This window comes from Nonomuraea africana (assembly GCF_014873535.1).
Classification (GTDB): domain Bacteria; phylum Actinomycetota; class Actinomycetes; order Streptosporangiales; family Streptosporangiaceae; genus Nonomuraea; species Nonomuraea africana.
On sequence record NZ_JADBEF010000001.1, the window covers coordinates 6,038,397 to 6,265,706 of the forward strand.

Annotated in this window: 210 protein-coding genes, 1 tRNA gene, 3 rRNA genes and 4 pseudogenes (1 of these 218 cut by a window edge); 103 read left to right on the top strand and 115 right to left on the bottom strand. The window is 69.6% G+C overall.

Going from position 1 to position 227,310, the window contains the following annotated elements; all coding sequences use genetic code 11:
- The 4 genes from H4W81_RS49505 to H4W81_RS28655 form a co-directional block, all read right to left on the bottom strand.
- Positions 1-1,068, bottom strand: the start of a protein-coding gene (locus H4W81_RS49505) for a caspase, EACC1-associated type (protein WP_192777661.1). The gene continues 2,970 nt to the left of window position 1, outside the view; 1,068 of the gene's 4,038 nt are visible here — the first part of the coding sequence; its start codon is at positions 1,066-1,068; the stop codon falls past the left edge of the window.
- 49 nt (positions 1,069-1,117) lie between these two features.
- Positions 1,118-2,083, bottom strand: a complete 966-nt coding sequence (locus H4W81_RS28645; protein WP_192777662.1) for a methionine synthase — start codon at positions 2,081-2,083, stop codon at positions 1,118-1,120.
- 99 nt (positions 2,084-2,182) lie between these two features.
- A complete protein-coding gene (locus tag H4W81_RS28650; RefSeq protein WP_192777663.1) occupies positions 2,183-4,105 on the bottom strand; it encodes a sensor histidine kinase in 1,923 nt (640 codons plus the stop codon).
- Positions 4,105-5,889, bottom strand: coding sequence for a sensor histidine kinase (locus H4W81_RS28655; protein ID WP_225958832.1), 1,785 nt, complete (start codon positions 5,887-5,889; stop codon positions 4,105-4,107). Before H4W81_RS28655 ends, H4W81_RS28650 begins: the two co-directional genes overlap by 1 nt.
- 69 nt (positions 5,890-5,958) lie before the next feature.
- Between H4W81_RS28655 and H4W81_RS28660 the strand changes: the two genes are divergently transcribed.
- Entirely contained in the window at positions 5,959-6,594 is a 636-nt protein-coding gene (locus H4W81_RS28660; RefSeq protein WP_192777664.1) for an MBL fold metallo-hydrolase, read from the top strand.
- Between the two features lie 78 nt (positions 6,595-6,672).
- Here H4W81_RS28660 and mnmA read toward each other — a convergent pair whose 3' ends face one another.
- A complete protein-coding gene (gene mnmA, locus H4W81_RS28665; RefSeq protein ID WP_192777665.1) occupies positions 6,673-7,734 on the bottom strand; it encodes a tRNA 2-thiouridine(34) synthase MnmA in 1,062 nt (353 codons plus the stop codon).
- 244 nt (positions 7,735-7,978) lie between these two features.
- Here mnmA and H4W81_RS28670 point away from each other — a divergent pair, with 244 nt between their 5' ends.
- Positions 7,979-9,034 (top strand): DUF695 domain-containing protein, encoded by a 1,056-nt coding sequence (locus H4W81_RS28670; RefSeq protein ID WP_192777666.1) that lies wholly within the window; start codon positions 7,979-7,981, stop codon positions 9,032-9,034.
- 136 nt (positions 9,035-9,170) lie between these two features.
- On the top strand, positions 9,171-9,593 hold the full coding sequence (locus tag H4W81_RS28675; protein WP_192777667.1) for a DoxX family protein: 423 nt from the start codon (positions 9,171-9,173) through the stop codon (positions 9,591-9,593).
- Between the two features lie 43 nt (positions 9,594-9,636).
- Here H4W81_RS28675 and H4W81_RS28680 read toward each other — a convergent pair whose 3' ends face one another.
- Complete coding sequence (locus tag H4W81_RS28680; protein WP_192777668.1) at positions 9,637-10,407, bottom strand: arylamine N-acetyltransferase family protein; 771 nt, start codon at positions 10,405-10,407, stop codon at positions 9,637-9,639.
- A 119-nt stretch (positions 10,408-10,526) separates the two neighbouring features.
- Positions 10,527-11,684, bottom strand: coding sequence for a cysteine desulfurase family protein (locus H4W81_RS28685; RefSeq protein WP_192777669.1), 1,158 nt, complete (start codon positions 11,682-11,684; stop codon positions 10,527-10,529).
- A gap of 53 nt (positions 11,685-11,737) precedes the next feature.
- Between H4W81_RS28685 and H4W81_RS28690 the strand changes: the two genes are divergently transcribed.
- From H4W81_RS28690 to H4W81_RS28700, 3 genes are all read left to right on the top strand, one after another.
- Positions 11,738-12,238: a TetR/AcrR family transcriptional regulator gene (locus H4W81_RS28690; RefSeq protein ID WP_192777670.1), complete on the top strand. Its 501-nt coding sequence runs from the start codon at positions 11,738-11,740 to the stop codon at positions 12,236-12,238.
- Positions 12,239-12,588: 350 nt separating this feature from the next.
- Positions 12,589-13,707 (top strand): MFS transporter, encoded by a 1,119-nt coding sequence (locus tag H4W81_RS28695; protein ID WP_225958833.1) that lies wholly within the window; start codon positions 12,589-12,591, stop codon positions 13,705-13,707.
- 163 nt (positions 13,708-13,870) lie between these two features.
- Entirely contained in the window at positions 13,871-14,368 is a 498-nt protein-coding gene (locus tag H4W81_RS28700) for an HIT family protein (RefSeq protein ID WP_318782011.1), read from the top strand.
- A 104-nt stretch (positions 14,369-14,472) separates the two neighbouring features.
- On the opposite strand, the gene H4W81_RS28705 is transcribed toward H4W81_RS28700, so the two are convergent.
- The 10 genes from H4W81_RS28705 to H4W81_RS28750 all read right to left on the bottom strand — a co-directional run bounded on the left by H4W81_RS28705 (position 14,473) and on the right by H4W81_RS28750 (position 26,770).
- Complete coding sequence (locus H4W81_RS28705; RefSeq protein ID WP_192777672.1) at positions 14,473-15,426, bottom strand: electron transfer flavoprotein subunit alpha/FixB family protein; 954 nt, start codon at positions 15,424-15,426, stop codon at positions 14,473-14,475.
- 21 nt (positions 15,427-15,447) lie between these two features.
- A complete protein-coding gene (locus tag H4W81_RS28710) occupies positions 15,448-16,227 on the bottom strand; it encodes an electron transfer flavoprotein subunit beta/FixA family protein (protein ID WP_192777673.1) in 780 nt (259 codons plus the stop codon).
- A 194-nt stretch (positions 16,228-16,421) separates the two neighbouring features.
- The gene (locus H4W81_RS28715) at positions 16,422-17,804 is read right to left on the bottom strand and encodes a serine/threonine-protein kinase (RefSeq protein ID WP_192777674.1); all 1,383 of its coding nucleotides are present in this window, start codon (positions 17,802-17,804) and stop codon (positions 16,422-16,424) included.
- Between the two features lie 37 nt (positions 17,805-17,841).
- Positions 17,842-19,668, bottom strand: coding sequence for a serine/threonine-protein kinase (locus H4W81_RS28720; RefSeq protein WP_192777675.1), 1,827 nt, complete (start codon positions 19,666-19,668; stop codon positions 17,842-17,844).
- Positions 19,669-19,672: 4 nt separating this feature from the next.
- Positions 19,673-22,105, bottom strand: coding sequence for a serine/threonine-protein kinase (locus H4W81_RS28725; protein WP_318782012.1), 2,433 nt, complete (start codon positions 22,103-22,105; stop codon positions 19,673-19,675).
- Positions 22,106-22,210: 105 nt separating this feature from the next.
- Positions 22,211-22,726, bottom strand: a complete 516-nt coding sequence (locus H4W81_RS28730; RefSeq protein WP_192777677.1) for a YbaK/EbsC family protein — start codon at positions 22,724-22,726, stop codon at positions 22,211-22,213.
- 10 nt (positions 22,727-22,736) lie between these two features.
- Positions 22,737-24,290 (bottom strand): flavin monoamine oxidase family protein, encoded by a 1,554-nt coding sequence (locus H4W81_RS28735; RefSeq protein ID WP_192777678.1) that lies wholly within the window; start codon positions 24,288-24,290, stop codon positions 22,737-22,739.
- Entirely contained in the window at positions 24,283-25,125 is an 843-nt protein-coding gene (locus H4W81_RS28740; RefSeq protein WP_192777679.1) for a M55 family metallopeptidase, read from the bottom strand. The genes H4W81_RS28735 and H4W81_RS28740 overlap by 8 nt, the downstream gene beginning before the upstream one ends.
- On the bottom strand, positions 25,122-26,333 hold the full coding sequence (locus H4W81_RS49510; RefSeq protein ID WP_192777680.1) for a DUF6395 domain-containing protein: 1,212 nt from the start codon (positions 26,331-26,333) through the stop codon (positions 25,122-25,124). Before H4W81_RS49510 ends, H4W81_RS28740 begins: the two co-directional genes overlap by 4 nt.
- On the bottom strand, positions 26,324-26,770 hold the full coding sequence (locus tag H4W81_RS28750; RefSeq protein ID WP_192777681.1) for a hypothetical protein: 447 nt from the start codon (positions 26,768-26,770) through the stop codon (positions 26,324-26,326). The genes H4W81_RS49510 and H4W81_RS28750 overlap by 10 nt, the downstream gene beginning before the upstream one ends.
- A gap of 178 nt (positions 26,771-26,948) precedes the next feature.
- Here H4W81_RS28750 and H4W81_RS28755 point away from each other — a divergent pair, with 178 nt between their 5' ends.
- The 4 genes from H4W81_RS28755 to H4W81_RS50145 all read left to right on the top strand — a co-directional run bounded on the left by H4W81_RS28755 (position 26,949) and on the right by H4W81_RS50145 (position 30,026).
- Entirely contained in the window at positions 26,949-27,491 is a 543-nt protein-coding gene (locus H4W81_RS28755; RefSeq protein WP_192777682.1) for an RNA polymerase sigma factor, read from the top strand.
- A gap of 179 nt (positions 27,492-27,670) precedes the next feature.
- Positions 27,671-28,396: a hypothetical protein gene (locus H4W81_RS28760; RefSeq protein WP_192777683.1), complete on the top strand. Its 726-nt coding sequence runs from the start codon at positions 27,671-27,673 to the stop codon at positions 28,394-28,396.
- 340 nt (positions 28,397-28,736) lie between these two features.
- Positions 28,737-29,267, top strand: a complete 531-nt coding sequence (locus H4W81_RS28770; RefSeq protein ID WP_192777684.1) for a GNAT family N-acetyltransferase — start codon at positions 28,737-28,739, stop codon at positions 29,265-29,267.
- Positions 29,268-29,741: 474 nt separating this feature from the next.
- On the top strand, positions 29,742-30,026 hold the full coding sequence (locus H4W81_RS50145; protein WP_358519306.1) for a DUF3800 domain-containing protein: 285 nt from the start codon (positions 29,742-29,744) through the stop codon (positions 30,024-30,026).
- 45 nt (positions 30,027-30,071) lie between these two features.
- Here H4W81_RS50145 and H4W81_RS28775 read toward each other — a convergent pair whose 3' ends face one another.
- Complete coding sequence (locus H4W81_RS28775; protein WP_192777685.1) at positions 30,072-30,845, bottom strand: enoyl-CoA hydratase/isomerase family protein; 774 nt, start codon at positions 30,843-30,845, stop codon at positions 30,072-30,074.
- 82 nt (positions 30,846-30,927) lie between these two features.
- On the opposite strand from H4W81_RS28775, the gene H4W81_RS47685 reads away from it, so the two are divergent.
- Positions 30,928-32,811 (top strand): sensor histidine kinase, encoded by a 1,884-nt coding sequence (locus tag H4W81_RS47685; RefSeq protein WP_225958835.1) that lies wholly within the window; start codon positions 30,928-30,930, stop codon positions 32,809-32,811.
- On the opposite strand, the gene H4W81_RS28785 is transcribed toward H4W81_RS47685, so the two are convergent.
- Positions 32,737-33,342, bottom strand: a complete 606-nt coding sequence (locus tag H4W81_RS28785; RefSeq protein WP_192777686.1) for a response regulator transcription factor — start codon at positions 33,340-33,342, stop codon at positions 32,737-32,739. The genes H4W81_RS47685 and H4W81_RS28785 overlap by 75 nt on opposite strands.
- A gap of 89 nt (positions 33,343-33,431) precedes the next feature.
- Here H4W81_RS28785 and H4W81_RS28790 point away from each other — a divergent pair, with 89 nt between their 5' ends.
- Complete coding sequence (locus H4W81_RS28790) at positions 33,432-33,866, top strand: VOC family protein (RefSeq protein ID WP_192777687.1); 435 nt, start codon at positions 33,432-33,434, stop codon at positions 33,864-33,866.
- A gap of 126 nt (positions 33,867-33,992) precedes the next feature.
- On the top strand, positions 33,993-35,906 hold the full coding sequence (locus tag H4W81_RS28795) for an N-acetylmuramoyl-L-alanine amidase (protein WP_192777688.1): 1,914 nt from the start codon (positions 33,993-33,995) through the stop codon (positions 35,904-35,906).
- Positions 35,907-35,949: 43 nt separating this feature from the next.
- Here the strand turns inward: H4W81_RS28795 and H4W81_RS28800 are convergent, their stop codons facing one another.
- Both H4W81_RS28800 and glgP read right to left on the bottom strand, forming a co-directional pair.
- Positions 35,950-36,825 carry a MurR/RpiR family transcriptional regulator gene (locus H4W81_RS28800; RefSeq protein WP_192777689.1) on the bottom strand — a complete coding sequence of 292 codons (876 nt, stop codon included), beginning with the start codon at positions 36,823-36,825 and terminating at the stop codon, positions 35,950-35,952.
- Between the two features lie 190 nt (positions 36,826-37,015).
- Entirely contained in the window at positions 37,016-39,598 is a 2,583-nt protein-coding gene (gene glgP, locus H4W81_RS28805; protein ID WP_192777690.1) for an alpha-glucan family phosphorylase, read from the bottom strand.
- Between the two features lie 218 nt (positions 39,599-39,816).
- Between glgP and H4W81_RS28810 the strand changes: the two genes are divergently transcribed.
- The 9 genes from H4W81_RS28810 to sppA all read left to right on the top strand — a co-directional run bounded on the left by H4W81_RS28810 (position 39,817) and on the right by sppA (position 55,132).
- Positions 39,817-41,973, top strand: coding sequence for an alpha-1,4-glucan--maltose-1-phosphate maltosyltransferase (locus H4W81_RS28810; RefSeq protein WP_192777691.1), 2,157 nt, complete (start codon positions 39,817-39,819; stop codon positions 41,971-41,973).
- Between the two features lie 21 nt (positions 41,974-41,994).
- The gene (treS, locus tag H4W81_RS28815; RefSeq protein ID WP_225958836.1) at positions 41,995-43,707 is read left to right on the top strand and encodes a maltose alpha-D-glucosyltransferase; all 1,713 of its coding nucleotides are present in this window, start codon (positions 41,995-41,997) and stop codon (positions 43,705-43,707) included.
- Between the two features lie 3 nt (positions 43,708-43,710).
- Complete coding sequence (locus H4W81_RS28820; protein WP_192777692.1) at positions 43,711-45,018, top strand: maltokinase N-terminal cap-like domain-containing protein; 1,308 nt, start codon at positions 43,711-43,713, stop codon at positions 45,016-45,018.
- A 142-nt stretch (positions 45,019-45,160) separates the two neighbouring features.
- Entirely contained in the window at positions 45,161-45,811 is a 651-nt protein-coding gene (locus tag H4W81_RS28825; protein ID WP_192777693.1) for a hypothetical protein, read from the top strand.
- Between the two features lies 1 nt (position 45,812).
- Entirely contained in the window at positions 45,813-46,955 is a 1,143-nt protein-coding gene (locus tag H4W81_RS28830) for a copper amine oxidase (RefSeq protein ID WP_225958837.1), read from the top strand.
- A gap of 183 nt (positions 46,956-47,138) precedes the next feature.
- Entirely contained in the window at positions 47,139-49,295 is a 2,157-nt protein-coding gene (gene glgB, locus H4W81_RS28835; protein ID WP_192777694.1) for a 1,4-alpha-glucan branching protein GlgB, read from the top strand.
- An 84-nt stretch (positions 49,296-49,379) separates the two neighbouring features.
- A complete protein-coding gene (locus tag H4W81_RS28840) occupies positions 49,380-51,362 on the top strand; it encodes a S8 family peptidase (protein WP_192777695.1) in 1,983 nt (660 codons plus the stop codon).
- Between the two features lie 146 nt (positions 51,363-51,508).
- Positions 51,509-53,215: a S8 family peptidase gene (locus H4W81_RS28845; RefSeq protein ID WP_192777696.1), complete on the top strand. Its 1,707-nt coding sequence runs from the start codon at positions 51,509-51,511 to the stop codon at positions 53,213-53,215.
- A 219-nt stretch (positions 53,216-53,434) separates the two neighbouring features.
- A complete protein-coding gene (gene sppA, locus H4W81_RS28850; RefSeq protein WP_192777697.1) occupies positions 53,435-55,132 on the top strand; it encodes a signal peptide peptidase SppA in 1,698 nt (565 codons plus the stop codon).
- Positions 55,133-55,134: 2 nt separating this feature from the next.
- Here the strand turns inward: sppA and H4W81_RS28855 are convergent, their stop codons facing one another.
- The 6 genes from H4W81_RS28855 to H4W81_RS28875 all read right to left on the bottom strand — a co-directional run bounded on the left by H4W81_RS28855 (position 55,135) and on the right by H4W81_RS28875 (position 59,948).
- Positions 55,135-55,635: a DinB family protein gene (locus tag H4W81_RS28855; protein WP_192777698.1), complete on the bottom strand. Its 501-nt coding sequence runs from the start codon at positions 55,633-55,635 to the stop codon at positions 55,135-55,137.
- Between the two features lie 175 nt (positions 55,636-55,810).
- Positions 55,811-56,287, bottom strand: a complete 477-nt coding sequence (locus H4W81_RS28860; RefSeq protein WP_318782013.1) for a flavin reductase family protein — start codon at positions 56,285-56,287, stop codon at positions 55,811-55,813.
- A 307-nt stretch (positions 56,288-56,594) separates the two neighbouring features.
- Positions 56,595-57,527: an ABC transporter substrate-binding protein gene (locus tag H4W81_RS28865; RefSeq protein WP_192777700.1), complete on the bottom strand. Its 933-nt coding sequence runs from the start codon at positions 57,525-57,527 to the stop codon at positions 56,595-56,597.
- Positions 57,528-57,563: 36 nt separating this feature from the next.
- A complete protein-coding gene (locus H4W81_RS47690; protein WP_318782014.1) occupies positions 57,564-58,235 on the bottom strand; it encodes an ABC transporter permease in 672 nt (223 codons plus the stop codon).
- A complete protein-coding gene (locus H4W81_RS47695) occupies positions 58,232-58,912 on the bottom strand; it encodes an ABC transporter permease (protein WP_225958838.1) in 681 nt (226 codons plus the stop codon). The genes H4W81_RS47690 and H4W81_RS47695 overlap by 4 nt, the downstream gene beginning before the upstream one ends.
- The gene (locus tag H4W81_RS28875) at positions 58,905-59,948 is read right to left on the bottom strand and encodes an ABC transporter ATP-binding protein (protein WP_192777701.1); all 1,044 of its coding nucleotides are present in this window, start codon (positions 59,946-59,948) and stop codon (positions 58,905-58,907) included. The genes H4W81_RS47695 and H4W81_RS28875 overlap by 8 nt, the downstream gene beginning before the upstream one ends.
- Before the next feature lie 237 nt (positions 59,949-60,185).
- Between H4W81_RS28875 and H4W81_RS28880 the strand changes: the two genes are divergently transcribed.
- A complete protein-coding gene (locus tag H4W81_RS28880; protein ID WP_192777702.1) occupies positions 60,186-61,793 on the top strand; it encodes an RNA polymerase sigma factor in 1,608 nt (535 codons plus the stop codon).
- 43 nt (positions 61,794-61,836) lie between these two features.
- Here H4W81_RS28880 and H4W81_RS28885 read toward each other — a convergent pair whose 3' ends face one another.
- From H4W81_RS28885 to H4W81_RS28910, 6 genes are read right to left on the bottom strand one after another with little or no spacing between them, the layout of a single operon-like run.
- Positions 61,837-63,000 carry a lipid-transfer protein gene (locus tag H4W81_RS28885; protein ID WP_192777703.1) on the bottom strand — a complete coding sequence of 388 codons (1,164 nt, stop codon included), beginning with the start codon at positions 62,998-63,000 and terminating at the stop codon, positions 61,837-61,839.
- Positions 62,997-63,428 (bottom strand): MaoC family dehydratase, encoded by a 432-nt coding sequence (locus H4W81_RS28890; protein WP_192777704.1) that lies wholly within the window; start codon positions 63,426-63,428, stop codon positions 62,997-62,999. The genes H4W81_RS28885 and H4W81_RS28890 overlap by 4 nt, the downstream gene beginning before the upstream one ends.
- Positions 63,428-64,327 (bottom strand): bifunctional MaoC family dehydratase N-terminal/OB-fold nucleic acid binding domain-containing protein, encoded by a 900-nt coding sequence (locus tag H4W81_RS28895; protein WP_192777705.1) that lies wholly within the window; start codon positions 64,325-64,327, stop codon positions 63,428-63,430. The genes H4W81_RS28890 and H4W81_RS28895 overlap by 1 nt, the downstream gene beginning before the upstream one ends.
- Positions 64,324-65,478 carry an acyl-CoA dehydrogenase family protein gene (locus H4W81_RS28900; RefSeq protein WP_192777706.1) on the bottom strand — a complete coding sequence of 385 codons (1,155 nt, stop codon included), beginning with the start codon at positions 65,476-65,478 and terminating at the stop codon, positions 64,324-64,326. Before H4W81_RS28900 ends, H4W81_RS28895 begins: the two co-directional genes overlap by 4 nt.
- On the bottom strand, positions 65,478-66,326 hold the full coding sequence (locus tag H4W81_RS28905; RefSeq protein WP_192777707.1) for an acyl-CoA dehydrogenase family protein: 849 nt from the start codon (positions 66,324-66,326) through the stop codon (positions 65,478-65,480). Before H4W81_RS28905 ends, H4W81_RS28900 begins: the two co-directional genes overlap by 1 nt.
- Positions 66,327-67,901: an AMP-binding protein gene (locus tag H4W81_RS28910; RefSeq protein WP_192777708.1), complete on the bottom strand. Its 1,575-nt coding sequence runs from the start codon at positions 67,899-67,901 to the stop codon at positions 66,327-66,329. It abuts the gene before it with no gap.
- 158 nt (positions 67,902-68,059) lie between these two features.
- Here H4W81_RS28910 and H4W81_RS28915 point away from each other — a divergent pair, with 158 nt between their 5' ends.
- Entirely contained in the window at positions 68,060-68,665 is a 606-nt protein-coding gene (locus H4W81_RS28915; protein ID WP_192777709.1) for a TetR family transcriptional regulator, read from the top strand.
- Positions 68,666-68,696: 31 nt separating this feature from the next.
- Here the strand turns inward: H4W81_RS28915 and H4W81_RS28920 are convergent, their stop codons facing one another.
- Positions 68,697-69,692: a GlxA family transcriptional regulator gene (locus tag H4W81_RS28920; protein ID WP_192777710.1), complete on the bottom strand. Its 996-nt coding sequence runs from the start codon at positions 69,690-69,692 to the stop codon at positions 68,697-68,699.
- Positions 69,693-69,763: 71 nt separating this feature from the next.
- Between H4W81_RS28920 and H4W81_RS28925 the strand changes: the two genes are divergently transcribed.
- Genes H4W81_RS28925 through H4W81_RS28945 form a run of 5 tightly spaced genes read left to right on the top strand, consistent with a single transcriptional unit; the run spans position 69,764 to position 74,043 of the window.
- Positions 69,764-70,711: an NADP-dependent oxidoreductase gene (locus tag H4W81_RS28925; RefSeq protein ID WP_192777711.1), complete on the top strand. Its 948-nt coding sequence runs from the start codon at positions 69,764-69,766 to the stop codon at positions 70,709-70,711.
- Between the two features lie 44 nt (positions 70,712-70,755).
- Positions 70,756-71,874 carry a steroid 3-ketoacyl-CoA thiolase gene (locus H4W81_RS28930; RefSeq protein ID WP_192777712.1) on the top strand — a complete coding sequence of 373 codons (1,119 nt, stop codon included), beginning with the start codon at positions 70,756-70,758 and terminating at the stop codon, positions 71,872-71,874.
- Entirely contained in the window at positions 71,871-72,875 is a 1,005-nt protein-coding gene (locus tag H4W81_RS28935; protein ID WP_192777713.1) for an MBL fold metallo-hydrolase, read from the top strand. Before H4W81_RS28930 ends, H4W81_RS28935 begins: the two co-directional genes overlap by 4 nt.
- A 25-nt stretch (positions 72,876-72,900) precedes the next feature.
- Positions 72,901-73,572: a FadR/GntR family transcriptional regulator gene (locus tag H4W81_RS28940; protein ID WP_192777714.1), complete on the top strand. Its 672-nt coding sequence runs from the start codon at positions 72,901-72,903 to the stop codon at positions 73,570-73,572.
- Positions 73,573-73,593: 21 nt separating this feature from the next.
- Positions 73,594-74,043: a GNAT family N-acetyltransferase gene (locus H4W81_RS28945; RefSeq protein WP_192777715.1), complete on the top strand. Its 450-nt coding sequence runs from the start codon at positions 73,594-73,596 to the stop codon at positions 74,041-74,043.
- Positions 74,044-74,089: 46 nt separating this feature from the next.
- Here H4W81_RS28945 and H4W81_RS28950 read toward each other — a convergent pair whose 3' ends face one another.
- Both H4W81_RS28950 and H4W81_RS50150 read right to left on the bottom strand, forming a co-directional pair.
- Complete coding sequence (locus tag H4W81_RS28950) at positions 74,090-75,175, bottom strand: RNA-guided endonuclease InsQ/TnpB family protein (RefSeq protein WP_318782015.1); 1,086 nt, start codon at positions 75,173-75,175, stop codon at positions 74,090-74,092.
- Positions 75,100-75,282 (bottom strand): annotated as a pseudogene (locus tag H4W81_RS50150) (helix-turn-helix domain-containing protein); the annotation flags it as partial. The pseudogene H4W81_RS50150 and the gene H4W81_RS28950, both read right to left, overlap by 76 nt.
- On the opposite strand from H4W81_RS50150, the pseudogene tnpA reads away from it, so the two are divergent.
- Together tnpA and H4W81_RS28965 are read left to right on the top strand one after the other, a co-directional pair.
- Positions 75,277-75,644, top strand: a pseudogene (tnpA, locus tag H4W81_RS28960) (IS200/IS605 family transposase). The pseudogenes H4W81_RS50150 and tnpA overlap by 6 nt on opposite strands.
- A 68-nt stretch (positions 75,645-75,712) precedes the next feature.
- Positions 75,713-76,654 carry a DNA polymerase ligase N-terminal domain-containing protein gene (locus H4W81_RS28965; protein ID WP_192777718.1) on the top strand — a complete coding sequence of 314 codons (942 nt, stop codon included), beginning with the start codon at positions 75,713-75,715 and terminating at the stop codon, positions 76,652-76,654.
- Here H4W81_RS28965 and H4W81_RS28970 read toward each other — a convergent pair.
- The 8 genes from H4W81_RS28970 to H4W81_RS29005 are packed head-to-tail and all read right to left on the bottom strand — an operon-like array spanning position 76,635 to position 84,271.
- Positions 76,635-77,567: an aldo/keto reductase gene (locus H4W81_RS28970; RefSeq protein WP_192777719.1), complete on the bottom strand. Its 933-nt coding sequence runs from the start codon at positions 77,565-77,567 to the stop codon at positions 76,635-76,637. The genes H4W81_RS28965 and H4W81_RS28970 overlap by 20 nt on opposite strands.
- On the bottom strand, positions 77,564-77,869 hold the full coding sequence (locus tag H4W81_RS28975; RefSeq protein WP_192777720.1) for an L-rhamnose mutarotase: 306 nt from the start codon (positions 77,867-77,869) through the stop codon (positions 77,564-77,566). Before H4W81_RS28975 ends, H4W81_RS28970 begins: the two co-directional genes overlap by 4 nt.
- Positions 77,869-78,867, bottom strand: coding sequence for an ABC transporter permease (locus H4W81_RS28980; protein WP_318782016.1), 999 nt, complete (start codon positions 78,865-78,867; stop codon positions 77,869-77,871). The genes H4W81_RS28975 and H4W81_RS28980 overlap by 1 nt, the downstream gene beginning before the upstream one ends.
- Positions 78,864-80,306 (bottom strand): sugar ABC transporter ATP-binding protein, encoded by a 1,443-nt coding sequence (locus tag H4W81_RS28985; protein WP_318782017.1) that lies wholly within the window; start codon positions 80,304-80,306, stop codon positions 78,864-78,866. Before H4W81_RS28985 ends, H4W81_RS28980 begins: the two co-directional genes overlap by 4 nt.
- A 29-nt stretch (positions 80,307-80,335) precedes the next feature.
- A complete protein-coding gene (locus H4W81_RS28990; RefSeq protein ID WP_192777722.1) occupies positions 80,336-81,376 on the bottom strand; it encodes a sugar ABC transporter substrate-binding protein in 1,041 nt (346 codons plus the stop codon).
- A gap of 29 nt (positions 81,377-81,405) precedes the next feature.
- Positions 81,406-82,143: an SDR family NAD(P)-dependent oxidoreductase gene (locus H4W81_RS28995; RefSeq protein WP_192777723.1), complete on the bottom strand. Its 738-nt coding sequence runs from the start codon at positions 82,141-82,143 to the stop codon at positions 81,406-81,408.
- The gene (locus H4W81_RS29000) at positions 82,140-83,429 is read right to left on the bottom strand and encodes an L-fuconate dehydratase (protein ID WP_192777724.1); all 1,290 of its coding nucleotides are present in this window, start codon (positions 83,427-83,429) and stop codon (positions 82,140-82,142) included. The genes H4W81_RS28995 and H4W81_RS29000 overlap by 4 nt, the downstream gene beginning before the upstream one ends.
- On the bottom strand, positions 83,426-84,271 hold the full coding sequence (locus H4W81_RS29005; protein ID WP_192777725.1) for a fumarylacetoacetate hydrolase family protein: 846 nt from the start codon (positions 84,269-84,271) through the stop codon (positions 83,426-83,428). The genes H4W81_RS29000 and H4W81_RS29005 overlap by 4 nt, the downstream gene beginning before the upstream one ends.
- Before the next feature lie 289 nt (positions 84,272-84,560).
- Between H4W81_RS29005 and H4W81_RS29010 the strand changes: the two genes are divergently transcribed.
- Positions 84,561-87,785 carry a glycosyl hydrolase family 95 catalytic domain-containing protein gene (locus H4W81_RS29010; RefSeq protein ID WP_318782018.1) on the top strand — a complete coding sequence of 1,075 codons (3,225 nt, stop codon included), beginning with the start codon at positions 84,561-84,563 and terminating at the stop codon, positions 87,783-87,785.
- Positions 87,786-87,795: 10 nt separating this feature from the next.
- Positions 87,796-90,612, top strand: coding sequence for a glycosyl hydrolase family 95 catalytic domain-containing protein (locus tag H4W81_RS29015; protein ID WP_225958839.1), 2,817 nt, complete (start codon positions 87,796-87,798; stop codon positions 90,610-90,612).
- Positions 90,613-90,618: 6 nt separating this feature from the next.
- Here H4W81_RS29015 and H4W81_RS29020 read toward each other — a convergent pair whose 3' ends face one another.
- Genes H4W81_RS29020 through H4W81_RS29030 form a run of 3 tightly spaced genes read right to left on the bottom strand, consistent with a single transcriptional unit; the run spans position 90,619 to position 92,392 of the window.
- Positions 90,619-91,338, bottom strand: a complete 720-nt coding sequence (locus H4W81_RS29020; protein ID WP_192777726.1) for a DUF2812 domain-containing protein — start codon at positions 91,336-91,338, stop codon at positions 90,619-90,621.
- Positions 91,335-91,673, bottom strand: a complete 339-nt coding sequence (locus H4W81_RS29025) for a PadR family transcriptional regulator (RefSeq protein WP_192777727.1) — start codon at positions 91,671-91,673, stop codon at positions 91,335-91,337. Before H4W81_RS29025 ends, H4W81_RS29020 begins: the two co-directional genes overlap by 4 nt.
- A gap of 14 nt (positions 91,674-91,687) precedes the next feature.
- Positions 91,688-92,392: a CPBP family intramembrane glutamic endopeptidase gene (locus tag H4W81_RS29030; protein WP_192777728.1), complete on the bottom strand. Its 705-nt coding sequence runs from the start codon at positions 92,390-92,392 to the stop codon at positions 91,688-91,690.
- 155 nt (positions 92,393-92,547) lie between these two features.
- Between H4W81_RS29030 and H4W81_RS29035 the strand changes: the two genes are divergently transcribed.
- The 3 genes from H4W81_RS29035 to H4W81_RS29045 all read left to right on the top strand — a co-directional run bounded on the left by H4W81_RS29035 (position 92,548) and on the right by H4W81_RS29045 (position 97,547).
- Positions 92,548-93,744, top strand: a complete 1,197-nt coding sequence (locus H4W81_RS29035; RefSeq protein ID WP_192777729.1) for a cytochrome P450 — start codon at positions 92,548-92,550, stop codon at positions 93,742-93,744.
- Between the two features lie 354 nt (positions 93,745-94,098).
- Complete coding sequence (locus H4W81_RS29040; RefSeq protein WP_318782019.1) at positions 94,099-95,283, top strand: cytochrome P450; 1,185 nt, start codon at positions 94,099-94,101, stop codon at positions 95,281-95,283.
- 911 nt (positions 95,284-96,194) lie between these two features.
- Positions 96,195-97,547: an erythromycin esterase family protein gene (locus tag H4W81_RS29045; protein WP_192777730.1), complete on the top strand. Its 1,353-nt coding sequence runs from the start codon at positions 96,195-96,197 to the stop codon at positions 97,545-97,547.
- A gap of 125 nt (positions 97,548-97,672) precedes the next feature.
- On the opposite strand, the gene H4W81_RS29050 is transcribed toward H4W81_RS29045, so the two are convergent.
- Positions 97,673-98,536 (bottom strand): helix-turn-helix transcriptional regulator, encoded by an 864-nt coding sequence (locus H4W81_RS29050; RefSeq protein WP_318782020.1) that lies wholly within the window; start codon positions 98,534-98,536, stop codon positions 97,673-97,675.
- A 410-nt stretch (positions 98,537-98,946) separates the two neighbouring features.
- A complete protein-coding gene (locus H4W81_RS29055; RefSeq protein WP_192777731.1) occupies positions 98,947-99,522 on the bottom strand; it encodes a TetR/AcrR family transcriptional regulator in 576 nt (191 codons plus the stop codon).
- 85 nt (positions 99,523-99,607) lie between these two features.
- Between H4W81_RS29055 and H4W81_RS29060 the strand changes: the two genes are divergently transcribed.
- Genes H4W81_RS29060 through H4W81_RS29070 form a run of 3 tightly spaced genes read left to right on the top strand, consistent with a single transcriptional unit; the run spans position 99,608 to position 101,125 of the window.
- Entirely contained in the window at positions 99,608-100,339 is a 732-nt protein-coding gene (locus tag H4W81_RS29060; RefSeq protein ID WP_192777732.1) for an SDR family NAD(P)-dependent oxidoreductase, read from the top strand.
- 4 nt (positions 100,340-100,343) lie between these two features.
- Positions 100,344-100,661 (top strand): DMT family transporter, encoded by a 318-nt coding sequence (locus H4W81_RS29065; RefSeq protein WP_192777733.1) that lies wholly within the window; start codon positions 100,344-100,346, stop codon positions 100,659-100,661.
- Positions 100,658-101,125: a DUF2000 domain-containing protein gene (locus H4W81_RS29070; RefSeq protein WP_344820587.1), complete on the top strand. Its 468-nt coding sequence runs from the start codon at positions 100,658-100,660 to the stop codon at positions 101,123-101,125. Before H4W81_RS29065 ends, H4W81_RS29070 begins: the two co-directional genes overlap by 4 nt.
- On the opposite strand, the gene H4W81_RS29075 is transcribed toward H4W81_RS29070, so the two are convergent.
- The gene (locus H4W81_RS29075; RefSeq protein ID WP_192777734.1) at positions 101,126-101,914 is read right to left on the bottom strand and encodes a type IV toxin-antitoxin system AbiEi family antitoxin; all 789 of its coding nucleotides are present in this window, start codon (positions 101,912-101,914) and stop codon (positions 101,126-101,128) included.
- Between the two features lie 88 nt (positions 101,915-102,002).
- Positions 102,003-103,007, bottom strand: coding sequence for a GDP-mannose 4,6-dehydratase (locus tag H4W81_RS29080; protein ID WP_192777735.1), 1,005 nt, complete (start codon positions 103,005-103,007; stop codon positions 102,003-102,005).
- 232 nt (positions 103,008-103,239) lie between these two features.
- On the opposite strand from H4W81_RS29080, the gene H4W81_RS29085 reads away from it, so the two are divergent.
- From H4W81_RS29085 to H4W81_RS29100, 4 genes are all read left to right on the top strand, one after another.
- Positions 103,240-104,484, top strand: a complete 1,245-nt coding sequence (locus H4W81_RS29085) for a glycosyltransferase family 4 protein (RefSeq protein ID WP_192777736.1) — start codon at positions 103,240-103,242, stop codon at positions 104,482-104,484.
- Positions 104,478-105,185, top strand: coding sequence for a class I SAM-dependent methyltransferase (locus H4W81_RS29090; protein WP_192777737.1), 708 nt, complete (start codon positions 104,478-104,480; stop codon positions 105,183-105,185). Before H4W81_RS29085 ends, H4W81_RS29090 begins: the two co-directional genes overlap by 7 nt.
- Positions 105,182-106,249, top strand: coding sequence for a prenyltransferase/squalene oxidase repeat-containing protein (locus H4W81_RS29095; RefSeq protein WP_318782021.1), 1,068 nt, complete (start codon positions 105,182-105,184; stop codon positions 106,247-106,249). The genes H4W81_RS29090 and H4W81_RS29095 overlap by 4 nt, the downstream gene beginning before the upstream one ends.
- Before the next feature lie 159 nt (positions 106,250-106,408).
- Entirely contained in the window at positions 106,409-107,374 is a 966-nt protein-coding gene (locus tag H4W81_RS29100) for a DUF1702 family protein (protein WP_192777738.1), read from the top strand.
- Here H4W81_RS29100 and H4W81_RS29105 read toward each other — a convergent pair.
- Positions 107,371-107,994, bottom strand: a complete 624-nt coding sequence (locus H4W81_RS29105) for a class I SAM-dependent methyltransferase (protein ID WP_420538727.1) — start codon at positions 107,992-107,994, stop codon at positions 107,371-107,373. The genes H4W81_RS29100 and H4W81_RS29105 overlap by 4 nt on opposite strands.
- 78 nt (positions 107,995-108,072) lie before the next feature.
- On the opposite strand from H4W81_RS29105, the gene H4W81_RS29110 reads away from it, so the two are divergent.
- From H4W81_RS29110 to H4W81_RS29120, 3 genes are read left to right on the top strand one after another with little or no spacing between them, the layout of a single operon-like run.
- Positions 108,073-108,519: a pyridoxamine 5'-phosphate oxidase family protein gene (locus H4W81_RS29110; protein ID WP_192777739.1), complete on the top strand. Its 447-nt coding sequence runs from the start codon at positions 108,073-108,075 to the stop codon at positions 108,517-108,519.
- A complete protein-coding gene (locus H4W81_RS29115) occupies positions 108,516-108,707 on the top strand; it encodes a ferredoxin (protein WP_192777740.1) in 192 nt (63 codons plus the stop codon). Before H4W81_RS29110 ends, H4W81_RS29115 begins: the two co-directional genes overlap by 4 nt.
- A gap of 7 nt (positions 108,708-108,714) precedes the next feature.
- Positions 108,715-109,800: a Zn-dependent alcohol dehydrogenase gene (locus H4W81_RS29120; protein ID WP_192777741.1), complete on the top strand. Its 1,086-nt coding sequence runs from the start codon at positions 108,715-108,717 to the stop codon at positions 109,798-109,800.
- A gap of 146 nt (positions 109,801-109,946) precedes the next feature.
- Here the strand turns inward: H4W81_RS29120 and H4W81_RS29125 are convergent, their stop codons facing one another.
- Entirely contained in the window at positions 109,947-110,975 is a 1,029-nt protein-coding gene (locus H4W81_RS29125; protein WP_225958840.1) for an RNA polymerase subunit sigma-70, read from the bottom strand.
- Between H4W81_RS29125 and H4W81_RS29130 the strand changes: the two genes are divergently transcribed.
- Positions 110,974-111,351, top strand: coding sequence for a nuclear transport factor 2 family protein (locus H4W81_RS29130; RefSeq protein WP_192777742.1), 378 nt, complete (start codon positions 110,974-110,976; stop codon positions 111,349-111,351). The two genes, H4W81_RS29125 and H4W81_RS29130, sit on opposite strands and share 2 nt — an antisense overlap.
- 22 nt (positions 111,352-111,373) lie before the next feature.
- Complete coding sequence (locus H4W81_RS29135) at positions 111,374-111,706, top strand: TfoX/Sxy family protein (protein ID WP_192777743.1); 333 nt, start codon at positions 111,374-111,376, stop codon at positions 111,704-111,706.
- 106 nt (positions 111,707-111,812) lie between these two features.
- Here H4W81_RS29135 and H4W81_RS29140 read toward each other — a convergent pair whose 3' ends face one another.
- Entirely contained in the window at positions 111,813-112,664 is an 852-nt protein-coding gene (locus H4W81_RS29140; protein WP_192777744.1) for a hypothetical protein, read from the bottom strand.
- Positions 112,661-113,212 (bottom strand): RNA polymerase sigma factor, encoded by a 552-nt coding sequence (locus tag H4W81_RS29145; protein ID WP_192777745.1) that lies wholly within the window; start codon positions 113,210-113,212, stop codon positions 112,661-112,663. The genes H4W81_RS29140 and H4W81_RS29145 overlap by 4 nt, the downstream gene beginning before the upstream one ends.
- A 336-nt stretch (positions 113,213-113,548) precedes the next feature.
- On the opposite strand from H4W81_RS29145, the gene H4W81_RS29150 reads away from it, so the two are divergent.
- Positions 113,549-116,536: a S8 family serine peptidase gene (locus tag H4W81_RS29150; protein WP_192777746.1), complete on the top strand. Its 2,988-nt coding sequence runs from the start codon at positions 113,549-113,551 to the stop codon at positions 116,534-116,536.
- Positions 116,537-116,606: 70 nt separating this feature from the next.
- Here H4W81_RS29150 and H4W81_RS29155 read toward each other — a convergent pair whose 3' ends face one another.
- Positions 116,607-117,536 (bottom strand): helix-turn-helix domain-containing protein, encoded by a 930-nt coding sequence (locus H4W81_RS29155; RefSeq protein WP_192777747.1) that lies wholly within the window; start codon positions 117,534-117,536, stop codon positions 116,607-116,609.
- Positions 117,537-117,656: 120 nt separating this feature from the next.
- On the opposite strand from H4W81_RS29155, the gene H4W81_RS29160 reads away from it, so the two are divergent.
- Genes H4W81_RS29160 through H4W81_RS29170 form a run of 3 tightly spaced genes read left to right on the top strand, consistent with a single transcriptional unit; the run spans position 117,657 to position 119,511 of the window.
- Positions 117,657-118,109: a nuclear transport factor 2 family protein gene (locus tag H4W81_RS29160; protein WP_192777748.1), complete on the top strand. Its 453-nt coding sequence runs from the start codon at positions 117,657-117,659 to the stop codon at positions 118,107-118,109.
- Complete coding sequence (locus H4W81_RS29165) at positions 118,106-118,600, top strand: nuclear transport factor 2 family protein (protein WP_192777749.1); 495 nt, start codon at positions 118,106-118,108, stop codon at positions 118,598-118,600. The genes H4W81_RS29160 and H4W81_RS29165 overlap by 4 nt, the downstream gene beginning before the upstream one ends.
- Positions 118,601-118,623: 23 nt before the next feature.
- Positions 118,624-119,511, top strand: coding sequence for an alpha/beta hydrolase (locus H4W81_RS29170; RefSeq protein WP_192777750.1), 888 nt, complete (start codon positions 118,624-118,626; stop codon positions 119,509-119,511).
- A 217-nt stretch (positions 119,512-119,728) separates the two neighbouring features.
- Here the strand turns inward: H4W81_RS29170 and H4W81_RS29175 are convergent, their stop codons facing one another.
- The 6 genes from H4W81_RS29175 to H4W81_RS29200 are packed head-to-tail and all read right to left on the bottom strand — an operon-like array spanning position 119,729 to position 126,539.
- Positions 119,729-120,733, bottom strand: a complete 1,005-nt coding sequence (locus tag H4W81_RS29175; RefSeq protein ID WP_192777751.1) for a sugar phosphate isomerase/epimerase family protein — start codon at positions 120,731-120,733, stop codon at positions 119,729-119,731.
- A complete protein-coding gene (locus H4W81_RS29180; protein WP_192777752.1) occupies positions 120,730-121,872 on the bottom strand; it encodes a Gfo/Idh/MocA family protein in 1,143 nt (380 codons plus the stop codon). Before H4W81_RS29180 ends, H4W81_RS29175 begins: the two co-directional genes overlap by 4 nt.
- The gene (locus tag H4W81_RS29185; protein ID WP_192777753.1) at positions 121,872-122,936 is read right to left on the bottom strand and encodes a substrate-binding domain-containing protein; all 1,065 of its coding nucleotides are present in this window, start codon (positions 122,934-122,936) and stop codon (positions 121,872-121,874) included. Before H4W81_RS29185 ends, H4W81_RS29180 begins: the two co-directional genes overlap by 1 nt.
- Positions 122,933-123,904, bottom strand: a complete 972-nt coding sequence (locus H4W81_RS29190; RefSeq protein WP_192777754.1) for an ABC transporter permease — start codon at positions 123,902-123,904, stop codon at positions 122,933-122,935. Before H4W81_RS29190 ends, H4W81_RS29185 begins: the two co-directional genes overlap by 4 nt.
- On the bottom strand, positions 123,904-125,388 hold the full coding sequence (locus H4W81_RS29195) for a sugar ABC transporter ATP-binding protein (protein WP_192777755.1): 1,485 nt from the start codon (positions 125,386-125,388) through the stop codon (positions 123,904-123,906). The genes H4W81_RS29190 and H4W81_RS29195 overlap by 1 nt, the downstream gene beginning before the upstream one ends.
- A complete protein-coding gene (locus H4W81_RS29200; protein ID WP_192777756.1) occupies positions 125,382-126,539 on the bottom strand; it encodes an ROK family transcriptional regulator in 1,158 nt (385 codons plus the stop codon). Before H4W81_RS29200 ends, H4W81_RS29195 begins: the two co-directional genes overlap by 7 nt.
- A 141-nt stretch (positions 126,540-126,680) precedes the next feature.
- Here H4W81_RS29200 and H4W81_RS29205 point away from each other — a divergent pair, with 141 nt between their 5' ends.
- A complete protein-coding gene (locus tag H4W81_RS29205) occupies positions 126,681-127,754 on the top strand; it encodes a sugar phosphate isomerase/epimerase family protein (protein ID WP_192777757.1) in 1,074 nt (357 codons plus the stop codon).
- A 48-nt stretch (positions 127,755-127,802) separates the two neighbouring features.
- On the opposite strand, the gene H4W81_RS29210 is transcribed toward H4W81_RS29205, so the two are convergent.
- Positions 127,803-128,675, bottom strand: a complete 873-nt coding sequence (locus H4W81_RS29210; RefSeq protein ID WP_192777758.1) for an SDR family oxidoreductase — start codon at positions 128,673-128,675, stop codon at positions 127,803-127,805.
- A 180-nt stretch (positions 128,676-128,855) separates the two neighbouring features.
- On the opposite strand from H4W81_RS29210, the gene H4W81_RS29215 reads away from it, so the two are divergent.
- The gene (locus H4W81_RS29215; protein ID WP_192777759.1) at positions 128,856-129,914 is read left to right on the top strand and encodes an NAD(P)H-dependent amine dehydrogenase family protein; all 1,059 of its coding nucleotides are present in this window, start codon (positions 128,856-128,858) and stop codon (positions 129,912-129,914) included.
- 17 nt (positions 129,915-129,931) lie between these two features.
- On the opposite strand, the gene H4W81_RS29220 is transcribed toward H4W81_RS29215, so the two are convergent.
- Complete coding sequence (locus tag H4W81_RS29220) at positions 129,932-130,990, bottom strand: MBL fold metallo-hydrolase (RefSeq protein WP_192777760.1); 1,059 nt, start codon at positions 130,988-130,990, stop codon at positions 129,932-129,934.
- 358 nt (positions 130,991-131,348) lie between these two features.
- On the opposite strand from H4W81_RS29220, the pseudogene H4W81_RS48835 reads away from it, so the two are divergent.
- From H4W81_RS48835 to H4W81_RS29235, 4 genes and pseudogenes are all read left to right on the top strand, one after another.
- Positions 131,349-131,555 (top strand): annotated as a pseudogene (locus H4W81_RS48835) (response regulator); the annotation flags it as partial.
- Between the two features lie 6 nt (positions 131,556-131,561).
- Positions 131,562-131,828: a response regulator transcription factor gene (locus H4W81_RS48840; RefSeq protein ID WP_318782517.1), complete on the top strand. Its 267-nt coding sequence runs from the start codon at positions 131,562-131,564 to the stop codon at positions 131,826-131,828.
- A 65-nt stretch (positions 131,829-131,893) separates the two neighbouring features.
- Positions 131,894-132,538 (top strand): B3/B4 domain-containing protein, encoded by a 645-nt coding sequence (locus H4W81_RS29230; RefSeq protein WP_192777761.1) that lies wholly within the window; start codon positions 131,894-131,896, stop codon positions 132,536-132,538.
- Between the two features lie 204 nt (positions 132,539-132,742).
- Positions 132,743-136,384 (top strand): multifunctional oxoglutarate decarboxylase/oxoglutarate dehydrogenase thiamine pyrophosphate-binding subunit/dihydrolipoyllysine-residue succinyltransferase subunit, encoded by a 3,642-nt coding sequence (locus H4W81_RS29235; RefSeq protein ID WP_192777762.1) that lies wholly within the window; start codon positions 132,743-132,745, stop codon positions 136,382-136,384.
- Between the two features lie 58 nt (positions 136,385-136,442).
- Here the strand turns inward: H4W81_RS29235 and H4W81_RS29240 are convergent, their stop codons facing one another.
- From H4W81_RS29240 to H4W81_RS29250, 3 genes are read right to left on the bottom strand one after another with little or no spacing between them, the layout of a single operon-like run.
- Positions 136,443-137,243 (bottom strand): hypothetical protein, encoded by an 801-nt coding sequence (locus tag H4W81_RS29240; RefSeq protein WP_192777763.1) that lies wholly within the window; start codon positions 137,241-137,243, stop codon positions 136,443-136,445.
- 17 nt (positions 137,244-137,260) lie between these two features.
- Positions 137,261-138,322, bottom strand: coding sequence for a CU044_5270 family protein (locus tag H4W81_RS29245; RefSeq protein ID WP_192777764.1), 1,062 nt, complete (start codon positions 138,320-138,322; stop codon positions 137,261-137,263).
- Entirely contained in the window at positions 138,315-138,896 is a 582-nt protein-coding gene (locus H4W81_RS29250; protein WP_192777765.1) for an RNA polymerase sigma factor, read from the bottom strand. The genes H4W81_RS29245 and H4W81_RS29250 overlap by 8 nt, the downstream gene beginning before the upstream one ends.
- Positions 138,897-139,017: 121 nt before the next feature.
- Here H4W81_RS29250 and H4W81_RS29255 point away from each other — a divergent pair, with 121 nt between their 5' ends.
- The 3 genes from H4W81_RS29255 to H4W81_RS29265 all read left to right on the top strand — a co-directional run bounded on the left by H4W81_RS29255 (position 139,018) and on the right by H4W81_RS29265 (position 140,808).
- Positions 139,018-139,200, top strand: coding sequence for a DUF6104 family protein (locus H4W81_RS29255; protein WP_192777766.1), 183 nt, complete (start codon positions 139,018-139,020; stop codon positions 139,198-139,200).
- A gap of 91 nt (positions 139,201-139,291) precedes the next feature.
- On the top strand, positions 139,292-140,092 hold the full coding sequence (locus tag H4W81_RS29260; protein WP_192777767.1) for a DUF4097 family beta strand repeat-containing protein: 801 nt from the start codon (positions 139,292-139,294) through the stop codon (positions 140,090-140,092).
- The gene (locus H4W81_RS29265) at positions 140,089-140,808 is read left to right on the top strand and encodes a PadR family transcriptional regulator (protein WP_192777768.1); all 720 of its coding nucleotides are present in this window, start codon (positions 140,089-140,091) and stop codon (positions 140,806-140,808) included. The genes H4W81_RS29260 and H4W81_RS29265 overlap by 4 nt, the downstream gene beginning before the upstream one ends.
- Here H4W81_RS29265 and H4W81_RS29270 read toward each other — a convergent pair.
- The 4 genes from H4W81_RS29270 to H4W81_RS29285 form a co-directional block, all read right to left on the bottom strand.
- Positions 140,794-141,636 carry an oxygenase MpaB family protein gene (locus tag H4W81_RS29270; protein ID WP_192777769.1) on the bottom strand — a complete coding sequence of 281 codons (843 nt, stop codon included), beginning with the start codon at positions 141,634-141,636 and terminating at the stop codon, positions 140,794-140,796. The genes H4W81_RS29265 and H4W81_RS29270 overlap by 15 nt on opposite strands.
- A gap of 76 nt (positions 141,637-141,712) precedes the next feature.
- Positions 141,713-142,669: a zinc-binding dehydrogenase gene (locus tag H4W81_RS29275; protein WP_192777770.1), complete on the bottom strand. Its 957-nt coding sequence runs from the start codon at positions 142,667-142,669 to the stop codon at positions 141,713-141,715.
- 9 nt (positions 142,670-142,678) lie between these two features.
- A complete protein-coding gene (locus H4W81_RS29280) occupies positions 142,679-143,545 on the bottom strand; it encodes a hypothetical protein (protein ID WP_192777771.1) in 867 nt (288 codons plus the stop codon).
- A 77-nt stretch (positions 143,546-143,622) separates the two neighbouring features.
- Positions 143,623-145,056: an acetyl-CoA synthetase gene (locus H4W81_RS29285; RefSeq protein WP_192777772.1), complete on the bottom strand. Its 1,434-nt coding sequence runs from the start codon at positions 145,054-145,056 to the stop codon at positions 143,623-143,625.
- A gap of 276 nt (positions 145,057-145,332) precedes the next feature.
- Between H4W81_RS29285 and H4W81_RS29290 the strand changes: the two genes are divergently transcribed.
- The gene (locus H4W81_RS29290) at positions 145,333-146,451 is read left to right on the top strand and encodes a trypsin-like serine peptidase (protein ID WP_192777773.1); all 1,119 of its coding nucleotides are present in this window, start codon (positions 145,333-145,335) and stop codon (positions 146,449-146,451) included.
- A gap of 31 nt (positions 146,452-146,482) precedes the next feature.
- Here H4W81_RS29290 and H4W81_RS29295 read toward each other — a convergent pair whose 3' ends face one another.
- Together H4W81_RS29295 and H4W81_RS29300 are read right to left on the bottom strand one after the other, a co-directional pair.
- Positions 146,483-147,646, bottom strand: coding sequence for an RNA polymerase sigma factor (locus H4W81_RS29295; protein WP_192777774.1), 1,164 nt, complete (start codon positions 147,644-147,646; stop codon positions 146,483-146,485).
- Positions 147,643-147,990 (bottom strand): YciI family protein, encoded by a 348-nt coding sequence (locus H4W81_RS29300; RefSeq protein ID WP_192777775.1) that lies wholly within the window; start codon positions 147,988-147,990, stop codon positions 147,643-147,645. The genes H4W81_RS29295 and H4W81_RS29300 overlap by 4 nt, the downstream gene beginning before the upstream one ends.
- A 50-nt stretch (positions 147,991-148,040) precedes the next feature.
- Here H4W81_RS29300 and H4W81_RS29305 point away from each other — a divergent pair, with 50 nt between their 5' ends.
- Positions 148,041-149,507 carry an MFS transporter gene (locus H4W81_RS29305; protein ID WP_318782022.1) on the top strand — a complete coding sequence of 489 codons (1,467 nt, stop codon included), beginning with the start codon at positions 148,041-148,043 and terminating at the stop codon, positions 149,505-149,507.
- A 17-nt stretch (positions 149,508-149,524) separates the two neighbouring features.
- Here H4W81_RS29305 and H4W81_RS29310 read toward each other — a convergent pair whose 3' ends face one another.
- Complete coding sequence (locus H4W81_RS29310) at positions 149,525-149,866, bottom strand: SSI family serine proteinase inhibitor (RefSeq protein WP_192777777.1); 342 nt, start codon at positions 149,864-149,866, stop codon at positions 149,525-149,527.
- Between the two features lie 250 nt (positions 149,867-150,116).
- On the opposite strand from H4W81_RS29310, the gene H4W81_RS29315 reads away from it, so the two are divergent.
- Both H4W81_RS29315 and H4W81_RS29320 read left to right on the top strand, forming a co-directional pair.
- The gene (locus H4W81_RS29315) at positions 150,117-151,184 is read left to right on the top strand and encodes a trypsin-like serine peptidase (RefSeq protein WP_192777778.1); all 1,068 of its coding nucleotides are present in this window, start codon (positions 150,117-150,119) and stop codon (positions 151,182-151,184) included.
- Positions 151,185-151,489: 305 nt separating this feature from the next.
- Positions 151,490-152,647, top strand: a complete 1,158-nt coding sequence (locus H4W81_RS29320; protein ID WP_192777779.1) for a trypsin-like serine peptidase — start codon at positions 151,490-151,492, stop codon at positions 152,645-152,647.
- A gap of 407 nt (positions 152,648-153,054) precedes the next feature.
- Here H4W81_RS29320 and H4W81_RS29325 read toward each other — a convergent pair whose 3' ends face one another.
- Entirely contained in the window at positions 153,055-153,492 is a 438-nt protein-coding gene (locus H4W81_RS29325; RefSeq protein WP_192777780.1) for a PaaI family thioesterase, read from the bottom strand.
- A gap of 153 nt (positions 153,493-153,645) precedes the next feature.
- On the opposite strand from H4W81_RS29325, the gene H4W81_RS29330 reads away from it, so the two are divergent.
- The 3 genes from H4W81_RS29330 (at position 153,646) to H4W81_RS29340 (ending at position 155,149) form a co-directional block, all read left to right on the top strand.
- Entirely contained in the window at positions 153,646-154,170 is a 525-nt protein-coding gene (locus tag H4W81_RS29330; protein ID WP_192777781.1) for a hemerythrin domain-containing protein, read from the top strand.
- A gap of 74 nt (positions 154,171-154,244) precedes the next feature.
- Positions 154,245-154,781: a hypothetical protein gene (locus tag H4W81_RS29335; protein ID WP_192777782.1), complete on the top strand. Its 537-nt coding sequence runs from the start codon at positions 154,245-154,247 to the stop codon at positions 154,779-154,781.
- Positions 154,782-154,822: 41 nt separating this feature from the next.
- The gene (locus H4W81_RS29340) at positions 154,823-155,149 is read left to right on the top strand and encodes a hypothetical protein (RefSeq protein ID WP_192777783.1); all 327 of its coding nucleotides are present in this window, start codon (positions 154,823-154,825) and stop codon (positions 155,147-155,149) included.
- Positions 155,150-155,544: 395 nt separating this feature from the next.
- On the opposite strand, the gene H4W81_RS29345 is transcribed toward H4W81_RS29340, so the two are convergent.
- The 3 genes from H4W81_RS29345 to H4W81_RS49515 all read right to left on the bottom strand — a co-directional run bounded on the left by H4W81_RS29345 (position 155,545) and on the right by H4W81_RS49515 (position 156,125).
- Positions 155,545-155,724, bottom strand: a complete 180-nt coding sequence (locus H4W81_RS29345) for a hypothetical protein (protein WP_192777784.1) — start codon at positions 155,722-155,724, stop codon at positions 155,545-155,547.
- Complete coding sequence (locus H4W81_RS47705; protein ID WP_225958842.1) at positions 155,721-155,891, bottom strand: carboxymuconolactone decarboxylase family protein; 171 nt, start codon at positions 155,889-155,891, stop codon at positions 155,721-155,723. Before H4W81_RS47705 ends, H4W81_RS29345 begins: the two co-directional genes overlap by 4 nt.
- An 84-nt stretch (positions 155,892-155,975) precedes the next feature.
- Positions 155,976-156,125, bottom strand: a complete 150-nt coding sequence (locus tag H4W81_RS49515) for a carboxymuconolactone decarboxylase family protein (RefSeq protein WP_318782518.1) — start codon at positions 156,123-156,125, stop codon at positions 155,976-155,978.
- On the opposite strand from H4W81_RS49515, the pseudogene H4W81_RS49520 reads away from it, so the two are divergent.
- The 5 genes and pseudogenes from H4W81_RS49520 to H4W81_RS29370 all read left to right on the top strand — a co-directional run.
- Positions 156,080-156,199, top strand: a pseudogene (locus tag H4W81_RS49520) (hypothetical protein); the annotation flags it as partial. The gene H4W81_RS49515 and the pseudogene H4W81_RS49520 sit on opposite strands and share 46 nt — an antisense overlap.
- Before the next feature lie 27 nt (positions 156,200-156,226).
- Complete coding sequence (locus tag H4W81_RS29355; RefSeq protein ID WP_318782537.1) at positions 156,227-156,628, top strand: hypothetical protein; 402 nt, start codon at positions 156,227-156,229, stop codon at positions 156,626-156,628.
- 350 nt (positions 156,629-156,978) lie between these two features.
- Positions 156,979-158,577, top strand: coding sequence for a trypsin-like serine peptidase (locus H4W81_RS29360; protein WP_192777786.1), 1,599 nt, complete (start codon positions 156,979-156,981; stop codon positions 158,575-158,577).
- A 452-nt stretch (positions 158,578-159,029) separates the two neighbouring features.
- Entirely contained in the window at positions 159,030-160,640 is a 1,611-nt protein-coding gene (locus H4W81_RS29365; protein WP_192777787.1) for a trypsin-like serine peptidase, read from the top strand.
- Positions 160,641-160,839: 199 nt separating this feature from the next.
- Complete coding sequence (locus H4W81_RS29370; RefSeq protein WP_192777788.1) at positions 160,840-162,381, top strand: trypsin-like serine peptidase; 1,542 nt, start codon at positions 160,840-160,842, stop codon at positions 162,379-162,381.
- Between the two features lie 243 nt (positions 162,382-162,624).
- On the opposite strand, the gene H4W81_RS29375 is transcribed toward H4W81_RS29370, so the two are convergent.
- The 3 genes from H4W81_RS29375 to H4W81_RS29385 all read right to left on the bottom strand — a co-directional run bounded on the left by H4W81_RS29375 (position 162,625) and on the right by H4W81_RS29385 (position 166,589).
- Positions 162,625-163,698 carry an ATP-binding protein gene (locus H4W81_RS29375; protein WP_192777789.1) on the bottom strand — a complete coding sequence of 358 codons (1,074 nt, stop codon included), beginning with the start codon at positions 163,696-163,698 and terminating at the stop codon, positions 162,625-162,627.
- 203 nt (positions 163,699-163,901) lie between these two features.
- Positions 163,902-165,260, bottom strand: coding sequence for an NsdA family TPR-like regulatory protein (locus tag H4W81_RS29380; protein ID WP_192777790.1), 1,359 nt, complete (start codon positions 165,258-165,260; stop codon positions 163,902-163,904).
- A 120-nt stretch (positions 165,261-165,380) separates the two neighbouring features.
- Positions 165,381-166,589 (bottom strand): NAD(P)-dependent malic enzyme, encoded by a 1,209-nt coding sequence (locus tag H4W81_RS29385; protein ID WP_192777791.1) that lies wholly within the window; start codon positions 166,587-166,589, stop codon positions 165,381-165,383.
- A gap of 135 nt (positions 166,590-166,724) precedes the next feature.
- Here H4W81_RS29385 and H4W81_RS29390 point away from each other — a divergent pair, with 135 nt between their 5' ends.
- Complete coding sequence (locus H4W81_RS29390; protein ID WP_192777792.1) at positions 166,725-167,141, top strand: CGNR zinc finger domain-containing protein; 417 nt, start codon at positions 166,725-166,727, stop codon at positions 167,139-167,141.
- Here H4W81_RS29390 and H4W81_RS29395 read toward each other — a convergent pair.
- The 3 genes from H4W81_RS29395 to H4W81_RS29400 form a co-directional block, all read right to left on the bottom strand.
- The gene (locus H4W81_RS29395) at positions 167,111-167,407 is read right to left on the bottom strand and encodes a S24 family peptidase (protein ID WP_192777793.1); all 297 of its coding nucleotides are present in this window, start codon (positions 167,405-167,407) and stop codon (positions 167,111-167,113) included. The two genes, H4W81_RS29390 and H4W81_RS29395, sit on opposite strands and share 31 nt — an antisense overlap.
- A gap of 84 nt (positions 167,408-167,491) precedes the next feature.
- On the bottom strand, positions 167,492-167,707 hold the full coding sequence (locus tag H4W81_RS48845) for a zinc ribbon domain-containing protein (protein ID WP_318782024.1): 216 nt from the start codon (positions 167,705-167,707) through the stop codon (positions 167,492-167,494).
- Positions 167,667-168,683, bottom strand: coding sequence for an RNA-guided endonuclease InsQ/TnpB family protein (locus tag H4W81_RS29400; RefSeq protein ID WP_264083194.1), 1,017 nt, complete (start codon positions 168,681-168,683; stop codon positions 167,667-167,669). The genes H4W81_RS48845 and H4W81_RS29400 overlap by 41 nt, the downstream gene beginning before the upstream one ends.
- A gap of 234 nt (positions 168,684-168,917) precedes the next feature.
- On the opposite strand from H4W81_RS29400, the gene sodN reads away from it, so the two are divergent.
- The 3 genes from sodN (at position 168,918) to H4W81_RS29415 (ending at position 170,646) form a co-directional block, all read left to right on the top strand.
- Positions 168,918-169,319: a superoxide dismutase, Ni gene (gene sodN, locus H4W81_RS29405; RefSeq protein ID WP_225958843.1), complete on the top strand. Its 402-nt coding sequence runs from the start codon at positions 168,918-168,920 to the stop codon at positions 169,317-169,319.
- Positions 169,320-169,438: 119 nt separating this feature from the next.
- Complete coding sequence (locus tag H4W81_RS29410) at positions 169,439-169,849, top strand: ATP-binding protein (RefSeq protein WP_192777794.1); 411 nt, start codon at positions 169,439-169,441, stop codon at positions 169,847-169,849.
- Between the two features lie 17 nt (positions 169,850-169,866).
- Positions 169,867-170,646: an RNA polymerase sigma factor SigF gene (locus H4W81_RS29415; RefSeq protein ID WP_192777795.1), complete on the top strand. Its 780-nt coding sequence runs from the start codon at positions 169,867-169,869 to the stop codon at positions 170,644-170,646.
- Here H4W81_RS29415 and H4W81_RS29420 read toward each other — a convergent pair.
- Positions 170,643-171,017 (bottom strand): hypothetical protein, encoded by a 375-nt coding sequence (locus H4W81_RS29420; RefSeq protein WP_225958844.1) that lies wholly within the window; start codon positions 171,015-171,017, stop codon positions 170,643-170,645. The genes H4W81_RS29415 and H4W81_RS29420 overlap by 4 nt on opposite strands.
- Before the next feature lie 348 nt (positions 171,018-171,365).
- Between H4W81_RS29420 and H4W81_RS29425 the strand changes: the two genes are divergently transcribed.
- Both H4W81_RS29425 and H4W81_RS29430 read left to right on the top strand, forming a co-directional pair.
- Positions 171,366-172,301, top strand: coding sequence for a diacylglycerol/lipid kinase family protein (locus H4W81_RS29425; protein ID WP_192777797.1), 936 nt, complete (start codon positions 171,366-171,368; stop codon positions 172,299-172,301).
- 278 nt (positions 172,302-172,579) lie between these two features.
- Positions 172,580-172,834 carry a WhiB family transcriptional regulator gene (locus H4W81_RS29430; protein WP_183655868.1) on the top strand — a complete coding sequence of 85 codons (255 nt, stop codon included), beginning with the start codon at positions 172,580-172,582 and terminating at the stop codon, positions 172,832-172,834.
- Positions 172,835-172,967: 133 nt separating this feature from the next.
- On the opposite strand, the gene H4W81_RS29435 is transcribed toward H4W81_RS29430, so the two are convergent.
- On the bottom strand, positions 172,968-174,479 hold the full coding sequence (locus H4W81_RS29435; protein ID WP_192777798.1) for a sensor histidine kinase: 1,512 nt from the start codon (positions 174,477-174,479) through the stop codon (positions 172,968-172,970).
- 380 nt (positions 174,480-174,859) lie between these two features.
- On the opposite strand from H4W81_RS29435, the gene H4W81_RS29440 reads away from it, so the two are divergent.
- The gene (locus H4W81_RS29440; RefSeq protein WP_192777799.1) at positions 174,860-175,579 is read left to right on the top strand and encodes a GntR family transcriptional regulator; all 720 of its coding nucleotides are present in this window, start codon (positions 174,860-174,862) and stop codon (positions 175,577-175,579) included.
- A 4-nt stretch (positions 175,580-175,583) separates the two neighbouring features.
- Here H4W81_RS29440 and H4W81_RS29445 read toward each other — a convergent pair whose 3' ends face one another.
- On the bottom strand, positions 175,584-176,195 hold the full coding sequence (locus tag H4W81_RS29445; RefSeq protein ID WP_192777800.1) for a hypothetical protein: 612 nt from the start codon (positions 176,193-176,195) through the stop codon (positions 175,584-175,586).
- A 68-nt stretch (positions 176,196-176,263) separates the two neighbouring features.
- Between H4W81_RS29445 and H4W81_RS29450 the strand changes: the two genes are divergently transcribed.
- From H4W81_RS29450 to H4W81_RS29460, 3 genes are read left to right on the top strand one after another with little or no spacing between them, the layout of a single operon-like run.
- Positions 176,264-177,232, top strand: coding sequence for a thermonuclease family protein (locus H4W81_RS29450; protein ID WP_192777801.1), 969 nt, complete (start codon positions 176,264-176,266; stop codon positions 177,230-177,232).
- A gap of 21 nt (positions 177,233-177,253) precedes the next feature.
- The gene (locus H4W81_RS29455) at positions 177,254-178,027 is read left to right on the top strand and encodes an SAM-dependent methyltransferase (protein WP_192777802.1); all 774 of its coding nucleotides are present in this window, start codon (positions 177,254-177,256) and stop codon (positions 178,025-178,027) included.
- A gap of 45 nt (positions 178,028-178,072) precedes the next feature.
- On the top strand, positions 178,073-179,719 hold the full coding sequence (locus H4W81_RS29460; protein ID WP_192777803.1) for an acetolactate synthase: 1,647 nt from the start codon (positions 178,073-178,075) through the stop codon (positions 179,717-179,719).
- Positions 179,720-179,744: 25 nt separating this feature from the next.
- Here the strand turns inward: H4W81_RS29460 and H4W81_RS29465 are convergent, their stop codons facing one another.
- Complete coding sequence (locus H4W81_RS29465) at positions 179,745-181,340, bottom strand: serine/threonine-protein kinase (protein ID WP_192777804.1); 1,596 nt, start codon at positions 181,338-181,340, stop codon at positions 179,745-179,747.
- A gap of 230 nt (positions 181,341-181,570) precedes the next feature.
- Between H4W81_RS29465 and H4W81_RS29470 the strand changes: the two genes are divergently transcribed.
- Complete coding sequence (locus H4W81_RS29470; protein ID WP_192777805.1) at positions 181,571-181,948, top strand: thioesterase family protein; 378 nt, start codon at positions 181,571-181,573, stop codon at positions 181,946-181,948.
- Positions 181,949-181,957: 9 nt separating this feature from the next.
- Here the strand turns inward: H4W81_RS29470 and H4W81_RS49525 are convergent, their stop codons facing one another.
- From H4W81_RS49525 to H4W81_RS29495, 6 genes are all read right to left on the bottom strand, one after another.
- Positions 181,958-182,170: a biotin/lipoyl-binding carrier protein gene (locus tag H4W81_RS49525; protein ID WP_318782025.1), complete on the bottom strand. Its 213-nt coding sequence runs from the start codon at positions 182,168-182,170 to the stop codon at positions 181,958-181,960.
- Between the two features lie 39 nt (positions 182,171-182,209).
- The gene (locus H4W81_RS29475; protein WP_318782026.1) at positions 182,210-183,571 is read right to left on the bottom strand and encodes an acetyl-CoA carboxylase biotin carboxylase subunit; all 1,362 of its coding nucleotides are present in this window, start codon (positions 183,569-183,571) and stop codon (positions 182,210-182,212) included.
- Positions 183,572-183,695: 124 nt separating this feature from the next.
- Entirely contained in the window at positions 183,696-184,961 is a 1,266-nt protein-coding gene (locus H4W81_RS29480) for an HD-GYP domain-containing protein (RefSeq protein WP_192777806.1), read from the bottom strand.
- Between the two features lie 193 nt (positions 184,962-185,154).
- Positions 185,155-186,510, bottom strand: coding sequence for an HD-GYP domain-containing protein (locus H4W81_RS29485; protein ID WP_192777807.1), 1,356 nt, complete (start codon positions 186,508-186,510; stop codon positions 185,155-185,157).
- A gap of 452 nt (positions 186,511-186,962) precedes the next feature.
- Positions 186,963-187,229, bottom strand: a complete 267-nt coding sequence (rsrA, locus tag H4W81_RS29490) for a mycothiol system anti-sigma-R factor (protein ID WP_192777808.1) — start codon at positions 187,227-187,229, stop codon at positions 186,963-186,965.
- Complete coding sequence (locus tag H4W81_RS29495) at positions 187,226-187,831, bottom strand: sigma-70 family RNA polymerase sigma factor (RefSeq protein WP_192777809.1); 606 nt, start codon at positions 187,829-187,831, stop codon at positions 187,226-187,228. Before H4W81_RS29495 ends, rsrA begins: the two co-directional genes overlap by 4 nt.
- A 263-nt stretch (positions 187,832-188,094) precedes the next feature.
- Between H4W81_RS29495 and H4W81_RS29500 the strand changes: the two genes are divergently transcribed.
- A complete protein-coding gene (locus tag H4W81_RS29500) occupies positions 188,095-188,835 on the top strand; it encodes a class I SAM-dependent methyltransferase (protein ID WP_192777810.1) in 741 nt (246 codons plus the stop codon).
- Positions 188,836-188,839: 4 nt separating this feature from the next.
- Here the strand turns inward: H4W81_RS29500 and H4W81_RS29505 are convergent, their stop codons facing one another.
- Positions 188,840-189,172, bottom strand: coding sequence for a TraR/DksA family transcriptional regulator (locus H4W81_RS29505; protein ID WP_192777811.1), 333 nt, complete (start codon positions 189,170-189,172; stop codon positions 188,840-188,842).
- Between the two features lie 153 nt (positions 189,173-189,325).
- On the bottom strand, positions 189,326-190,144 hold the full coding sequence (locus tag H4W81_RS29510) for an SOS response-associated peptidase (RefSeq protein WP_192777812.1): 819 nt from the start codon (positions 190,142-190,144) through the stop codon (positions 189,326-189,328).
- Positions 190,145-190,195: 51 nt separating this feature from the next.
- On the opposite strand from H4W81_RS29510, the gene H4W81_RS29515 reads away from it, so the two are divergent.
- The 3 genes from H4W81_RS29515 to rsgA all read left to right on the top strand — a co-directional run bounded on the left by H4W81_RS29515 (position 190,196) and on the right by rsgA (position 193,659).
- Positions 190,196-191,224, top strand: coding sequence for an NAD(P)-dependent alcohol dehydrogenase (locus tag H4W81_RS29515; RefSeq protein WP_192777813.1), 1,029 nt, complete (start codon positions 190,196-190,198; stop codon positions 191,222-191,224).
- An 88-nt stretch (positions 191,225-191,312) separates the two neighbouring features.
- Positions 191,313-192,587, top strand: coding sequence for a 3-phosphoshikimate 1-carboxyvinyltransferase (gene aroA, locus H4W81_RS29520; protein ID WP_192777814.1), 1,275 nt, complete (start codon positions 191,313-191,315; stop codon positions 192,585-192,587).
- A 52-nt stretch (positions 192,588-192,639) separates the two neighbouring features.
- Complete coding sequence (rsgA, locus tag H4W81_RS29525) at positions 192,640-193,659, top strand: ribosome small subunit-dependent GTPase A (RefSeq protein WP_192781110.1); 1,020 nt, start codon at positions 192,640-192,642, stop codon at positions 193,657-193,659.
- Between the two features lie 22 nt (positions 193,660-193,681).
- On the opposite strand, the gene H4W81_RS29530 is transcribed toward rsgA, so the two are convergent.
- Positions 193,682-194,125, bottom strand: coding sequence for a DUF4442 domain-containing protein (locus H4W81_RS29530; protein ID WP_192777815.1), 444 nt, complete (start codon positions 194,123-194,125; stop codon positions 193,682-193,684).
- A gap of 85 nt (positions 194,126-194,210) precedes the next feature.
- Here H4W81_RS29530 and hisN point away from each other — a divergent pair, with 85 nt between their 5' ends.
- Entirely contained in the window at positions 194,211-194,993 is a 783-nt protein-coding gene (gene hisN / locus H4W81_RS29535; protein WP_192777816.1) for a histidinol-phosphatase, read from the top strand.
- Between the two features lie 10 nt (positions 194,994-195,003).
- Here the strand turns inward: hisN and H4W81_RS29540 are convergent, their stop codons facing one another.
- Entirely contained in the window at positions 195,004-195,786 is a 783-nt protein-coding gene (locus tag H4W81_RS29540) for a fructosamine kinase family protein (protein WP_225958845.1), read from the bottom strand.
- Positions 195,767-196,231: a low molecular weight protein-tyrosine-phosphatase gene (locus tag H4W81_RS29545; protein WP_192777817.1), complete on the bottom strand. Its 465-nt coding sequence runs from the start codon at positions 196,229-196,231 to the stop codon at positions 195,767-195,769. The genes H4W81_RS29540 and H4W81_RS29545 overlap by 20 nt, the downstream gene beginning before the upstream one ends.
- Before the next feature lie 121 nt (positions 196,232-196,352).
- Between H4W81_RS29545 and pstS the strand changes: the two genes are divergently transcribed.
- The 5 genes from pstS to H4W81_RS29570 all read left to right on the top strand — a co-directional run bounded on the left by pstS (position 196,353) and on the right by H4W81_RS29570 (position 200,882).
- The gene (gene pstS / locus H4W81_RS29550; RefSeq protein ID WP_192777818.1) at positions 196,353-197,468 is read left to right on the top strand and encodes a phosphate ABC transporter substrate-binding protein PstS; all 1,116 of its coding nucleotides are present in this window, start codon (positions 196,353-196,355) and stop codon (positions 197,466-197,468) included.
- 3 nt (positions 197,469-197,471) lie between these two features.
- On the top strand, positions 197,472-198,452 hold the full coding sequence (pstC, locus tag H4W81_RS29555; RefSeq protein ID WP_192777819.1) for a phosphate ABC transporter permease subunit PstC: 981 nt from the start codon (positions 197,472-197,474) through the stop codon (positions 198,450-198,452).
- 67 nt (positions 198,453-198,519) lie between these two features.
- Positions 198,520-199,395 (top strand): phosphate ABC transporter permease PstA, encoded by an 876-nt coding sequence (gene pstA / locus H4W81_RS29560; protein ID WP_192777820.1) that lies wholly within the window; start codon positions 198,520-198,522, stop codon positions 199,393-199,395.
- Between the two features lie 15 nt (positions 199,396-199,410).
- Entirely contained in the window at positions 199,411-200,187 is a 777-nt protein-coding gene (gene pstB, locus H4W81_RS29565; protein ID WP_192777821.1) for a phosphate ABC transporter ATP-binding protein PstB, read from the top strand.
- Complete coding sequence (locus H4W81_RS29570; RefSeq protein ID WP_192777822.1) at positions 200,187-200,882, top strand: response regulator transcription factor; 696 nt, start codon at positions 200,187-200,189, stop codon at positions 200,880-200,882. Before pstB ends, H4W81_RS29570 begins: the two co-directional genes overlap by 1 nt.
- Here the strand turns inward: H4W81_RS29570 and H4W81_RS29575 are convergent.
- Positions 200,858-201,751: a phenylalanine 4-monooxygenase gene (locus tag H4W81_RS29575; protein WP_192777823.1), complete on the bottom strand. Its 894-nt coding sequence runs from the start codon at positions 201,749-201,751 to the stop codon at positions 200,858-200,860. The two genes, H4W81_RS29570 and H4W81_RS29575, sit on opposite strands and share 25 nt — an antisense overlap.
- A 127-nt stretch (positions 201,752-201,878) precedes the next feature.
- On the opposite strand from H4W81_RS29575, the gene H4W81_RS29580 reads away from it, so the two are divergent.
- The gene (locus H4W81_RS29580; RefSeq protein ID WP_192777824.1) at positions 201,879-202,343 is read left to right on the top strand and encodes an Lrp/AsnC family transcriptional regulator; all 465 of its coding nucleotides are present in this window, start codon (positions 201,879-201,881) and stop codon (positions 202,341-202,343) included.
- Positions 202,344-202,639: 296 nt separating this feature from the next.
- On the opposite strand, the gene rrf is transcribed toward H4W81_RS29580, so the two are convergent.
- The 3 genes from rrf to H4W81_RS29595 all read right to left on the bottom strand — a co-directional run bounded on the left by rrf (position 202,640) and on the right by H4W81_RS29595 (position 207,765).
- A 5S ribosomal RNA gene (rrf, locus tag H4W81_RS29585) occupies positions 202,640-202,756 on the bottom strand.
- Between the two features lie 60 nt (positions 202,757-202,816).
- Positions 202,817-205,922 (bottom strand): 23S ribosomal RNA (locus H4W81_RS29590).
- A 321-nt stretch (positions 205,923-206,243) separates the two neighbouring features.
- A 16S ribosomal RNA gene (locus tag H4W81_RS29595) occupies positions 206,244-207,765 on the bottom strand.
- The 16S, 23S and 5S rRNA genes sit together here, the layout of an rRNA operon.
- Before the next feature lie 526 nt (positions 207,766-208,291).
- Here H4W81_RS29595 and H4W81_RS29600 point away from each other — a divergent pair.
- Together H4W81_RS29600 and H4W81_RS29610 are read left to right on the top strand one after the other, a co-directional pair.
- Positions 208,292-208,690: a hypothetical protein gene (locus H4W81_RS29600; RefSeq protein ID WP_192777825.1), complete on the top strand. Its 399-nt coding sequence runs from the start codon at positions 208,292-208,294 to the stop codon at positions 208,688-208,690.
- Between the two features lie 340 nt (positions 208,691-209,030).
- Positions 209,031-209,258, top strand: coding sequence for a hypothetical protein (locus H4W81_RS29610; protein ID WP_192777827.1), 228 nt, complete (start codon positions 209,031-209,033; stop codon positions 209,256-209,258).
- Here H4W81_RS29610 and H4W81_RS29615 read toward each other — a convergent pair.
- The 3 genes from H4W81_RS29615 to H4W81_RS29625 are packed head-to-tail and all read right to left on the bottom strand — an operon-like array spanning position 209,255 to position 213,138.
- Positions 209,255-209,923, bottom strand: a complete 669-nt coding sequence (locus H4W81_RS29615) for a response regulator (RefSeq protein ID WP_192777828.1) — start codon at positions 209,921-209,923, stop codon at positions 209,255-209,257. The two genes, H4W81_RS29610 and H4W81_RS29615, sit on opposite strands and share 4 nt — an antisense overlap.
- Positions 209,920-212,385, bottom strand: a complete 2,466-nt coding sequence (locus tag H4W81_RS29620; protein WP_192777829.1) for a DUF4118 domain-containing protein — start codon at positions 212,383-212,385, stop codon at positions 209,920-209,922. The genes H4W81_RS29615 and H4W81_RS29620 overlap by 4 nt, the downstream gene beginning before the upstream one ends.
- Positions 212,386-212,394: 9 nt before the next feature.
- On the bottom strand, positions 212,395-213,138 hold the full coding sequence (locus tag H4W81_RS29625; RefSeq protein ID WP_192777830.1) for a group II truncated hemoglobin: 744 nt from the start codon (positions 213,136-213,138) through the stop codon (positions 212,395-212,397).
- A gap of 181 nt (positions 213,139-213,319) precedes the next feature.
- On the opposite strand from H4W81_RS29625, the gene H4W81_RS29630 reads away from it, so the two are divergent.
- Entirely contained in the window at positions 213,320-213,889 is a 570-nt protein-coding gene (locus H4W81_RS29630) for a class I SAM-dependent methyltransferase (protein WP_192777831.1), read from the top strand.
- Positions 213,890-214,000: 111 nt separating this feature from the next.
- Positions 214,001-214,270, top strand: coding sequence for a GNAT family N-acetyltransferase (locus H4W81_RS47720; protein WP_192777832.1), 270 nt, complete (start codon positions 214,001-214,003; stop codon positions 214,268-214,270).
- Here H4W81_RS47720 and H4W81_RS29640 read toward each other — a convergent pair.
- Entirely contained in the window at positions 214,228-214,812 is a 585-nt protein-coding gene (locus tag H4W81_RS29640; RefSeq protein WP_192777833.1) for a DUF1707 SHOCT-like domain-containing protein, read from the bottom strand. The two genes, H4W81_RS47720 and H4W81_RS29640, sit on opposite strands and share 43 nt — an antisense overlap.
- A gap of 167 nt (positions 214,813-214,979) precedes the next feature.
- Here H4W81_RS29640 and H4W81_RS29645 point away from each other — a divergent pair, with 167 nt between their 5' ends.
- A complete protein-coding gene (locus tag H4W81_RS29645) occupies positions 214,980-215,618 on the top strand; it encodes a class I SAM-dependent methyltransferase (RefSeq protein WP_192777834.1) in 639 nt (212 codons plus the stop codon).
- Positions 215,619-216,569: 951 nt separating this feature from the next.
- On the opposite strand, the gene H4W81_RS29650 is transcribed toward H4W81_RS29645, so the two are convergent.
- From H4W81_RS29650 to H4W81_RS29670, 5 genes are all read right to left on the bottom strand, one after another.
- Positions 216,570-216,646: transfer RNA gene (locus tag H4W81_RS29650), tRNA-Met, on the bottom strand.
- A 45-nt stretch (positions 216,647-216,691) separates the two neighbouring features.
- Positions 216,692-219,616 carry a UPF0182 family membrane protein gene (locus H4W81_RS29655; RefSeq protein ID WP_192777835.1) on the bottom strand — a complete coding sequence of 975 codons (2,925 nt, stop codon included), beginning with the start codon at positions 219,614-219,616 and terminating at the stop codon, positions 216,692-216,694.
- Positions 219,617-219,760: 144 nt separating this feature from the next.
- Positions 219,761-220,807, bottom strand: a complete 1,047-nt coding sequence (locus H4W81_RS29660; RefSeq protein WP_192777836.1) for a YlbL family protein — start codon at positions 220,805-220,807, stop codon at positions 219,761-219,763.
- A 9-nt stretch (positions 220,808-220,816) separates the two neighbouring features.
- Positions 220,817-221,242 carry a molybdenum cofactor biosynthesis protein MoaE gene (locus H4W81_RS29665; RefSeq protein WP_192777837.1) on the bottom strand — a complete coding sequence of 142 codons (426 nt, stop codon included), beginning with the start codon at positions 221,240-221,242 and terminating at the stop codon, positions 220,817-220,819.
- Positions 221,239-222,312, bottom strand: a complete 1,074-nt coding sequence (locus H4W81_RS29670) for an NAD-dependent epimerase/dehydratase family protein (protein ID WP_192781112.1) — start codon at positions 222,310-222,312, stop codon at positions 221,239-221,241. The genes H4W81_RS29665 and H4W81_RS29670 overlap by 4 nt, the downstream gene beginning before the upstream one ends.
- Positions 222,313-222,391: 79 nt before the next feature.
- On the opposite strand from H4W81_RS29670, the gene H4W81_RS29675 reads away from it, so the two are divergent.
- The 3 genes from H4W81_RS29675 to H4W81_RS29685 are packed head-to-tail and all read left to right on the top strand — an operon-like array spanning position 222,392 to position 225,199.
- Positions 222,392-223,639, top strand: a complete 1,248-nt coding sequence (locus tag H4W81_RS29675) for a zinc-dependent metalloprotease (protein ID WP_318782027.1) — start codon at positions 222,392-222,394, stop codon at positions 223,637-223,639.
- A complete protein-coding gene (locus H4W81_RS29680; protein WP_192777838.1) occupies positions 223,636-224,196 on the top strand; it encodes an NUDIX hydrolase in 561 nt (186 codons plus the stop codon). Before H4W81_RS29675 ends, H4W81_RS29680 begins: the two co-directional genes overlap by 4 nt.
- Before the next feature lie 22 nt (positions 224,197-224,218).
- Positions 224,219-225,199, top strand: a complete 981-nt coding sequence (locus tag H4W81_RS29685) for an endonuclease/exonuclease/phosphatase family protein (RefSeq protein ID WP_318782028.1) — start codon at positions 224,219-224,221, stop codon at positions 225,197-225,199.
- Here H4W81_RS29685 and H4W81_RS47725 read toward each other — a convergent pair.
- From H4W81_RS47725 to H4W81_RS29700, 3 genes are all read right to left on the bottom strand, one after another.
- A complete protein-coding gene (locus tag H4W81_RS47725; protein ID WP_225958846.1) occupies positions 225,186-225,557 on the bottom strand; it encodes a DUF2064 domain-containing protein in 372 nt (123 codons plus the stop codon). The two genes, H4W81_RS29685 and H4W81_RS47725, sit on opposite strands and share 14 nt — an antisense overlap.
- Positions 225,558-225,766: 209 nt before the next feature.
- Positions 225,767-226,282, bottom strand: coding sequence for a M48 metallopeptidase family protein (locus H4W81_RS29695; protein ID WP_192777840.1), 516 nt, complete (start codon positions 226,280-226,282; stop codon positions 225,767-225,769).
- Between the two features lie 69 nt (positions 226,283-226,351).
- Positions 226,352-227,134, bottom strand: coding sequence for an enoyl-CoA hydratase/isomerase family protein (locus H4W81_RS29700; RefSeq protein ID WP_192777841.1), 783 nt, complete (start codon positions 227,132-227,134; stop codon positions 226,352-226,354).
- Positions 227,135-227,310: the final 176 nt, after the last annotated feature.

Consider the following 227,310-nt stretch of genomic DNA (forward strand, 5'->3'; position numbering starts at 1 on the left):
CACGACCTGCCCGGCGAAGGCCGGAAGGACACCTTCGGTGAACGCCTCCTCGAACTGGTCGATCACCAGCACGTCCACGTCCTGGAGGATCGGCTCCCCCGGCGTGACCACCGCGACCGAGGCCCCCGCCGCGCGCTGGCGCAGGGCGGGCACGAGCCCCGCGCGTAACAGCGAGGACTTCCCCGAGCCCGAGGCTCCGGTGACGATCAGCGGCGCCGGGTCGTCGAGCCGCCGCACCAGGGTCTCCACCAGGCGCTCCCTGCCGAAGAACAGCGCCGCGTCGGCGGTGCCGAACGCCTCGAGCCCCTTGTACGGCGGGCCGTCGAGGGCGAGCGCGGGGGCCGGCCGTACCTCGGCGCGGGCGGCGGAGGGGGTGCGGAGCAGCACCAGCTCGCCCACCCTGCCGGTCGTGCGGACGCGCGGCCGGGGAAAGCCGGCGGCCGGCAGCGTCCTGCTCAGGTGGCGGTGCACGTCGGACAGCGTCAGCTCGGGCGGCCCCTCGGTCAGCAGCCGCAGCAGCGCGCCGCTGAAGGCGGTGTGCGCCAAGCCGCCGGGCGCGAAGGACGGCTCGCTGCGCCCCGCGGAGGTCAGCACGTAGGCGCCGGAGATCTCCGTCACGTCCCACGGATCCGACATGCCCTCGATCGCCCTGCCGGAGAAGCAGCAGTCGAGGACGACGACGAGCGGCCCCTCCGCGTTGTCGAGCAGGTAGCGGCGCATCAGGTCGTACGGCAGCGCCGTGTGCTCCAGCCCCAGCGGCCCCGAGACCGTCCCCGCCGCCGCGAGATGGAGCGCTCCACGCCTGCTGACCAGCCCGTGCCCGACGTAGTAGACGATCAGCGGCCCCTCGGTGGACGCCGCGGCGGCGATCGCGTCACCCAGCTCGCGCGGCGAGGCGGGATCGAGGACGGTGCGCACCCACGCGAGCCCGCACCGGTCGAGCAGCACCGTCCGCAGGTCGTCGAGCGTGCGCGCGACGGACGGCAGGTCGGGCAGGTCGGAGCCGGGCGCGTGCGAGCCGGTGCCCAGCAGCAGCGCGCCGGCCCCCGCGAAGTCGCCCGCCGTCACGCGTCGAGTCCATCACTCCTGGTGCTGCCGTCAAGACCCACGCGCGCATTCAGTCTCCGCGCAGCGCTTTCGCCGTCTCCCTGAGCGTGCCGAGCGCCGCCTTGGCGTAGGCGGGAGAGGCGCCGGCCAGCCCGCACGCCGGCGTGAGGACCACCCGGTTCGGCAGGTCCTCCACGGCGAACCCGAGCCGCTGCCACAGCTCCGTCGCGGTCTTGGCGACCACCTTCACGTCGGGCAGCCTGGCGTCGAGGCCCGGCAGGACACCGAGGAAGAAGTCGACGCCGGCCTCGACCGCCTCGCCGATCGGCTCCTCGTCGCGCCTCGACAGCAGCGCGGCGTCGAGCGAGATGGCCCGCGCCCCGGCCCTGCGCAGCAGGGAGATCGGCACTCTGGGCGCGCAGCAGTGCACGACCGGGTCGGGGAAGCGCCTCAGCGCCTCCTCCACCCGCCACTCCTCCACGGCGGAGAGCCTGCCGAATCCCGAGGCCGTCGGGACGCTGCCCGCCAGCACCCCGGGCAACCCCGGCTCGTCGAGCTGCAGCACGATCTCGGTCACGCCGGGGACCCGCCTGCGCACCGACTCGACGTGGTCGGCGACCCCCTGCGCGAGCGAGGCGGTCAGATCGCGCACGGCGCCCTGGTCGGAGAGCATCTTGTCGCCGTGGCGCAGCTCGATCGCCCCCGCCAGCGTCCACGGCCCGCACACCTGCAGCTTCAGCGGCCCCTCGTAGCCGTCGGCGACCTCCTCGAGCCCGTCGAGGTCGCGGGCGAGGTGGTCGACGGCCCTGCGGTGGTCGCGCCCCGGGCGTGAGGCCAGCCGCCAGCCCGAAGGCTGCACCTCGACCGGCAGCTCGACCAGCAGCGCCGCCGTCCTGCCGACCAGGTCGGCCCCGACGCCTCTCGCGGGCAGCTCCGGCAGGTACGGCAGGCCGGGCAACTCCCCGAACACCACCCGAAGCGCCTCGAAGTGATCCTCACCTGGATGTGATCCGACACCGCTCGCGCCAAAGGACATGGGACCCAGCTTACTGATGAGAAACCTGCGCAAAGGATCGCATCCATATGTCTGACCTGGTCCAACAGCGTTTCGGCGATCTCCCTCGCACGTTTCTCATCAGTAGAGAGGCAATCGGGCCGCTATCTCCGTGCCGCCGCCCTCGCGCCGTCCCGCCGTACAGGTGCCGCCGGTCTCGGCCGCGCGCTCCCGCATGGAGGTCAGTCCCACCCCGGCGGGCGGCGACGGCGGCAGGCCCACCCCGTCATCGGAGACCACCACGCGCAGCTCCCCGTCCGCGCGGGCCAGCCGCACCAGGCAGGCAGTGGCCTCCGCGTGCCTGCGGACGTTCGTCAGCGCCTCCTGGACGATCCGGTAGACCGCCACCTCGACCGCCGCGGGCAGCCCGTCGAGCGAGCCCTCCACGACCACGTCCACGCGCGGCCCGGGGGCCTGGCCGAAGAAGCGCAACGCCCCCTCCAGGCCTAGATCGTCGAGGGCCGGCGGGCGCAGGCCGTAGACCAGCTCCCGCACCGACACGATCGTCGAGGTCATCTCCTCGCGCACCCGCATCAGCAGCGGCGCCACCGACTCGGGGTCGCGCGCGAGCCGCCGCCGCGCCTCGTCGATCGTCATCGTGACGCTGGTCAGCGCGGGACCGAGCCCGTCGTGCAGCTCCCTGCCGAGCCGCCGCCGCTCCTCGTCGCGGGTGGCCCTGATGCGCTCGCGCGAGCGCATCAGATCGGTGGTCAGGCGTACGGCGTGCGCCAGCTCGGCCAGGTGCCTGGCCAGCACGGACAGCGGCTCCCTGCCCTGCCTCGCGCCGTTGAGCAGCAGCCGGCCGACGGGCTCGCCGTGCCAGTCGAGCGGCACCGCCTTCGGCTCCTCGCCCAGCTCGCCGTCCACGATCGTGACCGCGCCCTCGATCTCGACGGCCGCCCCTCGCGCGCCGAGCGCCCATCTGACCACCGAGGTCGCGGTGGCCAGCGCCTCGGCGGGGTCGCCTGCCTCCTGCACGGTACGGCTGAGCCGGTCGGCCGCCCGGTAGGGGTTGCGCTCGACGTCGAACAGGCGGTCCACGGCCTGCTGGAGGCGCTGCCGTACGGGGTGGAAGAGCGCGCCCACCAGCATCGCCGCCACCAGTCCCGCGACCGGGCCGTAGGAGCCCACCAGGTGGTCGCCGAGCCAGATCAGCGCGGCGTAGACGACGCCCACGACGACCGCGAGCGCGCCGTACACCAGGGTCCTGTTGAGGATGATCTGGATGCCGTACAGCTGGTGACGCAGCACGGCCGCGACGACAGAGATCGGGATGCCGCCGGCCAGCAGCAGGTGCAGGGCGACCAGGACGGGGTCGTCGCCGCGCACCAGCCAGAAGCCGACGAACGCCCCCATCGTGACCGCGTACCAGGCGATCTGCCTGCGCAGCTCGGGGCCCGCCGCCCGGTAGCGGAAGCCGAGCGAGGCCAGGCCCAGCACCGACAGAGCCATCATCGGCGGGGTGATCCACGACTCGACGGTCTCGGGGATCGAGCCGAGCGCCTCGACGCCGAACGGGTTGACGAAGCCCTCGATCTCGATCTCGAAGCCAGCGTCGGGGCTCAGGCCGAGCATGAGCGAATGGCCGACCATCAGGAACAGGTTGCCGTAGAGCACCCACCGCCACCCCCTGGACGGCAGCCGCCCGTCGGGGAAGAGCAGCGGCATGATCCCGATGAACGTCGGCACCGTCCACAACCACAGCCACAGCGCCAGCCAGCCGAGGTAGGGCACGTACGGCCCAGGGGCGAACGCGGTCAGCCAGTGGGTGCCGGCGAAGGCGAGGCTGTAGACCGCCCACACCACGCCGGTGCCCCACATGATCCACAGGAACGGCAGCCGCGGCCTGCGCGCGATCAGGAACGCCGCGGCGACGGGGAAGAGCAGCGCGATGGGGTCGACGCCCTCCATCGACAGGGCCCACGGCACCTGCTCGGCCAGCCACCACGACGTCAACGCCGCCGCGGGCGAGAACACCGCGCCCGCCCAGGCGATCCAGCGCATCACTCCGCACCCTCCTCGGCCTTGAGCGGCAGCCGCGCGACCACCTCGGTGCCGCCGCCCGGCCGGCCCGTGACCGCGCAGTCGCCGCCCACCTCGGCCGCGCGCTCGCGCATCGAGGCCAGCCCCACCCCGCTGCGCCGCTGCTCGGGCAGCCCGATCCCGTCGTCCGACACGGTCAGCCACAGCTCCTCCTGGCGCTCCAGCCGGATCAGGGCCGTGGTGGCGTGGGCGTGCCTGCGCACGTTCGTCACCGCCTCCTGCGCGATCCGGTAGGCGGCCACGCTCGTCGCGGAGGGCAGCCCGTTCACGGCGCCCGCCACGACCACGTCCACCCTCGGTCCAGGCCCGTCCGCCAGCGACCGCAGCGCGCCCTCCAGGCCCAGCTCCTCCAGCGCGGGCGGGCGCAGCCCGTAGACCAGGTCGCGCACGTCCCCGATCGCCTCGGTCATCTGGCTGCGCACCCTGTGGAGCAGCGGATCGACCGCCGCCGGGTCCCTGGTCAGGCGCAACCGCGCCTCGTCGACGGTCATCGCCAGGCTGGCCAGCGTGGGCCCGAGCCCGTCGTGCAGGTCCCTGCGCAGCCTGCGGCGCTCCTCCTCCCTGGTGGCCAGGATGCGCTCCCTTGAGCGCTGCAGATCGGCGGTCAGCCGTACGGCGTGGGCCACCTCGGCCAGATGCCTGACCAGCATGTCGAGCAGGCCGGGATCGGGCGGATCGCCCTTGAGCAGCAGGCGGCCCACCGGACGGCCGTGCCAGATCAGCGGCGTGGCCCGCTCCCCCGGCTCGCCGTCGCACACCCTGCGGACCGTGCCCTGGGACAGCAGCACCTCGACGGCCACGCCGTCGGCCTGGAGCGCCTGCCTGATCGCGGTCGCCGCGGACTCCAGCGCCTCGATCGGGCCGCTGGCCTGCTGGATGCTCTGGTTGAGGCGGTGGGCCACCCGGTACGGGTCGCGCTCGACCTTGAACAGCCGATCCGCGGCCTCCTGCAGGCGTTGCCGTACGGGGTGGAACAGCGCGCCCGCCGCCAGCGCGGCGACCAGGCCCGACCACGAGCCGAGGCCCGCCGCCACGGCGGTGATCCCGAAGTAGACGGCGCCGATCACCGCGGTGAGCACGGTGTAGACGAGTGTGCGGTTGACGATCAGGTCGATATCGTGGAGGCGGTGGCGCAGGACGGCGACCGCGACGGCGACCGGCATCGCGGCGATCGCGGCCGACTGGACGGCCGTCGCGAGCGGCGCGTCATCGAAGAAGGCGCAGCTCGCCACGATGACCAGCGGGTAGCCGAACCAGGCGACCTGCCTCCTGGTGTCCGCGTCGCCCCTGCGGTAGCGGTGCACGAGCGCCCCCACGCCCAGGAACGGGACCACCCCGACCACGGTCGGCAGCGCCGCAGCCGCTCCGGGGTCGGTCATCGCCACGGCGGCGAGCGCCAGGGGCCCGACAACCATGACGGCCGGCAGCGGGCCCCACGGCCGCGAAGGCGGCTTCCCGTCGGGGAAGGTCACCGCGAGCGGTCCCAACAGCAGCAGACCCACCTGCGGGCTCCACGCGTGCGGGCCGTGCGCGAATGTGTACACCGCCGACACCAGGCCCACGGCCAGCAGCAGCCGCGCGGTGAGTAGCCCGGGCCGCCGCCCGAGCAGGAACGCTCCAACGGGAGGGAACACCGCCCCCACGACCGCCTCCGCCGGCCGGAAGCCGGGGACGGCGAAGACGCCCAGCCAGCCCGCCGCGACGACCAGCAGCGGACCTAATGCCCCGAGCAGTTTTCTCCCCATATGTCGCGGATCCTAGGGCCGGGATGTCCCGTCGTCACGGGACAGGAGCCCTGTCCTATCGTGGGACAGGTGAAGCTCACGAAATTCGGCCATGCCTGCGTCCGCCTCGAGAAGGACGGCAAGGTCCTGGTCATCGACCCCGGTACGTTCACCGACGCCGCCGCCCTCGACGGCGCCGACGCCGTACTGATCACGCACAACCACTTCGACCACGCCGACCGCGACAAGCTGCTCACGCTGTCGCCCGAGGTCGAGGTGTGGACCTGCGAGGGAGTCGCCTCGGGCGCCGCCGAGGCGCTGCCCGCGAAGGTCCAGACGGTACGCCACGGCGACACCTTCGACACGGCCGGATTCGGCGTGAAGGTGTTCGGCGAGTGGCACGCCGCCAACCACCCCGACATGCCGGTCGTCGACAACGTCGGGTTCCTGCTGGACGAGGAGGTGTTCTACCCGGGGGACGCCTTCACGGTGCCGGACGCCTCCGTCGGGACGCTCCTGGTGCCCACGGGCGCGCCGTGGCTGAAGCTGGCAGAGGTCGTCGAGTACCTGCGCACGGTGAAGGCGGCACGCGCCTACTCCACGCACGACGCGCTCTACAGCGACCTGGGTCTCGGCCTGGTCGACAACTGGCTGAAGATGGAGGCGGACAAGCAGGGCGCCGACATCCGTCGCATCGCGGTGGGCGACTCCGTCACCCTGTCCTGACCTGTGCTGACCCGGCCCGCGCTGTCCTGACCCGCGCTGTCCTGACCTGCGCTGTCCTGACCTGCGTTCGCGGCGGGGTCAGGCGGCGGTGGCGATGGTGGCGGAGCCGATCACGGTGTCGCCCGAGTAGAGCACCGCAGCCTGGCCCGCCGCCACGCCCGTGGCCGGCTGGTCGAGCGTGATGACGACCGTGTTGTCGTCGCGGACCTCGAAGCGGCAGCCGTAGACCTCGCCGTGCGCACGCAACTGCACCGACAGCTCCCCGGTGGCCACGGGCCCGTTCCACACCGGACGGGTGCAGGTGATCTCGGAGACCCGCAGCGCCTCGCGAGGACCCACGGTCACGGTGTTCGACACCGGCTCGATCGACAGCACGTAGCGCGGCCTGCCGTCGGCGGTCGGGCGATCGATGTGCAGGCCCTTGCGCTGGCCGACCGTGAAGGCGTAGGCGCCCTCGTGCGCGCCGACGACCTCGCCCTCCTGGTCGACGATGCTGCCGGGCTCCTGGCCCAGGCGCTTGGCGAGGAAGCCCCTGGTGTCGCCGTCGGCGATGAAGCAGATGTCGTGGCTGTCGGGCTTGTCGGCGACGGTCAGGCCGCGCCTGGCGGCCTCCTCGCGCACCTCGGCCTTGGTGGAGTCGCCGAGCGGGAAGATCGCGTGGCTGAGCTGCTCCCTGGTGAGCACCCCCAGCACGTACGACTGGTCCTTGCCCTGGTCGACGCTCCTGGACAGCACGCCGTCGGTGAGCCTGGCGTGGTGGCCCGTGGCCACGGCGTCGAACCCGAGCGCCAGCGCCCGGTCGAGCACCGCCTCGAACTTGATCTTCTCGTTGCAGCGGAGGCAGGGGTTGGGCGTGCGGCCGGCGGCGTACTCGGCGACGAAGTCCTCGATCACGTCGCGCTGGAAGCGCTCGGCCATGTCCCAGATGTAGAACGGGATGCCGATGACGTCGGCGGCGCGGCGGGCGTCGCGGGAGTCCTCGATCGTGCAGCAACCCCTGGCCCCCGTGCGGTGGGATTGCGGATTGGCCGAGAGCGCCAGATGCACACCGGTGACATCGTGGCCCGCCTCGGCGATCCGAGCAGCGGCCACGGCGGAATCGACGCCGCCCGACATGGCGGCAAGCACACGCAGTCCCATGACGATTCGAGACTACCGTCTCGCCGACGCCCACTCGGCCCCCGTGTGCCCGGCACCCGCTCGACCGCCGAGCACACGGGCCCCCAGGGCCATCGCCGTCACCTCGCCCGTCGAACGCGGCTCGCCGTACCAGGCGCGAACAGCGAAGCCGCTTCGCCGTACAGGGCGGGAACGTCGCGCCCGGCTCGCCGTACCGGGCGGGAACGGAGAGTCGCGGGCCTTCGTGGTGCGAGAATGCTGGGCTATGCGACTGTTCGGGCGCAAGGACGAAGAAGAAGAGAGCGCCGAGGAGCCCGGCGACGGGCTGGCGGAGTTCTGGGACTGGTGGCGGGAGTCCAGGCCCAGGGTCGACGCGCTGGTCGAGGCGGGTGCGGCCGAGAGCCTGTCGGAGCTGATCGCCCCGGCCGTCACGGCGGTCCATCCCGGCCTGGTCTGGGAGGTCGCGCCCGGCAGGAAGGCGCAGCAGGCGCTGGTCGTGACCGCGGCGGGCGATCCCGAGCTGCGGTCGCTGGCGCACCGGTGGGCCAAGGCGGCGCCCGAGAGCGACGCGCTGTGGGAGTACCACCCCTCTCGCCAGGCCAACCCCGAGGCGATGGAGCTCACGCTCGACGTGGGCGGGTACGAGTTCGCCCTCGACAAGCTGCTGCTCGGCCTGCGGGTGCCGAGGGGCACCCCGCGCATGGACATCGCCGCCTTCCATCCCGTCTTCGTCATGCTCGACGAGGAGACGAGGATGGAGACGACGCTGCTCTCCCTCGACTGGCTGCTCGGCGAGGACGACGTGGCCAGGTGGGTCGGCGAGATCACACCCGCCACGTTCCAGCCGATCGACGCCGTCGAGGCCGTGCACCTGCCCTCGGTGATCGCCGACCTCGCCTCCGAGTACGCCGAGGAGCAGTGGGCGCTGCTGGAGGGCCAGACCGCGGGCGGCGCGCCGCTCATCGCGACGGCACGCTACCCGCTGAGGCCCGTCGACTACCCGCTCTACGACCAGCACATCCAGATCACGCTGCCCTACGCGAACGCCGACGAGAACGGCCTGCCCGTGGGCGAGTCGCTGGCGTCGCTGAGGGAGTTCGAGGAGCGGCTCGCCGCCCGCCTCGACCGGCTGCACGCCGACGGGGTGCTGGCCGCCCACCTCAGCGCCGAGAGCACGCGGGTCATCCACGTCTACGCCGACCCGACGGGCGAGGCGGCCATCCACGCCAAGGAGCTGATCGTGAGCTGGGAGGAGGGCCAGCCGCTGGTCGACGTCGTCACCGACCCGGGCTGGACCTCTGTCGCCCCGTTCCTCTCCTAGCGCGGCATGGCTGCCCTGGCACCGCCACGGCGGGCCGCACCGGTGCCGGTCAGTCAAAACCCCATCAAAAGTCCTTTGGACTGCCAGACGACTCCTCACCAGGTGGGCAGGGCTCACCAGAAGAGGAGATCCCACCATGAACTTCGTGGAGACGGCCAGACCGTACGTCCTGTCCCTGTTCCGTATCGTCGTCGCGCTGCTCTTCGCCTGCCACGGCGCGGCGAAGATCTTCGGCGTCCTCGGAGGCGAGAAGGTCCCTGCCGGTGTCTGGCCGCTGTGGTACGCGGGCATCATCGAGCTCGTGGGGGGCGGCCTGATCCTCCTCGGCCTCGCCACCCGGATCGTCGCGCTGATCTGCTCGGGCGAGATGGCCTTCGCGTACTTCACCGTCCATCAGCCGAGAGCCCTGTGGCCGCTGCAGAACGAGGGCGAGCTGGCGGCCGTCTTCTCCTGGTCGTTCCTGCTGATCGCGGTCCTGGGTCCAGGAGCGTGGGCTCTCGACACGTGGCTGGGCCGTCTCCGCAAACGAGCGCCCACCACACCCACCAGGACGGCCTGACCCGGCCCCACGCCGCGCTCCTTCGCCCGGGCGACCTGGAGGGTCACGCTCCGCTGGACGGGAGGCGGTCGAGCGCGATCCCGAAGTGGTCGAGGTAGGCGGGCAGCAGTTCGGCTTCCCGCAGGACGCGTTCCGTGCGCTCGCCGTACACGGTGTGGATCAGCTTGCGGCCGCTGATCGTGGTCCGCCCCTCGGCTGTGCGCATCGAGCAGACCGGCGACCTGGTGAAGTGCGACTCCGGCGAGGTCGTCTGCCACCAGCACGTCGGGACGAAGTCCGCCAGCTCATACGGCCGAGCGGTCAGCCGGTAGCCCTGGTCGCCCTTGTGCACGATGTCGAGGTCGCCGTCGCCGCTGGGAGCGGGCACGACCCGGAACACGCCCCCGTCGTCCTTCTGCTCCGAGCGTTCGTCGAGCCGCAACGGCTCGTCGGCGAAGTCACCGAAGCCGACGTCGACCAGCCACGGCTCGTCCAGATCCACGCGGAGCGCCAGGTGGTCGAAGAGCGGCCCCGGCCTGGCGCCGTGGAGGACCCGTGCGGCCAGCAGCGTCACCCGGTAGCCGAGCGCGGTCAGCAGCTCGGCGAACAGCCCGTTCAGCTCGTAACAGAAGCCACCGCGGCGGCGGTTGACGATCTTGTCGAACAGCGCCTCGGATTCGAGCGAGATCGGCTCGCCGAGATGGATGCTCAGATTCTCGAACGGCACCGCCCTCAGGTGAGCGAGCTGCAGGGCTCGCAGGCTCTGCGCGTCCGGCTCGGCCGGCCGGGTCGCGCCGAATCTGTCGAGGTAACGGGCGACGTGCGACTCCTTCATGGGGCAAGCAAACCATGCGCCGCGCGTGCCGCCGCTCACGAAGCAGAGCCGGCCGTCCTCCGTGCCGGGCACCGCTGGGCATCACCCATCGGGACGTCCCCCGCGAAAGGCTGGTGCGGTCAGCTGAGACCGGCCCGGCGAGCCCGTTCCACCGCCGCGGGAAGTACCTCGATCAGCCGGTCGACGTCCTCCTGGGTCGACGTGTGCCCGAGGGTGAAACGGAGCGATCCCCGGGCGGCCGCGGCGGGCGCGCCCATCGCCAGCAGCACGTGGGACGGCTGAGCCACCCCCGCCGAGCAGGCCGAGCCGGTCGAGCACTCCACGCCCTTGGCGTCGAGGAGCATCAGCAGCGCGTCGCCCTCGCAGCCGGGGAAGGAGAAGTGCGCGTTGCCCGGCAGCCGGTCGACGGGGTCGCCGTTGAGTATCACGTCGGGGACGGCCTGCCGTACGCGGTGAATGAGGTCGTGGCGCAGCGCGGTGAGGCGGGCGGCCTGCTCCCGCTGCCCCTTCACCGCGGTCTCCACGGCGGCGGCCAGCCCCGCGATCGCGGGGGCGTCGAGCGTGCCGGAGCGGACGTCGCGCTCCTGGCCCCCGCCGTGCAGGACGGAGACCGGCGTGACGCCGCGGGCCAGCAGCAGCGCGCCGATGCCCATGGGCCCGCCGACCTTGTGGCCGCTCAGGGTGAGCGCCTCGGCGCCCGAGTCGGCGAAGGAGACCGGCAGCATGCCGATGGCCTGGACGGCGTCGGTGTGGAAGGGGATGCCGTGGTCGCGCGCGATCGCCGAGAGCACGCGGATCGGCTGGACGGTGCCGACCTCGTTGTTCGCCCACATGACGCTGACCAGGGCGACGCTCTCGGGGTCGCGCTCGATGGCGGCGCGCAGCGTGTCAGGGTGGACCCTGCCCTCGGAGTCGACCTCGAGCAGCTCGACCTCGGCGCCCTGGCGGTCGGCCAGCCACCTGGCGGGGTCGAGCGCGGCGTGGTGCTCAACCGAGCTGATCAGGATACGCGCGCGGGGCGCGCGCGCCCAGTAGAGGCCCTTGACGGCGAGGTTGTCGGCCTCGGTGCCGCCCGCGGTGAAGACGACCTCGCTGGGCCGCGCCCCCAGGGCGTCGGCGATCGCCTCGCGGGACTCCTCGACCACCCGGCGAGCCTGTCGGCCGGCGGCGTGCAGCGACGATGCGTTACCCACGCGGCCGAGCTGTTGGGTCATCGCCTCGATGGCCTGGAGAAGCATCGGAGTGGTCGCCGCGTGATCGAGATAGGCCGGGCTCACCCGCTCAGAGTATCTCGTTTGCGACTGTACCGTCCAGACGGTACAGTAGAGGCATGAGGCGAGACGAGTTGCTTGACGCCGCGGAGGAGCTCCTCTGCGACCAGGGCTCGGCCGCGCTCACCCTCGCCGCCGTCGCCGACCGGGCCGGCGTGAGCAAGGGCGGGCTCCTCTACCACTTCAGCAGCAAGGAAGCCCTGATCAAGGGCATGGTCGAGCGGCTCATCGGAGAGTTCGACGACCTGCTGGCGGCCCAGCCGCACGACACGTACACCAAACGCTATCTGGGCGCCACGCTCGCGGCCGTCCGCTCGGGCCGGCTGCGACGCTGGGCCGTCGTGACGGGCGCCTCGGGCAACCTGTTCCTCCTCGCGCCGCTGCGCGACGCGATGGCCAGGTGGCACTGTGAGGGCCTGTCGGACGAGCCCGACCCGGTGGCCTCCCAGATCGTCCGGCTGGCATGCGAGGGGCTGTGGGACGTGGCCAGCCACGACCCCGGCCTCCACACCGAGAGCGAGCTCGTCGCCCTCGAGGCCCGCCTCCTCGCCCTGCTCTAGCACCCGGCGCCCAGAGAGCCGCAGGCCGCGCGCCTGACCGCGGCGCGCCCGCCTTCTCCCTTCCCCTGTATTCCCTGGTCCCCGGTGTTCCCCCGTTCCCTTCTTCTCCTGTTCCCTCGTTCCGCTGTCCCCCCGTTTCCGGACGGACGGCGCCCGGCCCGGCGTCGCTGCTCCGGCTGCCTTTTCCCTGAAAGCGGCGCCCTTCCCGGGGCGCCGTTCATGAACTGAACGGCGCCCCGATGGGCGCCCATCTGACGATCCGAGAGGTGTTGACGATGACCCGCGACCTGAGGACTGCCCGTTATGGGTCGATCCTCACTTTCGTCCTGGCTGGCTTGATGGTGGGCACGATGACCGTGCGCATCCCCGCGCTGACCGACAAACTCGGCCTGTCCGAGGCGACGGTCGGCGTGATCCTGCTCGTGTGGGGTCTGGGCGCGCTCGTGACCATGCAGTCGATGCGCGGGATCATGAGCCGCGCGGGCAGCCGGACGGTCCTGCGGGTCGGTGGCCCCGCCACCGCGCTCTCGCTGCTCGGCATGGCCTGCGCGCCGAACCTGCCGTCGCTCCTGGTGGCGGTCGCGGTCTTCGGCATGGCCTTCGGCACCGTCGACATCGCGATGAACGCCCAGGGCTCCACTGTCGAACAGGCCTACGGCAGGCCGCTGATGAACGGCATGCACGCGGGCTGGTGCGTCGGCGCGATCGCGGCGGGCGGCATCGGCAGCCTGTCGATCGCCCTCGGCCTGTCCTACACCGCGAACCTGTCGATCGTCGCGCTGCTCTCGCTCCCCCTTGCCGTGCTCATCGGCCGCACCTACCTGCCCGAGCCGCCCGTCGTGCGGACCACCGCCAAGGCGCGCAGGCGGCTGCCCGCCGTCGTCTACCTGCTGGGCGCGATCATGTTCTTCGCGTTCATGGTGGAGGGCACCGTCGCCGACTGGAACGGACTGTTCATGCGCGACGAGCTCGGCGCGCCCGAGGCCATCGCCGCGCTCGGCTACCCGATCTTCGAGGCCGGCATGCTCCTGGCCAGGCTCGGCGGTGACCGGCTGCGCTCGCGGTTCGGTGTGCGCGGCATGATGACCGTCTCGGGCGTGGCCACGGCCGTGACCTTCGCGATCGTGCTGACCGCCGCCACTCCGCTGATCGCCGTCGTCGCGATGTTCTTCGTCGGCCTCGGGGTCGCGACCATCTCGCCGATGACGCTGTCGCTGGCGGGCACCGCCACCGACAACCCCGGCCCCGCGATCGCCCAGGCGGGCGCGATGGGCTACGCGGGTCTGCTGCTCGGACCCGTGGCGATCGGCCTGATCAGCGACTTCACCTCGCTGCGGGTGGCGCTCGGCATCGCGGTCGTGCTCGGCGTGCTCATCGCGATCGCGGCCCGCTTCCTGCCCCGCCAGGAGACGACCACGATCACACCGGTCCACGTGGAGGAGCGCACCCCCGCGGGACTGGCCGCCTGACCCCAGGCGCCGCCTCCCAAAGCCGCGGCCCCGCATTAGCGCGGGGCCGCGCCTCCAGCGGTTCCGTCTCGGGGCCGGGCCGCGCCTCGAGCCGTTCCGTCTCGGGCGCGGGGCCGTGCTTCTGGCGGTTCCGTCTCGGGCGCGTGCGTGAGAGGCTCGGACGGTGACCGCCCGCTCCGAGCGCATGGACCTGGACGCCTACGTCGAACGCGTCAGGAACGGCCCCTGCTTCGTCTGCGCCATCGTCTCCGGCGACCCCGCCCACGACCTAGAGGAGATCCTCTACGAGGACGAGCGGCACCTGGCCTTCCTCGCCCGCTATCCCACGGTTCCCGGCTACACGCTCGTCTGCCCCAAGGCGCACGTCGAGCACGCCGTCAGGGACCTGGACGAGGACGCCTACCTCGCGCTGATGGCCGTGGTGCGCAGGGTCGCGCTGGCCGTGGAGGCGGTCGTCCCCTCGGAGCGGACCTACCTCCTCACGCTGGGCAGCCAGCAGGGCAACTCCCACCTGCACTGGCACATAGCCCCGCTGCCGCCCGGCACGCCGTACCACGAGCAGCAGTTCCACGCGCTGATGAGCGAGAACGGCCTGATCCCGTGGGACACCGAGCAGGCGGCCGCGCTGGGCGCCCGCATCCGGGCCGCCCTCGCAAGGTGAGCGACACGAAAGCCGCCTTCGCGAAGTGAGCGACGCGAAAGCCGCAAGTGACCGACACGAAAAGCGGCGGCCCCCCTGAGACAGGGGACCGCCGCTCCACGCGCCTACTTGCGCTTGCTGATCTCGTCCGCGAGCTGCGGGACGACCTGGTGCAGGTCGCCCACGACACCGAAGTCGGCGAGCTCGAAGATCGGCGCCTCCGGGTCCTTGTTGATCGCGACGATGGTCTTGGCCGTCTGCATGCCCGCCCGGTGCTGGATCGCACCCGAGATGCCGGCGGCGATGTAGAGCTGCGGCGAGACCGTCTTGCCCGTCTGGCCGACCTGGAACTGGTGCGGGTACCAGCCCGCGTCCGTGGCCGCGCGGGAGGCGCCCACAGCGGCGCCCAGGACGTCGGCGAGCCCCTCGATGATCGAGAAGTTCTCCGCCGATCCCACGCCACGGCCACCGGAGACGACGATGGCCGCCTCGGTGAGCTCGGGACGGGCGCCCTTCTCCTGCTTGACCCGCTCGACGATCTTCGAGGCCTTGGCGGCGTCCGACAGCGCGACCGAGACCTCCTCCTCGGTCCCCGCGGCCGGCGAAGGAGCGGGAGCGGTGGAGTTGGGGCGGACCGCGATGATCGGGGTGCCCTTGGTCACGCGCGAGTGGACGTTGACGCCGCCACCGAAGATGGACTGGTCGGCGACGAAGCCCTCGCTCAGGCCGACCGCGTCGGTGATGACACCGGAGTCGGTCTTGACGGCCAGGCGACCGGCGATCTCCTTGCCCTCCGCCGTGGCGGCGACGAGGACGGCCGCGGGCGCGGCCGAGCCGACCAGCTGCGCCAGCAGTTCGGCCTTGGGGGCGACGACGTGGTCGACGACGTCGGCGGAGCCCGCGACGTAGACCTTCTCCGCGCCGTACTCGGCCAGCCTGGCCTTGGCGTCGGCGGTGAAGCCGGGGCCTGCCCACACGGCCGAGGGGGTGCCGAGCGAGCGGGCCAGGGTCAGCAGCTCGAGCGTGACCTTCTTGACCTCGCCGTCGACCTGCTCAACGAGAACGAGAATCTCCGACATATCAGCTGTTCTCTCCCGTACTCAGATGAACTTCTTGGACGCGAGGAAGTCGGCGGCCTTGACGCCGCCATCGCCCTCGTCCTTGACGATCGTGCCCGCCGCGCGCGGAGGGGCCGCGGCGAAGTCGACGACCTCGGACCAGGCCGCACCGAGGCCGACCTGCGACGCGTCGATCTCGGCGTCCGCCACGCCCATCGTCGCGACCGGCTTCTTCTTGGCCGCCATGATGCCCTTGAAGGAGGGGTAACGCGGCTCGTTGATCTTCTCGACCACGGAGACGACGGCGGGCAGCGTGGCCTCGACCTTGTCGTAGCCGTAGTCGGTCAGGCGCTGGATGGAGATCGAGGAACCGTCGATGTCCACCTTGTTGGCCAGCGTGAGCTGCGCGGCGCCCAGGCGCTCGGCCAGCATCGCGGCCAGCACGCCGGTCCGCGCGTCGGTCGACTCCGAACCGAGGATGACCAGGTCGAAACCGATCTTCTTCAGCGTCTGGGCCATCGCGTAGGAGGTCGAGAGCGCGTCCGAGCCGTGCAGGGCGTCGTCGGTCAGGTGGACCGCCTTGTCCGCGCCCATGGCCAGGGCCTTGCGGATGGTCTCGGTGGCCTTGCCGGGGCCCATGGTGAGGACGGTCACTTCACCGCCGTGGGCCTCCTTGAGCTTCAGGGCCTCCTCGACCGCGTACTCGTCAAGCTCGTTGACGACGCCGTCGGCGGCGTCGCGGTCGAGCGTCTTGTCATCGGACCGGAGCTTGCGCTCGGTCGCCGTGTCGGGGACCTGCTTCACGCAGACGACGATGTTCATGGCCGGTGGCCGACCTCCCGTAATCGCATGCTCGGATGAGTGCTGTCCAGACTGCCAGACTGCCCAGGGCCCCACTCCACGGCCCCTTGGGTCGCCATGTTACCCATGGGTAGCTTTGACGCAAACCCGCAGGTGGCCCCACCATACCGAACTTTGTTCCGGAATCCCGCTATGGCCCCCATCGCATATCGCGATCAGGCGTTGAGCAGGAAGACCACTCCCACGACCAGCGCAGTGCCGGCGAAGAGCGCCAGCGTGAACGGGCTGAAGAGGGTGCTGAGCACCAGCCACAGCGCCACCACCCCGGCCACCGACGACAGGTCGGTCACCATGCGGCGGATCCTGAACAGGCCGCGCGAGAGCAGCGCGACCGCCGCGTCGCCGACCACGATCAGAGAGTAGGACGCGAGCAGCAGCAGCGACGCCTCGGGCAGCGGTGTCCTGGCCGCCGCCGCCAGCAGGGCGACGAAGATGCCCGAGCCGATCACCCACCGCCTGCGGATCTTCTCCCTGTGGCGGGCGCGCGCCTCGTCCGTCGTGGGCCGCCCGGGCCGCCACTCCCTCGTGGACAGGTCGTGCAGGTCGGCATGGCCCTGAGTGGGCTCCACCCGCCGGCCCCCGGCGAAGACGCCGCCCAGCCCACCGGAAGGGCCGCCCGCCTCGAGGAACGCCCCCGGCTCGGGCCCCAGGGCGCCGGGGAAGGGCTCCGGTCCCGCCGGGCCCGCCGCTCCCATGGCGCTCGGCGTGGGGCGCCGGGCCGTACCGCTCAGGCCTCTGACGCCGTGGCGCCCGCGGGAAGGCGTGTCGACGCCGAGCCTGGCGCAGATCTGCGCGGCCGTCGGCCGCGCGGCGGGGTCACGCAGCAGGCATTCGCGCAGCAGCGGCTCCAGCCAGGCGGGCACCCCCTCGAGATCGGGCTCGTGATGGACGACCCGGTAGGCGATGGCCGACAGCGGGCCCGTGCCGTACGGCTGGCGCCCCGTGGCCGCGTAGGCCAGCGTGGCGGCGAAGGAGAACACGTCGGCCGGAGCGCCGGTCTCCTGCCCTTCGAGCACCTCGGGCGCCAGGTAACCGGGCGTGCCGACCACCGCGCCCGAGGCGGTGACAGACAGCGAGTCGAGCGCCGAGGCGATGCCGAAGTCGATCACCACGGGCTCGCCCTCGGCCATCATGACGTTGGCGGGCTTGAGGTCCCTGTGCACCACGCCCGCGTCGTGGATGGCCGTCAGCGCCTGCGCCAGCCCCTTGGCCAGGCGGCGCAGATCCGTCACGGGCACCGGCACGACGCTGAGCGGCCGCCCCTGGACGTAGCGGGTCACGAGGTAGGGCCGCTCGCCCGACATCGAGGCGTCGAGCACCTCGGCCACGTACGGCCCCTCCACCAGGCGCATCGTCTCGACCTCGCGCTCGAGCCTGGTCAGGGCGGAGGCGTCGGCGGCGACGTGCGGGTGCAGGACCTTGACCGCGACGGTGCGGCCCTCGGGGTCGAGCGCGAGGTGGACCTCGCCGAACCCGCCCGAACCGAGCGGGGAGAGAAGGCGGTAGGGGCCGAGATGCTCACCGTCAGGCTCGCTCATGTCTCCATAGTGCCCCGCGGAGGGGCCGGAGACCACGTCATGACCAGGGTGAGAGGAAGCCGAGTCCGAGGCTCGTCATGAGGGAGTCGATGAGCCCCGTGATGAGTCCGGTCACGCTGTCCTTCGCGGTGCGGGTCAGCTCCCTCACCACGTCGGAGGGCTGCTCCCACGGATGCCAGGTAGGCGCCTGCCCCATCGCGAACAGCACAGCGAGCAGCGCGGCGGTGCCGACGACCAGCGCGACCACGAGCCCTGCCCCTGGACTGCGGATGACGCCGGTCAGCGTGCGGGTGACGGCCTTGCGCGGCGCTCCCCCTCCGGGCAGCACGAACAGCCCCGCCGCGAAGGCACCGGCCGCGTAGGCCACCGCCTGGTCGCTGTGGATCTGCAGGGCGTAGTGCAGCACGCCCCACACGCACACGCCCCACAGGATCGACAGCGGGACCTGCACCAGCGACACCAGAGTCGCCTTGATCAGCGCCCATGGCGTGCCGAGCAGGATCAGCGCGGGATCGGCCGCGCTGCTGCCCCGCAACTGGCGGCGCGAGACGAGGTCACCGAAGAGGTACTCGCCCACGCGCAGCACCAGCGCGATCACCACGGCCGCGGCGCCGGCCATGACCGGCATCATGACCGCGAGCGCGACCAGCAACGTCAGCAGCAGCGCCGCGATGAGCGGATGCCCCACGCGGTACCTCGGCCGATCGGCCTGCGGCGGCGTGTAAGGCCGCGGCTGGACGGCGGGCTGGGGCGGCCTGACCGCCGCCCGCTGCTGCTGCGGCGAAGGCGCGGGGTAGCCCGCGACCCGCTGGTCGGGGTACGGCGGTGGCGGCTGGTACGGCGGCACGTTCGCCGGCACGTACGGCGGCGGCTTCGGCTCCTTGCGCTGCCTGTGCTCCTTGCGGGGCTGCGGCTCGGGGCGCGGCGGCTTGGCGTACTCGACCGGCGGCAGCAGGTCGGAGAAGCTGTCGTCGGAGACGAGCGTCCTGGTCCTGCCGACCGGCGGCGACTCCAGGACCCGCGTGCCGTTCGGCGGCGTCTCGTTGAAGGCCGTCACCGAGGGGTCGAGCGCGCGCGCCATGCGCAGCAGTTCCTGCGCGGTGGGCCTGGCCTTGGGGTCGACCGCCAGCGCCCTGCTCAGCCAGCCGCGCAGCCACGCGGGCGCCTTGTCGAGCTGCGCCCGCCCCTCCATGATGTTGAAGCAGATGACCTCGAACGTGCCCGTGCCGAACGGCGGCGCGCCCACCGCGGCGAAGAAGACCGTGGAGGCCAGCGCGTGCACGTCGGCCGCCTGGGTGATCTCCGTGTCGCGGATGATCTCAGGCGCGAGGTAGCCGGGCGTGCCGACGAACATGCCCGTCTGGGTCAGCCTGGTGGCGTTGACCAGGTGCGCGATGCCGAAGTCGATGACCAGGGGCTCGCCGTCGACCAGCATGACGTTGGACGGCTTGAAGTCGCGGTGGATGACGTCGGCGGCGTGGATGGAGACGAGCGCGGCGCACAGTCCCTGTGCCAGCCTGATCAGCTGCGCCGCGGGCAGCGGCCCCTCGGCGAGCACCGTCTCCTCGAGCGTGCGCCCGGGGGCGAATCTCGTCACCACGTACGGCTGCCCGCCGACCAGCTCGGCGTCGAGCACCTCGGCGACGTGCCGGCTGCGCACCCTGCGCATGGTCTCGACCTCGCGGGTCAGCCGGTCGCGCGCCTTCAGGTCCGCCGCGACGTGGGGGTGCAGCACCTTGATGGCGACCTCGCGCCCCTCCTCGTCGAGCCCGAGGTGGACAACCCCCATGCCACCCTCGCCGATCTTCCTGACGAGCCTGTAGGGACCGAGACGCTCGGGCGCCTGGGTGTTGCCAGTGCTCATCTACTCATCCCCCTCCTTGGCCCGCCTTCCCCCGCAGCTCCATCAGCTGGTCCGTGAGCCAACTCACCTCGACGGGCGCCCATACCGACTTCCTACCCAATTCGGGCACCGTGCCGAACGCCAGGACCAGCGAGAGCGCGGCGCCGACGGCGAGCACGCCGGCGGTCACCATGGCCACCGTACGCGACGGAACCAGTGAGGCGAGCGTCCTGCGCATCTGCCGCCCGGGGGCCTCGACCCCGGGACCGGCGCAGACCGTCCACAGCGCGACCGCTCCACCCCAGGCCAGCGCGTTGGCCAGCGGCATCGAATGGACCAGCACGGTGAGCAGCAGGGTGACGGGCAGACCGAGGATCAGCGCGTACGGCACCAGCGCGGCCGTGATGCCGATCGACTTCAGCAGCGCGGCGGGCTGGGCGAACACGCGGACCACGTCCGCCGCCGCCGAACCCGTCGAGCGCCTGGCGTTGAGCTGCGGCTGGGCCAGGTCGGCGGCGCGCAGCAGCACGGCGAACGGGATCGCCACCGCGCTCACCACCAGCGGGGCGAGCACGGCCAGCACGATCATGATGACGAGCAGCATGGCGCCCGCCACGCCGTACGCCTTGGAGCGCTGCAACGCGAGGCCGGGCGGCGCGCCGGGAATGCGCGGCTCGCGCCAGGTCTCGGGGTCGTGCCCCGAGACGTTCGCCTGCGGGTACTGCTGGCCGTAGGGCGGCTGGGCGCCACGAGGGTAGTCGGGCGCTTCGGGGCGCACCCTGCGGGTCGGGATGTCACCGTCACGCTGGTACGGCCGCGCCTGCGGCGGCACGCCCTGGTAACCGCCGGCCGGCCCGCCCTGAGCGGGGAAGCCCTGCGAAGGGCCGCCCTGGGCCGGGAATCCACCCGAGGGGCCGCCTTGGCCAGGGTGGCCACCCGAAGGGCCTTGGGCCGGGCGGCTACCGGAAGGCCCGCTCTGAGCAGGAGGGCCACTCTGCGGGCCGCCCTGCGCGGGGAAACCACCCGCCGAGGGGAAGCCGCCGGACGGACTCGGCGCACCCGGAGGGGCGTGCGGCGCGCTGTGGTTGCCCTGGTTACCCGGCCACGGGCGGCTCGAGGGTGGTTCGGGAGCGGCCTTGGTCGGCGCGTCCCACGGGTGCGCGGGCACGCCGCCCTCCTCGCGCATCTGCCGCAGCTCCTCGGGCGTCACACGCCTGGTCGGCCACGGGTCGCCCCCGGTCGTCGAGTGCTCGCCCGCCTGCCCCTGACCCGCGGGAGCGGGACCGCCCGAAGCGGGACCGGCCGCGCCATGGCCGCCCGTGGCGGGACCTCCAGGACCCTGACCACCGGTGCCGGGACCCGCCGTGCCCTGACCACCGGTGCCCTGCCCCCCTGTGGCGGGGCCTGCCTGGCCGTGGCCGCCGGTCGCTGGGGGCTGGTTGCCGAGCAGGGAGACGAACTCCTGGCTGCCGGGGGCGGCGGCGCCCGGCACGGGTGCGGCGCCGCCGTACGGCCCAGGGGCGGCCGGCTGCCCGAGCGGCGGGCGAGCGGGCGGGATCGCGGGCGTGGGGACGTCGGCGGGGTCGATGACGGGACGCGACCCAGGACGGTCCGGCCTGGGCACCGTGGAGATCTCGTCGGCCACCTTGGCGGGCCCCGGCAGCAGCCTCGCGGTCTGCTCGGCCAGGTCGGCCGCCTTGGGCCGCTTGGCGGGATTGCGCTGGAAGGCCGCCTTGAGCAGCGGCTGCAGCTCGCGCGGCGCCGCCGACACCTCGGCCTTGCCCGCGGTGATGTTATAGAAGATCATCTCCAGCGTGCCCTTGCCGAAGGGCGGCTGGCCGGTCGCGGCGTACAGCAGCGTGCCCGCCCACGCGTGGACGTCGACCTCGGGACCCGCCTCGTGCCCCTCGATGATCTCGGGGGCGAGGTAGCCGGGCGTGCCGATGAACATGCCGGTCTGGGTCAGCCTGGTCGCGTCGACCGCCTGCGCGATGCCGAAGTCGATCAGGACGGGGTCGCCGTCGAGGATCAGCACGTTGCCGGGCTTGAGGTCGCGGTGGATCACGCCGACGGAGTGGACGGCGGCCAGCGCCGAGGCCACCCCGTGTGCCACGCGGACCAGCGCGGGCAGCTCCAAGGGACCGTCCTGCTTGACGACCTCGTCGAGGGGACGGCCCGGCACGTAACGGGTGACGATGTAGGGACGGTGTCCCGTGACGTCGGCGTCCAGCACCTCGGCGATGTACTTGCTGCGCACTCGCCGCATCGTGTCGACCTCGCGCGAGAGCCGCCGCCTGGCGACGTCGTCGCCGGCGACCTCTGCTCGCAGGACCTTGACCGCCACCTGCCGCCCCTGCGGGTCGACAGCGAGGTGGACAACGCCCATGCCACCTTCACCGAGCCGCCTGAGCAGTCGGTAGGGGCCTAGTCGGTCATCGTTCATGGCATGCAGCACCATACTGGCTCAAACCCCGCCCACGAGATGAACCACGAGGTCACATTCCCACTGGTGTAACGTCCGAAGTGGCCCCATAGGTTTCCAATCAACAGTCTCGCATTGGTCTCAGTTCGCCAGATCGAGGACCTCCGCGGCCTTCAGTCCGGCCAGAGCGGCCCCCCGCAGGGCGAGCTTCGAGCGCCGCACGCCGCTGCCGATGACCACCTCGGGATGCGCCGCCACCCTGCTGTCGACGAGGATCGGCCAGTCGTCGGGCAGGCCGAGCGGAGTGATGCCGCCGTACTCCATGCCCGTGAGCGAGACCGCGTCGTCCATGGGGGCGAAGCTGATCTTGCGCGCGTCGAGCCGTCTCCTGATCACACCGTTGACGTCGGCCTTCGTCGTGGCGAGCACCATGCAGGCGGCATAGCGCACCTCGCCGCCGCGCCTGCCCGCCACCACCACGCAGTTGGCCGAGGCGTCGAGCGCCACGCCGTACCGCTCGCAGAAGGCGGCGGTGTCGGCCAGCTCGGGATCGATCTCGGCCACCCGCACCTCCTCCTCCATCTCACGTACGGCCCGCGCCACCGGTTCGGCGAGCAGGTCGATCCGGTCGAGAGCCGGAACCCATTGCACGTCCATGGGCAGGACCTTACGCCGAGGCTGTGACACGTCGATGCAGCTGGGTGACCGCGCTCCTGGCGGACTCCATGGCGCCCGCCTGCCAGGCGACCAGATGGGTGAGCCAGTCGCCCGCGAAGTACACCCTCCCTGACGGACGTTGCAGGAGAGTGAAGGACGAATCAAAGGCCGGCCAGCGCGCCCAGCCGCCCTGGAGATGGGGCTGGCGCTCCCAGGCGATCGAGACGCTCGACAGCAGCTCCGCGCGGTACTTCTCGCCGTGGATCTTCTTGCCCTGGGTGAGCGCGCGGCGCCTGCGGTCCTCGGGGGTGAGCGCGCCGTACAGCTCGGCGGACTCGCCCGAGTTGTAGTAGCCGACGAGCAGGCCGCGCTCGGAGTGGTAGCCGTAGGAGGGGTACCAGATGTGCGTGATGTCGAGGTCGGTCTCGGTGACGCCGCCGTAGATGCGGTCCTCCAGCTCCCACCAGCGCCTGCCGTACTCCAGGCCGATCTTGCCGGCGGCGACCGGGACCGGGGTGCGGAGCGCGGCGGTGACGGGGGCGCCCAGGTTGTGCGGGATCCTCGCCAGGACGTGCGGGGGCAGCGTGGCGACGCAGTAGTCGGCGGTGAGCTCGCCACCCTCCCAGGTGACGGTGACGCCCTGGTCCTGGTCGGTGATCCTGGTGACCTTCGCGCCGGTCCTGACGCGGTCGCGGCCGACGGCCTCGACCAGCCTCGTGACGATCGCGTCCATGCCGCCGACCGGCTGGAACATCGGGGTGGCCTGGTCGTAGCCGAAGTCGTTGATGATCGCGCGGCCGACTCCCGCGACGAGCACGTCGTGCAGGCTCGTGGGGCCGGTCAGCGCCGTCCCACCGTCCAGGCCCGGGTACTTCGTGAAACCGCGGCGCTCCGACCCCTCGTAGGTGAGCTTGGGCCCCAGGTCTCCGAACCTGCGCAGGAACTCCAGGAGGCGCTCCTGGTCGTCGCCCGTGAGCCTGCGGTCGAGCGCGCGGTGGTTGGTGGCCTTGGCCAGCAGCTCCGCGACGTAGCCGTACATGTCGGCGCGGGCGGTCTTGTTCCGGACCGTCCGGCCCTCGGTGTGCACGTAGGCGGAGGCGTTGGAGTTGACGAACGTCTCGATGGGGACACCGAGTTCGCGGCAGTAGTCCATCGTCACCATCCACGGCGCGATCCGGCCGGGACCCGCGTTGAAGTAGACGCCCTCGCCGAAGCGCACGTCCTGGGCGGCCCCGTTGAGCTCGGTGAGCCGGTCGCCGCCGCGCAGGGTGAGATTGCGCCCGCCGATTCTGTCGCTCGCCTCGAGGAGCGTGCAGTCGTAGCCCGCTTTGCCCAGCTCGTATGCGACGGTCAGGCCCGCGACGCCCGCGCCGAGGATGACGACCTTCGCGGCGCCCTTCCCCGTCAGCGTGAAATCGCCCGTCCGCGGTGGGGTGAACGCCTTGTCCTGCTCCGCGGGAGCCAGCCCCAGCGCGCCCATCGCCGCGTACATCGCGCCCGCGCCGCCCGCCGCGCCGATGCCGACCAGCAGTCCCCGCCTGGTCAGCGTGCCTCTGTCAGCCATAGGGCCCGCTGCCGCAGGCCACCTGCCCACCAATGGTCGCGAACAGGCCCATCAGCGCCATGATCTCGGTGAAGTCGTCCGTGGCGAACTCGATCTCCCGAGACCCCGTCTGCTTCACGCCCGGCACGAGCGCGCAGGCCGCCGCGATCGCCGTGGAGTTCCACTCCACACCCAGCGTGTACGGCCGGCTCGTCTCGTAGGGCGTGAACTCGCTCAACCTGCCGAGCGCCCGAGCCGCCGCCTCACGAATCGTCGCCTGCGCCACGGACGGCGGCAGCAACTCGGCGGAGAACTTGTCGATGCCCTTCTTGACCGCGACCGTCTCCACCTCGCCGAGCAGCTCGGCGGCCTCCTCGCCGACCGCCGCGTCCCCCGTGACGAGCGCGACCGGCACGCCGTGGAAGCCCGCGCAGGCCGCGACCAGCCGCGTCTCCCCGCAGGGCGCCCCGTTCAGGAAGACGTTCTGGATCTCCTTGCCCATCCACGTGTGGTTGAGCACGCCGTGCTGCACGCCCGCCCTCGCGTGGTAGCCGACGAACATCGCGGCGTCGAACGAGGCGTCGAGCCCCTGCGCCATGCGCTGCGACTTGCCGGGACCGCGGATCAGCGTGGCACGGGGGTCGAGCAGGTCGATCCTGAGGTTCTTGGTCGACCCGTGCGCGTCGTTGACCAGCACGCTGGTCGCCCCCGCGGCGAAGGCGCCCTCGATGGCCGCGTTGGCGTCGGCGGTCATGAGCTCGCAGCCGCGCTCGTAGCCCCGTTTGCCCGCGTGCATCTCCTCCGGGTCGGTCAACCCGGTCACGCCCTCCATGTCAACGGACAGGTAGACCTTCACCCCACGCCACCCCACGTCTCGACTCGCGTTGCCTGTGCCTCGTCCATGAACCCGACGTTCTCCGCCATGAACCGCTCCGCCCGCTCCCGCCATGGCTCGGGGATCTCCTCGATCGCCGGCCGGTAGCAGCGGTCGAGCCAGCTGGTGGACTCCTCGGTCGCCTTGAGGTACCCGGCCGCCCTGGCGAACGGCGTGCGCTCGATGCCGGGGACCCTCGCGCAGCCGTACTCGATCATCTCCTGCCCGCCGTACGGCGGAGGCTCCTGCCACTTGCGCGCCACGGGACGGTCCGCGGTGATCGGCGTGTCCATCGGACGCCGCTCGACCGCGGCCTGGATGAGCTCCTTGTACAGGCACTTCCCGCACGTGCGGCAGGGTCCCGAGGTGCCGCGCAGGCACCAGCGCACCTGGGCCTTCAGCGGAGAGTTCAGCGCGATCTTCATGGTCATCGCCTCGCTCACGCCGCCCACGGGCAGCACGATCCGCAGACCCGCCGCCGCGAACAGCCGCCCCCACATCCCGTGCGGCGCCCACATCGGGTTGTCGGGGGTGAAGCGGTGCAAATAACGGCCGCCGCCCAGCCAGCGCGAGCCGATCTCGTACCCGAGACCCACCCCGCCGAGACCCAGCCGGTCGGCGTGCAGCAGCGCCCCGACCATGACCGCGTGGTGCTCGGGATAGCCGGGACGCGGCTCGGCCAGCGTGAACTCCAGGTCGGACTCGACCGTGGTCACGTCGCGGCCGGTCCGCGCGGCCAGCTTGGCCAGGACGTCGGAGCGGTAGTGCGGCCAGCGGTTCGGCACCCTGCTGTGCGGGACCCGCCTGAAGTGCACGAACGGCGCCTCTGGGAAGACCGCCGCGGCGGCCACCGAGTCGGCGCCGCCGCTGTAGGAGATCGCCAGCGTGGGGCCCGGGGTGCGCGGCGGACCGCCCACGGGACCCGCCTCGACCCCCCAGCCGTCGTGCAGCGCGGCGGCGAGCTCGTGCGACACGGGACGGTCGAAGGTGATCCTTCTCCTGGTCCAGGGGGCGACGACCGTCCAGGCGGCGACGGCCCAGAGGTCGTTGTGCGCGTCGGAGGGGATGCCCCGGATCTCGCACGAGTTGACGGCCAGTTTGACGGGGTAGCCGTCGGACACGGTGCCGGTGATCTCGTCCTCGGGGTCGAGCCTGAAGGAGAGCTCGCCGCCCTTCCACGTCACGCGCACGACTGCTCCTCGGCGACCGTGGACCCGCTGGGCCGAGATCGGTTCGCGGCTCCGATCCCGCCGTCCCGCGGCTCGTCCGCGCCCCTGTGTCCGCCCGCCGGCGGTTCCTTCGCGGTTCTGAGTTCGTCGACGGCCTGCCAGAGCAGGACCTCGTTCTGCAGGATCCTGTCGAGCGCCTGGGCCGTCTCGAACGCCAGCCGGTGCGCCTCGGCGGCCTTCTCCTCCGCCGCCTTGGCCCCGGTCTGCGGAGCCTGCTGCTTGACCGCCCTGAGCCGCCTGACCTCCTCCTGCAGAGTGGTCACCTCACGGCGCAGCGTCTGGACCTCCCACAGCGCGTCCTTGATGTCCTGCCGGTGGTCGGCGACCGAGATGTAACGGGAGTCGAACCACGAACGGACGGCTTTCTTCAGCCGCGCCGGGACCAGGACGCGCATCATGAAACGCCACGATAGCGGCAAACCACCTCCCTCTAGAGCCGCTCTCCGAAGGCCATCTAGCTCTCCCCAGACCAGCTGACCTCGGCGACGACGAGTCGACCGCCCTGGCCCCGCTGGTGGCACGCAAACCGGTCGGAGCGATCTGCAACACATCGAAGGGCACCGGACACTAACCAAGGTGTCCGGCACCTTTCGGCAAGGAGACTCTGTGACACAGCGAGATCGCTTCGAGGCGGTCTATGACGCGTACTATCCGGCGATACATCAGTACGCCGCACGCCGTACCGACTCCCCCGAGGACACCGCCGACGTCATCTCCGAGACGTTCCTCACCGCCTGGCGGCGTATCGACCAGGTGCCCGCGGGCGAGCGGGCGCTGCTGTGGCTGTACGGCGTGGCCCGCCGCGTGCTGGCCAACCAGAAACGCGGTGCCTCACGCAGGGCCGTGCTCGCCGACCGGCTCCGCGACGAGCTGGCCGCCGACCGGCCGGGCACACCGGCCGACCTGGAGTATGTCCGCACGGCCTTCGACGAGCTACCCGAGAGAGACCGGGAGATCTTGGCACTGGCCTGCTGGGAGAGGCTGACCAGCGAGCAGATCGCCAAGGTTGTGGGATGTACGGCGATCGCCGCCCGAACCCGCCTGCACCGGGCACGCAAACGGCTGGCGGCAACGCTGGAGCGGCAGCCGTCCTCGACGATCGCGATGGGGGAAGCATGAATGACATCGACCACCTGGTAATGGCCATCGACCCCACGCCACACGCGCCGGATCAGGGCCCTGGCGCGCGTGAACTACGCGCGGCGATCATGGCGACCCCGCCTCCGCGCCGCCGGTTCTCCTGGCTCCCCAGAGGGGGAACCCGTGTACGAGGGCGTGCCCGCTGGCCCATATCGGCCTTGGCGGTCACCGCCCTGGCTGTGGCCGTCGCGATCGGCGTCGGCCTGGCGCCCGTCGGTCCGGCCACCCAGTACGCCAATGCGGCCGTCTCCATAAAGAAGGCCGACGACCATTTCAGCGTCACCATCACCGACCCCACCGCCGACCATCGGCGCTTCGAGGAGGCGTTTCGCGCGGTAGGGCTGAATGTCAGGGTCAAGGTCGTCCCAGTGGCGCCGAACGCAGTGGGCACGCTGCTCGGCCCGATCGTCCCTGAGGGCTTCACCCGGCACGGAAGCATAGGAGTGAAGGCCGTGACCCCGTGCGCTTCGGCCTTCTGCGGCAAGGTCTGGATGCCCGCGGACTTCCCCGGCCGGGTCGTCTTCGGGGTGGGCCGCCCCGCCGGACCGGGTGAACCCTACGTCGATGACCGTCCCTACGATCCCTCGGGGGAGGAGGCGCTGGACGGGTACACGGTCCACGGTAAGACGGTCTCGGCTGTGCGCGCCGAACTGCACCGGCGCGGATTGAAGGTCGGCCATCGCCTGCTGTGGAGCCGGCCTGACGGCGGTTCCTTCGACCAACCCGTTCCCGCGGACCGGATCAAGAACGACTGGATCGTCAACGGCTCCCGCGACCACAGCTCGGACACCGTAGACCTCTACGTCGTTCCCGGACCTGGGGCCGGCCCCATGCCCGATCCGCTGAAGGTCGCCACTCCCCAGTGGTACGACCTCACCGGCTGAGAACGGACCGGTAGACGGCAACTGGATCATCAACCTGACGCCGCCGTGAGCAGGTACGCCGTCCGCATCAGCGACTGCTGAGGGACGGCCACGAACTCGCGGAAGCTCTCATTGCGGTCCAAGGTGACTCCTCTCACCCATTACCGACGCCGACGAGCGGGTGAAAGGTTGGGTCGGGGCCGGCCAGCCCGCTGCGACGCGCTCCAGGGCGCCCCGACCCCTACGAATCTGGTACCTCACAGCGCCTCCCGATGCGGTGGCCCCGCCAGAAGGCCCCGCCTCCGCAGCTCAGGCAGGTCTCGAGAGAGCATGCGGCGGCCGCCCGGATAAGGTCGTGGTCATGGTCGATTGGGTGCGCCTCGAGCTCCATGTGGACACGTTCGACGAGGCGACCTTCGAGCCCTACCTCCACCGAGCGCAGGAATCAGGGATCACGTTCACGACCATGGCCGAGCTCGGCGACACACCCGCCCATCGGCGCGCCCTCTACGACCTCAACAGAACCTGCTCGGCCGACATCCCCGACAGGGGCGAGTTCTACACCTATGAGGAATACGTCGCCCAACGCATCGACGTGCCCGCCTTCACTCCCGAGGGCGTCGCGCTGGCACTCCTCGACGGAACGTGGATCGGCATGTCCGCGACCTCCCTCCACCCGGGCAAGGGCCACGCGTTCAGCGAGATGACCGGCGTACTCGCACCGCACCGCGGCCTGGGCCTGTCACTGGCGCTGAAACTGCTGGCGATCCGCTTCGTCAGGTCATCCGGTTACGAACGCCTCACCACCGTCCACCACCCCCGCAACGCCTCCGCGATCGCGATGAACCATCGCCTCGGCTTCGTCCCCCCACCCAACGACGCAGCCGACTAGGGCCCGGGTCTCCCATCATGACAACCAGAGGCGGCCGTGCTCAGGCCAAGATCTGTGGTGAATTAACCCGGTTACATACCGTTGATTGTCCAGGCAGACCGAGAGCCGTTTGTTGTCGGGCACGCAGATGTGCTTACCTGGAATAAGAAATCTTCTACTGGTGCCTAGGGGTGACCCGAACACCACATCCTAAGGCCGCCCCTGTGGGCGGCCTTAGCGCTATCGTGACCTCCGTGCAGCTCTGTTACCTCGACGAGTCCGGCGGCTGCGAATCCCCCGACATGAACATGACAGCCACACCAGCCATGGTGCTGTTGGGCCTGATCATCAACGGCGCGTCCGTTCCAGCGCTCACGAGAGATTTTCTGGCCCTGAAACGAAGACACTTTCCTGGCCGCTTCGCGAACGGCCACCCCGGGACTCCTGATCGCCGACGGCAGGGACCATCACACCAACCTTGGCGTCGCACATTCTATCTTTACTCAAAAGTGGAGGACTGGGGGCGATCCCTTCGCCCCTCTTAGCGAGGTGCCCCTGTTCGCAGCCAGCGACAATCACGCTGGCCTCCAAATCGCCGACCTTCTCGCCTCCACCCTGGTGTTTCCCATGGCAGCCTCTGCCTACTGTCCGCCCGCGACCGGGGGTCCGGGGGCCGGCAGGCCCCCGTCAAGGGGGTGTGGGGGAGCTGGGCTCCCCCACACAGGGGAGCCTGAGCCCCGAACGCGCGAAGCGCGCCACGGGCGAAGCCCATGCCGTTGAGGGGGCGAAGGCGAGACCCCATGCCGTTGAAGGGTGCTGTTGGGCCTAGCGGCCGGTGAACTTGGGTTTGGCCTTCTCCGTGAAGGCGTGCATGCCGATCTTGGCGTCGTCCGTGGCGAACAGGCCGGAGAACTGCAGGCGCTCGACCTCCAGCCCCGTGTCCAGGTCCACCTCGAGCCCCTGGTCGATCGCCTGCTTGGCGGCGCGCAGCGCGACCGTGGGGCCGCCGACGAAGGTGGCGGCCCAGGCCAGGGCTTCGGTGTAGACGTCGGTGTCGGGCACGACCCGATCGACCAGGCCGAGGCGAAGGGCCTCCTCGGCGGTGACGTGACGGCCGCTGAAGATGAGGTCCTTGGCACGGGCGGGGCCGATCAGGCGGGGCAGCCGCTGGGTGCCGCCCGCTCCGGGGATGATGCCGAGCTGGATCTCCGGCTGCCCGAGCTTGGCGCTCTCGCCCGCCACCCTGAAGTCCGCGCAGAGGGCCAGCTCGCAGCCGCCGCCCAGCGCGTAGCCGGTGATCGCGGCGATGACCGGCTTGCCGACGCGGGCCAGCGCGGTGAAGCAGTCCTGAAGGGTTCGGGAGTGGGCGGCCATGTCCGCGTAGGACATGTCGGCCATTTCCTTGATGTCGGCGCCCGCGGCGAAGACCCGCTCCCCGCCGTACACGACGACCGCGTGAACGCCCTGGTCGGCGTCCACGGCCCGCGCGCACTCGGCGATCTCGCGCTGGACCTGCCCGTTGAGGGCGTTCATCTTCGGACGATCGAGCCTGATCGTGGCGATCTGGTCGGACACCTCGACGCGTGCAAACTCACCCATGAGGTGACCTTATCCGGCCAAGAGGGCGAGAACCGAGGTCCGAAACGGCGAGAATGTGGGGCCACACGGGAAGGCGGACGCGATGGACGCTCAGGCGTTGAAGCTGGCGCAGCTGGTCGCGGTGGTGGCCAGCGCGGGGTTCTCCTTCGGCGGCTTCATCGGCATCGTCTACTCCGACGACCCCCCGGCCGTGAAGGCGCTGGCGTTCACGATGCTGGCCGTCCTGCTCGGGCTGCACCTGCGCAACTGCGTACGGCGGGCCGACGGGCACCGGCCGCGCGGATGGCAGTGGACGCTGGCCGTACAGGCCGTCCTGACCGGGGCTGGCCTGGCGTGGTTCCCGAACACCTGGTACGGCAACACCGGCTTCCTGGCCGCGGCCGTCCTGCTGCTGATCAGGAGCCCGGCGCCGCGGTGGGCGGCGTTCGCGCTGGTGCTGGCCGCCCAGCTCTGGTCCGGGCTCACCGTACGGCCGGTGAGCGAGGCGCTCTACTTCGTGGTGGGGCAGGCCGCCTTCGTCGGGGTCGCGCTGTACGGCGTGGTGCGTCTGACCGACCTGATCATCGACCTGCGCGGCACCCAGGCGAGTCTGGCGGCCGCCGCGGTGGCCCGCGAGCGGCTGACCTTCGCCGAGCAGCTCAACGAGCGGGTGGGGTCGAGCCTGCGGCAGGTGATCCTGGCGCTCCAGCGGCCCGACCTGTCACGGGATGAGCTGGAGTCGAGCCTCGCGACGGCGCGCGCGGCGCTCTCCGACGTGCGGTCCGTCTCGCACGCCCACCGTGACGGGTCCGGGGCCAGGCCGGTGGTGGCGGGCGACCTGACCACGAGGGTCGTGAACGTCCTGGTGGTCACGACGCTGCTGCTGATGATCGTGCCGCACGAGGTTCGCCACGCCTTCCAGGTCGGCCTGTCGGGCCCGCCGCTGGTGGTCTTCGTCGTGGCGCTGCTCGCCTTCCTGGCGCTGTACCTGCGCGCGTGCCTGCCCGGCGGGCGGCACGAGGGCAAGACGCTGGCCGGGCTCGTGCTGCTCACCTACGCGCCGACGGCGGTGCTCGGCGCGGAGCTCTGGTACGTCGCCACACTGCTGCCCGGCGCCGTCGTCGTGCTGCTGCGCGGGCCGATCCGGTGGATCGCCGCGGGCGCGGTGCTGGCGGGCGACACGGTCTTCCACCTGACCCAGACCGGCCTGGCGGGCAACGTCCTGGACGTGCTCTACGGGTTGGTGTACGTGACCGAGCGGGCGATCATCGTCTACGCGCTGTGGTGGATGGCCAGACTGACGGTCGAACTGCGCGAGGCGCGGGCGGAGCTGGCCAGGGTCCAGGTGGCGCGCGAGCGGCTGCGCTTCGCCCGCGACCTGCACGACCTGCTCGGTTACGGCCTGTCGGTGGTGGTGCTGAAGGCCGAGCTGGCCTTCCGCCTGCTCGAACGCGACGAGGCGGCGGCCGCGCGGCAGCTCGGCGACGGCCTGGAGGCGGCCCGCCAGGTGCTGGCCGACCTCGACTCGGTGGCCTCGGGCCGCACCGAGATCTCGCTTTCGGCCGAGGCCGAGTCGGCCCGCGCGGTGCTGGAGGCGACGGGGGCCGAGGTGAGCTGGTCCTTCACGGCGGAGCGGCTGCCCGCCGAGGTGGACGAGGCGCTGGCCGCGGTGCTGCGCGAGGGCGTGACCAACGTGCTCAGGCACAGCTCGGCCCGCCACTGCGCGCTGGAGGTCGTGGCCGACGACAGGCAGGTACGGCTCAGCCTGACGAATGACGGCGTGGCGGCCGCCGTACCCGAGCACGAGCCGGGGTCGGGCATCGGCAACCTCACCCACCGCCTGAACACGCTGGGCGGGCGGCTGAGCGTGGGACGCGCGGACGGCACCCACACGCTCACCGCGACGGCGCCGCTAGAGCCAGCCCTCGTCGGCGGCGATGCGTATCGCGTCGACCCGGTTCCTGGCGTTGAGCTTCATGACCGCTGACGACAGGTAGTTGCGGACGGTGCCCCTGCTGAGCGAGAGCCGTACCGCGATCTCGTCGGCCTCCGCCCCCGTGGCGGCCAGCCTGAGCACGTCGACCTCGCGGGCGGCCAGTGGGTTGTCGGCCTTGCGGAGTGCGGCCATGGCCAGCTGTGGGTCGACGACCTGCTCCCCCGCGATCACCTTCCTGATCGCCTGGATGAGATCGCCCGGCGGGGAGTGCTTGAGCAGGAAGCCGCTCACCCCCGAGGCCATCGCGCGCCGCAGGTAGCCCGGCCTGGCGAAGCCGGTGAGCACGACGACCCGGCACTCCGGCAGGCGCTCGGTCAGCTGCGCGGCGGCGCTCAGGCCGTCCAGCTCGGGCAGTTCGATGTCGAGGACGGCCACGTCAGGACGGCACTCCAGCGCGGCGGGCACGATCTGGTCGCCCCGTTCCACGGCGGCCACCACCTCGAGGTCGTCCTCCAGCCCGAGCACGGCGGCCAGCGTCTCGCGCAGGATGCGAACATCCTCCGCGATCAGAACTCGGATCACGGTGAATCCTTCACACGGTGTTGGTGAACGAGGCACTACTGGGGATGTCGCCGGGTTGCGACTATAGCGAGCAGAGAGAGGAGCACATCATGCAGAAGATCACCACGTACCTCTGGTTCGACAACCAGGCGGAGGAGGCGGCCAACCACTACGTCTCCATCTTCCCGAACTCGCGCGTCGTCGAGGTCACGCCCATGATCGTGACGTTCGAGCTCGACGGGCAGCGCTTCATCGCGCTCAACGGCGGGCCGCAGTTCACGTTCAACGAGGCGATCTCCCTCTATGTCGACTGCGAGAACCAGGAGGAGGTCGACGAGCTGTGGGCCAAGCTCGTCGACGGCGGTGAAGAGAGCCAGTGCGGCTGGCTCAAGGACAAGTACGGACTCTCCTGGCAGATCATCCCCAAGCAGCTCCCCAAGCTGCTCAGCGACCCCGACCCGGCCAGGGCCGAGCGTGCCATGCAGGCGATGCTCAAGATGTCGAAGATCAACATCAAGGAGCTCGAAGCGGCCGCCAACGGCTGACCGGCCACCGGGGAGGCTTCGGCCTTCCCGGTGAAGTCCTGAAAAAATCCTTCTCATTCCTCTTCTAGAGGAAGGAAAATGTTGAGACGCTGACTCCTGAACGACCCCCCAGTCAAGGAGTCACCCATGCGCAGAGCGTTGGCGGTCGCGTGCTTTTTACCGCTGCTGATACCCACCGCGGTCGCACACGCCGAGGCGGCGCCCGATGACAGGCAGCAGGCGTTCGCGAAGGCGGCCGAGACCTACCAGGTGCCCGAGAGCGTGCTGCTCGGGGTCTCCTACCTGGGGTCGAGGTGGGACTCCCACGCGGGCCAGCCCAGCAACGACGCCGGGTTCGGGCCGATGCACCTGACCGACGCGGCCGCCTTCACCGGCTCCAACCACCACGCCGAGGGCGAGGAGGACCCGCGCGGCGACGAGACGCGCCCGCTGGAGCTGCCGACCGAGGCGCCGGTGCCGCCGGAGGAGATCCCCGCCTCGCTCAGGACGATGGAGAAGGCGGCGGCGCTGACCGGCGAGTCGCACGAGACGCTGAAGACCGACCCCGCGGCCAACATCCGCGGCGGCGCGGCCCTGCTGGCCGACCATCAGAAGCGGCTCGGCGCGCCGCTCAGCGACGATCCCGCCCAGTGGTACGGCGCGGTCGCGGCCTACTCGGGCGCCACCGAGCACGAGGCCGCGAAGTTCTTCGCCGACGAGGTCTTCTCGGTGATCGCCTCGGGCATGACGCGCACCACCGACGACGGCCAGCTGGTCACCCTCAAGCCGGTGCCCGACCTCGACAAGGTCGAGGCGTGGCTGGACAAGCTCGGCCTCTCGCTGCCCCGCCGCGACGGCGTGGAGTGCCCGCGGTCGATCTCCTGCGAGTGGATCCCGGCCGCATACGCGCAGCTGCCGAACAACAACTACGGCCACTACGACCTGTCCGACCGGCCGAACAACCAGAAGATCGACTACATCGTCATCCACGACATGGAGGGCTACTGGGCGCCGTCCGTGCGGCTGAACCAGGACCCGAAGTGGCCCGGCAGCTGGCACTACTCGGTAAGGTCCAGCGACGGGCACATCGCCCAGCAGATCAAGACCAAGGACGTCGGCTGGCAGGCCGGCAACTGGTACATCAACGCCAAGTCCATCGGCATCGAGCACGAGGGCTTCCTGGCCGAGGGCAGCACCTGGTACACCGAGGCGATGTACCGCACGTCGGCCAAGCTCGTGCGCTACCTGGCCATGCGCCACGGCGTGCCGCTCGACCGGGCGCACATCATCGGCCACGACAACGTGCCGGGCACGCTGCCGACCACGGTCAGGGGCATGCACGAGGACCCCGGCCCGTTCTGGGACTGGGCGCACTACTTCGAGCTCATGGGCGCGCCGCTGCACCAGTTCGGCGGGCCGAAGTCGGGCTCGGTCATGATCAAGCCGGACTTCGCGACGAACAAGCCGTACTTCTACGGCTGTGACCGCAAGAACCCCTCGGCCGCGTGCCCGCCGCTGCCCGCCTCGACGGTGTGGCTGCGCACCGAACCGCGCCCCGACGCGCCGCTGATCAAGGACATCGGCAAGCACCCGACGGGCGACTCGCTGTACAGCGTCTATGACCACAGCGCCCGCGCCACCACCGGGCAGCGCTTCGCCGTGGCCGACCGCGACGGCGACTGGACCGCGATCTGGTACCTCGGCCAGAAGGCGTGGTTCCACAACCCCGCGGACAAGCCGACCGCGGTGCCGTCCATGGGTCTCGTCGTGACCCCCCGTCCTGGGCTGAAGACGGTCCCGGTGTACGGCAGGGCGTACCCGGAGCGGGAGGCCTACCCCACGGGCATCCCGTACCAGGCCGTGACGCCGCTGCAGTACACCTTCTCCGAAGGGGAGAAGTACACGCTGTCAGGGCCCGCGGCGACCGAGTACTACCGGGCGGTGACCTTCGACCCCGCCCCGCACACCGTCGTGCGCGGCAAGACGAAGTACTTGCAGATCCAGTTCGGTCACCGGGTGATGTTCGTCAAGGCCGACGACGTGCAGGTGACGTTCCAGTAAGCGCCTGATCGACGGGGACCTCGCCCTCGCGGGCGGGGTCCTTTCAGCGTTTGCGGGTGAACTCGGCGACGGCGCGGCGGGTGCTCTGCAGCGCCTCCTGTGAGGAGTCGAAGGTCCGCTGGGCCACCCCCACGAAGACGCAGTCGACGACGAGCAACTGGCTGATGCGGCTGGCCAGCGCGCCGGGACGGAACTCGGTCTCCCTTCCAGCGGAGATCAGCACGTGCTCGGCCAGTTCGGCGAGGGAGGAGCGCGGGTTGTTGGTGATGGCCACCGTGGTCGCCCCCGCCTCCCCCGCCAGCCGCAGCGGCTCCAGGACGTCGGGCGTCTCACCCGAGGTGCTGATGCCGATCGCGACGTCACCGGGCTTCAGCAGCACCGCGCTGGTGAGGGCCAGGTGCGCGTCCTGGAAGGCGTGACTCGACAGGCCGATGCGCATGAGCTTCTGCGCCACGTCCTCGGCCACCAGGCCAGAGGCGCCCACGCCGTAGGAGTCGATCCTGCGGGCGCCGACGATGGCGTCCACGACCAGGCCCAGCCGCTCGGAGGTGAGCTGGGCGACGGTGTCGTTGATGGCCTCGGACTCGGCGCGGGAGACCTTGAGGATGACCTCCGACAACGGGTCGTCGGGGGCGAGGTCGCCGGGCACCAGCCGGTCCGGCTGCGCGGCCGCGGCCGCCAGCGCCAGCCTGAGCTGCGGATATCCGGCGAAGCCGAGCAGGCGCGCGGTGCGGACGATCGTCGCCTCGCTGGTGCCCGAGGCGGCCGACAGCTCGGTGATCGTGCTGCGCGCGACGGTGGCCGGATCTTCGAGGATGAGGCGCGCCACGGTCTGCGCGGCGGGAGTGAGCGACGGGAGGACACCGCGGACGGTGGCCACGAGTGTGTCGGCCCGCAGACCGCTGATGGTGTCTTCCACATACCGATTATGGGGCCTGGACGGGCGGAAAGACCGCCGCGGGACGTCATGACCCGAAACCGGCATCTCCGTGTGGTCCCGAGGTCGACCCCAGGGTTCCCGGCAGAAGAACCCGAGGCCGAGCCCTGGGGTTCCCCCGCCGGGGAACCCCAGGCCCGGCCCCGGAGCCGTGGCGCCGGGGCCCCGCGCGTCAGCGGAGGGTGCCGTTGGTCATGCCCGCGGGCTCCTCCGGCAGGGCGAGCAGGCCGAGCTCGGCGGGCGCGGCCATCAGCGGATGGCTGGGCACCGCCCGCACCGTGTAGCCGAACGCCCCGGTGCTGTCGAGCGGCACCTTGCCCACGTAGTGGGCCTTCCCGTCGTCGGTCGTCCCCTCCAGCGTCATGGCGAGATGGCGGGGGTTCAGCAGCTCGTCGTGCGGGCCGACCTTGCCGTAGGCCGCCTGGACCAGCAGGTCCTGGGCCTCCAGCTCGCCCAGCGCGATCGTCGCGCGCAGGTCGAGGGCGGCGCCCACCTCCGGCGTGTCGCCGACGCCCGACGCCTCCACGTGCTCCACCCGCACGCCGGGCCACGCCTTGGCGACGCGCACCCGCCAGGCGGCGAACGCCTTCGCGGGAGCGTAGGAGTCGACCGACAGCGCCCTGGCCGAGGCGGCGGCGGGCAGGTAGAGGCCCACGACGTAGTCGCGCAGCATCCGGCCCGCGAGCACCTTGGGCCCGAGCGAGGTCAGCGTGTGCCTGACCATCTCCAGCCACCGCCTGGGCAGCCCGTCGGGTGCCCTGTCGTAGAAGCGGTCGGAGACCTCGTGCTCGATGAGGTCGTAGAGCGCGGCCGCCTCCAGCTCGTCGCGCCGGTCGGCGTCGGCGACGCCGTCGGCGGTCGGGATGGCCCAGCCGTTGGTGCCGTCGTACCACTCGTCCCACCAGCCGTCGCGGATCGACAGGTTGAGCCCGCCGTTCAGCGCCGACTTCATGCCCGAGGTGCCCGACGCCTCCAGCGGGCGCAGCGGGTTGTTCAGCCAGACGTCGCAGCCCTGGACGAGCAGCTGGCCGAGGGCCATGTCGTAGTCGGGCAGGAAGACGATGCGGTGCCGCACGTCCTCGGAGTCGGCGAACCTGACGATCTGCTGGATGAGCTTCTTGCCGCCCTCGTCGGCGGGGTGCGCCTTGCCCGCGATGAGGATCTGCACGGGCTTGTCGGGAGACAGCAGGAGCTCGCGCAGCCGTACGGGGTCGCGCAGCATCAGCGTGAGCCGCTTGTAGGACGGCACCCTGCGGGCGAAGCCGATCGTCAGCACGTCGGGGTCGAGGGCGTCGTCGACCCAGGTGAGCTCGGCGTCGGAGGCCCCGCGATCGCGCCACGAGCGGCGCAGCCGTACTCTCGCCGCCTCCACCAGGCGCGCGCGCAGGCGGCCGCGGATGGCCCAGATGTCGCGGTCGGGGATCTTCTGCACGCCCTCCCAGCCCTGGCCCTTCTCGATCAGCTCGGGCAGCTCGCGGCCGGCCAGCTCCATGATCTCGCGGCCGACCCAGGTGGGCGCGTGGACGCCGTTGGTGATCGAGCCGATGGGCACTTCCTGGAGGTCGAAGCCGGGCCACAGCTCCTGGAACATCCCTCTGCTGACCTCGCCGTGCAGCTCGGAGACGCCGTTGACGCGCTGGGCCAGGCGCATGCCCATGATGGCCATGTTGAAGCGCCCGGGCTCCCGCTCGGCGCCGAGCTCCAGGATGCGCTCGACGGGGACGGTCGGCCACGCGTTGTCGCCGCCGAACTGGCGCTCGATCATGTCGGCCGGGAAGCGGTCGATGCCCGCGGGCACCGGCGTGTGGGTGGTGAAGACCGTGCCCGCGCGGACCGCCTCGATCGCCTCGTCGAAGGACAGCCGCGCCTCGGTGAGCTCGCGGATGCGCTCCAGGCCGAGGAAGCCGGCGTGGCCCTCGTTGGTGTGGAAGACCTCGGGCTCGGCGTGTCCGGTGATCTGGCAGTAGGCGCGGATCGCCCGGACGCCGCCGACACCGAGCAGCAGCTCCTGCATGAGTCTGTGGTCGGTGCCGCCGCCGTACAGGCGGTCGGTGACGTCGCGGGCGGCGGTGTCGTTGTCGGACACGTCGGAGTCGAGCAGCAGCAGCGGCACCCTGCCGACCTGCGCCACCCACACCTGCGCGTGCAGCGCGCGATGGTTGGGCAGGCTGATCCTGATGTGGACGGCGGTGCCCTCCTCGTCCTTCAGCAGGCTGAGCGGCAGGCCGCCCGGATCGAGGCTGGGATAGTGCTCCAGCTGCCAGCCCTCTGGCGACAGCGACTGGGTGAAGTAGCCGTGGCGATAGAGGAGTCCGACCGCCAGGATCGGCACGCCGAGATCGCTGGCCGCCTTGAGGTGGTCACCTGCGAGGATGCCGAGGCCGCCGGAGTATTGCGGCAGGGCCGCGGCGATGCCGTACTCGGGCGAGAAGTAGGCGATCGCGCCCGCGGCGTCGGGCAGGGTCTGGTACCAGCGCGGCGCGGTCATGTACTCGCGCAGATCGTCGGCGGCGTCGGCGAGACGGCGTAGGAAGCGTCGGTCGGTGGCCAGCTCGCGCAACCTGGCGGGGGCGACGGCGCCCAGCAACGCGACGGGATCGTGCCCGACTCGCTCCCAGACGGCCGGATCGACCTCGGCGAACAGGTCCGTGGTCTCAGGATGCCAGGACCATCGGAGGTTGTGCACAAGCTCGCCGAGGGCGGCCAGCTCCGTGGGCAGGACGGTGCGGACGGTAAACCTGCGGATAGCTCTCACGAATTCGACCCTAGGGGGTGACGAGCGGTGAGCAAGCGGGAGTGGATCACTTCCGTTTCACAACCCTTCCATGAAGAGGCATCAAGAGGGACTATTAGGGCACTCCCCACATTGAGCCCTGACGCACCGTCCCGGGACGGCGCCAGCTGTTTCACGCGTGAAGGTGCGAGGATCGTCATTGCCACCAGACGCCACTCGACCCATGAGAACAGGACGCGATGATCGGTCGAATTCCCATCACGAACATCTACCCCGTCGTCGACTGCGGGCAGTGGCCCGCCAAGGCGGTCGCCGGTGAGACCTTCGAGATCGCGGCGACCGTGTTCAGGGAGGGACACGACGCGGTCGCCGCCGGCGTGGTGCTCTCCTCTCCCGACGGACGCCGTGGCCATCTGAAACACATGCGGGAGCAGGGCAAGGGCACCGACCGGTGGGCGGTCTCCGTGTGCCTGCCCGACGAGGGCGACTGGCTGTTCAGGGTCGAGGCGTGGGGCGACCCGATCGGAACCTGGCTGCACGACGCGGAGATCAAGATCCCGCGCGGCATGGACGTCGAGCTGATGTGCGAGGAGGGCGCCAGGCTGTTCGAGCGGGCGGCCCGCGGCGTCAGGGCGGCCGACTGCCCCGCCCCGCACGCGGGCAACGGCACCACGCGCAACGGCAACGGCACGCTCAAGACCGGCCAGGCGAAGAACGGCCGGCTCAACACCGACACGGTGAAGGCGAGCGCGCTCAAGGCGGGCGCCGAGCTCAAGTCTGCCGAGACGTGCGGGCACCGGGCGGCGCTGCTGGCGGTGGCGGCCACGCTGCGCGACGACGGCGTCGACCCGCGGGCCCGGCTGTCGATCGCCCAGCTGCCCGAGACCACGGCGCTGCTGGAGGCGCATCCGCTGCGCGACCTGCTGACCAGGAGCAAGCAGCAGAAGATCAGGGTGGAGCGCCGCAGGGCCCTGTTCGGCTCGTGGTACGAGTTCTTCCCCAGGTCGGAGGGGGCGATCGTCGACGGCGCAGGCGTGTCCAAGTCGGGGAACTTCCAGACCGCCGCCAAGCGGCTGCCCGCCATCGCGCGCATGGGCTTCGACGTGGTCTACCTGCCGCCGATCCATCCGATCGGCACCACCTTCCGCAAGGGCCGCAACAACACCCTCACCCCTGGCCCCGACGATCCCGGCTCGCCGTGGGCGATCGGCTCGGAGGACGGCGGCCACGATGCCGTCCACCCCGACCTCGGGACGATCGGCGACTTCGACGACTTCGTGGGCAGGACCAGGGAACTGGGCATGGAGGTGGCGCTCGACTTCGCGCTGCAGTGCTCCCCCGACCATCCGTGGGTCAAGGAGCACCCCGAGTGGTTCACCATCCGCGCCGACGGGAGCATCGCCTACGCGGAGAACCCGCCGAAGAAGTACCAGGACATCTACCCGCTCAACTTCGACAAGGACCCGGAGGGCATCTACGCCGAGGTCAAGCGGGTCGTCAGGCACTGGATGGACCACGGCGTGCGGATCTTCAGGGTGGACAACCCGCACACCAAGCCGGTCGGCTTCTGGGAGCGTCTGCTGGCCGACATCCGCTCGACCGACCCGGACGTGATCTTCCTCGCCGAGGCGTTCACCAGGCCCGCGATGCTGCAGACACTGGCGAAGATCGGATATCACCAGTCATATACGTACTTCACCTGGAAGAACTCCAAATATGACGTAGAGACGTATTTTTCGGAGCTATCGCACGAGACGTCGCACTTTCTGCGGCCGAATCTCTTCGTCAACACGCCCGACATCCTGCACGAATATCTTCAGCACGGCGGGGTCCCCGCCTTCAAGATCCGTGCGGTCCTCGCGGCGCTCACCTCCCCCACGTGGGGGGTCTACTCCGGCTACGAACTCGCCGAGAACGTCGCCGTACGGCCCGGCAGCGAGGAGTATCTCGACAGCGAGAAGTACCAGTACCGGCCGAGGGACTGGGTCGCCGCGGAGCGGGAGGGCCGCACTCTCGCCCCCTTCATCACCCATCTCAATTTGTTCCGAAGAGCTCACCCGGCCCTCCAGGAATTGCGTAATCTGAGATTCCACAGGGTCGACCACCCGGACCTGGTCTGCTTCTCCAAGCGGCTCCCTGGCGCCTACGACACGGCCACACGACGGCACGGCCTCGGCGACGTGGTCCTGGCGGTTGTCAACCTGGATCCGCACAATACTCATGAGGCCACGGTCGATCTCGACCTGCCCGCCCTCGGTCTCGACTGGAATGCCGAGTTCGTCGTCGACGACGAGGTGTCTGGCGAGTCGTACCGGTGGCGGCAGAGCAACTACGTGCGTCTCGACCCACACATTCACCCGGCGCACGTCTTCACCGTGCGAGCGGCTCATCGGTAACACAGCGATCGGGGAGTCCATTTGTCCGACATCGTGAACTCCGCTGCCATCCCGAACACCTTTGACGAGGACAAACCCCGCGATCCCTACTGGTACAAGCGGGCGGTCTTCTACGAGGTGCTCATCAGGGGCTTCGCCGACTCCAACGGCGACGGCACCGGCGACATCAAGGGGCTCATCAGCAGGCTCGACTACCTGCAGTGGCTCGGCGTCGACTGCCTGTGGCTGCTGCCGCTGTACGAGTCGCCGCTGCGTGACGGCGGCTACGACATCGCCGACTTCATGAAGATCCTTCCGGACTTCGGTGACCTCGGCGACTTCGTCAAGCTCGTCGACGAGGCGCACAAGCGCGGCATGCGGGTGATCGCCGACCTGGTCATGAACCACACCAGTGACGCCCACCCCTGGTTCCAGGCCTCACGCCACGACCCGGAGGGACCGTTCGGCGACTTCTACGTCTGGTCGGACAGCGACGAGAAGTACAAGGACGCCAGGATCATCTTCATCGACACCGAGACGTCCAACTGGACCTACGACCCGGTCAGGGGTCAGTACTACTGGCACCGCTTCTTCCACCACCAGCCCGATCTCAACTACGAGAACCCGGCGGTGCAGGAGGCCATGCTCGAGGTGCTGAGGTTCTGGCTCGACCTCGGCATCGACGGGTTCCGCATGGACGCCATCCCCTACCTGTTCGAGGAGGACGGCACCAACTGCGAGAACCTGCCCAGGACCCACGCCTACCTCAAGCGGGTCAGGACCGAGGTCGACCGCCTCTTCCCCGACAGGGTGCTGCTGGCCGAGGCCAACCAGTGGCCGAGCGACGTGGTCGAGTACTTCGGCGACCCCGTGGGTGGGGGCGACGAGTGCCACATGGCCTTCCACTTCCCGCTCATGCCGCGCATCTTCATGGCCGTGCGCAGGGAGTCCCGCTACCCGATCTCCGAGATCCTGGCCCAGACGCCCAAGATCCCCGAGCACTGCCAGTGGGGCATCTTCCTCAGGAACCACGACGAGCTGACGCTCGAGATGGTCACCGACGAAGAGCGCGACTACATGTACTCCGAGTACGCCAAGGACCCCCGCATGCGGGCCAACGTCGGCATCCGCCGCCGCCTGGCGCCGCTGCTGGAGAACGACCGCAACCAGATCGAGCTGTTCACCGCGCTACTGCTGTCGCTGCCCGGCTCGCCCGTGCTCTACTACGGCGACGAGATCGGCATGGGCGACAACATCTGGCTCGGCGACCGCGACGGCGTGCGCACGCCCATGCAGTGGACGCCCGACCGCAACGCCGGGTTCTCCGACTGCGACCCGGGCCGCCTCTACCTGCCGATCATCATGGACCCGATCTACGGGTACCAGGCGATCAACGTCGAGGCGCAGCAGAAGAACGCCGGATCTCTGCTTCACTGGACCAAGCGGATGATCGAGATTCGCAAGCGCCACCCGGTCTTCGGCCTCGGCGACTTCATCGAACTCAACTCGTCCAACCCCAGCGTGCTGGCATTCGTCCGCGAGCTGGGCGATGATCGCATGCTATGCGTCAACAACCTCTCGCGGTTCCCACAGCCCGTGGAACTGGACCTGAGGCGGTTCGTCGGCGTGTCGCCCGTGGAGACGATGGGTGGAGTTCCATTTCCACCGATTGGCGAGCTTCCGTATCTTTTGACGCTCCCTGGGCATGGTTTCTACTGGTTCACCCTTCCACCCGCCGTGCCACAGGAGGAGTAGGCCGTGCTTGAGGACCTCCTTGCCCGCTGGATCACCCACCAACGCTGGTTCGCGGGCAAGGGGCGTCCTCTCGACGCTCTGTCCATCGACTCCGACACCCCTCTCGGCGACGGACTGCGCCACCTGATCCTGTCCGTACGGCAGGCGGGCGCCCACGACCGCTACCAGCTCCTGCTCGGCGTCAGACCCGAGCTGCCCGACCGCCTCAAGCACGCCCTCATCGGCGTGTCGGAGGAGGGCCACCTCTTCGACGCCGCCCACGACTCCTCGCTCACCAGCCTCCTGCTGGAGGGCATGGCCACCGGCCGCGACCACGGACCGATCAGGTTCCGCGCCACGCCGGGAGTGGAGATCGACACCACGCAGCGCAGCCTGGTGCTCGGGGCCGAGCAGTCCAACACCTCTCTGGTGTACGGCGACGCCTACATCTGCAAGCTGTTCCGCCGGCTCATCCCGGGGGTCAACCCCGAGCTCGAGGTGGTCACCGCGCTGGCCGCCCGTGGCGCCGCGCACATCGCCCAGCCGTACGGGTGGATCGAGACCGACGTCGACGGCATCGCGACCACGCTCGCCTTCATGCAGGAGTACCTGACCACCTCCAACGACGGCTGGGACCTGGCGCTGGCCAGCGTCCGCGACCTCTACGGCTCGCTGCCCGAGGTCAGCGCGGCCGAGGCGGGCGGCGACTTCGCCGCCGAGGCGCACCGCCTGGGCATCGCCACCGCCGAGATCCACCGGGAGCTCGCCGAGGCCTTCCCCACGGACGTCGTGAGCCCGCACGAGGTCAAGCGCATGGTGGAGGGTTTCCGCCGCCGCCTCGCCAGGGCCATCGACGAGGTGCCCGCGCTCGCCGAGCACGCCGAGCTGGTCGAGCGCGCCTTCCACCAGGTGGAGGAGCTGACCGGCAAGGTGCGCGTGCAGCGCGTGCACGGCGACTACCACCTCGGCCAGGTCATGCGCACGCCCGTCGACTGGATCGTCCTCGACTTCGAGGGGGAGCCGGGACAGCCGCTCGACGAACGCAGGGCGCTCGCCTCGCCGTTGCGGGACGTGGCGGGGATGCTGCGCTCGTTCGACTACGCGGCCGGCCACCTCCTGGCCGACCACCCCGAGGCCGCCGTGCTGCGCCCCAGGGCCGCGGAGTGGGCCATCCGCAACCGCGCGGCGTTCCTCGACGGGTACGCGGACGTGTGCGGGGACGACGCGGCGCTGCTGCGGGCCCTGGAGTACGACAAGGCGGTCTACGAGGTGGTCTACGAGGCCCGCAACCGGCCTACCTGGCTACCCATCCCCCTCGCCGCCTTCCGCTGAGCCGTCGCGCAGATCCATGCCCCGACTCGGCGAGCGGGGTTCAACCCCCGACCTCGCCCCAAGTCTCACGTTTCTCCACGGGCAGCGCATCAATCGCATTACTCTTCGCATGCAAACATGAACGAAGAGTAAAGGGGGCGGCATGCGGCGAGGTCTTGTGCTCGCGGCCGCGGGAGTCGGCGCCGTGTTCGTCAGCGGGTCGCTCCTGCTGGCGACCAGCGGGGAGGCGCCCCAGGCCGCGCAGGCCGTGCGAGAGACTCCCGTCCAGGGAGACCCGCTGACGCCCGAGGAGATCGCCCGCGCGGGAGAGATCGCCACCGCCGTCAACCATCTCAAGGGCGGGCGCGCCGAGCTGCTCTACGTCGAGCGCGACGACGACAAGGACGCCGAGCAGGCGCGGCAGGCCGAGGCCTACATCTACGACTACGCCTCCGACACGCTGATCGTCAGGACGGTCGACCTCGGCAGGAGCAAGGTGATCGAGGAGACCAAGGGCAGAGGGGTGCAGCCGCCGCCGTCCAGGCGGGAGGAGCTGCGCGCCGCCGAGCTGCTGCTGGCCGACCCGAAGCTGGGGCGGGGGGTTCGCCAGTCGTTCAGGAAGGCGGCGGGGCGCGAGCTGGCCTCGCCGTCCGACCTCGCGCTGCGCGGGCTGATCTACTCCCCCGAGCGGGGCAGCTGCGCCGAGCACCGGTGCCTGCGGCTGTTCGTGCGGCTGCCCAACGGCACCTTCCTCGACACCAGCCGCATCGTCATCGATCTGTCCGCCCAGCGGGTCCACATCCTGGAGTGGTGAGTTGATCCTCCGTCTCATGCTCGCGGGGCTGCTCGTGGCGGCCGCCGCTCCCCCCGCCCCGGCGCAGGCCGCCGCCCCCTCGTGCAGCGCGCCGTACCTCATCGACAAGACGCTCCCGAACGGCGCGCGCTGGCGGCTGTGCTGGGAGATGCGCACGATCGAGGGCCTGACGGTGACCAAGGTCGTCTACACGCCGAAGGGCAACAGGCCGATCAGCGTGCTGCGCAGCGCGGCGCTGGCGCAGATCCACGTGCCCTACGACAGCGGCGAGCCGCGCTACCACGACATCGGCTCGCTGGGCTCGGCCGTGGTGGCGCTGACGGAGGCCGACTGCCCGGGCGGCGAGCGCCCGAAGGGCAAGGTCTGCGTGACCACCCGCCCGCGCGGCCACGCCTACCTCAAGGACGGCTGGGGCGACCCCGACGCCCGCGAGTCGGCGCAGGGGCAGGAGCTGGTGGTGCTGGCCGCCTACCAGGTCGGCTGGTACACCTACGTCTCCGAGTGGGTCTTCGGCGACGACGGCTCGATCACGCCCAGACTGGGCGCGACCGGCTCCCTCGCGGGCACCACGACGGCGCCGAAACACGGCTGGCCGATCGGGGTGGGCCGCAAGCACTTCGAGGAGTCGCACAGCCACAACGTCTTCTGGCGCATGGACTTCGACATCCAGGGCAAGGCGCACGACGTGGTCGAGCAGTACGACTTCACGGGGAGCGGCACCAAGAAGCGGTCGATGGTGAAGACCAGCCTGAAGCGGGAGAGCAGGGCGGTCAACGGGCGGATGCGCTGGTGGCGGGTGGTCGACCCGCGCGTGCCGAATGCCGACAGGCACCCGGTCTCCTGGGAGATCAACAACTCCGACAGCGCGGAGTACCGCGGGCCCGCCGACGAGGCGTTCACGCACGCCGACGTCTACGTGACGCAGTACCGCGCCTGCGAGCGGCTGGCCAGCGAGAACGTCTCTCCCAAGTGCAGGAAGTCCGTCGACCGCTACGCCAACGGCGAGCGGGTGACCGACCCGGTGCTGTGGGTCAACGTGGGCTTCCACCACGTCGCCAGGGACGAGGACGCCGATCCGATGCCGATCCACTGGCAGGGCTTCCGCGTCACCCCTCGCGACGTCACCGCCACCAACCCCCACTGATCCCCGTACCAGTGCCCTGACCTCCCCGTAAGGGAGGTGAATTCGTGAGATGTGGGGATGACGCAAAGCGATCGCGATAGTTACCCCCTTTTTTCGACATACCGCTCGTGTGAATTCGCATGGTGATGGCGGGCAAGGGCATGGGTTGGAAGGTCGCTATAGGGCAGGGTAAGGGGCATGCCGATGAGGACAGAGCTCGACCGTCTCGCGGGTGGGGCACACCACGACCCGCACTCGATTCTCGGAGCGCACCTGGAGCCGCGCGGAGTCACGTTCAGGGCGTTGCGACCACTGGCCGAACAGGTCGAGGTGGTCTTCGATGACGAGGCACGCCCGATGAAACACGTCGCCCACGGAGTGTTCGAGACGACGGTCGCGGGTCTGGACAAGGTGCCCGACTACCGGCTGCGCGTGCGCTATCAGGGCGGCGAGCCGTACGAGATGCGGGACCCGTACCGGCACTGGCCCACGCTCGGGGAGGTGGACCTGCACCTGATCGGCGAGGGCAGGCACGAGCGGCTGTGGGATGCGCTGGGCGCCCGGGTGATGCGGCACGAGGACGTCGACGGCACGGCGTTCGCGGTGTGGGCGCCGAACGCGCGGGGCGTCAGGGTCGTCGGCGACTTCAACCACTGGGACGGCGTGGCCCACCCCATGCGCTCGCTCGGCAGGTCGGGAGTGTGGGAGCTGTTCATGCCGGGACTGGCCGAGGGCGAGCGGTACAAGTACGAGGTCCTCGGTGCCGACGGGATGTGGCGCGACAAGGCCGACCCGATGGCGCGGCGCACGGAGGTGCCGCCGCAGACGGCCTCGGTGGTGGACCGGTCGGTCTACGAGTGGCACGACGCCGAGTGGATGGACACCCGCCACGCCACCGCGCCGCAGGGCGCGCCGATGAGCACCTACGAGGTGCACCTCGGGTCGTGGCGGCCCGGGCTCGGCTACCTGGAGCTGGCCGAGCAGCTGACGGAGTACGTCAGCGAGATGGGCTTCACCCACGTCGAGCTCCTGCCCGTCGCCGAGCACCCGTTCGGCGGCTCGTGGGGCTACCAGGTGACCTCCTACTACGCGCCCACCGCGCGCTTCGGCACCCCCGACGAGTTCCGCCACCTGGTCGACGCCCTCCACCAGCGGGGCATCGGGGTGATCCTCGACTGGGTGCCCGCGCACTTCCCCATGGACGACTGGGCGCTGGCCCGCTTCGACGGCACCCCGCTGTACGAGCACGCCGACCCGGCGCGGGGCGAGCACCCCGACTGGGGCACCTACGTCTTCGACTTCGGCCGCAACGAGGTCCGCAACTTCCTGGTCGCCAACGCCCTCTACTGGCTGAAGGAGTTCCACATCGACGGGCTGCGGGTCGACGCGGTCGCCTCGATGCTCTACCTCGACTACTCCAGGCGCGAGGGTGAGTGGACGCCCAACGTCTACGGCGGGCGCGAGAACCTCGACGCGGTGGAGTTCCTCAAGGAGATGAACGCCGTCTGCTACCGGGAGGAGCCCGGCACCATCACGATCGCCGAGGAGTCGACCGCGTGGCCGGGCGTCTCCAGGCCCGTGCACCTGGGCGGGCTGGGCTTCGGGTTCAAGTGGAACATGGGCTGGATGCACGACACCCTGGCCTACCTGCGCCACGAGCCGATCTTCCGGCAGTACCACCACCACCAGATGACCTTCTCGCTGATGTACGCCTACAGCGAGAACTTCGTGCTCCCTCTCTCCCACGACGAGGTCGTCCACGGCAAGGGCTCGCTGCTCGGCAAGATGCCGGGCGACGAGTGGCAGCGGTTCGCGCAGCTCAGGGCGCTGTTCGCGTTCATGTGGGCGCATCCGGGCAAGCAGCTGCTGTTCATGGGAGGGGAGTTCGGCCAGGGCTCGGAGTGGTCGGAGGAGCGCGGGCTCGACTGGTGGGTGCTCGACTTCGACGGCCACCGCGGGGCGCAGAAGCTGGTCCGCGACCTCAACAGGATGTATCGCGACACCCCCGCCCTCTGGGAGCTCGACACCACGCCCGAGGGCTTCCGCTGGATCGACGCCGACGACGCCCAGGGCAACGTCTTCTCCTTCCTGCGGGTGGGCCGGGACGGGTCCGCGCTGGCGTGCGTGGTCAACTTCAGCGGCGGCCCGCACGAGAACTTCAGGCTCGGCCTGCCGTACGGCGGGCGGTGGGAGGAGCTGCTGAACACCGACGCCTACGAGTACTGGGGCAGCGGGGTCGGCAACCTGGGAGCCGTCGAGGCGGTGGAGCAGTCGTGGCACGGCCTGCCGTACTCGACCACCCTCGTGGTGCCGCCGCTGGGCGCGGTCTGGCTGAAGGGCGCGCCGACCGAGACAACGTGAGGGTTTACTGAGAAACCCCGACAGCCTCTGTGCTGTCGGGACAAATCTCTCTACACTCCGAGATGATCACCCCTCGGAGGACGTGTGCGATTTCGACGCCTGATCGTGTGCTCGATCCTGCTCGCCTTACTGCCCGCCGCTCCGGCGCTCGCCGGTGAGCCCCCGGCGACACCCGCCCCCACCTCCTCCGCACCCGCAGCCGACGCGCCTCAGGGCGAGCCGCCTGCCGGCGACGCGCCCTCCACGGGTGCGCCCTCCGCAGGGCCGCCGGAGGAGAAGCTCGAGGAGGGCCTGGCGGTCGCCGAGGGCACCAGCCGCGTCATCGTCGAGCTGACCGACCCCGCGCAGACCGCGCCCGTCGCCGCCCAGGCCGTCGCGCAGGACGCGCAGGTCGTGCTCCAGCCCGAGACACAGCCGGCCGCCCAGCCGTTCATCGTCGTCGAGGGCACCGCCGAGGAGCTGGCCGCGCTGGCCGAGGACCCGAGGGTGGCCGCCATCCACCGCGACCGCGCCTACCCGCCGACCGCGATCTCCAGCCTCCCCGTCATCGGCGCCGACAAGGTCCACGCCGAGGGCCGGACCGGCGCCGGGCAGGCGATCGCCGTCCTCGACACCGGCATCGACCGCGACCACCCCTTCTTCGGCGGCCGCGTCGTCGCCGAGGCCTGCTTCTCCTCCACCGAGTACGACGGCGTCGAGTCGCTGTGCCCCAACGGCCAGAGCCAGATGATCGGCACCGGCGCCGCCGACGCCGAGTACGCCAAGTGCCTGCTCGGCGGCGAGAACCTGTGCGAGCACGGCACCCACGTGGCCGGCATCGCGGCCGGCCAGGGCGGTGTGGCGCCCGGCGCGAACATCGTCGCCGTGCAGGTGTTCAGCAGGGTCAACGACGAGGACGCCTGCGGCGCGTCGGCCTGCCTGATGGCCTTCGAGTCGTCGCTGCGCCTGGCGATGGACCACGTCGCCTCCCTGGCCCCTGCCACCCCGATCGCGGCCATGAACCTCAGCCTCGGCGGGCAGCTGTCCGACACCTCCTGCGACACCTCCGAGGAGGGCCAGGTCTTCAAGCCGAAGATCGACGACCTGCTGGCCAAGGGCGTCGCGACCGTGGTCGCCGCCGGCAACGAGTACTTCGCGGGCACCTCGTTCCCCGCCTGCATCTCCTCGGCCGTCGCCGTGGGGGCGAGCAACAACAACGACGAGATCGCCGACTTCTCCAACACCGGATCGCTGCTCGACCTGTTCGCGCCCGGGGTCGACATCGAGTCCTCGGTGCCCGACGACACCATGGCCGCGCACAGCGGCACCTCGATGGCCGCACCGCACGTCGCGGGAGCGCTGGCCGTGCTCAAGGCCGCCTTCCCCGACCAGGCGATCGGCGCGCTGGTCGAGAAGCTGAAGACGTCGGGCCGGCCGTTCGCCTACCAGGCGGACGGGGTCCAGGTGGTCACGCCGCGCCTCGACCTGGCGGCGGCCACGAGCGGCGCGGGGCCGCAGCCGACGGTCAGCCAGAGCGCGCCCGCGCCCGCACCCTCGGAGAGCGGCCCGTCCCCGGAGCCCACGGACGAGAACCCGCAGGACGACGACCCGGGACAGTCCGAGGATCCGGATCCGACGGACTCCCCCGATCCGAGCCCGGTCCCGCTGCCGACCGTCACCGTGACGGTGACCGTCACCGCGACGCCTCCGGCCGCCCCCGCCTCCGTGTGCACCCGCGGTACGGCCGGCACCAGGATGAGCGCCAAGGAATGGGCCGTGGAGCTCTACCGCGGCACCGGGCAGCTGTCCGACGAGACGCTCACCTGCTACCTGAAGCTGGCCCACAAGTCGAGCAAGGTCTTCCCCGAGCTGACCAAGGCCTCCTCGCTCGGCAAGGCCTACCGGGTGCTGAAGGCGGCCAAGGGCGCCCGGGCGAAGCTCGACCGCGCCCTGCTGACCGCGTGGCTCGACTGGGCCCATGGCGCCACCTCCACGCTGGAGCCGGTCAGGGCCGCCGAGAAGGTACGGCTGGCCGCCAAGGCGAGCGGCGCGAGCCTGAAGAAGGCGGCCGCCTCGCTCGGTAAGTAGACGAACAGACCTGAGGCCGGTCCCCGCCGCGGGACCGGCCTCAGGTCTGTGTTACCCAAACGACACGTCTCTTCGCTTCTGACATCAAATTTCACATCTGTACACTCAAACCCCCACAAATTGGATCATCCCCCCTCGGAGGCACAGTGAGACTGCGGTCTCTCCTGGCTGGTGCGGCCACCCTCGCCGCCCTTTCTGCCGGGCTCGTCACAGCCCCCGCGCAAGCCGCCGCGGACGACCCGATCAAGAAGCTCGACCCCGCCGTGCGGATCGGCGGCACGCACCGGGCCATCGTCCAGGTGCAGAGCCCGGCGCAGGCCAGGTCCCTCGCCGCCACCGCCGAGGCGGTCACCCCCAGCGTCGAGAACGTCGCACCCACCCCGGACGCGCTCGCCGGCAAGCTGGACTTCTTCGTCTACGAGGGGACCGCCGAGGAGTTCAGGAAGATCGCGGGCCAGGCGAACGTCGTCTCCATCCGCGAGGACCACCTCAACTCACCCAATCTGGTCAGGAGCCTGGCGATCATCGGCGCCGACAAGGCGCAGGCCGCGGGCGTGACCGGTGCGGGCAAGGCCGTGGCCGTCCTCGACACCGGCATCGACGGCGACCACCCGTTCTTCGGCGGCCGCATCGCCGCCGAGGCGTGCTTCTCCGCGGAGAACGCCGACGACAAGGCCACGTCCCTGTGCCCGAGCGGCGCGCCCTTCCAGCTCGGGGCGGGCGCGGCCAACGCCACCACCGACGCGTGCATGAAGGACGTCTCCCCCGGCGACGCGACGTTCGGGATCTGCGCGCACGGCTCCCACGTCGCCGGCATCGTCGCGGGCAAGGCGCACTCCTCGCAGCGCGAGCCCTCCAACGGCGTCGCCCCCGGCGCGACCATCGTGCCCGTCCAGGTGTTCAGCAGGTTCGCCAACCCCGAGTACTGCGGCGGGGCCGAGAACACGCCGTGCGTCCTGGCCTACGACTCCTCCATCCTCACCGGGATGGCGTACGTCAACACGATCGCCAAGCAGTACGGCATCGTCTCCGTCAACCTGAGCCTCGGCGGCGGCAAGTACGACACCGTGTGCGACACCGGTGACGGCGCCGACTTCAAGGCCCAGGTCGACCAGCTGCTCGCACAGAACGTCGCCACCGTCGTCGCGGCGGGCAACGAGGGACACGAGGCGTCGGTCTCCTGGCCCGCCTGCGTCTCCAACGTCGTGACCGTCGGCTCGACCGACGTCGAGTACCCGCAGGTCGGCACCCGCACCGACGACGTGTCCTCCTTCAGCAACCGCGGCGAGATGCTCGACCTGTTCGCCCCCGGCTGGCCGATCTTCTCCTCGGTGCCCGACAACAGGTTCGCGGGCTTCGGCGGCACCTCCATGGCCGCCCCGCACGTCGCCGGCGCCTTCGCGCTGATGAGGGAGAAGCTGCCCGACGCGTCGGTGGAGCAGATCCTCGCCAAGCTCAAGGCCGCGGGCAAGCCGATCTCCTACACCAGCGCGGGCAAGCAGCTGACCACGCCCCGCCTGGACGTCTGGAACGCCCTGCCGCGCATCGAGTGCGCCGCCGTGTACTCCCCGAAGGCGTCCTGGCCCGGTGGGTTCCAGGCGTCGGTCACGGTCAAGAACACCGGCACGCTGCCGATCAAGAGCTGGAAGGTGACCTGGACCTTCCCCGACCGCCAGCGGGTGCTGACCCTCTGGAACGGCAAGGTCTCCCAGAGCGGGGCCGACGTCACGGTGACGAACGCGCGCTGGAACGGCTCGCTGGCTCCCGGGGCCGCGACGGAGTTCGGGTTCAACGGCCAGCTGCGCGGCGGGGCCGACACCCCGCCCGCGACGCTGACCTGCACCGCGGCCTGATCCTCTGCTCACATCACGGCCACGCCGGTCGCTCCGGCGTGGCCGTGATGCTTCCCGGGTCACGGGGCGCCGTTGCGGCGGCCCGCCGGAGTCCCGCTGGGCGGCGCGCCTTCGGCGGACGGGACCCCGCGCCTGCGGAGGCGCGAGAGCGGCTTGCCGTACGAGATGGTGGGGTCGGCGACGCTCGCCCGCGCAGGGGCGTCGCTTAGGGTGACATTTATGGACGCGACCAAGGCGATCGTTGACACCGTTGACCGGTTCCGCCAGCGGCGTACCGCCCCGCTGGTGCTGGAACTCGACCTCACCGAGGGGCTGACCGAGGGGCCGCCCACCGATCCGCTCAGCGCCATCCTCACCATGCGCAAGCCGCGCCTGGCCGACGTCCTGTCCGGCCTCAAGCGCGCCAGGCACGACTCCCGCGTCAAGGCGCTCATCGTCAAGATCGGCGGGAACCCGCTCGGGCTGGGCATGGTGCAGGAGCTGCGCCAGGCCATCGTCCACTTCCGCGCCTCCGGCAAGCTGACGGTCGCCTTCGGCGAGACGTTCGGCGAGTTCGGCCAGGGCACGATCCCCTACTACCTGGCCAGCGCCTTCGAGCGCGTCTACCTCCAGCCGAGCGGCGACGTCGGACTCACCGGCATCGCCCTCGAGCAGCGCTTCCTCAAGGGCACGCTGGAGAAGCTCGACATCGCCTACGAGGTCGGGCAGCGGCACGAGTACAAGACCGCCGCCAACACCTTCACCCAGGACCACATGACCGACGCGCACAGGGAGTCGTACGGCAGGCTCGCCGAGTCGATCCTCGAGCAGGTCGTCGCGGGCATCGCCGACGGCAGGCGGCTCGACCAGGCCAAGGTCCGCGACCTGGTCGACAGGGGTCCGTTCATCGGGCCCGAGGCGGTCGAGGCGGGCCTGGTCGACAAGCTCGCCTACCGCGACGAGGTGTACGACGAGGTCAAGGAGGCCGCGGGGGACGAGGCGCACCTGCAGTTCGTCGCCCGCTACGCGCGCGGCTCCGCCGTACGGAAGTTGCCGCACCCGACCGCCGACGGCGTCGCGCTGATCCACGGCCACGGCATGATCAGACTGGGCCGCAGCGGACGCAGCCCCCTGGGCGGCGGCGGCGCGATGGGCTCCGACACGATCAGCGCCGCCATCCGCGCGGCCCGGCGCGACCCGCACATCAAGGCCGTGGTGTTCAGGGTGGACAGCCCCGGAGGCTCCTACGTCGCCTCCGACGCGGTCTGGCGCGAGGTCGTGCTCACCCGCAAGGTCAAGCCCGTCATCGTCTCCATGGGCGACGTCGCGGCCTCGGGCGGCTACTTCGTCTCGATGGCCGCCGACGTCATCATCGCCCAGCCCGGAACCCTGACCGGCTCCATCGGCGTACTGGGCGGCAAGGCGGTGCTCGGCGGGCTGATGGCGAAGGCGGGCGTCACCACCGACCTGATCGCCGAGGGGACGAACGCGGCGATGTTCTCCTCCACCCGGTCGTTCTCCACGGAGGAGTGGGAGCGGGTCAACGCCTGGCTCGACCGCATCTACGACGACTTCGTGGGCAAGGTCGCCGAGGGCCGCCACCTGACCAGGGACCGCGCGCACGAACTGGCCCGCGGCCGGGTGTGGACCGGCGTCGACGCGCACGAGCGCGGGCTCGTCGACGAGCTCGGCGGGCTCGAGGACGCCCTCGGCCTGGCTCGCAAGCGCGCCGGTCTCGCGGCCGACGCGCCCGTGCGCACCTACCCGCGGCTGAACCCGCTGGAGCGGCTGCGCGGACCCGAGTCGAGCGAGGACAAGTCCGCGGCGCTGGCCAGGATCCGGCTGGAGGCCTGGGGGCCGTTCGCGCGGATCGCGGGCGAGCTCGGGCTGCCCTCGTACGGCCCGCTCCTGCTGCCCGGCCAGATCGTCATCCGCTAGGTCTACTCCCCGGTCGCGCCGTCGAGGCGTTCGCGCAGGAGATCGGCGTGGCCGTTGTGGCGGGCGTACTCCTCGATCATGTGGATGAGGATGTAGCGGTGCGAGTGGTAGCTGCCGCGCCTGTCGACCTTGGCGAGGGCGTCGACGGGGGTGTTCTCCGACACCTTGCGGCACGCGTCCAGCTCGGCCCGCCACACGGCCATGGCCTCGTCGGCCGAGACTTCCGCCACGTCGAACTCGACGTCGTCGACGTCGCTCCAGTAGACGGCGGGCAGGTCGGCGCCTTCGAGGACGCGGCGGAACCAGTAGCGCTCGACGTCCGTCATGTGCCGGACCAGGCCGAGCAGCGACATGGTGGACGGCGGCACGGACCGCTCGCGCAACTGCTCCTCCGTCAGGCCCGCGCACTTGACGGCGAGGGTTTCGCGGTGCCAGTCGAGGAAGGTGGTCAGGAGTTCGCGCTCGTCACCGGCGGCGGGGGGATCAACTCTGGGGTCGGTCATCCCGCCATTCTGGTGCACATCGACCAGCAGCTCTCCCGAGGCTTCGCCCCGGACGGCGGGCGGTCAAGAGGTCGGCGGCGGGGCGGTGAAGAAGGTCTTGGCTCTCGTCAGGGCGTCATGGTCGCGCGGCCATCGTCATCTCTCGTCCGAGCCTGTGACCCTCACCTCACCGTCCCTACACCGGCCGGTAGCGCCCCCTCAGCCGCACCAGGGGCAGCGGCGCCGAGTTCACGTAGTCGACGGCCAGGACCCCCGCCACGAACAGGGCGTGGTCTCCGGCGGGCACGACCTGCGTCGTCTCCACCTCCAGCGCCGCCACCCCGCCCTCCACGATCAGCGCGTCGGTGTGCCGGCCCCGGTGATGCGGCGTCCCCGAGACCAGATGACGGGCGCTCGGACGGCCCGCGACCGCGAACCTGCTGGCGATCGCCGCCTGCCCCGAGGACAGGAGCGAGGCGGCCCACCGGTCCTGCCTGAGCAGCACCTCGGCGAGGTAACCGCGGTTGGACAGGCTGGCCAGGATGAGCGGTGGATCGAGGGAGACGGACATCAGCGCGGACACGGTCACGCCCACGTCGTCACGGTCGTCCTTCACGGTGATCACGGCGACTCCCGCTGCCAGCTGCGCCATCGCCTCGGTGAACTCACTCACTCGATCACTCTGGCACATGGGCGGACCTCCGCCCCACCCAGGACAGCGGGAGCCCGCCGGGTGGCAGTATGGCGGGGGTGATGCCTTGTCCGGCGTGCAGACGGGCCGCGTTGCCTTGAGCAGCCCTCGCGTTCGACCGGTTACAGGCTCGCGAGTTTCCGCAGCGCCTGTTCAGATGCCGAGCCCGGCTCGGCGGCGAACAGGTCCAGCCCGCAGCACGACGGCTCGTCGGGCAGCGCGAGGAGCCCCGCCGAGTCACGGGGAGTGTGAGGGGCCGGCAGGCCCCTCACCGGGGTTTCAGGGTTGGCTACAGCAGGCCGTTCGTGGTGAGCCAGTCCTTGGCGACCGTGGCGGGGTCGTCCTTGTCGACCGAGATCTTCTGCATCATCTGCGTCAGGCCCTCGGTCGTCAGCTTGGCGGACACCGCGTTCAGGGTGGTCCTGATCGTGTCCGTCATGGCCGCCTTGTTCACCAGCGGCGTGACGTTCTGGGCGCTGAAGACGTTCTTGGGGTCCTGCAGCGACACCATGTTGTTGATGATGATCTTCGGGTCGGTCGTGAAGACGTTGCCGACCTGGACCGTGCCGTCCTTGATGGCGTCGGCCGTCGTGTCGCCCGTCGGCTTCCACTCCTTGAACTCAAGGCCGTAGACGTCCTTGAACTGCTGCTCACGGCGCTTCTTGAACTCGGGGGGACCGCCGACCGCCATCTGCTTGGAGACCTTGGCCAGGTCCTCGATGGTGGTCAGCTTGTACTTCTCCGCCGTCTCCTTGGTGACCGTCAGCGAGTCGTTGTCCTGGGCCGGGGACGACTCGAGGATCTCGAGCTCGGCGGGCAGCTTGCTCGCCAGCTCGCTGTTCACGTCCTCCTTCGAGGCGGCGGTCGACTTGGGGTCGACGAAGAACAGCAGCGCGCCGTTGTACTCGGGCAGGACGGTCAGCCCGCCGCTCTTGACCTGGTTGTAGATCACCTCGCGGCTGCCGATGTTCGGCTTCTCCTCGACCGTCACGCCCTTGGCCTTGAGCGCCTGGGCGTAGATGGAGCCCAGCAGCACGCTCTCGGGGAAGTTGAACGAACCGACGATCGCCGTGCCCCCGCCGGCCGCGGGCGCGGTCCCCGTCGGGGCCGCGCCGGCGGAGGTGGTGTCCAGCGGGTTGCTGCCACTGCCGCCACCACCGCAGGCCGACAGGGTGAGCATCGCTGAGAGCAGCACCGCCGCGGTGCCGAATATGCGTCTCATACTTATTTCCCTTCTAAACGGGGGGTAATAGAGAGATTATCGAACCCGCAGTCGCTGGCTCACCCCCGGGGAGACCATCACTCTCTGCGCGAGGGTGAACAGACCCTGTACGGCGAGCGCGAAGCCGACGATCAGCACCGAGCCGCCGACCACGCTCTCGTAGTCCTGTGTCGCCAGACCGTCGATGATGTAACGCCCGAGCCCGCCGAGGCCCACGTAGGCGGCGACCGCCGCGGTCGCCACGACCTGCACCGCGGCCAGCCGGAGGCCGAGCATGATGAGCGGCAGCGCGACCGGCACGAGCACCTTGGACAGCACCTGCGGGCCGCGCAGTCCCATCCCGTACGCCGCGTCGCGCAGTTCGGGATCGACGCCCCTGACGCCCTCGAAGGTGTTGACCAGGATCGGCGGCACGGCCAGCGCCACCAGCGGGATCAGCACCGGCCAGATCGAGGCGGTGCCGAGCAGCAGCACGATGAGCACCAGCAGGCCGAGCGTCGGCAGCGCCCTGGCCAGGTTGGCGCTGACCACCACGATCACCGACCCCTTGCCCGTGTGACCGATGAGCAGGCCGAGCGGGACCCCGACGAGCGCGGCGAGGGCCAGCGCGGCGGCCGAGAAGCCGAGGTGTTCGAGGAGCCTGGCGGGGATGGCGTCGGGGCCCGACCAGTTGGCCGGGTTCGCGAAGAAGTCGATCAACCAGTTCACGACGCCCTCCTGGCTCGCATCCAGGGAGTGAGCAGGCGCTGGGCGGCCAGCACGATCCCGTCGCCGACCAGTGCCAGCAGCACGATGAGCACGATGCCGGCGATGGCGGGGGTGTAGAAGTCGCGCTGGAAGGCGTCGGTGAACAGGTTGCCCAGACCGCCCTGCCCGATGAGGGCGCCGACGCTGACCAGGCTGATGCTGGAGACGGTGACCACGCGCAGTCCCGCCAGCACGACCGGGACGGCGATCGGCAGCTCCACCTGGACCAGGCGGCGCAGCGGCGTGAAGCCCATGGCCACCGCCGACTGCCTGACGTGGTCGGGGACCGAGCCCAGGCCGTCGACCACGGCGGGGACCAGCACCGCGAGCGCGTAGAAGGTCAGCGGGATGATCACCGTGAGCCTGGCGAGGCCGGTCTCGGGGATCAGCAGCATGAACAGCGGCAGCGAGGGCAGCGCGTAGACCACGTTCATGATCGCGGAGGTCGGCTGGTAGAGGAAGCGCCATCGCACGCACGCGAGCCCCAGCGGCAGCGCGGCGAGCAGGCCGAGCAGGACCGGCACGAGGGACATCACGATGTGCGCCTCGAGGAGGTTGACGATGCTGTTGGGCGAGTCGGAGTTCCAGTTGCTCTCGACCCAGCTCCACCTGAACAGCGGCTGACCATCATCATCCATCGGCGGCCTCCGCGAGCGCCTCGTCCAGTGCCCGCCTGGTGGCGATCCCGACCACCCTGCCCGACTCGTCGAGCGCGACGGCCTGGCCCGAGGAGGACAGCAGGGCGGCGTCGAGCGCCGCGCGCAGGGAGTCCTTGCCGTGGACGTAGGTGCCGAAGGGCTCGTCGCGGCCCAGCCACCCGACCGGCTTGCCGTCCGCCGCGACGACCAGGGGCCACCCGTCGTCCGACGGCGTGGCGGAGGCGGAGGACACGGTCAGGTCCGTGCGGAGCCGCAGGTGCGAGCTGGAGACGAACGACAGCCGCCTGATGCCCCTGTCCCTGCCGAGGAACTCCCGCACGAAGTCGTCGGCGGGCTCCGACAGCAGGGTCTTGGGATCGGCGAACTGGGCCAGCTTCCCGCCGACGCGCAGCACGGCCACCCGGTCACCGAGCTTGATCGCCTCGTCGATGTCGTGGGTGACGAAGACGATCGTCTTGTTCAGCTCGGCCTGCAGCCTGAGCAGTTCCTCCTGCAAAGAGGTGCGCACGATCGGGTCGACCGCGCTGAACGGCTCGTCCATCAGCAGCACGGGCGGGTCGGCGGCCAGCGCGCGGGCCACGCCGACGCGCTGCTGCTGGCCGCCGGAGAGCTGAAAGGGGTAGCGCTGGGCCAGCTTGGGGTCGAGCCCGACCCGCTCGAGCAGCTCCATGGCGCGGTCACGGGCCTTCTTCTTCTCCCAGCCCAGCAGGTACGGCACGGTCGCCACGTTGTCGACGATCTTGCGGTGCGGGAAGAGGCCCGCCTGCTGGATGACGTACCCGATGCCGCGCCGCAGCGTCGGCGGGTCGATCTGCTGGACGTCGGAGCCGTCGAGCAGGATCTGCCCCTCGGTGGCGTCGATCATCCGATTGATCATCCGCAGCGTGGTGGTCTTGCCGCAGCCCGACGGCCCGACCAGCACGGTGATCTGCCCGGTCTCCGCTTCGAGAGACAGGTTGTCCACAGCCACGAAGCCATCGGGATAGCGCTTGGTGACGGAGTCGAATGTGATCATGCGCGACCTCTCGCTCGAGCGGCGGGGCCGCGGCCCGCCCCATGATCTCTGCTCGACAGACTACGGCGAGCGGCCCCTCTGTGTCCCATTGGCCCCCAGGTGAAACGCTTCACGGGGCTATCAAATGAGCATCCAGTGGTGCATTCCATGACGGCAACCGGCATGATTGCCTGCAACACTCCGACGCCGCCCCCTCATCCCCCGCGTCCGAACTTTCTGACAGAGGAATCCGGCCCCGTGACCCTTCCGCTCACCGATCAGCGATCTCGCGAGGATCTGATCGCCGAGCTCTACGACCGTCACGCCGCCGGGCTGTTCGCCTACTCCGCGGACCAGCTCGGCGACACGGGCTCCGCCTCCGACGTGCTCGACACCGTGCTGTCCAGCGCGCTCTCCGTGGAGCCGCCGCGTGCCGCGCTGTACGCGCTCGCGCGGCGGGAGATCTTCCGCCGCGACATCGTCTACGCGCCTCCCGTCATCGACCCCCTCGTCGATCCCGCCACCGCCCTGGTCGAGCGCGTCCTGCGCGAGCTGCGCCCGCACCAGCGCGAGGTGCTCGTGCTGTCCGTCGTCATCGGGCTCACCGACGCCGAGCTGGCCTGGGTGCTCGACGTGGCCCACGACACCGCCGTCGAGCTGATCCAGAACGCCGCGCTCCGCTTCCGCCAGTCGCTGCTGGCGGCGCTGGCCGCCAAGGGGCCCCGCCTGTCCCAGCCGGTGGCCGAGCCGGTGGCTGAGGTGTACGGCGCGCTGGGCGTCGCGCCGCTGCGCGACGTGCTCGGCCGCCTGCCGTGGCGCCCGCCGCCCGCCGCGATCAGGATCCGCCTGCTCGGCCCCCGCCCTTCGGTCCCGGATCCGGCTCGGCGGAAGACCTCGCTGTTCGTCAGGCCGCTGTGGCCCACGGCGCCCTCCTGGCCGGTTCCGCTCAGCGACACCGATCCGGCGACCAGCACGGGGATCTTCCCGACCGAGCTGCTGACCCCGCCCGACCCTTCACGCGTCTCGCATCACGAGGCGGCGACGGCGCCGATGCCGAAGCTGCGCGACACGCTCTCCCCGCTCCTGCGCGACACGCTCTCTCCGTTCCTGGGTGACACGCTCGCGCGGCGCCCGCCGGTGCTCTCCGCGCCCACCCCCGCCGACGTGCTCGACCCTCCGGCGACGTGGGACGCCTTCCGCAAGCCCGCCGTCCTCGACGAGCCCGCGGACAAGACGGCGGACAGAACGGCGGACAAGACCCCGGTCGTGCCCGCGGGCGACATCCTCGACGACCACTGGACCGCGGCGGGGGGCGCGGCGACCACCTCACCGAACACCGCCGCCACACCGCTGGAGGCGGCCGCCGTGCCGGTGGACGTGCCCGCCGATCCCGTGGACGTGCCGATGCGGGCGCGCGACAGGAGGGCGCTGGCCGACCTGCTCGTGCACAAGGGCGAGCCGCGCCCCGAGCCCAGCCTGTTCGTGCCGCGCCGTCCCGCCAAGGAGCCGGTCTACGTGCTGCCGCCCGGCCCGGCCGAGACTCCGGCGAAAGAGGAACCGAAGTCCGAGGAGCAGTCGCAGGAGGCCGGCACACCCACGGAGGCGGCGCTCGCCCAGGAGCCCGCGCGACCCGCCGTACCCAAGCGGCCGAAGAGGCCGGCCCCCACGAAACGCACGCCACCGAAGAGCGCGCCACCGAAGGGCCCTGCCAAGAAGCCGGCCAAGGGCAAGGCGGCCGGCGGGAAGGCCTCGGCGAAGAAGAAGGGCAAGCGGCGCAACCGGCACCACGACTGGGCGTGGGAGCTGGCCGGCTTCCTCATCTGCGTGGCGATCGCGATGCTGGTCTTCCTCTGGGTGCCGAGGTAGGGAGAAGGAAGGGGCCCGGCGGCCGGCGAGCCGCCGGGGCCCCTCATCCTTGCGTCAGGATCAGGCCGCTGGTCGGCACTCCGGTCCCCGCGGTGACCAGCACGTTGGCGACGCCGCCCACCTGGTTCACCGAGGTGCCCCTGATCTGACGCACGGCCTCGGCGATGCCGTTCATCCCGTGGATGTAGGCCTCGCCGAGCTGGCCGCCGTGCGGGTTGACGGGCAACCGGCCGCCGAGCTCGATGCCGCCGTCCTTGACGTAGTCCTTCGCCTCTCCCCTGCCGCAGAAGCCGAGCTCCTCCAGCTGGTTGAGGACGAAGGGGGTGAAGTGGTCGTAGAGGATCGCGGTCTGGATGTCGGCGGGCGACAGCCCCGACATCTCCCACAGCCGCGTTCCGACCACCGACATCTCGGGCAGCCCGGCCATGTCGTCGCGGTAGTAGCTGGTCATCATCATCTGTCCCGCGCCCGAGCCCTGGGCCGCCGCCGCGATCACGGCGGGCGACCTGCGCAGGTCACGGGCGCGCTCGGCCGTGGTGACGACCAGCGCGACCGCCCCGTCGCTCTCCTGGCAGCAGTCGAGCAGGTGCAGCGGCTCCACGATCCACCGCGACGCCTGGTGCTCCTCCAGCGTGATCGGCCTGCCGTGGAACCACGCGGCGGGGTTGGTGGCGGCGTGCCTGCGCATCGCGACCGCGATCCTGCCGAAGTCCTCGGAGGTGGCGCCGGAGACGTGCATGTACCTGCGGGCGAACATCGCCACCCAGGCCGCGGGGGTCATCAGCCCGTACGGCACGTGCCAGCTCATCTCGAGCCCCTGCGAAGACGGCTCGCCGCCCACCCTGGCGTCGGGCTGGCCGAACCGCCGCCCCGAGCGCTCGTTGAAGGCGCGATAGCAGACCACGGTCCGCGCCGCCCCCGTCGCGACCGCCATCGCCGCGTGCATCACCGTGCCGCAGGCGGCGCCCCCGCCGTAGTGGACGCGCGAGAAGAACGTCAGGTCGCCGACGCCCACCTCGCGGGCGACGGCGATCTCCTGGTTGGTGTCCTGGGTGTAGGTGACCATGCCGTCCACGTCGGACGGCGTCAGGCCCGCGTCGTCGAGCGCGGCCAGCACCGCCTCGGCGGCCAGCCGCAGCTCCGAACGGCCCGACTCCTTGCTGAACTCCGTGGCGCCGATGCCCGCGATCGCGGCCGCGGCCCTCATGGCGCCGCCGTACCGTCGGCGGGCGAGGGCAGGCGGAAGGCCACGGCGGCGGTGGCGTGGTCGCCGAGGCTGACCTTGCCGCGCACCTCCACGGTGTACTCGCCCTCGTCGCACTCCACGACCGTGCCGGTGAAGGTCAGCCGGTCGCCCGCGTAGGCGGGGACGCCGAGCTTGACGTTGATGCGCTTGATCACGGCCTCGGGCCCGATCCAGTCGGTGACGTACCGCTCGACCAGCCCCATGGTGGTGAGGATGTTGAGGAAGATGTCCTTGGAGCCCTGCGCCCTGGCACCCTCGACGTCGTGGTGGACGGGGGTGAAGTCCATGGTCGCCAGCGCCGTGGAGACGATCAGCGTGGGGGTGAGATCGATCGACAGCTCGGGGAGCACCGAACCGATCTCGACCTGTCCTTCGGTCAGCGTACGCATCACGGCTCCCGCGGTGCCCACAGGGGAAGGGTCAGTTCGTCGTCCATCGAGCTGTACGTCACGCGCAACTCCATACCGATACCCACGTCCTCAACGGGACAGTCCACGATGTTGCCCACAATCCGCACCCCTTCCTGCAGCTCCACCACAGCCACCACAAAAGGCGTTTTCTTTCCCGGAACGGGCGGGTGGTGGTGGACGACGAAGCTGTAGACCGTGCCGAGCCCGGCCGCGACAATGTGGTCACGGTTGGCCGAGCGGCACGACGGGCAGAGCGGCCCCGGCGGGTGCCGCAGCTCGCCGCAGTCGCCGCAGCGCTGGATGCGCAGCTCGCCCTGCTTCACGCCCTCCCAGAAGAACGCGGTGTCCTGATTTATCGCCGGTTTCAGCGGATAGGGCTTCTTTCGCTCCTTGGGGCGAAATTTCAGGACCCTGAAGAGCATCTCGGCGACCGGGTCGTCGCCCGCGTACCAGGTGACGGTCCAGGTGGCGAAGTAGCCCTCGCCGAGCGCCGTCGTCTTCGGGCCTTTCAGCTCGGTGAAGCGGGTGGCGGCGGTGACCCGCTCCCCCACACGCAACGGCCGGTGGTAGGTGTGCTCGCAGTTGGTGGCGACCACGCCGGTGAACCCGGCCGCGTTGAGCGCGCTCATGATCTCGTCCACCGGGGTCTGCTGGCGCGGCCCGAGCCCTGGCATCGTCCACACCTGCGCCATCGCGGGCGGCGCCACCCCGTTGGCCAGGTAGGCGGGGTTCGTGTCGCCCATCGCGTCGAGCCAGTGCCTGATCATCGGCTCGTTCACGGGGTCGGCGGCGACCGCGCCGCGCACCTCGCCGAGCGCGGCCTGCTTGGCGGCGAGCTCCATGAGCTCCTCGTGGACGCCGGAGTCCCGCCCGCTCATCGCGGCGGCCTCGGCAGGGAGAGGCCCAGCATGGCGATCAGCTCGCGCTGCACCTCGTTGACGCCGCCGCCGAAGGTGAGCACGACCGCGCCCTTCACGCCGTGGTCCATGCGCTCCATGAGCTCGGCGGTCTCGGGGTCGGCGGGGTCGCCGTACCTGGCCAGGACGTCGCAGACGAGCCTGCCGATCTCCTGCATCCGCTCGGAGCCGTAGATCTTGGTGGCCGAGGCGTCGGGCGCGCCCAGCCAGCCGAGGTCCATGTTCGCCGCGACCTGCCAGTTCAGCAGCTCGTTCGTGCGGAAGTAGGTGTAGACCCTGGCCAGCGCCCTGCGCACGTCGGGCTCGGCGAGCAGGCCCTTGGCGCGCGCCCAGGACAGGAACCGGTCGTAGGTCTGGGCCAGGTTCCCGGCGGGGCCGAGCGTGACGCGTTCGTGGTTGAGCTGGTTGACGATGAGGTCCCAGCCCTTGTCCACCTCGCCGACCACCATGTCCTCGGGGACCCTGACGTCCTGGTAGTAGGTGGCGTTGGTGTGGTGGCGGCCGTCCATGGTGACGATCGGCGTCCACGAGAAGCCGGGGTCGGCGCAGTCCACGATCATCATCGTGATGCCCTTGTGCTTCTTGGCCTCGGGGTTGGTGCGGGCGGCCAGCCAGATGTACTGGGAGTAGTGCGCGCCGCTGGTGAAGATCTTCTGGCCGTTGACGATGTAGTGGTCGCCGTCCTTGACCGCGGTCGTGCGCAGCGCGGCGAGGTCGGTGCCGGCCTCCGGCTCGCTGTAGCCGATGGCGAAGTGGCACTCGCCGGCCAGGATGCGGGGCAGGAAGAAGTCCTTCTGCTTGCGCGTGCCGTACTGCATCAGCGTGGGGCCGACGGTCTGCAGCGTGATGATCGGGTACGGCACGCCCGCACGCGCGATCTCGTTGGCGAAGATCTGCTGCTCCAGCGGGCCGTAGCCGCCTCCGCCGTACTCCTTGGGCCAGCCGAGCCCCAGCTTGCCGTCACGGCCGAGCCGGCGGCAGTGGTCCATGTAGGCGTGGCCGAAGGGATCCTCCGCGATCTTCTTGCGGTCCTCGGGGGTGAGGCAGGCGCGGAAGTACTCCCGCAGCTCGTCGCGGAGCGCGCGCTGCTCGGGGGTCAGGTCGATCAGCATCAGAGGTGCGCTCCGATCAGGTCGAGCTGGGTGTCGGCGCCGCCCAGGAGGTGGGTCAGGTGCTTGGCCTGGGCGAAGTAGCGGTGCAGGGGGTAGGTCACGTCGAGGCCGAGCCCGCCGTGCAGATGCTGGCAGGTGAACAGCGCCCGGAACGCCTCGCTGACGTGGAATCCGGCGATGGCCACGTCGTCGCGGTCCATGCCCCAGGCGGCCGACCACATCGCGACGTCGAGGGCGCGCGAGGCCACGTAGACGTCGGCGATCTGCATGGTGACGGCCTGGAACTCGGCCAGCGGGCGGCCGAACTGCCTGCGGGTCCTGATGTGGTCGGTGGTCAGCTTGAGCGCTCCGGCGAGGACGCCGCCGGCCTGGGCGGCGACGGCGACGGTGACGATCCGCCGCAGGTCGTCGCCCGGGTCGGCGATGCGCTCGCCGCCCCGGTCGCGGATCGTGCCCGAGGGCTCGCCCGTGGCGGTGAACTCGGGGATCACCTCGAAGTCCTCGGTCAGGAACACGCCCTCGTCCGTGGCGTACAGGACGTGTGTGGCCTGTTGCGCGTACGGGACGCTCATGCCTCTGACGGCGACGGCGGGCAGGCCGTCGACCTGTCTGCCGTACCCGGCCAGGGCGAAGGAGGCGGCGAGGACGGGCAGCGCCGGCACGCCGGCGGCGACGGCGCCGACCTCGCGCAGCACGACGGCCATCTCCACCGCGCCGAGGCCCTCCTCCGGCGTGCAGATGCTCGTCAGGCCAGCCTGCTCCATGGCCGCCCATTCGGGGTTCTTGGCCAGGAGATCGGCGGCGAGGGTGCGCAGGTCCTGTTGGGTCTCGTCCAGGGTGAAATCCACTCAGCTCTCCAGTAGGTGCGTGCGGCCGTGCCGGGCGAACTCCGCCTCGATCACATCGATGTCCTCGCCGGTCAGCCTGGTGAACGCCGAGTCGCGGCGGAACCAGACGGGGTCGGAGGTGCGCCAGGCCTGCCCGGCCAGGACGCGTTTGAGTACCTTGTGCGACGCGGTCTGCGGCAGTTCCCCGCAGATCCGGACGTAGCGGGGGACGGCCTTGGCGCCCATCTCCCTGGTGAACGCCGCGAAGGCCGCCGGATCGAAGGGCCGGTCCAGCACGAGCGCCGCCATCACCTGGTCGCCCGCCGCCGCGTCGGGCACCGGGTAGACCGCCGCCTCGACCACCCCGGGCAACTCCCGCAGCGCCGACTCGATCGGCGCGACCGCCAGGTTCTCGCCGTCCACGCGCAGGCGCTCGGTGCCCCTGCCCGCGAAGAACACGAACCCCTGCGGGTCGGCGTAGGCGAGGTCGCCCGACCAGTAGGCGCCCTGCCTGACCCGCTCGGCGTCGGCCCCCGGATCGTTGTAGTAGCCGTCGAACAGGCCGACGCCCTTCACGTTGACCAGCTCGCCGATCGCCTCGTCGGGGTTGGTCAGCCTGCCGTCGACGAGGATCGCCGGTGGGCAGCGCCCGCCGGTGTCCTGGTTTCTGATCTCCACACCCTCGGGCAGCCTGCCCAGAGCGCCGCCGGGCCCCGACGGATCGGGGGTGATCGACACGGCGGTCTCCGTGGAGCCGAACGCGTCGATCACGAGGCAGCCGAAGCGCTCGCCGAAGCGTCTGATGGCGGTCGCGCTGCCCTCGTTCCCGAAGGCGATCTTCAGCGGGTTGTCGGCGTCGTCGGAACGAGGGGGCGTGGCCAGGACGTAGGAGAGCGCCTTGCCGACGTAGTGCAGGTAGGTGCAGCCGTGCCGGCGGACGTCGGGCAACACGCCCGAGGCGGAGAACCGCCTGCGCAGCGCCAGCGCCGCGCCCGAGGCCACGGCAGGGGCGAGGGCGGCCATGATCGCGCCCGAGTGGAACAGCGGCATCGGGCAGTAGACGACGTCGCCGGGGGTGAGCATCGCGGCGAGGCTGATCCCGGGAACCGCGATCTTCCGCTGCGTGACCCGTACCGCCCTCGGCGTCCCCGAGGTGCCCGACGTGAAGATCAGCATCACCAGGTCGTCCGGCGCCGCCTGACGGCCGCCGTGCTCCCCGGGGGCCGTCTCGGCGAGGTCACCCAGACGGCGTGCGGGAAGAGGCAACTGCCGCGCGAGGTGCTCGTAGGGGGCGTCCCAGAGGAGGAGGTCCACATCGGTGGCGGCGGCGTCCTTCTCCAGCTCCGCCGCCGACCTGGTCGGGTTGAGCGCGACCACCACGGGGCCGCCCAGCGCCGCCGCCCCGATAAGGAAGACCAGGTCGGGGACGTTCTCGCACAGGACTCCCACATGCCTGACCCCCGACAGGCGCCTGGCGTGGGAGCGGCAGCGGCCCACGACCTCGCGCCACGTCCACGAGGAGTCCTCGAAGAGCAGCCCAGGGCGGTCGTCGTCGGCTCGTCGGTGGAGTAAGGCGGCGAGCGTGTCCTCGGTCATCCGGCCTCCCAGCAAGCGCTCGCTCAACCGATCCGCAAACTAGAACAGATTCTACTAACTGTCCAGTGGCCGACCGCGGACGGCCGGCTCGAATGTCGTGCGGCCTGTGACTCGTGAGTAACAAGCGAGGGCGGCGTCACATCGGATAACGTGTTCTCATGCGCCCTCCGCATGCGACGATCCCCGCGCATGACAACCAGCCCGACGCCGGCGCCCGCGGCAGGAGCCAGCGCCAGCGGCGCAAGCGCATAGTCCAGGCCGCCGCCGCCCTCGCCTCGCGGGGCGGGGTCGAGGCGATGCAGATGCGCACGGTCGCCGAGCGCGCCGGGGTCGCCCTCGGCACGCTCTACCGCTACTTCCCCTCGAAGATGGATCTGGTCGTCGCGGTGGTCGGCGAGGAGATCGACCTGCTGGAGAGCAGCATCGAGCGGCGCCCGCCGAGCGCCACGACGGCGTCGGGGCGCGCGGTCGACGTCCTCATGCGCGCCACCCGCGGCCTCATGCGCGAGCCCGAACTGGCCGACGCGCTGATCAGGTCGTTGATCCTGGCCGAGGTCGAGACGCCGTTCGGCGACCGGATGGCGGGGCTGCTGCTGCGCGTGGCGGGCGGGCCCGACGCCTCGGAGGAGCACCTGGTGCTCACCGGGCTGTTGTCGAGCGTGTGGGTGCAGGAGCTGCTGGAGATGCTGCGCGGGCGGCGCACCCACGAGCAGATCCAGCGGCGCATCGAGATCGCCGCGACGCGGCTGCTGTCAGACTTCTGACCCGCACGAGCTTCTGACCCGCACGAGCGGGTCACTTCGGCGGGCGCTCGCCTGCCGTACCCGAGAAGGCCGTATCCAAGAAGGCCGTACCCGAGAAGGTGCGGCGGTAGGCGTGCGGCGAGACGCCGACCACCGCGTGCAGGTGCTGGCGCAGGGAGGCGGCGGTGCCGAAGCCCGCGCGCTCGGCCACCTGGTCCACCGGCAGGTCGCTGACCTCCAGCAGGTGCCTGGCGAGCTCCACGCGCTGCCCGATGAGCCACTGGCCGGGGCTCATGCCGACCTCCTCCCTGAACCGCCTGGTGAAGGTGCGCCTGCTCATCCGGGCGTGACCGGCCAGGTCGTCGAGGAGCAGCGGCTCGTGCAGCCGGGCGAGCGCCCACTCCCTGGTGCGCGCCGTGCCCGACGCGGCGGGCTCGGGCACGGGACGCTCGATGTACTGCGCCTGGCCGCCGTCGCGCCACGGCGGCACCACGCACCGCCTGGCCACCTGATTGGCGACCTGGCTGCCGTGGTCGCGCCTGATGAGGTGCAGGATCAGGTCGACGCCCGCGGCGGCGCCCGCCGACGTGAGCACGTCGCCGTCGTCGACGAACAACACCTCGGGGGCGACCTTGACGCCGGGGAAGTGCTGCTGGAACTCCTCGGCGTGGGCCCAGTGCGTGGTCGCCGGACGGCCGTCGAGCAGCCCCGTGGCGGCCAGGACGGAGGCGGCCAGGCAGATCGAGACCATGCGCGTGCCCTGCCGTACCGTCGAGAGCGCCTCGGCCAGCCCGGACGGCAGGTCGGCCGGCCCCCTGACATCGCCGAACCACTCGGCCGCGGGGATGACGACGGTGTCGGCCGCGGCCAGGACCCCCGCGTCGTGCTCGACCACGATCGAGAAGTCGGCGTCCGTCCGCACCGGGCCGCCGTCGAGGGAGCAGGTGATGACCTCGTAGCGCCCCTTCGCCGTGCCGAAGATGCGGGAGGCGAGACTGAGCTCGAACGGGATGACGCCGTCGAGGGCGAGGACCACCACACGATGCATGGCCCAATCCTTACACATCTTGGCCATTGGGCCACTTGGCCGCCGGCCCGCTCAGCCGCCAGGGTGGAGGCATGAGAGCAATCAGCCAGGACGTTCTGGGCGGACCCGAGGTCCTCAAGGTGATCGAACTGCCGCGCCCCACGCCGGGGCCGACCGAGGTGCTGGTGCGGGTGCACGCGGCGGGGCTGAACCCGACGGACTGGAAGCACCGCGCCCACGGCGGCTTCCTCGGGCAGCCGCCGTTCGTGCTGGGCTGGGACGTCTCCGGCGTCGTCGAGGAGGTCGACACCGGCGTCACCCTCTACCAGCCCGGCGACGAGGTGTTCGGGATGCTGCGCTACCCGTTCGGCAACGGCGCCTTCGCCGAGTACGTCACGGCTCCGTCCAGGACCTTCGTCCCCAAGCCTGCCGAGATCGACCACGTCCAGGCGGGCGCGCTGCCGCTGGCCGCGCTCACCGCGTGGCAGGCCCTGGTCGACACCGCGGGCGTGCGGTCGGGGCAGCGGGTGCTCGTGCACGCCGCCGCGGGCGGCGTCGGCCACCTCGCCGTCCAGATCGCCAAGGCGCGCGGCGCCCATGTCATCGGTACGGCGAGCGCCGCCAAGCACGACTTCCTCCGCTCGCTCGGCGCCGACGAGCTCATCGACTACCGCAACGAGGACTTCACCGAGCTGAAGGACGTCGACGTGGTCCTCGACACCATCGGCGGCGACTACGGCTCCCGCTCCCTGGAGACGCTGCGTCCCGGCGGCACGCTGGTCTCGATCGTCCTGTCGCGCGTGGACGAGGAGCTGGCCGCCAAGGCGGGCGCGCTCGGCGTGCGGGTGCGGAACATGCTGGTCGAGCCCGACCACACCGGGATGAGGGCCATCGCCGCGCTGGTCACGGCGGGCAGGCTGAAGGCGGAGATCGCGGCGGTACTGCCCATGGAGGAGGCGGCCAAGGCGCACGCGCTCGGCGAGACGAACAGGACGGCCGGGAAGATCGTCCTGGAAATCGGGCCTTCCACGGCAAAGTAGAACGCGTTACCGTTTGCCTCCAGAGCATCATTCTGGAGGCTGCTGTGACCACACCGGTGATCGTCGAGGCCGTCAGGACCCCGATCGGCAAGCGTGACGGCTGGCTGTCGGGGCTGAAGCCCCAGCAGGTGCTCGCCGCGGCCCTGAACGGGCTGATCTCCCGTGCGGGGATCGACCCTCAACTGGTGGAGCAGGTGTTCACCGGGTGCGTGACGCAGGCGGGCGAGCAGGGCGGCCATGTCGGACGGCACGCGTGGCTGTACGCGGGCCTGCCGTACCAGACGGGCGTGACCACGATCGACGCGCAGTGCGGGTCTTCACAGCAGGCCGTGCACCTGGTGGCGGCGCTGATCCAGGCAGGCGTGATCGAGGTCGGGGTCGCCTGCGGGGTCGAGGTGATGAGCAGGGCGCCGCTCGGCAGCAACGTGTTACCGGCCAAACCGCGGCCGGACGACTGGGCGATCGACCTGCCCGACCAGTTCACGGCCGCCGAGCGGATCGCCAGGCGGCGCGGACTGACCAGGGAGCGGCTCGACTGGTTCGGCGCCAGGTCGCAGCGGCTGGCCGCCAAGGCGTGGGCCGACGGCCGGTTCGCCAGGGAGATCGTGCCGGTGGGCGAGGTGACCAGGGACCAGGGGCTGCGCGAGACCACCGAGGAGAAGCTGGCCACGCTGAAGCCGGTGCTCGGCGAGAACGGGTTCCACACCGCCGGCACCTCGTCGCAGATCTCCGACGGGGCGGCCGCGATGCTGCTGATGAGCGCGTCGGCGGCCCGGCGGCACGGCCTGCGGCCCAGGGCCCGCATCCTCGCGCAGACGCTGGTGGGCGCGGAGCCCTACTACCACCTGGACGGCCCGGTGGACGCCACGGCCGCGGTCCTGCGGCGGGCGGGGATGACGATGGGCGATCTCGACAGGTTCGAGGTGAACGAGGCGTTCGCGGCGGTCGTGCTGTCGTGGGCGTCGGCGCACGAGCCCGACATGGACCGGGTGAACGTCAACGGCGGCGCGATCGCGCTCGGCCACCCGGTCGGGGCCACGGGGGCCAGGCTCGTGACGACGGCGCTGCACGAACTGGAACGGGCGGACCTGTCGACGGCGCTGGTGACGATGTGCGCGGGCGGCGCCCTGGCCACCGCCACCGTCCTGGAGCGCACCCCGTGACCTCGCGCACGCCGTACGCCGACCAGCGTCCGCGGGATCTCGGCGGCGGGGTGCGCAGCGTGCCGGTCCCCATTCCCGGCAACCCGCTCGGCTACACGCTGGTCTACGCCATCGACTCGCCGCGCGGGCCCGTGCTCGTGGACGCCGGATGGAACCACCCCGACGCCTGGCAGGCGTTGCGTACCGGCCTGGCCGAGCTGGGGACGGACGTCTCGGCGGTCAGCGGCGTGGTCGTCACCCACTTCCATCCCGACCACGCGGGCCTGGCGGGACGGGTGCGCGAGGAGTCCGGCGCGTGGATCGCGATGCACGAGGAGGACGCACGGCTGGTCAAGCTCATGCGCGGGCTCGGCGAGCGCGCGCACCGCGACTTCCAGTCCGAGATGCTGCGTCGCGCGGGCGCGCCCGGCCTGACCCTCGAGGACGGCGCGCGGCCGGAGCCGCCCGCCGAGCCCGACCTGGAGCTGCGTGACGGCGACCTGATCGACCTGCCGGGGCGGACCCTGCGCGCCGTCCACACCCCGGGGCACACGCCCGGCCACCTGTGCCTGTTCCTCGAGGACGCCGCCCGGCTGTTCACCGGTGACCATGTGCTCCCCGACATCACCCCTCATATCGGGATTTATCCGTATGACAGGGACGACGTCGACCCGCTCGACGACTTCCTCACATCCCTGGACAAGGTCGCCGCCCTGGGCCGTACCGAGGCACTCCCCGCCCACGAACGGATCTTCGACGACACCGCCGCGCGCGCCGCCGAGATCCGCGCCCACCACGAGGACAAGCTGGTCCGGCTGGCCGCCCTGCTCACCGAGCCCCTGACCATCTGGGAGACCGCGGGCAGGATGACCTGGAACCGGCCATGGGCCGACCTCTCCCCCATGCTCAGGGGCATGGCCGCGGGTGAGGCCGCCGCCCATCTGCGCGCCCTGGAGGCACGTGGCCGGATCCGGCGCCTCCCAGAGGTCGATCCCGTGCGCTTCGTGGCCGTAGACTCCTAGACATCCGATGTCTAGAGGGGGTTACGTGGCGGTCACCGACGCGGCCATCGACAAGATCAAGCAGATGATCCTCTCCGGCGAGCTCTCCCCGGGCGACAGGCTGCCCAAGGAGGCCGACCTGGCCGAACGCCTCGGCCTCTCGCGCAACTCGCTGCGCGAGGCCGTACGGGCGCTGGCGCTCATCAACGTCCTCGACGTACGGCAGGGCGACGGCACCTACGTCACGAGCCTCGAGCCCAGGCTCCTGCTCGACACGATGTCCTTCGTGCTCGACCTGCACCGCGACGACACCGTGATCCAGTTCTTCGAGGTGCGCCGCATCCTCGAACCCGCGGCCACGGCGATGGCGGCCGCCGCGATGTCCGACGACGACGTCGCCGAGTTGAAGAACATCCTCGACTCGCTGCCCGCCGAGCCGACCATCGAGGAGCTGGTGGCCAACGACCTCACCTTCCACCAGCGCATCGCCCAGGGCGCGGGCAACGCCGTCCTGTGCTCGTTCATCGAGAGCCTGTCGGGGCCGACCACCCGCGCCCGCATCTGGCGGGGCCTGACGCAGGAGGGCGCGATGGAGAAGACCCAGGAGCAGCACACCGCCATCTACGAGGCGATCGCGGCCCGCCAGCCCGAGGTGGCCCGCTCCTGGGCCATCGTCCACGTCGCCGGCGTCGAATCCTGGCTCAAGAAGGCCCTCTGACCGGCTCGGGGGTAGCCAGCTGTGTACATCAGTGACATCAACCCCGGCCAGACGCTGCTGGACCTGCAGCGCGCCGCCTACGCCGTCGAAGCGGAGATCATCGGTGACGACCGCATCCCGCCCCTGCGCGAGTCGCTCGACGATCTCCTCGCCCAGCGGCTCCTCTGGAGGGGCGCCGTCGACGACGACGGCACCCTGATCGGTGCCGTGGCCTGGTCGGACACCGGCCACGAGATCGACATCGACCGCCTGGTCGTCGATCCCCGCGCGCACCGCAGGGGCGTCGGCCGGGCGCTGGTCGCCGAGCTGCTCGACCGGGCGGGCGGGAAGCGGGTGATCGTCGCCACCGGCCGCGACAACCTCCCCGCGCGCACGCTCTACGAGAAGCTGGGCTTCACCACCGTCGAGGACGTCGAGGTGATCCCGGGGCTGTGGATATCAAGGTACGTACTTGGCTTCTCCCCGCCATGAATGACGGGGATTCTCCCGCCTCACGGCGGGATGGTTACTGCTGCTTCTACGCCGCTTGCGCGGTGGAGGTTTCGGGCGGTGCCAGGGTCGGGATTGCCGTGCCTGGTCTTACCTGCCCTTCACAGTCGTTTCGGGTGTCCGCCAGGCCGGCGGCCACGTCGTTCGGGGACCGAAGGCGGATGCCTTCGGCGAGGATGTTGAGCGCGGCGGCGATGTCGCGGTCGTGGTGCTCGCCGCAGCAGGGGCAGTCCCATTCGCGGACATCCAACGGGAGTTTCCCGATCTTCCAGCCGCAGCACGGGCACAGCTGGGAGGAGGGATACCAGCGGTCGAGCTGGATGAACTCGCGCCCGTACCGGGCGGCTTTGCCTTGCAGGAGCCGCAGGAACGCGCCCCAGGCGGCGTCATTGACGCTCTTGGCGAGCATGCCCCGTGCCAGGCCCCGCACGGCCAGACCTTCCACATGCACCGCTTGGTTCTCGCGGATGATCGTGGTGCTGGTCTGGTGGAGGAAGTCTCGACGGGCGTCGGCGACGCGTCCGTGCTGGCGCGCGAGCTTGATCCGGGCCTTGGTGCGATTGGCGCTCCCCTTCTGCTTGCGTGACAGGGCACGCTGGAGTTTCTTGAGCTTGCGCTCCCGGCGGCGCAACCACTTCGGATTCGCGATCTTCTCGCCCTCGGACGTCACCGCGTAGTGGGTCAGCCCCACGTCGATCCCCGTCTCCGCCTCCGTCGCGGGAAGGGTCTGGCTGTCGTCTGGCACGTCGATGACGAACGAGGCGAAGTATCGGCCCGCGGCGTCCTTGATGACCGTCACGCTGGACGGTGGAGCGGGTAGCTCGCGCGACCACCGGACCTCGACCTCGCCGATCTTCGCAAGATACAGAGCGCCTCCGGAGCGGAGCTTGAACGCGTTGGTGTTGAACCGGGCCGACTGGCGGGGATCATGGCGGGATCTTCTGCAACTCCGTGCCGCTGATCCGCCTCCGGCCGGCCTTCCAGGCGGCTTTTGCGCCGTGCGAGCGCGTCGTTCCACACCGCGCGGACACACCCGAACGTCCGGGCCAGCGACTCCCGCTGGGGCGCATCCGGGTACAGCCGGTAGTTGTAGCGCAGCTTCACCGAACACCACCCCCTTTCGCGACCTTGACGTCCCGCAGACTCGAACACGTTATCGTCTGGCCTGTGATCGTGTAAGGCGAATACTGGCGTGGCAGACAGGTGGTTTCTGCGATGCACGTCCGTCTGGTCTTTGTGACCAAATACCGGCGCAACGTGTTCAACGACGAAATGCAGCGCCGCTGCGAGAAATCATGATCGAAGTGTGTGACAGCTTCGAGGCCGAACTGCGCGACTTCAACGGAGAAGACGACCACGTCCACCTCCTGGTCCACTACCCGCCCAAGATGGCGGTCTCCAAGCTGGTCAACTCGCTCAAGGGCGTCTCCTCGCTCTACCTGCGCAAGGAGTTCACCGGCCACGTCAACCGAGCCATCATGCACGGCCACTTCTGGTCACCCAGCTACTTCGCCGCCTCCCGCGGCGGAGCCCCGCTGACCATCATCAAGGCCTACATCGAACAACAGCGCCGACCAACGTGACCGTCCCGGGTCCGCGCTCTGAAGGCCGAGGCTTTCTGCGGACCTTCGGTAACGGGTAGGACCCGGATGTGGCTGACAAGCTCGAGCGCTACCGAGACAAGAGAGACCCTTCCAGGACCCCTGAGCCGATCCCCGAGCAGCCGCCCGAGACGGGGGGCGACGACACGTTCGTGATCCAGGAGCACCACGCCAGGTCGCTGCACTGGGACCTGCGCCTGGAGCGCGACGGCGTGCTCGCCTCGTGGGCGATCCCCAAGGGCCTGCCGGAGGACCCCGAGACCAACCACCTGGCGGTGCACACCGAAGACCACCCGATGGAGTACGCGACGTTCGAGGGCGAGATCCCGCGCGGCGAGTACGGCGGCGGCACGATGACCATCTGGGACCGGGGCACCTACGAGACGGAGAAGTGGTCCGACCGCGAGGTGAAGGTGATCCTGCGCGGCGAGCGGGCGCGGGGCAGGTTCGTGCTGTTCCAGACGCACGGCAAGAACTGGATGATCCACCGCATGGACCCCCGCCAGACGGACCCGCTGCCCGAGCTCGCCCCGATGACGCCGGTCACCAGGACCAGGTCGCCGAAGAACGCCGAGGACTACTCCTTCGAGTTCGCCTGGGGCGGGCGCAGGACGCTGGTTCCGATCGAGGGCGGGCGCACCACCGTGCCGCTGCTGCGTCCGCTGGCCGAGGGGTTCGGCAGCCGTACGGCGGTGCTCGACGGCGAGCTCGTCACCATGTCGGGCACCGAGATCTTCATCGCCTACGACCTGCTCTACGACGACGGCAGGTCGCTGGTAGCCGAGCCGTACCTGCGGCGGAGGGCGGCGCTGGAGGCGCTGGAGATCGCCGGCCCCCGCTGGCAGACCGCGCCCGCGTGGCGCGGCCAGCCGGGCCCGGTACGGCAGGCCGCCCGCGACCAGGGCCTGCCGGGCGTGGTGGGCAAGCGCCTCGACTCCCCCTACGAGGAGGGGGAGTCCAAGTCCTGGATCCTCATCCCGTCGACGCCCTGACCAGGCCCTCCGACGCGAGCTCCGCCCACAGCTCCTCCGGCGCCGGCTGCGCCGCCAGGGCGGTGTTGCGCCGCACCTCGTCGGCGGTGCGCGAACCCAGCACGATCGACGAGACCGCGGGGTGGCGCAACGGGAAGGCGATCGCCGCCTGCGGCAGGGTCACGCCGTGCCGTCCGCAGACCGCGGCGATCTTCCTCGCCCGATCGACCAGCTCGGCGGAGGCGGGAGCGTAGTCGAAGGTTCCGCCGGGCTCGTCGGTCGCCAGCAGTCCGCTGTTGAAGACCCCTGCCGCGATCATCTGGACGCCGCGGGCGGCGCACTCCTCCAGCAGCGGCAGGCCCGACTGGTCGAGCAGCGTGTAGCGCCCCGCCAGCATGACGACGTCGATGTCGGTCTCCTGGACGAATCTCAGCGGCAGCCGCCACTGGTTCATCCCGAGCCCGATCGCCCGCGCCGCGCCCTCGTCGCGCAGGGCGGCCAGCGCCGGGTAGGCCTCGGAGAGGGCCTGCTCGGCGTGGTCGTCCGGGTCGTGGATGAGGGCGACGTCGATCGAGGGCAGGCCGAGGCGGCCGAGGGAGTCGTCGAGGGAGCGGCGCACGCCGTCGGCGGAGAAGTCCCACCGCCTGCGCAGGTCGGAGGTGACTGCGAAGCCTTCGGTGTCCGGCCCCGCCTCGCCCCGCTCGAGCAGCCTGCCGACCTTGGTGGACAGCACGTAGCCCGCGCGCCCGGCCAGGGCCGCGCCGAGCCGCCGCTCGGACAGGCCGAGGCCGTAGTGCGGAGCGGTGTCGAACAGGCGCACCCCCGCCTGCCAGGCGGCCTCGACGGCGGCGCGGGCTTCCTCGTCGCTCACGGGCGTGAACAGGTTGCCGATGGGCGCGCCGCCGAACCCGAGCCTGGGCAGTGCGAGGGTCATGCCATCTCCCACACCAGCGTGAGCCCGCCGGAGTCCTTGTCGAAGTCGCCGTCGAGCAGGCGGTTCATCCGGGCCTGCCACGCCTGGTCGGCGGGGTGGTCCTTCATCGCCGCCTGCAGGGCCGCGTAGTCGTCGACCTCCACGACGTGGAACAGGTCGAGGCCGTCCCGCCAGATGCGCCAGGAGTGGACGCCGTTCTCGCGCATGGCCCGCTCGAGCTCGGCGGGGATGGTGGCGTGCTCCCTGTCGTAGATCTCCTCGCAGCCTGCCCTGAGCCTGGAGCGGAGCGCCAGCCGCTGCATCAGTCCTGTGCCTTCCCGCCGGCCACCCGGCTGATCATGAGCGCCACCAGGATGATCACGCCGTAGACGAGCTGCTTCCACTCGCCGGGCACGCCCTTCAGCGTGAGGATGTTCTCCACCAGGCCGATCACCAGCACGCCGGTGAGGGCGCCGAAGATCGTGCCCTTGCCGCCGTCCATGCTGACGCCGCCGATGACCGCCGCGGCGAACACCATGAAGATCCAGCCCACGCCCTGGTTGGCGCTGATGCCGCCGAGGCGTCCGGTCTCCAGGATGCCCGCGAGCGCGGCGAGGGCGCCGCCGATGATGAACACCGTCCAGACCACGCGCTCGACGCGGATGCCCGCGGCGCGGGCGGCGTCGGCGTTGCCGCCGATGGCGTAGAGCGAGCGGCCCACGCGGAAATAGCCGAGGACGACGATGCCGACCGCGAACAGCACGCCCGCGATCCAGATCGCCGCGGGGAGGCCGAGCCAGGTGGCGCTGCCCAGGTAGAGCAGGGAGTCGGGCAGCTCGAACAGGCTCTTGCCGCCGGTCAGTCCGAGATGCAGGCCGTGCACGACGATCAGCATGGCCAGCGTCACGACGAACGCCGACAGCTGGAACTTCAGGATCAGGAAGCCGTTGAACGCGCCGATCGCCGCGCCGATGAGCAGGCAGATCGGGATCGCCAGCAGGCCCATGCCGCCCGAGGCGGCCGGGATCATCAGCACCGTGATCGCCGGCGCCATGCCGACCGTCGACTCCAGCGACAGGTCGAACTTGCCGGCGATCAGGATCAGCGCCTCCGCCAGCACGACGAGCGCGAGCGCCGACTGCTGCTGGAGCACGTTGGTCAGGTTGCCGGGCGTGAGGAACACCGGGTCGACGAAGGCGCCCACGACCAGCAGGAGGACGATCACCGGTACCAGCGTCAGGTCCCTGAACCTGGTCAGCCTCAGCCTGGGCCCCGGCGCGGTCACCGCGGGCGGCGCGGACGGGGTGGTCGATGTGGTCACTGTTCGATACCTTCCATCACGGCCACGAGCTCGTGGTCACTCCAGCCACGCGGCACGTCCTTCACGACCCTGCCGTGGAACATCACCAGCACCCTGTCGCAGACGCGCAGGTCGTCCAGCTCGTCGGAGACCAGGACGGCTCCCGCCCCCCGCTCGACGGCGTCCTCCACGGCGCCGAGCAGCGACTGCTTGGCCTTGACGTCCACCCCGGCGGTCGGGTTGATCACCACCAGCGCCCTGGGGTCGTCGGCCAGCGCCCTGGCCAGCACGACCTTCTGCGCGTTTCCTCCCGACAGGTCGCCGACGGGCTGGTCCGGGCCCTCGGTTTTGATGTCGAGATCCTTGATCATCTGTGCGGCCCGCTCGCGCCTGCTCCCGGGCGGAACGAAGCCGAACCTGCCCAGCTTGTGCGCGATCGGGATCGTCGCGTTCTCCGCGATCGACAGCAGCGGGACGAAGCCCTCGTGATGGCGGTCCTGCGGGACGAAGCCGAGCCCCGCCCTGAGCGCGGACGGCACGTCCCTGATCGGGGTGCCGTTGACGCTCACCACACCCGTGTCGGGCCTGCGCAGGCCCACCAGCGTCTCGGCCAGCCCGATCTTGCCGCTGCTGCCCGAGCCCGCGAGGCCGACGATCTCGCCGGAGCGCACCGTGAGGTCGACGCCCTCGTAGCGGTCGCGCAGCGACAGGCCCTTCGCGGCGAGCACCACGTCGGAGCCCGCCGTACGGGCGCGGTACTCGTAGGCGGCGGTGGCCTCCCCGGTCATGGCCGCGACCAGCTCGTCGTGCGGCAGGTCGGCCACCACCGCGGTCATGATGTGCCTGGCGTCGCGGAAGACCGACACGCTCTGGCAGATCTCGTAGACCTCGTCGAGGTGGTGCGAGATGAACATCATCGTGACGCCCTGCTCGCGCAGCGCGCGCATGCGCTCGAAGAGCCGCTCGATGGCGGGGCCGTCGAGCTGGGCGGTGGGCTCGTCGAGGATGATGAACGTCGCGCCGAAGGAGAGCGCGCGGGCGATCTCCACGAGCTGGCGCTGCTCGACGCCGAGGTCTCCGGCGAGCGCGTCGGCGTCGATGTCGACCTGGTAGGTCTCGAGCACGTCGCGCGCGCGGGCGCGCAGCCCCTTCCAGTTGATCAGGCCGCTGGTGGTCTGCCGGTTGAGGAAGAGGTTCTCCGCGACGGACAGCTCGGGGATGATCGTCGATTTCTGGTAGACGCAGGCGACCCGCCGGCGCCAGGCGTCCCTGTCGGCGAGGGCGGGCGCCGCCTCTCCCGAGAACAGCACCTCGCCCTCGTCGGGACGCTGGAGCCCGGTCAGGATCGACACCAGCGTGGACTTGCCCGCGCCGTTCCTGCCGACGAGGGCGTGAGTCTCGCCCTCTTTGATGGTGATGCCGGCTCCGTTCAGCGCCACGGTCGGGCCGAAGCGCTTCACGATGTTCCGGGCTTCAACGTGATTTTTCATTACTTGACCTGGTTACCCCAGAGATTCGGGTCGTCCACATTCTCCTTGGTCACCAGCGGGGCGGGAAGCTGGTCCTCGAGACCGTTCGGCAGCTCGATGATCGTGGAGTCGTGGTCGGTCGGGCCCGGCTTGAAGGTCTTGCCCTCGGCGGCGGCCTTGGCGTAGTAGAGCGCGTACTTCGCGTACAGGTCGGCGGGCTGGGAGACCGTGGCGTCGATCTCGCCCTTGCGGATCGCCTCGAACTCCTGCGGAATGCCGTCGTTGGACACCACGAAGACGTGCTTGGGGTCCTCGGGGGCGACCAGCAGGTTCTTGGCCTTCAGCACCTGCAGCGTCGGGGCCAGGTGGACACCGCCCGCGTGCATGTAGATGCCCTTGACGTCGGGGTTCTGCTCCAGGCGGGTCTGCAGCATCGAGGCGGCCTTGCCGCCGTCCCACTCGGTCGGCTCCTCGAAGACCGTGATCCCGGGGAACTTGGTCTTCATGCACTCGCGGAAGGCCTCGGCGCGGTCCCGGCCGTTGACCGACGACAGCGCGCCCATCAGCTCCACGACCTTGCCCTTGCCGCCCAGCTTCTCGCCGAGGAACTCGCAGGCCTTGGTGCCGTAGGCGCGGTTGTCGGCGCGCACCACCATGAAGACCTTGCCCTTGTCGGGCCTGGTGTCCACGGTGACGACCGGGATCTTCTTGTTCTCCAGCTGCTGGAGCGTGGAGGCGATCGCGCCGGTGTCCTGCGGGGCCATGACCATGACCTTGGCCCCCTGGCTGACCAGCGCCTGGGTGTTGGCCACCAGCTTGGCGACGTCGTTCTGCGAGTTGGTCGGGTTCATCAGGTCGACCTTGAGCTCGGTCGCCATCTGCGGGATGTACTTGATGTAGGAGTTCCAGAAGTCGGAGTCGGCCCGCGGGTGGTCGATACCGATCTTTCCGCCGGTCGCGCCGCTCGCGGCGGCGCTCGGGCTGCCGCCGCTCTCGGTGGAGCCGCACGCGGTGATGAGAGCCAGAAGGGCCGCGCTCGCGACCACGGGGCCGAACTTCATGATTTCGCCTCTTTTGGGGGGTGGGATTCCTAGTTACTTGGACGCAGGCGCAGACCCTGCATGCCGCCGTCGACGGCGAGTGACGTGCCCGTGGTGGCGCCCGCCTCCGGTCCCGCCAGGTAGCCGATGGCGGCGGCCACCTCCGCCGCGGAGACCAGGCGGCCCATCGGCTGGCGGGCGTTGAGCGCCGCCCGCTCGGCCTCGGGGTCGTCGGCCGCCTCGAGGAGCCTGCCGATCCACGGGGTGTCGGCGGTGCCCGGGTTGACGCAGTTGACCCTGATGCCCTCCCGGACGTGGTCGGCCGCCATCGCCAGCGTCAGCGACAGGACCGCCCCCTTGGTGGCGCTGTAGAGGGCCCTGTTCGGCAGGCCCGCGGTGGCCGCGATGGAGCAGGTGTTCACGATCGAGGCGTGCTCCGACCGCCTGAGGTACGGCAGCGCCGCCCTCGACACCCGCACCAGGCCCAGCACGTTGACGTCGAACACCCTCTGCCACTCGGCGTCGGCGTTGTCCTCGACCGTGCCCTGGGCGCCGATGCCGGCGTTGTTCACCAGGACGTCGAGCCCGCCCAGGCGCTCGGCGGCCTCGGCGACGGCCGTACGGACCTGCTCGTCGTCGGTGACGTCGGCCTTGACCCCGACGAACGGGTCGCCGGGCGGGTTGACGTCCAGGCAAACGACCTTCCAGCCGCGGGCGGCGAACGCCTCGGCGGTGGCCAGTCCGATGCCGGACCCGCCGCCGGTGACGAGTGCTCTGATGACGGTCATGTGTTCCTCCAGACCGCGCCGTCGGGAAAGGCGTGGGCGGCGATCGACTCGGGACGCATCTCGGCGCTGAAGCCCGGCCTGCCGGGGGCGGCGTAGCGGCCGCGCTCGATCACGACAGGATCCACGAAGTGCTCGTGGAGATGGTCGACGTACTCGATGACCCTGCCGTCCATGGTCGCGCTGACGGCGACGAAGTCGAACATGGACAGGTGCTGGACCAGCTCGCAGAGGCCGACGCCGCCCGCGTGGGGGCAGACGGGCACGCCGAACCTGGCCGCCAGGAGCAGGATCGCGATGTTCTCGTTGACGCCGCCGACTCTCGCCGAGTCCAGCTGCAGGTAGGACAGCGAGCCGGCCTGCAGCATCTGCTTGAAGATCATGCGGTTCTGCACGTGCTCGCCGGTGGCGACCTTGATCGGGGCGATGGCCCTGGCGATCGTGGCGTGGCCGAGCACGTCGTCGGGGCTGGTCGGCTCCTCCACCCAGTGGGGCTGGAACTCCGACAGCGCGTTGATCCAGCGGATGGCGGCGCCGACGTCCCAGCGCTGGTTGGCGTCGATCGCGATGGGGAAGTCGGGGCCGCAGACCTCGCGGGCGACCTTGAAGCGCCGGATGTCGTCGTCGAGGTCGGCGCCGACCTTGAGCTTGATCTGGGTGAAGCCGTCGTCGAGCGCCTCCTTGCACAGGCGGCGCAGCTTGTCGTCGTCGTAGCCGAGCCAGCCGGGCGAGGTGGTGTAGGCGGGGTAGCCGCTCTCCTTCAGCCTGGCGATACGCTCGGCCTTGCCGGGGGCGGCCCTGCGCAGGATGGCCAGCGCCTCGTCGCGGGTCAGCGCGTCGCTCAGGTAGCTGAAGTCGACCAGGCCGACGATCTCCTCGGGAGTCAGCTCGGCCAGCAGCAGCCACAGCGGCTTGCCCTCGCGCTTGGCCTTGAGGTCCCACAGGGCGTTGACCACGGCGGAGACCGCCATGTGCATGACGCCCTTCTCTGGGCCGAGCCAGCGCAGCTGGGAGTCCCAGACCAGCTCCTTGTACAGCCCGCCGAGATCCTCGGCGTCCCTGCCGAGCACGTACGGCTCCAGCGCCCTGATCGCCGCGGTCTGCACGTCGTTGCCCCGCCCGATCGTGAAGGCGAAGCCGTGCCCCTCGAAGCCGTCGTCGGTCTTCAGCACGACGTAGGCGGCGGAGTAGTCGGGGTCGGGGTTCATCGCGTCGGAGCCGTCGAGCTCCAGCGAGGTGGGGAAGCGGATGTCGTGCGTCTCCACCGCCACGATGCGGTAGTCGCTCATGCCTGGCCCACCGTCTGGCGCTGGCGCCCGAGGCCGTCGATCTCCAGCTCGATCACGTCGCCGCTCTTCAGGTACGGCTGGCCCGGCAGGCCCAGCGCGACACCCGCGGGCGTGCCGGTGTTGATGACGTCGCCCGGCTCCAGCACCATGAACCTGCTGAGGTAGCGGACGATCTCGGCCACGTCGAAGATCATGTTCTTGGTGTTGCCGTTCTGGCGGAGCTCCCCGTTGACCCACAGCCGCAGCCCGAGGTCCTGGGGGTCGCCGACCTCGTCGGCGGTGACCAGCCACGGGCCCATCGGGTTGAAGGTCTCGCACGACTTGCCCTTGTCCCACTGGCCGCCGCGCTCGAGCTGGAACTCCCGCTCGGAGACGTCGTTGGAGATCGCGTAACCGGCGATCTTCGTCAGCGCCTCCTCCCTCGACTCCAGGTAGCGGCAGGTCTCGCCGATGACCACGGCGAGCTCGACCTCCCAGTCGGTCTTCACGCTGTCGCGCGGCACCAGGACCTGGTCGTCGGGCCCGATCACCGTGTTGGGCGCCTTCATGAACACGACGGGCTCGGTGGGCGGGGTCGCGCCCGTCTCCGCCGCGTGGTCGCTGTAGTTGAGGCCAATGCACACGATCTTTCCGGGCCTGGCGATCGGCGGGCCGACGCGCAGCCCCTCCCCGTCGATCGCGGACAGGTCGCCGCGCTCCAGCGCGTCGCGGACGCGCGCCACTCCCCCCGAAGCGAGGAAAGCCCCGTCGATCTCGGGCTCTCCGATGTCGTACAGGTTTCCCGCGGCGTCCATCACCGCCGGACGTTCCTGACCGACATGTCCTACTCGCAGCAGCTTCACACCGCATCCCTCAGCTATACATCGGATGTCTCGCTTCCTGATGCTCGTTGCCGCAGGTGTCGCTGTCAAGTACTCCACTGCAGATACATCCGACCGTGACCTGGCCAGATAGGGGTATTTCTGCATATGTGAACGGGTAAGCTCGCGAAAACATCGGAGCTGAACCCTTGTTACGGCTGCGTTTCAGGTGCTACCTACTTGGCGGACATCTGCGATTCACCGGAGGACTCCGTTGGCCGTACCCCGCGCGTTAGTTCTGCTCTCCGCCGTCCTGATCGGAGCGATACCCGTGCCAGCAGCCCAGGCCGCCGCCGGCCCACCCGACGACCTGACGCTCTGGTACGAGCAACCGGCCACCAGCTGGGAGCGGCAGTCGCTGCCCATCGGCAACGGCGCGCTCGGCGCCACGGTGTTCGGCGGCGTGGGCAGCGAGCAGCTGCAGTTCAACGAGAAGACGCTGTGGACCGGCGGCCCCGGTTCCAAGGGCGGCTACGACTTCGGCAACTGGACCAGCCCGAGACCTGGCGCGATCGCCGAGGTACAGGCGCAGATCGACCGCGACGGCAGGATGTCGCCCGACGCGGTGGCCAGGAAGCTCGGCCAGCCCAAGAGCGGTTTCGGCGCCTACCAGACCTTCGGCGACCTCTGGCTGGACACCGGCCACACGGCCGCCACCGGCTATCGGAGGGAGCTGAGCCTGCGCGAGGCCGTCGCCAGGGTCGGTTACACCTCGGGCGGCGTCACCTACGCCCGCGAGTACTTCGCCAGCCATCCCGGCAACGTGATCGTCGGCAGGCTCAGCGCGTCGGAGGCGGGCAAGGTCTCCTTCACGCTGCGGACCTCGTCGCCGCGCGACGACAAGACGGTCTCCGTCAAGGACGGCAGGCTGACCGTTCGCGGCGCGCTGGCCGACAACGGCATGGTGTTCGAGTCGCAGGTACAGGTCATCACGACCGGCGGCAGCCGTACCGACGGCGCCGACCGGATCACCGTCACGGGCGCCGACAGCGCCGTGTTCGTGCTGTCGGCGGGCACGGACTACGCCGGCTCCTACCCCACCTACCGGGGCGAGGACCCGCACGCGAAGGTCACCGCCACGGTCGACGCCGCCGTCGCGAAGGGCTACGACGGGCTCAGGCGGGCGCACCTCGAGGACTACACCAATCTCTTCGACCGCGTGAAGCTCGACATCGGGCAGAAGGCGCCCTCCGTGCCGACCGACAGGCTGCGCGCCAGCTACACGGGCGGCGCCTCCGCCGACGACAGGGCGCTGGAGGCGATGTTCTTCGCCTACGGCCGCTACCTGCTCATCGCCTCCTCGCGTGACGGCTCGCTGCCCGCCAACCTGCAGGGTGTGTGGAACAACTCCACCAATCCGCCGTGGTCGGCCGACTACCACGTCAACATCAACCTGCAGATGAACTACTGGCTGGCCGAGCAGACCAACCTGGCGGAGACCACCACGTCCTACGACGACTACATCAAGGCGCTGGTCGCCCCGGGGCAGCGGACCGCCAAGGAGATGTTCGGCTCGCGCGGCTGGGTGGTCCACAACGAGACCAACCCGTTCGGCTTCACCGGCGTGCACGACTGGTCGACCGCCTTCTGGTTCCCCGAGGCGGCGGCCTGGACCACCCAGCAGATGTACGACCACTACCTGTTCGGCAAGGACCTCGACTACCTGCGCTCGGTCTACCCGGTGATGCGCGAGGCCGCGCTGTTCTGGGTGGACAACCTGCACACCGACCCGAGGGACGGCAAGCTCGTCGTCTCGCCCAGCTACTCCCCCGAGCAGGGCGACTTCTCCGCCGGCGCGTCGATGTCGCAGCAGATCGTCCACGACCTGTTCGCCAACGTGCTGGAGGCCGCCACCGCGCTCGGCACCGACGAGCCCGAGGTGCGGAAGGCGATGGACCGCCTCGACCCCGGCCTGCGCATCGGCGGGTGGGGCCAGCTCCAGGAGTGGAAGTCCGACTGGGACGACCCGGCCAACACCCACAGGCACGTCTCCCACCTGTTCGCCCTGCACCCCGGCCGCCAGATCGCCCCTGGCTCCAAGGAGGCGAAGGCGGCCGAGGTCTCGCTGACCGCGCGCGGCGACGGCGGCACCGGCTGGTCCAAGGCCTGGAAGATCAACTTCTGGGCGCGCCTGCTCGACGGCGACCACGCGCACAAGATGCTGGGCGAGCAGCTCAAGAGCAGCACGCTGGACAACCTCTGGGACACCCACCCGCCCTTCCAGATCGACGGCAACTTCGGCGCCACCTCCGGCATGGCCGAGATGCTGCTGCAGTCGCAGTCGGGAGTGGTCGACGTGCTGCCCGCGCTGCCGTCCGCCTGGGCGACCGGCTCGGTCTCGGGCCTGCGCGCCCGTGGCAACGTGACCGTGGACGCCACCTGGAAGAACGGCACGGCCAGCGAGATCACGCTGCACGCGGGATCGGCGGGGCCGCTGACTGTGCGCAACCAGATCTTCGCCGGGCGCTTCAGGCTCGTCGACTCCGCGGGCCGGGCCGTCCCTCTGACCAGGGACGGCGACGCGGTGACCTTCACCGCCGAGGCGGGCCAGAGCTACCGCGCCAAGGGAGAGGTTCGCGTCGCCCTCGAGGCGCCCGCCGAGACCAGCCCAGGCCAGTCGTTCCCGGTCAAGGTCACCGTCACGGCCACCGGCGACCGCGCGGTTCCCGCCGGAGACGTGACGCTCCAGCTGCCCAAGGGCTGGACCTTCGCGCCCGGCTCGATCCACCTGCCGGCCACGACGCAGGCCAGGACGAGGAGCGCGGCCTTCACCGTCACCTCCGGTCCCGCCGACGGCTCGCGCAGCGCGCGGATCACCGCGACCGTGCGGGGCGACGAGTGGTCGGGCCGCGGCGCCGCCGCGGTGGGCGTCGCCCCCTGCGCGGTACCCCCGGCCGACAAACCGCTGGTCACATGGGATCCCTCGGCGGGCACGACCGTCGCCGACGGCTCCGGCAACGGCAGGGACGCCACCGTCGTCGGCTCCGCCGCCTACGACGGCGACGGCGGGCTCGTGCTCAACGGCGCCACCTACCTGACCACCGCGCCCACCACGCTCGGGTTCCTGCGCGAGGCGTCCTTCGCGGCGGAGGTCAAGGTCGCGGGGACCGGTTACCGCCGCCTGTTCGACTCCCAGCCGTCGGGCAACCCCGGCAACGACGGGGTGCTGATCGACCTGACGCCCGACAACAGGGTCCGCTTCATCGGCGCGGGCCTGAACGTCACGACCGACGCCACGGTGCCCACCGGCCGCTACGTCGACCTGGTCGTCACCATGGGCCGCGACGGCACGGTCACCGTCTACGCCGACGGCGCCCGGATCGGCGGCGCGAAGGTGCCCGCCGACGGGATCACCGGCTGCGCCACCAGGCCGCTGCGCTTCGCCGCCGACCAGGGCGGCGGCCAGCGTCTCAGCGGCGCCGTAGACCGCGTCGCGATCTTCGCCCGCGCGCTGACCCCCGCCGAAGTCCCCACCTGGCAGCAGCTCGCCTTCTGAAAGGCCCCCCGTGAACGACTCGTTCCACCCGTCCCGCAGGGCCGTGCTCGGCGGGACGGCGGGCGCCCTCGCGCTCGCCATGATGGGCGCGCTGCCCGCACACGCTCAGGCGCCGCGCTTCCCCCTGAAATACCGTCTCGACACCCCCGAGAGCTGGGCCGCCTTCCTCGGCGAGCTCGACCTGAAGTGGGGCAAGCCGCCCCGCACCTTCTACGAGGGACCCTTCCTCGGCAACGGCGGCCTCGGCGCCTCCGTCTACACCGTCTCCGACCGGCTGTCGTTCACCCTCGGCGACAGCAGGGTCCGTGACCACCAGGGCACCGGCGGCTCGCTGTTCGGCGACGCCAGGCTCAGGATCGGCAGGCTCGACCTGGTCACTACTGGCGCCCTGCTCGACGTGGACCTGCGCCTGTCGCTGTTCGACGCAGAGCTGAGCGGCACCGTCACCACCACGGCGGGCACGATCGCGCTCAGGGCGTTCACGCACGCGACACGCGACCTGCTCGTCGTCGACGCCGAGCCGTCCGAGGGCGAGAGCGTGAAGTGGGCGTTCACGCCGTACAAGGCGGAGAGCCCCCGCCTCGGTTTCAACCCCCGGCCCGCCGGGCTCAAGGACAACCCGGCCGCGGTGGTGTCCGCCGACCGGTGCGACCAGGACCTCACCGCCGGCGGGCGCACCACGACCGCGTGGCGGGTCACCGGCACGACTCTGCTGGCGAGCGTCGCCCACACCTTCCCGGCAAGGGACGCCACGGAGCGGGCGCTGGCCGTCCTCGACGGGGCGCCCGACCTGGCCACGCTGACGGCCGAGCACCGGGCCTGGTGGAACGCCTACTACCGGAAGAGCTTCGTCTCCCTGCCCGACGGCCGGCTGCAGAGCTTCTACTGGATCCAGCTCTACAAGATCGCCAGCGCGACCCGCAGGGACCTGCCGCCGGTCGGCACGTGCGCCCTCTGGCTGGAGCCGACGCCGTGGCCGGGCACGTGGTGGAACCTGAACGTGCAGCTGGAGTACTGGCTGATCAACGCCACGGGCCACCGCGAGCTCGACTCACTGACCGCCTCCATCGGGAAGTACCGCGACAACCTGACGCTCAACGTGGGCGAGAAGTACCGCGCGGACTCGGCGGGGCTGTGCCGGACGAGCCAGGAGGACCTGCTGTCAGGGGCGCTCGCCGAGCCGGGTGACACCACGGCACCCGCCTCGTCCCTGGAGCTGGGCAACCTGCCGTGGGCGCTGCACAACGTCTGGCTCGCCTACCGGCACACCATGGACGACGACCTGCTGCGGGACCTGCTCTATCCCGTGCTGCGCCGGTCGGTCGGCTACTACCTGCACTTCCTGACCGAGGGCGCCGACGGCAGGCTGCACCTGCCCAGGACCTACTCCCCCGAGTACGACTTCGCCACCGACTGCAACTACGACCTCGCGCTGATCACCTGGGGCTGCCGGACCCTGCTGTGGACGGTCGAGCGCCTCGGCGTCGAGGACGAGCTGGCGCCGCGCTGGCGGGAGGTGCTCGACCGGCTGGTCACCCCGCCGCAGGGCGCCGACGGCCTGTGGATCGGCGCCGACCGCAGGCTGACCTCCTCGCACCGGCACTTCTCCCACCTGCTGTGGTTCTATCCGCTCTACCTGCTCGACGTGACCGACCCCGCCAACAGGGACCTGCTCGAGCGCTCGCTCAAGCACTGGGTCGGGTTCACCGGGGCACTCCAGGGCTACACCTTCACCGGCGCGTCCTCGATGAGCTCGCTGCTCGGCGACGGCGATCGGGCGCTCGGCTACCTCAACACGCTGCTGGACCGCTACGTCCGGCCGAACACGATGTACGCCGAGACCGGTCCCGTCATCGAGACCCCCCTGGCGGGCGCCCAGTCGGTGCACGACATGCTGATCTCCAGCTGGGGCGGCACGATCCGCGTCTTCCCCGCCGTCCCCTCCTCCTGGACGGAGGCCGCCTTCCACGACCTGCGCACCGAGGGCGCCTTCCAGGTCAGCGCCGTACGGCGGGGCGGCGCGACGGCGTTCGTGCGGATCAGGAGCCTGGCCGGCGAGCCGTGCCGGGTGATCCCGAACGGCCTGCCGGGGCCGTGGGCGGTCCAGGCGCTGCACGCGCCCAAGGACGTGCCGTTCCGCGTGGTGGACGGCGTGCTGGAGGTCGAGCTGGCCAAGGGCGAGGAGGTCATGATCTACCAGGCCGGCACCAGGCCCGACACCGAGGTGCTCCCGGTGGCGGCGACCCCCCACACCTGGGGCCGCCCCGAGATTCCACGCGGGCCGAGCACGCCGGTGCCGCTCACCGGGCTGCTCAACCACGACGGCATCACCCACCAGGACGCGCTCACCGACGGCGACCTCGGACAGGGCTACTCGCTGCCCGCCGAGGAGATGCCGGTCGCGGGGCCGTACCGCAGCGGGGGCATCGACTGGATCTTCCCCTCCTACGCCAACGGGGAGAAGAACAACGTCGTGCCGTCCGGGCAGCGGATCGAGGTGCCGCGCGGCTCCTACCAGGGCCTGCACGCGCTGGGTCTCGGCGTGAGCGGGGTCTCGGCCCAGATCGTGACGCTGGAGTACGCCGACGGCAGCACCGGGACCGTCTCGCTGCGGCTGTCGGACTGGGGACGCCAGCCGGAGAACGGCGAGGACGTCGCCGTCGCCACCACGCACCGGCACTTCAGGACGGGAGATCACGCGCTGGTCGTGCGGATCTTCCACCAGGCGGTGGCGGTGGATCCGGCGAAGGAACTGGTCGCGCTCAGGCTGGGCAGCAGCTCCAACGGTCACCTCTTCGCGCTCAGCCTGGAGCGGCCGATCTCCTGACCGGCCTCAGCCGGAACCGTCGCGCCCGCGGCGGGCCTGGAACCAGAGCGCTCCGAGGGCGGCCAGCGCGCCGCCGGCCGCCCCCGCGAGCAGCCCGACCAGGAAACCCGCGCCGCCGCCCGAGACGCCGGACAGCAGCACCAGCGAGAGGACCAGGCACACCGCGCAGAAGCCGATCAGCAGGAAGAACCGCTTGCTGAAGAAGGCGCCCTTCCCCGGCGCGCGGGGCGGCGCGCCCAGCTCCGCGTCGGGCCCGAGGCTGGCCGCCTTCGGCCGCTTGAAGTACTCGTAGAAGAACCAGGTGCCGCACGGCTCCCAGCCGTCGGGCGCGAGCTCCTCGACCAGGGCCGGCCTGCCCTTCCTGGTGACCACCTCGCGGCGGTACTCCCAGCGCTGGGGGTTGTCCTCGTCACGGTGGCAGACGAACCGGCCCGCGGCGTCGACCCTGTCGACCTCCCAGCCTTGGTCGCCGAACTCGTTCAGGTGGTGCTCGTCGACGAAGATGTCGGCGGTCCAGCGCCAGGTGCTCGACTCGGCGGCGTTCTCGGTCGCCGGAGCCGCGCCGAGCTGCCGGGCGAAGCCGGCGGCGGGCCCGAACTCCTCCTCGGGGTCGCCGCCGCTCTCCGCCAGGTAGGCGGTGAGGTCGGCGACGGTGGCCGTCACCGTATCCTCGGGCACGCCCCGCTCGCGCAGCCGTACGGCCAGCTCGTCGAAGTAGCCGCTCACTGGATGCCTCCCTTGGCGAGCACCGACCGCACGGACCGGTCGAACGCGACCCACAGGTCGCCCTGCTCGGCCAGCGTTCGCCTGCCCTGCTCGGTCAGCCGGTAGTAGCGCCTGCCCGGCCCCCGCTCGGTCACCCTGAACTCGGCCGCCACCAGCCCCGCCTCTTCGAGACGGTTGAGCACCGGGTAGAGCGTGCCGCCCTTGATCTGGCCGAGGCCCGATTCGGCCAGGCTCTTGGCGATCTCGTAGCCGTAGTTCTCACCTTCGGTGAGACTGGCCAGGACGAGCAGGTCGAGCACGCCCTTGAGCCAGCTCGCCCGGCGGTCGGTAGTCATGGTAGCGATGCTATCTACACCGTTCCCCCACCTACGACCTCACGCGTCTGCGGCCGCGGGCTCTCGGCCGGCCGGGCCATCAGCAGGGAACGGATGTCGATCAGAATGTGGATCACGATCGGCAGCGCCAGCGATCCGCTGGTGAAGTAGAGCATGGTGAGCGAGAAGCCCGCGAGCGTGACCATCACCATGCCCCTCCAGCCCTGGTAGAGGTGCCCTGCCACGAACACCGCCAGCGCCAGCCCCGCGGCGACCGGACGAGGGGCGCCCATCGAGGTGAACATCGAGATCAGCAGCCCTCTGAAGACGATCTCCTCGCACACGCCCGCGCTGACGGCCAGGACGAGCGCCAGCCACCTCTGCCCGTTCGTCCTGGGAATCAGCGCTTCGAAGGCTGCCTGACCGGGCATCGGGCTGCCCGACCTCCTCATCACCAGGGCGATCACCACCGAGACGACGACCAGCCCGGTGATGGTTCCGAGCAGCGTCGACACGTCAGAGGGAACCGTCAGGCCCAGGTCCGCCAGGTCGATCTCGGGCGAGAGTCCGACGACCAGCAGCGCGACGACGGCCATCCCCCACAGCTCGGCCGTCCAGGCGAGGAACATCCGCGTGTAGCGGCTCGGATCGTCCTTGAGAGCCGCGTACGAACGGCGGCCGAGCAGCGGGCTCACCACCGCGAGATGGACCACCAGGGCGATGAAGAGGGCGAGCGACATGGGGCGAACCTCCTGAGTTCCGGTACGACTTAGACGGTAGAACAAGCTAGTTAGCAATGCAATCTAGCTAGAGGCACTTCGCTACTTGACGGCCGTACAGGACTCGCATACAAAGGCGGGTAGGACCACGTGCTTGATCAAGTCAGGAGTCGCGCATGATCGAGCTCTACGACCCGGCCGTCTACGAGCGCGGCGTGCCGTACGAGGACCTGGGGTGGCTGCGGGAGAACTCCCCCGTGCACTGGCACAGGGACCCGCAGGGTCCCGGCTTCTGGGCCGTGACCAGGCACGCGGACGTGGTGCACGTCTCCAGGCATCCCGAGCTGTTCTCCTCCTACGAGGGCCTGGCGATGATCGGCGAGTATCCGGAGCCCGACAAGGAGCTGCAGCGGCTGCTGATCCTCAACCAGGACCCGCCCGAGCACTCCCGCAGGCGCTCACTGGTGAACAAGGGGTTCACCCCCCGCATGATCTCCAAGCTGGAGCAGCACATCCGGGAGGTCTGCGACCAGCTGCTCGACCGGTGCGAGGGCGAGGGCGACTTCGTCACCCAGGTGGCCGCGCCGCTGCCGCTGCAGGTGATCTGCGAGCTGCTCGGCGCGCCGGTGGCGGACCGCGACCTGCTGTTCGACCTGTCGAACCGGCTCATCGGCTGGGACGACCCCGAGTTCCAGACCACCTACGAGGACGGTCAGCACGCGGGTGGCGAGCTCATGGCCTACGGCAATGCGCTGGCCGCCGAGCGCATGCGGGAACCCCGGGACGACCTCATCACCAGGCTCATCAGACCCGGACCCGACGGGGCGATGCTGTCGCCCGACGACGTGGGGATGTTCACCATCCTGCTGGTCGTCGCCGGCAACGAGACCACGCGCAACGCCGCCTCCAACGGAATGCAGGCCTTCTTCGACCACCCCGACCAGTGGCGCAGGCTCTTGGACGACCGGTCCCTGCTGGAGCCGGCCGTCGAGGAGTTGGTCAGGTGGGCGACCCCCGTCATGCAGTTCCGCAGGACCGCCACGGCCGACACCACCATCGGCGATCAGCCGATCAGGAAGGGCGACAAGGTCGTCGTCTTCTACAACGCCGCGAACAGGGACCCCGCGGTCTTTCCCGACCCGGACGTCTTCGACATCGGCCGCGACCCGAACCCACACGTCGGCTTCGGCGGCGGCGGACCGCACTTCTGCCTGGGGGCGCATCTGGCCAGGATGGAGCTGCGGGTGCTGTTCGAGACGATCGCGCGCCGATTCCCTGACATCGCGCCGAAGGGGGAGGCGCGCAGGTTGCGCTCGAACTTCATCAACGGCATCAAGGAAATGCCGGTCGCCTTCAGACCACCCCAAGGCTGAACCCGGTGCCCCGCCGCCCCACGCCACCAGCACCTCGGCGCCCCCGCAGACCTCGGCGGCCTCGGCACTCGAGGACCTCAGCCACGGCCTCGGCGCAGAAGCACAGAGCCCACAGCCACACAGGCACCTCATCGGCCGACTACACCGGCACCCACGACACGCGGGGAGCGGCGGGCGACAGGCGGAGGGCGGCGGGCCATCGTCCTGCTGGTGGTCGTCGCCCAGGGCGGTGCGGTGAGGGTGACCACCGGAAGGGCGAACACGGGACGTTCGAGCGGACGGGGTTGCCCGCTTCCCATTGCTTTCATACGCTGATACCTACCAAGCGCTTGACCAAGCCCGAGGTGACGGCTAGTGAACATCGATCTCGTCGATCAGGACCACTACGCGACATTCGGCCCCCCGCACGAGCAGATGCGCTGGCTGAGAGAGCACGCTCCCGTCTACTGGCACGAGGGCGAGCCGGGATTCTGGGCCGTCACCCGCCACGAGGACGTCGTCCACGTCTCCCGCCACTCCGACCTGTTCTCCTCCGCGCGCAGGCTCGCCCTGTTCAACGAGATGCCGGAGGAGCAGCGGGAGCTGCAGCGGATGATGATGCTCAACCAGGACCCGCCCGAGCACACCAGAAGGCGCTCCCTGGTCAACCGCGGCTTCACCCCGCGCACCATCCGCGCGCTGGAGCAGCACATCCGCGACATCTGCGACGACCTGCTCGACCAGTGCTCAGGCGACGGAGACTTCGTCACCGACCTCGCCGCGCCCCTCCCGCTCTACGTGATCTGTGAACTGCTCGGCGCGCCCGTCGCCGACCGCGACAAGATCTTCGCCTGGTCCAACCGCATGATCGGCGCCCAGGACCCCGACTACGCCGCCTCACCGGAGGAGGGCGGCGCCGCGGCCATGGAGGTCTACTCCTACGCCTCCGAACTGGCCGCCCAGCGTCGCGCCGCCCCGCGCGACGACATCGTCACCAAGCTCCTCCAGTCCGACGAGAACGGCGAGAGCCTGACGGAGAACGAGTTCGAGCTCTTCGTGCTGCTCCTCGTGGTCGCGGGCAACGAGACCACCCGCAACGCCGCCTCCGGCGGCATGCTCACCCTCTTCGAACATCCGGACCAGTGGGACAGACTGGTCGCCGACCCCTCCCTCGCCGCCACGGCCGCCGACGAGATCGTCCGCTGGGTCTCACCGGTGAACCTCTTCCGCCGTACGGCCACCGCCGACCTCACGCTGGGCGGGCAGCAGGTCAAGGCCGATGACAAGGTGGTGGTCTTCTACTCCTCGGCGAACAGGGACGCGTCGGTCTTCTCCGATCCGGAGGTGTTCGACATCGGACGGTCGCCGAATCCGCACATCGGCTTCGGCGGCGGTGGCGCGCACTTCTGCCTGGGGAACCATCTGGCCAAGCTCGAGCTTCGGGTGCTCTTCGAGCAGCTCGCCAGGAGATACCCGCGCCTGCGGCAGAACGGCGAGGCCCGACGGTTGCGCTCGAACTTCATCAACGGCATCAAGACCCTCCCCGTCACCCTCGGCTGAACCCTCACCCCGGCCGACCCCTCCATCGGGTTCGGCCGGGGCCCAGCTCCAGGCAGCATCCCGCGTCCTCGCAACTCGAACGCCGCATGCGACCAGCGTTCGAGGGGCCGCCCGCGAGACCAGAACCGATACACCCGCCCGAGAGATCAGAGCCAGACGCACCACCCAAGGGAGCGGAGACCGAGGCGCCACCCCAGGGAGCACCAACCGAAGGCTCCCGATGGTCCAGCAACCGATGGACCGCTCCGGGGACCCAAGCGAGGGGGCACCCCGGGCGGGCTGACTGATCGTTTTCTTGATGAAATCGGTGTCGGCTGGTGGTCGGTGACCTTCGTGGGCGGCCTCTGCCGAGGTGGCCGCTGGTCCTGTTCCCGACGACCTGTGGGAGCAAATAGCGCCGCCGCTTCCGCCGCACCCCGAGCGAAGGGTTCCACCGTCGCGGCCGGCTTCGCGCGCCCGATCGGGCCGCCCTGGCCGGCATCGTCTCCGAACGGGCCTGCTGGAGACGGACGGCCAGCCCGATCGTGACTCCGCCTGCGGCCGATGAGATCCGACAGCCGCCCGCCCAGGAGGAGGAGGCAGCCCGCGCACAGATCGTGATCACCCACTCGCGGCTCGGATCCGACAGGGCATTCGTCGTCGGGTCACTGGAGGATCTGGCCGAACTCGCCGAACGAAGGCCAGCGCGGAAACCGATGTGGATCTCGTCGCCGCCCATGAGGCTCGCCGGCTCGTAGCGGCCGGTGGTAGGGCCTGCCCTACCGTGACGCACCGGCGCACCTCACCCCAAAGATGCTGGTCAGCGCCATGGGAGGGGCGGTCGCGTCGCCGTACTGTCGTCGATGCATGGATCTGACCGCGAGGTCTGAATCCTTCTCGAATGGCAATAGGCAAGTAAAGAGGTAATCAACATGGCTAGGGACCGGAAGCACATCAGCCGTCGGGGACTGGTGGCGACGGCGGTGATCGCGATGGGAGCGGTCCTCGCCCCCGTGGCGGCTCAGGCGGCCCTGTCCGACACGGTCGGCGGGAGGCAGAACCCGGTCCGCGCACTGGAGCAGGCGGCGCACCAGCTGCGCTCGACCGAGCCCGGGAAGAACACGGCCGACCTGCGAGCTCTGGGTGCGATGATCGGCGACGCCAAGGTGGTCGGCCTTGGTGAGGCCACCCACGGCTCGCACGAGTTCTTCACCATGAAGGAGCGGGTCTTCCGCTACCTCGTCGAGGAGAAGGGCTTCACCACCTTCGCCCTGGAGCTGAGCTGGTCTGCGGGGCTCGAGATCGACGAGTACCTCCAGACCGGCAAGGGCGACGCACGCAAGATCGCGAAAGCGGCGCTGGCCGGCTCGCCGTGGGACCGGGAGGAGTTCGTGAGCCTCATCGAGTGGATGCGGGACCACAACCGCCGCCACCCTGGCCGCACGGTCCATTTCATGGGTGACGACATCGGCGCCCCCAAGCTGAGCGACGACTTCTTCAACCGGGTGACCAGCTACGTGCAGCGGACCCACCCGGAGTCGCTGCCGCACCTCACGCAGCTCTACGCGGGTCTGCGCCCGATCGACGACGTGTTCGCCTATCTGGGCAAGCCCCTCGCGGAACGGCAGCGGCTCGCCGCCAAGGCACGGCAGGCCCTGGATCTGATCAGCAGCCGGAAGGGCCCGGACGAAAGCGAGTTCGAGCTCGCGGTCCAGAACGCCCGATCCATCGCCCAGACGGCCACGTTCCTCGCCTTCGACCTCACCGACAAGGCCGCGCTGCCCGTCGCGCAGCGCTACCGCGACCAGGTGATGGCCGAGAACACCGCCTGGTGGCAGCGGCGCACCGGCGACAAGATGCTGCTGTCGGCGCAGAACGACCACGTCGGGTACGCCGCCGGTGAGCCCACGCTGTACCCCAAGACGCAAGGGTCGTACCTGCGCGACACACTGGGCAGGAAGTACCTCCCCATCGGCTTCACCTTCAACCAGGGCTCCTTCCTGTCGAAGGACGCCGCTCTCAGCGGCGACTGGAAGAAGTTCACCGTGGGCGCGGCCGAGCCCGGCATGAACGAGTACACCCTCGACAAGGTCCGTTACCGGGACTACTACCTCGACATCCGCGACGCTCCGGCCGCGGCGCGCACCTGGCTGGACGTCACCCGCCCCACGCGCAATATCGGCACGCAGTACCCCTTCCCGCCCGGCAACCTCGCGATCGCCCGCTCCTTCGACGTCCTCATCCACCTCCACGACGTCCGGGAGGCCGACCAGTCGAAGCCGTGACGGCGAGCCGCCCTGGCGCCCACCAGGCCCTCGGCGTCGCGGGGCGCCATCGACCTCTCCTGCCCTGGTGGAGGAAGGCCACGAAGCCGGCCTCCGCCAGGGTCGGCTGGGGCTCGCCTGCGGCATCATCCGCCTCCGGTGACCTCGCGAAAGGGTTCCGGATGGGCGGCTTCTCGGTAGGCGCCGGGAGTGACGCCGTACGTTCGCGTGAACCAGCGGGTCAGGTGGCTCTGGTCGGCGAAACCCGCCCGCGCCGCGACCTCCCCCAACGGGAGACCCTCGGCGATCAGGCGGCGGGCCGTACGGAGTCTGAGCTGGCGTTGGTAGTCGCTCGGGGCCATCCCGTACACGGCGTGGAAGGCCCGGTAGACGGTGAAACGGCTGCATCCCGCCGACTCCGCCAGGTCGGTGGCGGTGAGGTCGTCGAGGTGGGAGTCGTTCAGGCGGCTCCTTACCCGTTCGGCGATCAGCGCGGTGCCGCCGGCAGCCGGACGGCGGGCGTCCACGGAGCCGAAAGACCTGCTGCCCCTGCGTGCCATCGCCGCGAGCGTCGCCCTGAGCAGCTCGTCGCGGCGGAGGGCCGAGGCGCCACCGAGCAGGGCGAGGTGGAGGGCGTGCAGTGACCGGGCGAGCAGCGGATCGTCGAGGACGGGTTCGGCGAAGAGGGGAAGCCCGGTACGGCGGCCCGTGGTGTCCTCCAACGCGTCGGCCACCAGCTCCGTGCCGATGTGGAGGATCCGGTAGGTGAACCCGAGCTGGTCGGCGGCGTGTCCGTCGTGCGGGTCGTCGGGGTTGAACGCCATGACCATGCCCGCGGCGCTGGTGTGCGCCGAGCCCCTGCACTTGAAGGCCTGGGCGCCGTCCTCGGTGACGCCGAAGCTGTAGGTGTCGTGGCTGTGGCGGTGGTAGACGTGGCGCACGAAGTGGGCGTGCATGGCTTCCAACGGCCTGTCGGGAGAGCGCCAGTAGCGGGACCAGTCATGCGTCACCCTCCCATTCTCACCAACCCGGCAACCCACCAGCGCTTCGCGCAGGCAGTGGAGCCACCGAGGCGTCCTCGGGAAGCGGCTGAGGCGCAGGGTGAAGTGACAGCCCCCGTCGGACGGGCGGGAAGGCGGGCGGGTCGCCCGGAAGCGGCCAGGCGGGGTTCGAAGGAGACGTGGAAGGAGCCTGACGTCTCGGTGGGTCAGCAGCGGCGCTGGAGGGGCGTGGAGGACGGGCGGTCACCGGTGACCGGGGTGGCCTGTCGGGTGCTTGCCGTAGCGGAGGGGGCGCCTGGAGCGCGCGCCAGGCCGGGCGATCGACCGCGCGCGCTGAAAGAGAGCCGAGCCAGACAGCCGAACCCGCACACCGAAAGAGAACCAGACCAGGTGGTCGAACCCGCGTGCCGGGAGAGGTGTCAGCGGAGCGGGAGGAGTTGGTCGAGGGCGGATTTGACGCGGTCGACGGTCACCCCGCAGGTGCGCAGGCGGTGTGCCAGGAGGGAAGCCGCCAGCGGGGCCAGCAGCTGGTCGGCCAGGACATAGGCGTCGGCCTTCGGATCCGCCTGGCCGATGAGCATCGACAGGTGCGCGTGGTAGCCGTCGTACGCGCCGCCGAACCGGGCGAAAGGGCTCGCCGTCTCGGCCATCAGCAGCAGGTCGAGCTGCTCGACCGTGCGGTCCGTCAGCGCGTGCAGGAAGGCGCGGATCCTGGTCACCGGGTCGGCTCCCGGGCCGAGCGGTGGCGGGCCCTGAATGAAGGCCGACTGGAACTCGCGCTCCCTCTCGTCGATCAGCGCGTACGCCAGCCCCGAGCGGTCGCCGAACCTGCGGTACAGCGTGCCGACGCCCACCCCCGCAGCGGCGGCGACCTCGGCCATCGCCAGTCCCTCCACGCCGTGGACGGAGACGATCTCGGCCGCCGCGGCCAGGATCTTCGCCCGGTTGCGCGCGGCGTCGACGCGCTCGCGTCGCGGGTTGGTCACAGCCTCCACGGAGACAGCCTACTGAAAGCCTTGCAAGCGGAATGCGTTCCGGTTTATCGTGCAACCGGAACCTATTCCGTATATGGAGGACGTCATGACACGCAGAGTCGCGCTGGTCACCGGAGGAAGCCGCGGCATCGGGGCCGCCATCGCCCTCAGGCTGGCCGCCGAGGGCGCCGATGTGGTGATCACCTATGCGCGTGCGGCCGACCGTGCCGCGACGGTCGTCAAGGAGATCGAGGCCGCGGGCGTTCGCGGGCTGGCCGTGGCGGCGGAGGCGTCCGACGCGAGGCAGGTCGTCGCGGCGGTCGAAAGGACGGTCGCCGAGTTCGGCCGGATCGACGTGGTGGTCAGCAACGCGGGCGTCGCGCCGTTCGGGCCGCTGGAGGACGTGACGCTCGAGGAGGTCGACAGCACACTGGCGATCCACGCGCGCGCCGCGTTCGTGCTGGCCCAGGCGGCCGCCAGGCACATGGGCAGGGGCGGCCGGATCATCTGCATCGGCAGCAGCCTCGCCGAACGCGTGCCGTATCCGGGCTGGACCCTCTACTCGATGAGCAAGTCGGCGCTGATCGGGCTGACGAAGGGCCTGGCAAGGGATCTCGGCCCGAGGGGCATCACCGCCAACCTCGTGCATCCGGGGTCGACGGACACGGAGATGAACCCGGCCGACAGCCAGGAGGCGGAGGAGGAGCGCGCGTTCACCGCCCTGAACACCTACTGCAGCCCCGACGACATCGCCGCCACCGTCGCCCACCTCGCAGGGGAGGGCGGCAGGCACATCACCGGCGCCGCCATCACCGTCGACGCGGGCACGACGGCCTGACGTCATGGCCTGGGTGCTGCTCGTCCTCGCCGCCGGGCTGGAGATCGTCTGGGCCACCGCGCTCGAGCGTTCGGACGGGTTCTCCCGCCCATGGCCCGCGCTCCTCGGCGTGGCCGCGGCGGCGCTGAGTCTCGTGCTGCTCACCTTCGCGCTCAGGTCGCTGCCGATGGGCACGGCGTACGCCGTCTGGGTGGGCCTCGGCGCCGTCGGAGTCGCCGCGGCGGGCATCGTCGCCCTGGGCGAGAGCGCGTCGCCGGCCAGGCTGGCCTGCCTGGCGCTCATCGTGCTCGGCGTCATCGGGCTCAGGCTCCTGGACGGATGACCCGCGCACCAGCGTTCAAGACGGAGGACGGCGCGGTCGGCAGGGTGGACGGCATGCGGTTCGATACGAAGATCGGCATCGTCGTCCGGGAGGACCTCGCTGCCTGGCAGAAGCTCAACGTCACCGCCTTCCTGGCCAGTGCCGTCGCCGGTGGGGAGCCGGAGACGATCGGCCGGCCGTACGAGGACGGCTCGGGAAACGAGTACCTCCCGATGTTCAGGCAGCCGGTGCTCGTCTACGCCACGGACGGCGAAGGGCTGGCCGGGGTGAGGGAGCGCGCCATGGCCCGCGGGCTGCGGGTGGCCGTCTACACCGAGGATCTGTTCAAGACCGGCAACGACGACGACAACAGGGCGGCGGTGCGCGCCGTGCTGGAGGAGGACCTGAGGCTGGTCGGGCTCGCGATCTACGGGCCGCGCAACGCGGTGGACAAGGTGACGAAGGGCCTGTCGCTGCATCCGTGATCACCACCTGCGGCGGCGGGCGGAGCGCAGCCTGCCGAGGATGCGGGTGACCTGATCGGGCGCCGGTTTCCAGCCGCACTCGATCAGGGCGTTGGCCACCTGCTCGACGAGGTCGGCGCCGCGCCCCGGGATCACGTCACGGCGGACGGTGATGACGCGCCATCCCGCGGTGCGCAGGGCGGCGCGGCGGCCAAGGTCGCGCCTGCGGTCGGCGGCCGAGGTGTGGTGCTCGTGGCCGTCGTACTCGACGGCGAGCATGAAAGCCGGCCATCCGAGGTCGAGGTGGACGAGACGGCCGCCGGGCAGGTCGACGCGGATCTGGGTGGCGGGGCGGGGCAGCCCGCCCTCGACGAGGATGACCCTGAGCCAGCTCTCCCGAGGGGAGGCGGCGCCCCTGTCGGCCATCGCGAGCGTCTCCCAGAGGCCGCGGAAGCCCGTGGCCCTGCGCAGGAGGCCGTCGTGATCGACGCCGCGGCGCAGGAACTGGTCGACGATGGCGATCCCCTCAGGACGAGGGAGCCGCTGGGCGCAGTCGAACGCGGTGCGTTCGGGAGTGGTCACGCGGACGGACCTGTGGCAGGTCACGTCGGCGGACGGGAGCGAGGCGACATGAACGGCGCACCCAGGCACCTCCGCCGGGTGCGGGACTGCCAGCTCGACGGGCCACGCGTCCTCGCTCTCGCTCAGGGCGTCGAGGCCCCAGATGTGAGCGGCGGTGCGGAGACAGGCGGCGGCGCCGGAGACCATGCCGGTGAACAGGCGGGCCCTGTCGAGGAGGGAGGGTTGCACGGGGCCAGGATGGCGGGGCGGCGCGCGGCCCCGGACGTGCGAACAGGATTCTGTGGACGGCCGGCCGTTGTCCACAGGCGGTCGCGGCTCAGGGCCAGGAGGAGTCCTGGTCCGGGTCGCCGCCGTTGGACAGGAGCCGGATGTCCGATTCGACCATCATCGCCACCAACTCCTCGAAGGGCACCGTGGGCTCCCATCCGAGCTGCACCCGGGCCTTCTTCGGATCGGCGCACAGCAGGTCCACCTCGGCGGGCCGGTGCAGGCTCTGGTCGCCGACGACGTACTTCTCCCAGTCGAGCCCCGCCGCCGTGAACGCCGCCTCGACCAGTTCCCTGACCGAGTGCGTGCGCCCGGTACCGATCACGTAGTCCTCGGGGGTGTCGGCCTGGAGCATGAGATGCATGGCCCGCACGTAGTCACCGGCGAAACCCCAGTCGCGGCGCGCCTCCAGGTTGCCGAGCCGCAGCTCGGAGGCGAGACCGAGCTTGATCCGCGCCGCCCCGAGCGACACCTTGCGCGTCACGAACTCCGCGCCCCTGCGGGGCGACTCGTGGTTGAACAGGATTCCCGACACCGCGAACATCCCGTAGGACTCGCGGTAGTTCTGGGTGAGGAAGTGACCGTAGGCCTTGGCCACGCCGTACGGCGAGCGCGGGTGGAAGGACGTGCGCTCGTTCTGCGGAGTCTCGCTGACCTGCCCGAACATCTCCGACGAGGAGGCCTGGTAGAAGCGGATGGAGGCGCCGCGCGAGGAGCACACCCTGATGGCCTCCAGCATGCGCAGCACGCCCATGCCCGTGACCTCGGCCGTCAGCTCGGCCTGCTCCCACGACATCGGCACGAAGGAGATCGCCCCGAGGTTGTAGACCTCGTCCGGCTGCACCTTCTCCACCGCGGAGATCAGCGACCCCTGGTCGAGCAGGTCACCCCTGACCACCTGGACATCCGCCAGCAGCTTGCGCATCCTCGACACGCGCGGGTTGGCCTGCCCCCTGGCCAGACCCCACACCTCGTACCCCGAAGCGAGCAGGTGCTCGGCCAGATAGGAACCGTCCTGCCCGGTGATGCCGGTGATCAGCGCGCGCCTGGCCAACGAGGCCCTCCATCGATAGTCCTTGGGACGGGAATGTACAGCTAGGTCCCCCAACGAAGCATCAGCCCTCATAGAACGCGTTCCACCGAACGACGTTCGGTACGGCTAACTTCCCAGTTCGCGCCCCGTGAAAGCCATCCGAGGAACAATTCCACAAGAGGCCCCTCATACCTACCCAATGGTAAGGTGCGCAGACTAAGGTCATCTTTCACGGTACCGGGCGGAGAAAGGGGTGCCAGTGGGCGACTCTCTGCGGATCGCGCTGCTGTCCTACCGGAGTAAGCCCACCTGTGGAGGTCAAGGCGTCTACCTCCGCCACCTGAGCAGGGAACTGGTCGCACTCGGCCACCACGTCGAGGTCTTCTCCGGCCAGCCGTACCCCGAGCTCGACGAGGGCGTGGTGCTCAACAAGGTCCCGAGCCTCGACCTCTACCGCGACGAGGATCCCTTCCGCACGCCGAAGCTGCACGAGTACCGCGACTGGATCGACTGGCTCGAGGTCGGCACCATGTGGACGGCGGGCTTCCCCGAGCCGCTGACCTTCACGCTGCGCGCCTACCGCGAGATGAAGCGGCGCCGCAAGGACTTCGACGTCGTCCAGGACAACCAGACGCTCGGGTACGGCCTGCTCGGCATCCAGAAGCTACTCCCGGTGGTCGGCACGATCCACCACCCGATCAGCGTCGACCGGCGCATCGAGCTGGAAGCGGCCAAGGGCGTCAAGAAGCTCACCATGCGCCGGTGGTACGGCTTCGTGAAGATGCAGGCCAAGGTCGCCCCGCGGCTGAGCCCGATCCTCACGGTGAGCGAGTCGAGCCTGGCCGACATCCACCGCGACTTCAACGTGCCGCAGGCAAACATGCGCCTGATCCCGCTGGGCGTCGACACGCGCTACTTCCACCCGCGGCCCGACAAGCCGCGCAGGAAGGGCTCCATCGTCGCCGTGGCGAGCGCCGACTCCCCCATGAAGGGCGTCTCGACGCTGCTGAGAGCGGTCGCCAAGCTGGCCACCGAGCGCGACGTGACCCTCACCGTGGTCAGCAAGCCCACGCCCGGCGGCCCGACCGAGCAACTGGTCCAGGAGCTCTCCCTGCAGGACAGGGTCCGCTTCGTCCACGGCATCTCCGACGACGAGCTGGGCGAGCTGATCGCCACCTCGGAGATCTCCGTGGTCCCGAGCCTCTACGAGGGCTTCTCGCTGCCCGCCGTCGAGCACATGGCCTGCGCCACGCCGCTGGTCGCCAGCCGTACGGGTGCGCTGCCCGAGGTGGTCGGCGACGCCGCGGTGCAGGTGACGCCGGGTGACCCCGAGGAGCTGGCCGCGGTGCTGCGCCGCCTGCACGACGATCCCGAGGAGCGCGAGCGGGTCGGCAGGGCGGGCTACGACCGCGTGATGGAGCGCTACACCTGGAACGTCGTCGCCAAGAAGACCGTCGAGGCCTACGGAGAGGCCATTGAGGAGTTCGGCAAGTGCTGACCGTCGACTTCGCCCGGCTGCCGGTCGGGCCGGGTATGCGCGTGCTCGATCTGGGGTGCGGCGGCGGCCGCCACGCCTTCGAGGTGCTGCGCAGGGGCGCGGACGTGGTCGCCTTCGACATGGACCAGTCCGAGCTCGACGGCGTCAAGTCGATGTTCGCGGCGATGGAGGAGACCGGCGAGGCCGTGGGCACCGGCGAGACGGTGCAGGGCACCGCGCTGGACATGCCGTTCGAGGACGGCACCTTCGACCGGGTGATCGCCGCCGAGGTGCTGGAGCACATCCACGAGGACACGACCGCCATGCGGGAGATCCTTCGCGTGCTCAAGCCGGGCGGGCTGGCCGCGGTCACCGTTCCGGCGTTCCTGCCCGAGCGGATCTCGTGGGCGCTGAGCGAGGAGTACCACACCGCTCCCGGCGGGCACATCCGGATCTACACGCTGGCGGAGCTCAGGGCCAAGCTCAAGGCCACCGGCTTCAAGGTCGGCCCGCACCACTTCGCGCACGGCCTGCACGCGCCGTACTGGTGGATCAAGTGCGCGGTCGGCGTCGACAATGACGAGCACCCGCTGGTCAAGGCCTACCATCAGCTGCTGGTCTGGGACATCATGAAGCGGCCCAGGACGACCAGGATCGCCGAGGCGGTGCTGAACCAGCTCATCGGCAAGAGCGTGGTGCTCTACCTCAGGAAGCCCGCGTGATCTCCAGCGGCCAGGTCCTCCAGACGGCGCAGAGCATCGCGGACATCCAGGAGGACGACGGCGGCGTGCCATGGCCCGAGGGCCACGTCGACGCGTGGAACCACGTCGAGTGCCTGATGGCCATGGCGGTGGCGGGCCTCACCGGCAACGTCGAGCGCGGCTACGCCTGGCTGGAGCGACACCAGCGCGACGACGGCTCCTGGCCCATGAAGCTGGTCAAGGGAGAGGCCGTCGAGCGAGGCGGGGAGTCCAACCACGCCGCGTACGTCGCGGTCGGCGTCTGGCACGACCTCCTGGTCACCGGCGAGCCGGAGCGGGCGCGCGAGCGCTGGCCCATGGTCAAGAAGGCCCTCGACTACGTCGTCGACCTCCAGACCCCGCGCGGCGAGATCGTCTGGGAGCGCGACGCCCAGGGCCGCGCCGCGGGATACGCCCTGCTCACCGGCTGTTCCTCCATCCACCAGGGCCTGCGCAGCGGCGTCCTGCTCGCCGACCGCCTCGACGACCCTCAGCCGCACTGGGAGCTGGCCGCCGACCGGCTGGCCGGCGCGCTGCAGAACCACCCCGACGCCTTCGCCGACAAGAGCCGCTTCTCGATGGACTGGTACTACCCCGTCCTCGGCGGCGCCGTCCGCGGTGACCAGGGGGCCGACCTGCTGGACAAGGAGTGGGACACGTTCGTGGTGCCGGGCCTCGGCATCCGCTGCGTCTCCGACCAGCCGTGGGTGACCGGCGCGGAGACCTGCGAGCTGGTCCTGGCGCTCGACGCCCTGGGTGACCGCGAGCGCGCCGAGCAGCTGTTCGCCGACATGCAGCACCTGCGCCACGAGGACGGCTCGTACTGGACGGGCTGGCAGTTCGCCAACCGCAAGCACTTCCCGCACGAGCGATCCGGCTACACCGCCGCCGCGGTGGTGCTCGCCGCCGACGCCCTGCTCGGGCTCACCTCGGGCGCGGCCCTCTTCCGCGACATCCCCTCCACGTACGGCAGGCAGGCCTGGCCCCACCGCGCTCACGTGGCTGAGGTCCGTCCAAGCACGCCACTCCAGCACGACTCCGGCTGATCGCCGTTACATCACCCCCGAAGCAAGCCGTTTTGCCGTTTCTTTGCCACGAGAATCGGAGCGCCGTCGAGGAGCGCCGCAAGGCCGTCACTAGGTTCGTGGCTGGCCGTACGATGCGTCTTCGGGGGAAGAGTGGGCGACACGGGCACACTGCCGTTCTTGGACCAGCTCAGGATCGAGCCGATCAACTCCCCCGCGCAGGGCATGCGCCGCCTCCTGGCGAAGGATCCGGCCGAGGCCGATCTGGGCAGGCGGCGTTTCCGCCTCAGAGCCGGTGAGGTCCGCGCCACGCTGGAGCGAGCCGAACGCTCCCACATCTTCGGCTACAACGCCGTCCTGTCCTACGAGACGGGCAAGATCGACGAGTTGCCCGCCGAGCAGCGGGGGTTCGGCTACGAGGGCGCGGCCATGGCGTGCGCCACGCTCGACCTGATCACCATGAGCAGGGGCCGGCGGGTGCACGAACTGCTGGCCGGCCTCGCCGTACGCCATCGGCACGCCGCGCACCTGGGCATCGGCCGCGCCTACGCCAGGTTGCGCCTGCGCCCGCTCTGGGGGTTCAGGAGCAGCCATCCGCTGCTGCGGTGGCTGGCGGTCGACGGGTTCGGCTTCCAGCGCTCGCTCACCCACGCCGACCGCATGGTGGGCGAGCGGTCCATGCCCGACCTGCTGACCAGGGGGCATCGGGCCATCTTCGACCAGGGCCTGGGCCGCATGCTGTGGTTCCACGACTGCGCCTGCCCCGAGGACGTCGCGGCGCGCGTCGCGGAGTTCCCCGCGGGGCGCAGGGGCGACCTGTGGAGCGGGGTGGCGTTCGCGGCCACCTACGTGGGCGGCGCCGACCTGGACGAGCTCTGCAGCCTGGCGGCCCACGCCACCGCCGACGGCTTCCGCGCCCATCTGGCGCAGGGCGCGGCCTTCGCGATCGCCGCACGGCTGCAGGAGGGACACGTGCCCGAGCAGGCGGGGCACGCCGTCCACCTGCTGGCGGGGGCCGACCCCGAGGAGGCGGCGTCGTGGACGGACACCGCGCTGATCGCGCTGGGCCACGACCCCCACACCCACGAGGACTTCCAGGCCTGGCACGCCCACACGCGCCGCGCGATGACCCGCCGCCACCGCTAGAGGCGCGCGAGGACCCTCAGCGAGCCCGTCACCGAGACCTCCTTGAAGGCTCCCGACTCCAGCGCGCGCAGATAGACGCGGTAGGGGGCCTGGCCGCCGTCGGCGGGGTCGGGATAGATGTCGTGGAAGACCAGCGCGCCGCCGGGGGCGACGTGCGGCGCCCAGCCCTCGTAGTCGCGCGTCACCGGCTCCTCGGAGTGGCCGCCGTCGATGAACAGCATGCCGAGCGGCGTGTTCCACAGCCGCGCCACCTGCTCCGACCTGCCCACGATCGCGATGACCTCGTCCTCGAGCCCGGCCGCGGCGATCGTGGCGCGGAAGGTCGGCAGGGAGTCCATCTTGCCGAAGCGCGGATCCACCAGCGTCGGGTCGTGGTGCGCCCAGCCGGGCTGGATCTCCTCCGAACCCCTGTGGTGGTCGACCGTCACCACGACCGAGCCGACCTGCCTGGCGGCCGCGCCGAGGTAGACGGCCGACTTGCCGCAGTAGGTGCCGATCTCGCAGATGGGACCGTGCTTGCCGTACTGGAGGGCCGCCTCGTAGAGGGCCCGCCCCTCGACACGGGGCATGAAACCCTTGGCGCGCTCGGCGGCCTGCAGCAGGTGGGGCGGCATCTCCATGACGAGCACCCTACTGGAGGACCTGCAAACCGAACATTCCTCTTGAACCGGATTCTGGAACCTGTTCTACTTGGCAACGTGAACCAGCGCGCCCGCATCGCGATGTCCGACGACGACGTCACCGCCTTCCTCAGGGAGTCGCGCAAGCTGCAGCTCGCGACCATCAACGCGGACGGCACGCCGCATCTGGTCACCATGTTCTACGCGCTGGACGGCGAGGGCAGGATCGCCTTCTGGACCTACGGCAAGGCCCAGAAGACACGGAACCTCGAGCGCGACCCGCGCGTCAGCTGCCTGATCGAGACCGGCGACGACTACGCCGAACTGCGCGGCATCCTGCTGTACGGCGTGGCCAAGCAGGCCGGCAGGACGCTCGACATCGGCATGGAGATCGCCAGGAGGATGACACCCGGCGTGCCCGACGAGCTGCTCCGCGAATACGTGGAGCACACGGGGAGAAAACGCGTCGCCTTCGTCGTGGAGCCCACCAAAGTGGTGTCATGGGACCACAGGAGGCTGTCATGAGAATCAAAGTCGACGACCTGGTGTGCGAGGCCAACGCGGTCTGCATGGGACTCGTCCCTGAAGTCTTCGAAGTGGACGACGACGACCAGCTGCACATCCTGCTGCCCGAGCCGCCGCCCGAGATGTTGGACCGCGTCCGCCACGCGGTGCGGTCATGTCCGAAAGCCGCCCTCTCTCTCGAGGAGTGAACCCCCCATGCGCGCAGCGCTGCTCCACACCGTAGGAGACGACAAGCTCGACATCCGCGACGACGTCACGCTGGCTCCGGTCGGCCCGACGCAGGTGCGCGTGAAGATCAGGGCGACCGGCGTCTGCCACTCCGACCTGTCGGCGATGAGCGGCGTGGTGCCCCAGCCGGTGCCGCTGGTCCTCGGCCACGAGGGGGCGGGCGAGGTCGTCGAGGTGGGCGACCACGTCACCTCCGTCCAGCCCGGCGACCACGTCATCATCAACTGGCGGCCCTCCTGCCAGGAGTGCGCGCTGTGCGTGGGCGGCCAGCCGTACCTCTGCATGAAGTACATCGTCGAGTCCTTCACCACCGGGAACTTCCGGATCGGCGGCGACACCATGGCGTACGGCATGGCCGGGTGCGGCACCTGGGCCGAGGAGATCGTCGTGCCGTGGCAGGGCGCCATCAAGGTCGACCCCTCTCTCCCGTGGGAGGCGGCCGCCCTGATCGGCTGCGGCATCACCACCGGCGTCGGCGCGGCCATCAACACCGCCCGCGTACGGCCCGGCAGCACCGTCGCCGTCATCGGCTGCGGCGGCGTCGGCCTCTCGGTCATCCAGGGCGCCCGCATCTCCGGCGCCCGCACCATCCTCGCCATCGACCCCCTCGCCGCCAAGCACGAGCTCGCCCTCAAGGTCGGCGCCACCCACGCCGTCACCCCCGACGACCTGCCAGGGGCGCTGCAGGAGCTCACCGGCGGGGCGGGCTTCGACTACGGCTTCGAGGTGGTCGGCAAGGCCGCCACCATCCAGTCCGCCTGGCAGCTCACCCGCCAGGGCGGCGACGTCATCGTGGTCGGCGCGGGCGCCATGGACGACATGGTGCAGATCTCCGCCTTCAGCCTGCTGTTCGAGGGCAAGAACCTGCTCTCCTCGCTGTACGGCGAGGCGGACGTGCGCCACGACTTCCCGTACTTCGGCGAGCTGTACAAGTCGGGCCAGCTCGACCTCGACTCGATGATCAGCGCCCGCATCAAGCTGACGGACCTGAACGAGGCGGTCGCCGCCCTGCGCAACGGCGAAGCCCTCCGCCAAATCGTCCTCATCGACTAACGGCTGCGGCGTCTTGTGGGGGGCTCGACGCCCTCAACCGGAGCCGGGGCCCTGAAGTCAGGTGAGCCACACCAGGAAGGCACTGCTAGAGCCGTCACGTCTCCCGTGATCTTTGGTGCCGACGCGGCTAGCGGGCGTCTGAAGCGTCATGATGCCTGGTCGGCGAGTGATGATTCGAAATGGCGCGGTAGCCGGTCGTCGTGGAATCGGGTGATGCCGCGGAGGCGATCGCCGGTGAGCGTGAGCACGATCACCCCTGCGGGTGGTTCGACGGCGCCGGCAAGACGCCACGTGAACGCCGGCTGCCCGTTGGCGCGGGTCGGGCGCAACTCGAAGCGCCGATCCGCGCGCCATGCGGCGCTCGCCCGCAGGAATGCGGCGATCGCCGTGGCGCCGTGGTACTCGTGCGGCGCGGGCGGCATGGCCAGCCACGCGTCGTCGGTGAGCAGGGTGACCAGTGTGTCGATGTCGTCGGTGGTGAAGGCCTCGGCGAAGCGGTGGACCAGGTGGCGCTCCTGTGCCGACCCCGGCGCGGGCGGTTCGGCTCGGGCGTCGCCGCGGTGCCGGCCGAGAGCGGTCCGTGCCCGCTGCAGCAGTCCTTTGACGGCGGTCGGTGTGGTGTCGAGCATCGGCGCGGCCGCGCCGAGCGGGTAGCCGAGCACGTCGCAGAGCACCAGGGCGGCGGCCTGCCGCGGCGGGAGCCGCTGGAGCGCGGCGACGAACGCCAGCTCGATCGCCTCCCGTGTCGCGTAGCGCGCCTCGGGGCCGGGCTCAGCGTCGGGCACGTGCTCCAGCAGCGTGTCCGGGTACGGCTGGAGCCACGGCACGTCGCCGTGGCGGCTGGGCTCGGGCGGCTGGAACGGCGGGCGGGGTTCGGGCGGGATCCGCCGGCCGCGGTCGCGCAGCGCGTTGAGGCAGCGGTTGGTGGCGATGCGGTACAGCCACGACCGCACCGACGCGCGATGTTGGAAGCCGTCCAAGCCGCGCCAGGCCGCCAGCAGCGTCTCCTGCAGCACGTCCTCCGCGTCGGTCAGCGAGCCGAGCAGCCGGTAGCAGTGCAACAGCAACTCGTGCCGGTACGCCGGGATCAGCTCATCGAACGCGATTTCCGCCACGACCGTTCCGTTCTGCGGCTCGCCGGTGTCGTAAGAGGTGACACCGGAAGGAGACATCATGACCAACCCAGCATTGCAGATCGCGCTCGCCTACCACCGCGCGTGGACCGGTAAGGACCTCGACCTGGCGTTGACGTACCTCGCCGACGAGGTGGTGTGCGACGCCCCGGCGGGACGGATCGTCGGCATCGAGGCGTACCGGGACTTCCTGGCGCCCTTCGCCGAGCGGCTCCTCATCAGCGTGGAGATGATCGCCGCGTTCGGGGATGACAGCACGGCCGTGCTCGTGTACGACACCGAGACGATCCCGGCCAAGAGCGCACCGGCGGCCGAATGCGTCACGGTCCGAGACGGGAAGATCGTCTACAACCGCTTCGTGTTCGACCGCACGCCGTTCGACGAGTTCCGCCGCCGGCAGGAGCCGGCCCGTCCGTAGCACGCGGAGGGAGGAGCAAGCGGTGGCGTACGACGAGGTGTTGGCCAGCCGGGTGGAGGACCTGCTCGGCGGCCGGCCGGACGTGACACGGCGGCGGATGTTCGGCGGGCTCGTGTGGCTGGTGTGCGGCAACATGGCCATCGCCGTACGGGGCGAGGGCGGCCTGCTGGTGCGGATCGCCCCTGACGACCACGACGCGATGCTCGCCGAGGCCGGCACCGCCGCGATGGTCATGCGCGGCCGGCTGATGGTCGGCTGGATCACCGCGACTCCGGAGGCCTGCGCCACGCCGCCGGACCTGGCCAGGTGGGTGCGGCGGAGCCTGACCTACGCTCGGACCCTGCCGCCGAAGTGACGGCCGCGACCACGTGGGGAGCCGCGGCGCAGGCCGCGGCTCCCGGCAACCAACGCGAACGATCTCCACCCCATCGCCGCCTGGCCGACCGGCCTCCCGAAAGGACCTAACCGGTGGGGCATCCTCGGTCGGGGTTGTCCTCGGGCAGTTCCTCCGGACCCGCCACGACCGTCGCCTTGCCCGGTTCCGTGAGGTAGCCGCCGTGCACGCGCCACGATTCGGGCACCGAGGGCTTCGTCACGGCTTCACCGGCCTCCAGATCGTCGACGGCGAACTCGGCGATGCTCACCCCGCGCTCCGCCAGCATCGCCCGCACCTCGGTGACCGTCTTGTTGAAGTACGGCACGCAGTGCATGGGCTCGCCCTTGGCGTCGAACGAGGTGATCGACTGGTACTGCTCGCCCGGATTGGCCTTGCGGCCGACGCTGATGTCGGCCGTGCCGTCGAACGAGTCCGGGATCTTCACCCCGATGGCGCAGCCGTCCAGCCTGTCGCACGCGCCCGGCGGGTAGATGCCCTTGATGTCTTCGACGTACTGGTTGCCGGGAGTGGTGGGGAACACCTGGCCCTCGAAGGCCTGGGACACGGGCAGCACGCGAAGGGTGATGTCGAGGCCCGCGGCCCGCAGTTGCGCCTGATAGCGCTCCGGGTCGGCGTAGAGATCGTTGATCTCGATGACGTAGTAGCCGTCCTCCCGATCGATCTCGAGCGCCGCGGCCGACGCCGGACCGAGGCCGGACCCCGAGGGCAGTATCCAGGTCAGCCCCAGCACGGCGGCGGTCAGCGCGCCGGTCACCGGGACGGCCAGCCGCCAGGTCAGCCACCCCCGGGCCCTCGGCGCCGCGGGGGCGGGCTCACTCTCGGTGATCTCGCGCATCAGCTCGCGGGCGCCGTCGCTCACCTCTCTCACGGGCTCGGCGGCGAACCGGGCGACGAGGTGATCGATGTCGGTCTTCATGACTGCCTTTCCGCTAGTGCGACGGCCCGCGGGCCGTACGAGGTGAGGTCGAGGTGGGCGGCGGCCAGTTCCCTGGCGAGCCGCTTGCGCGCGCGGTGCAGCCGAATCCGCACAGCGCCGTGCGAGCAGCCCAGCACCTTGGCGATCTCGGGGCTGCTGAGCCCCTCCCAGGCCACCAGCGCGAGCAGTTCCCTGTCGTCGCCGGACAGCCGCCTGAACGCCTCGTACGCGGCCCCCGAGTCGCGTACGGGCATGGCTTCGGCCCAGGTCGTGACCTCTTCGCGGAGCCGCTGGGCCAGCGCGGTGCGGCGTTCCTCGGCACGGAAGTGGTTGGCGAGCACGCGTCTGGCCACGCCGTACAGCCAGAGCCTGGCCTCCTCCCCCTTCGGCACGTCGCCGATGCGCCGCCAGGCGGTGGTGAACGTCTCGGCGATGGCGTCCGCGATGTCATCGGGCGCGTCGGTTCTTCGCTTGATGTAGGTGGCGACGGCTGGATAGTGCGCCGAATAGATCTCCTCAAAGCGCGTCTTCAGCTCTGATGACCCCATACGGCGATCCTTCCGTCCGACGACAACACTTCAGGAGATGTCCGGCTAAGCCCAGATGTTTCACAGCGCGGGCGGTAACACAGGGGGTGCATCCGGACATCTACTGCCACGTGACTCTTTTTGATCAACAGGACAGCGAGGGCGCTCCGTGTACTTAAAAATCGGACTCGTCCTCGCGGCGACGATCAGCATCGCTCCCGCACCAGCCCCCGGAACCGCTGCCGAGCAGCTCGGCACGGGCAGGTCCGGCAGCGTGACTCTGCTCACCGGGGACAGAGTGGTGGTCACCGGCCAGGCGTATCGCGTGGAACCCGGCCCCGCAGGGACGTGGGGTTCATGAAACAGGTCCTGGACGGTCACCTGTACGTGATCCCGTCCGACGCCCGCCCGCTGGTCGCTCAGGGGGTGCTCGACCGGCGGCTGTTCGACGTCACCCAACTGCTGCAGTGGCGGTACGGCGACGCCGACACGGGCGACATCCCCTTGATCACGCAGTCGGCCACGGCACCCGCGCTCAGGGGCGCGCGGGAGGCCCGGCCGCTCGCCGGCCTCGGCATGACCACCCTCCGCGTGCCCAAGACCAGCGCGGCGCAGACGTGGAAGGAGCTGGCGGGCGGCGCTCGCACCCTGACCGCGGGCGCGGGCACGACGAAGATCTGGCTGGACGGCCGGCGCTCCTTCAGCCTCGACGGGAGCGTCAAGCAGATCGGCGCCACCGAGGCGTGGAAGCAGGGGATGACCGGCGAGGGCGTCACGGTCGCCGTTCTCGACTCCGGCTACGACCCCGATCATCCGGACCTGAAGGACGTGGTGGTGCAGGCGCGCAACTTCAGCGCGGAACCCGACGTCCGCGACCTCTTCGGCCACGGCACTCACGTCGCCTCCACCATCGCGGGGAAGGGCGAGAAGTACCGGGGCGTGGCCCCCGGCGCCCGGCTGGCCATCGGCAAGGTGGGCGGCATCTCCGGCATCACCGACTCCGCCCTCCTGGCGGGCATGGAGTGGGCCGCCGTCGAGGTCGGGGCCAAGGTCGTCAACATGAGCATCGGCGGCCCCGACCAGGCCGAGATCGACCCCGTGGAGCAGGCGGTGAACACGCTGTCGGCGCGGACGGGCACGCTGTTCGTCGTCGCCGCGGGCAACGACGGCGGGGGGCGGCCGGTGAGCACGCCCGCCAGCGCGGACGCCGCTCTCGCGGTCGGCGCGGTCGACCGGCAGGACCAGATCGCCGACTTCTCCAGCACGGGTCCGCGCGAAGGCGACCACGCCGTCAAACCGGACATCACCGCGCCAGGGGTCGAGATCGTCGCCGCGGCGGCCGCCGGCACCGCCGAAGGCTCCCACGTCGCGAGGAGCGGCACCTCCATGGCCACCCCGCACGTGGCAGGGGCCGCGGCGATCCTCGCCCAGCGCCACCCCGGCTGGACCGGCCAGCAGCTCAAGGCCGCCCTCACCGGCAGTGCCGTCCCCGCGCAGGGGGCCACGCCGTACCAGCAGGGCACCGGGCGGGTGGACCTGGTGCGCGCGCTGAAGCAGCAGGTCGTGGCACAGGCGGAGGGCGCCTGGGCCGCCTTCCCGCGGGACGGCCCTGACGGACGCGAGAAGACCGCGACCCTCACCTACACCAACTCCGGCGACACTCCGGTGACCCTCGATCTGACTGAGGACGGCGAGGTGCTCGAGCTCGGCGCCCAGCGGCTCGAGGTGCCCGCAGGAGGGCAGGCGTCGGTCTCCCTCGCGATCGACGCGACCGGCAAGGCCCCCGGCGACTACGTCGGGACGGTCACCGCCACCGCGGGCGACACCGTGATCCGCACCCTGGCCGGCGCATACGTCGAGCCGGAGTCCTACGACGTCACCGTGAAGGCCATCGACAGGAACGGTGACCCGGCCGGCCCCCAGACCTACGCCCAGTTCTACGACCCCCGCACCGCCGCCACCAGGGAAGCGTTCTTCCAGGACGGCACAGCCAGGATCCGGCTCCCCAAGGGCGACTGGAACCTCATTACGGATATCTGGGGCCGGACGTTCGGCACGGTGCTCTCCCACACCTCGGTGAAGGTCGATCGCGCCGGCCAGCAGGTGACGGTGGACGCCCGCCAGGGCAGGCAGGCGCTGATCACGCTGGACGACGCGACCGCGGCGCCGCTGAACGTGGCCGACGTCGAGCTTTCGCTCGGGCCGTGGACGATGGGCTTCACGCAAGGGTCGCCCATGGGTGTGACCTCGAGGTTCTACTTCGTTCCCGTACGGCAGGAGGGAATGCGTGCCTCGTTCAGGACCTTCTGGAAGAGCAAGGACGTGTCGCCGAGCCCGTACCTGTACGACCTCGTCGCCCGTTACACCGACGGGTTCCCCGACGATCCCTCGTACGCGGCGCGGCAGAAGGACCTGGCGAAGGTGACGGCCGCCTACCGGGCGTCCGGGGTGGCCGCCAAGGGCCTGCCGCTCTTCGGGCACCGGCTCGGCGCCGAGCCGGCGAAGTTCCTGATGGCGCCGCTCGATGACGTGGACCTGCCCGGCACCCGCACGTACTACCGGACACCAGGGCTGGTCTGGGACAGCGCGTTCCAGGTCGGCGACACCCTGCTGGTGGCCGACGGCGGCAGGGCCGTGGAGCGCGGGCACACCCGCGAGGTGTGGAACGCCGCGGTGAGTGGGCCGTCACTCGCGAGGCCCGGCGGCAGCCGTACCGGAGACAAGCTCACGTTCCCGGCCGGCGCGCTCTTCGCCGACGGCGGGGCGGGCCGCACGGGGGCGGACGCCGCGGCCACCGGCACGGCGACCCTCACCAGGGACGGGCAGGTGCTGGCCAAGACCGACCTGGCCGGCTGCTGGCTCGACCGGCCGAAGGCGTGCGAGCTGCGCGCCGACCTGCCGGGAGAGGACGCCACCTACGCGCTCAGCACGTCGATGCGCAGGCAGGTGCCGTACTCGACGCTGTCGACGGCGGTCGACGCCACCTGGACGTTCCGGTCGTCGCACACGCGGCAGGAACGGCCGCTGCCGCTGATGGTCATGCGCTACGCCCCGGCCGGGCTCGACGACCTCAATCGGGCCAAGGCGGGCTCGCGGACCCGGCTGCCGATGTGGCTCGAGGGGAACCCCGGGACGCGTCCGCAGGCGGTGCTCGTCCGGCTGGAGATGTCGTCCGACGACGGCGCGAGCTGGCATCGGGTTCCGGTGGTCCGCACCGCCTCGGGGTGGACCGCCGTGGTGCCGAATCCGCGGACGGCGGGCTTCGTCTCGCTGCGGGTGAAGGCGACCGGCGCATCCGGCGCCGACGTCGTCCAGACCGTCACCCGCGCCTACGCCGTTCACTAGGGGCGGCACCCGACCACTGCGGGGCCGGCGCCGTCGAGGCGCCGGCCCCGCAGTGGTCGGGGGGCAGGCGTCAGATCCAGCCGCGCTCCTTCGCCAGCAGGGCCGCCTGGAACCGGTTCCCCGCCCCCAGCCGGTTCATCAGCTCCGCCACGTGCGCCCGGAACTTCCGCAGCGAGATGTTCACCGCGCGCGCCGCGATCTCGTCCTTGTCGTACAGCGCGAGCGACTGCAGCACCTGACGCTCGATCGCCGTGAGCGGAGGCTCGTTGAGGTCGCGGCCTCTGGCCCACATCATCTCGAATCCGTCGACGAGGGTGGCCACCACGCCCGGCTGGCGGATCATCAGCGCCCCCACGAGACGATCGGTGGGGTCGATCTGCACGAAGGCCACGGACCTGTCGAAGATGATGACCTTTCTGTTGCGGCTCGAGGTCATGCGGTGCAGATCTCCCAGCGCGTGCTGCTCGCGTGCGTACGCCAGCTGCTCGGGATCACCCATGTACTCCTCGGACACCAGGGTTCTGGCGACGAGCCCGGCCGACAGGCGTCTGCGGAAGCGGGCGACATTCGCGTCGTCGTAGCGCTCGGTCCTTGCCGTGTTCTTCGTGTTCATGATCTCCTTGCTGGTGGCGGAGATCTCCTGGATGCGGCGGGAGACGTTGTCCACACCCTCGATCCGCTCGATGAGCTCGACCGGGCGGCCGCTGCGCTGCTCCTCCGACAGGTCGCGCACGATGTCCCAGGCCGCGCTGAGCTGGTTGAGCTCACGCGAGGTCTGCTCCATGCGCCGCCGGATGAGCAGATCGACGGCGACCCTGGGCGGGACGGAGGCCGGGCCTTCCTCGACGATCCCCAAGGTCCTGAGCCGGTCGAGGATGGCGGGAACGTGGCGGATGCCGAGTTCGGCGGCGGCCTCGTGGGGGTCGGAGCAGGGCGCGCGCAGGAAGAAGCGATAAACGCGCTCCTGTTCCGGGGTCAGCCCCAGGCTGGCCAGATTCACCCATGCCTCCACCCCACAGCCCGTGCAGCTTCATGCACGATGTCTGCATTTTATTCGCTTCAGTCACGTCTGCCGCTCCGCCATCCTTCAGTCCCGAAAGCATCATCGAAGGAGCTATCCATGGGGACCCTTGACGACCGCTTCGAGGTCATCGACACGTGCACGCGGATGGTCTGGCACGCCGACCAGCGTGAGTGGCAGAGCCTCGCTTCGGTCTTCGCCGAGAAGGTGACGCTCGACTACACGAGCCTCAACGGCGGCGAGGCCGTCACGCTCACCCCCGACCAGATCGTGGGCGCGTGGTCGCAGTTGCTCGGCGCCTTCGACGCCACCCAGCACCTGCTCGCCAACCACCTGGTCTCCTTCGGGGACGGCACGGCGGTGTGCACGGCCGCCTTCCAGGCCACGCACCGGCTGGCCAACCCGTTCGGCGCGCCGCTGTGGACGCTGGGCGGCACCTACCGCTTCGACTTGGTCCGCACCGGGGACGGGTGGCGCATCGCCGGCGTGGTGATGACCGCGACCTGGGCCGACGGCAACAAGGACCTCATGAACCTGGCCGGCTCCCGGTGAAGCGAGGGACGGCTCTGCTGATCGGCGGCGTCGCCGTCCTGGTGATCGGGGGCGGTGTGGCGCTGGCGGTCGCGAACGGGCCGGACGCCGCGGCCGGGCAGGCGCTCCCCCAGCCGGCCACAACCACTGCTGCCGCGAGCACTCAGGCGACCGCCGAGACCTCGGGGGAGAAGATCACTGTGGATCCCGCCGCCCAGCGCTACGTCGACGCGGTCGCCAAGGAGGACCTCGACGCCCTGGTCGCGTCGTTCGCGCCGGACGCCGTCATCGTCGACGTCGGCCGCGAGATCCGCGGTCACGACGCCATCCGCCACTGGGCCGACACCGAGGTCATCGGCGGGCGGCTCACCGTGCTCGGCACCACCCCCCGGCAGGGCGGCACCACCATGCTGGTCCGCTTCGCGCCAGGAGGCACCGGCGGCTTCCGCGCCTCCTACAGCTTCGACATCTCCGGTGGCCTGATCACCAAGGCCACCCTCGAGTACGCCTGACCCACTGTCACCGAAGGACGGCAATGACACATCGCGAAAAGGTCACCTTCGCCAGCGATGGCGTGACGCTGACCGGCAACCTGTTCCTTCCCGACGGCGCGACCTCGGCCCCTGGCGTCGTCGTGGCCGGCACCTGGACCAGCGTCAAGGAGCTGATGGCCGACCGCTACGCCGAACGGCTCGCCGACCGCGGCTACGCGGCGCTCTCCTTCGACTTCACCGGCTTCGGCGAGTCGGCGGGCGAGCCCCGCGACGTCGAGTCACCGGCCCAGAAGGTGCGCGACATCCACCACGCCCTGACGTTCCTCGCCGGCCACTCCGCCGTCGACGCCGACCGCCTCGGCGCGCTGGGCATCTGCGCGGCCGCCATGTACATGTCGGCCAACGCCGCGGACGACCCGCGGGTGAAGTCGCTCGCGCTCGTGGCCCCGTGGCTGCACGACGCGGCGATCTGCGAGAGCGCGTACGGCGGCGCGGAGGCCGTCGCCCAGAAGATCAAGGTGGGCGAGGAGGCGCGGGCGACGTTCGAGGCGACGGGCGAGGTCGAGTACGTCCCCGTCGTCAGCACGACCGACCCCCGGGCGGCCATGCCGTACGACATCGACTTCTACCTCAACCCCGAGCGCGGCGGCATCGCGGCGTGGCCCAACAGGTTCGCGGTCATGGCCTGGTCGGACTGGCTGACCTACGACTCCATCGTCCTTGCCCCGCGCATCACCCAGCCCACGCTGATCGTCCACAGCGAGGACGCGGCCATCCCCGAGGGGGCGCGCCGCTTCCACGAGGGCCTGGCCGGCGCCAAGGACGTCCTCTGGACCCAGGGCACGCAGTTCGACTTCTACGACCAGGAACCCCAGGTGACGGTGGCCGCCGACGCGGTCGCCGCCCACCTGGGCAGCACACTGCGCTGACCCTCCCCCTGGCGCGGCCCGAGTCACCCTCCGGCTCGGGCCGCGCCGCCCCGCTATCGGTGTGCCCAGAGGTCGCGCAGGAGGGCGATCTCCGCGCCGTGGTGGATCGCCTCGCGATGGGTGGTGTAGTCGTCGCCAGTGCCAGTCGAGCTGCTCGTACAGCTCGGTGCTCCAGTCGACGCTCATGAGGGCAACCTACCGACGGGGACCGACGGTTCTACTCGGCGGAGAACGCGGCGTCGAAGGCCGCGGCGGGCGGCGTGATGGCGTTCATCCTGCGGATGTAGGCCAGCGCCTCGGGAGCGCCGTCGAGCCGGTCCATCCCGGCGTCCTCCCACTCGATCGAGATGGGCCCCGTGTAGCCGATCGAGTTCAGCGCCCTGAAGCACTCCTCCCACGGCACGTCGCCGCGTCCCGTCGAGACGAAGTCCCAGCCACGCCGCAGGTCCGCCCACGCCAGGTGGGACGACAGGCGGCCGCGGCGGCCGTCGCCGACGCGCACGCGGGTGTCCTTGCAGTCGACGTGGTAGATCCGGTCGGCGAAGTCGAGGATGAACCCGACGGGGTCGAGGTCCTGCCACACCATGTGCGAAGGATCCCAGTTGAGGCCGAAGGCGGGCCGGTGCCCGATCGCCTCCAGCGTCTTCTGCGTGGTCACGTAGTCGTAGGCGATCTCCGAGGGGTGCACCTCGTGCGCGAAGCGGACCCCCACCTCGTCGAAGACGTCGAGGATGGGATTCCAGCGGTCGGCGAAGTCCTGGTAGCCGGCCTCGATCATCGACGCGGGCACCGGCGGGAACATCGCCACCGTGTGCCAGATGGACGACCCCGTGAACCCGACGACCGTGTCGACGCCCAGCAGGGCCGCGGCGCGGGCGGTGTTCTTCAGCTCCTCGGCCGCCGCCTGCCGTACCGACTCGGGGTCGCCGGAGCCCCAGACGCGCGCGGGCAGGATCGCCTGGTGGCGGGCGTCGATGGGGTGGTCGCAGACGGCCTGGCCGACGAGGTGGTTGGAGATCGCCCACACGTTGAGGCCGTACTTCTCCAGCTGCGCCTTCTTGCCCGTGACGTAGGAGGGATCGGAGACGGCCTGGTCCACGTCGAAGTGGTCGCCCCAGCAGGCGATCTCGAGGCCGTCGTAGCCCCACTCGGCCGCCAGCCTGCACACCTCGTCGAAGGGCAGGTCGGCCCACTGCCCGGTGAACAGCGTGATGGGTCTCATGCGATCTCCTTGTAACCGCCCGAAGCGGCGCTCTCCTCGACGGCCGCCAGCACCCGTTGCACCCGCAGCCCGTCGGCGAACGAGGGAGAGGGGTCGGTTCCGTTGCCGACCGCCTCGAGGAAGTCCTTGATCTCGTGCGTGAACGTGTGCTCGTAGCCGAGGCCGTGCCCCGGCGGCCACCACGCGCCCACGTAGGGGTGGTCGGGCTCGGTGACGAGAATCCGCCGGAAGCCCGAGTCGCCCGAGGACACCCACAGCTCGTTCATCGCCTCGAAGTCGAAGGCCAGGCTGCCGAGCGAGCCGTTGATCTCCAGCCGCAGCGCGTTCTTGCGCCCCGTGGCCATCCTGGTGGCCTCGAACGAGGCCAGCGCCCCGCCCGACATCCGCCCGATGAACAGCGCCGCGTCGTCGACGGTGACCGTCCCCTTCTCCGAGGTACGGCTGCCGCCCAGCCCCGCCGACCCGGACGCCAGCGGCCGTTCCTTGATGAACGTCTCGGTCAGCGCCGAGACCCCGACGACCGCCTGCCCCGTGACCCACTGGGCGGTGTCGATGATGTGCGCCCCGATGTCGCCCAGCGCCCCCGAGCCCGCCTTGTCCCGCTGCAGCCGCCAGACCAGCGGGAAGCCGGGATCGACGATCCAGTCCTGCAGGTACTGCGCCCTGACGTGCCTGATCTGCCCGAGCTCGCCCGCCGCGACCATGCGCTGCGCCAGCGCGATGGCGGGCACGCGCCGGTAGTTGAAGGCGACCATCGACCTGCCCGGCGAGGCCGCGGCCGCCGCCACCATCGCCTCGGCCTCGGCGACGGTGTTGGCCAGCGGCTTCTCGCAGATGACGTGCTTGCCCGCCTGGAGCGCCGCGATCGCGATCTCGGCGTGGGAGTCGCCCGGCGTGCAGATGTCCACGATCTGCACGTCGTCGCGGTTGACCAGCTCCTTCCAGTCGGTCTCGACCGCGGCCCACCCCATCCTGGCCGCCGCGTCGGTGGCCGCCTCGAGCGACCTGCCGGACAGCGCGGCCATGACGGGCGTCACCGGCAGGTCGAAGAAGGCGGCCACGTTGCGCCAGGCCTGGGAGTGGACGCGTCCCATGAACGCGTAGCCGACCAGACCGACGCCGATGGTCGTTTGTGTCATCAGGATTCGAACCCCAGTGGTAGGTAAGTCTGCACGTTCTCCTTCGTGATGGTCTCCGAAGCGAGCGTGATCGACTGCGGAACCTGGTTCTCCACGAGGTCGCTCATGCCCTTTCCCTGGGCTATCAACCGTGCCAGCTTGATGGCGGAGGAGGCCATCGTCGGGCTGTAGGTGACGGTCGCCTCCAGCACCGAGCCGCCCGACTGGATCTCCCGCATGGCGTTGGCCGATCCGGCGCCGCCCACCATGAAGAACTCGCTCCTGCCCGCCTCCTTGATCGCCGCGAGCACGCCCACGCCCTGGTCGTCGTCGTGGTTCCACAGCGCGTCGATCTTCTTGTGCGCCTGCAGCAGGTTGGCCGCGACCTTGTTGCCCGTCTCGACGGTGAACTGCGCGTCCTGCTTGGCCGTGACGCTGAAGCCGTAGGACTTGAGCGCGTCGGCGAAGCCCTTGCTGCGGTCCTGGGTGAGCGGCAGCGTCGCGATGCCCTGGATCTCGACGATCACGGGGTTGGCGACGCCCTTGTCCTTGAGCTTCTTGCCGACGTAGTGGCCGGCCGCGACGCCCATGCCGTAGTTGTCGCCGCCGATCCAGGTCCGGTAGGCGAGCTTGTCGGGGAAGACCCTGTCGAGGTTCACGACCGGGATGCCCGCCGCGGTGGCCTGCAGCGCGATCTGGTTCAGCTGCTGGCCGTCGTTGGGCAGGATGACCAGCGCGTTCACCTTCGCCGCGATCAACGACTCGACGGCCGAGATCTGCGCGTTGATGTCGTTGGTCGGCTCGACGGGCTTGAACTCCACGTCGGTGTACTGCTTCGCGGCGGCCTCGGCGTTCTTCGCGATGGCCGCGATCCACCCGTGGTCGGCGGCGGGCGCGGAGAAGCCGATGACGACCTTCTCGCCTGGCTGGTCGTTGCCGCCGGTGGCGGGCGCGGGCGCGGGCGCGGTGTTCTGCCCGGGCGGCTGGGCGGCGGGCTGGTTGCTGGTGCAGGCGGCGGTGGCCAGCAGGACGGCCCCGCCCACTCCCCCGGCCAGGAACCCTCTGCGCGCGACGTTCTCGGTCATGTTGCTCTCTCCTTGAGGTTCCGCCGCTGGAGAAGGACGGCGACGACGATGATCAGGCCCTTGGCGACCAGCTGGTCGCTGGTGTTGAGCCCGTTGAGGATGAACAGGTTGGTGATCAACGTGAAGATGAGCAGGCCGAGGATGGAGCCGATGATCGTGCCCCGTCCTCCGGTGAGCAGGGTGCCGCCGATGATGACCGCGGCGATCGCGTCCAGCTCGTAGAGGTCTCCGTGGGTGGACGAGCCCGTGGTGGTCCTCGCCATGATCAGGATGGCGGCGACCCCGCAGCAGAACCCGGACAGGGCGTACAGCAGCATCGTGTGCCTGCGCACGTCGATTCCCGCGAGCCGGGCGGCCTCCGGGTTGCCGCCGACCGCATAGGTGCGACGGCCGAAGGTGGTGCGGTTGAGCACCACCCAGCCGGCCGCGACGACCAGCGCGAAGATGTAGACCAGCAGCGGGATGCCGAGCACCCTGGTGGTCGAGAGCGCGACGACCGCCTCGTTGCCCTGCTGGATGAGCTGGGTCTTGCGATCCGACATCCGCTGGGCGAGGCCGCGCGCGGCGACCAGCATGGCGAGGGTGGCGATGAAGGGCACCATTCGCCCGTAGGCGATCAGCAGGCCGTTGACCAGGCCGGCGCCGGTGCCGACGAGGATCGCGCAGACCGCCATGATGAACGGGCCGAACGCCTGGGTGGCGAGCGTGGTCGCCCACACCGAGGCCAGTGCCATGATCGCGCCGACGGACAGGTCGATGCCACCGCCGATGATCACGAAGGTCATGCCGACGGTGATCACGCCGATGGTGGCGGCCAGCGACAGGATGCTGACCAGGTTCGCGGCGGTGGCGAAGTTATCGGGCACGGTCACCAGCCCGACGATGGCCAGCAGCACCAGCGCGGCCACCAGCCCGAGATGCCTGGCCTCGCCGAAGCGCCGCCCGGCCAGCGAAAGGACCCCGTTCATCAGGCCGCACTCCCTTCCATGATCATGTCCAGGACGGCGTGTTCGTCCAGGTCGCCCGCCGCGCCTTCGTGGATGACGCGGCCCTCGCGGACCACCAGCACGCGGTCGGCCAGGCCCAGCACCTCGGGCACCTCGCTGGAGACCAGCAGCACCCCGATCCCGTCGTCGGCCAGCTTCCTGATGACCGCGTAGAGCTCGGCTCTCGCTCCCACGTCCACTCCTCGGGTGGGTTCGTCGAGCAGGAGCAGCTTGCGGCCGTTCAGCAACCATCTGGCCAGCACCGCCTTCTGCTGGTTGCCGCCGGAGAGTGTCTTGATCGGCCGCCCCGGGTCGGGCGGCCTGATGTCGAGGGTCCGGACGAGCTGCCTGGCCTCGGCGTCCTCGCGGGCCCGGTCGAGCCAGCCGAACCTGGCGTAGCGGTCGAGGCTGCCCAGTGTGATGTTGGCCGTCACGCTCTGGTCCAGCAGGAGCGCCTGGGCCTTGCGTTCCTCGGGGGCCAGGCCCATGCCGCGCCGTACCGCCCTGGTGGTGGACCTGGCGACGGGCGCGCCTTCGAGCAGGACCTTGCCGGAGGCGCGGCGCGCGCCGTACACGGCCTCGAGGATCTCCGACCGGCCCGAGCCGACCAGACCGGCCAGCCCGACGATCTCGCCGGCCCGCACCGAGAAGGAGACGCCGGTGAAGACGCCCGGCGCGGTGAGGTCCTCGACGCGCAGGACCTCGGCGCCGGGGGCGACACCGGAGCGCGGGGGGAAGACGTACTCCACGTTGCGGCCGGTCATCAGGGAGACGATCCGCGAGGTCGGGGTGTCGCAGGCGGGCAGGCCGACGGCGACCGTCCTGCCGTCCTTGAGCACGGTGACCCGGTCGCCGATCTCCCTGATCTCCTCGAGCCGGTGGGAGATGTAGACGACGGCCACGTCGTGCGCGGTGAGCTCCCTGATGATGCGGAAGAGGTTGGCGACCTCGTCGTGGGCCAGCGCGGCGGACGGCTCGTCCATGACGATCACGCGGGCGTCGTGGGAGAGGGCGCGGGCCATCGAGACGACCTGCTTGGCGGCCGGGGAGAGCCTGCCGACCTCGGTGGACGGCCTGATCTCGGGGTGGCCGAGCCGGGTGAGGATGGCCGTGGCCGTGCTCTTCAGCGCCTTGCGGCGGGTGAAGCCGAGGCGGGTGGGCTCGTGGCCGAGCAGGATGTTCTCCGCCACGCTGAGCCCGTCGACCAGGTCGAGTTCCTGGTACATGGTGGCGACGCCGAGCCTGATGGCGTCGACGGGGCTGCTGGGCGCGATGGTCTCGCCGTTGAGCTCGATGCTCCCCTCGTCGGGCCGATGGACGCCGGCGAGCACCTTGATGAGCGTGGACTTGCCCGCGCCGTTCTGGCCGAGCAGGCAGTGCACCTCGCCCGCGCGCACGTCGAGGTCCACCCCGTCCAGCGCCCGTACGCCGGGGAACTGCTTGACGATGCCTCTCATGATCAGCATGTGACGATCCGATTGATGTTGTCGGGTGCGAGGTAGTGCTCGATGGCCAGCGTCCCCGCGCCCAGCGCGGCGGCGTCGACCCCGGTACGGCTCGGCACGATGACCAGGTCATGGGTGGCCAGCGGGAGCGAGCGGCGATAGACGGTCTCGCGGACGCCGGCCAGCAGGTGTTCGTGCACCCTGGCCAGCACGCCGCCGATGACGATGACCTCCGGGTTGAAGAAGTTGACCAGTCCGGCGAGAACCTCGCCGATGAGCCGCCCCGCCTCCCTGACCAGGCGGAGCGCGTGAGGGTTGCCGTTCTGGACGAGGGTGACCACGTCGGAGCCCGTCTCGGCGGTGAAGCCCAGGTCGGCGAGCCGGTGCGCGAGGGCGTCTCCGCCCGCCACCGCCTCCAGGCAGGCGGTGTTGCCGCAGTGGCAGAACGCCTGGTCGTGGCCGCTGACCCGGATGTGCCCGATGTCGCCGGCCGAGCCCTGCGCGCCCCTGTGCAGCCCGCCGCCCGCGACGATCCCGCAGCCGATGCCGGTGCCCACCTTGACGAACAGCAGGTGTGCCACCTCGGGGAAGGCGTTCCTGTGCTCGCCCAGCGCCATCACGTTGACGTCGTTGTCGACCAGGATCATGGTGGCGAAGCGGTCGGGGATGGGGTAGCCGTTCCAGCCCGGCATGATCGGCGGGTTGTTCGGCCGGCCCGTGGCGAACTCCACGGGTCCTGGCACGCCGAGCCCCATCGCCCTGAGCGCCGTGGGCGGGCGGCCCGCTCCTTCGAGCAGCGCGTGGATGCGTCGCTCCACGTGGGAGAGGACGGTCTCGGGGCCGTCGGCGATGCGGATCGGGTCCTCGGCCGCCGCGATGACGCGCCCGGTGAGGTCCATGAGGGCGATCCTGCAGTGGGTCGCGCCGAGATCGACGCCCGCGACCGCGTGGTCCTCGGTGTGCAGGCGCAACTGCCGCGCGGGACGGCCGCCCGTGGAGTCGCCGCCCGGTGTCTCCTCGACGAGGCCGCGCTCGATGAGCGCGTCGACCCGCTGGGAGATGGTGGACCTGGCGAGGCCCGTGATCCTGGCGAGGTCCGACCGTGTGGTGGCCGAGCCGCTGCCGATCAGCGTCAGAACATCGCCCGGCGAGCCGGGGACGTCACCCGTCATGCCGCGACGATAAGAGCCTACTTATGTCGAAATCAAGAGATCTTCGGCCCGTGATCGGACTGATATCTCCAATCCTTCGGACGATCATCGAACAAAGTTGGGTCTTGACCGACAAAACGGGCGGGACGCACAGTGCGATCTATGACTGAGTTAGTGCGCAGGCTCGGACTCAACCGGCGTCAGTTCCTCGGCGTGTCCACCGGAGTGCTGGCCGCCACGGCGCTCCCCGCCTCGGGAGGTGGCGTGCTCGTTCCCCCGGCCAAACGCGGCATCATCCTCTACACCGTCCGTGACGCCATCGGCCGAGACCCGGCCTCCACTCCCCTGCCCTCCGGCTTCCGCCGCGTCTTCGAGGAACTGGCCAGGATCGGCTACAAGCAGGTCGAGTTCGCCGGGTACGGCCAGCACCGCGACGCCGAGGGCGGCGCGAGCCTCGAAACGCTCGACGGCGCCCGCCTGCTGCGCCGGTGGCTGGACGACAACGGCCTGCAGGCCGAGGGCAACCACGGCTTCATCCCCGGCTCGTGGCCGCTCACCCAGCCCGACCTCGACCGCTTCAAGTTCCACCTGGAGCTGGCCAACATCCTCGGCCTCGGCCACATGGGCACCGGCGGCGACCCGACGGGCAGCCCGTACAAGGCCGACTGGGATGTCGCCGCCGAGAAGTGGAACGCGCTCGGGCAGATCGCCGCCGACGCGGGCATCAAGCTCTACACCCACAACCACGACGCCGCCTACGGCTTCCTGCTCGACAGCGGGCCCCTCGACGCGCTCGGCCGGCCGACCCGTTCGTCAGGCGTGCGCAAGCTGGAGTACTTCCTGTCGGTCAGCGACCCCGGCCTGGTCTGGCTGGAGATGGACATCTTCTGGGCGCACGTCGCCAAGCACCGGTTCCACACCTACACCGCAGCCGACGGCTCCCCGCAGACCGACGTCTTCGACCCGCTGGCCGTCGTCCAGGCCCAGCCCAAGCGCTTCCCCCTGTTCCACGCCAAGGACGGCAGGGCCAACCCCGCCTCGGGCAACGGCTACGACATGGTCCCCTTCGGCCAGGGCGACATCGACTACCAGGCGTTCTTCTCCGGGATGGGCGCCAAGGGCTACCACAACCCGATGTACGAGCAGGACAACGCCCCCGGCGGCGCGGCCGACCCGGGACGGTCGCTCCGCTTCGCCGACGTCAGTTACGACCACATGGCGTCCCTGCGGGACTGACCGGCGCCGGGGACCACCTCCTGGCGGCGGTGGTCCCCGAAGGCAAGGTCAGAGCATCGCCTTCATCGAGTCGGCCGCCGTCAGCACGTACGGCTGCTCGGTCATGATCGCGTCCCAGTTGGCCGCGATCGCTTCGGGCGACAGGTCGTCGGTCTTCCACCCGGGCCCCTCGGCCACGAACACCCTCGCCACCTTCCCGCCGCCGACGCTGAACACCTCGCCCGAGGCCTCGCACGAGTCGTGCGCCAGGAAGGCCACCAGCGCGCTGACGCGCTCGGCCGTGAACTTCGCCTCGAACTCGGCCGGCAGCAGCGCCTCGGTCATCCGCGTCCACGCGATGGGCGCGATGGCGTTGGCCTTGATGCCGCTGCGCGCGCCCTCGATGGCCAGGGTCTTGGTCAGCCCGACCAGGCCCATCTTGGCCGTGGAGTAGTTGGCCTGGCCGAAGTTGCCGAACAGCCCCGCGGGCGAGGAGGTGTTGACGATGCGGCCGTAGCCCTGCTCCTTGAGGTAGGGGTAGGCGGCCTGGCTGACCAGGTACGAGCCGCGCACGTGCACCGCGAGCACCGCGTCGAACTCCTCGACCGTCATCTTCCCGAACGACTTGTCGCGCAGGATGCCCGCGTTGTTGACGACGATGTCGACCCTGCCGAACGCGTCGACCGCCGACTGGACGATCGCCTTCGCGCCCTCGGGGGTGGCGACGTTGTCGGCGTTCGCGACCGCCTGACCGCCGTTCTTCCTGATCAGCTCGACGACCTCGGCCGCGGGGCCCGTCGACGCGCCCGTGCCGTCGAGCGCCCCACCGAGGTCGTTGACCACGACCTGGGCGCCGCGCTCGGCCAGGAGGAGCGCGTGCGAGCGGCCGAGGCCGTGCCCGGCGCCCGTGATGATGGCGACCTTTCCGTCGAACCGCAGCATGCGAACCCTCCACCTAGGAGAACAACATTCTAGTAAGGCACAATATCCCGATGAAGCCGTCGCGGACAGTGATCAGCCAGCCGGATTTCTGCTAGAGTTCTTGACCCCGCTAGGGCGGCGGTCAACGACGACACCCCTCCCTGTAACGGCCCCGCCCACCATCCGGGCTGGAGGCTCTGCATGCCCACACAGCCGCCCCTCCGCGTGATCCAGTGGGCCACTGGCACCGTCGGCCGCTACGCGCTGCGCAGCGTGCTGAGCAGACCGGAGTTCGAACTCGCGGGTGTCCTGGTCTACGACCCCGACAAGGTGGGCGTGGACGCGGGCGAGCTGGTCGGCAGGCCCCCCGCCGGCGTCACCTGCACCGACGACGTCGAGCGGATCATGGCGCTCGACGCCGACTGCGTGCTGCACATGCCGCTGCCCGCCTCCTACTTCGGGCGCGACCAGGCCTCCGACGTCGAGACGATCTGCGCGCTGCTCTCCTCGGGCAAGAACGTGATCACCACGACCGGCTTCGTCTATCCCCGCTCGTACGGCCCCGGCATCGTCGAACGGCTCGAGCAGGCCTGCAAGCAGGGCGGCAGCTCCCTCCACGGCACCGGCATCAACCCCGGCTTCATGAGCGACTTCCTGCCGCTGGCCCTCACCGGGCTGTCGAACAGGGTCGACCACATCTACGTGCGCGAGTCCTCCGACTTCCGCGGCCATCCCTCCAGGCAGATCGTGATCGACCTGGTCGGCTTCACCCGGTCGGCCAAGGACTACACCGCGGCGGTAAGGCCGTACCGGGCCTTCCAGCGCGCGCTCTTCGCCGAGAGCGTGCAGCTCGTGGCCGACGCGCTCGACGTGCGTCTCGACGAGGTGGAGGAGAGCGACGAGTTCGAGCTGGCGACGGAGGAGTTCGAGATCGCGGCCGGGCTGGTGCGCGAGGGCACGGTCTGTGCCTCCCGCTGGGTCTTTTCCGGGCTGGTGCGCGGACGCCCGTTCATGACCGTCGAGTGCGTCTACAAGGCCGACTCGACCAGGGTGCGCCGCTGGCCCGACCCCGGGTTCGCCATCCACATCGAGGGCGTGCCGCAGATGACGGTGACCGTGGACGATGTCTCGCACGGGCTCGCCGCGGCCGCGGCCCGCGCCGTCAACAACATCCCCGCCCTGTGCGCGGCCCCTCCGGGCATCCGCACCATGCTCGACCTGCCGGTCGCCACCGGCCGCCACACCGTCACCCGCCATTGACACTTTCCCGACTAGTTTTACATGGAATGCCAGCGGTCCGCCTCTCCCCGCGTCCGGCGCAGCCGCCCCTTCGCCTCCAGCCACACCAGGTGGGCGAGGGTCTCGTTGTTCGCCGCGCGGCGCATGAACGGCTGGATCGTCTCCCACGGCCGCGACCAGGTGAGCCTGGTCGCGATGTCCCAGCAGGTGACGCCGTCGTGCGCGGCCGCCACGCCGACGATCTCCTCGAGCCTGTCCTCGTGGTGGCCGATCACGTGGTCCACGCGCTCGGCCAGCTCCTTGAAGCGGTACTCGTGCGCCGGCAGCACCTCGTCCACCTCGAACTTGCGCACCGCGACCAGCGCCTCGAGATAGTCGGCCAGCGGGTTGGGCGCCGACTGCGGGTGCACCGCCACCATCGGAGTGATCTTGGCGAGCACGTGGTCGCCGGAGAACAGCACCCTGCGCGACTCCGACACGAAGCACAGGTGGCCGGGCGAGTGCCCGGGCGTCCACACCGCACGCAGGTCCCAGCCGCCCAGGTCGAGCCGGTCGCCGTCCTCCACCAGCCGGTCGGGCTTGGCCATGGTCACCATGTGCCTGATCATCATCGACGCGCCCGCCAGGGTGTCGAGCACGGTCTGCGGCACCCCCGACCGCACCAGGAGCGCCCGCTCCTGCTGCACCAGCGTCTCGACGTAGTCGTCGTCGTACCGGTCGCGCAGCAGGCGGGCGTCGGCGGGGTGGAGGGCGATCCACGCACCGGAGACCTCGCGGACGCGCCCCGCGAGGCCGTAGTGGTCGGGGTGGATGTGGGTGACCAGCACCGCCTTGACGTCGGTGATCGCGTATCCCGCGACGGCCAGCCCCGCCACGAGCGCGTCGTACGCCTCGTCGGTGTTCCATCCCGCGTCGACGATCGCCACGCCGTCCGGCAGTTCGAGCGCGTAGACCAGCACGTAGCGCAGCGGGTTGATCGGAATGGGCACCGGGATCGACCACAGGCCCGGCCGGACCCTCTCGACCTCGGGGAGCGTTCCACCGAGCCAGGCGGCCCGCTGGGCCTCGTTCGCCGCTGTCACCACAAACTTCGACATTTCGCCATTGTTCCAGAACCATATTCTGGCAACCATGTTCTGGCAGGGTCCACCGGTCTGGGACGCCCGCCTAGAATTGCCCGCGTGCTGCGCTGAGCCAGGCTCGCGACCCTGGCGACACTGGGCCTGACCGTGCTGGCGAGCCTCGTCATGCCCGGCATCGGGCTGTTGCGCGAACCCGAGCCCGTGCGGGTCGTCCTCGGCGCGCCCGGCATCGCGCTGTTCGCCGCCGCCCAGTCGGGCGTGCTCTACGCGGCGGTCACTCCTTCGGCGAACCCGGGCGTCCACCGCCGGCTGTTCGCCGCCGCGACCGCGGCCTCCGTCCCGCTCGCGGGGCCGCTGGGCCGCCGTCGACGCCGCGCTGGCCCATCGGCCGGACGTGGCCGTGGTCGACCTGGAGATGCCCGCCCTCGACGGGCTGGCGGTCAGCGCCGAGCTGGCCGCGGCGCTGCCGTCGTGCAAGGTGGTCATCCTGACCGGGTACGGCAAGCCGCCGCTGCTCAAGCGGGCCCTCGACGCGGGCGCGAAGGGCTTCCTGCCGAAGGGTTCACCCGGCGGCGCGCTGGCCGAGGTGATCAGGCGGGTCCACGCGGGAGGGCGCTACGTCGACCCCGCGCTGGCCGCCGACGCGCTGACCGCGCCCGAGTGCCCGCTGACGCCGCGCGAGCTCGAGGTGCTTCGGCTGGCGGAGTTCGACACGCCGGTGGCGGTGATCGCCCGCCGTACCCACCTGTCCGGCGGCACGGTCCGCAACTACCTGGCGGCGGTGGTCGCCAAGCTCGGGGTCTCGAGCCGGGCCGAGGCGTTCAGCCTGGCCCGCGAGCACGGCTGGCTGTAGGGCGTTCCACGCCAGGGGCACGGGTCCCGCTCAGGCGGCCGGCGCGGTCGTCATACGCTGGACACATGCTAGACGACATCACCGTTGATCCCTCTGTCACCGCGCTGCGGCCCGACTTCGCCGTCCTCGCCATCACCGCGCACGGCCTGCGCAACGGCCCGACCGACGACAGGTCGCGCGGCTGGCTGGCCGGGGCCCGGCCGGTGCCGAACGACCACGAGAAGCTGGAGTCGTGGCGGGAGGCCTACCGGGCGTTCGGCGCGAAGCCGTCGCGGACGCGGCCCTCGGTGGACGCGCTCTCACGCAGGCTGCCGCTGCCCGAGATCAACCAGGTCGTCGACGCCTACAACGCCATCAGCGTCAAGCACGTGCTGCCCATCGGCGGCGAGGACCTCAACCGGTACCAGGGCCCGGCGCGTCTGGTGCGGGCCGTGGGCGACGAGCCGTCCGAGGAGGCGCTCGGCACGCCGGAGCCCGGCGAGGTCGTCTGGCGCGACGACCTCGGCGTCACCTGCCGCCGGTGGAACTGGCGCCAGGTGGCGCGCACCAGGATCACGGAGGAGACCACCGACGCACTCTTCCTCCTGGAGCGCCTGGAGCCGTTCTCCCTGGAGGAGCTCAAGGTGGCCGGGGAGGAACTGGCCGACCTGCTGACCGAGATCACCCCGGAGGTGCGCATAGTGACGAGACTCATTGTTAGCGGGACGTAAAACTCCCGCCAGAGTGTTGATACCGAATGGTAACAATGACTGCACCCCCATGATTGACTAGGGAGGCGTGACCACTTTGGACTGTCCTGAGAGGATCAGGCGAAGTGGCCCCGCCTCACGGGCGCACGTTGCCGGTCTGGGCGAGTAGCCTTGGACAGGTTCTCTATCATCAACGCCGATCTGCGGAAGAGGGCGATTTCCGCCGTGTCGTCTGAGTCGTCGCGGACAAACCCGCTGGCAAGCTTCGGTCAGAACGAATGGCTTGTCGACGAGCTGTACCAGAAATACCTCCAGGACCCCGAGTCTGTTGACAAGGCCTGGTGGAACTTCTTCGCTGACTACAACCCTGACTATGGACCGGGCCGAACCCCGGCCAGGGAGGCGGCGAACGGCACAGCGACCGCGCCCGCCCCCACCGCTCCGAAGGCCGCCGTGACCACCACCGCAACCGAGAAGCCCAAGGTCTCCACCCCCGTGCCCGCCGGCGCAGAAGAGGTCAAGCTGCGCGGCGCCGCAGCGCGCACGGCGGCCAACATGGATTCCTCGCTCACCGTGCCCACCGCCACCAGCGTCAGGGCCATCCCCGCCAAGCTGCTCATCGACAACCGCATCGTGATCAACAATCACCTCGCGCGCGGTCGTGGTGGCAAGGTCTCCTTCACGCACCTGATCGGCTACGCGATCGTCAAGGCGCTGAAGGCCATGCCGGAGATGAACTACTCCTACACCGAGGTCGACGGCAAGCCGACGCTGATCAAGCCTGAGCACATCGGCCTGGGCCTGGCGATCGACGTGCAGAAGAGCAGCGGCGAGCGCCAGCTCCTCGTGCCGTCCATCAAGGCGGCCGAGGACATGGACTTCCGGCAGTTCTGGATGGCCTACGAGGACATCGTCCGCAAGGCCCGCTCCGGCAAGCTGGGCGTCGACGACTTCACCGGCACCACGATCTCGCTGACCAACCCCGGCACGATCGGCACGGTCCACTCCGTGCCGCGTCTCATGCCCGGGCAGGGGACGATCATCGGCGTCGGCGCGATGGAGTACCCGGCCGAGTACCAGGGCGCCTCGCCCGACACGCTCTCGCGCCTGGCCGTCTCCAAGGTCATGACGCTCACCAGCACCTACGACCACCGGATCATCCAGGGCGCCCAGTCGGGCGACTTCCTGCGCACGATCCACCGGCTGCTGCTGGGCGAGGACGGCTTCTACGACGAGATCTTCGAGGCGCTGCGGATCCCCTACGAGCCCGTTCGCTGGACCCAGGACGTCTCCGCCTCCCACGACGACGACGTCGCCAAGTCCGCGCGCGTGATCGAGCTGATCCACGCCTACCGGGTCCGCGGCCACCTCATGGCCGAGACCGACCCGCTGGAGTACAAGCAGCGCAAGCACCCCGACCTCGACATCCAGTCGCACGGCCTCACGCTGTGGGACCTGGAGCGCGAGTTCGCCACCGGCGGTTTCGGCGGCCGTCCGCTGATGAAGCTGCGCGAGATCCTGGGCGTGCTGCGCGACTCCTACTGCCGCACGGTCGGCATCGAGTACATGCACATCCAGAACCCCGAGGAGCGGGCCTGGATCCAGGCGCGGGTGGAGAAGGCGCACGCCAAGCCCGACCGCGAGGAGCAGCTGCACGTCCTCGCGCGGCTCAACACGGCCGAGGCGTTCGAGACCTTCCTGCAGACGAAGTTCGTCGGCCAGAAGCGGTTCTCGCTCGAGGGCGGCGAGTCCCTCATCCCGCTGCTCGACTCGGTCATCAGCGAGGCGGCGGGCGAGGACCTCGACGAGGTCGTCATCGGCATGGCCCACCGCGGCAGGCTCAACGTGCTGGCCAACATCGTGGGCAAGTCCTACGGCCAGATCTTCGGCGAGTTCGAGGGCAACATCGACCCGCGCACCGCGCACGGCTCCGGCGACGTGAAGTACCACCTGGGCGCCAGCGGCACCTTCACCGCGCCGAACGGCAAGACCATCATCTCCTCCGTGGTCGCCAACCCCTCCCACCTGGAGGCGGTCGACCCGGTCCTCGAGGGCGTCGTGCGCGCCAAGCAGGACCTGCTGGAGCGCGGCGAGGAGGGCTTCTCGGTCCTGCCCGTGCTCGTCCACGGCGACGCGGCCTTCGCGGGCCAGGGCGTGGTGGCCGAGACGCTCAACCTGTCGCAGCTGCGCGGCTACCGCACCGGCGGCACCGTGCACATCGTGGTCAACAACCAGGTCGGCTTCACCACCTCGCCCGCCTCCTCCAGGAGCTCGGTCTACGCGACCGACGTGGCGCGGATGATCCAGGCACCGATCTTCCACGTCAACGGCGACGACCCCGAGGCCGTCGTCCGCGTCGGCAGGCTGGCCTACGAGTACCGCCAGACCTTCCGCAAGGACGTCGTCATCGACATGGTCTGCTACCGCCGTCGCGGCCACAACGAGGGCGACAACCCGGCCTACACGCAGCCGCTGATGTACGACATCATCGACGCCAAGCGCTCGACCAGGAAGCTCTACACCGAGGCCCTGATCGGCCGCGGCGACATCACGGTCGAGGAGGCCGAGTCGGCGCTGCGCGACTACCAGGCCAAGCTCGAGCAGGCCTTCACCGAGGTCCGCGAGGCGGCCAAGCACCCCGCCGACTCCGGCGAGCTGCAGGTGCCCGCCACCGAGGTGGTCAAGTGGTCGCACGCCGACACGCCCACGGCGATCACCGACGAGACGCTCAAGCGCGTCGTCGACACGCAGCTCAACCTGCCCGAGGGCTTCACCCCGCACCCGCGGCTCGCGCCGATCATCCAGCGGCGCGGTCAGATGGTCGAGCAGGACGCCATCGACTGGGGCATGGGCGAGACCATCGCCTTCGGCTCGCTGCTGATCGACGGTCACCCCGTCCGCCTCGTCGGCCAGGACTCCCGCCGCGGCACGTTCGTCCAGCGCCACGCGGTGCTGGTCGACCGGCTCACCGGTGAGGACCACACCCCGCTCAAGGCCTTCAACCAGGACACCACGAAGTTCTACGTCTACGACTCGCTGCTGAGCGAGTACGCGGCGCTGGGCTTCGAGTACGGCTACAGCGTGGTCAGGCCCGACGCGCTGGTGGCGTGGGAGGCCCAGTTCGGCGACTTCGTCAACGGCGCCCAGACGATCATCGACGAGTTCATCTCGTCCGGTGAGCAGAAGTGGGGCCAGAAGTCCGGCGTCGTGATGCTGCTGCCGCACGGCTACGAGGGTCAGGGCCCCGACCACTCCTCGGCCCGCATCGAGCGCTTCCTGCAGGTCTGCGCGCTCGACAACATGACCGTCGCCCAGCCGACCACCCCTGCCAACTACTTCCACCTGCTGCGCTGGCAGGTGCAGTCGGGCAGGCACAAGCCGCTGGTGGTCTTCACGCCGAAGTCGCTGCTACGCCACAAGAAGGCGACGTCGAAGGCCGTCGAGTTCACCGCGGGCACCTTCCAGCCCGTCATCGGCGACACCACGGTCGACCCCGGCAAGGTCACCAATGTCGTGCTGTGCTCGGGCAAGGTCTACTACGACCTGATCGCGGCCCGCGAGAAGTCGCCGGCCGCCGAGAACACCGCGATCGTCCGCCTCGAGCGGCTCTACCCGTTCCCCGAGGACGAGCTCAACGCCGAGCTCGCCCGCTACGGCTCCACTGTGGAGCTGGTCTGGGCGCAGGACGAGCCGGTCAACATGGGGCCGTGGCCGTACCTCACGCTGAAGCTGGCGGAGAACCCCGACCTGTTCGGCGGCCGCCGCCTGCGCAGGGTCTCCCGCACCGCCAACAGCTCCCCCGCGACCGGCTCGCACGCCGCTCATGACAGGGAGCTGGAGGAGATCCAGCACGCGCTGTTCGGCTGACAGATCGAAGAACGCCCCGGCCTTTGACAGGCCGGGGCGTTCCGCTTTCCCTGGGGTGCTACCAGGCGAAGGGCATGCCGAACTCCGCGTAGACCTTCTGCTGGAGCTTCCACGCCACGGGCGAGTAGGCGGCGTAGAAGTCCTTGCCGCAGGCCAGGTCGTCGAGCGCGGCCTTGATCTCCTTCTTCAGGTACGGCCTCGCCTGGTCGGGCGTCAGGCTCGGGATCAGGCGCGCGGCCTTGACCGGAGCCCGCATGCCCTGCTTGCGAGCGACCTCCGTGCGCTCGTCGACGAAGGCCTTGACGCCGCGCTCGGCCAGGTCCGTGGGCTTGGCCGCGGTGACCTTGAGGCAGGTGGCGAAGGCGCTGCCCAGCTTGACCAGGTTCGCGGAGCCGTCGAGCTCCTTGGCGGCCCGTTCGTCGTACGCGGCGCTGAGCTGGCGGGCGTAGTCCTCCAGCGAGCTGACCTCCTTGCCCAGGACGCTCTTGACCGCCCCGACGAAGCACGTGTTCTCGGCCGCCTGGTATGCCTTCTGCCGATCCTCCGGCAACGCCATCACGATCTTGTTATTGGGGTGCTCGTTCCTCAGGGGTTCGGGGTGGACGAGCAGGGACCAGACGCCGAAGCCCTTCTTCGCCCGCTGGGCCCGCAGGGCGGCGTAGTCGCCGTTGCGGGCCTTGCGCTCGGTGTCGCTCAAGGTGGCCTTGGCGTGATCGGCGGGCAGGTACTCGAACCCCGCCGCCTTCATGCAGGAGACCTTGGCCTGTTCAAGGTCGACCGCCTTGGTGTAGGCGGTCTCGTATTCGGGTGACGGGCTGACGACGACAGCGGCCGCCAGAAGGGCGTTGATCAGCAACATGCTGCGGATGTCCTTTCCTAGCAGGGGATCTTCAGACGGGAAGCGTCGGGTGCGGGCTCGGGCATGGCGTCGGCCAGCTCCACCCCGAGCAGGGCGGTGCCGGTGACGGTGCCCTTGGGCACGACGAAGGTGTGGCCGCCGGGGGTCTGGGTCCGGTCGGCGGTGGTCACGTACCGGGTGCCGAGGTAGCGGTAGGTCTCCTTGTCGAAGACCAGCTCGGAGCGCAGGTACTCGCTCTCGTCCATGCCGACGGCGAGGCCGGGCCGTCCCGCGGCGTCGGTGACGTCGGGGAAGAGCCTGATGCCCTTCAGGCTCGACGCCACCTCGAACAGCGGCGCGGCCAGATCGGGCCTGGCGGCGGACTTCTCGATCAGGCCGCTGATCGTCGACCACAGGCGCAGGTTCTCCGGACCGCTCTGTTTCGCGGCGACCTTCTCGATCCTGGCGCGCAGCGCGGCCACGTCGGTGGGCCAGTCGCCGAGCCGCAGATAGGAGAGTTCGTCACCGGGTGCCCTGTCGCAGGAGGACTCGTAGTAGCTGTCCTCGACACCGGTGTCCCACGGTCCCGAGGGGACGGGCCCGCTTCCCGGCGCCGGAGCGGCCGACTTGCGCTCCTCCCTGACCAGCCACGGCCGGCCTGGAGCGGCGGGCTCCCACCGGTCCTCGGCGACCGTCAGGATCACCTGACGGGTTCCGGCGCCGTCCCTGGGCCCGACCATCAGGTTCTGCATGGCCACCGAGCTGACGTGCAGGTACTGGCCGGGGCCCGGTCTCAGCTCGCCCTGGTCCTCAGCCGCGTCCGCCGCCCTGGCGAGCAGTTCCCGGGCGCTGGCGGGCGGCGCGGCCCCTGGCACGATCACCTGGACGGCCAGCACGGTCACGGCCGCCGCGGCCACGACGGCCAGGCCCTTCGGCACCCACCCGCCGAGGATCCGGCGCGGCCCCCGCACCCGCCGGTCCCGCTCCTCCTGGTTCACCGTGTAGGCCCGCTCCAGCAGGGCCCGGCTGGTGGCGAGGTGTCCCGCCGATCCCTCGGGCGTGTCCGCCCACAGTCGCCGCACCGCGTCCATCTCATCCATCGAGGCCGTCCTCCCATGTGTCCTCCAGTGCCTGACGGGCCTTCTTCCTGGCCCTGTTGAGCCGCGAGCGGACCGTCCCGACCGGGATGTCCAGTGCGCGCGCGACCTCCTCGTAGCTCAGTCCGACCCACGCGACCAGCAGCAGCACGTCGCGGTCACCGGCCTTCAGCCCGGCGAGCGCGGCGACCAGGGGCCGGTTGACGGTCAGCGTGGACACGCTGTCCTCGACCAGCCCTCCGGTGATCTCCGCCGGGTCCACGCCGCCGCGGACGTAGGCCCGATAGCGGGAGAGCTCGTCCCTGCGCCGCTTGCCGATCACGTTCGAGGCGATGCCGTACAGCCATGGCCTGGCGTTGGCGTACTCGGGGTCGTAGCGGCGGCGGTGCTGGAAGGCGGCGAGGAAGGTCTCGGAGACGACGTCCTCCGCGGCGTCGGGCCCGAGCCTGCGTGCCGCGTACCTGTGCAGCTGCGGGGCGTGGCGGTCGAACACCGCGGCGAACGCCTCAGGTTCCTGCCACGAGCGCCGGATCAGCTCGGCGTCGGCGACCTCGGTGGTCGCGGCGGGCTGGGACATATATGGCCTTTCGGTGCGGTGATCGAACGCCTGTACTTACCGGCTCGCCCGCGAAAGGTTCACGCCGTCTCGCGCATTAGAGTTACGCACCGACAAAGGTGCGAGGGAGCAGGAGAGAGAGATGTACTTCACCGACAGGGGGATCGAGGAACTGGTCGAGCGGCGCGGGGAGGAGGAGGTCAGCATCCTGTGGCTGGGTGAGCGGCTGCGCGAGTTCGTGGATCTCAACCCCGAGTTCGAGACCCCCATCGAGCGCCTGGCGACCTGGCTGGCCCGGCACGACTCCGACGACGACGAGGAGTGACGACCGCGCGAGACACGATACATCTTGAGTTTTCACCGAACGCGACATATCGTGTCTTGTGTCGGACGTGTCGGGAACGAAGGACGGAACCATGGCGCATTGGACGATCGAGCAGCCCCAGCAGCTCGCGTTCGACACGGTGAACGCGCTCCACGTGCGCATCGTCGCCGGCCGGCTGGCCGTCCTGGCCAGCGAGGGCCCGCCGACGCTGGAGGTCACCGAGATCGACTCTGCCCCGCTCATCGTCACCCATGACGAGGACGGCACGCTCACCATCGCCTACAAGGACCTCACCTGGGACGGCCTGCTCGGCTGGCTCAAACGATCGGGCCGGCGCTCCAGCACCCTGACGATCACCGTGCCCAAGGACTGCCGCCTCAGCGTCGGCGTGGTCTCGGCCTCGGCCGTGGTGGCGGGGTTCGAGCGGCGCACCAACGTCCGCAGCGTCTCCGGCGAGATCGTCCTGGACGGCGTGAGCGGCGACGTCAGCGCCGAGACCGTCTCCGGAGACGTCGAGAGCCGTGCGATGGAGGGCGACCTGGCGTTCAAGAGCGTCTCGGGTGACCTGGCCGTCGCCGGCGGCGTCCCGAGGCGGCTGAGGGCCAACACGATCTCCGGCCGGATCACCGCCGACCTGGCGCTGCGCCCCACCGGCCACGTCACGCTGACCAGCGTCTCCGGCGACATCCTGGTCCGCCTGCCGCACGACGCGCAGAGCGACGTCACGATCCGCTCGACCTCGGGCCGCCTCGACTCGGCCTTCGACGAGCTGCGCGCGGACGGCCGTCCCGCGGCCAGGTCGCTGTCGGGACGGCTGGGTGGTGGAATGGCCTCTCTCACGGCCAACACGGTCTCGGCCGACGTCACGCTGCTCAAGGGGGAGAAGGAATGAGCCCGGTCTTCGCCCACGGCAGGCTCCGCCTGTACCTGCTCAAGCTCCTGGAGGAGAGCCCGCGCCACGGCTACGAGGTGATCAGGCTGCTCCAGGACCGCTTCCTGGGCGTCTACTCCCCCTCGCCCGGCACCATCTACCCGCGGCTGGCCCGCCTGGAGGAGGAGGGCCTGGTCACGCACGAGGTCATCGACGGCAAGAAGGTGTTCTCGATCACCGACAAGGGCCGCGCCGAGCTCGACTCCCGCCTCGACGAGCTGGCCGACCTGGAACAGGAGATCACCGACTCGGTCCGCGACATCGCCCGCGAGGTCAAGGAGGACGTCCGCGAGACGGTCAAGTCGCTGCGCGAGGAGCTGACCGCGATCGCCAAGGACGTCAAGCGCAGTAGCCGCCAGCAGCAGGCGGACGAGTTCCGGCGGCTGAAGGACCAGCAGAAGCGGCAGTGGATGGACCACGCCACGCACTGGCAGAGCGAGGGCGAGCGCCTGAGCAGGCGGTGGCGCAGCGTCTGGAACGAGGTCTGGAGCGACCTCGGCGGAGCCGGCGAGAACCGCGCCGAACTCGACGCCGAACTGGGCGAGCTGCTGGCCGACTTCGTCGCCACGGTCCGCGAGCAGGCCTCCGACAGCCCCCTCACGCGCGAGAAGCTCGAGCAGTGCCGCGCCGCGCTCGACGAGGCGACCGAGAGGATCCGCGACTCACTGCGCGGGTGACAGCTCCCGCCGCCGGCGCGCGGCCCGCCTGGCACGGTAGGCGATCGGCAGGTAGCGCGCCCGCTCGGGCAGGTGCGGCGTGAGCGCCGCCACCGCCCGGCCGAGCCTGAGCAGCCGCCGCTCGTCCCGCGCCGACCAGGACAGACCCAGCACCTCCCGGACGGCAGGCGGCAGCGTCCCGACGGTGACGAAGTAGTTGAACTCGCCCGACCCCATCCCCACCGGTGTCCAGATCTTGCGCAGCGCCCTCGGCACCATGGGGGGAACGGGCGTGCCGCGCATGGTGGCCAGCACCTCGAGCGCGGTCGGATGGGGCTCGAGCCGACTGGCGACCATCTCGTCGAAGTAGGGCCAGAACTCCTCGACCGTCGGCGGCACCTCCCGCTCGGGCACCCGCAGGATCCGCCCCAGCTGCCGCGACTCGGCGTAGAGCAGGCGCTCCTGCTCGGCGGAGTACGGCTTGCCGAAGTAGCGGTGCAGGGTGATGAACCGCTCGAACAGCGTCAGGTGCACCCAGGCGTACGCCTCGCCGTTGAGCGCGTGATAGGAGCGGCCCTGCTCATCGGTGCCGCTGATCGGGGCGTGGATCTCGCGCAGCCGCCGCCCCTCCTCGAGGCCCTCGGCTCCGCCGTACACCCATTTCTGGACGGAGGTGAGCGTGCGGTTGAGCCGTCCCCATGGATCCTGCTTGTAGGTGGAGTGCTCGGCCACGGCCGCGCCGACGGCCGGATGCATCGTCTGCAGGACCAGCGCGCTGCCCGCGACGAGCAGGTTGCGATATTCGCCGGCGGTGTCCCAGTGCATCGTGCCCGGATGGAACTGCTCCATGGGTCATGACCTCCCGGATGATACATCTTCCCTTTCTTTGTATCACCCGGGAGGGCGCGAAGTAACCCGTCACTTATTACGTGGTGAAGACGACCTTCCCGAACAGGTCACCCCCGTGCATCGCGGCGAACCCGTCGCGCGCCTCGGTCATGGGCATCGTCCGGTCGATGAGCGGCCGCACCCCGGTCTGCTCGAGGAAGACCGCGAGGCGAGCGAGCTGGTCGCGGGTGCCCATCGTCGAGCCGATGACCGACAGCTGCAGGAAGAAGACCCTGTTCAGGTCGGCGGGCGGGACCGCGCCGCTGGTCGCGCCCGACACGACGATCCGCCCGCCGGGGCGCAGCGACTTCAGCGAGTGATCCCAGGTGGCCTGGCCGACGGTCTCCATCACCGCGTCGACCCGCTCGGGCAGCCTGGCGCCCGTCTCGAAGACCTGGTCGGCGCCGAGCGCCAGGGCCCGGTCGCGCTTGTCCTGCGACCTCGACGTCGCCCACACCCTGAAGCCCGCCGCCCTCCCGAGGGCGATCAACGCCGTCGCGACGCCACCGCCCGCGCCCTGCACGAGGACGGTCGAGCCCGGCTGAAGCCCCGCCTTGTCGAACAGCATCCGGTAGGCGGTCAGCCATGCCGTGGGCAGGCACGCCGCCTCCTCGAACGTCAGCGCGGCCGGCTTGGGCACCAGGTTGCGGCGCGGCACCGCGACCCGCTCGGCGAACGTGCCGTCGTGGACCTCCGACAGCAGGGACCGCTTCGGGTCGAGCGTCTCGTCGGCGCCCGAGCCGATCACGGAGTGCACGATGACCTCGTTGCCGTCCTCGTCGAGGCCGGCGGCGTCGCAGCCGAGCACGATGGGCAGGCGGTCCTGGCGGATGCCGACGCCCTTGAGCGTCCAGAGGTCGTGGTGGTTGAGCGCGGCCGCCTTCACGGACACCGTGGTCCAGCCGTCCGGCGCCTTGGGATCTGGGTGCTCACCGAGCGTCAGCCCGGCCAGCGGGTTGTCGGGATCGGTCTGTGTAGCGGTAACGGCGAACATGGCCGCACACTACTGCTTGAGCTTGACCTTGATTCCCTTCAGCGCCGACTTCACGAACGGCAGCTCGCCCGAGGCGGAGACGAAGACGTCGCCCTTGCACGTGCCGTCGGCGCCCCTGCCGTTCTGCCGGACCTCGGGGGGAACGCCGCCGTTGCGCGGACAGTCGGGTGTCAGCACCATCTGGCTGAGTCCTCCGCCGAACAGCAGGCCGGGCCCTGCGGGCTCGCCGCCCAGCCGCTCGCCCGGCCTGGACAGGTGCACGGGTTTCCGCGCCGACAGCACCAGGTAGCCGTCAGGCGTCACCCTGCCCTTGATCGAGCGTGCCCACTCCATCCGCTGCTCGAAGGTGAGCCCGTCGGACGACCTGTCGAGGAAGGCGAGGCGCCAGTCGCCGAACTCGTAGATCAGCAGGTGGCCGCTCGGGGAGGCCCACAGGGAGACGTTGGGGGTCAGGCTCCTGATCCGCCTGCCGTTCAGCGGCAGCCCGCCCAGCGGGGCGAACAGCTTGCGGAACACCGCGCTCTCGCCTTCGCTCCACGCCCCCTGGAGCGGTCTGGACCCCTTCCTGCCCAGCTGCAGCCGCGCGGGGTAGCGCACCTCGGCCTCGGTGCCGTCGGGGAAGACCACGTCGATGACCTCCTCCTCGCCCTCCCGCCTGGCGTCGGCGCGCAGCACGTTGGGGACGCTCTCCGGCGGAGCGACCGAGGGAGGCGGCACCGCGGGCAGCCCTCCCTCCCGCGGCCCAGGCCGAGCGGGCTCCTCAGGGCTCCCGCTGATCAGCAGGCCCGCGGCGGGGACGGCGAGAACGCCGACGAGGACCGCGATGCCGATCCAGCGCCTGCGTCGGGGGGTGCCTGCCTCCAAGACATCGTGCACACCTCCATTCAGTTGCCGGGCCCGCACCGGCGCAAGACCTGCGCGACCCGCACAGGTCACAAGTTCACAACCGTGCGTCACCAAACGGCGATGTTGACCTTGCCGTCGCTGGTGAGCACCACGCGCTCCCCGACCAGCTCCCTCTCCATGGCGTCGGCCATCAGCTCCTCCCGCAGCACCCACGCGTGGGCGCGCCCACCCTCGGGCAGGTCGACCACGAGCAGGCCCTTCGAGGGCGAGCCGTCGCGCTCGTGCGCGATCGTGTATCCGGCCACCGTGGCCTGCCCCGCGCACGAGGAGACGATCGGCACGGGCTCGGCGGTGTGGACGGGCACGCCGTCGCCGAGCGTGCCGCCCGGCTCGCTGGACCACACGGCGTAGGTGTGCTTGGTCAGGTGCATGCCCACCCCGGTGACCAGGCCGTGCCCGCCGTCCCTCAGCAGCCCCGCCATGGTCGCCGTCGAGTGCAGCACGTAGGCGCTGGCCGGGCCGCCCGCGTACGGCAGGCCGCCGGTGACGGTGAGCCCGCGCCGGTCCAGCGGGTCCAGGCCCAGCTCCGCGCAGGCCATCCGGACGGCGACGGCGAAGCAGCTGTAGATGTCCATGGCCGCCATGTCGTCGAGGCCGAGCCCCGCGCGCTCGAACGCCGCCGCGGCCGCCGCGCCGAGCGCCGCGGACGCGCCGAGCGAGGGCCTGGCCGCCACCTCCCACGTGTCCTCGGCGTAGGCCCAGCCGCGCAGGTAGATCCGCTGGTCGAGGGGGATCCCGAGCCGGTCGGCGAGCCCACTGGCGACCAGCACCAGCGCCGCCGCCTGGTCCACCTCCATGACCGCGACCGTCTTCTTCGTGTAGGGCCAGCCGACGAAGCGGTTGCCGGGCCCCGGCGTCACGAGCTCCTCCGGCGCGTGCGCCGTGCGGTGCCAGGCGTGCGGGTTCACCGCGGCGACCTCGGTGAAGGGGGCGAACAGCTCCCCGCGAGAGGTTCGCTCCTTCGCGATCCCGAGCCGCAGAGCGGTCTCCATGATCGCGTACGTGTGCACGGGCAGGAAGAGCTCGTGGGCCAGCGCGGCGGGGTCGGGATCGCGCTCCCAGCCGTAGGGCGGTTTGGGGTCGGCCGGGTGGCTCCACGCCACGCGCTCACCCGCCCTGCGACAGGCCCGCCTGGTGGCCAGCGCCTCGGCGCCCACGACCAGCGCCGCTTCCATCTCCCCCGCCGCGATCCGGCCGGCCGCCGCGCCGATCAGCTGCTGCGGCGCCGTCCCGCCGACCCTGGAGTAGGCGCGGTGGCGGGGAGCGGCGTCCAGGCGCTCCGCCAGCCGTCCGACCGGGTCGTCGTACTGCCAGGAGTCGGTGTAGACGATCTGGACGGAGTCGAGCCGCGTGGCGGGCAGCCGCGCCTCGGACAGCGCCTGTCTCGCCACCGTCTCCCACAGGATCAGCGGCTCGGGACCCGGCTGGTCGCGGACGGTGAGCTGAGCGGCTCCGACGAGGCAGGGGGTGCGTGGATCCATGACGCCGATATAACCAGAGCAATGTTCGGTATGTAAAGAGAGAGACCGCCGTTAATAGTGGTGCGGTCGTTGCTTCTTTCCCGCCTCCACCTGCGCCAATACCTTTCTTGAATACATGCGAATTGGTTATTTCAATAACGGAATGGAACCGGGCCAGACTTTTTCGCGTCGTTTCCTGGTTTCCGCCTCGGGCCATTCAGTAGCGTCCTCAACGTTTTCCTGGCCCACCGGGGCACCGTTCCCCGCTCTGGGCCGCCGAGAACCGGAAGGAGCACTATGTTTTCCCGAGCAAGGCGCCTCACGGTCGGCGTCGCGGCCTTCGGAATGGCCGCGGGTCTGATCAGCGCCACCGCGGCCCAGGCCGCGGCCCCCGGCGACGTCGTCTCGAAGAACGCGGAAACCTCAGCAGCCGACGCCATCGCGTTCTGGACGCCGGACAAGATCCGCGCGGCCACGGACATCAACGACGACCTGGCCATGGACGTCAAGGGCGCCAAGGGCAGCGCCTCCGCCCCCGACGGCCCGCCCGGATCGGTCCCGCCGATCGGCGCGGAGAAGGCCAAGGCCACCAAGACCAAGCAGGTCAACCTGCCCAACACGGTCGGCCGCATCTTCTTCACGCTGCCCGGCGCCAACCAGAACGACAAGAAGAGCTGGAAGTACTGCTCAGGCACCTCGGTGCAGGGCAAGTACCGCAACGTGGTCGCCACGTCCGCCCACTGCGTCTACGACGTCAAGCACAACGTCTTCTACGACAACTGGGTCTTCATCCCGTCGTACTGGGACGGCAAGAACAAGTGGGACGGCAAGGCCCCCTACGGCATATACGCCGCCAAGACCTTCAACGCCCACGACGACTTCGTGGTCAAGGAGGACTACGACTACGACTACGCCTTCGTCAACGTCTACAACGGCACCAAGCCGGTGTGGGAGAAGGACGACAAGGGCAACTGGCACGCCAAGAAGAAGAACGTCGGCAGGCTCGGCGACAACGTGGGCGGTCAGGGCTTCACCTGGAACCGCAGCACCAAGGCCACCGTGTTCTCCTTCGGCTACCCGGCCGGTGAGCACCCCGACGGCGACAAGCCGTACACCGGCAAGACCATGAAGTGGTGCTACGGCACGACGGCCGCCATGCCGCCCGCGCCGAAGTTCCGCATCGAGGAGCACGTCGGCTTCAGGTGCTCCTTCACCGCGGGCGCCAGCGGTGGACCGTTCCTGTACAACTACAAGAACTCCACCCGCACCGGTTACCTGATCGGCGTCAACAGCGTCGCGTGGGACACCGACGGCAACGACCGCTACGACCGCATCTCCTCGCCGTACTTCAACGGCGACACCTACAAGGTCTACAAGGTGGCCGCCAACCGCTGGAGCGGCAACCAGCCCTCCTGATCCGACGGCCCGCTCTGGAGACCCCGGTCCGCTAGGACCGGGGTCTTCCCCTTTCCTCCAGATACCGCCGCTCCGGCAGGCTGCTCGTCAGCTCCGCCGCCCTGAGGTAGGCCGCGCGAGCCTCCTCCTGCCGCCCCGCCATCTCCAGCAGATGGGCCCGTACGGCATGCAGCCGATGATGACCCGCCAGCTCGGCCTCGAGGGTGTCGAGCAGCGCGAGCCCTTCCAGCGGACCGTGCACCATCGCCACGGCCACGGCCTGGTTCAGCGTCACCATCGGCCCCGGTGCGACCCGCGCCAGCAGCTCGTAGAGCGCCAGGATCTGCGGCCAGTCGGTCTCGCCCTCCTCCGAGTGCACCGCCGCGATCGCCGCCTGGAGCTGGTAGGCGCCGAGCGGCCCCGTCGACAGCGCCCCCGACACCAGCTCCACGCCCTCGGCGATGAGGTCCTTGTCCCACAGGCTCCGGTCCTGCTCGGTCAGCGGCACCAGCGCCCCGTCCGGTCCCGTGCGCGCCGTACGGCGGGCGTCGGTCAGCAGCATGAGCGCCAGCAGCCCGGCCACCTCGCCGTCGTCGGGCAGCAGCCTGCGCACCGTCCTGGTCAGCCTGATCGCCTCGCCGGTCAGATCGGCGCGGTGCAGGTCGGGCCCCGAGGTTGCGGTGTAGCCCTCGTTGAAGATCAGGTAGAGCACGTGCAGCACCACGTCGAGCCGGTTGGGCGTCAGCTCGAAGGTGCCGCCCGCCTTCTTGATCGTCGCCTTGGCCCTGCTGATGCGCTGCGCCATCGTCGACTCGGGCACCAGGAACGCTCCCGCGATCTCCGCGGTGGTCAGCCCGCCGACCGCGCGCAGCGTCAGCGCGATCTGGGAGGCGGGCGTCAGCGCGGGATGGCAGCACAGGAACAGCAGCGTCAGCGTGTCGTCCTGGTCGGGGACCTCAGGCGGCTCCTCCAGCGCGGTCACCGCCTCCCTGCGGCGCCGCGCCTCTTCGCTGCGGATCTCGTCGATCATCCGGCGGGCGGCGACCGTGACCAGCCAGCCCTTGGGGTTGTCCGGCACGCCCTCCTTCGGCCACTGCGTCGCCGCCGCGAGCAGCGCCTCCTGCACCGCGTCCTCACACGCGTCGAACTGCCCGTACCGCCTGACGAGCGCACCCAGCACCTGGGGAGCGAGCTCCCTCAGCAGTTCCTCGCTCATTCCTGGACCAACGGGCGCAGCTCGAGCGCGCCGCCGTAACAGGCGTCGGGCCAGCGCTGGGCGATCTCCACGGCCCGCTCGGGCGTCGCGCAGTCGATGATGCAGTAGCCCGCGAGATACTCCTTCGACTCGAGGAACGGTCCGTCCGTCACCGCGGGCACGCCGTTGATCGCCCTGATCGTCCTCGACCCCGACGGATCGGCCAGCGCCTCGCCGCCCACCCACTCGCCGTTCGCGGTGAGCTCCGCGATCAGCTCGTCGACCTGGGCGGCCACCTTGTCGAAGTCCTTGGTGATGGCCTGCGACGCGGCGGCGTTCGTGTAGATCATCAACATGTATTTCATGGATTCGACGCTACATGTCGATTCCTGGGCGCCGGTTCCGACTCGGGGGCGTGAACACGAAATGGATCGGCCTCGCCGTACTCGCCCTGCCCACCCTGCTCATCTCGATCGACGTCTTCGTCCTGCTGCTGGCGCTGCCCCAGCTGAGCGCGGAGCTCGGCGCGAGCAGCACGGAACAACTGTGGATCATGGACATCTACGGGTTCATGCTCGCCGGCTTCCTGATCACGATGGGCACGCTCGGTGACCGGATCGGTCGCAGGCGGCTGCTGCTCATCGGCGCCACGGCCTTCGGCCTTGCCTCCGTCCTGGCCGCCTTCTCCACCAGCCCCGCGCTGCTCATCGCGGCCCGCGCGCTGCTGGGCGTGGCGGGGGCGACGATCGCGCCCTCCACACTGGCGTTGATCAGCAACATGTTCACCGACGCCAGGCAGCGCGCGACGGCGATCAGCGTCTGGCTGGTCTGCTTCATGTCGGGCGCGGCGGTCGGGCCGCTGGTCGGCGGCCTGCTGCTGGAGCACTTCTGGTGGGGATCGGTCTTCCTGCTCGGCGTGCCCGTCATGGTGCTGCTGCTCCTGCTCGGGCCCGCGCTCCTGCCCGAATACCGCGACCCGGCCGCGGGGCGGCTCGACCTGACCAGCGTCGCCCTCTCGCTCGCCGCGATCCTGCCGATCATCTACGGACTCAAGGAGCTGGCCAAGGACGGCTTGCGCGCGATGCCCGTCCTGGCCGTCGGCGCGGGACTCGCGTTCGGTCTCGCCTTCGTCCGCCGCCAGCGCCTCCTGCCCGACCCGCTGCTCGACCTGCGCCTGTTCGCCAGCCGCGCCTTCACCACCGCGCTGGGCGCGCTGATGTCGGGCACCCTGCTCATGGGCGCGCTCATGATGTTCATCACGCAGTACTTCCAGCTGGTCGCCGGGCTCTCGCCGTTCGTCGCGGGCCTGTGGATGCTGCCCGCCGTGGCCGCCTCGGGCGTGGCGTTCCTGCTCTCGCCGATCGTGGCGCGCGGGGTCCGTCCCGCCTACGCCATCGCGGGCGGCATGGCGATCTCCACTGTGGGCCTGCTGCTCATCTCGCAGGCCGATGGACCGGTCGCGGTGGCGGCCGGCTTCTCCCTCATCAACCTGGGCGCTGGACCCATGGTCGTGCTCGGCACCGACCTGGTCGTCGGCTCGGCCCCGCCGAACAAGGCAGGCTCGGCCGCCGCGCTGAACGAGACCAGCGGCGAGTTCGGCTTCGCGCTCGGCATCGCCGTCCTCGGCAGCGTCGGCACCGCCGTCTACCGCGCCACCCTGCCGGCCGATGCGGGCGAGACCGTCCGCGAGAGCCTGTCCGCCGCCGTCGCGGCCGGTCTCGATCCGGTACGGCTGGAGCCGGCGCGCGCGGCGTTCACCGCCGGGATGCACGCGGTGGCGGGGATCAGCGCGGTCCTGCTGATCGGCGTCGCCGTCCTGACCGCGATCCTGCTCAGGCGCGTCCGTCCCCTGCGGGAGGAGACGCCCGAGCAGGTGGCCTGAGAGCGGCTTACGTCAGGTCAGAAGTCGTAGACGGGGCCGGTCGCGGCGCGCAGGGCGCAGCGGTTGCCGAAGGAGCGGAGGTACAGGGCCAGCCGCCTGTCCCACACCCCGGTGGCGGTGGCGGTGACGGGGTCGCTCTCCATGGTGCACGTGACGGTCCCGTCCGGCCGCAGCCTGCTCGGCGTCCCGCCGACCGCCTCGAGCGCGTCGCAGGCCTCCTGCGCCTTGGGGTGAGTCGAGCGGTGCACCTGGCCAGTGTCGCAGACGAGAACCACGTAGCGCCTGTCCACGCTGAGGAGCACCATCCGCTGCAGCCTGGCGTCACGCTTCGGCTCGGCGACGGTCTCGATTGCGGACATGGAAGGGGTCGTGGCGAGGGCCGGAGAGGCGGCGAAAGCCGTACTGCAAAGCACGGCAAGGCAAGCGAGTCTCTTCATGATCGAATAGCCTCTCGCCGTTCTGATCTGCGACAACGAACGACACGCGGCATATAGAGTGCCTATTGGCTTTCTTGATCAGATAACGATCGCCTATCCAGGCTGCAAATACTCTGTCGATCTGGAAAAATCACCCGTTACGGCGCAAGGAAGGCAATTCATGATCCCCCGCATGAGGCAACTCGCGATCGCCGCCAGCAGCGGCGTTCTGCTGATGCTGCCCATGATCACGGGGGTCTCGCACGCCGTCGCCGCCGCTCCCGACTACGTCTACGCCGAGCCGCTGGCCAAGTCCGAGGCCGAGATGCGGAAGGTCGCGGAGTACTGGAAGCCCGAGCGGCTCAAGGACGCCGACAGCTACTCCCCCGCCACGCCCGGCACGAAGGTCTCCGTGCCGTCGTCCTCGCCGTCCTCCTCCGCGGGCTCGGTGATGACCAACGGCGTGTCCAGGACCACCGCCGCGCGCGACATCCAGCCGACCGCCCCCGTCAAGGGCGGCGCCGCCAAGACCATCGGCAAGGTCTTCTTCCAGCTCGGCGGCAAGGAGTACTGGTGCTCGGCCAGCGCCGTGGCCGCCAAGAACCGCAGCCTGGTGGCCACCGCGGGCCACTGCGCGTGGGATCCCCGCCTCGGCAAGAGCGCCAACTGGATCTTCGTCCCCAACCCCGGCAAGAACGGCGACGCGCCGTACGGCATCTACGTCGGCTCCACGCTGCACATGCACGAGGACTGGGCGGCCATCGGTGACTACGACTACGACTACGCCTTCATCTCGGTGCACCACGGCTTCCGCTGGACGACCGAGGACGGCAAGGCGGTCATGAAGAACGTCGGCCGCCTGGAGGACAACGTCGGCGGCCAGGGCCTCACGGTCGGCAAGAAGACCGGCAACCAGGTCGACGCCTTCGGCTACCCGGCCGGCGTCCAGCCCGACGGCTCGCACCCCTTCGACGGCCGCACGCTCAAGTCGTGCGGCGGCAAGACCAAGCGGACCGTCAACCCGACCCGCAGCCTTCAGTACGGCGTGCTGCTCTCCGGCTGCGACTTCAGCGCGGGGGCCAGCGGCGGCCCCTGGATGCTGGGCTACCGGTCCTCGACGGGGCTCGGCTTCCTCAACGGGATCAACAGCCTCACGTGGAACCTCGACGCGGCGGCGAAGTACGACGCGGTGTCCTCGCCGTATTTCACGGCGACGACGTTCGAGGTCTACGATCAGGCCGCCAACGACGCCACCACCTGATTCTCCCGTCGTTCTGACGCTGATCTGATCATGGTCGTTGCAAAATGTGACTCAAGTCACATGAAACACTGACAACCATTTGATCACTCCCGCGTCACAGGCGTGCTGATCAGCGCAGATCATCAGGGGTCCGCTGATCTCGGACAGGTCACAGCCTGAGCGCTTCGCCCGACTTGTCCCTTGACTCGATCGACAGGAAATTCACATGACCAAACCCTCCCCTGTAGGTTCCTGGCTGTCCGTTTGCTGACTCTTGGGGCGCAAGAGGCGTCACGGTCAGCGCAAAGGAATCCAGGAGTTATACCTTGAAGCGCATCTTCCTCCCGGCTGGTGGCGCGATGCTGGCCACCGGTCTCCTGGCCGCCGGCCTTTCCGCCGGCACCGCCCAGGCCGCCAGCGACATCGCCTCCGACCCGATGGCCAGGAACACCGGCGAGGCCGCCTCCATCGCGACCTTCTGGTGGAGGTCGAACGGGGCCGCCCTTCGCCAGGCCAGCGCCTACTACTGGGACTCCAGCGAGGTCAAGAAACTCGTCAGCAAGGGCGGTTACACCCCCGACGGCAGCCCCGGCATGGTCGCTCCCACCGGCAACTCCGTGAGCTCCGGCAAGGCCCAGAACGTCAACATCCCCAGGACCGTCGGCAAGGTGTTCTTCCTCGACGCCAGCGGCAAGCCCCGCTGGTGCTCGGCCACCTCCATCCAGGCCAACTACAAGAACCTGGTGGCCACCGCCGGCCACTGCGTCTACGACACCGACGGCAACGCCGACACCATGTCCAAGTGGGTCTTCGTCCCCGGTTACTACCAGGGCAAGGCGCCGTTCGGCATCTACGTCGGCAAGCAGGCCTTCACCCACTACGACTTCGACGTCTACGAGGACTACGACCGCGACTACGCGTTCGTCACCGTCTACAACGGCATCCGCTTCACCGGCGTCAAGCAGGTGGACAGCCGCGACTACAACCGCTTCGTCGGCCCGAAGTGGGGCGGCAAGTACATCCTGCTGGCCGAGGACGCGGGCCGCCTGGGCGACAACGTCGGTGGCCAGGGCTTCGCCTACAACCAGCCCACCGGCAAGTACGTGCGCACCTTCGGCTACCCGTACGCGCCGCACCCCGACGGCAGCAAGCCGTACACCGGCGTGACCCCGAAGAACTGCTACGGCAGGACGTCCGCCAAGACGGTCGGCGCGCCCGACAAGAAGATCGAGGAGCACGTGGCGCTGAAGTGCCCCGTGACCCCCGGCTACGACGGCGGCCCCTGGCTGCTGCAGTACAGCAACGCCAAGCGTCTCGGCTACGTGAACGGCGTCACCAGCACCTTCAACGACCAGGACGCCAACGACCGCGTCGACTACATCTCCTCGCCTTACTTCGACGGTGAGACGGCCGCCGTGTACAACGCGGCCAAGAACCGCTGGTCGGGCAAGATCGTCGGCAAGGACGGCGAACTCTACAAGTAAGCCCTCGTCGACATGGGCCTTGCTTGACGCTCGGGCCATGTCCTGTGGGGGGCTCCGCGCCCCCCACACCCCCACAAGGGCAAGGTCCCCCATGGGCGCTTCGCGCTTTGGGGCTCGAGCCGTTCTCTCGGGGGAGCCAAGCTCCCCCGAACCCCCTTGCCGGTGGCCTGCCTGCCGCCAATTCCCGCTTCCTAGCCTTCACTGGTTGCGGGAAGCGAAGGTCATCTGACGACACGAGTAGCCCCAGGAAACGAGCGGGGTTACGCCACCCTCCAGGGCCGGCTCGACCTGGAGCGACACGATGACAGGATCTTCGAAGGCGTCGCTGTCCTGATCGCTCAGCGCCTTCGTGTCACGGCTGCCGCCATCTGGCACAACCACACCGCTGGCGGCCTGTCATGCGGCCCTCAACGAACGGTCTGGATTCGTGCGGTCGCGGTTGCCACGGCCACCGGTTTGCCGTCGGGGCCCATAAGGTCACCGGCCAGAAAGCACACTTCCTTGCCGCGCTGCACGATCCGCCCCCGGCCCAGGAGCCGTCCCGGGCGGGCGGGGCGGAGGAACTGCACATGGAGATCGAGAGTCGGCGCGAACTGGTTCTCCGGCAACGTCGCGACCAGCGCAGGCCCGAGAGTGTCGTCGAGCATCGCGGCCAGGAACCCGCCCTGGATCACACCCACAGGGTTCGCGAGGTTCTCGCCCGCCTGGAACGCCACCTCGATGGTCCCCTGCTCCGGATCCACCGCGACCAGTTCCCAGCCGAGAAGCACCGCGGCGGGTGGCGGTGGAACCCGCCCCGCCAGCACATCCCAGAACAGCCCGCGCCTTCGCGTGTCCATCTCCATGCGCCACACTGAATAGGCGGCCACCGACAGTCTCGGGCTCCCTCCCGGCTTGACGGCTCGCCCCGGTGGTGATGAAATCCCGCGTCAGCGTCGCGGTGTACCCGGCAAAGAGACCGTCGTGGGCATGGAGGCGCCGAAAAGCATGGGAACCGTGTGCAACCACCCACCGAACCAACCGGACGCCTCGCCGCGTTCGGCACCCAGCTCATCGACGTGCATCACTCGCTTCGCGAGGAACTGTCCCGGCTCCGCGACAGTGTCGACGCCTTCCTCGACGGCGAAGACCAGCGGCCACGCGAACTGCGAGCCCACTGCTTGACCTTCTGCTCGGCGCTCGAACGGCACCACACCGGGGAGGACAGGAACGCCTTCCCCACCCTGGCCGAGGAGTTCCCCGAACTGCGGCCCGTCCTGGAGAAGTTGCAGGAGGACCACTATCTGGTGTCCGACATCCTGCGAAGAATCGAAGCCCTGGTGGGCGACCTCGACGCCGAGCTCGACGAGGACGAGGCGGATCGGGTGCGACGGGAGCTCGACGGCCTGTCCGCCATCGTGGAGTCGCACTTCTCCTTCGAGGAGAGACAGATTGTCGAGGCGCTCAACTCGCTGAACGCTCCCGGCTGGGAGGGGTCGAAACCGGACTTCCTGAAGATGCCTGGCGGTGCCGTACCCGATTGATTGCTAACGACTGTGGGCCGTCCCAATGGGGCGGCCCACAGTCGTGTCGCCCAAAATCTCGAACTGACAGTCACATGATGACAACAGTCAGTAATGTCATGGGCGTGCCATCAATAGACCACGAAACCCTCATCGAGCTGTTCCGAGCCCGGCCCACGCTCGCTGGGAGCCTCATCAGCGCTCAGGGCGTGGAGATTGCCGCCCATGACGAGGTGCGCCTTGAGTCAGCGGAACTAACCGACTGCAAGCCGGCCGAGTACCGCGCTGATGCGGTGATCGTCTATCGGTCGAGCAACAAACCGGTTCTAGGCGTGGTCGTCGAGGTACAGCTCAGTGTCGACGATGACAAGAGGTGGAGCTGGCCGGTCTACTTGGCCACTCTGCGGGCTCGTCTGCGATGCGACGTCATCCTGCTGGTCGTGTGCCTGACCGACAGCGTGGCGAGAGCGTGTGCCGTACCGATCGATATGGGGCACCCAGGGTGGACGCTCGTTCCCGAAGTCACGGGGCGAGATCTGATGCCCAGAGTGACAGATCCGGCTCAGGCCGCCGCGGAGCCGGAACTCGCCACGCTTTCTGTCGCTTGCACGGACGGAAGCCAGGTCATCTGAGCCAAGCCGTTATGGAGGCGTTCCAAAGAGCCGCGCCTCTCATGCCGGAGGGCCTGGGCAAGACGTATTCTGATGTCGTATTGACACTGCTACCCAAGGTAGCCGCGCAGAAGTTCTTGGAGGGACTCATGGCAGTCGGTACCGACGAGTACAAGAGCGACTACGTCCGCCAGTGGGTCGCGGAAGGACAGGCTGAGGGCACTGTCAAGACCAAGGCCAAGGACATCATCGTCGTACTGCGGGCGCGAGAGCTCCACGTCTCCCCCGAGGCTGAAAACCGCATCCTCACATGCACCGATCTCGACCAGCTGAGCGCCTGGCTTCCCAAGGCAGCCGTGGTATCGAGCACTGAAGACCTCTTCTCCTGAAGCGCACCGCGGGTGCGGTGTCCGTCGAGCTCCGCACCCGCGCCGTTCACGATCCGCTGCACTTCGTAATTCACGGGTTTCTGGTGCCTCAACGCCCGCCGCACTGGGATGCCGTCCGAACCAGGCACTCACAAGCCAGGAGCTTCCTATGCCCGGAGAATCTCGTCGATACAGGAGCGTCTACGTCCGTCAGTGGGTCGCCGAAGGCTGGGTCGACGGAATGGTGGAGGGCACGGCCCGAGCACTCATCACCGTGTTGCGCACCCGAGGGATCGAGGTGTCGCGAGCGGAGGAAGAGTGCCTGCTCGACTGCGGTCTCGATCAGTTGTATCGATTGCTCCCCCAAGCGGTCACAGTCGACAGCACTGAGGAGCTGCTCGTCTAGAAGCGGTGCTTCACGGGCGACAGGTGATCGCGCGTATCGCCGGGGCTGAGACGATCTGGATGTGGTCGACACCCGGCACCTTGATGTTCACGAAGCCGCCCTCGATCGCGAACAGGACGTCGCCGAGGTCGCCGACCAGGCGGTAACCCTCCACCAGCTCGACCGACCCCGCCCTCCACTCCCGGTTCACGCCGACACCTCCGGAAAGTCCAGGTCCGGCTCGGCCACGTGGTTGAAGTAGTTGGACAGCGTGTTGAGCGCGATGTGCGCGACGATCTCGGCGACCTCCTCGTCGGTCACCCCTGCCGCCCTGGCGGTGGCCAGTGCCGCGGAGTCGACGCGGCCCGCCGTACGCACGATGGCTTGGGGTGAGCGCCAGCACGGCGCCCGCGTGAGCGTCGTCGTCCTGGGCGGCGCGGGTCCGCAGGAGTTCCTCGGCGGTCAGTCAATCCGGCTGCCGCGCAGGGTGTGCGCGCTCACGCAGTAGGTGCAGCCGTTCTCCTGCGCGACCAGCAGCGCGATCTGCTCCCTCAGCCGGGCGCTCAGTGCTCTCTTGGACAGCTGGTCGCGCATGGCGAGGTAGCCGGACAGGGCGGCGGGGCTGTTCGCGAGGGCGGCAAGAACGCATCCTGAGCGTCTCCGGCGTCGGCCGCGCCTCCTTCTACCGGCACTTCCCCAGCAAGGACGATCTGGTGGTCGCGGTACTGCGGCGGCGCGACGAGGCCTGGCGCGCATGGCTGGCCGACAGGGTGGACGCCCTGGGCGGCACGCCCCTCCATGTCTTCGACGCCCTGGCCGAGCGCTTCGCCCGCGCCGACTTCCGCGGCTGCGCCTTCATCAACACCATGGTCGAGGCCGCCGACCCGGCGAGTCCCGCCCACCGGGCGGCCGCCGAACACAAGGAACGCGTCACGGACTACGTCGCCGAACTGCTGGACGGCCGCGCCGAGCTGGCCGGGCCGTTCGTCATGTTGATGGACGGCGCCATCGTCACCGCCTTACGGGAGCGGACGACCGCGCCCGCGCGCCACGCTCGAGCCGTCGCAGCGGCTCTCCTGAACGCCTCCCAGGACGCCGAATCGGGGCTTTCCTGAACGTTTCCTGGCAAGATCGAGTGATATTAGACGGGGCGAGGTCGATTTCGGTGCCATGAAGTTCCTGTGATCTGCGTCACATATGGCTCATCACGGAGCGTGTTCCCTCACTCACCCCACTTTTGCCCCATTCACCACAACCCCTTGAGGCCCTGCGGAAACGTGGCTTACCGGATACCGGGCGCGATTGTCTCTGACAGATAACGGAAAGGTCACGCAGGTTGGGGTTCCGGCTGGAGCCCTCACAACCGCTTCCACCTGCGAAGATCACCACGTTATGGTCCTTGCTATCCCTTTACTGACGCATGGGACGCATGTTGCGACCCACGACAGAGCAAGGAGCAGTTCCCTTGAAGCGCATCCTCCTTCCCGCCAGCGGCGCCGTCCTGGCCACCGGTCTGCTGGCCGCCGGCCTGGCGGGCACCGCCCAGGCCGCCAGTGACGTCGCCAGCGACCCGATGGCGAAGAACGCCGCGGTCGCTCAGTCCATCGCCCAGTACTGGGCCGAGTCGAACGGCGCCGCCCTCAGGGCCGCGACCCAGTCGAACATCTGGGACAACAAGGACGTCGCCAAGCTCAAGAGCACGGGCGGCTACAGCGCCGACACCAAGCCGGGCGTCGTCGCCCCGATCGGCGAAGAGAAGAAGACCGCGACCAAGTCGCAGAACGTCAACATGCCGAAGACCATCGGCAAGGTCTTCTTCGTCAACTCCAAGGGCGAGCGCAAGTGGTGCTCGGCCACCTCGATCCAGTCCAAGTACCGCAACCTGGTCTCCACGGCCGGCCACTGCGTGTACGACACGGCCGGTAACTCCGACGTCATGTCGAAGTGGGTCTTCGTCCCGGGCTACTACCAGGGCAAGGCGCCGTTCGGCATCTACGTCGGCAAGCAGGCCTTCACGCACTACGACTTCGACGTCTACGAGGACTTCGACCGCGACTACGCGTTCGTCACGGTCTACAACGGCATCAAGATCGACGCTTCGAAGGCCACCCAGGTCACGAAGAGCGAGTTCGAGAAGCACGTCGGTCCGAAGTGGGTCGACGAGAAGACCATCACCAGGGACGAGTACGTCGCGGGTGTCGAGAAGTACGGCATCAACGGCCCGTTCCAGTCGAAGGCCCTCGACCCCAAGGTCGAGACCGTCGCCAAGCCCGCAGACGTGTCCAGCAAGAACATCGAGGACTACGTCCTGGGCAAGGGCCCGACCGCGGGCGTCCAGCTCACCGGTGTCGAGGTCCTCAAGTCGGTCTACACGGCGGCTGGCGATGGCTGGGACAACAACGACAAGTTCACCCGCCTCAGCGAGAAGAAGCCGATCAGCGCCGAAGAGTACGCGGAGCTGAACAAGGCCAAGGCCGACGGCAAGTTCCTGGGCGAGCTGACCGTCGACCTCGACAAGAACAAGCAGCCCACTGCTTGGTACAAGCAGCAGTTCTTCATCAAGAAGTGGATCAAGACCAGCGAGCAGTTCCGCTACTGGGTCGAGACCTACTACATCCAGGACGTGAAGGCTGCTGACGCCGGTCGTCTCGGCGACGCTGTCGGCGGTCAGGGCTTCGCCTACAACCAGCCCACCGGCAAGTACGTCCGCGTGTTCGGTTACCCGGCCTCGGCGCACCCCGACGGTCACAAGAACTTCACCGGCATCACCCCCAAGTGGTGCTACGGCAAGACCACGGCCAAGACCGTTGGTTCCGCCGCCAAGAAGATCGAGGAGCACATCGCGCTGAAGTGCTCCATGACCGAGGGCGCCGACGGTGGCCCCTGGCTGCTCAAGTACAGCAACGCCAAGCGTCTCGGCTACGTGAACGGTGTCACCAGCACCTTCAACGACCAGGACGGCAACGACCGCGTCGACTACATCTCCAGCCCCTACTTCGACGGTGAGACCAACACCGTCTACAAGGCCGCTGCGAACGTGTGGTCCGGCAAGATCGTCGGCTAAGGCCGAGCTGCACGACCGGGCTGAGAGGTGACTCTCGGCTCACCTAGCAACACACCAGAGGGGGCCCGACATCGTCGGGCCCCCTCTGCGTTTCGACGGCATGGTCGAAATTTGCTGGCTCCTTCGACGCACCGGAGCCCGAAACGGTGCCATCTGAACAATGTGATCTGCATCACATAGGCCACTCACGCGCCGTGACAGCAGCACTCCAACCTCATTCGCCACACTAACAACATCTTTATGGTGATCTGCGGAAACATCACCGAGAACCCAGCGGCATCCCACATGCGCCTCAACCGCTCAAACATCACAGAACGATCACGCCCGACTAGTGCGGTCTTTTCCCACCAAAGCGGCTTCCTGTTTCCAAGATCGGCACTGTATGTTCCTGGCTATCCCTTTACTGACGCCTGGGGCGCAAGAGGCGCCTCACGACAGCGCAAGGAGTTACCTTGAAGCGCATCCTCCTCCCCGCTGGTGGTGCCGTTCTGGCCACCGGTCTGCTGGCTGCCGGCCTCGCCGGCACCGCCTCGGCCACCCCGGCCCCGACTGACGAGTACCTCGCCAAGAGCGCTCAGCAGGTCGCGGACATCATCGACTTCTGGACGAAGTCTGACAACGCTGCCCTGAAGTCGGCCACGGCCTACCACTGGGACTACAAGGAAGTTAAGAAGCTCGTCTCCAAGGGCGGCTACACCGCCGACACCAAGCCGGGTGTCGTCGCGCCCATCGGCGAGGAGAAGAAGGTCGCGGCCAAGGTTCACAACGTGAACATGCCGAAGACGATCGGTAAGGTCTTCTTCGAGGGCCGCGACGGCAAGCTGTACTGGTGCTCCGGCACGTCGATCCAGAGCAACTACAAGAACCTGGTCGCGACCGCTGGTCACTGCGTGTACGACCTGGCTGCCAACAACGAGGTCGTTTCTCGTTGGGTCTTCGTCCCGGCTTACTTCCAGGGCAAGGCTCCTTACGGCATCTACGTCGGCAAGCAGGCCTTCACGCACTACGACTTCTCGATCTACGAGGACTTCGACCGCGACTACGCGTTCGTCACCGTCTACAACGGCATCGGCGGCGGTGTTTCCAAGGCGAGCCAGGTCACCAAGGGCGAGTTCGACAAGCACGTCGGCCCGAAGTGGGTGGACGAGAAGGACATCACCGCTGCGGAGTACACCGCGGGCGTTGACAAGTACGGCGAGAACGGCCCGTTCAAGTCGAAGGCTGTCGACCCCAAGGTCGAGACCGTCGCCAAGCCGGCCGATGTCAAGACCGCTGATGACGCCAAGAAGTACATGGACGCGGACGGCCACGAGGGCGTCAAGCTGATCGGTGTCGAGGTCACCGCGGGTCAGTACAAGGCTGCCCCCGACGGCCTGGACAACAACGCCAAGTACGTCGGCATGACCGGCGACCCGCTGTCCATCAGCAAGGAAGAGTACGACCAGCTGTCCGCCGCCAAGGCTGACGGCAAGTTCCTCGGTGAGCTGACGGTCACCAAGGACGCGAACGGCAACGCCACCGCCTGGTTCAAGCAGCAGTTCTACATCAAGAAGTGGGTCAAGAGCACCGCTCAGACCCGCTACTGGGTGGAGACCTACTACGTCGCGGACGTCAAGTTCCTCGACAACGGCCGCCTCGGCGACGTCGTCGGTGGCCAGGGCTTCGCGTACAACCAGCCCACCGGCAAGTACATCCGTACCTTCGGCTACCCCTACGCTGAGCACCCCGACGGCTCCAAGCCGTACACCGGTGTGACGCCGAAGTGGTGCTACGGCAAGACCAGCGCCAAGCTGGTTGGCTCCGCCGCCAAGAAGATCGAGGAGCACGTGGCGCTGAAGTGCCCCGTGACCCCCGGTTACGACGGTGGCCCGTGGCTGCTGAAGTACAGCAACGCCAAGCGCCTCGGTTACGTGAACGGTGTCACCAGCACCTTCAACGACCAGGACGGCAACGACAGGATCGACTACATCTCCAGCGCCTACTTCGACGGCGAGACCGCGACTGTCTACAAGGCTGCCGCGAACACCGCCTCGGGCGCGATGTTCCCGTTCCCCAAGCCGTAACACGCTTGATCTGAGCCGGGGGTCCAAACCTCAGCTCACCCTGTTTCATCCGAAGGGCTCGGCTTCTGCCGGGCCCTTCGGCCTTTTCCGGGTGAACCCCAAGACCTGGAGCAAACCCTCAGGAAAGATCCCTTACGGGAGTGACAAGAGGGTCGATAGGGTCTCAACACGCCCTCTGTTAACTTTGTGGAGTCCCCCGTTGAAGCGCCTGCTCATCCCCCTTGCTGCGGCAGGTCTGACCGCCGCCGCACTCGCCGCACCCGCTACGGCCGCACCCACCTGGGTCACCGACCCGCTCGCTCCCAAGCCCGTTGATGCCTACAGCACCGCCCTGTTCTGGCTGGACGCCAACGGCGCCGCGCTGAAGAAGGCCACGCAGTACCACTGGGACTCCAAGGACGTCACCAAGCTGGTCAAGGTCAGCCCTAACGCCCCCGATGACGGCAAGCCCGGCGTCGTGGCCCCCATCGGCGCCGCCACGACCGGTGGCAAGGTGAAGAACGTCAACCTGCCCAAGACCATCGGCAAGGTCTTCTTCATCGACCGCAAGGGCGAGTACCGCTGGTGCTCGGCCACCTCCATCCAGTCGAGGCACCGCAACCTCGTCGCCACCGCCGGACACTGCGTCTACGAGCAGGGCCGCGACGTCTTCGCCAAGTGGGTCTTCGTTCCTGGCTACTACCAGGGCAAGGCGCCCTTCGGCGTCTTCTCCGGCGCCTACGCCTTCACCACCTACGACCTTGACACCTACGACGACTACGACGGCGACTTCGCCTTCGTCGCCGTCCACAACGGCTTCGCCCTGACGGAGAGCCGCGAGGTCACCAAGGGCGAGTTCTCCGCCTGGGCCGGCGACAAGTGGGTCCAGCAAGAGGAGATCAAGGAAGCGGAGTACAAGACCGGCTTCGAGAAGTACGGCGCCGCCGGGCCGTACTGGTCAAAGGACTTCGACGTCACCCCTGAGAAGGTCGGCCACGACTACAAGGGCGAGAAGACCCTCACCAAGGTCGAAGTGACCGAGAAGGAGTACGGCGACGCCGCCCCGAGCACCGCGACCAACGTCAACGGCGAGCAGTACGAGAAGATCGGCCCGACGCCCATCAGCAAGGAGGAGTACCAGAAGCTGACGGCGCTCAAGGCCGACGGGAAGTTCCCCGGCATGCTCCACGCCGACTCCAGCAACGGTGCCGAGATCGCCTGGTACGAGACCCGCTACTACACCAAGCAGTGGGTGAAGTCGGGCAAGACCGTGCGGTACTTCCGCGACCACTACTTCATCGGCCTCGCGAAGGACACCGGCAAGCTCGGGGACGCCGTCGGTGGCCAGGGCATCGCGTGGAACCAGCCGACCGGCCAGCCCGTCTTCGTCTTCGGCTACCCCGCCGACGCGCACCCCGACGGCGACAATCCGTACACCGGTGTCACGCCCAAGTACTGCTACGGCAAGACGGGCACGAAGACCTACCAGGTCAACACGTTCAGGGTGGAGACCCACCAGGTCCTGAAGTGCTCGCTGACCGGCGGCGCGGACGGCGGCCCGTGGCTGCTGAAGTACAGCAACAGCAAGCGCCTGGGCTACGTCAACGGCGTGACCAGCCTGTTCCACGACCAGGACGGCAACGACCGGGTGGACATGATCAGCTCGGCGTATTTCGACGGCGAGACGGCTGACGTCTACAACAAGGCGCAGTACGCGGAGACCAAGGCCATCGTCGGCCCCAAGGGCGAGCTGCTGCAGTAGAGGTATGTGGACGGCCCGGCTCGTGACGAGCCGGGCCGTTCGTCTGTGCGAGAGGAGCGCTCTCTCCATCTGAACGTATCCGAGTCGAGCTGATCGCCAGCGGGGACGTGTTGCCTCGTCGCTCCGAAGACCTTGGGGAGTTGCGTCCAACCGCTGACAGCCCGGATGAACCCACACTCTCGGAGATCCTCGGCATGATGCGCGATCAAGAGCGCACCTAACAACTGCTCCTCAAATACCGAGCTAGCCGGGAAACCGCGGACCAGGCCCGTAGCGCACGCCGCGCCCACCCTTCGCTTCACCGATCTTTTCCAGGATCTCGCGATCGCGCAGACTGTTGAGCAGGTCGCGAGCGGCATACACGTGGATGCCGAAGAGCCGCTGCAGGGTGCGATTGGTGACGAAGCCATACTCCCGCACATGATCAACGATCTTCTGATCGATGCCGTCGATGGTGTGCCGGTGATAGCTCATAGCCCGCGACATCGCGGCCACCACCTCAGACTGGAGACGGTAGGAGGGAAATGCCTTGGCCGCCGTGCGCCTGGATGGTTCGATGAGGCGCTCGCCAGCCATGGAGGCAAGCACTTGCTGCGCTTCGACAGGAGGGCGTTGGATCAGCGTCCCGAGATGGGATGCGTCGATGCTCCGACGCCTTCTCAGATGCGAGAGGGCGAGGAGCACATTGACATCTCGTCCCACCCGCAGCGGCAACTCGTTGACAAAGCGGACGAAGGCATCGTTTCCGATGCCACCGACCAGCGTTGCACGCACCATCGTTCCTGAGTCGTCAAAGGCCGGTGGCTCTTTGCCTATCCTCAGCATCTCGCGATACGCACGGTCCACACCTTGTCCCGTGCGCTCCGCCAGTTGCAACACGGAGACCGTCTCGGTGAGAAGCCGGTTTCTTGGCGTGGAGGGATGGGTCAGGATGTTCTCTGGCGTCACCCCCGAAACCAGCCCACCAGGGCTGACGACGATCAAGCGCTCAGGTGAGTGTTCGATGTCGACCGTGCCGCCCGTCTCATAGGAGCGGTGGATCAACGCATTGACGATCAGCTCTCGTAGCGCTTCGGCGGGATAGTCGGTGAGCTGAAGTTGCACGCCCCCAGCGATATTGAGTGGATGCACCTCCCGTCGCACCGCCACCGACTCGGTAAGCGCCTCAATAGCAGCGAGCAACGGGCGTGTGCCTCGCATCCTTCCGGTTGCTTCGCTGCCCAGCTTCGGGCGGAACCGGTAGGAGTATCCGTAACTCGGGATGACCTGCTGGATGAGCGATTCCTCAGCAAGGAGGAGCACCCCCGCGTTGGTCACGCTGCCATCCGAGGCTCTGAGTCTCAGAGCGTCCAGCAAGGCTCGGTCGGAGAGATCTGCCAGGTGTTCGCGGCCAGCTGCGGCGAGGAGATTCCGGAGCCTTCCGAACTCCACCGGATTCAGGTCCCCGTGCTCGGTGCTCGACGGCTCTGCGGACCAGTCAACCTGCCCTCGGGCGATCATTACTTCGGAGCGAAGGCCCTTTAGACCGGTAGCAGGTCCTTGACGCGTTCGTTCAGTTCCAGCACCGGGGGTTCCGACCGGTACGGCTCCAGCCTGCGGCGCAGATCCGACGCATACGACCGCGTGCGGACCGACTGCAGCTCCCCCGCCAACGCCAAAGCCTCCGTAGCCGTGCTGCACGCCTCCTCCAGTTCCCCGCACTGCAACAACCCCGCCGCCAGCAGCGAGAGGTTGAACATCCGCCCCCGCACGTACCGCCCGTCCATCTCCAGCGACCGCCGGGCCTGCTGCACCGTCCGGGCCCCTTCCCCCAGATCCCTGAAGCAGTGGGCGAACTTCGCCGACAGGTACGCCTCGTCGAAGTACGACAGCCAACTCGGCTCGTCGCCTTCACGCCTGCGCTCGAAGGCGCGTTCGGCCGCTGTGAGGGAGCTCGCGCAGGAGGTCTTGTCGCCGAGGCCCGCGTGCGCGTGGGCCTCCAGGACGTGGCAGGAGGCCATGAGGGTGTCGATGCCCGCCCTGCGCGCCGACTGCTGGGCCGCGCGGGCCAGGTCGAGGGCGTGGGCCGGCTGGCCCATGTAGAGGGCCTGGTGGCTCATGCCGGCGAGGATCTCGCCGCCCAGGCCGTCGTCGTCGCCGCCGCGGGCCAGGCGCAGCGCCTGGATGAGGTAGCGCTGGGCCAGGCCGTGCTGCTCGAGGTCGTAGGCCATCCAGCCGGCCAGCCTGGTGAGCTCGGCGGCGGCCGAGGCCAGCCGCTTGCCGGTGGCCTCGCCGTACGAGCCGTCTCTGAGCAGCGGTGTGACCGCGGTGTCGAGGTACTTGATGACGGCGGAGCGGACCCGCCCGCCGCCGAACCTGTTGTCGAGTTCTCCGAAGGAGCGGGTGACCTCGTGGATGGCGGCGATGTCGGCCATCCCGACCCTGCGCCCGCCCGACCCCGTCGGCTGACCCGCCCGCGGGAACGTCAGCCAGCGGATGGCCCCTACCGACCCTGCCCCTATGGCGAAGGTGGAGTCGAGCAGAAACCTGCGTCGCTCCACATCCGCCCGCCACAGTGCTGTCACTGTCGCGACCCCCTCCCGCCACGTGTGGGTGAACTCCTGCCCGAGGTGGAGGGGTGTAGTGATGGCCGGCATACCGAGATCCTCCGGCGTGACCGGGCGGCCGAGACGCAGTGCGAAGATCTCCGTGAGCAGGCACGGAACGGGGTCTCGCGGCCGCTGACCACCGATCCAGCGCAGCACGGAACTGTGGTCGTACTTCAGGCCTGGCGTGCCGCGGGCGGCACCCAGATCGTTCAGCCGACGGGCCAGCCCCTTGTGGGAGAAGCCCGCTTCGGCGATGAGCGCCTGAAGTGGCCGGTTGGCCTCACGTTCCATGGGCTCCCCCTCAGCGGAGAGTCGCACGTCATTACAGAGCGTTCAATTATTAGCACGCAAAGTAATGAGTCGATTGCCGTTCCCCAATGGGAGGGCCAACTTTCCGCCGAGGGGAGAGCGCTAGAGCCTGGCCACGCCGTCCTCGCGCGCCTGCGCCGACACGGCGGCGATGACGGCGGGAGCCACGCGGGGGTCGAACGGGCTGGGGATGACGTAGTTCTCGCTCAGCGCCTCACCGACCACGTCGGCCAGCGCCGAGGCGGCGGCCACCTTCATGTTCTCGGTGATGGTCGTGGCACGGACGTCGAGCGCGCCCTTGAAGACGCCGGGGAAGGCGAGGACGTTGTTGATCTGGTTGGGGAAGTCGGAGCGGCCCGTCGCGACCACGCGCGCGTGGCGGGCGGCCACGGAGGGGTGGACCTCGGGGGTGGGGTTGGACAGCGCGAACACGATCGAGTCGGACGCCATCGAGGCGATCGCCTCCTCGGGCACCGTGGAGCCCGAGAGACCGACGAAGACGTCGGCGCCCTCCAGCGCCGCGGCGGTGGAACCGGTGTGGCCCGCCTTGTTGGTGTCGCCGGCGAGGGCCTCCTTGTAGGAGTTGAGCCCGGAGCGGCCCGAGTAGATCATGCCCTTGGAGTCGGAGACCGCGATGTCGCCGATGCCGGCGTTCAGCAGCATGCGGGTGACGGCGACGCCCGAGGCGCCCGCGCCGGCGACGACGGCGCGCAGCGCGGAGAGCGGCCGTCCCGTCAGCCTCGCGGCGTTCTGGAGCGCGGCGAGGACGACGATCGCCGTGCCGTGCTGGTCGTCGTGGAAGACCGGGATGTCGAGGAGGGCGCGCAGCCGGTCCTCGACCTCGAAGCAGCGCGGCGCGCTGATGTCCTCGAGGTTGATGCCGCCGAAGGACGGCGCGAGCCTGGCCACCGTCTCGACGATCTCGTCGACGTCGGTGCAGTCGATGCAGAGGGGCACCGCGTCGACTCCGGCGAACTCCTTGAACAGCAGCGCCTTGCCCTCCATGACGGGCATGGCCGCCGCGGGGCCGATGTCGCCGAGGCCGAGGACGGCGGTGCCGTCGGAGACGACCGCCACGACGTTGGAGACCCAGGTGTAGTCCCTGGCCAGCTCGGGCGACTCGGCGATGGCCGAGCAGACCTTCGCGACCCCGGGGGTGTAGGCGAGGGAGAGGTCGTCCGCGTCGCGGACGGGGATGGTGGAGCGGACTTCGAGCTTGCCTCCGCGGTGGAGGGCGAAGGCCGGATCCAGGTCGAGGGATTCGAGAGATGCAGAAGCGGGCGTGACAGCCACAGCGACCCCAGTAGTCATCGGAAACGGACACGAACCAGACGCGGCACGAAAGGTGTCGTACCCAGGGCGTCTTCGTGAGGGGGTACGGGGGTCACCCGTTTTTTGATTCTGCCACATACTGAGACGCGGCCATGTGTAAGGAGTGTTAACAGGTTGGATCTGACCTCATACGCGGAGTTGGCCGTCCTGCTGGTCAACGGCGAGCTGCCGGACGAGGGCGAGCTGCGCGCCGAGCTGACGTCCGTCTTCGCGCACGCCGCGGCGGGCAGGGAGCGGGAGGCCGTCGAGCTGCTCAACGACCTGCTCTCGCGCCATCCGGTCAGTCCGCAGATCTCGGGGCACGACGGGCAGCGCTGGCACCTCCACCTGGCGGAGGGCGGCGTGGTGATGGGCCTGGCGGCGGTGGTGACCGAGCTGGGCGTGGACCGGCTGGGCGTCTGCCAGGCCGCGCGGTGCTCGCGGGTGTTCGTCGACACCTCGTCCAACCGGTCGCGCCGCTACTGCTCCGAGCGCTGCGCCAGCAGGGCGAACGTGGCCGCCTACCGGGCCCGGCGCAGGAGCGGCCAGTAACGCAGCACGACCCTGCCGACGATGTCGTCGACGGGCCCGAAGTCCCAGCTGTCCCTGCGACCCGTGGCGCGCTGGTTGTCGCTCTCCAGCCACCAGCCGTCGGCGCCGTGCCACTGGGCCCGCTTGACGATCAGCTGCGCGGGGTCGCCGGGCAGCCGGGCTACGACCAGGTCGCCGGGATGGACCCGGGCGCCACGCCGTACGAGGAGCCAGTCGCCCGGACGCAGCGAGGGTCGCATGGAGTCGCCTTCGACACGTACCCTCATATGATCTCCCTACGCGATTGACGTCCTCCCCGGCTTAAGCGCCGAGGACTACCCCACGTCGCCGTGAGGTTCTTACTGCTTCCGCTACGCCGCTGAAGCGTCGTAGGTTTCGGGCGGTGCCGGGCTCGGAGTTGCCTCACCCGGGCTTACCCGCCCTCCACAGTCGTTTATTCCGTGTCCAGCCAGCCCGGCGGCCACGTTCGTACGGGTCATGCGCTGCCCTTCGAGCAGGATGATGATCGCCGCGGCGACGTCGCGATCATGGTGCTCGCCGCAGGACGGACAGTCCCACTCCCGCACGTGAAGGGGCGAGTTTTCCGATCTTCCAGCCGCAACACGGGCACAACTGGGAAGAGGGATGCCAGCGGCCGATCTGGACGAGGACGCGTCCACGTCTGGCGGACTTGTCCGCGAGCATGGCCAGGAACGTGCCCCAGCCCGCGTCGTGCGCCGACTTGGCGTGGCGGCCGCGCGCCATGCCTCGCACCGACAGCGTCTCGACGTGCACCGTTTGGTTATCGCGGATGATCGAGGAGCTCGTCTGGTGGAGGAAGTCGCGGCGCGCGTCGGCCACCCTGGCATGCTGGCGGGCCACCTTCACCCTGGCCCTGTCCCGGTTCTTCGACCCCTTCCGCTTGCGAGCGAGCGAGCGCTGCAGGCGGGCGAGCTTCCTCTCCCGCCGCCGCAACCACCGCGGATTGACGATCTTGGTACCGTCGCTGAGGGTCGCGTAGTGAGTCAGTCCGAGATCGATCCCGGTCTCGGCGTCGATCTCCGGAAGGCTTTGGGAGCTCTCCTCCACCTCGACGACGAATGAGGCGAAGTAGCGCCCCGCGGCATCCAGGATGACCGTGACCGACGACGGAGCGACAGGTAGCGCACGAGACCAGCGAACCTCCACATTCCCGATCTTCGCCAGGTACAGCGAGCCGTCCGCATGAAGCCGGAAGGCGTTGGTCGTGAACCGGACGGCTTGCCGGTGGTCGTGGCGCGACTTGAACCGGGGCAGGCCCATCTTCGGCCCTTTGCGTCTGCCGCTGACGGAGTCGAAGAAGTTCTGGTAGGCAGCGTTGAGATCACGGACCGCCTGCTGAAGCGCCACGGAGGACACCTCTCGCAACCAAACACGCTCAGGGCGCTTCTTGGCGGCGGTGAGCACCAAGCGCTGAATCTCGGCGTCACCGATGAACGGCAGACCGGCTTTGCGGGCGGTCTTGCGAGCGGTCAGGGCGTCGTTCCACACCACCCGGGCACAGCCGAACGTCCTGGCCAGCATCTGACATTGGGCGGCGTCGGGGTAGAGCCGGAAGTTGTAACGCAACCTCACCCTTGATCACCCCAGGCTCACGATATCGCTCCCACCCTTAACCATGAGGCTGAATGGACCAGGCCTTCGAGCCGACCTGCGGCACGTGACCCGTCCGCCCCGTGCGGCCGGGGACGCTCAAAGCCACTCCGGTAAGGTCGGTAACCGGACCAAGCTGATACAGCATCAAGGAAGGACTTTCTGATGCTCGCACGACTGCTACGACCCAAGCACGTCGCTTCCGCGCACTGTGACCTGCCCTGCGGTATCTACGACCCCGCGCAGGCGCGGATCGAGGCCGAGTCGGTCAAGGCGATCATGGAGAAGTACGCCGGCAACGAGGACCCGGTCTTCCGCTCCCGCGCCCTCACCATCAAGGAGGAGCGCGCCGAGCTCGTCAAGCACCACCTGTGGGTGCTCTGGACCGACTACTTCAAGCCTCCGCACCTGGAGACCTACCCGCAGCTGCACCAGCTGTTCTGGGAGGCCACCAAGCTCGCGGGCGCGGCCGGCGGCAAGGGCACGGTGGACGTCGCCAAGGCCGACGAGCTCCTCGGTAAGATCGACGAGATCTCCAAGATCTTCTGGGAGACGAAGGCGGCCTGAACCGCCCAGTAAGGGCCCCGCGGTCGCGGGGCCTTTTTCGTTGGTTGGCGCGTCTGAATCCGCCAATCGGGTCCCGGTGGCGGTAAGTTGCAGAGAGCGTCCTATACGCGAGGAGGAACGTGACCGAGGACACCGAGGCGCGCGTGATCCGTGATGTGGTGAGCGTCAGGCTTCCCGCCGCGAGCGCGTACCTGTCCGTGCTCCGTACGGCTACCGCCGGCCTGGCCGCACGGCTTGATTTCACGCTCGACGAGATCGAGGACCTGCGCATAGCCGTCGACGAGGCCTGCGCCATGCTGCTGAACGAGGCCGTGCCCGGCACCGACCTGACGGCCGAGTTCGAGCTGACAGGGCATGAGATGCAGGTCAGGGTGGAAGTCGCGACCGTGGGCAGTTCGGCGCCGAAACGCGATGACTTCGCGTGGATGGTGCTCACCGCCCTGGCCGACGACGTGGACGCGGTGACCGACTCCCCCGACCGCATGGCGATCGTCCTGCGTAAGCGCCGAGGCGCGGCGAGGCCGGCGTGACGGAAAGGACTGGAGCCATGGCCGCCAGCGACCACGCCGTGCCCGACAGGGTGCGCGCCCGCATGCTTTTCGCCGAGTTGGCCGAGCTGGGCCCCGACGAGCCGCGCAGGCAGCGCATCAGGGACGAGCTGGTCGAGCTTCATCTCCCCCTGGTGGAATACCTGGCCCGTCGCTTCCGCAACAGGGGCGAATGGCTCGACGACCTGACCCAGGTCGCCACCATCGGCCTGATCAAGTCGATCGACCGGTTCGATCTGGCGCGTGGGGTGGAGTTCTCCACCTACGCGACGCCGACCATCGTCGGTGAGATCAAGCGGCACTTCCGTGACAAGGGCTGGGCCGTGCGGGTGCCGCGCAGGCTGCAGGAGCTCAAGCTGTCGCTGACCAAGGCGATCAGCGAGCTGTCGCAGCGTGAGGGGCGCGCGCCGACCGTGGCCGAGCTCGCGGCGTTCCTGAAGATGACCGAGGAGGAGGTGCTCGAGGGCCTCGAGTCGGCCAACGCCTACTCCACCGTCTCCCTCGACGCCCCCGACTCCGGTGACGACGACGCGCCCGCCGTGTCCGACTCGCTGGGCATCGTCGACGAGTCGCTCGAGGGCGTGGAGTACCGCGAGTCGCTCAAGCCGCTGCTCGAGCGGCTGCCGCCGCGCGAGAAGCGCATCCTGCTGCTGCGGTTCTTCGGCAACATGACGCAGTCGCAGATCGCCACCGAGCTCGGCATCTCGCAGATGCACGTCTCACGCCTGCTGGCCCGCACGCTCGCGCAGCTGCGCGAGGGGCTGACGGCCGAAGACTAGTCGCCGTACAACGCCTTCGTGGTCGGCGGCGCCAGCAGGGTGCCGAGGCCCGCGATCGCGGCGGCCAGCAGTGGCACACCGATCGCGGGCCAGCCCGACTGCATCACCGTCACGGACACGGGGATCAGGAAGATCTGCGTCAGCACGCCCGGCGCCCTGCCCCAGCGCTCGGCCCTGAGCAGGCCGCCCACGGCGACCCAGATCAGCCCGGCGCCGACGAGCAGCCCGAACGCGGCCTCGGCGAGCGCGGCGGTGGTCTCCGTGGCCTCGCCCGCCAACGTGCCGATCAGGGCATAGGCGCCGAGCCCCAGCGCCACCAGTCCCTCGGCCGCCACGATCCCCGCGGCGACCACCAAGCTCCAAGGGCGCATGCTTCTCTTCATTCCTCTTGTACGGCAAAGCGGGCTCGAGGCCACCGTAGGTCACCGGTGACCGACCGTCCTCCACGCTACTCCAGCAGAACTCCGGCCGGCCGCCGTCACGTCAGGGTCGTCAGGCGGTGGCCGGTTCACGGGAACGCCCATCATCTCGCCCCCTCCCCTCGCCCCCGCCATCGGGCGGCCTGAACCGGGGGTCCACACCGGCCACCTCGACGCGGCGCGCGAGCCGATCGACGGCAGAGCCCGACCGCAGGAGACGGCGGCCGCTCCCCCGCAGCGGACACACCCAAGCCCGCTATACGGACAAGACGGACATCGATCACCGGCTACGCTGGCCGTATGCGCGCGATGCTCCTGGTCAACCCCAAGGCGACGACGACGAATCGGCGCACGCGTGATGTGCTCATCCGCGCGCTGGGCGCGGCCGTCGACCTGACCGTCGAGGAGACCCGCTACCGGGGGCACGCCGCGGCGCTGGCCGGCACCGCCCATGCCAAGGGCTACGACACCGTCGCCGTGCTCGGCGGCGACGGCACCGTGAACGAGACCGTCAACGGCCTGCTCGACGCGGGTGGCAGGGCCGAGCGCCCGTCGCTCCTCGTGATCCCCGGCGGCAGCGCCAACGTCTTCGCCCGCGCCCTCGGCCTGCCCAACGACCCCGTGGAGGCCACCGGCGCGGCACTGGAGGCGCTGCGCGAAGGCCGTCACAGGGAGGTCGGTTTGGGCCAGGCCCTATGGGAGGGCGAGAGCCGCTATTTCACCTTCTGCTCGGGCATGGGCTACGACGCCGAGGTCATCCGCGCGGTCGAGGGGCTGCGCGGCGCGGGCCGCAAGGCGACCCCCGCACGCTACGTGAACACCGCCCTGCGCCACTATCTGGCCACCGACAAGCGCCACCCCGCGATGACGGTGAAGGGGCCCGGCATCCCCGCGGCCGAGGGCGTCTTCATGGCGATCATCTGCAACACCTCGCCGTGGACCTACGTGGGCACGCGTCCGGTCGAGCCGACCCCGTGGGCGAGTTTCGAGACCGGCCTCGACCTGCTGGGGCTCCAGCGGATGGGGCTGCCCTCGATGGTCTCGATCATCAAGCAGATCCTCACGGAGCGTGACACGCTTCCGCACGGCAGGCACCTCGTCCAGCTGCACGACGAGGCCGAGTTCACCCTCTCCGCCGACCGCCCCGTCGCCTTCCAGCTCGACGGTGACTACCTGGGCGAACGCGAGTCCGTTACGTTCCGGTCTATCCCGAATGCGTTACAAGTTCTGGTCTAGGTGGTTACATTCGGTCATTGTGTGATGCATCCGACATCCATATCCACCAAAACTTAGGGCCAAACCTCTTGCGTGTACTCAGCGTGGCTGGAAGTCTCATCACTGACGTCGGAACGTAGGACCTTTAACTATCCCGAGGCCCTACCGGCGGGGCGCGGACGATCCCCCCGGATCCAAACAGGATCACGGGTAAATGCTCGCGCTAGTTAGTGAAAGTCTTCACAAAGTAGACCGCACGGAGCCGGGCACAGCGGCTCCATCTACGAAGGAGTGGACGCATGGACTGGCGCCACCGAGCTGCCTGCCGTGACGTGGACCCTGAGCTGTTCTTCCCGATCGGCAACACGGGCCCCGCGCTCATGCAGATCGAAGAGGCCAAGCAGGTCTGCCGTTCCTGTTCGGCCGTGGACTCGTGCCTGAAGTGGGCCCTGGAGTCCGGTCAGGACGCCGGGGTCTGGGGCGGTCTCAGCGAGGACGAGCGCCGCGCTCTCAAGCGCCGCAACGCTCGTGCCCGCGCCCGCGCCACCGCCTGACCCGACCATCCCGACCCGGCCATGCTTCACTGACCATGCTTGACCTGACCATGCTTGACCCGAACACTGCCTGACCGCACCACACGACGCCTGGCGAGTGAGATGTTCCCGCCAGGCAGGTGACCCCGAGGGGTCACGAGGTGGGCAGCGGGATCGACAGCGTCACCTCGGTCCCGCCCCCAGAACGCGGCTCGATGGTCAGCTTGCCCGACAGCTCTCCCTCCACGAGCGTGCGCACGATCTGCAGGCCGAGACTGGTGGTGCTGTCGAGATCGAAGTCGGCGGGCAGGCCGCGCCCGTCGTCCCACACCACGACGTTCAGCCTGTCGCCCCTGGCCTCGACGACGACCTGAAGCCGCCGGGGCCTGCCGTGCTGCAGGGCGTTCTGCAGCAACTCGGTCAGCGCCATCGCCAGCGGGGTCGCGACGATCGAGGGCAGCACCCCGAACGTGCCGACCCGCCGCGGCGTCACCGCCGCCTCCGGCGCCGACACCTCCCCCGCCATCGCGATGACCCTGTCGGCGATCTCGTCGAAGTCGGCGAACTCCTCCGGCGCCATCGACAGCGTCTCGTGCACGATGGCGATCGAGCCGACCCGCCGTACCGCCTCTTCGAGCGCCTCGCGTCCCTCGGGGACCTGCAGCCGGCGCGCCTGCAGGCGCAGCAGGGCGGCGACGGTCTGGAGGTTGTTCTTGACGCGGTGGTGGATCTCGCGGATCGTGGCGTCCTTGGTCATCAGCTCGCGCTCGCGCCTGCGCAGCTCGGTGACGTCGCGGATGAGCACCAGCGCGCCGATGCGACCGCCGCCGACGATCAGCGGGATCGCTCGGAGCTGCACGATCGTGCCGCCCGACTCGACCTCTGTCTCCTTGGCCGCGCGCCCGCTGGCCACGATCATGAGGTCTTCGTTGATCGGCTCGTCGGTGTAGCAGAGGGCGGCGGTCAGCCTCCCCAGCTCGGCCCCCACCAGGTCGGCGTGCAGGCCGAGGCGGCGGTAGGCCGACAGCGCGTTCGGCGAGGCGTAGGTCACCCTGCCCGCGCGGTCGAGCCTGAGCAGGCCGTCGCCGACGCGGGGCGAGCGGACCAGGATCGGCTCCTCGCCCGAGAAGGGGAAGCGCCCCTCCGCCACCATCTGTGCCAGGTCGGAGGCGCTCTGCAGGTAGGTGAGCTCCAGGCGAGAGGGCGTGCGGGCCGACGACAGGTTGGTCGAGCGCTGGATCACGCCGAGGAAGCGGCCCTCGCCGTTGGGCATCGCCCGCCGTACGGGGATGGTCTCCTCGCGGACCGGCACGCCCGTGGACCAGTCGGGATCGCCCTCACGGCAGATGCGCCGCTCGTTCCAGGCGGTGTCGATCAGCCGGCGCTCGCCCTTGGCGGCGACGGTGCCGACGATGTCGTCGTGGTAGACGGTCGGGCCGGTGGTCGGACGCATCTGCGCGATCGCGATCCAGCCCTGGTCCCCGCCCGTGCCCGGCTCGTCCAGCACGCCCGGCCCCCTGCGCTCCAGCAGCGGAGCCCAGAGAATGAGGTCGGCGAACGACAGGTCGGCGAGCAGCTGCCAGTCGGAGACGAGCGAGTGCAGCCAGTCGAGGTCCGCCGCGTCGAGCGCGGTGTGGCGGACGACCAGGTCGCTGAGAGTCGGCACGAGTGCATCATGCGTGCTTTCGGCCCTAACAACCAACTCGCACGCCGCGCGAGGGTACAACAGCCCAATTTTTGGGGCATCTCACATTGTGAGAACCGTCACACCGCACGGCGGTCCCGCGCCCAGGAGGTGGTCGCCACGGCCCTGACAGCGGACTCGGTTGCCGTCGCACGTGCGGCGATGGATATCCTTCACAATCAGCCCGAGCTGCCCGGATACGCGCGCGATGGGGCGAGCACGTCCTGCGGGCTCGACCGCCACGCCCGCATACCCGCGGACCGCACTTGCCTGCGGTTGACCGCTCGGGCCAATCTGAGTTCCGATGATCTCGCGGTGATCAGACACGCCCTCACCGCCGTGGCTGGAGTGAAGGTGAGAGCGTGACAGAAGAACCCCCTCGCGTACCCAAGTACTACGACGTCAAACGGAGCCTGCTGGAGCTCACCAAGAGCCTCACGCCGGGCAGCTCGCTGCCGCCCGAGCGCACCCTCGCCGTGCGCTTCGAGACGTCCCGCACCACCGTCCGCCAGGCGCTGACGGAGCTGGTGGTGGAGGGCAGGCTGGTACGCATCCAGGGGAAGGGCACCTTCGTCGCCCAGCCGAAGGTCGCCCAGGTGCTCCAGCTCACCTCCTACATCGGCGATCTGCGCACCGCGGGCCTGGAGCCGGACACCAAGATCCTCGACATCAGCTACATCACGGCCGACGAGGCGCTGGCGCGACGGCTCGCGATCAACCCCGGCGGCAGGGTGCTGCGCATCCACCGGCTCAGGCTCGCCAACGGCGAGCCGGTGTCGATCGACACCACCCATCTGTCCGCCAGGCGCTTCCCCAGGCTGCGGCGCGAGCTCGAGGTGCACTCCTCGCTCTACGAGACGCTGCACAACGCCTACAGCGTGCGGCTGACGGACGCGGAGGAGGTCATCGAGACCGTGCTGGCGACGCCGTACGACGCGCAGATGCTCGGCGTCGACGTGGGCCTGCCGATGCTGCTGCTGACCAGGCACGCGTTCGACGCCGACGGCAACCCCGTGGAGTGGGCCCAGTCGCTCTACCGCGGCGACAGGTACAAGTTCGTCACCAGGCTGCGCCGTCCCTAGCGGATCAGGTGTTCTGGCACCCGGCCTCGGGCAGCCAGCAGACCTTCCTGGACATCTCCTTGGCGTCCTTGAGCAGCGTCGCGAACTCGCCCATCGGCAGCGAGGGGGTCGGCCACGCGGTCTCGGTGTAGACCATGATCGCCGCGCCCCTGCGCACCGCGACCTGGCGCAGGCCGCCCTCCCAGTAGCGGGCCCCCACCCGCACGGCCTCGTCGCCCAGCTTGAGCGGCTTGCTGTAGTAGCTGATGCGCTCGATGCCGTTGCCGCGCGAGGCGCAGCGCTTCAGCTCGGCCCGCATGGCGTCCATCGCCGCGCGGGCGCCCGACTCCTCCTGGTAGAGCGCGACCTGCTCGCCGCCGATCTCGATCTCCTGCTGGCGGTAGACCGTCCTGGCCGCCACGCGGCCCTTCTCGACGCCCCCGCGCTTGGCCCAGTAGCTGTCGTGGCAGGCATCGAGCATCAGCGGCATCGACGCCCTGTCCGACACCTCCCAGATGTCCCAGCCGCTGGATCTGCCCTCCCACAGCAGGAAGCCCTTCGGCAGGGTGGTCGTGGCGCCGCCGAGCAGCGTGGCCGCGGCGGTCAAGAGCGCCGCCCCCGTTGTCATCATCCCCATGCCTAGTAGACGCGACGACTCTTCGTGAAGTTGGCGACAAAACGCGATTTGAAGCAGAAGATGCAGGCATGGCTAAGGCGATCGAACAACCCGTGCCCGGCATCACGGTCGGGCACGCGCTCCTGGCCCGCTCCAAGGGCGTGCCCCAGCCGGTCGACAAGATCGTGCACGACGGCGACACGATCAACATCGCCGCCGACGGCAACTTCGGCGTCCGCATGCTCGGCGTGGACGCCCCCGAGGTCAGCTTCGAGCTGCCGCGCAACCCCGACTTCCCCGACCACCCCAAGAGCTTCGTCAAGATCGAACATCCGGCCTGGACGGACTTCCTGACCGACCCGTTCGCCAAGGGGTACAAGGAGCTGGCGCTGCGCACCGCGCTGCACAACCACCTGCTCACCAAGGTGGGGCCGCAGGCCGCGGCCAACCACGCCGTCCACGCCGCGCCGGCCACCCAGGCGCTCAAGGACATGGTCCAGGGCGACATCACCGAGCAGGGCCTGACCAACGAGACGTTCAGGCTCAGGCTGGCCTTCGCGCACGAGATCCTCGACAGGTACGGCAGGCTGCTGTGCTACGTCAACCGCGAGCAGAAGCTGAAGCCCCGCCCTGACCCCTACAACGAGCGGATGCTCGCGGCCGGCCACGTCATGCCGTACTTCATCTGGCCGAACGTGGACCCGTTCGTCCGCCAGGAGGGCAGGGTGGCCGACGCCGTCCCGAAGCCGGGGACGGCCCGCGCGATCGCCGAGGCGGGCGCGCTCGGCCGCGCCAGGCACGCGGTGCAGGCGGCGCGGCAGGCCGGCCTCGCCCTGTGGGACCACGCGAACCCGCTCCTGCTGCACGCCTTCGAGCTGCGCTTCCTCGCCCAGCGAAGGGCGCCTGACCGGTACGTGCTCGACCTGTCGGACAACTCCAGGGAGCTGATGCACCCGCAGAGCTACTTCCGCGTGCCCAACCCCGAGGACCGGCTGTTCGTCAACGCCGAGCACGCCCCCCTCTTCCACGAGAAGGGCTGGTCCGTTCCGCCGCTCTGACAAGATCGCTAGGTTGTCGACATGAGGGACATCGACACCACCGTGCCGCACTCCGCCCGAATCTGGAACTACTGGCTCGGCGGCAAGGACAACTACGAGATCGACAGGATCGCGGGCGAGGAGTTCCTGAAGATCTTCCCCGGGATGGCCATGGGCGCCCGCGCCTCCAGGGCGTTCCTGCACAGGACCATCACGTGGCTGGCCGCCGAGGCGGGCGTCAGGCAGTTCCTCGACGTCGGCACCGGACTGCCCACCGCGGACAACACCCACGAGATCGCCCAGCGGATCGCGCCCGAGTCACGCGTCGTCTACGTCGACAACGACCCCCTCGTGCTGAGCCACGCCCGCGCGCTGCTCGTGGGCACGCCCGAGGGCGCCACCGACTACGTCGACGCCGACGTGCGGGAGCCCGAGGTGATCATCACGGCGGCCGCCAAGACGCTCGACTTCGCACGGCCGATCGCGCTCAACCTCAGCGGGATCATGGGCCACGTGACCGACGACGAGACCGCGCTGTCTATCGTCCGCAGGCTGCTGGACGCGCTGCCCTCGGGCAGCTACCTGGCGCTCAACGACGGCACCAACGTGCACAGCGAGGCCAACAGGCAGGCGCATCGGCAGTACAACGAGAGCGGCGCGCTGCCGTACATCCAGCGCAGCCCTGAGCAGCTGGCCCGCTTCTTCGACGGGCTGGAACTGGTGGAGCCAGGGCTGGTCTCGGTGACGCGGTGGCGGCCCGAGGGAATCATTCCCCCGGAGGTGGACGGTTACGGAGCGGTCGGGCGCAAGCCCTGACGCGCTCCCTGTTTGGAACTCTGGCTGCCTGGTAGGTTCCGGGCCATGGAGTCCGCGAAGCACGCAGGTGACGCCGCTGTCGCCGTCGCCAAGGCCTATGGCATCGAGACGATGTTCACCCTCTCGGGCGGGCACGTCTTCCCCCTCTACGACGGCGCCGTGCACGAGGGCATGCGCATCCTCGACGTCAGGCACGAGCAGAGCGCCGTGTTCGCCGCCGAGGCGACGGCCCGGCTGACCAGGAAGCCCGGCCTGGCCGTGCTCACCGCGGGCCCCGGCATCACCAACGGCGTCAGCGGCGTCGCCACGGCGCACTTCAACGGCTCGCCCGTCGTCGTCATGGGCGGCCGCGCGCCCCAGTCGCGCTGGGGCAGCGGCGCGCTCCAGGAGATGGACCACCCGCCGCTGCTGGAGCCGATCACCAAGCTGGCCTTCACCTCCTCGGGCGCCGACTCGATCGGCCAGGACGTCGAGATGGCCTTCCGCACGGCCGTCGCGCCGCACCGGGGCCCGGTGTTCGTCGACTTCTTCATGGACCACCTCTTCGCGCCCGCCCAGATGCACCGGGCCGAGACGCAGACGCCCTCGCCGTACGAGCCGGACCCCGACGCCCTCGCCCGCGTGGCGGCGCTGCTGGCCGAGGCCGAGCGGCCGGTGGTCGTGCTCGGCTCGGACGTCTGGATGGACCGCGCCGAGGAGGCCGCCCGCGACTTCGTCGAGGCGTGGCGGCTGCCCGTCATCCCCAACGGCCAGGGCCGCGGCATCCTGCCCGCCGGCCACGAGCTGCTCGTCACCCGCGCTCGCGGTCTCGCCTTCGGCCAGGCCGACCTGGTGATCGTCGTCGGGACCCCGCTCGACTTCCGCCTCGGTTACGGCTGGTTCGGCGGCAAGGAGGGCGCGCCGCCGGCCCGTGTCGTCCATCTCGCCGACGCGCCGTCCCAGCTGGCCACCCACATGCAGCCGGCCGCCGCCGCCGCGGGCGACCTGTCGCTGGTCTTCTGGAGCCTTGGCGCGGCCTGTGGCGACGCAGGCGTGAAACCCGCCCGCTACGCCCCATGGCTCTCCACGCTCTCTGAGGCGGCCGCTGCGGCCGTTTCGGGCGACGCCGACCTGTTGGGTGCCGACAGCGATCCCATCCACCCCATGCGCGTCTACGGCGAGCTGGGCAAGGTGCTCGCCGACGACGCGGTGGTCATCGGCGACGGTGGCGACTTCGTCTCCTACGCCGGCAAGTACGTCGAGCCGCGCCAGCCGGGCAACTGGCTCGACCCCGGCCCCTACGGCTGTCTCGGCACCGGCCTCGGCTACTCCATCGCCGCCCGCCTGGCCAGGCCCTCCTCCCAGGTGGTGCTGCTGCTGGGCGACGGCGCCGCGGGCTTCTCGCTGATGGACGTCGACACCCTCGTACGGCACGACCTGCCGGTGGTCATGGTGTGCGGCAACAACGGCATGTGGGGGCTGGAGAAGCACCCCATGCAGATGCTGTACGGCTACGACGTGGCGGCGGAGCTGCGTCCCGGCACCCGCTACGACCAGGTCGTGACCGCGCTCGGCGGCGGCGGCGAGCTGGTCACCAAGCCGTCGGAGATCGGGCCCGCGCTGAAGCGGGCGTTCGACTCGGGCGTGCCCTACATGGTGAACATCGCCACGGACCCGCAGGTCGCCTACCCCCGCAACACCACAGGGGTGTAGCGGAGGACGGCGGGCCCGGCCCTGTCTAGGGCTTGGCGGTGATCGTCGGCGAGGGCGAGGTGGACGGCGACGGGGTGGTCGAGGGCGACGGGCTCGGCGACTTGCCCGGCGGGCAGATGTCACCCACGACGTCGACGATCACCGTCTTGCCCTTCGCCAGCGGCCTGCCCGGCCCGGGCACCTGCTTCGCCACCTTCTTGCAGCTGTCGGGCTCCATCACCATCTCGGCCTTGACCCTGATCTGATAGCCGGAGGCATGGACCTTCTTGGTCGCCTCTTCGATGAACATGTCCAGCACGTTGGGCACCTGCGGCTGCTTCGGCGGTGTCGTCGTGGGTGTCGCCGGGGTCGTCGGCGTGACGGACGGCTTGGGCGGGCTCGTCCTGCTGGTCGGCCTGGTGGGCTCCGGCTCGGTCGGGGTCACGTCCTCGGTGGGATCGGGCTTCGGCGGTCTCGCCGTCCTGGTCTTGGTCGGCGGTGGTGACGCGGAGTCGCTGCCTGCGACGTGGGAACGGGTCACCTCCGGATCGGCTGTGCCGTCCATGCCGGTCAGCGCCACCGCGCCGGCGCCCACGCCGAGGACGGCCACCGCGGCGATGCCCGCCACCAGCACGCCTCGGCCGCTGGTCGCCTTGGCCGCTCTGCGCGCCCCGCGCCGCGACCCCGGCGCGGTCGCCGTGGTGTGCTCGGGCGGCTGGATGGCTCCGGTGGCGGGCGCGGGCGCCATCGTGGCGCCCGTGACGGGGGCGAGGTCGGTGAGCGAGGGCGGCGAGCCCGCCTCCGCGGACTGCGCGGACCGCACCGCCTGTCTGGCCGCGGCCGCCATCGCCGAACCGCTCGGGAAGCGTCGCAGGGGGTCCTTGGACAGCGCCTGCTCGACGACCGCCCGTACGGAGGGCGGGATCTCGGCGGGCAGCGGTGGCGGAGCCTCGCGGATGTGCTTGAGCGCGATCGTGACGGGGCTGTCGCCGTCGAAGGGCCGCACGCCCACCAGGCACTCGTAGGCGACCACGCCGAGCGCGTAGATGTCGACGGCGGGCGTCACGGGGGCGCCCTCCGCCTGCTCGGGCGCGCAGTAGGCCGCGGTGCCCAGCACCATGCCCGCGTCGGTGAGCCGGTTGGCCACGTCCTGGCGGGCGATGCCGAAGTCGGTGATGACCAGCGTGCCGTCGCGCTGCACGAGCAGGTTGCCCGGCTTCACGTCGCGGTGCACGATGCCCTGGTCGTGGACGGCCTGCAACGCCGCGGCCGCCTGGGCGATCAGCTCCATGGCGGGTTCGGGCGCGATGCGTCCGAGGCGTTGCAGCAACCGGTCGAGCGCCTCGCCGTCGACGAACTTCATCACCAGGTAGACGGTGGCCCCCGCGCCCGCCACCTGGTGCACGCCGTAGTCGTAGACGTCCACGACTCCCGGATGGTTGACCGTCGCCATCGCCCTGGCCTCGCCCTGGAAGCGGGCGACGAATCCGGGGTCGTCCGTGCGGCCCGGAAGCAGCACCTTGACGGCGACGGTGCGGGCAAGGACGATGTCCTCGCCACGCCACACCTCGCCCATGCCGCCGGCGCCGATGCGGGTATCCAGGCGATATCGCCCCGCCAGCGTCGTCCCTTGGGCCACCATGTCTCCCCCGTTACCCCCTGTCGTCTGGAACCTCTCCCACCCCAGGGTTCTCCAACAAAGCGGATTTGTATCGCGGCGAGGTAACGCAGAGGTCACGGAATTCTGGAAGTGTAAGGCTTGTCCCTGTTTTGTCACCACATAATTGGCACAAGCCGTACAAACCTATCCTGGTCCCTGACAGGCTTTCCTGTCCGTCCGATAGGCGAGATTCGATCAAGTAGCCTGGCGTCATGACGCTCGCGCCAGGCCTCCGCTCCTCGATGCTGATCATGGTCGAGCGGGAGGACACCGCCGCCAAGGTCGGCAGCGGCGACGTGCCCGTGCTGGCGACGCCCAGGCTGCTCGCGCTGGCGGAGATGGCGACCACGCAGGCCGTCAGGAACCACCTCGCGCCGGGCGAGACGTCGGTCGGCACCCGCGTCGAACTCGACCACCTGGCCGCCAGCCCGGTGGGCGCGCACGTCGAGATCAGCGCCGAGCTGACCGCGGTGGACGGCAGGCGCCTGGTGTTCAGCTTCACCGCCCGCGATCGTGCCAAGCTCGTGGGCAAGGGCACGATCGAGCGGGTGGTGGTCGATCGGGAGAAGTTCCTCGGCCGGCTCTCCTGAGGCGAACGCTCAGGCGATGACGGCGATCAGGTCGCCTTCCTGCACCACGTCGCCTTCGGCCACCTTCAGCTGCGACACCACACCGTCGTCCTCGGCCAGGACGGGGATCTCCATCTTCATGGACTCCAGGATGACGAGAGTGTCGCCCTCCTCGACCGTGTCGCCCTCGGCGACGACGACCTTCCACACGTTCGCCACCATCTCGGCGTGCACCTCAGCCACGGGAACTCCCCTCTTTCCAATGCCTCAACTGTGTCACGGTCACTTGGCGCGCATGCGCCCGACCAGGCCCGTGTCGTACTCGCCGCTGACGAACTCGGCGTTGCCGAGCAGCTCGGCGCAGAACGGCAGGTTGTTCTTCGGCCCTTCGACCCTGAACGCCTCCACTGCCTTCCTGCCCAGCTCGAGCGCTTCCGTGCGGCTCTGGCCGTACACGCAGAGCTTGGCCATCAGCGGGTCGTAGAACGGCGTGACCGTGGTGCCCGCAGCGTAGCCGGAATCGACGCGGACGCCGTCACCGGAGGGCTCCTCCCACACCGTGATCGCGCCGGGTCCGGGGAAGAAGCGCTTGGGGTCCTCCGCGTAGACGCGGAACTCGATCGCGTGGCCCCTCACCTCCGGCCGCACCTCGGGGTTCTCCCCCGCCGCGACCCTGAGCTGCAGCTCGACCAGGTCGAGCCCGGTGACCAGCTCGGTGACCGGGTGCTCCACCTGCAGGCGGGTGTTCATCTCCAGGAACACGAAGTCCTGCTTGTCGGCGTCGACGAGGCACTCGACCGTGCCGGCGCCGAGGTAGCCGACGGCCTCGCCGGCCTTGACGGCGGCGGCGAGCATGCGCTCGCGCAGCTCGGGCGTGACGCCGGGCGACGGCGACTCCTCCACGACCTTCTGGTGGCGGCGCTGCACGGAGCAGTCGCGCTCGCCCAGGGCCAGCACGGTGCCGTCGGGCAGGCCGAGGATCTGCACCTCGACGTGGCGGGCGCGCTCGATGTAGCGCTCGAGAAGGACGGCGGGCCCGTCGAGCACGTCGCCGCTGGCGAAGCGCGCCGCGGCCCGAGCGGCCTGCTCGAACGCCTTGGCCAGCCCTTCGTCGTCGTGGGCGACGCTCATGCCGATGCCACCGCCGCCGCCCGCGGTCTTGACCATGACCGGGTAGCCGATCTCCTCGGCGCGCGCCCGCGCCTGCTCGAGGTCGGTGACCGGCTCGCGGGTGCCCGCGGCGACGGGCACGCCGGCCCGCTCCATCAGGTTGCGGGCGTTGATCTTGTCCCCCATCCGCTCGATCGCCTCGGGAGCGGGACCGATCCAGACCAGGCCCGCGTCCATGACGGCCCTGGCGAAGGCGGCGTTCTCGGCGAGGAAGCCGTAACCGGGGTGGATCGCCCTGGCGCCGGTCGCGCGCGCGGCCTCGAGCACCTTGTCGACGTCGAGGTAGCTCTGCGCCGGGTTGGCGGGGCCGAGCAGCACGGCCTCGTCGGCCTCGGTGACGAAGGGCAGATCCGCGTCCGCCTCGGAGTGGACCGCGACGGCTCGCAGCCCCAGCCGCTTGACCGTGCGGATGATCCGCCGCGCGATCTCCCCTCGGTTGGCGATCAGGACGGTTCCGAGCGTCTCATTAAGCACGACGCCCACCCTACGACCGCCTCTTGGCTGATCCCTTTCTCCCGAAACCACCGATCCGGACAGCCCGTCTTGTAGGAAGCCCACAAAAGTGATCGAGGTGAAACGCGGCCGTCGCGCTCCCGCCTTAGAGCCGATGCACAGGGGCGAGGCGGTCGACGACGCGGGCCATGGCCTCGATCACCGCTGGGTCGTACTCACCGCCGATGCCGAGCCGCAGCCGCTCTAAAGCCGCCCCCGCCCGGTCGCGGTCGGTGGATCCGCCGACGAGGTCGTCATAGGCGTTGGCGGCCTTGATGATCCTGCTCGACAGCGGCGGATCCTCCGCGATCGAGTCGCACTGTCTCCTGACCAGCTCGGCGACCCTGTCGAGCACGCCCGTCTGCCTGATCACCGCCGCGCCGAGCTCGGCGATGCGCCGCGCCTGCTCCGGATCGGTCAGGACGGTCGCCCCTCCCGGGATGGGATCGCGCAACGACAGCTGCCCGATGTCGTGCATCAGCGCCGCGTACTCCAGCTCCAGCAGCTCGGGCTCGGCCATCCCGAGCTCCCTGCCGATCGCGACGGCCAGCCTGCTCACCCTGCGCGAGTGCCCCGGCTCGACGTACCCGCCGACCTCGGTCACTCTCGACAGGGCGCGCACGGTCTGCAGGTAGGTGGCGCGGATGCCGGCGTACTTGCGGAAGGCGACCTGGGTGACCAGCAGCGGCGCGGCGAACACCAGCAGCGCCATCAGGTCCATGCTGTGGCAGGCCAGCGCGAGCAGCACTCCCGAGGCGGCCACGGCCGCGCCCAGCGGGAACGCCATCCTGATCTCGTCCCTGACGGCGACCCTGAACGCGGTGCGCACCTGCTCGGCCCGCAGCATCGCGGCGATGAGCACGTCGGCCAGCAGGGCGACCGCGATCAGCGCCACCATGACGACCAGCGCGGGCCACCACGTCTTCGTCGGCTCCTGGGTCAGCGTGTAGAGGGTGCCGGCCAGCGGCCTGAAGGCGAAGGCCAGCAGCGCGCCGGTGAGCAGCCTCCTGGCCATCGCGTCGAGCCTGGGCGGGCGGCCCACGGCGAGATGCGGCAGCGCCCCCGCGATCATCCCGACCGCGATCACGGCGACCACCTGCAGCGCGGTGTGGTCGAGCGGGACGTCGCTGAGGTCGAGCAGGAGCGTGTAGCCGAGCGCGGCGGCCGCGCCGATGGGCGCGACCTCCCTGTTGCCCGGCATCGTCAGCCTGGCCAGCTCGCCGATCGCGATGAGCGCGCCGAAGCCGACGGCGATGTCGGGCCTGACCAGCCCGACGGCGGCGGTGTGCGCCACCCCGGCGACGGCCACCAGGCCGGCGGCGGCGATCAGCAGCAGCTGCCCCGAGTCGAGCCCCTGAAAGACCCGGTTCACCGTGCCACACCCACATCCGGTACGGCGCCGCGCACCCGCGCCGCCTCGCCGTCCACCCCCAGAAGACCTCGGGCCCGCGTCACCCCGGCGCCCCTTCGACCCACCCCGGCCCGCGTCACACCTGCCGGTCCCAGGAGAACCCCAGCCCGCGTCACACCTGCGGCGCCCCGAGAGATGCCGGCCGGCCGGGGGGTCATGGGCCGCTCACCACTTCGATCGGCATCGTCGGGTCGTCGTGGTCCTTGGTCGTCGTCTCGGTCTCGTCCGTGGGCGGTGGCGAGGCCTTGCGCGGCGGCTGCCACGGCTCGCGCTCCAGCGCCCGCACGAACGCCGCCACCATCACCGGGTCGAACTGCGTGCCCGCCCCCTTGTGCAGCTCGGCCACCGCCACCTCGACGGGACGCGCCCCCCGATAGGACCGGTCGGACGTCATCGAGTCGAAGGCGTCGGCCACCGCGATCACCCGCGCGAACTCCGGAATCTCGTCGCCGGCCAGCCCCATCGGATAGCCCCTGCCGTCGTGGCGCTCGTGGTGGTGCATGATGCCCGCGAAGGCCTCGTCGAGGAAGTCGATGCCGCGCACGATCTCCAGCCCCCGCATCGGGTGCAGCTGGATCGCCGCGAACTCCTCCTCGGTCAGCGGCCCGTCCTTCTGCAGCACCTTCGTCGGCACACCCAGCTTGCCCACGTCGTGGAGCATCCCCGCGTAGCGGATGGCCCGCAGCCGCTCGGCGCCCATGCCGATCTCCTGGGCGATCATCGTGGAGGCCAGCGAGACCCGGGTGCAGTGGCCGCGCGTGTAGTAGTCCTTGGTCTCGACCGCCTGGCAGAGCGCGGCGATCGTGGCGTCGTAGGAGCGCTGCTGTGCGTGGTACTGCCCGAAGGCCCAGCGGGCGATGAAGAGCGGCAGCAGCACCAGCACGGCCGAGATCGACGCCACCGTCGCCCACAGCCCCGCCACCAGCAGCCCGAAGGTCGCGTAGCCGAAGTAGGACAGCAGGAACTGCGCCATGCCCCTGGCGGGCATCCTCTCGGCCCGCTCGGTGCTCGCCAGCCGCACCATGGTGAGCGTCAGGACGATGTTGAGCGGGACGAACAGCGCGGCCGCCACCGCATAGGGGCCGACGAGCGCCTCGAAGTCGTTGACCCTGGGCACGCCTGTGACGCCGCCGAAGAACTGGTAGACCTTGCCCGCGGCGTAACCGCAGATCGCGAACTGGGCCCCGTTGAACAGCCTTTTCACCAGCGGCAGGCCGGGCCGTACGCTCAGGACGGCGGTCAGCCCCACGATCGCGGCGCCCTCGGGGCCCACCAGCACCACCGCGGCCAGCGCGGCGGAGAAGCTGACGGAGACCGCGAACTGCTCCACGTTGAGCAGGGTCGGCATCGACTCGCACACCAGGAACAGCAGCGCGAGCACGAGCAGGGTGGCGTAGTCGCCGACACCGGCGAGCTGTCCAGGCACGACGACGATGCGCCCGACCAGAACGGCCGCCGCGCCGATGACGACGACCAGGTAGACCTTCGCAGGCCACGGCAGTCCACGCATGGCGGCCCTCGCGACCCTTAAGTCCAGGAGACGCCTGGAGGGGCGGCGTCAACGCCCTCGACCAGGGGAATCACCGGAACGGCCAGTGCTTTCAACGTGCGCATGGGGCTCACGCTACAGAAGTCGTCCGGCGGCAGGGGGCCGACTCGGGAATCGCAAGCAAAGCGTAATCAACCAACTACCTGCGGCGACTCCGGACCTACTCCACTGTCCCCTTCAGGCCAGTTGACAGCCCGGCGCCGAGGTAGATGCGCGGCCGGCGACCCTGGAGAGGGCCATGAAAGCGACCAGATAGGTCTGACCGCTCAGGCTGGTGGCCGCGTACGGCGAGCCCGCCTCGCCGTGGGGCCGATTGGTGCGGGCCTGCAGACGTTGGAGAGCCCGGGAACGGGGATGACGCGCGACCACGCTCGAAGCGTGGGGGTGAAACCGGCGCCCCCGGTGGCCGGGGGCTAGTCGGACAGGTCCGCGCGTACGCGGGCGATGCGGTCGAGGACCTTCGCGCGCAGGTCGTCGGGGACGGGGTCGCAGCCGCAGTGCTTGGCGACGAGCGCCTTCACCGCCTTGTCGAGGTCGTACTCCTGCAGGCAGGGACCGCACTCGTCGAGGTGGACTCTGATGTCGAAGCACTCGCCCTCGCCCAGCTCGCCGTCTAGGTAGGCGTAGACCTTGTCGAGCACCTCGCGACAGTCCGTGTCGTGCGGCTCACCACAGCTCATTTGGATCCCTCCGCCGGGACCAGGCCACGCTCGCGAGCGTAGTCCTCGAGATGCGTCCGCAACTGCCTGCGGCCGCGGTGGAGTCTCGACATCACCGTGCCGATCGGGGTGCCCATGATGTCGGCGATTTCCTTGTAGGGAAAGCCTTCGACGTCAGCCAGGTAGACCGCGATCCTGAACTCCTCGGGCAGCGCCGCGAGGGCTTCCTTGATGTCGCCGTCGGGCAGGTGCTCGAGCGCCTCGATCTCGGCCGACTTCAGCCCGCTCGAGGTGTGCGACTCGGCGCGGGCGAGCTGCCAGTCCTCGATCTCCTCGGTGCCCGACTGCTTCGGCTCCCGCTGCTTCTTGCGGTAGCTGTTGATGAAGGTGTTCGTCAGGATCCGGTAGAGCCAGGCCTTGAGGTTCGTGCCTTCCTGGAACTGGTGGAAGGAGGCGAACGCCTTGGCGAAGGTCTCCTGGAGCAGGTCCTCGGCATCGGCCGGGTTCCGGGTCATCCGGAGCGCGGCGGAGTAGAGCTGCTCGAGGTACGGCATGACGTCACGCTCGAACCGCTCGCTGCGCTGCTCCAGAGTCTCCGTGCCTGTCGCGGGCACCGGACCCACCCCCCTAAGATCGCCGGTGGCCTGCTGTGGCGGAACACCGTACTCAGGGGAGGATACCCGCTCGTCAGTGGCCGCCAGGCCACCGGGGAGGGGTTCGGACAGGATGAGCCGACGACCGTCGAGGCGGTCGCGGCCCTCGGCAACAGCGAGCATGCTTGTCTGCAACACACCCGCGAGCGCGTCTGTTCCCGCAAGATAGAAGGTGACGAACGACCCGGTACGGGGAAAAACTAACGTACCTTTTCCGGACACAGGAGTCGCGTGTGCTGCCCATTCCGGCCGAGGAACTGAACGGCTCAGGGACGCTCGGACCGTACTGGACCTTCTATCGTGCGGTCGTCGCCGAACAGTTGAGCCGCTGGCTTCCCGGCCGTCCCTCCGTGATCCTCGATCTTTCCGGCGGCAGGGGCCGCTGGTCCGGCCAGGCCGCCAAGGCCGGGCACAAGGTGATCGAGGTGGTCGACTTCCGCCGCGCCGTCGAGGGGCAGCCGCAGCTGCGCGATGCCGAACGGGTGCGCCAGGTCCGCGCCGACGATCTGGCGTTCCTGCCCGACGGGTCCGTGGACGCGGTGGTCGGCGAGGAGCGCGCGCTGTCGATCGAGCTGATGGCCGAGTCCGCGATGGAAGACGTGGTCCGCGTGCTGCGTCCGGGCGGGCGGGCCCTGATCTGCGTCGACTCCCTGGTGCTCGGCATGGCGATACTGGCCGAGCAGAACTACTGGGCGCACCTGCGCCAGACCGGCGAGGTCATGCTGGTGCCGTGGCCGGACGGCAGCATCACCCGCTGTTTCAGCAGCGGCCAGCTGCGCGAGCTGCTTACCGGCGCGGGCCTGGAGGTGGAGTGGATCCGGCCGCGCACCGTGTTGTCGCCGTCCACCGTCGACCATGTCCTGGCCACCGACACCAGGGCGCTGGCCTGGCTGGTCCGCACGGAGCTCGACGCGAACCCGACCGACGACGACACCGTCGGGATCCATCTGGTGGCGAGCGCGGTCAAGAAGTAGCGGGTTAGCGCCTTCGCTCCTGCTTCGACTGGCACTGGACGCATCTGGCGGCCTCGGGGCGGGCTTCCAGCCTGCCCTCTGGCACCTGCTTGCCGCAGTCGACGCACTCGCCGTAGGTGCCCTCGTCCAGCCGCTTGAGCGCGGCCAGGACCGCGCCGCGCTGCGCGGTGGCCACGGTCAGCATGGCCTGCGCGCGGTCTGTGTCGGTCAGGTCGGATCCGGCGTCGGCCGCGGAGCGATCCCTGACGGCCACCGGATCCCCGCGCAGCACGCCGATGGATCTGTCGAGCTCGGCGAGCATGCTCTCCAGTCGCTCACGAGCGGTCGTGTCGTCCACGGTCCGCACCTCCGGGTAGGCGAGTACGGCCGGCCACGGGACTCCCCGGAGGTCCCGCCCGGCGCAGTGGGGGGTGAATGGCGCGGTGACTCCGAGTAAACGGAGGGCATCGCTTTCCTCACCGGATGCCCACTAAGAACGCTTCTTACACTTTTAGAAGAGCGAGCCCTCTTCCTCCGGTTGCTGCGGCTCGATCAGGTGTGGGCCGTTGTTGCGCACGCTGTTGACGTCGGTGGAGACGGGGTAGGCGACCAGCCGTCCCGTGTCGGCGGGCACCAGCAGCCGCGAGGCCTGCTCGGTGTCGGTGAGCTTGGGGTCGAGCCACTCGGCCCAGCGCTCCCGCTCGATCATCATCGGCATCCTGTCGTGGATGCGCCCGAGATCGTCCTCCGCCTGGGTGGTGATGACCGTGCAGGTGACGAGCCACTTGAGCGGATCGTCGTCGGCCCTGGTCGGGTCCTTCCAGAACTCGTACAGCCCGGCCATGGCGAGCACGCCGTCGTCTTCCGGATGGATGTAGAAGGGCTGCTTCTTCTTCTTTTCGCCTTCGACCGGCATCCACTCGAAGTAGCCGTCGGCCGGCAACAGGCATCTGCGCGAGGCGAACGCCCGCTTGAAGGCGGGCTTCTCCGCGACGGTCTCGAGCCTGGCGTTGATCATGCGTGAGCCGATCGAGGGATCCTTCGCCCAGGCGGGCACCAGCCCCCATCGCATGACCCTCAGCTGCCTGACCGCCCGGTCGCTTCTATGGTCGCGCCCGCTTCGGGACTCGTTGGCTCGTTCCTCGCTCTCTCCTCCCGAGCTCCTGCGCTCCGGTTCCTTCGGCACCCTGCTGAGCACCGCGTACACCCTCTTGGTGGGGGCGACGTTGTAGTCGGGCTGCAGCTCCTCGTCGGGAGCGGCGTCCTGCTCGACCTGGAACTCCTCCAGGAGTTCGTGTTTCTTGCGCGCCGAGGCGTATCTGCCGCACATGCGTCCACCCTGCCACGGGTTCGGCCGTCCCGCCCAGTAGGTTGGCTGGACATGAAGGCCTTTCAGCTGGTCAGCCCGGGTAAGACCGAGCTTCGCGACATCGACGTGCCAGAGCCTGGCCCTGGTCAGGTTCTGCTGAGAGTGACAGGGTCGGGCGTCTGCCACTCCGACCTCCACCTGCTCCACGCCCAGCAGCTGCCCTTCCCCATGACGCTCGGCCACGAGCCGGCCGGGCAGATCGCCGCGCTCGGCCCCCAGGTGACCGGCTGGGAGGTGGGTCAGCACGCCATCGGCTACATCGTGTGGGGCTGCGGGATGTGCCGCCGGTGCGCGACGGGCGCGGAGAACGCCTGCGAGCGCTTCCCCCGCGGCCTGGTCCCTGGCCCGGGGCTCGGCTATCCGGGCGCGATGGCGGAGTACCTGCTCGCTCCCGCCAGGTCGCTGGTGCCGCTCGGCGACCTCGACCCCGTCGACTCCGCGCCGCTGGCGGACGCGGGGCTCACGCCCTACCACGCGATCGACCGCTCGCGTGACCTGCTCACCCCTGCCTCCACTGCCGTGGTGATCGGTGTCGGCGGGCTCGGGCACCTGGCGGTGCAGATCCTCCGGGCGATCACCGCCAGCACCGTCATCGCCGTCGACCTCGACCAGGAGAAGCTCACCGCCGCGCTCGGCCACGGCGCCCACCACGCGGTGCTGTCCGGGCCCGAGGCGGTGACCGAGATCCTCGACCTCACCCGCGGCAGGGGCGCCGACGTGGTGCTCGACTTCGTCGGCGTGACGCCCACGCTATCCGTCGGCGCGGGGGTCGTCTCCTCCTACGGGCACCTGACGGTGGTCGGGCTAGGCGGCGGGACCGTCGACTTCGCGGCCTCGGGTCCGCCGCAGGGGCTGCCGTGGGGCGCCACGGTCAGCAGGCCGTACGGCGGGACGCGAAAGGACCTGCACGAGGTGCTCTCGCTGGCCCAGCGGGGGCTCATCAAGGTGGAGGTCGAGCGGTACCCGCTGACCGACGCCACCGAGGTCCTGTGCAGGCTGGAGCGCGGCGAGGTGAAGGGCCGCGCCGTCCTGGTGCCCTGACGGGAGCGCCTCTCCCCCCGGCGTCCCCCCGGCGCCTCCCAGCCCGCGCCCAGGCGGGTTTTGTGCCCGCTCCCGATAGGCTGACCACATGTCCGCTCCGCTCTGGCCGGCCCCGACGGCCTCCGCCCCGGTCACCGCGACCGTCCGCCTGCCCGGCTCCAAGTCGGTCACCAACAGGGCGCTGCTGCTGGCCGCCCTCGCCGAGGGCCCAGGCACCGTACGGCAGGCGCTGCGCAGCCGCGACGCCGACCTGATGGCGGCGGCCATGCGCGCGCTGGGCACCGAGCTGACCCCCTCCAACGAGAGCGCCTCGGGCGTCGACTGGCACGTCACCCCCGGCCCCGTCCGCGGCGGCGCCCGCATCGACGTCGGCCTCGCCGGCACGGTGATGCGCTTCGTGCCCCCCATGGCCGCGCTGGCCGACGGCGAGGTGCGCTTCGACGGCGACGCCCACGCCCGCAAGCGCCCCATGGGCCCGATCCTGGCCGCCCTGCGCGCGCTCGGCGCCGAGGTCGACAACGACGTGCTGCCCTTCACCATCCGCGGCAGGGCCGTCGGCGGCGAGGTCACCATCGACGCCTCCGCCTCCTCCCAGCTGATCTCCGGGCTGCTCCTCACCGCCGCGCGGTTCGAGAAGGGCGTGACGATCCGCCACGCGGGCCCGCCCGTGCCCTCGATGCCGCACATCGAGATGACGGTCCAGATGCTGCGCGCCGCCGGCGTCACCGTCGACGACGACGTGCCCGACGTGTGGCGGGTCGAGCCCGGCCCGATCGCCGCCAGGGACCTGGTCGTCGAGCCTGACCTGTCCAACGCCGCACCCTTCCTGGCGGCCGCGCTCATCACCGGCGGCACGGTCACCGTCCCGGGCTGGCCCGCCGTGACCACCCAGCCGGGTGACGAGCTGCGCGGCCTGCTCGGCGCGATGGGCGCCACCGTCGCCCTCGGCCCCGACGGGCTCACCGTCACGGGCACCGGCGAGATCTCGGGCATCGACGCCGACCTCCACGAGGTGGGCGAGCTCACCCCGACCATCGCCGCCCTGGCGGCGCTTGCCTCCTCGCCGAGCACGCTGCGCGGCATCGCGCACCTGCGCGGCCACGAGACCGACCGGCTGGCCGCCCTCGTCACCGAGATCAACAGGCTGGGCGGCGACGCCGCGGAGACCGCCGACGGCCTGGTCGTCAGGCCCGTCCCGCTCCACGGCGGCGTCTTCCACAGCTACGCCGACCACCGCATGGCCACGGCCGGAGCCGTCATCGGGCTCGCCGTCCCCGGCGTCGAGGTGGAGGACATCGCGACGACGGGTAAGACACTCCCGGAGTTCGCCGGCATGTGGGCCGAGATGCTGGGGAAGCCATGACCCGCGCGCCCGTCGACCGCGGGGCGCCGCGCCGAGAGCAGGGAGCGGACCGCTGAGAAAGCGGGAGTACGACGAGGACGACGTCAGGGTCAGGCCGAGCAAGGGCTCACGGCCGCGGACCAGGATCCGTCCTGCGCACGAGGACGCCGTCGAAGGTTTCGTGATCGCCGTCGACAGGGGCCGCTACACGTGTCTGGTCGAGACCGAGGGCCGTAAGAAGAAGCGCGAGCGCCGGCTGGTCACCGCCATGAAGGCGCGCGAGCTCGGGCGTAAGGGCATCGTGGTCGGCGACCGGGTCGCGCTGGTCGGCGACGTCTCGGGCAGGTCCGACACGCTCGCCCGAGTCGTCAGGGTCGAGCCCCGCACCTCGATGCTGCGCCGCAGCGCCGACGACACCGAGGACACCGACGGCATCGAGCGTCCCATCGTCGCCAACGCCGACCAGCTCGTCATCGTCACCGCCCTGGCCGACCCGCCGCCGCGTCCGCGCATGATCGACCGCATCCTGGTGGCCGCCTTCGACGCCGAGGTGGAGCCACTGCTCTGCCTGACCAAGTCGGATCTCGCCCCGCCCGCCGAGCTGGTGTCGCTCTACGAGCCGCTCGGCGTGCCGTACGTGGTGGTGCGGAAGGGCGGCGACCTGACCGAGGTCCGCGAGCACCTGGCCGGGCGCGTCAGCGTGCTGGTCGGGCACTCGGGTGTCGGCAAGTCCACGCTGGTCAACGCGCTGGTCCCGGACGCCAACCGAGCCGTCTCGCATGTCAACGTGGTCACCGGGCGGGGCCGCCACACCTCCTCCTCGGCGGTCGCGCTCGAGCTGCCCGAGGGCGGCTGGATCATCGACACGCCCGGCGTGCGGAGCTTCGGGCTGGCGCACGTCTCCGTCGAGACCGTCCTCGCCGGCTTCCCCGACCTGATCGAGGGCACTGTCGGCTGTCCCAAGGGATGCACGCATCTCGACGAGGGGTGCGCGCTCGACGCGTGGGTCGCCGCCGGTCACGCCGACCCGGTCCGCCTCGCCTCGCTGCGCCGCCTGCTGTCCATCCGCGAAGGCGCTCCCGAGCCCGAGTGAGCAGGGCGCCCGCCCGCCGCGGTCAGCGGTTGGGGCGCAGGGTCCAGGAGACGGTCATCTCCGACACGGTCGTCCCCTCCGCGTTGCGGATCTCGACCGCCACGTCGAACTCCGGCCGCTTCCCCTCGTCCAGCTGGGCCACGACCTCGTCGCGCGAGGCGAGCAGGCGCGCCTCCGCCACCACCTCGCCCATGGCCACCTTGCGGTAGCGGATGGTGGCCGTCGTGGGCAGGGGGACGGCGCGCGACAGCTGGTCACCGAAGGTCGCCAGCGTCGCCGCGCCCGACGCCGACTCGGCGAGCGCGAACAGCGCCCCCGCGTGCGGTCCCCCGACGTGGTTGTGCAGGTCCGGACGGTCGGGCAGGCGGCAGATGGCCACGCCGTCCTCGACCTTGTCGTAGGAGATGTCCAGGGTGCGCGCGAAGGGCACCGTCTGCAGCAGGAACTCGCCGGCGTCGAATGACATGCCGCCATGCTACTGGCGAGTAACTCATCATGGGGATATAGGCGGGTCTGATGGAAGTCGCGCCGACGCGATAGCGTGGCTCCTCGTGACGGGTTACAGCGACGATCTGCGTCTCGCGCATGTCATGGCGGACGCCGCCGACGACCTCACCCTGCGCCGGTTCAAGGCGGTCGACCTCAAGGTCGAGACCAAGCCCGACCTCACCCCGGTCAGCGACGCCGACCGGGCGGTGGAGGAGGCCATCAGGGGCACGCTGCGCAGGGCCAGGCCCCGTGACGCGGTCGTGGGCGAGGAGTTCGGCACGACCGGCTACGGCGCCAGGTCGTGGATCATCGACCCGATCGACGGCACCAAGAACTACGTGCGCGGCGTGCCCGTGTGGGCGACGCTGATCGCGCTGATGGACCACGGCGAGGTCGTCGTCGGGCTGGTGTCGGCGCCCGCGCTCGGCCGTCGCTGGTGGGCGGCGCGCGAGGGCGGCGCCTGGACAGGCAAGAGCCTCACCAAGGCCTCCCGTATGCGGGTCTCCTCGGTGAGCAGGCTCGAGGACGCGTCGTTCTCCTACTCCGACATCGAGGAGTGGGAGAAGGCCGGCCGGCTGGAGCCCTTCCTCGGCCTGGGGCGCGCGTGCTGGCGCACCAGGGCCTACGGCGACTTCTGGTCGCACATGATGGTCGCCGAGGGCTCGGTCGACCTGTCGGCCGAACCCGACCTGTCGCCGTGGGACATCGCCGCGCTGACGGTGATCGTCGAAGAGGCCGGCGGCACCTGGACCGGCCTCGACGGCGCCAGGGGGCTGGAGGCCGGAGGGCTGGTGTGCAGCAACGGCACGCTCCACGACGAGGTGCTCAAGCGGCTCAGCGCGTGAGCGGCACCGCTCAGAGCTTCAGCAGCCGCGACACCGCGGCCATGAGCGCGTCCCTGTAGGCGTCGCCGTAGAGGCAGACGTGCACGAGCAGGGGGTGGAGCTGGTGCAGCGGCACGCGCTCCCGCCAGCCGTCGGCCGGCGGCGCCTCCTCGCGGTACGCCCCTAGGACGACGTCCAGGTACGGCGCGCCGAACAGGGCGAGCATCGCCAGGTCGGTCTCCCTGTGACCGCCGTGCGCGGCAGGGTCGATGAGCACCGCCCTGCCGCCCGACCAGAGCACGTTCCCGCTCCACAGGTCGCCGTGGATGCGCGCGGGCGGCTCCGCGGGTCCGGAGAGCTCGGGGAAGCGCGCGACGGCCCGCTCGATCAGCCTGACGTCCGAGGCGGCCAGCCGCGCCTGCCGGACGAAGGGGAGGACGCGGCGGGTGGCGTAGAACGAGGGCCAGTCGGCGGCGGGCTCGTTGGACATCGGCAGGTCGGCGATGAAGCCGGGCCACGGGGCGCCGAAGGCGTCGGCGCCCCGCAGGTGCGTCCTCGCGAGCTCGCGCCCGAAGCGCTCGGCGGCGGCGCGGGTGGGCCGCTCGGTGTCGATCCACTCCAGGACCAGACCGTCCTCGTCGGACGACACCACCGAGGCCGCGATCGGGCCGAGCCAGCGCAGCCCGGCCGCCTCGGAGGTGAACAACGGGGAAACGGCGCCGTGCTTTCCGAACACGGGCCGCCCGTCGAGCCGCCCCTTGCGCAGGCGCCATCCGTGCGAGGCGCCGAGGTCCTCAGTCCAGTCGATCGGCAAGGTACTTCGCCAACCCTTCAGCGGCGGCCTTCACCTGAGCGAGCACGATCTCGAAGCCGTCGCGGCCGCCGTAGTAGGGGTCGGGCACCTCCGCGCCCTCGGGCGCCTCGGGGTCGAAGGAACGGAACAGCCGGACGTCCGTGCCGGAGGGCACGATGCGCCGCAGGGCGCCTAGATTCTCCGCGTCCATGGCCACCACCAGGTCGTACTCGTCGAAACCGAACCGGCGGGCGCGGTGACGGGAGCCGTCGTAGCCGTGCTCGGCCAGCACCGCGGCGGCGCGCTCGTCCATCGGGTCGCCCACGTGCCAGCCACCCGTTCCCGCGCTGTCGAGCGCCACCCTCTCCGACAGCCCGTGCTCGTCGAGCGTCTGCCTGAGCACCACCTCGGCCATCGGGGAGCGGCAGATGTTTCCCATGCACACCAGCGATACGCGAAAGGTCATGCCTCCCATCATGATGCTGACCTGGGCCGTTCACCGAACGTTCACCCCGATTCGGGGGTTGAGTCACCTTCGCTGCTTAACGTCTGTCTCGACTAAGGACCAAGTGGGAGGAAACCCAACCGTGAAGTATGCAGGCCGGCTCGCCGCCGTCGCCGTTGTCGGCGCGCTCTCGCTCGCTGCGTGCGGCACCGACAACAACACCGGTGCCCCTGCGGGTACCACGTCCGCGTCCGCCGCCGCGACCTCGGGCAACGACAACGCCCTCAGCGGCACGATCAACGCGGCTGGGTCCTCGGCTCAGGCAAACGCGATCGACCAGTGGAAGAAGGACTTCCAGGCGAAGAACCCGAACGTCAACCTGAACTACCAGCCCAGCGGTTCCGGCGCCGGTATCCAGGCGTTCATCCAGGGCACCGTCGCCTTCGCGGGCTCCGACTCCGCACTGAAGGACGACAAGGGTGAGCCCGCGCAGGCCGACGCGCGTTGCAAGACCGGCAAGGCCATCAACCTGCCGATGGTGACCGGTCCGGTGGCCGTGGTCTACAACCTCCCCGGTGTCGACGGGCTGCAGCTGTCGCCCAAGACGCTGGCCGGCATCTTCAACAGCACGATCACCAAGTGGGACGACCCGGCCATCAAGGCCGAGAACCCCAACGCCAAGCTGCCGTCCACGCCGATCCAGGCCTTCCACCGCTCGGACGAGTCGGGCACCAGCGACAACTTCACCAAGTTCCTCAAGGCCACGGCGGAGTGGCCGTACGAGCCCGCCAAGGCCTGGCCCGCCGAGGCCAAGGGCCAGGGCGCCAAGGGCTCCGACCAGGTCGCCGCCTCGGTGAAGGGCGCCGAGGGCGCGATCGGCTACGTCGAGCTCTCCTACGCCGAGAACTCCCAGCTCCAGACGGCCAAGGTCGCCAACGGCTCGGGCGAGTTCGTCGAGCTCACCGCCGACAGCGCCGCCAAGACCGTCGAGGCCGCCGAGATCAAGGGCACCGGCAACGACCTCAAGCTGAGCATCGACTACGCCACCAAGGCCGCGGGCGCCTACCCGATCGTCCTGGTGACCTACGAGATCACCTGCGAGAAGGGCCTGCCGACCGACCAGGTCCCGCTGGTGAAGTCCTTCCTGGGCTACACCGCCAGCGACGAGGGCCAGGCCTCGCTGAAGGAGCTCGGCTACGCCCCGCTCCCCGCGACGCTGCTCACCAAGGTCCGCGCTGCCGTCGAGGCGATCTCCTAACTCATGACAACCCCCGTTCGCACCCGAGGAGGCGGGCCGGCCACGCGCCGGGCCGCCTCCCGGCGCAGCTCAGGTGAGGGTCCCTTCCGCTTCGCCGCGACCGGTGCCGGCGTCGTCCTGCTGGGAATCATGGCGGCCATCGCCGTCTTCCTGATCAGCGAGGCGATTCCGGCGTTGCAGGCGAACAAGGGCAACTTCTTCACCGAACTCATCTGGGAGCCCAACGGCAGCCAGGTCTTCGGCATCGCCGCCCTGGCTTTCGGGACCGTGCTCAGCTCGGCCCTCGCGCTGGTCATCGCGACCCCGATCGCAGTGGGCGTCGCGCTGTTCATCTCCCACTACGCGCCCCGCCGGCTGGCGGGGCCACTCGGCTATCTGGTCGACCTGCTCGCCGCCGTGCCCAGCGTCATCTACGGCCTGTGGGGCCTGGTCTTCCTGGTCCCCTTCCTGAAGACGCCTTCGGTGTGGCTCAACGAGCACCTCGGCTGGTTCCCCCTGTTCGCCGGTGAAGGCGTCATCGGCGGCAAGACCATGCTCGCCGGCGGCATCGTGCTCGCGATCATGATCCTGCCGATCATCGCGGCCATCTCCCGCGAGGTCTTCCTGCAGGCGCCGAAGATGAACGAGGAGGCGGCGCTCGCGCTCGGCGCGACCCGCTGGGAGATGATCAGGATGGCGGTGCTGCCGTTCGGCCGTCCCGGCGTCATCAGCGCGGCGATGCTCGGCCTCGGCCGGGCGATGGGCGAGACCATCGCGGTCGCGCTCATCTTCCCCGCGACCTTCGACCTCAGCTTCCAGATCCTCACCCCGCACGCCAACAGCATCGCGGCCAACATCGCCAACGGCTTCGGCGAGGCGACCCCCATCGGGCGCGGCGCGCTGATCGCCTCCGGCCTGGTGCTGTTCGTCATCACCCTGCTCGTCAACATGGGCGCCCGCATGGTGATCGCCCGCCGCAAGGAGTACGCGAGGACCGGCGCATGAGCGAGCATCGCGAGCGATCAATCAGACACAGCCGCCTCGAGGACATGCGACCGACGAAGGAGGGCGCATGACCTCTATTCAGCACATCTCGACAGGGCGCAGGATCAAGGACCGGGTCGTTCAGGGCCTGGTCTACCTGGCCTTCGCGCTGGCCGTGGTGCCGCTCATCTCCGTGCTGTGGCTGGTCATCAAGAACGGCCTGGCCCGCTTCGACATGGAGTTCCTGACCCACTCGATGCGCGGCATCGGAGCCAGGGACGTGGGCGGCGGCGCCTACCACGCCATCATCGGCACCCTCGAACAGGTCCTGCTGGCCTCCGCCATCGCGGTGCCCATCGGCGTGCTCACCGCCATCTACCTGGTGGAGTACGGCACGGGCGGGCGGCTCAGCCGTACGATCAGCTTCTTCGTGGACGTCATGACCGGCGTCCCCTCGATCGTGGCGGGCCTGTTCATCTTCGCCTTCTGGATCCTCTTCCTCGGCATCCCGTTCTCCGGGTTCGCCGGAGCGCTCGCGCTGTCGATCCTGATGATGCCGACGGTGGTCCGCTCGGCCGAGGAGATGCTCAGGCTGGTCCCCAACGACCTGCGTGAGGCCTCCTACGCCCTGGGCGTGCCGAAGTGGCGCACGATCCTCAAGGTCGTGCTGCCGACCGCGCTCACCGGCATCATCACCGGCGTCATGCTGGCCATCGCCCGCGTCGCGGGTGAGACCGCGCCGCTGCTGCTGACCGTGTTCTTCACCGACTCCATCAACAACGATCCGTTCAACGGGCCGCAGATGGGGCTTCCCCTCTACGTGTTCGACCAGGCGGCCCGTCCCAACGACACCGCCATCGACCGCGCGTGGGCGGGAGCTCTCACGCTCATCCTGATCGTCATGCTGCTCAACCTGGTCGCGCGCCTCATCGCCTGGTGGCGCTCGCCTGGCCGGGCCCGATAGGAGGTATCCGCCACCATGTCCAAGCAGATCCAGGTCTCGGGCCTCGACGCATACTACGGATCGCACAAGGCCATCGAGGACGTCTCGATGACCATCGAGCCCCGCTCGGTCACCGCGTTCATCGGCCCCTCCGGCTGCGGCAAGTCCACCTTCCTTCGCACGCTCAACCGCATGCACGAGGTCATCCCCGGCGCGCGGGTCGACGGCAAGGTGCTGCTCGACGGCGAGGACCTCTACGGTCCCGACGTGGAGCCCGTCTCCGTCCGCCGCGCGATCGGCATGGTCTTCCAGCGGCCCAACCCGTTCCCGACCATGTCCATCTACGAGAACGTGGCCGCGGGGCTCAAGCTCAACGGCCGCATCTCCAAGTCCGAGACCGACGGCATCGTCGAGGAGTCGCTCAAGGGCGCCAACCTCTGGAACGAGGTCAAGGACCGGCTCAGCAAGCCGGGCGCGGGCCTGTCCGGCGGACAGCAGCAGCGCCTGTGCATCGCCCGCGCGATCGCGGTCAAGCCTGAGGTGCTGCTCATGGACGAGCCCTGCTCGGCCCTCGACCCCATCTCCACGCTGGCCATCGAGGACCTGATGACCAAGCTCAAGGACGAGTACACGATCGTCATCGTCACCCACAACATGCAGCAGGCCGCCCGGGTGAGCGACCGCACCGCCTTCTTCAACCTCGCGGCCCAGGGGCAGCCCGGCAAGGTGGTCGAGATGGACGACACCTCGCGGATGTTCACCAACCCCTCGCAGAAGGCCACCGAGGACTACATCACGGGACGTTTCGGCTGATGGTCGTCGCGGCGAACGGGGACGCCCCGACAGCCCCCACGCTGCTGGTGGCCGACCCGGACGAGAACGTCATCCAGGAGCTGGCGGCGGCGCTGGTACGCGAGGGCGTCGAGGTCACCGGCGTGACCGACGGCGCCCAGGCGCTCCTGCAGGCCGGCGCCCTGCACCCCGACGTGGTGCTCGTGGGCGCCACACTGCCGACCATCGGCGCGGTGGAGTTCGTCCGCGCCGTACGGCTCGCACGCTCGGTGCCCGTCCTGCTCGGCGTCAGTGAGGGGCATGCCGAGCAGGCGGTCCAGGCGCTGGCCGCGGGCGCGTCGGCGTGCGTGGCCAGGCCGTACCGGGTGCCGGAGCTGTTGCCCTTCATCCAGGCGGCCTCCCACGGCGAGACCCGCAAGGTGCTCAGCGTGGGGAGCGTGGAGCTCGACGTCAACGCCTACCAGGTACGCGTCGCGGGCCACGCCGTCCACCTGCCGCTGCGCGAGTTCGAGCTGCTGCACTACCTGATGCGCAACGCCGACCGTACGGTGACCCGCGAGCAGATCATGAGGAACGTCTGGCACTCCGCCGACGGCACCTCGACCAACACGATCGCGGTGCACGTCAAGCGGCTGCGGGCGCGTCTGGGCGACGAGGACGACCAGCTGATCCAGACCGTGCGCGGCGTCGGCTACCGGCTGATCACGCCTGCCTGAAGCTCGGCGATGCCGTCGTCGTCGCAGGTCTCCCAGAAGGCGCCCACGACGTCCTCCAGGTGCCGCAGCGACTCGGCCCGGAACAACACGTCCTGATATTTCGTGATGTCGTACTGCGTGGCGCCCATGACGCGCAGGTCGAGGGGCCTGATGTCCATGCCCCTGAACTCCTCGATCTCGCCGTAGGACGACAGGATGCCCGCCCCGTACGCGCGCAGCTCGCCGCTCTCGGCCATGACGCCGAACTCCAGCGTGAACCAGAAGACCTTCGAGACGAACTCCAGCGCCTCCTCGCTCTCCACCCGCCGCGCCGCCGCGCCCGCGGCCCGGTACAGCGCCGCGAACCGATCGTGGGCCAGCGCGTTGGCGTGCCCGATCACCTCGTGGACGACGTCGGGCTCCGGCGTGTAGAAGGGCACCGAGTGGTGGCGGATGTACTGCGTGGAGTGGAAGTAGCCGTCGGCCAGCACGCCGTAGAAGTCACGCAGCGGCACGAGCCCGGCGGCGGGCAGGTACCTGAACCCGGTGAGCGGCTCCAGCAGCTCGCTCACCTCCTGGAGCTGCGGGATCCGGTCGGTGGGCAGTCCCAGCCGCGCCGCGCCCTCCAGGTACTCCGCCGTGGCGTACTTCCTGTGCTTGATGGCCAGCTCGTGCGAGATCAGCGCCCAGATCTCGTGTTCCTGCTCGGTGTACTCGGCCTCGGGGATCGCCTCGCCCGGCCGGTGGTTGACGGCCAGGGCCGCGATGGCGTTGCGCCTGGCCCGATAGACCTGGTCGGCGAAACCAGGATGTGACGTCGCCAGCTCGACCACCACGGACCCGTCGTCCTGGGCGGACACCGGCGCGAAGTACTGCGCTTCCTCGAACATGCGAGAATGACAGCAATTGCGGCTTTCGTTGGCAAGAGTGACCAGTTTCATTGGTCGATTCGCGCAATATCGCCCGGTTGCTGCGGGCTTCTACTGCTCGAATCGCACAGACCTAGCGGAGGCGGTCGTGGACGAGCTCGACGCCAGACTTCTGGTGACCATGCGCGCGCACCCTCGCATCGGACTGACCGAGTTGGCCCGCCTGCTGGGGGTGGCCAGGGGCACGGTGCAGGCCAGGGTGGAGAAGCTGACGGCGCGCGGGGTCATCGTCGACTTCGGGCCCACGGTCTCGGCCGCGGGCACCGGTCACCCGATCCTGGCGTTCGTCTGGCTCCAGATCGCCCAGGGACGGCTGGCGGAGGCGGTCGAGGCACTGCGCGACGTGCCGCAGATCCTCGAGGTCCACGGCACCAGCGGGCAGCACGACCTGCTGTGCAGGGTGGTGGCCAGGAGCACGGACCATCTGCAGGAGGTCATCGCGCGCATCCTCGCCTCTCCCGCCGTGGAGCGCAGCGATACTACGATCGCGCTCTCGACACAGATCCCTTACCGGATCGAGCCTCTGATCGCCTCTTCTCATGAGGAGAGGTAGGCCGGAGCAGCCGCCGGCGAACCAGTACAGCTCGCGATCCCCTTCGTGGGTGAGCACGGTCAACTCGTGGGGCACCCGTAGTCGTGGGGATCTCGGATCTCAAGGCCCTCGGATCTCAAGGCCCTCGAGGCCCTCGGCGTCACGGGGCAGAAGCAACAGCCGCGGCCATGACGCCACCAGAAACAGGCCCGGCACACGAAAAAAAGGGGGGTTCCGCCCGCACGGCGGAACCCCCCGACAACGAGAAAAGGGGCCCCACCAGACGGTGGAACCCCAAATCCCATAATGTAAAGATTGCGCGGCGGCGACCTACTCTCCCACACCCTCCCGAGTGCAGTACCATCGGCGCTGCAGAGCTTAACTTCCGGGTTCGGAATGTAACCGGGTGTTTCCCCTGCGCTATAACCGCCGCAACCCCATGAGACAGTGCTTGTTGTCTCAGAATTGCGTAGTGGACGCGAGCAAGATGCTTTGTGGTCAAGTCCTCGGCCTATTAGTACCGGTCAGCTCCACACGTTACCGTGCTTCCACCTCCGGCCTATCAACCCGGTCGTCTACCGGGAGCCTTACCCACTCTCGTGGTGGGAGACCTCATCTCAAGGCGAGCTTCCCGCTTAGATGCTTTCAGCGGTTATCCCTTCCGAACGTAGCCAACCAGCCGTGCACCTGGCGGTACAACTGGCACACCAGAGGTTCGTCCGTCCCGGTCCTCTCGTACTAGGGACAGCCCCTTTCAAGTCTCCTGCGCGCGCAGCGGATAGGGACCGAACTGTCTCGCGACGTTCTAAACCCAGCTCGCGTACCGCTTTAATGGGCGAACAGCCCAACCCTTGGGACCTACTCCAGCCCCAGGATGCGACGAGCCGACATCGAGGTGCCAAACCATCCCGTCGATATGGACTCTTGGGGAAGATCAGCCTGTTATCCCCGGGGTACCTTTTAGCCGTTGAGCGACGGCGCTTCCACATGCCACCGCCGGATCACTAGTCCCAGCTTTCGCTCCTGCTCGACCCGTCAGTCTCACAGTCAAGCTCCCTTGTGCACTTACACTCGACACCTGATTGCCAACCAGGCTGAGGGAACCTTTGGGCGCCTCCGTTACTCTTTAGGAGGCAACCGCCCCAGTTAAACTACCCACCAGACACTGTCCCCGATCCGGATCACGGACCAGAGTTAGACGTTCAAAACGACCAGAGTGGTATTTCACCAATGACTCCACCCGAACTAGCGTCCGAGCTTCACAGTCTCCCACCTATCCTACACAAGACGCTCCAAACGCCAATGTCAAGCTGTAGTGAAGGTCCCGGGGTCTTTCCGTCCTGCTGCGCGTAACGAGCATCTTTACTCGTAGTGCAATTTCGCCGGGTCTGCGGTTGAGACAGCGGGGAAGTCGTTACGCCATTCGTGCAGGTCGGAACTTACCCGACAAGGAATTTCGCTACCTTAGGATGGTTATAGTTACCACCGCCGTTTACCGGCGCTTAAGTTCTCACCTTCGCCACTTGCGTGGCTAAGCGGTCCCCTTAACGTTCCGGCACCGGGCAGGCGTCAGTCCGTATACATCGTCTTACGACTTCGCACGGACCTGTGTTTTTAGTAAACAGTCGCTTCCCCCTGGCCACTGCGACCCCCACCAGCTCAGAAAGCTAGTTTCATCACCAGCAGAGGTCCCCCTTCTCCCGAAGTTACGGGGGCAATTTGCCGAGTTCCTTAACCACAGTTCACCCGATCGCCTTGGTATTCTCTACCTGACCACCTGAGTCGGTTTAGGGTACGGGCCGCCACAACACTCGCTAGAGGCTTTTCTCGGCAGCATAGGATCATCCACTTCGCCACAATCGGCTCGGCATCACATCTCAGACTCAATGAGAGACGGATTTGCCTATCTCTCGTCCTACATGCTTACCCCAGGAACAACCATCGCCTGGGTTGGACTACCTTCCTGCGTCACCCCATCGCTTACCTACTACCCGATCGGATCGAGCGTTCAGCCTCACCACTTGTCCCGAAGGACGCTGCGGGGCTTAAGGACTCTTAGCATCACGAGGTTCGATATGGGCGCGTTAAAGCGGGTACGGGAATATCAACCCGTTGTCCATCGACTACGCCTGTCGGCCTCGCCTTAGGTCCCGACTTACCCTGGGCGGATTAGCCTGGCCCAGGAACCCTTGGTCATCCGGCGGCAGGGTTTCTCACCCTGCATTCGCTACTCATGCCTGCATTCTCACTCGCACAGCCTCCACAACTAGATCACTCTGCTGCTTCGCCGGCTGCACGACGCTCCCCTACCCATCAACCCCGCATAGGGGTCAATGCCACGACTTCGGCGGTGTACTTGAGCCCCGCTACATTGTCGGCGCGGAATCACTTGACCAGTGAGCTATTACGCACTCTTTCAAGGATGGCTGCTTCTAAGCCAACCTCCTGGTTGTCTCTGCGACTCCACATCCTTTCCCACTTAGCACACGCTTAGGGGCCTTAGTCGGTGATCTGGGCTGTTTCCCTCTCGACTACGGAGCTTATCCCCCGCAGTCTCACTGCCACGCTCTCACTTACCGGCATTCGGAGTTTGGCTGACGTCAGTAACCTTGTCGGGCCCATCGGCCATCCAGTGCTCTACCTCCGGCAAGAAACACGCGACGCTGCACCTAAATGCATTTCGGGGAGAACCAGCTATCACGGAGTTTGATTGGCCTTTCACCCCTACACACAGGTCATCCCCCAGGTTTTCAACCCTGGTGGGTTCGGTCCTCCACGAGGTCTTACCCTCGCTTCAACCTGCCCATGCGTAGATCACTCCGCTTCGGGTCTACAGCATGCGACTCAAACGCCCTATTCAGACTCGCTTTCGCTACGGCTCCCCCACACGGGTTAACCTCGCCACACACCATAACTCGCAGGCTCATTCTTCAAAAGGCACGCAGTCACATCACAGCCGTCCGAAGACGACTAAGCTCCTACGGCTTGTAGGCACACGGTTTCAGGTACTATTTCACGACCCCTCACCGGGGCACTTTTCACCTTTCCCTCACGGTACTAGTGCACTATCGGTCATCAGGGAGTATTTAGGCTTACCAGGTGGTCCTGGCAGATTCACACAGGATTTCTCGGGCCCCGTGCTACTTGGGATCCCCTCAAACAGCCCATCCGATTTCGTCTACCCGGCTCTCACGGTCTACGGCGCCCCTTCCCAGAGGCTTCAACTATCAGACAGGTTTCTCACTGTTCGACCGATCGGCAGATCGATCAAGAGGGTCCCACGACCCCGAACATGCAACGCCTGCCGGCTATCACACATGCCCGGTTTAGCCTGATCCGCTTTCGCTCACCACTACTCACGGAATCACTGTTGTTTTCTCTTCCTACGGGTACTGAGATGTTTCACTTCCCCGCGTTACCACCAACCGCCCTATACATTCAGGCGGAGGCAACACCACATGACTGGTGCTAGGTTTCCCCATTCGGACATCCCCGGATCAACGTCTGGTTGGCGACTCCCCGAGGCTTAACGCAGCCTCCCACGTCCTTCATCGGCTCCTGATGCCAAGGCATCCACCGTGTGCCCTAAAAAACTTGGCCACAAAGATGCTCGCGTCCACTATGCAAATCTCAAACAACAAACAGCGACCGGCTAGCCTCCCCAAAAGGGGAGGATCCCCGGTCCTGTGCTCCAGAGGAGAACATCTCACGATGTCCGTTTCCTCAGGACCCAACAGTGTGTTCAGACCCGGTCCAAGCCCCCGCGACCAACGTTCCCACTCCCTCTTGCGAGGGCGGTACTAGCGGCCCGGCAACCCGGTCCAGCTGACTAGCCAGTGCTCCACTAATGAGCTGCCGAGCATCAGACGTTCGCTGATGACCTCGACGTAGACCGATCTAGGATCAGTCGGTGCTCCTTAGAAAGGAGGTGATCCAGCCGCACCTTCCGGTACGGCTACCTTGTTACGACTTCGTCCCAATCGCCAGCCCCACCTTCGACCGCTCCCCCCAGCAAGCTGGTTGGGCCACGGGCTTCGGGTGTTGCCGACTTTCGTGACGTGACGGGCGGTGTGTACAAGGCCCGGGAACGTATTCACCGCAGCGTTGCTGATCTGCGATTACTAGCGACTCCGACTTCATGGGGTCGAGTTGCAGACCCCAATCCGAACTGAGACCGGCTTTTAGGGATTCGCTCCACCTCGCGGTATCGCAACCCTCTGTACCGGCCATTGTAGCATGTTTGCAGCCCAAGACATAAGGGGCATGATGACTTGACGTCATCCCCACCTTCCTCCGAGTTGACCCCGGCAGTCCCCCATGAGTCCCCACCACCCCGAAGGGCGTGCTGGCAACATGGAGCAAGGGTTGCGCTCGTTGCGGGACTTAACCCAACATCTCACGACACGAGCTGACGACAGCCATGCACCACCTGTCACCCAGTCCGAAGAGGGCCACATCTCTGCAGCTTTCCGGGCGATGTCAAGCCTTGGTAAGGTTCTTCGCGTTGCGTCGAATTAAGCAACATGCTCCGCCGCTTGTGCGGGCCCCCGTCAATTCCTTTGAGTTTTAGCCTTGCGGCCGTACTCCCCAGGCGGGGCGCTTAATGCGTTAGCTCCGGCACGGAGATCGTGGAAGACCCCCACACCTAGCGCCCAACGTTTACAGCGTGGACTACCAGGGTATCTAATCCTGTTCGCTCCCCACGCTTTCGCTCCTCAGCGTCAGGTAAGGCCCAGAGAACCGCCTTCGCCACCGGTGTTCCTCCTGATATCTGCGCATTTCACCGCTACACCAGGAATTCCGTTCTCCCCTACCTACCTCTAGCCAGCCCGTATCCACCGCAGACCCGCAGTTAAGCTGCGAGCTTTCACGGCAGACGCGACAAGCCACCTACGAGCTCTTTACGCCCAATAATTCCGGACAACGCTTGCGCCCTACGTATTACCGCGGCTGCTGGCACGTAGTTAGCCGGCGCTTCTTCTGCAGGTACACGTCAACTTCGTCCCTGCTGAAAGAGGTTTACAACCCGAAGGCCGTCATCCCCCACGCGGCGTCGCTGCGTCAGGCTTTCGCCCATTGCGCAATATTCCCCACTGCTGCCTCCCGTAGGAGTCTGGGCCGTGTCTCAGTCCCAGTGTGGCCGGTCGCCCTCTCAGGCCGGCTACCCGTCGTCGCCTTGGTAGGCCACTACCCCACCAACAAGCTGATAGGCCGCGAGCCCATCCCCAACCGAAAAAACTTTCCACCACCACCCGATGCCGGGGGCGGTCGTATCCGGTATTAGACCCAGTTTCCCGGGCTTATCCCAGAGTCAGGGGCAGGTTGCTCACGTGTTACTCACCCGTTCGCCGCTCGAGTACCCCGAAGGGCCTTTCCGCTCGACTTGCATGTGTTAAGCACGCCGCCAGCGTTCGTCCTGAGCCAGGATCAAACTCTCCAAACAATGTTTGAGAATTTCTCCCGGCTGAAACATGAATGTTCCAACCAAAGGAATCCGTCCAATGGACGGGGTTGTGCATCATGCACTGGCTTTTAACACACTGTTGAGTTCTCAAGAAACGGACGCGTTCACCGTCACCCACCCGGTGGCGCTCGCTTCGTTATGTCGTTATTCTTTCAGTCTCTGCGGTCCGAGTCAAATTGACGCTTTCCGAGAATTCATCAGGAATTTCGACTGCCCCGCTTCCGGGGCAACCCCTCTAACTTACCAGCGATCCGGACAGGTGCGAACCAACCGGACACTGAATCAGAAAGTGGGATTCGCCGGACCACACCCCAGCGGGCGGGCCAGCGACAGAAACTCTAGCAGGACTCCTGGAGCACTTGGAGCCACTCAGGCGTTCAGGAGGTCATTCCCGTCCCACCGATGCGTCAAACCTTCGTCTCTCGCAACCAGATGACAAGCCATCCGCAATCGCCCACCTGTACGAAGTAGACACGAGCTCACTGCGCCCGTGGAGGTGCCCGTCATGCCCCGCTCGGAGTTCGACGACATTCGCGCCGCCATCGCCGACGAGACCAACCACTCCGGCGAGCTGCTGCGAATCGCCAGCGACCTGCTCGACGACCTGGAGCAGGTGCGTATGCGCGAGGCCGCGCTGCGCACCTACTACCTGCGCCTGCTCACCGCGGCGCGGGCGACGGTCGCGGCTGAGGTAGCGGGTGCCCCTGAGCCGCTCGTCTTCCTGCGGCACGAGCTCGCCCAGCACGGTCAGCTGCCCGCCGACGACGAGAGCGTCCAGCGCATCCTGTCGGACGCCCGCACCGCGGCCGCGCTGCTCGCCGCGCTCGAGCAGCCGACGGTTCCCAAGCGGACCGGCCTGCGCCTGCGCAGGTGCGTAGGCACCAGCCGGACGCTGCCGAGATGACGACCGAGCGCATACCGCGACTTGGATCACCGCCTGCGAGACTGCTCATATGTTGCAGACAGCAGGGAATTGGGCTGCGATCGCCCTTGTCGGAGGGTTTGGCCTCCTCTGGACGGGCGTAGTGCTCTTCGCCGTCGAGCCCACTCCCGGCTGGGTGCGCGCGATCCAGGCACTCTTCGGCATGCTGCTCGCCGGCTGGGCCACCCAGAGGGCCACCGCGATGCTCCGCCGTACCGCGTGAGACGCCACCGGCATGCACGCCCGCAGCGCACCCCCTCCGTGGGAAGCCCCGTGAGCTCCGCCCTCGTTCGCTTTTCCACAAGGTAGGTATCCTGGTTCCATGAGTGATCAACCGTACGAGGTCAGCCTCGATATGGGCGATGACGTGCAGGAATCCTGGATCGCCTTGTACAGGGACAGATATCCCGAGCGGCACCACATCGACGAGATCGACGACGAGGCCAACCGGGGGATCTTCCACTGGATGAACGAGGAGGACAAGCGCGAGACCGACGCTCACCCCGATCCGCTGGAGGAGCCCACCTCCTGCATCGAGGAGCAGCTCTAGGGCTGGAACCGATAGCCCATGCCTGGCTCGGTGAGCAGGTGCGCGGGGCGCGCGGGGTCGCGCTCCAGCTTGCGCCTGAGCTGAGCCATGTACTGCCGCAGGTAGTTCGTCTCCTTCAGATAGGCGCTCCCCCACACTTCGGTCAGCACCTGCCGCTGGCTGATGAGCTTGCCGGGATTGCGGAGCAGCAACTCGAGAAAGTGCCATTCGGTGGGCGTCAGCCGTACCCCGCCTGAGATCGTCTTGCTCGCCAGGTCCACCACGTGGTCGCCGATGCGCACGGCGGCGGGTTCCGTCTCGTGCTGGTTGATCCTGCGGGTGACCGCTCGGATGCGGGCCAGGAGCTCGTCGATGCCGAACGGCTTGGTGACGTAGTCGTCGGCCCCCGCGTCCAGCGCGTCCACCTTGTCCGCGCTGCCCGCCCTGCCGGACAGGACGATGATCGGCACGCTGGTCCAGCCGCGCAGGCCGTGGATGACGTCGACGCCGTCGAGATCGGGCAGGCCGAGGTCGAGGATGACCAGGTCGGGATGCCAGTCGGCGGCCTGGCGCAGGGCCGAGCTGCCGTCGTCGGCCACCGCGACCTCGTACTCCCTGGCCGCCAGGTTGATCCGCAGCGCGCGCAGGATCTGCGGTTCGTCGTCGACCACCAGAACGCGGGTCATGCGGCCGTCCTCAGCGACACGATCATGGTCAGTCCTCCTCCTGGCGTCTCCTCCGGCACGAGGGTGCCGCCCATCGCCTCGGTCAGCCCCCGCGACAGCGCCAGCCCCAGACCGACGCCCGCGTGGTTGTCACGGTCGCCCAGCCGCTGGAACGGCTGGAAGACCCGCTGGTGGTCCTCCTGCGGGATGCCAGGGCCCCTGTCGATGACGCGGATCTCGACGCGGTCGGCGTGCTCGCTGGCGGTGACCAGCACGGGGCTGTATCTGACGCCGTTGCTCACCAGGTTGACCAGCACCCTTTCGAGCAGCACGGGGTCGGCCATGACCTCGGGCAGCTCCGCCGAGAAGTCCGAGGTCGCGCGGGGTCCCACGTCAACCAGGGCTCTGGGGATGATCTCCTCCAGCGCCACGGGCTGGAGCGCGAGGCCCAGGACTCCCGCCTGCAGGCGGCTCATGTCGAGCAGGTTCTCCACCAGCCGGTGCAGCTTGACCAGCGACTCTCCCGCCGTGGCGAGCAGTTCCTGCCGGTCTGAGGGGCTCCAGTCGATCTCGGTGCTGCGCAGGCTCTCGACCGCCGCCATCGCCGAGGCGAGCGGCGTGCGCAGGTCGTGGCTGACCGCCGCCAGCAGTGCCGTACGCATCCTGTCCGCCTCCGCCAGCGGCCGCGCCAGCGCGGCCTCCTCGCGCAGCCGCTGCTGGCGCAGCGCCACCGCGGCCTCCGCGGCGAACGCCTCCAGCACCCGCCGGTCCGCGGCGTCCAGCAGCCTGCCCCGTACGGCAAGCACCAGGTCGTCGTCGATCGTCACGTCAGTGTCGCCTGTGCCCGGTTCGGTGCACGGCGGGCCGCCCGCCATGGCGACGATCCGCCAGCCGTCCCCCGCGCGCTCCAGCAGCGTGACCGAGGTCAACCCGTAGATCTCGCGCAGCCGTTCGAGCAGCGGCTCGCCGCGCAGCACCTGGCCGGCCAGCGTGGAGAGCACCTCCGCGTCGGCGCTCGACCTGGCCGCCTCCCTCGTACGGCGCGCCGCCAGGTCGACCACCGTGCTCACCATCGCCGCGACCAGCACGAAGATGACCAGAGCCAGGACGTTCTCCGGCGCGGAGATCGTCAGCGTGTGCACCGGCGCGGTGAAGAACCAGTTGAGCAGCGCGAACCCGAAGACCGCCGCCGTCAGCGCCGGCCACATGCCGCCGACCAGCGCCACCGAGACGACGAGCAGCAGGAACAGCAGGATCTCGCTGGGCAGCGTCAGGTCCCCCCTGAACGGCAGCAGCGCCAGGGTCAGCAGGGGCATCGCGAGCAGCGCCATCGCCCAGCCCGCGAGCCGGCGTCGCCGGGTGAGTCCGGCCCCGGGGGGCGCAGGACGGCCGAGGCCCTTGCGGATCGCCTCGTGGGTGACCATGTGCACGTCGATCGAGTCGGACTGCGCGATCGTCGTGACCCCCACGCCGCGCGAGAAGATCTGCGCCAGCCTGCCCCTGCGCGAGGCGCCGAGCACCAGCTGGGTGGCGTTGACGCCGCGGGCGAAGTCGAGCAGCGCGCGGGGGACGTCGTCACCGACGACCTGGTGGTAGCTGCCGCCGAGGCTCTCCACGAGCGTGCGCTGCCTGGCCAGGCTGGCCGGGTCGGCGCTGCTCGACAGGCCGTCCGACCTGGTCACGTGGACGGCCAGCAGGTCGGCGCCCTTGGTCCGGCCCGCGACGCGGGCGGCCCGCCGTACCAGGGTGTCGCCCTCGGGGCCGCCGGTCAGGGCCACGACCACGCGCTCGCGCGCCTCCCAGGTGCCCGCGATGCCGTGGTCGGCGCGGTAGCGGTCCAGTTGCTCGTCGACCTTGCCGGCCAGCCACAGCAGGGCCAGCTCGCGCAGCGCGGTCAGGTTGCCGACGCGGAAGTAGTTGGACAGCGCGGCGTCGACCGTTTCGGGGGTGTAGACGTTGCCGTGGGCCAGGCGGCGCCGCAGCGCCTCGGGCGACATGTCTACCAGCTCGATCTGGTCGGCCCGCCGTACGACGTCGTCGGGGACGGTCTCGCGCTGCGGCACGCCCGTGATCCGTTCGACGACGTCGTTGAGCGACTCCAGATGCTGGATGTTCACGGTCGAGATCACGTCGATCCCGGCGTCGAGGATCTCCTCGACGTCCTGCCATCGCTTGACGTTCGCCGAGCCGGGGACGTTGGTGTGGGCCAGCTCGTCGATCAGTACGATCTTCGGCCGCCGGGCGATGACCGCCTCGACGTCGAGCTCGGTGAAGGTCGCGCCCCGGTGGAGGAGACTCCTGCGCGGGAGGACTTCCAGCCCCTCGAGCTGCTCGGCGGTACGGGAGCGGCCATGGGTCTCCACGAACCCCACCACGACGTCCCTGCCCCGCTCGCGGGCCCGGCGGCCCTCGCCCAGCATGGCGTAGGTCTTTCCTACGCCGGGAGCCGCGCCCAGATAGACCCGCAACCTCCCCCTGCCCATGCCATCAGATTATGGCTTGTACGGCGGCGCCACCCCCCAGCCCCATCTGGGAACCGGCTGCTCCTTCGGCGCCTGGGCCCTGGGCCCGGAGAAGTAGCGGGCCAGCCTGGTGCCCCACTCGACATAGCCGGCGAACGCCGCCCTGAACTCGGCGTCGGTCGGGAGCCCGACCTCGTCGGCCGCGTCCATCAGGAGGCTCACCCACCGGCGGCGCTGCTGCTCGGTGATGCCCTTGCCGAGGTGCTTGGAGACCATGTGCGTGTGGCCGCCGCGCTCGCGGGTGTAGTCGGCGGGACCGCCGAAGACCTCGCCGAGCCACATCGCGACGTATCGCGGGTGATCGGGGTCCATGCCGGCGAACAGCGGACCGACGAGGTCGTCCTTCTTCACCAAGTCGTAGAAGGCCGTGGTGAGCCGCTCGAGCGCCTCTGCACCGCCCGCCCACTCGAACAGGGTCGGCTCGGTCTTGGTGATGACCTGCTCGTAGTGGCGCATCTCCTCGATGTTGGACACGTAGGGTTTGATCTCGGCGAAGAACTCCTGGAAGTGCGGGCTTTTCCTGAAACCCGCCAGATGCCCCTCGGCCGAGGTCCATTCGATGCGCAGGATGTAGCACTCGGGCTCGTCCACGCAGCGCGACAGTTCATAGGTCAGGCACTCGGGCGACGCGCCCAGCGGCACGACCGCCCGCCTGTAGGCGTCCTCGAAGCCGTCCGCGTCGGGGACGCGGTAACGGATGTACTCTACGATCATGTAATGATGTAATCATCAGACCGGGTTTCCGGCAACCATGGAATATCCACACATATGCCGTCACACTCGGTCTGTGGATCCACTGCTTTCGTGGCTCATCAGCGCGCTGCTCCAGTTCGTCATCGTCTACTTCGCGGTACGGCTGGCGCTGAAGCACGACAGGGACGGCCGCGCCTGACCCATGGGCTTCAACCACAACGACCACTACCACCGGCTGCTGCTGCGGGCACTGCCTCCCGAGGCGAAGCGGGCGCTCGACGTGGGCTCGGGCACCGGGACCTTCGCCCGCGCCCTCGCCGCCAGGGGCCTCGAGGTGGACGCGGTGGATCCCGCGCTCGCCCCTCCCTCCGGCGGAGGGGTCCGCCACCTGCGCGCCGACGTCACGACCATGGACCTGCCCACCGGGCACTACGACTTCGTCTCCTGCCTGGCGAGCCTGCACCACATGCCGTTCGACACCGTCACCAGGCTGCGCGACAGCCTCGCGCCCGGCGGCGTGCTGGCCGTCCTGGGGTGCTACCGCGAGGCCACGCCCGCCGACTACGCGGTCAGTGCGGCGGCCGTCCCCGTCAACGCGCTGTTCCGGCTGGCCCATCTGGCCGACCGTTCCGCCTCTTCTGCCGCCGCGCCGGTCGCGCCGCCCTCGATGACGCTGCGGGAGATCCGTGAGGCCGCGGCCGTCCTGCTGCCCGGCGCCCGCATCAGGCGCCTGCTCTTCTGGCGCTATCTGATGGTCTGGCGTTCGGGATAGTTTGCCGGATGCCTCACTACCTCCGGCGAGACTACGAAGGACCGGCCGACCTCCGTGTGATGCAGGAGCTGACCCAGCGGCTCTGGTCGAGGACCAGCCGCTGGCACCCCGGTGAGCTGGCCTGGCGGCGCTTCGAGCACGTCGGCCGCGAGCCCGAGTCACGCCGCGACGTTCGGCACCGATCCGGCTCATCGGCGGCGCGGGCTCGCCGGCGCCGCCGTCCTGGGCGCGCTGGGCGCGGCCAGGGAGCTCGGCGCCGAGTCCGCGCGGGTCTGCGCCCGAGGTGACGACGACTACCCGTCGGCGCGGGCCACCTACGAGTCGCTCGGGTTCCGGCCCTACGCGCGCAACGTGACGTTCGTGCCCGGCGGACGCCGGTAGCGGATCCAGACGTCGCCGCTGCGCAGATGCCCCGTCATGCGCATGACGACGGCGTCGTGCGCAGGCGGTGTGCGGGGCCGGTTGTGGACGTGCCCCGATCGGCCAGTCGTGACCTCGTCACTGCGCACCCACCAGGTCCACGGCACGACCACCCAGATGTCGCCGAACAACGAGTCGCAACGCACGTCCATGGAGATCTCGCGGTGCGGGCAGTGCGCGCGCATGAAGTTGATCCGCACGGTGCCCCAGCCGCACTCGACCTCGATACGCGGCGGGACGACCCAGTGGCCGACCTGCTTGACACTCCTGGCCCAGCCCGTGGAGAGCCGCAGGACGTCCGGCGCCGGTGGGTGCGCGTCGGTCGAGGGCAGGTCGGCGACGATGCCGTCGAGCTCCCCGCAGGTGCGCGCGGCGTAGGCACGGTCGAGGCGCTCACCCAGCTCGTCGGTGCTGATGCGGCCCTCACCGACCGCATTCCGCAGGATCTGTGCCACCCGGTCCCGGTCGCTGTCGCCGGCCCGGAGCCGCGCCCGGTCGGTCATAGCCCCACAGTAATGATCGATATTCGCCGCGACCAGAGCCATCCGCGCGGCGCTGTGTTGCCGGTCATTTTCGCCGTCCTGTGCGGGGCAGGACTCCTCAGCGGGCTCATCCTCCTTGGCGCCATGTGTGATCACGGTCTGCCAGACAGGCCCTAGCATGGCGAGCCATGACCGATCCGAACCTCCGCGCCGCCTACGACGGCGTGGCCGCCCGTTACGCCGAGTCCGTCCCCGAGCGCTACCACTCCAGCCCGCTCAACCACGCGATGGTCTCCGTCTTCGCCGAACTGGTACGGACCACGGGTGACGGCCTGGTGGCGGACGTGGGATGCGGCCCTGGCCACGTCACCGCGCATCTCGGCGCCCTCGGCGTCACCGCCTTCGGCGTCGACCTGTCGCCGGAGATGATCAGACTCGCCAGTGGCGCGTACCCGGAGCTCCGCTTCGAGGTGGGGCTGATGAGCGCCCTCGAGGCGGAGGACGCCTCCCTCGCCGGGGTTCTCGCCAACTACTCGATCATCCACATGCCGCCCGAGCGGCTCCCGGAGACGCTCGCCGAGTTCCACCGCGTCCTCGCGCCAGGCGGCCACCTGCTTCTCGGCTTCCCCGCATATGACGGGCCCGCCGAGCTGGCCGAGGCGTTCGACCACGCGGCGTATCTCGCCTACCGGTACTCGCCCGACCGCGTGGCCGACCTGCTGCTCAGGGCCGGGCTCGCCGAGGTGGCCCGAATGATCATCGCCCCGAGCGAGGACCCCAAGCGAGGCTTCCCGCAGGCCTACCTCGTCGCCCGCCGTACGGCCTAGCCGACCCTGCGCGCTGTGGCCGCTGGTCTGCACGTGCGGGCAAGTGGATAAGCATGAGCGTAGAACACGCCCTTGCAGACCTATTCAGGATCGAAGTCCGAGCGAACTCGGTGTGGGATCGACCGTCGCTCGCTGAGCGTTCGCTCGATCTGCTCCCACCCCTTCGGGGTTGCCCACGTTCTGCCCCAGACCTGCCGCCACCTGTCGGCCATGCGTAGCCGATCGGCCTCGCTGAACCGCGGAACGTACTCATCAGTCGCCACACCACAGCGCTGACAGGCCTCAGTTGGCAACCGCCATGCATCGCACACCAAGCAACGATCGGGATCGGTCACGCCTACGGAGTAGACGCTGGTGAGCTTCCGCACCACCTGAACCAGTCCCTCGCCGGGGAACATGTCAAGGTCGGGGCAGAATGCCAAGCGGTGCCATCCCCAGGAGTACGTCTCGTCGAGCTTCCGGGGCCGGCTCCGCCTCTCTTTCTTCTCCTGTCTGCGGCGCTTGGCATAGGTGGCCATGTGCGACAGCCAGAGGTGCCGCGCAGCCTCCAACTCATTGATCGCTCGGACCATTGACTCTGGATCCGTCTTCAATGCCTTGGGAATCCGAGCGCTGACCACGAGGTGATGCCACGTGGCCCGAAATCCGTATGGAGCGAAGTGGAGCGTGCACTCACGAAGCGCTCGCAGCCGGTCCGCAGGCGGCGAACTCCGGTCACGCACTCGACTGGCCTGCGTGAGGAAGCTGGACACCCGGCGACCCTATCCGCCGCTCTGGCCTGCCGAAAGGGATTCAAGGATCGCCCCGTCTCCCCGCCCCAGCCAGTTGACCGCATCAGCACGATCGCTCGGTGAGACATCAAAGACCGTACGAACCAGATTTCGTTAGCAAATCCGTTGGCGGAGACAACGAAAAGGCCCTTCTGGATCATCTCCAGAAGGGCCTTTTCCTTGGTAGCGGGGGCAGGATTTGAACCTGCGACCTCTGGGTTATGAGCCCAGCGAGCTACCGAACTGCTCCACCCCGCGTCGGTGTGTGTCTAAAGACTATAGGTGACGCGGGAGTCGTGCAAATCAAGAAGACGGCGTAGCGGCTGGCGACGGTGAAACCGTGCCGGTAGGCGTCGGTGACGGGGTCGCCGGAGGCGTGGTCGTCGGGGTCGGTGAGGGCTGGACGGCGGACGTGCGGCCGAGGGCGTTGAGCGCGTCCTGCAGTCGCTTCTGCGCCTCGCCGTACTTCACCCAGTCGGGCGGCGTGCTCGACAGCGCCTTGTTGGCGTCGTCGTACGCCTTCTGGGCGTCGCTGATCAGCTTGGCGGTGGCGCCGGTGACGGCGGGCTGCTCGCCCGTCTGCGGCTGACCGGTGGTGGGCTGCTCGGCGGCCTTGCCGCTGAACACCTGGCCGAGCGCCTCCTTCAGGGTGCTGCCGGAGCCGACCGTGCTGCCGTAGGCCACCAGGACGCGCTTGAGGATCGGGAAGGGCTCCTGACCCGCAGCCGCGGCGGTCTGGACGTACACCGGTTCGATGTAGACCAGGCCGTCGGCGAAGGGCAGCGTCAGCAGGTTGCCGTAGCGGACCGTGGCGTTGCCCAGGCCGAGCAGGTTGAGCTCACCGGAGAACTTGTTCTGGAAGTTGTTCTGCGCCTGTCCGGGACCGGGGATCGAGGTGTTGGACGGCATGCGCAGGATGCGCAGCTTGCCGTACCCCGGGCCATCGGTCGCGTCGACGGACATGAACGCCGCCAGGTTGGGGCCCTGGCGCGGCACGAACGTCGTCGTCAGCGAGAACGACGGCTGCTGCTTCGGCATCGTGGTCGTCAGGTAGTACGGCGCCTGCTTGACGTCCTTGTCGCCCTGGGAGGGGTCGAAGGGGACGTTCCAGAAGTCCTGGCCGCTGTAGAAGGCGTTGGGGTTCTCGATGTGGTACTGCGACAGGATGTCGCGCTGCACCTTGAACAGGTCTTCCGGGTAGCGGATGTGGTCCCTGAGGTCCTGGCTCATCTTCGACTTCGCCTGGATGATGCCGGGGAAGGCCTTCTGCCAGGTCTGCAGCAGCGGATCGGCGGGGTCCCACGCGTAGAGGGTGACCGTGCCGTCGTAGGCGTCGACCGTGGCCTTGACCGAGTTGCGGATGTAGTTGATCTGGTCGCGCGGCTGCTGCGCCACGACGCCCCTGACGGTCGCCAGGTCCTGGGTCATCTCGGCCAGCGACTTGCTCTGCGAGTAGGGGTAGTCGTTCGACAAGGTGTAGCCGTCGACGATCCAGGTGATGCGCCCGTCGACGATCGCCGGGTAGGGGTTGCCGTCGAGGGTGAGGAACGGCGCCACCTTGGCGACGCGCTCGCGCGGGTCACGCTCGTAGAGGATCTTCGAGGCGTCGTTGATGTCGCTGGAGAGGAGCATGTTCACCTCTCCGTACTTCGCCGCGTAGACCAGCCTGTTGAAGAACGAGCCGACGGGAACGCCGCCCTGGCCGGTGTAGGTGGTGTTGGCCTGGCCGGTGCCGCCGCTCTCGGGGAAGTCGAGCTCCTGGCCCTGGCCCTGCTTGGCATTGGGGCCGCCCGCGACGACGTACTCGGTGGCCATCTGCTCGCCGAAGTAGACGCGCGGCTCCTTGATCTTCTCGCCCAGCGTGCCGGTGACCGGCATGTCCTTGGCGTCGAAGTTGGGCAGGCCCTCGGAGTCGACCTCGTTGCCCGGCGCCGCCACGAAGCCGTAGCCGTGGGTGTAGACGAGGTGCTTGTTGATCCAGTTGTTCTGCTGCGCGGGCGGGGCCGTCAGCTCGCGCACGGCCACCACGTGGTCGCGCGGGACGGGACCGCCGTTGTCCTTGTAGCGGTCGACGTCGAGCTGGGTGGGGAAGTCGTAGAAGCCTCGGATGCGCTGCTTCTGCTGGTAGGTCTTGGCGACCAGGTTGGGATCGAGCAGCCGGACGCCGGAGACCGAGACGTCGCCGTCGGCGGTGACCTTGCTGGGGTCGGACTGCGCGGTGTAGTCGATGACCTCGGCGTCGGACACGCCGTACGCGTCTCTGGTCGCGGCGATGTTGCGTCCGATGTAGGACGCCTCACGCTGCTGCTGGTTGGGCTTGACCTGGAACTGCTCGACCAGGGCGGGGTAGACGCCGCCGATCAGGATGGCCGAGAGGACCAGCAGGCCGAAGGAGACGCCCGGCAGCATGCCGCCCGGCCGTACGACGCCGGCGAAGAAGAGCGCCGCGCAGATCAGCGCGATGAACGCGAGGATCGTCTTGGCCGGCAGGACCGCGCTGACGTCGGTGTAGGAGGCGCCGTGGACGAAGCCGCGGTCGGAGAAGACCAGGCCGTAGCGGTCGATCCAGTAGGCGACGGCCTTCAGCAGGACGAAGACGCCCAGCAGCACCGACAGGTGCACGCGGGCCGCGCGCGAGGCGTGGACGCCGGGCGACTGCAGCCGGAAACCGCCGTACAGGTAGTGCGTGATCGCCGCCATGACGATGGCCAGGATGACCGCGGTGAACAGGAAGTTCAGCACCATCCTGATGAACGGGTAGTCGAACATGAAGAACGAGATGTCCATCTTGAACAGCTCGTCCGTCTTGTTGAACGCCGTGCCGTTGACGAACGCCAGCCAGGTCTTCCACTGCCCGGCGAACGACGAGCCCGCGAAGAGCGCGAGCACGGCCATGCCGATGAGGAAGATCAGCTTGCGGTGGGGATCGAGCGCCAGCCGGTAGCGGTCGGCGCCGCTGCCGCCGCCGAACATCGCGGGGCCGAACATCGGCCGCATCCTGAAGGCCAGCAGCATGTTGCCGCCGACGATGCCGACCATGAAGAGGGCTCCGACCACGAACAGCGCGATCTCGGTCAGCAGCACCCCGGAGAAGACGGAGGTGGCCCTGACGGAGTCGAACCAGAGGTAGTCGGTGTAGATGCCCGAGAACAAGAAGAAGAATGCCACGATCGCCACCAGGGCGATCGCGACAGGAAGAAGCAGTCGCGGTCGGCGGGGCAGGCGCATCCCCCGACCGGGTCCTGGGGTCCGGAATGCCAAGGCCAACCCCTCGTCGTGATGTGCAAACGGTCCGTGGTTGGCAACCTACACCGGCCCGGCGTGGCTGACGAAGGATGCCCGTAGGGCTAACGAATGAGGAGCGGGGAAAGTTCACCCGGCCGTGCAGGAAGGCACCGCGCCCTTGCCGGTCCTGAGCGCGTCGAGCGCCTGGACCGCGCCGTGGAGCGTCTCGGCCTTCACCAGGCGCAACCCTTCGGGGACCGCCTGCACCGCCTCGGCGCAGTTGTCGGCCGGGGTGAGGAAGACGGTGGCGCCCGCGTCCTTCGCCCCGACCATCTTCTGCGCGATGCCGCCGATCGCCCCGACCTGGCCCTCGGGGGTGATGGTGCCGGTGCCCGCGATCGCCTTGCCGCCGGTCATCTCGCCGGGGGTGAGCTTGTCGATGATGCCGAGGGCGAACATCATGCCCGCGCTCGGGCCGCCGACGTCGCCGACGCTGATGGTGACCTTGAAGGGGAACTTGTACTTGGCCTGCATGACGATGCCGACCATCGCGGTGCCCTGCTTGGAGGCGGCGGCCTTGATCGTGACCGACTGCTCCTGGCCGTCCCTCGAGATGGAGAAGGCGATCTCCTCGCCCGGCTTGTGCGCCTTGACCGCGGCCGAGACCTGCTCGACCGTGTTGACGGCGCTGCCGTCGACAGCGCGCAGCTCGTCCCCGGGCTTGAGCTTGCCGGCCGCGGGCGCGGACTTCTCCACCGACAGCACCGTGGGCACCATCGAGTAGTCGATCTTCATCTCTGTCAGGGCCGCGGCGGTCGCGTTGTCCTGGGAGCTGGTCATCTCCGCCGTGTTCTCCTGCTCGACCTCCTCCGCCGTCTGGGAACGAGGGAAGATCGAGTCTTCGGGCACGACCGCGGAGTTCGGGTCGACCCAGCCGCGCAGGGCGGTCAGCAGGTCGGGCCGGGCGGCCGGGCCGCCTTCGTAGGAAACTGTGACCAGGCTGAGCATGCCGCTCGTGGGGTAGGTCTGCCGCCCGTTGATCGAGATCACCGGCTTCTTGTCGACCTCGCCGATCGTGTTCTCGGTGGGGCCTGGCCGCAGCACGACGTACGGCACGTCGATCACCGCTCCCGTGATGCCGAGCGCGAGCACCAGGAAGCCCGCCACCATCAGAGTGAGCGCACGTCGTGACATGTGCTGAGCTTATTCGCAGGCGCCGACCCACTCGGTCGACCCATCGGCGAACACCTGGTGTTTCCAGATCGGGACCTGCGACTTGAGGTCGTCGATCAGTCGGCGGGAGGCCTCGAACGCCTCTCCCCTGTGCGGGCAGGCGACCGCGACGATCACCGCGATGTCGCCGAGCTCCAGGTCACCGACCCGGTGGACGGCGGCCAGCGCCGTCACGGGGAAGTCGGCGGCGACCTTCTCCGCCACGCGCCGCAGCTCGTCGACCGCGCTCGGGTGGGCGGAGTAGGACAGCTTCGTCACGGCCTTGCCGTGGTCGTGCTCGCGGACGGTGCCGACGAACAGGGTCGTCCCGCCCGCCGCGTGGGACCCCACAGCAGCGAACACCTCGTCGACGGAGAGCGGTGTGTCGCGAATGTCCAGCAACCGAATCACGGTCAAAGCCTACGCTTCTTGCGCACCTGCCTGACGATCGCGGCGGTGCCGATGACGGCGACGGTCGCGCCGGCGGCGGTGAGGGTGGCCTCCTTGACCGGCAGGCGCCTGCCGACCACGGTCGTCCTGTTCTCGCGGAGCTCGAGCAGCTGCTCGAGGGCGGCCTCGTTGCTCCACGCGGGCTTCCACCCCGCCTCGCGCAGGTTCGCGCAGTCGACCACCCACGGGTAGACGACGTAGTGGAGGTCCGTGGCGGGCGCGGGAGTGATGCCGAGCCGGTGCAGGCGCTGCGCCGTACCGAAGGTGAGGCCGGCGGGCAGCTCGAAGCCGCGGATCCCGGACAGCTCCTCCACCTGCTCCTGCTCCAGCCAGCCCTCCGAGCCGACCGCCACCACGCCGGTGACCACGCCCCTGGCGGCCAGCTCCAGCGCCGAGAGCAGGTCGTCGACGTGGCAGAACTGCCAGCGCGGCGAGCAGCCCTTCACCGTCAGCAGCCGCGGCGACTCGAAGTGCCTGGTGATGACGGTGTCGATGCCGGGCCCGACGATCGCGGCCGGCCGTACGACGGTGACCTCGAGCCCCGGGTGGCTGCGTGAGGCCCTGCGGACCAGCGCCTCGATCTCCAGGTAGTCGCCCACGACGCCGGTGTCGGGCTCGGCCGCGACCGCGGAGTCCTCGGCGAGGGGGACGTCGTTGTCGGGCGCCGCGCCGTACACCATGGCGCTGGTGACCAGGACCACGCGCCGCACGCGCGCCGCGGCGCTGGCGGTCAGCACCGTCTGGGCCGCGCGCAGGTTGTAGGCGCGCCGCTCGGCCGGGTCGGAGTCGAGGGCGTAGTCACCGGCGAGGTGGACCAGGACGTCGATGTCGGAGATACGGTTCGCCAAGAGCGGATCTCGCACGTCGATCACTCGCCAGGTGACGTCCTGGACGTCACCGCGCTGCTCGTCGATGGCCACCACCCTGCGGAAATCCGCGTTGGTGGCGAGCTTCACGACGAGCTCGCGGCCGATGCCTGAGGACGCGCCGGTGACGGCGACGACTGGTTGGCGCGGGCGTTTCGAGGTAGGCACCAGGTCCTCACTTTGCACTGATCCGCCGTAGGACGACTAACGTGGCGGATGTGGACTCCTCCATCCTGCACGAGGTAGAGCGGTGACTGACCTGCCAGGTCGCGAAAACGACCCCAACGACAACCCGTTCGCCATGTTCGGCAATCCTGAGCAGATGGCTCAGGCGATGCGGCAGTTCGCCGACATGCTGTCGGCGCCGCAGGGCTCAGGCCCTGTCAACTGGGACATGGCCAAGAACATCGCCCGCCACGCGGTGGTCGCCGAGGGCGATCCCAGCGTGATGGAGGGCGAACGCCGCCAGATCGTCGACGCGCTCGAGCTCGCCGACCTCTGGCTCAATGAGGCGACCGCGCTGCCGAGCGGGGTGACCAACCCGCGGGCGTGGAGCCGTTCGGAGTGGATCGAGAACACGGTCCCCGTCTGGCGCAAGCTGTGCGAGCCGATCGCCGAGCGCATGGTCGAGACCATGGGCGGTGCCATCGGCGGCGGCAACTTGCCGCCCGAGGCGCAGCAGATGGCCGCCCAGCTCGGCCCGCTCATGGGCATGATGAAGCAGATGGGCGGCATGATGGTCGGCCAGCAGATCGGCCAGGCCCTCGGCTCGCTCGCCCGCGAGGTAGTCGGCACCACCGACATCGGCCTGCCCCTGTCCGACACCGCGGCGCTGCTGCCGGGCGGCGTGGCCGCCTTCAGCGACGGGCTCGAGCTGCCCGCCGAGGAGATCAGGCTCTATCTGGCGCTGCGCGAGGCCGCGCACCACCGGCTGTTCCAGCACGTCCCGTGGCTGCGCGGGCACCTGCTCGGCGCGGTCGAGGAGTACGCCAAGGGCATCACGGTCGACACCTCCGCGCTGGAGGAGCAGATCCGCGGCCTCGACATCAGCAACCCCGAGGCGATCCAGGAGGCGCTGAGCGGCGGCGGCCTGCTCAAGCCCGAGGAGACCGAGCGGCAGAAGGCCGCCCTGGCCCGCCTCGAGACCATGCTGGCACTGGTCGAGGGCTGGGTCGGCACCGTGGTCGACGCCGCGGCCGACGGCAAGCTGCCCTCCGCGGGAGCGCTGGCCGAGACCGTACGGCGGCGCCGGGCGACCGGCGGCCCCGCGGAGACGACCTTCGGCACGCTGGTCGGCCTGGAGCTGCGGCCCAGGAGGCTACGCGAGGCCGCGGCGCTGTGGCAGGCGCTGGAGGCCGACCGCGGGATCGACGGCCGCGACGCGGTCTGGGGCCACCCCGACCTGATGCCGACGGCCGACGACCTCGACGCCCCCGACACCTTCGTCAAGGGCGACACGGCGTGGGACATCTCCAAGCTCGAGGGCGGCGAGGATTGACCCTGCACCGCGACGCGGTAGCCGTCCTGGCCGGATGGGCGGCGCCCACCGCGGAGGAGGCGGAGCTGCGTGAGGAGTTCCTTCAGCACCTGCGCACGCACCCCGACGCCATGAAGCGCTCGTGCGCGCCCGGTCACCTCACGGCCACCACCGCCGTGCTCTCGCACGACGGCGCCCAGGTGCTGCTGACGCTGCACCCGAAGGCGGGCATGTGGCTGCCGATGGGCGGCCACTGCGAGCAGTCCGACGGCTCGCTGGCCGGCGTCGCGCTGCGCGAGGCCACCGAGGAGTCGGGGATCTCCGGCCTCAGGCTGCTGCCGGGACCGCTCGCGCTCGACCGGCACAAGGTCTGGTGCCACCCGCCGCACAGCTGGCACCTCGACGTGGAGTACGCGGCCGTCGCGCCCGCCGGCGCGGAGGCCGTCATGAGCGACGAGTCGCTCGACCTGCGCTGGTTCCCCGTCGACGAGATTCCCGAGCTCTCGGACGAGGCCACCAGACTGCTGGCCCGCAGGGGTCGCGAGGTTCTTGCCTCGGGTTCACGCTCGCTTGGCTAGAGTCCCCTTTCGAGGGGGATATGTGGACACGGTCGGTGGCACCATCGTGACGCCCGAGCGGCGCAGGTTCCCGGTCAAGACGCTCGCCTGGATGGCCGTCTCGCCCTTCGCCGTGTGGGCGGCGGCCAGAGTCGGCGGCCTCGAACGCGGCTCGCTCACCACACAGCTCATGACGGCCACGCCGTACGCGGCCGCGGGTTCCCTGATCCCGCTCCTGGTCGCCCTGGCCGCGCGCAACCGCGCGGCCGCCGCGGTGGCCCTGGTCACGAGCGCCGCCCTGGGCTTCAGCGTGCTCCCCCGAGCCTTCGGTACGGCGGACGCCGCCGGGGGCAGGCCGCTCAAGGTGCTCACGATCAACATGCTGTTCGGCAGGGCCGACACCGACTCGATCATTGAGCTGGTCAGGCGGCTCAACCCCGACGTGCTCTCGACGCAGGAGCTCACCCCCGACGCCGTCGAACGCCTCGACGCCGCCGGGCTGAAAGACCTGATGCCCCACAGGGTGCTGGAGGACGAGTACACCGCGGGCGGCAGCGGCCTCTACGCCAAGCATCCCCTGACGGCGCTGTGGAACATGGTGCCGGCGACGGGGCACAAGATGCCCGCGGCGACGCTGGCGCTGCCCGGCGGCCGGCCGATCCAGATCGTGGACGTGCATCCCTTTCCGCCGCTCGGCCCCCATGTCCACGATTGGAACGCGGCACTGCGGGCGCTGCCGCCGGCGTCGGCCCCTGCCGATCCCGTGCGGGTGCTGGCGGGTGACTTCAACGCGAGCCTCGACCACGCGGCGCTGCGCGGGCTGCTCGCACGCGGCTACAAGGACGCGGCCGACGAGGTGGGCCAGGGACTGGTCCCGACATGGCCGGCCAACAAGCGGATTCCGCCGATCATCACGATCGACCATGTGCTGGTCGACTCGCGGGCGGGGGTGCGTGAGGTCAGCGTGCACACCGTGCCCGGCACCGATCACCGGGCGGTCTTCGCCAGCCTCACCGTGCCGTAGCCCCCAGCAGCGCCCTGGTGTTCTCCCAGCCCTCCAGGCCGGGGTCGAGGCGGTTGAGGTCGCCGGAGGTGCGCACCCGGTGCCAGCCCGGCGTCGTGGCGACCAGACGGCGGCCGGGGGCCTGCGCGCGCAGCTCCTTCACCGGGTCTTCGGCGTCGAGGTCGGGGGCGGCCCAGCCGGGGAAGGGCAGCTTCGCCGCCATGGCGACCGCGCCGCCGTCCTCGGCGGGACAGACCGTCAGCTCGGCCCTGCCGAGTTCGCGGAAGAGCTTTCCGATCAGGAGCGGTGGGAGATCGGGAGCGTCCCCGCTCACTATCGCCGCTTGATCGGCATTAATCGCCGCGAAGATGTCCTTCAACGGCTGATCCTCATTAATCGCGATAATGTCCGTGCCGGGCCACAAGAGGTGATCCAAATCGGGAACGCTGGTGGCGAGGACGGGCGTGACGAGTTCGAGGCCCGCGACCATCTCATAGGTGTCCTCGACTATGGCTTCGAGGAACTCACGTGGATCGCCTGGAGCGGCATTCGCCATGCTTTGCCGTACCAGAACCGCGACAACCCGGGTCAACACTCCTCCGGAGGGTTGCTGGCCGCGGCGGAGAATCCCTCGAGGTAGCCGCGCGCCCGGTCCGCCTTGGGATACTGTTCGACCAGCGCCCAGAAATCAGGGCCATGGCTCGGCACCAGCAGGTGCACGAGCTCGTGAATGATGACGTAGTTGATGACCCACTCGGGGAGCCCCTTGAGGCGGGTCGAGATTCTGATCGTGCCGCTGTCGGGAGTGCACGACCCCCATCTGTGCTGCTGGTTGTCGACCCAGCGGACACTGACCGGCTGGGGCTTGCCGTCGAGGTATTTCGCCGACAACTCGTTGGCCCGTTCGAGCAGGCCTTCGTCGGTCGGGCGCCTCCGCTGCTCCTTGGCTGCCAGCCGATCGAGCATCCGGCTCACCCATTCATCCGCGTCCTCGCCGCTCAGCCATGCGGGCAGGAGCACGATCGTCTTGTCGCCGTCGCGGTACGCGGAGACCGTACGCCGGCGACGAGAACTTCGACGAACCTCGACTCTCTCGGGGGGCACATATGCACGTTAGCCGACACTGACGGAATTCCACAGGGGGTGAGCCCCTGTTTTCGCTGGTCAGCATGATTAAGACCCGGTGAATTTGGGCACTCGCCTTTCCCGATGCGCAGTGAGGCCCTCAAGCATGTCCTTCGAGGTCATCGTCACCGGCTGGGCCAGCGACTCCCATTTGAGCGCTTCTTCAAGGTCATTGTGTGCGGTCTTGAGCGCGATTTTGGTCAGCCTCGTCGCGATGGGCGCGTTCGCCGCGACGCGTCCGGCGATCTCCAGAGTTTTCTCCAGCAGCTCCTCTCCCGGGTACGAACGGTTGACGAGCCCTTCTCTCGCGGCCTCCGCTCCGCTGATCGTGCGGCCGGTGAGGAGCAACTCCCTGGCAAGGTTGATTCCCGCCCTGCTCGGCAGCAGATAGGTGGCGGCCATACCGGGATGCAGGCCGAGCGAGGTGAAGGGGGCCAGGAGCTTGGCGTCGTCAGCGGCGTAGACGAGGTCGCAGGCGAGCGCCACGCACAGGCCGGCGCCGACAGCGGGACCGTTGACGGCGGCGATGGTGGGGATCTCGAGGTGGGTGATCGACAGCCAGGTGCGGTAGAAGGCGAGCATGCGGTCGCGCAGCGCGGGGACCTCCTCCTCGCCCCTGTCGGCCAGCCAGGACAGGTCGCCGCCGGAGGAGAAGGCGGTGCCCGCACCGGTGACGACCAGGCAGCGGGCCTGCCGGTCGGCGGCCAACTCCTTGATCGTTTCGGCCCATTGAGCGGTCATGCCGTCGGTCATGGAGTTGCGGCGGTCGGGGCGGTTGAGGGTGATGAGGACGACGCCGTCGCCCTGCTTGTCGACCAGGAGCTCGTTCATGGTCGAGAGGGTATCGACTGACTTTCTCGGTGCCTTTGGTACGCCTGGGGATGCGTCGTCTCGGCCTTCGGCTCAGCTGGGGTTCCACCGTCGCGGGGGGCTTCCGCACCCATGGGTTCGTCATCCTGCTCGCCGACGGGTTGCGGTATCTCCATACTCCGCGAGCCCGCCGTTCG

Excerpts from the sequence above, each read along its gene's own strand:
- H4W81_RS28645 (WP_192777662.1), bottom strand. The coding sequence starts at position 2,083 with ATGTCCTTTGGCGCGAGCGGTGTCGGATCACATCCAGGTGAGGATCAC.
- H4W81_RS28650 (WP_192777663.1), bottom strand. The coding sequence starts at position 4,105 with ATGCGCTGGATCGCCTGGGCGGGCGCGGTGTTCTCGCCCGCGGCGGCG.
- H4W81_RS28655 (WP_225958832.1), bottom strand. The coding sequence starts at position 5,889 with ATGGGGAGAAAACTGCTCGGGGCATTAGGTCCGCTGCTGGTCGTCGCG.
- mnmA (WP_192777665.1), bottom strand. The coding sequence starts at position 7,734 with ATGGGACTGCGTGTGCTTGCCGCCATGTCGGGCGGCGTCGATTCCGCC.
- H4W81_RS28670 (WP_192777666.1), top strand. The coding sequence starts at position 7,979 with ATGCGACTGTTCGGGCGCAAGGACGAAGAAGAAGAGAGCGCCGAGGAG.
- H4W81_RS28675 (WP_192777667.1), top strand. The coding sequence starts at position 9,171 with ATGAACTTCGTGGAGACGGCCAGACCGTACGTCCTGTCCCTGTTCCGT.
- H4W81_RS28680 (WP_192777668.1), bottom strand. The coding sequence starts at position 10,407 with ATGAAGGAGTCGCACGTCGCCCGTTACCTCGACAGATTCGGCGCGACC.
- H4W81_RS28690 (WP_192777670.1), top strand. The coding sequence starts at position 11,738 with ATGAGGCGAGACGAGTTGCTTGACGCCGCGGAGGAGCTCCTCTGCGAC.
- H4W81_RS28695 (WP_225958833.1), top strand. The coding sequence starts at position 12,589 with ATGACCGTGCGCATCCCCGCGCTGACCGACAAACTCGGCCTGTCCGAG.
- H4W81_RS28705 (WP_192777672.1), bottom strand. The coding sequence starts at position 15,426 with ATGTCGGAGATTCTCGTTCTCGTTGAGCAGGTCGACGGCGAGGTCAAG.
- H4W81_RS28710 (WP_192777673.1), bottom strand. The coding sequence starts at position 16,227 with ATGAACATCGTCGTCTGCGTGAAGCAGGTCCCCGACACGGCGACCGAG.
- H4W81_RS28715 (WP_192777674.1), bottom strand. The coding sequence starts at position 17,804 with ATGAGCGAGCCTGACGGTGAGCATCTCGGCCCCTACCGCCTTCTCTCC.
- H4W81_RS28720 (WP_192777675.1), bottom strand. The coding sequence starts at position 19,668 with ATGAGCACTGGCAACACCCAGGCGCCCGAGCGTCTCGGTCCCTACAGG.
- H4W81_RS28725 (WP_318782012.1), bottom strand. The coding sequence starts at position 22,105 with ATGGTGCTGCATGCCATGAACGATGACCGACTAGGCCCCTACCGACTG.
- H4W81_RS28730 (WP_192777677.1), bottom strand. The coding sequence starts at position 22,726 with ATGGACGTGCAATGGGTTCCGGCTCTCGACCGGATCGACCTGCTCGCC.
- H4W81_RS28735 (WP_192777678.1), bottom strand. The coding sequence starts at position 24,290 with ATGGCTGACAGAGGCACGCTGACCAGGCGGGGACTGCTGGTCGGCATC.
- H4W81_RS28750 (WP_192777681.1), bottom strand. The coding sequence starts at position 26,770 with ATGATGCGCGTCCTGGTCCCGGCGCGGCTGAAGAAAGCCGTCCGTTCG.
- H4W81_RS28770 (WP_192777684.1), top strand. The coding sequence starts at position 28,737 with ATGGTCGATTGGGTGCGCCTCGAGCTCCATGTGGACACGTTCGACGAG.
- H4W81_RS28775 (WP_192777685.1), bottom strand. The coding sequence starts at position 30,845 with ATGGGTGAGTTTGCACGCGTCGAGGTGTCCGACCAGATCGCCACGATC.
- H4W81_RS47685 (WP_225958835.1), top strand. The coding sequence starts at position 30,928 with ATGGACGCTCAGGCGTTGAAGCTGGCGCAGCTGGTCGCGGTGGTGGCC.
- H4W81_RS28790 (WP_192777687.1), top strand. The coding sequence starts at position 33,432 with ATGCAGAAGATCACCACGTACCTCTGGTTCGACAACCAGGCGGAGGAG.
- H4W81_RS28795 (WP_192777688.1), top strand. The coding sequence starts at position 33,993 with ATGCGCAGAGCGTTGGCGGTCGCGTGCTTTTTACCGCTGCTGATACCC.
- H4W81_RS28810 (WP_192777691.1), top strand. The coding sequence starts at position 39,817 with ATGATCGGTCGAATTCCCATCACGAACATCTACCCCGTCGTCGACTGC.
- H4W81_RS28825 (WP_192777693.1), top strand. The coding sequence starts at position 45,161 with ATGCGGCGAGGTCTTGTGCTCGCGGCCGCGGGAGTCGGCGCCGTGTTC.
- glgB (WP_192777694.1), top strand. The coding sequence starts at position 47,139 with ATGAGGACAGAGCTCGACCGTCTCGCGGGTGGGGCACACCACGACCCG.
- sppA (WP_192777697.1), top strand. The coding sequence starts at position 53,435 with ATGGACGCGACCAAGGCGATCGTTGACACCGTTGACCGGTTCCGCCAG.
- H4W81_RS28855 (WP_192777698.1), bottom strand. The coding sequence starts at position 55,635 with ATGACCGACCCCAGAGTTGATCCCCCCGCCGCCGGTGACGAGCGCGAA.
- H4W81_RS28865 (WP_192777700.1), bottom strand. The coding sequence starts at position 57,527 with ATGAGACGCATATTCGGCACCGCGGCGGTGCTGCTCTCAGCGATGCTC.
- H4W81_RS47695 (WP_225958838.1), bottom strand. The coding sequence starts at position 58,912 with ATGGATGATGATGGTCAGCCGCTGTTCAGGTGGAGCTGGGTCGAGAGC.
- H4W81_RS28875 (WP_192777701.1), bottom strand. The coding sequence starts at position 59,948 with ATGATCACATTCGACTCCGTCACCAAGCGCTATCCCGATGGCTTCGTG.
- H4W81_RS28885 (WP_192777703.1), bottom strand. The coding sequence starts at position 63,000 with ATGAGGGCCGCGGCCGCGATCGCGGGCATCGGCGCCACGGAGTTCAGC.
- H4W81_RS28890 (WP_192777704.1), bottom strand. The coding sequence starts at position 63,428 with ATGCGTACGCTGACCGAAGGACAGGTCGAGATCGGTTCGGTGCTCCCC.
- H4W81_RS28895 (WP_192777705.1), bottom strand. The coding sequence starts at position 64,327 with ATGAGCGGGCGGGACTCCGGCGTCCACGAGGAGCTCATGGAGCTCGCC.
- H4W81_RS28900 (WP_192777706.1), bottom strand. The coding sequence starts at position 65,478 with ATGCTGATCGACCTGACCCCCGAGCAGCGCGCGCTCCGCGACGAGCTG.
- H4W81_RS28910 (WP_192777708.1), bottom strand. The coding sequence starts at position 67,901 with ATGACCGAGGACACGCTCGCCGCCTTACTCCACCGACGAGCCGACGAC.
- H4W81_RS28915 (WP_192777709.1), top strand. The coding sequence starts at position 68,060 with ATGCGCCCTCCGCATGCGACGATCCCCGCGCATGACAACCAGCCCGAC.
- H4W81_RS28920 (WP_192777710.1), bottom strand. The coding sequence starts at position 69,692 with ATGCATCGTGTGGTGGTCCTCGCCCTCGACGGCGTCATCCCGTTCGAG.
- H4W81_RS28925 (WP_192777711.1), top strand. The coding sequence starts at position 69,764 with ATGAGAGCAATCAGCCAGGACGTTCTGGGCGGACCCGAGGTCCTCAAG.
- H4W81_RS28970 (WP_192777719.1), bottom strand. The coding sequence starts at position 77,567 with ATGACCCTCGCACTGCCCAGGCTCGGGTTCGGCGGCGCGCCCATCGGC.
- H4W81_RS28975 (WP_192777720.1), bottom strand. The coding sequence starts at position 77,869 with ATGCAGCGGCTGGCGCTCCGCTCCAGGCTCAGGGCAGGCTGCGAGGAG.
- H4W81_RS28990 (WP_192777722.1), bottom strand. The coding sequence starts at position 81,376 with ATGAAGTTCGGCCCCGTGGTCGCGAGCGCGGCCCTTCTGGCTCTCATC.
- H4W81_RS28995 (WP_192777723.1), bottom strand. The coding sequence starts at position 82,143 with ATGACCGTCATCAGAGCACTCGTCACCGGCGGCGGGTCCGGCATCGGA.
- H4W81_RS29000 (WP_192777724.1), bottom strand. The coding sequence starts at position 83,429 with ATGAGCGACTACCGCATCGTGGCGGTGGAGACGCACGACATCCGCTTC.
- H4W81_RS29025 (WP_192777727.1), bottom strand. The coding sequence starts at position 91,673 with ATGACTACCGACCGCCGGGCGAGCTGGCTCAAGGGCGTGCTCGACCTG.
- H4W81_RS29030 (WP_192777728.1), bottom strand. The coding sequence starts at position 92,392 with ATGTCGCTCGCCCTCTTCATCGCCCTGGTGGTCCATCTCGCGGTGGTG.
- H4W81_RS29035 (WP_192777729.1), top strand. The coding sequence starts at position 92,548 with ATGATCGAGCTCTACGACCCGGCCGTCTACGAGCGCGGCGTGCCGTAC.
- H4W81_RS29045 (WP_192777730.1), top strand. The coding sequence starts at position 96,195 with ATGGCTAGGGACCGGAAGCACATCAGCCGTCGGGGACTGGTGGCGACG.
- H4W81_RS29060 (WP_192777732.1), top strand. The coding sequence starts at position 99,608 with ATGACACGCAGAGTCGCGCTGGTCACCGGAGGAAGCCGCGGCATCGGG.
- H4W81_RS29065 (WP_192777733.1), top strand. The coding sequence starts at position 100,344 with ATGGCCTGGGTGCTGCTCGTCCTCGCCGCCGGGCTGGAGATCGTCTGG.
- H4W81_RS29070 (WP_344820587.1), top strand. The coding sequence starts at position 100,658 with ATGACCCGCGCACCAGCGTTCAAGACGGAGGACGGCGCGGTCGGCAGG.
- H4W81_RS29105 (WP_420538727.1), bottom strand. The coding sequence starts at position 107,994 with ATGGAGATGCCGCCCCACCTGCTGCAGGCCGCCGAGCGCGCCAAGGGT.
- H4W81_RS29115 (WP_192777740.1), top strand. The coding sequence starts at position 108,516 with ATGAGAATCAAAGTCGACGACCTGGTGTGCGAGGCCAACGCGGTCTGC.
- H4W81_RS29120 (WP_192777741.1), top strand. The coding sequence starts at position 108,715 with ATGCGCGCAGCGCTGCTCCACACCGTAGGAGACGACAAGCTCGACATC.
- H4W81_RS29130 (WP_192777742.1), top strand. The coding sequence starts at position 110,974 with ATGACCAACCCAGCATTGCAGATCGCGCTCGCCTACCACCGCGCGTGG.
- H4W81_RS29125 (WP_225958840.1), bottom strand. The coding sequence starts at position 110,975 with ATGATGTCTCCTTCCGGTGTCACCTCTTACGACACCGGCGAGCCGCAG.
- H4W81_RS29140 (WP_192777744.1), bottom strand. The coding sequence starts at position 112,664 with ATGAAGACCGACATCGATCACCTCGTCGCCCGGTTCGCCGCCGAGCCC.
- H4W81_RS29145 (WP_192777745.1), bottom strand. The coding sequence starts at position 113,212 with ATGGGGTCATCAGAGCTGAAGACGCGCTTTGAGGAGATCTATTCGGCG.
- H4W81_RS29150 (WP_192777746.1), top strand. The coding sequence starts at position 113,549 with ATGAAACAGGTCCTGGACGGTCACCTGTACGTGATCCCGTCCGACGCC.
- H4W81_RS29160 (WP_192777748.1), top strand. The coding sequence starts at position 117,657 with ATGGGGACCCTTGACGACCGCTTCGAGGTCATCGACACGTGCACGCGG.
- H4W81_RS29170 (WP_192777750.1), top strand. The coding sequence starts at position 118,624 with ATGACACATCGCGAAAAGGTCACCTTCGCCAGCGATGGCGTGACGCTG.
- H4W81_RS29175 (WP_192777751.1), bottom strand. The coding sequence starts at position 120,733 with ATGAGACCCATCACGCTGTTCACCGGGCAGTGGGCCGACCTGCCCTTC.
- H4W81_RS29180 (WP_192777752.1), bottom strand. The coding sequence starts at position 121,872 with ATGACACAAACGACCATCGGCGTCGGTCTGGTCGGCTACGCGTTCATG.
- H4W81_RS29185 (WP_192777753.1), bottom strand. The coding sequence starts at position 122,936 with ATGACCGAGAACGTCGCGCGCAGAGGGTTCCTGGCCGGGGGAGTGGGC.
- H4W81_RS29190 (WP_192777754.1), bottom strand. The coding sequence starts at position 123,904 with ATGAACGGGGTCCTTTCGCTGGCCGGGCGGCGCTTCGGCGAGGCCAGG.
- H4W81_RS29195 (WP_192777755.1), bottom strand. The coding sequence starts at position 125,388 with ATGCTGATCATGAGAGGCATCGTCAAGCAGTTCCCCGGCGTACGGGCG.
- H4W81_RS29200 (WP_192777756.1), bottom strand. The coding sequence starts at position 126,539 with ATGACGGGTGACGTCCCCGGCTCGCCGGGCGATGTTCTGACGCTGATC.
- H4W81_RS29205 (WP_192777757.1), top strand. The coding sequence starts at position 126,681 with ATGACTGAGTTAGTGCGCAGGCTCGGACTCAACCGGCGTCAGTTCCTC.
- H4W81_RS29210 (WP_192777758.1), bottom strand. The coding sequence starts at position 128,675 with ATGCTGCGGTTCGACGGAAAGGTCGCCATCATCACGGGCGCCGGGCAC.
- H4W81_RS29215 (WP_192777759.1), top strand. The coding sequence starts at position 128,856 with ATGCCCACACAGCCGCCCCTCCGCGTGATCCAGTGGGCCACTGGCACC.
- H4W81_RS29220 (WP_192777760.1), bottom strand. The coding sequence starts at position 130,990 with ATGTCGAAGTTTGTGGTGACAGCGGCGAACGAGGCCCAGCGGGCCGCC.
- H4W81_RS29230 (WP_192777761.1), top strand. The coding sequence starts at position 131,894 with ATGCTAGACGACATCACCGTTGATCCCTCTGTCACCGCGCTGCGGCCC.
- H4W81_RS29240 (WP_192777763.1), bottom strand. The coding sequence starts at position 137,243 with ATGTTGCTGATCAACGCCCTTCTGGCGGCCGCTGTCGTCGTCAGCCCG.
- H4W81_RS29245 (WP_192777764.1), bottom strand. The coding sequence starts at position 138,322 with ATGGATGAGATGGACGCGGTGCGGCGACTGTGGGCGGACACGCCCGAG.
- H4W81_RS29250 (WP_192777765.1), bottom strand. The coding sequence starts at position 138,896 with ATGTCCCAGCCCGCCGCGACCACCGAGGTCGCCGACGCCGAGCTGATC.
- H4W81_RS29255 (WP_192777766.1), top strand. The coding sequence starts at position 139,018 with ATGTACTTCACCGACAGGGGGATCGAGGAACTGGTCGAGCGGCGCGGG.
- H4W81_RS29260 (WP_192777767.1), top strand. The coding sequence starts at position 139,292 with ATGGCGCATTGGACGATCGAGCAGCCCCAGCAGCTCGCGTTCGACACG.
- H4W81_RS29265 (WP_192777768.1), top strand. The coding sequence starts at position 140,089 with ATGAGCCCGGTCTTCGCCCACGGCAGGCTCCGCCTGTACCTGCTCAAG.
- H4W81_RS29270 (WP_192777769.1), bottom strand. The coding sequence starts at position 141,636 with ATGGAGCAGTTCCATCCGGGCACGATGCACTGGGACACCGCCGGCGAA.
- H4W81_RS29275 (WP_192777770.1), bottom strand. The coding sequence starts at position 142,669 with ATGTTCGCCGTTACCGCTACACAGACCGATCCCGACAACCCGCTGGCC.
- H4W81_RS29285 (WP_192777772.1), bottom strand. The coding sequence starts at position 145,056 with ATGGATCCACGCACCCCCTGCCTCGTCGGAGCCGCTCAGCTCACCGTC.
- H4W81_RS29290 (WP_192777773.1), top strand. The coding sequence starts at position 145,333 with ATGTTTTCCCGAGCAAGGCGCCTCACGGTCGGCGTCGCGGCCTTCGGA.
- H4W81_RS29295 (WP_192777774.1), bottom strand. The coding sequence starts at position 147,646 with ATGAGCGAGGAACTGCTGAGGGAGCTCGCTCCCCAGGTGCTGGGTGCG.
- H4W81_RS29300 (WP_192777775.1), bottom strand. The coding sequence starts at position 147,990 with ATGAAATACATGTTGATGATCTACACGAACGCCGCCGCGTCGCAGGCC.
- H4W81_RS29310 (WP_192777777.1), bottom strand. The coding sequence starts at position 149,866 with ATGTCCGCAATCGAGACCGTCGCCGAGCCGAAGCGTGACGCCAGGCTG.
- H4W81_RS29315 (WP_192777778.1), top strand. The coding sequence starts at position 150,117 with ATGAGGCAACTCGCGATCGCCGCCAGCAGCGGCGTTCTGCTGATGCTG.
- H4W81_RS29325 (WP_192777780.1), bottom strand. The coding sequence starts at position 153,492 with ATGGAGATGGACACGCGAAGGCGCGGGCTGTTCTGGGATGTGCTGGCG.
- H4W81_RS29335 (WP_192777782.1), top strand. The coding sequence starts at position 154,245 with ATGATGACAACAGTCAGTAATGTCATGGGCGTGCCATCAATAGACCAC.
- H4W81_RS29340 (WP_192777783.1), top strand. The coding sequence starts at position 154,823 with ATGCCGGAGGGCCTGGGCAAGACGTATTCTGATGTCGTATTGACACTG.
- H4W81_RS29380 (WP_192777790.1), bottom strand. The coding sequence starts at position 165,260 with ATGGAACGTGAGGCCAACCGGCCACTTCAGGCGCTCATCGCCGAAGCG.
- H4W81_RS29385 (WP_192777791.1), bottom strand. The coding sequence starts at position 166,589 with ATGACTACTGGGGTCGCTGTGGCTGTCACGCCCGCTTCTGCATCTCTC.
- H4W81_RS29395 (WP_192777793.1), bottom strand. The coding sequence starts at position 167,407 with ATGAGGGTACGTGTCGAAGGCGACTCCATGCGACCCTCGCTGCGTCCG.
- H4W81_RS29400 (WP_264083194.1), bottom strand. The coding sequence starts at position 168,683 with ATGCTGGCCAGGACGTTCGGCTGTGCCCGGGTGGTGTGGAACGACGCC.
- sodN (WP_225958843.1), top strand. The coding sequence starts at position 168,918 with ATGCTCGCACGACTGCTACGACCCAAGCACGTCGCTTCCGCGCACTGT.
- H4W81_RS29415 (WP_192777795.1), top strand. The coding sequence starts at position 169,867 with ATGGCCGCCAGCGACCACGCCGTGCCCGACAGGGTGCGCGCCCGCATG.
- H4W81_RS29420 (WP_225958844.1), bottom strand. The coding sequence starts at position 171,017 with ATGCGCCCTTGGAGCTTGGTGGTCGCCGCGGGGATCGTGGCGGCCGAG.
- H4W81_RS29425 (WP_192777797.1), top strand. The coding sequence starts at position 171,366 with ATGCGCGCGATGCTCCTGGTCAACCCCAAGGCGACGACGACGAATCGG.
- H4W81_RS29430 (WP_183655868.1), top strand. The coding sequence starts at position 172,580 with ATGGACTGGCGCCACCGAGCTGCCTGCCGTGACGTGGACCCTGAGCTG.
- H4W81_RS29445 (WP_192777800.1), bottom strand. The coding sequence starts at position 176,195 with ATGGGGATGATGACAACGGGGGCGGCGCTCTTGACCGCCGCGGCCACG.
- H4W81_RS29450 (WP_192777801.1), top strand. The coding sequence starts at position 176,264 with ATGGCTAAGGCGATCGAACAACCCGTGCCCGGCATCACGGTCGGGCAC.
- H4W81_RS29455 (WP_192777802.1), top strand. The coding sequence starts at position 177,254 with ATGAGGGACATCGACACCACCGTGCCGCACTCCGCCCGAATCTGGAAC.
- H4W81_RS29460 (WP_192777803.1), top strand. The coding sequence starts at position 178,073 with ATGGAGTCCGCGAAGCACGCAGGTGACGCCGCTGTCGCCGTCGCCAAG.
- H4W81_RS29465 (WP_192777804.1), bottom strand. The coding sequence starts at position 181,340 with ATGGTGGCCCAAGGGACGACGCTGGCGGGGCGATATCGCCTGGATACC.
- H4W81_RS29470 (WP_192777805.1), top strand. The coding sequence starts at position 181,571 with ATGACGCTCGCGCCAGGCCTCCGCTCCTCGATGCTGATCATGGTCGAG.
- H4W81_RS29485 (WP_192777807.1), bottom strand. The coding sequence starts at position 186,510 with ATGCGTGGACTGCCGTGGCCTGCGAAGGTCTACCTGGTCGTCGTCATC.
- rsrA (WP_192777808.1), bottom strand. The coding sequence starts at position 187,229 with ATGAGCTGTGGTGAGCCGCACGACACGGACTGTCGCGAGGTGCTCGAC.
- H4W81_RS29510 (WP_192777812.1), bottom strand. The coding sequence starts at position 190,144 with ATGTGCGGCAGATACGCCTCGGCGCGCAAGAAACACGAACTCCTGGAG.
- H4W81_RS29515 (WP_192777813.1), top strand. The coding sequence starts at position 190,196 with ATGAAGGCCTTTCAGCTGGTCAGCCCGGGTAAGACCGAGCTTCGCGAC.
- aroA (WP_192777814.1), top strand. The coding sequence starts at position 191,313 with ATGTCCGCTCCGCTCTGGCCGGCCCCGACGGCCTCCGCCCCGGTCACC.
- H4W81_RS29530 (WP_192777815.1), bottom strand. The coding sequence starts at position 194,125 with ATGTCATTCGACGCCGGCGAGTTCCTGCTGCAGACGGTGCCCTTCGCG.
- H4W81_RS29545 (WP_192777817.1), bottom strand. The coding sequence starts at position 196,231 with ATGACCTTTCGCGTATCGCTGGTGTGCATGGGAAACATCTGCCGCTCC.
- pstC (WP_192777819.1), top strand. The coding sequence starts at position 197,472 with ATGACAACCCCCGTTCGCACCCGAGGAGGCGGGCCGGCCACGCGCCGG.
- pstA (WP_192777820.1), top strand. The coding sequence starts at position 198,520 with ATGACCTCTATTCAGCACATCTCGACAGGGCGCAGGATCAAGGACCGG.
- pstB (WP_192777821.1), top strand. The coding sequence starts at position 199,411 with ATGTCCAAGCAGATCCAGGTCTCGGGCCTCGACGCATACTACGGATCG.
- H4W81_RS29570 (WP_192777822.1), top strand. The coding sequence starts at position 200,187 with ATGGTCGTCGCGGCGAACGGGGACGCCCCGACAGCCCCCACGCTGCTG.
- H4W81_RS29575 (WP_192777823.1), bottom strand. The coding sequence starts at position 201,751 with ATGTTCGAGGAAGCGCAGTACTTCGCGCCGGTGTCCGCCCAGGACGAC.
- H4W81_RS29600 (WP_192777825.1), top strand. The coding sequence starts at position 208,292 with ATGCCCCGCTCGGAGTTCGACGACATTCGCGCCGCCATCGCCGACGAG.
- H4W81_RS29610 (WP_192777827.1), top strand. The coding sequence starts at position 209,031 with ATGAGTGATCAACCGTACGAGGTCAGCCTCGATATGGGCGATGACGTG.
- H4W81_RS29615 (WP_192777828.1), bottom strand. The coding sequence starts at position 209,923 with ATGACCCGCGTTCTGGTGGTCGACGACGAACCGCAGATCCTGCGCGCG.
- H4W81_RS29620 (WP_192777829.1), bottom strand. The coding sequence starts at position 212,385 with ATGGGCAGGGGGAGGTTGCGGGTCTATCTGGGCGCGGCTCCCGGCGTA.
- H4W81_RS29625 (WP_192777830.1), bottom strand. The coding sequence starts at position 213,138 with ATGATCGTAGAGTACATCCGTTACCGCGTCCCCGACGCGGACGGCTTC.
- H4W81_RS29630 (WP_192777831.1), top strand. The coding sequence starts at position 213,320 with ATGGGCTTCAACCACAACGACCACTACCACCGGCTGCTGCTGCGGGCA.
- H4W81_RS29640 (WP_192777833.1), bottom strand. The coding sequence starts at position 214,812 with ATGACCGACCGGGCGCGGCTCCGGGCCGGCGACAGCGACCGGGACCGG.
- H4W81_RS29645 (WP_192777834.1), top strand. The coding sequence starts at position 214,980 with ATGACCGATCCGAACCTCCGCGCCGCCTACGACGGCGTGGCCGCCCGT.
- H4W81_RS29655 (WP_192777835.1), bottom strand. The coding sequence starts at position 219,616 with ATGCGCCTGCCCCGCCGACCGCGACTGCTTCTTCCTGTCGCGATCGCC.
- H4W81_RS29660 (WP_192777836.1), bottom strand. The coding sequence starts at position 220,807 with ATGTCACGACGTGCGCTCACTCTGATGGTGGCGGGCTTCCTGGTGCTC.
- H4W81_RS29700 (WP_192777841.1), bottom strand. The coding sequence starts at position 227,134 with ATGAACGAGCTCCTGGTCGACAAGCAGGGCGACGGCGTCGTCCTCATC.